Source organism: Paenarthrobacter sp. E2MeOHC11, from assembly GCF_058744955.1.
Genome location: NZ_CP196673.1, coordinates 2791529 through 3018120, shown reverse-complemented (window position 1 = coordinate 3018120; position 226592 = coordinate 2791529). Strand labels below are relative to the sequence as shown.

216 protein-coding genes and 2 riboswitches (2 of these 218 running past the window's edge) are annotated in these 226592 nt (G+C 63.5%); of the genes, 133 read left to right on the top strand and 83 right to left on the bottom strand.

Annotated features, from left to right (window positions below):
• From ACSSVG_RS14170 to ACSSVG_RS14145, 6 genes are all read right to left on the bottom strand, one after another.
• Positions 1 to 1090: the 5' portion of a Gfo/Idh/MocA family protein gene (locus ACSSVG_RS14170; RefSeq protein ID WP_253464508.1), read on the bottom strand. It extends 14 nt beyond the left edge of the window; only the first 1090 of its 1104 coding nucleotides appear in the window; its start codon is at positions 1088 to 1090; its stop codon lies off the left edge, out of view.
• A gap of 41 nt (positions 1091 to 1131) precedes the next feature.
• Positions 1132 to 2031, bottom strand: coding sequence for a carbohydrate ABC transporter permease (locus ACSSVG_RS14165; RefSeq protein WP_492415275.1), 900 nt, complete (start codon positions 2029 to 2031; stop codon positions 1132 to 1134).
• On the bottom strand, positions 2028 to 2984 hold the full coding sequence (locus tag ACSSVG_RS14160) for a carbohydrate ABC transporter permease (protein ID WP_492415274.1): 957 nt from the start codon (positions 2982 to 2984) through the stop codon (positions 2028 to 2030). The genes ACSSVG_RS14165 and ACSSVG_RS14160 overlap by 4 nt, the downstream gene beginning before the upstream one ends.
• A 2-nt stretch (positions 2985 to 2986) precedes the next feature.
• Positions 2987 to 4297 (bottom strand): ABC transporter substrate-binding protein, encoded by a 1311-nt coding sequence (locus tag ACSSVG_RS14155; RefSeq protein ID WP_492415273.1) that lies wholly within the window; start codon positions 4295 to 4297, stop codon positions 2987 to 2989.
• Between the two features lie 199 nt (positions 4298 to 4496).
• Entirely contained in the window at positions 4497 to 5492 is a 996-nt protein-coding gene (locus ACSSVG_RS14150) for a LacI family DNA-binding transcriptional regulator (protein WP_492415272.1), read from the bottom strand.
• 264 nt (positions 5493 to 5756) lie between these two features.
• Positions 5757 to 6386 carry a hypothetical protein gene (locus ACSSVG_RS14145; protein WP_492415271.1) on the bottom strand — a complete coding sequence of 210 codons (630 nt, stop codon included), beginning with the start codon at positions 6384 to 6386 and terminating at the stop codon, positions 5757 to 5759.
• 537 nt (positions 6387 to 6923) lie between these two features.
• Here ACSSVG_RS14145 and ACSSVG_RS14140 point away from each other — a divergent pair.
• Positions 6924 to 8123: a hypothetical protein gene (locus ACSSVG_RS14140; RefSeq protein ID WP_492415270.1), complete on the top strand. Its 1200-nt coding sequence runs from the start codon at positions 6924 to 6926 to the stop codon at positions 8121 to 8123.
• Between the two features lie 401 nt (positions 8124 to 8524).
• Here ACSSVG_RS14140 and ACSSVG_RS14135 read toward each other — a convergent pair whose 3' ends face one another.
• From ACSSVG_RS14135 to ACSSVG_RS14125, 3 genes are all read right to left on the bottom strand, one after another.
• The gene (locus ACSSVG_RS14135; RefSeq protein ID WP_492415269.1) at positions 8525 to 9298 is read right to left on the bottom strand and encodes a TIR domain-containing protein; all 774 of its coding nucleotides are present in this window, start codon (positions 9296 to 9298) and stop codon (positions 8525 to 8527) included.
• Positions 9299 to 9406: 108 nt separating this feature from the next.
• On the bottom strand, positions 9407 to 9859 hold the full coding sequence (locus ACSSVG_RS14130) for a DUF6414 family protein (RefSeq protein ID WP_492415268.1): 453 nt from the start codon (positions 9857 to 9859) through the stop codon (positions 9407 to 9409).
• Entirely contained in the window at positions 9753 to 10190 is a 438-nt protein-coding gene (locus tag ACSSVG_RS14125; RefSeq protein ID WP_492415267.1) for a DUF6414 family protein, read from the bottom strand. The genes ACSSVG_RS14130 and ACSSVG_RS14125 overlap by 107 nt, the downstream gene beginning before the upstream one ends.
• A 309-nt stretch (positions 10191 to 10499) precedes the next feature.
• Here ACSSVG_RS14125 and ACSSVG_RS14120 point away from each other — a divergent pair, with 309 nt between their 5' ends.
• Positions 10500 to 11621 (top strand): hypothetical protein, encoded by a 1122-nt coding sequence (locus ACSSVG_RS14120; RefSeq protein ID WP_492415266.1) that lies wholly within the window; start codon positions 10500 to 10502, stop codon positions 11619 to 11621.
• Positions 11622 to 11742: 121 nt separating this feature from the next.
• Here ACSSVG_RS14120 and ACSSVG_RS14115 read toward each other — a convergent pair whose 3' ends face one another.
• Entirely contained in the window at positions 11743 to 12498 is a 756-nt protein-coding gene (locus ACSSVG_RS14115; RefSeq protein ID WP_492415265.1) for a DUF5677 domain-containing protein, read from the bottom strand.
• A 544-nt stretch (positions 12499 to 13042) separates the two neighbouring features.
• Between ACSSVG_RS14115 and ACSSVG_RS14110 the strand changes: the two genes are divergently transcribed.
• The 14 genes from ACSSVG_RS14110 to ACSSVG_RS14045 all read left to right on the top strand — a co-directional run bounded on the left by ACSSVG_RS14110 (position 13043) and on the right by ACSSVG_RS14045 (position 26739).
• On the top strand, positions 13043 to 13846 hold the full coding sequence (locus ACSSVG_RS14110; RefSeq protein WP_105692055.1) for a hydroxypyruvate isomerase family protein: 804 nt from the start codon (positions 13043 to 13045) through the stop codon (positions 13844 to 13846).
• A gap of 83 nt (positions 13847 to 13929) precedes the next feature.
• Positions 13930 to 14808, top strand: coding sequence for a 2-hydroxy-3-oxopropionate reductase (locus ACSSVG_RS14105; RefSeq protein ID WP_039242966.1), 879 nt, complete (start codon positions 13930 to 13932; stop codon positions 14806 to 14808).
• A 132-nt stretch (positions 14809 to 14940) separates the two neighbouring features.
• The gene (gene gcl, locus ACSSVG_RS14100) at positions 14941 to 16716 is read left to right on the top strand and encodes a glyoxylate carboligase (RefSeq protein WP_492415264.1); all 1776 of its coding nucleotides are present in this window, start codon (positions 14941 to 14943) and stop codon (positions 16714 to 16716) included.
• 24 nt (positions 16717 to 16740) lie between these two features.
• Positions 16741 to 17910, top strand: a complete 1170-nt coding sequence (locus tag ACSSVG_RS14095) for a glycerate kinase (protein WP_492415263.1) — start codon at positions 16741 to 16743, stop codon at positions 17908 to 17910.
• Positions 17903 to 19252 (top strand): allantoinase AllB, encoded by a 1350-nt coding sequence (gene allB / locus ACSSVG_RS14090; protein ID WP_492415262.1) that lies wholly within the window; start codon positions 17903 to 17905, stop codon positions 19250 to 19252. Before ACSSVG_RS14095 ends, allB begins: the two co-directional genes overlap by 8 nt.
• Before the next feature lie 10 nt (positions 19253 to 19262).
• Positions 19263 to 20030 (top strand): winged helix-turn-helix domain-containing protein, encoded by a 768-nt coding sequence (locus tag ACSSVG_RS14085; protein WP_492415261.1) that lies wholly within the window; start codon positions 19263 to 19265, stop codon positions 20028 to 20030.
• A 97-nt stretch (positions 20031 to 20127) separates the two neighbouring features.
• Positions 20128 to 20595 carry a thioredoxin-dependent thiol peroxidase gene (bcp, locus tag ACSSVG_RS14080; RefSeq protein WP_253464546.1) on the top strand — a complete coding sequence of 156 codons (468 nt, stop codon included), beginning with the start codon at positions 20128 to 20130 and terminating at the stop codon, positions 20593 to 20595.
• 146 nt (positions 20596 to 20741) lie between these two features.
• Complete coding sequence (locus ACSSVG_RS14075) at positions 20742 to 21860, top strand: PP2C family protein-serine/threonine phosphatase (protein WP_492415260.1); 1119 nt, start codon at positions 20742 to 20744, stop codon at positions 21858 to 21860.
• Between the two features lie 18 nt (positions 21861 to 21878).
• The gene (locus ACSSVG_RS14070; RefSeq protein WP_492415259.1) at positions 21879 to 23870 is read left to right on the top strand and encodes a glycosyltransferase family 2 protein; all 1992 of its coding nucleotides are present in this window, start codon (positions 21879 to 21881) and stop codon (positions 23868 to 23870) included.
• Positions 23860 to 24192 carry an STAS domain-containing protein gene (locus ACSSVG_RS14065; RefSeq protein ID WP_492415258.1) on the top strand — a complete coding sequence of 111 codons (333 nt, stop codon included), beginning with the start codon at positions 23860 to 23862 and terminating at the stop codon, positions 24190 to 24192. The genes ACSSVG_RS14070 and ACSSVG_RS14065 overlap by 11 nt, the downstream gene beginning before the upstream one ends.
• Positions 24185 to 24604 (top strand): ATP-binding protein, encoded by a 420-nt coding sequence (locus ACSSVG_RS14060; RefSeq protein ID WP_231338313.1) that lies wholly within the window; start codon positions 24185 to 24187, stop codon positions 24602 to 24604. The genes ACSSVG_RS14065 and ACSSVG_RS14060 overlap by 8 nt, the downstream gene beginning before the upstream one ends.
• A gap of 214 nt (positions 24605 to 24818) precedes the next feature.
• Positions 24819 to 25364: a hypothetical protein gene (locus ACSSVG_RS14055; protein WP_253464552.1), complete on the top strand. Its 546-nt coding sequence runs from the start codon at positions 24819 to 24821 to the stop codon at positions 25362 to 25364.
• Positions 25364 to 26458 (top strand): C2 family cysteine protease, encoded by a 1095-nt coding sequence (locus ACSSVG_RS14050; protein WP_492415257.1) that lies wholly within the window; start codon positions 25364 to 25366, stop codon positions 26456 to 26458. Before ACSSVG_RS14055 ends, ACSSVG_RS14050 begins: the two co-directional genes overlap by 1 nt.
• An 8-nt stretch (positions 26459 to 26466) precedes the next feature.
• Positions 26467 to 26739 (top strand): hypothetical protein, encoded by a 273-nt coding sequence (locus tag ACSSVG_RS14045; RefSeq protein WP_207594970.1) that lies wholly within the window; start codon positions 26467 to 26469, stop codon positions 26737 to 26739.
• A gap of 195 nt (positions 26740 to 26934) precedes the next feature.
• Here the strand turns inward: ACSSVG_RS14045 and ACSSVG_RS14040 are convergent, their stop codons facing one another.
• Together ACSSVG_RS14040 and ACSSVG_RS14035 are read right to left on the bottom strand one after the other, a co-directional pair.
• Positions 26935 to 28029, bottom strand: coding sequence for a pyridoxal-phosphate-dependent aminotransferase family protein (locus ACSSVG_RS14040; protein WP_492415256.1), 1095 nt, complete (start codon positions 28027 to 28029; stop codon positions 26935 to 26937).
• 25 nt (positions 28030 to 28054) lie between these two features.
• The gene (locus ACSSVG_RS14035) at positions 28055 to 29302 is read right to left on the bottom strand and encodes an MFS transporter (RefSeq protein WP_492415255.1); all 1248 of its coding nucleotides are present in this window, start codon (positions 29300 to 29302) and stop codon (positions 28055 to 28057) included.
• 62 nt (positions 29303 to 29364) lie between these two features.
• Here ACSSVG_RS14035 and ACSSVG_RS14030 point away from each other — a divergent pair, with 62 nt between their 5' ends.
• From ACSSVG_RS14030 to purM, 7 genes are all read left to right on the top strand, one after another.
• Complete coding sequence (locus tag ACSSVG_RS14030; protein WP_492415254.1) at positions 29365 to 29826, top strand: winged helix-turn-helix transcriptional regulator; 462 nt, start codon at positions 29365 to 29367, stop codon at positions 29824 to 29826.
• An 86-nt stretch (positions 29827 to 29912) separates the two neighbouring features.
• Complete coding sequence (locus ACSSVG_RS14025) at positions 29913 to 30743, top strand: phosphatase PAP2 family protein (RefSeq protein ID WP_492415252.1); 831 nt, start codon at positions 29913 to 29915, stop codon at positions 30741 to 30743.
• 154 nt (positions 30744 to 30897) lie between these two features.
• Positions 30898 to 31407: a 2-oxo-4-hydroxy-4-carboxy-5-ureidoimidazoline decarboxylase gene (uraD, locus tag ACSSVG_RS14020; RefSeq protein WP_253464568.1), complete on the top strand. Its 510-nt coding sequence runs from the start codon at positions 30898 to 30900 to the stop codon at positions 31405 to 31407.
• Positions 31404 to 31745 carry a hydroxyisourate hydrolase gene (gene uraH, locus ACSSVG_RS14015; RefSeq protein WP_017199951.1) on the top strand — a complete coding sequence of 114 codons (342 nt, stop codon included), beginning with the start codon at positions 31404 to 31406 and terminating at the stop codon, positions 31743 to 31745. The genes uraD and uraH overlap by 4 nt, the downstream gene beginning before the upstream one ends.
• A gap of 89 nt (positions 31746 to 31834) precedes the next feature.
• Entirely contained in the window at positions 31835 to 32167 is a 333-nt protein-coding gene (locus ACSSVG_RS14010; protein WP_231338322.1) for a hypothetical protein, read from the top strand.
• Positions 32168 to 32302: 135 nt separating this feature from the next.
• Positions 32303 to 33934, top strand: coding sequence for an amidophosphoribosyltransferase (purF, locus tag ACSSVG_RS14005; RefSeq protein WP_231338323.1), 1632 nt, complete (start codon positions 32303 to 32305; stop codon positions 33932 to 33934).
• On the top strand, positions 33931 to 35079 hold the full coding sequence (purM, locus tag ACSSVG_RS14000; protein ID WP_231338324.1) for a phosphoribosylformylglycinamidine cyclo-ligase: 1149 nt from the start codon (positions 33931 to 33933) through the stop codon (positions 35077 to 35079). Before purF ends, purM begins: the two co-directional genes overlap by 4 nt.
• A 67-nt stretch (positions 35080 to 35146) precedes the next feature.
• Here the strand turns inward: purM and ACSSVG_RS13995 are convergent, their stop codons facing one another.
• The 3 genes from ACSSVG_RS13995 to ACSSVG_RS13985 all read right to left on the bottom strand — a co-directional run bounded on the left by ACSSVG_RS13995 (position 35147) and on the right by ACSSVG_RS13985 (position 37105).
• On the bottom strand, positions 35147 to 35917 hold the full coding sequence (locus ACSSVG_RS13995) for a VOC family protein (RefSeq protein ID WP_492415251.1): 771 nt from the start codon (positions 35915 to 35917) through the stop codon (positions 35147 to 35149).
• Positions 35914 to 36696 (bottom strand): VOC family protein, encoded by a 783-nt coding sequence (locus tag ACSSVG_RS13990; RefSeq protein ID WP_231338326.1) that lies wholly within the window; start codon positions 36694 to 36696, stop codon positions 35914 to 35916. Before ACSSVG_RS13990 ends, ACSSVG_RS13995 begins: the two co-directional genes overlap by 4 nt.
• Positions 36697 to 36880: 184 nt before the next feature.
• The gene (locus ACSSVG_RS13985) at positions 36881 to 37105 is read right to left on the bottom strand and encodes a DUF3073 domain-containing protein (RefSeq protein WP_024818182.1); all 225 of its coding nucleotides are present in this window, start codon (positions 37103 to 37105) and stop codon (positions 36881 to 36883) included.
• A gap of 242 nt (positions 37106 to 37347) precedes the next feature.
• Between ACSSVG_RS13985 and ACSSVG_RS13980 the strand changes: the two genes are divergently transcribed.
• On the top strand, positions 37348 to 38211 hold the full coding sequence (locus ACSSVG_RS13980) for a septum formation family protein (protein ID WP_492415250.1): 864 nt from the start codon (positions 37348 to 37350) through the stop codon (positions 38209 to 38211).
• A 14-nt stretch (positions 38212 to 38225) separates the two neighbouring features.
• On the opposite strand, the gene clpB is transcribed toward ACSSVG_RS13980, so the two are convergent.
• Positions 38226 to 40883: an ATP-dependent chaperone ClpB gene (gene clpB, locus ACSSVG_RS13975; protein WP_253464575.1), complete on the bottom strand. Its 2658-nt coding sequence runs from the start codon at positions 40881 to 40883 to the stop codon at positions 38226 to 38228.
• A gap of 150 nt (positions 40884 to 41033) precedes the next feature.
• Between clpB and ACSSVG_RS13970 the strand changes: the two genes are divergently transcribed.
• A complete protein-coding gene (locus ACSSVG_RS13970) occupies positions 41034 to 41651 on the top strand; it encodes an MSMEG_1061 family FMN-dependent PPOX-type flavoprotein (protein ID WP_231338329.1) in 618 nt (205 codons plus the stop codon).
• 6 nt (positions 41652 to 41657) lie between these two features.
• Here ACSSVG_RS13970 and ACSSVG_RS13965 read toward each other — a convergent pair whose 3' ends face one another.
• Genes ACSSVG_RS13965 through ACSSVG_RS13950 form a run of 4 tightly spaced genes read right to left on the bottom strand, consistent with a single transcriptional unit; the run spans position 41658 to position 44789 of the window.
• The gene (locus ACSSVG_RS13965; protein ID WP_492415249.1) at positions 41658 to 42728 is read right to left on the bottom strand and encodes a sulfate/molybdate ABC transporter ATP-binding protein; all 1071 of its coding nucleotides are present in this window, start codon (positions 42726 to 42728) and stop codon (positions 41658 to 41660) included.
• Positions 42725 to 43537: an ABC transporter permease gene (locus ACSSVG_RS13960; protein WP_492415248.1), complete on the bottom strand. Its 813-nt coding sequence runs from the start codon at positions 43535 to 43537 to the stop codon at positions 42725 to 42727. Before ACSSVG_RS13960 ends, ACSSVG_RS13965 begins: the two co-directional genes overlap by 4 nt.
• Before the next feature lie 38 nt (positions 43538 to 43575).
• Positions 43576 to 44382, bottom strand: coding sequence for a molybdate ABC transporter substrate-binding protein (modA, locus tag ACSSVG_RS13955; RefSeq protein ID WP_492415247.1), 807 nt, complete (start codon positions 44380 to 44382; stop codon positions 43576 to 43578).
• Positions 44379 to 44789 carry a TOBE domain-containing protein gene (locus ACSSVG_RS13950; protein WP_231338333.1) on the bottom strand — a complete coding sequence of 137 codons (411 nt, stop codon included), beginning with the start codon at positions 44787 to 44789 and terminating at the stop codon, positions 44379 to 44381. The genes modA and ACSSVG_RS13950 overlap by 4 nt, the downstream gene beginning before the upstream one ends.
• A gap of 209 nt (positions 44790 to 44998) precedes the next feature.
• On the opposite strand from ACSSVG_RS13950, the gene ACSSVG_RS13945 reads away from it, so the two are divergent.
• From ACSSVG_RS13945 to ACSSVG_RS13920, 6 genes are all read left to right on the top strand, one after another.
• Entirely contained in the window at positions 44999 to 46174 is a 1176-nt protein-coding gene (locus ACSSVG_RS13945; protein WP_492415246.1) for a sensor histidine kinase, read from the top strand.
• Positions 46171 to 46821, top strand: coding sequence for a response regulator (locus ACSSVG_RS13940; RefSeq protein ID WP_492415245.1), 651 nt, complete (start codon positions 46171 to 46173; stop codon positions 46819 to 46821). Before ACSSVG_RS13945 ends, ACSSVG_RS13940 begins: the two co-directional genes overlap by 4 nt.
• Positions 46822 to 46911: 90 nt before the next feature.
• A complete protein-coding gene (locus ACSSVG_RS13935) occupies positions 46912 to 47790 on the top strand; it encodes a hypothetical protein (protein ID WP_492415244.1) in 879 nt (292 codons plus the stop codon).
• A 64-nt stretch (positions 47791 to 47854) separates the two neighbouring features.
• Positions 47855 to 49189, top strand: coding sequence for an FAD-binding oxidoreductase (locus tag ACSSVG_RS13930; protein ID WP_492415243.1), 1335 nt, complete (start codon positions 47855 to 47857; stop codon positions 49187 to 49189).
• A gap of 131 nt (positions 49190 to 49320) precedes the next feature.
• On the top strand, positions 49321 to 50190 hold the full coding sequence (locus tag ACSSVG_RS13925; RefSeq protein ID WP_253464582.1) for a DUF4031 domain-containing protein: 870 nt from the start codon (positions 49321 to 49323) through the stop codon (positions 50188 to 50190).
• An 85-nt stretch (positions 50191 to 50275) separates the two neighbouring features.
• Positions 50276 to 51946, top strand: coding sequence for a sialidase family protein (locus ACSSVG_RS13920; RefSeq protein ID WP_492415242.1), 1671 nt, complete (start codon positions 50276 to 50278; stop codon positions 51944 to 51946).
• Here the strand turns inward: ACSSVG_RS13920 and ACSSVG_RS13915 are convergent.
• The 3 genes from ACSSVG_RS13915 to ACSSVG_RS13905 form a co-directional block, all read right to left on the bottom strand.
• A complete protein-coding gene (locus ACSSVG_RS13915) occupies positions 51943 to 52344 on the bottom strand; it encodes a YccF domain-containing protein (protein ID WP_159706203.1) in 402 nt (133 codons plus the stop codon). The genes ACSSVG_RS13920 and ACSSVG_RS13915 overlap by 4 nt on opposite strands.
• Before the next feature lie 88 nt (positions 52345 to 52432).
• Positions 52433 to 52882, bottom strand: a complete 450-nt coding sequence (locus ACSSVG_RS13910; protein ID WP_492415241.1) for an SRPBCC family protein — start codon at positions 52880 to 52882, stop codon at positions 52433 to 52435.
• Positions 52883 to 53116: 234 nt separating this feature from the next.
• On the bottom strand, positions 53117 to 53713 hold the full coding sequence (locus tag ACSSVG_RS13905) for a phosphoribosylanthranilate isomerase (RefSeq protein WP_492419207.1): 597 nt from the start codon (positions 53711 to 53713) through the stop codon (positions 53117 to 53119).
• Positions 53714 to 53810: 97 nt separating this feature from the next.
• On the opposite strand from ACSSVG_RS13905, the gene ACSSVG_RS13900 reads away from it, so the two are divergent.
• The 5 genes from ACSSVG_RS13900 (at position 53811) to ACSSVG_RS13880 (ending at position 57142) form a co-directional block, all read left to right on the top strand.
• Positions 53811 to 54437, top strand: coding sequence for a HutD/Ves family protein (locus ACSSVG_RS13900; protein ID WP_231338338.1), 627 nt, complete (start codon positions 53811 to 53813; stop codon positions 54435 to 54437).
• 57 nt (positions 54438 to 54494) lie between these two features.
• Positions 54495 to 54560: riboswitch (guanidine-III (ykkC-III) riboswitch) on the top strand.
• 9 nt (positions 54561 to 54569) lie between these two features.
• Positions 54570 to 54884, top strand: coding sequence for a DMT family transporter (locus ACSSVG_RS13895; protein WP_089596307.1), 315 nt, complete (start codon positions 54570 to 54572; stop codon positions 54882 to 54884).
• Positions 54885 to 54886: 2 nt separating this feature from the next.
• The gene (locus ACSSVG_RS13890; RefSeq protein WP_492415240.1) at positions 54887 to 55261 is read left to right on the top strand and encodes a DMT family transporter; all 375 of its coding nucleotides are present in this window, start codon (positions 54887 to 54889) and stop codon (positions 55259 to 55261) included.
• 213 nt (positions 55262 to 55474) lie between these two features.
• A complete protein-coding gene (locus tag ACSSVG_RS13885) occupies positions 55475 to 56482 on the top strand; it encodes an aldo/keto reductase (protein WP_492415239.1) in 1008 nt (335 codons plus the stop codon).
• 9 nt (positions 56483 to 56491) lie between these two features.
• The gene (locus ACSSVG_RS13880; RefSeq protein WP_492415238.1) at positions 56492 to 57142 is read left to right on the top strand and encodes an MBL fold metallo-hydrolase; all 651 of its coding nucleotides are present in this window, start codon (positions 56492 to 56494) and stop codon (positions 57140 to 57142) included.
• A 4-nt stretch (positions 57143 to 57146) separates the two neighbouring features.
• On the opposite strand, the gene ACSSVG_RS13875 is transcribed toward ACSSVG_RS13880, so the two are convergent.
• Together ACSSVG_RS13875 and ACSSVG_RS13870 are read right to left on the bottom strand one after the other, a co-directional pair.
• Entirely contained in the window at positions 57147 to 58868 is a 1722-nt protein-coding gene (locus tag ACSSVG_RS13875) for a DEAD/DEAH box helicase (protein ID WP_231338341.1), read from the bottom strand.
• A 496-nt stretch (positions 58869 to 59364) separates the two neighbouring features.
• The gene (locus ACSSVG_RS13870) at positions 59365 to 60765 is read right to left on the bottom strand and encodes an MFS transporter (RefSeq protein WP_492415237.1); all 1401 of its coding nucleotides are present in this window, start codon (positions 60763 to 60765) and stop codon (positions 59365 to 59367) included.
• A 68-nt stretch (positions 60766 to 60833) separates the two neighbouring features.
• On the opposite strand from ACSSVG_RS13870, the gene soxR reads away from it, so the two are divergent.
• Both soxR and ACSSVG_RS13860 read left to right on the top strand, forming a co-directional pair.
• Complete coding sequence (soxR, locus tag ACSSVG_RS13865; RefSeq protein WP_231338343.1) at positions 60834 to 61289, top strand: redox-sensitive transcriptional activator SoxR; 456 nt, start codon at positions 60834 to 60836, stop codon at positions 61287 to 61289.
• A 45-nt stretch (positions 61290 to 61334) separates the two neighbouring features.
• On the top strand, positions 61335 to 62045 hold the full coding sequence (locus ACSSVG_RS13860) for an SAM-dependent methyltransferase (protein WP_492415236.1): 711 nt from the start codon (positions 61335 to 61337) through the stop codon (positions 62043 to 62045).
• Here the strand turns inward: ACSSVG_RS13860 and ACSSVG_RS13855 are convergent.
• The gene (locus ACSSVG_RS13855) at positions 62042 to 63079 is read right to left on the bottom strand and encodes an Lrp/AsnC family transcriptional regulator (RefSeq protein WP_231338345.1); all 1038 of its coding nucleotides are present in this window, start codon (positions 63077 to 63079) and stop codon (positions 62042 to 62044) included. The genes ACSSVG_RS13860 and ACSSVG_RS13855 overlap by 4 nt on opposite strands.
• A 141-nt stretch (positions 63080 to 63220) precedes the next feature.
• On the opposite strand from ACSSVG_RS13855, the gene ACSSVG_RS13850 reads away from it, so the two are divergent.
• Both ACSSVG_RS13850 and ACSSVG_RS13845 read left to right on the top strand, forming a co-directional pair.
• A complete protein-coding gene (locus ACSSVG_RS13850; RefSeq protein WP_492415235.1) occupies positions 63221 to 64438 on the top strand; it encodes a M20 metallopeptidase family protein in 1218 nt (405 codons plus the stop codon).
• A gap of 37 nt (positions 64439 to 64475) precedes the next feature.
• Positions 64476 to 65768, top strand: a complete 1293-nt coding sequence (locus ACSSVG_RS13845; protein WP_492415234.1) for an MFS transporter — start codon at positions 64476 to 64478, stop codon at positions 65766 to 65768.
• Positions 65769 to 65844: 76 nt separating this feature from the next.
• On the opposite strand, the gene ACSSVG_RS13840 is transcribed toward ACSSVG_RS13845, so the two are convergent.
• Complete coding sequence (locus ACSSVG_RS13840; protein WP_492415233.1) at positions 65845 to 67122, bottom strand: CynX/NimT family MFS transporter; 1278 nt, start codon at positions 67120 to 67122, stop codon at positions 65845 to 65847.
• A gap of 550 nt (positions 67123 to 67672) precedes the next feature.
• On the opposite strand from ACSSVG_RS13840, the gene trmB reads away from it, so the two are divergent.
• The 3 genes from trmB to ACSSVG_RS13825 are packed head-to-tail and all read left to right on the top strand — an operon-like array spanning position 67673 to position 69501.
• Positions 67673 to 68578, top strand: a complete 906-nt coding sequence (trmB, locus tag ACSSVG_RS13835; protein ID WP_231338350.1) for a tRNA (guanosine(46)-N7)-methyltransferase TrmB — start codon at positions 67673 to 67675, stop codon at positions 68576 to 68578.
• A 21-nt stretch (positions 68579 to 68599) separates the two neighbouring features.
• The gene (locus ACSSVG_RS13830) at positions 68600 to 68992 is read left to right on the top strand and encodes a hypothetical protein (RefSeq protein WP_231338351.1); all 393 of its coding nucleotides are present in this window, start codon (positions 68600 to 68602) and stop codon (positions 68990 to 68992) included.
• The gene (locus ACSSVG_RS13825) at positions 68992 to 69501 is read left to right on the top strand and encodes a type II toxin-antitoxin system RatA family toxin (protein WP_492415232.1); all 510 of its coding nucleotides are present in this window, start codon (positions 68992 to 68994) and stop codon (positions 69499 to 69501) included. Before ACSSVG_RS13830 ends, ACSSVG_RS13825 begins: the two co-directional genes overlap by 1 nt.
• Before the next feature lie 3 nt (positions 69502 to 69504).
• Here the strand turns inward: ACSSVG_RS13825 and ACSSVG_RS13820 are convergent, their stop codons facing one another.
• Positions 69505 to 70179: a zf-HC2 domain-containing protein gene (locus ACSSVG_RS13820; protein WP_231338353.1), complete on the bottom strand. Its 675-nt coding sequence runs from the start codon at positions 70177 to 70179 to the stop codon at positions 69505 to 69507.
• Positions 70176 to 70673, bottom strand: a complete 498-nt coding sequence (locus ACSSVG_RS13815) for a sigma-70 family RNA polymerase sigma factor (protein ID WP_231338354.1) — start codon at positions 70671 to 70673, stop codon at positions 70176 to 70178. Before ACSSVG_RS13815 ends, ACSSVG_RS13820 begins: the two co-directional genes overlap by 4 nt.
• A 151-nt stretch (positions 70674 to 70824) precedes the next feature.
• Between ACSSVG_RS13815 and ACSSVG_RS13810 the strand changes: the two genes are divergently transcribed.
• Together ACSSVG_RS13810 and ACSSVG_RS13805 are read left to right on the top strand one after the other, a co-directional pair.
• Positions 70825 to 71328 carry a COG4315 family predicted lipoprotein gene (locus ACSSVG_RS13810; protein WP_231338355.1) on the top strand — a complete coding sequence of 168 codons (504 nt, stop codon included), beginning with the start codon at positions 70825 to 70827 and terminating at the stop codon, positions 71326 to 71328.
• Between the two features lie 105 nt (positions 71329 to 71433).
• Entirely contained in the window at positions 71434 to 71643 is a 210-nt protein-coding gene (locus ACSSVG_RS13805) for a hypothetical protein (protein WP_492415231.1), read from the top strand.
• Between the two features lie 84 nt (positions 71644 to 71727).
• Here ACSSVG_RS13805 and ACSSVG_RS13800 read toward each other — a convergent pair whose 3' ends face one another.
• Entirely contained in the window at positions 71728 to 72576 is an 849-nt protein-coding gene (locus ACSSVG_RS13800; protein ID WP_492415230.1) for a DMP19 family protein, read from the bottom strand.
• A 165-nt stretch (positions 72577 to 72741) separates the two neighbouring features.
• Here ACSSVG_RS13800 and ACSSVG_RS13795 point away from each other — a divergent pair, with 165 nt between their 5' ends.
• A complete protein-coding gene (locus tag ACSSVG_RS13795) occupies positions 72742 to 76191 on the top strand; it encodes a DEAD/DEAH box helicase (protein WP_253464597.1) in 3450 nt (1149 codons plus the stop codon).
• A gap of 24 nt (positions 76192 to 76215) precedes the next feature.
• On the opposite strand, the gene ACSSVG_RS13790 is transcribed toward ACSSVG_RS13795, so the two are convergent.
• Positions 76216 to 76956, bottom strand: a complete 741-nt coding sequence (locus tag ACSSVG_RS13790; protein ID WP_492415229.1) for an alpha/beta fold hydrolase — start codon at positions 76954 to 76956, stop codon at positions 76216 to 76218.
• Positions 76957 to 77029: 73 nt separating this feature from the next.
• On the opposite strand from ACSSVG_RS13790, the gene ACSSVG_RS13785 reads away from it, so the two are divergent.
• Positions 77030 to 77728 carry a helix-turn-helix transcriptional regulator gene (locus ACSSVG_RS13785; protein WP_492415228.1) on the top strand — a complete coding sequence of 233 codons (699 nt, stop codon included), beginning with the start codon at positions 77030 to 77032 and terminating at the stop codon, positions 77726 to 77728.
• Between the two features lie 31 nt (positions 77729 to 77759).
• On the opposite strand, the gene ACSSVG_RS13780 is transcribed toward ACSSVG_RS13785, so the two are convergent.
• Both ACSSVG_RS13780 and ACSSVG_RS13775 read right to left on the bottom strand, forming a co-directional pair.
• Positions 77760 to 78932: an MFS transporter gene (locus ACSSVG_RS13780; RefSeq protein ID WP_492415227.1), complete on the bottom strand. Its 1173-nt coding sequence runs from the start codon at positions 78930 to 78932 to the stop codon at positions 77760 to 77762.
• Positions 78929 to 79594 carry a GntR family transcriptional regulator gene (locus ACSSVG_RS13775; RefSeq protein WP_492415226.1) on the bottom strand — a complete coding sequence of 222 codons (666 nt, stop codon included), beginning with the start codon at positions 79592 to 79594 and terminating at the stop codon, positions 78929 to 78931. Before ACSSVG_RS13775 ends, ACSSVG_RS13780 begins: the two co-directional genes overlap by 4 nt.
• 288 nt (positions 79595 to 79882) lie before the next feature.
• Here ACSSVG_RS13775 and ACSSVG_RS13770 point away from each other — a divergent pair, with 288 nt between their 5' ends.
• The gene (locus tag ACSSVG_RS13770) at positions 79883 to 83401 is read left to right on the top strand and encodes a discoidin domain-containing protein (RefSeq protein ID WP_492415225.1); all 3519 of its coding nucleotides are present in this window, start codon (positions 79883 to 79885) and stop codon (positions 83399 to 83401) included.
• A 124-nt stretch (positions 83402 to 83525) separates the two neighbouring features.
• Here ACSSVG_RS13770 and ACSSVG_RS13765 read toward each other — a convergent pair whose 3' ends face one another.
• The 4 genes from ACSSVG_RS13765 to ACSSVG_RS13750 form a co-directional block, all read right to left on the bottom strand.
• Entirely contained in the window at positions 83526 to 84326 is an 801-nt protein-coding gene (locus ACSSVG_RS13765; protein ID WP_492415224.1) for a GNAT family N-acetyltransferase, read from the bottom strand.
• Positions 84327 to 84408: 82 nt separating this feature from the next.
• Positions 84409 to 86316, bottom strand: a complete 1908-nt coding sequence (locus ACSSVG_RS13760; protein WP_492415223.1) for a DUF2264 domain-containing protein — start codon at positions 86314 to 86316, stop codon at positions 84409 to 84411.
• Entirely contained in the window at positions 86316 to 87464 is a 1149-nt protein-coding gene (locus tag ACSSVG_RS13755) for a LacI family DNA-binding transcriptional regulator (RefSeq protein ID WP_492415222.1), read from the bottom strand. The genes ACSSVG_RS13760 and ACSSVG_RS13755 overlap by 1 nt, the downstream gene beginning before the upstream one ends.
• A complete protein-coding gene (locus ACSSVG_RS13750; RefSeq protein WP_492415221.1) occupies positions 87457 to 89442 on the bottom strand; it encodes a heparinase II/III family protein in 1986 nt (661 codons plus the stop codon). The genes ACSSVG_RS13755 and ACSSVG_RS13750 overlap by 8 nt, the downstream gene beginning before the upstream one ends.
• Before the next feature lie 162 nt (positions 89443 to 89604).
• Here ACSSVG_RS13750 and ACSSVG_RS13745 point away from each other — a divergent pair, with 162 nt between their 5' ends.
• The 6 genes from ACSSVG_RS13745 to ACSSVG_RS13720 all read left to right on the top strand — a co-directional run bounded on the left by ACSSVG_RS13745 (position 89605) and on the right by ACSSVG_RS13720 (position 96415).
• Positions 89605 to 90618: a hydroxyacid dehydrogenase gene (locus tag ACSSVG_RS13745; RefSeq protein WP_492415220.1), complete on the top strand. Its 1014-nt coding sequence runs from the start codon at positions 89605 to 89607 to the stop codon at positions 90616 to 90618.
• A gap of 60 nt (positions 90619 to 90678) precedes the next feature.
• Complete coding sequence (locus ACSSVG_RS13740; protein WP_492415219.1) at positions 90679 to 91959, top strand: ABC transporter substrate-binding protein; 1281 nt, start codon at positions 90679 to 90681, stop codon at positions 91957 to 91959.
• Between the two features lie 114 nt (positions 91960 to 92073).
• The gene (locus ACSSVG_RS13735) at positions 92074 to 93000 is read left to right on the top strand and encodes a carbohydrate ABC transporter permease (RefSeq protein ID WP_089596338.1); all 927 of its coding nucleotides are present in this window, start codon (positions 92074 to 92076) and stop codon (positions 92998 to 93000) included.
• Positions 93000 to 93941, top strand: a complete 942-nt coding sequence (locus ACSSVG_RS13730; protein WP_231338370.1) for a carbohydrate ABC transporter permease — start codon at positions 93000 to 93002, stop codon at positions 93939 to 93941. Before ACSSVG_RS13735 ends, ACSSVG_RS13730 begins: the two co-directional genes overlap by 1 nt.
• Before the next feature lie 5 nt (positions 93942 to 93946).
• The gene (locus ACSSVG_RS13725) at positions 93947 to 94645 is read left to right on the top strand and encodes a DUF624 domain-containing protein (RefSeq protein ID WP_231338371.1); all 699 of its coding nucleotides are present in this window, start codon (positions 93947 to 93949) and stop codon (positions 94643 to 94645) included.
• 18 nt (positions 94646 to 94663) lie between these two features.
• On the top strand, positions 94664 to 96415 hold the full coding sequence (locus ACSSVG_RS13720) for a glycoside hydrolase family 35 protein (RefSeq protein WP_492415218.1): 1752 nt from the start codon (positions 94664 to 94666) through the stop codon (positions 96413 to 96415).
• 217 nt (positions 96416 to 96632) lie between these two features.
• Here the strand turns inward: ACSSVG_RS13720 and ACSSVG_RS13715 are convergent, their stop codons facing one another.
• The 3 genes from ACSSVG_RS13715 to ACSSVG_RS13705 form a co-directional block, all read right to left on the bottom strand.
• Positions 96633 to 96974: a hypothetical protein gene (locus ACSSVG_RS13715; RefSeq protein ID WP_231338373.1), complete on the bottom strand. Its 342-nt coding sequence runs from the start codon at positions 96972 to 96974 to the stop codon at positions 96633 to 96635.
• Between the two features lie 102 nt (positions 96975 to 97076).
• Positions 97077 to 98795 carry an amidase gene (locus tag ACSSVG_RS13710; protein WP_492415217.1) on the bottom strand — a complete coding sequence of 573 codons (1719 nt, stop codon included), beginning with the start codon at positions 98793 to 98795 and terminating at the stop codon, positions 97077 to 97079.
• On the bottom strand, positions 98795 to 99853 hold the full coding sequence (locus ACSSVG_RS13705) for an agmatine deiminase family protein (RefSeq protein WP_231338375.1): 1059 nt from the start codon (positions 99851 to 99853) through the stop codon (positions 98795 to 98797). The genes ACSSVG_RS13710 and ACSSVG_RS13705 overlap by 1 nt, the downstream gene beginning before the upstream one ends.
• Before the next feature lie 83 nt (positions 99854 to 99936).
• Here ACSSVG_RS13705 and ACSSVG_RS13700 point away from each other — a divergent pair, with 83 nt between their 5' ends.
• From ACSSVG_RS13700 to ACSSVG_RS13685, 4 genes are all read left to right on the top strand, one after another.
• Positions 99937 to 100572: a TetR/AcrR family transcriptional regulator gene (locus ACSSVG_RS13700; protein ID WP_492415216.1), complete on the top strand. Its 636-nt coding sequence runs from the start codon at positions 99937 to 99939 to the stop codon at positions 100570 to 100572.
• A 56-nt stretch (positions 100573 to 100628) separates the two neighbouring features.
• The gene (locus tag ACSSVG_RS13695; RefSeq protein ID WP_492415215.1) at positions 100629 to 100907 is read left to right on the top strand and encodes an amidohydrolase family protein; all 279 of its coding nucleotides are present in this window, start codon (positions 100629 to 100631) and stop codon (positions 100905 to 100907) included.
• Between the two features lie 56 nt (positions 100908 to 100963).
• A complete protein-coding gene (locus ACSSVG_RS13690; RefSeq protein WP_492415214.1) occupies positions 100964 to 101614 on the top strand; it encodes a CG0192-related protein in 651 nt (216 codons plus the stop codon).
• 86 nt (positions 101615 to 101700) lie between these two features.
• Positions 101701 to 102126, top strand: coding sequence for a hypothetical protein (locus ACSSVG_RS13685; protein ID WP_231338382.1), 426 nt, complete (start codon positions 101701 to 101703; stop codon positions 102124 to 102126).
• Between the two features lie 53 nt (positions 102127 to 102179).
• On the opposite strand, the gene ACSSVG_RS13680 is transcribed toward ACSSVG_RS13685, so the two are convergent.
• Entirely contained in the window at positions 102180 to 102506 is a 327-nt protein-coding gene (locus tag ACSSVG_RS13680) for a DUF3040 domain-containing protein (RefSeq protein ID WP_492415213.1), read from the bottom strand.
• 231 nt (positions 102507 to 102737) lie between these two features.
• Here ACSSVG_RS13680 and ACSSVG_RS13675 point away from each other — a divergent pair, with 231 nt between their 5' ends.
• Positions 102738 to 103139 (top strand): hypothetical protein, encoded by a 402-nt coding sequence (locus ACSSVG_RS13675; RefSeq protein WP_492415212.1) that lies wholly within the window; start codon positions 102738 to 102740, stop codon positions 103137 to 103139.
• 9 nt (positions 103140 to 103148) lie between these two features.
• Here ACSSVG_RS13675 and ACSSVG_RS13670 read toward each other — a convergent pair whose 3' ends face one another.
• The 4 genes from ACSSVG_RS13670 to dnaK all read right to left on the bottom strand — a co-directional run bounded on the left by ACSSVG_RS13670 (position 103149) and on the right by dnaK (position 107276).
• Positions 103149 to 103568 (bottom strand): heat shock protein transcriptional repressor HspR, encoded by a 420-nt coding sequence (locus tag ACSSVG_RS13670; RefSeq protein WP_231338384.1) that lies wholly within the window; start codon positions 103566 to 103568, stop codon positions 103149 to 103151.
• A 10-nt stretch (positions 103569 to 103578) separates the two neighbouring features.
• Entirely contained in the window at positions 103579 to 104559 is a 981-nt protein-coding gene (locus ACSSVG_RS13665; protein WP_492415211.1) for a DnaJ C-terminal domain-containing protein, read from the bottom strand.
• 189 nt (positions 104560 to 104748) lie between these two features.
• Positions 104749 to 105408 (bottom strand): nucleotide exchange factor GrpE, encoded by a 660-nt coding sequence (locus ACSSVG_RS13660; protein WP_492415210.1) that lies wholly within the window; start codon positions 105406 to 105408, stop codon positions 104749 to 104751.
• Positions 105409 to 105410: 2 nt separating this feature from the next.
• Complete coding sequence (gene dnaK / locus ACSSVG_RS13655; RefSeq protein ID WP_231338387.1) at positions 105411 to 107276, bottom strand: molecular chaperone DnaK; 1866 nt, start codon at positions 107274 to 107276, stop codon at positions 105411 to 105413.
• Positions 107277 to 107529: 253 nt separating this feature from the next.
• Between dnaK and ACSSVG_RS13650 the strand changes: the two genes are divergently transcribed.
• Positions 107530 to 108087, top strand: a complete 558-nt coding sequence (locus ACSSVG_RS13650; protein ID WP_492415209.1) for a hypothetical protein — start codon at positions 107530 to 107532, stop codon at positions 108085 to 108087.
• On the opposite strand, the gene ACSSVG_RS13645 is transcribed toward ACSSVG_RS13650, so the two are convergent.
• From ACSSVG_RS13645 to ACSSVG_RS13635, 3 genes are read right to left on the bottom strand one after another with little or no spacing between them, the layout of a single operon-like run.
• A complete protein-coding gene (locus ACSSVG_RS13645) occupies positions 108062 to 108955 on the bottom strand; it encodes a DUF817 domain-containing protein (RefSeq protein WP_492415208.1) in 894 nt (297 codons plus the stop codon). The genes ACSSVG_RS13650 and ACSSVG_RS13645 overlap by 26 nt on opposite strands.
• Positions 108948 to 109739: an oxygenase MpaB family protein gene (locus ACSSVG_RS13640; protein ID WP_492415207.1), complete on the bottom strand. Its 792-nt coding sequence runs from the start codon at positions 109737 to 109739 to the stop codon at positions 108948 to 108950. The genes ACSSVG_RS13645 and ACSSVG_RS13640 overlap by 8 nt, the downstream gene beginning before the upstream one ends.
• A gap of 16 nt (positions 109740 to 109755) precedes the next feature.
• Positions 109756 to 110493 carry a TetR/AcrR family transcriptional regulator gene (locus ACSSVG_RS13635; RefSeq protein ID WP_492415206.1) on the bottom strand — a complete coding sequence of 246 codons (738 nt, stop codon included), beginning with the start codon at positions 110491 to 110493 and terminating at the stop codon, positions 109756 to 109758.
• 143 nt (positions 110494 to 110636) lie between these two features.
• Between ACSSVG_RS13635 and ACSSVG_RS13630 the strand changes: the two genes are divergently transcribed.
• Positions 110637 to 111575 carry an NAD-dependent epimerase/dehydratase family protein gene (locus ACSSVG_RS13630; protein WP_492415205.1) on the top strand — a complete coding sequence of 313 codons (939 nt, stop codon included), beginning with the start codon at positions 110637 to 110639 and terminating at the stop codon, positions 111573 to 111575.
• 124 nt (positions 111576 to 111699) lie between these two features.
• Positions 111700 to 112551: a CPBP family intramembrane glutamic endopeptidase gene (locus ACSSVG_RS13625; RefSeq protein WP_231338393.1), complete on the top strand. Its 852-nt coding sequence runs from the start codon at positions 111700 to 111702 to the stop codon at positions 112549 to 112551.
• Between the two features lie 19 nt (positions 112552 to 112570).
• On the opposite strand, the gene ACSSVG_RS13620 is transcribed toward ACSSVG_RS13625, so the two are convergent.
• Positions 112571 to 113422, bottom strand: a complete 852-nt coding sequence (locus tag ACSSVG_RS13620; protein ID WP_231338394.1) for a phytanoyl-CoA dioxygenase family protein — start codon at positions 113420 to 113422, stop codon at positions 112571 to 112573.
• 111 nt (positions 113423 to 113533) lie between these two features.
• On the opposite strand from ACSSVG_RS13620, the gene ACSSVG_RS13615 reads away from it, so the two are divergent.
• On the top strand, positions 113534 to 114370 hold the full coding sequence (locus ACSSVG_RS13615; RefSeq protein WP_492415204.1) for a helix-turn-helix transcriptional regulator: 837 nt from the start codon (positions 113534 to 113536) through the stop codon (positions 114368 to 114370).
• A gap of 169 nt (positions 114371 to 114539) precedes the next feature.
• Positions 114540 to 116588 carry an NHL repeat-containing protein gene (locus ACSSVG_RS13610; protein ID WP_492415203.1) on the top strand — a complete coding sequence of 683 codons (2049 nt, stop codon included), beginning with the start codon at positions 114540 to 114542 and terminating at the stop codon, positions 116586 to 116588.
• Between the two features lie 63 nt (positions 116589 to 116651).
• Here ACSSVG_RS13610 and ACSSVG_RS13605 read toward each other — a convergent pair whose 3' ends face one another.
• Entirely contained in the window at positions 116652 to 117788 is a 1137-nt protein-coding gene (locus ACSSVG_RS13605) for an ROK family protein (protein ID WP_492415202.1), read from the bottom strand.
• A gap of 134 nt (positions 117789 to 117922) precedes the next feature.
• Here ACSSVG_RS13605 and ACSSVG_RS13600 point away from each other — a divergent pair, with 134 nt between their 5' ends.
• The 8 genes from ACSSVG_RS13600 to ACSSVG_RS13565 all read left to right on the top strand — a co-directional run bounded on the left by ACSSVG_RS13600 (position 117923) and on the right by ACSSVG_RS13565 (position 126250).
• Positions 117923 to 118969 (top strand): hydroxyacid dehydrogenase, encoded by a 1047-nt coding sequence (locus tag ACSSVG_RS13600; RefSeq protein ID WP_492415201.1) that lies wholly within the window; start codon positions 117923 to 117925, stop codon positions 118967 to 118969.
• A gap of 2 nt (positions 118970 to 118971) precedes the next feature.
• Positions 118972 to 120318, top strand: coding sequence for a sulfatase family protein (locus ACSSVG_RS13595; protein ID WP_492415200.1), 1347 nt, complete (start codon positions 118972 to 118974; stop codon positions 120316 to 120318).
• A 5-nt stretch (positions 120319 to 120323) separates the two neighbouring features.
• Positions 120324 to 121610, top strand: a complete 1287-nt coding sequence (locus ACSSVG_RS13590) for an extracellular solute-binding protein (RefSeq protein WP_231338400.1) — start codon at positions 120324 to 120326, stop codon at positions 121608 to 121610.
• A 29-nt stretch (positions 121611 to 121639) separates the two neighbouring features.
• Positions 121640 to 122596, top strand: a complete 957-nt coding sequence (locus ACSSVG_RS13585) for a carbohydrate ABC transporter permease (RefSeq protein WP_231338401.1) — start codon at positions 121640 to 121642, stop codon at positions 122594 to 122596.
• Positions 122593 to 123459 (top strand): carbohydrate ABC transporter permease, encoded by an 867-nt coding sequence (locus ACSSVG_RS13580; RefSeq protein WP_492415199.1) that lies wholly within the window; start codon positions 122593 to 122595, stop codon positions 123457 to 123459. Before ACSSVG_RS13585 ends, ACSSVG_RS13580 begins: the two co-directional genes overlap by 4 nt.
• Positions 123456 to 124376, top strand: coding sequence for a Gfo/Idh/MocA family protein (locus ACSSVG_RS13575; protein ID WP_492415198.1), 921 nt, complete (start codon positions 123456 to 123458; stop codon positions 124374 to 124376). The genes ACSSVG_RS13580 and ACSSVG_RS13575 overlap by 4 nt, the downstream gene beginning before the upstream one ends.
• Positions 124377 to 124455: 79 nt before the next feature.
• On the top strand, positions 124456 to 125424 hold the full coding sequence (locus ACSSVG_RS13570) for an ROK family protein (RefSeq protein WP_492415197.1): 969 nt from the start codon (positions 124456 to 124458) through the stop codon (positions 125422 to 125424).
• 34 nt (positions 125425 to 125458) lie between these two features.
• Entirely contained in the window at positions 125459 to 126250 is a 792-nt protein-coding gene (locus ACSSVG_RS13565) for a glucosamine-6-phosphate deaminase (protein WP_492415196.1), read from the top strand.
• A 245-nt stretch (positions 126251 to 126495) separates the two neighbouring features.
• Here the strand turns inward: ACSSVG_RS13565 and ACSSVG_RS13560 are convergent, their stop codons facing one another.
• The 3 genes from ACSSVG_RS13560 to ACSSVG_RS13550 form a co-directional block, all read right to left on the bottom strand.
• Positions 126496 to 127752 carry an AGE family epimerase/isomerase gene (locus ACSSVG_RS13560; RefSeq protein WP_231338406.1) on the bottom strand — a complete coding sequence of 419 codons (1257 nt, stop codon included), beginning with the start codon at positions 127750 to 127752 and terminating at the stop codon, positions 126496 to 126498.
• A 189-nt stretch (positions 127753 to 127941) separates the two neighbouring features.
• On the bottom strand, positions 127942 to 128724 hold the full coding sequence (locus tag ACSSVG_RS13555; protein ID WP_231338407.1) for a DeoR/GlpR family DNA-binding transcription regulator: 783 nt from the start codon (positions 128722 to 128724) through the stop codon (positions 127942 to 127944).
• 74 nt (positions 128725 to 128798) lie between these two features.
• Entirely contained in the window at positions 128799 to 129941 is a 1143-nt protein-coding gene (locus ACSSVG_RS13550) for a Gfo/Idh/MocA family protein (protein WP_492415195.1), read from the bottom strand.
• Positions 129942 to 130075: 134 nt separating this feature from the next.
• Between ACSSVG_RS13550 and ACSSVG_RS13545 the strand changes: the two genes are divergently transcribed.
• From ACSSVG_RS13545 to ACSSVG_RS13505, 9 genes are all read left to right on the top strand, one after another.
• Positions 130076 to 130975 (top strand): carbohydrate kinase family protein, encoded by a 900-nt coding sequence (locus ACSSVG_RS13545; protein WP_492415194.1) that lies wholly within the window; start codon positions 130076 to 130078, stop codon positions 130973 to 130975.
• Positions 130976 to 130991: 16 nt separating this feature from the next.
• The gene (locus ACSSVG_RS13540; protein ID WP_492415193.1) at positions 130992 to 131876 is read left to right on the top strand and encodes an aldolase; all 885 of its coding nucleotides are present in this window, start codon (positions 130992 to 130994) and stop codon (positions 131874 to 131876) included.
• 70 nt (positions 131877 to 131946) lie between these two features.
• The gene (locus ACSSVG_RS13535; protein WP_492415192.1) at positions 131947 to 133236 is read left to right on the top strand and encodes an ABC transporter substrate-binding protein; all 1290 of its coding nucleotides are present in this window, start codon (positions 131947 to 131949) and stop codon (positions 133234 to 133236) included.
• Entirely contained in the window at positions 133233 to 134189 is a 957-nt protein-coding gene (locus ACSSVG_RS13530; protein WP_492415191.1) for a carbohydrate ABC transporter permease, read from the top strand. Before ACSSVG_RS13535 ends, ACSSVG_RS13530 begins: the two co-directional genes overlap by 4 nt.
• A 4-nt stretch (positions 134190 to 134193) precedes the next feature.
• Positions 134194 to 135009: a carbohydrate ABC transporter permease gene (locus tag ACSSVG_RS13525; protein ID WP_159706046.1), complete on the top strand. Its 816-nt coding sequence runs from the start codon at positions 134194 to 134196 to the stop codon at positions 135007 to 135009.
• Between the two features lie 58 nt (positions 135010 to 135067).
• A complete protein-coding gene (locus ACSSVG_RS13520) occupies positions 135068 to 136507 on the top strand; it encodes an NAD-dependent succinate-semialdehyde dehydrogenase (RefSeq protein WP_231338413.1) in 1440 nt (479 codons plus the stop codon).
• Positions 136508 to 137251 carry a sulfite exporter TauE/SafE family protein gene (locus ACSSVG_RS13515; protein ID WP_231338414.1) on the top strand — a complete coding sequence of 248 codons (744 nt, stop codon included), beginning with the start codon at positions 136508 to 136510 and terminating at the stop codon, positions 137249 to 137251.
• A 46-nt stretch (positions 137252 to 137297) separates the two neighbouring features.
• Positions 137298 to 137486 (top strand): hypothetical protein, encoded by a 189-nt coding sequence (locus tag ACSSVG_RS13510; protein ID WP_231338415.1) that lies wholly within the window; start codon positions 137298 to 137300, stop codon positions 137484 to 137486.
• Positions 137487 to 137577: 91 nt separating this feature from the next.
• Positions 137578 to 138972 (top strand): phosphomannomutase/phosphoglucomutase, encoded by a 1395-nt coding sequence (locus tag ACSSVG_RS13505; RefSeq protein ID WP_231338416.1) that lies wholly within the window; start codon positions 137578 to 137580, stop codon positions 138970 to 138972.
• Positions 138973 to 139043: 71 nt separating this feature from the next.
• On the opposite strand, the gene ACSSVG_RS13500 is transcribed toward ACSSVG_RS13505, so the two are convergent.
• From ACSSVG_RS13500 to ACSSVG_RS13480, 5 genes are all read right to left on the bottom strand, one after another.
• Positions 139044 to 140240, bottom strand: coding sequence for an amidohydrolase family protein (locus tag ACSSVG_RS13500; RefSeq protein WP_492415190.1), 1197 nt, complete (start codon positions 140238 to 140240; stop codon positions 139044 to 139046).
• Between the two features lie 23 nt (positions 140241 to 140263).
• On the bottom strand, positions 140264 to 141016 hold the full coding sequence (locus ACSSVG_RS13495) for an amino acid ABC transporter ATP-binding protein (RefSeq protein ID WP_492419206.1): 753 nt from the start codon (positions 141014 to 141016) through the stop codon (positions 140264 to 140266).
• A gap of 26 nt (positions 141017 to 141042) precedes the next feature.
• On the bottom strand, positions 141043 to 142008 hold the full coding sequence (locus tag ACSSVG_RS13490; RefSeq protein ID WP_492415189.1) for an amino acid ABC transporter permease: 966 nt from the start codon (positions 142006 to 142008) through the stop codon (positions 141043 to 141045).
• 2 nt (positions 142009 to 142010) lie between these two features.
• On the bottom strand, positions 142011 to 142946 hold the full coding sequence (locus ACSSVG_RS13485) for an ABC transporter substrate-binding protein (RefSeq protein WP_492415188.1): 936 nt from the start codon (positions 142944 to 142946) through the stop codon (positions 142011 to 142013).
• 88 nt (positions 142947 to 143034) lie between these two features.
• Positions 143035 to 144186, bottom strand: coding sequence for an amidohydrolase (locus ACSSVG_RS13480; protein WP_231338420.1), 1152 nt, complete (start codon positions 144184 to 144186; stop codon positions 143035 to 143037).
• 464 nt (positions 144187 to 144650) lie between these two features.
• On the opposite strand from ACSSVG_RS13480, the gene ACSSVG_RS13475 reads away from it, so the two are divergent.
• Positions 144651 to 145637: an ornithine cyclodeaminase family protein gene (locus tag ACSSVG_RS13475; protein WP_492415187.1), complete on the top strand. Its 987-nt coding sequence runs from the start codon at positions 144651 to 144653 to the stop codon at positions 145635 to 145637.
• 22 nt (positions 145638 to 145659) lie between these two features.
• Here ACSSVG_RS13475 and ACSSVG_RS13470 read toward each other — a convergent pair whose 3' ends face one another.
• Complete coding sequence (locus ACSSVG_RS13470; protein WP_492415186.1) at positions 145660 to 146739, bottom strand: LacI family DNA-binding transcriptional regulator; 1080 nt, start codon at positions 146737 to 146739, stop codon at positions 145660 to 145662.
• Between the two features lie 129 nt (positions 146740 to 146868).
• On the bottom strand, positions 146869 to 148890 hold the full coding sequence (locus tag ACSSVG_RS13465) for an outer membrane protein assembly factor BamB family protein (protein WP_492415185.1): 2022 nt from the start codon (positions 148888 to 148890) through the stop codon (positions 146869 to 146871).
• Positions 148891 to 149178: 288 nt separating this feature from the next.
• Here ACSSVG_RS13465 and ACSSVG_RS13460 point away from each other — a divergent pair, with 288 nt between their 5' ends.
• From ACSSVG_RS13460 to ACSSVG_RS13440, 5 genes are all read left to right on the top strand, one after another.
• Positions 149179 to 150492: an ABC transporter substrate-binding protein gene (locus tag ACSSVG_RS13460; protein ID WP_492415184.1), complete on the top strand. Its 1314-nt coding sequence runs from the start codon at positions 149179 to 149181 to the stop codon at positions 150490 to 150492.
• A 70-nt stretch (positions 150493 to 150562) separates the two neighbouring features.
• The gene (locus ACSSVG_RS13455) at positions 150563 to 151495 is read left to right on the top strand and encodes a carbohydrate ABC transporter permease (RefSeq protein WP_492415183.1); all 933 of its coding nucleotides are present in this window, start codon (positions 150563 to 150565) and stop codon (positions 151493 to 151495) included.
• Positions 151492 to 152424 carry a carbohydrate ABC transporter permease gene (locus ACSSVG_RS13450; protein WP_492415182.1) on the top strand — a complete coding sequence of 311 codons (933 nt, stop codon included), beginning with the start codon at positions 151492 to 151494 and terminating at the stop codon, positions 152422 to 152424. The genes ACSSVG_RS13455 and ACSSVG_RS13450 overlap by 4 nt, the downstream gene beginning before the upstream one ends.
• A complete protein-coding gene (locus ACSSVG_RS13445; RefSeq protein ID WP_492415181.1) occupies positions 152421 to 153434 on the top strand; it encodes a hydroxyacid dehydrogenase in 1014 nt (337 codons plus the stop codon). The genes ACSSVG_RS13450 and ACSSVG_RS13445 overlap by 4 nt, the downstream gene beginning before the upstream one ends.
• A gap of 136 nt (positions 153435 to 153570) precedes the next feature.
• Positions 153571 to 156018: an HAD-IC family P-type ATPase gene (locus ACSSVG_RS13440; RefSeq protein ID WP_492415180.1), complete on the top strand. Its 2448-nt coding sequence runs from the start codon at positions 153571 to 153573 to the stop codon at positions 156016 to 156018.
• Here the strand turns inward: ACSSVG_RS13440 and ACSSVG_RS13435 are convergent.
• A complete protein-coding gene (locus ACSSVG_RS13435) occupies positions 156000 to 156410 on the bottom strand; it encodes a hypothetical protein (RefSeq protein ID WP_492415179.1) in 411 nt (136 codons plus the stop codon). The two genes, ACSSVG_RS13440 and ACSSVG_RS13435, sit on opposite strands and share 19 nt — an antisense overlap.
• A gap of 133 nt (positions 156411 to 156543) precedes the next feature.
• On the opposite strand from ACSSVG_RS13435, the gene ACSSVG_RS13430 reads away from it, so the two are divergent.
• Both ACSSVG_RS13430 and ACSSVG_RS13425 read left to right on the top strand, forming a co-directional pair.
• Positions 156544 to 158124: an alkaline phosphatase D family protein gene (locus ACSSVG_RS13430; protein WP_492415178.1), complete on the top strand. Its 1581-nt coding sequence runs from the start codon at positions 156544 to 156546 to the stop codon at positions 158122 to 158124.
• Between the two features lie 382 nt (positions 158125 to 158506).
• A complete protein-coding gene (locus tag ACSSVG_RS13425) occupies positions 158507 to 159727 on the top strand; it encodes a hypothetical protein (RefSeq protein WP_492415177.1) in 1221 nt (406 codons plus the stop codon).
• 307 nt (positions 159728 to 160034) lie between these two features.
• Here the strand turns inward: ACSSVG_RS13425 and ACSSVG_RS13420 are convergent, their stop codons facing one another.
• Together ACSSVG_RS13420 and ACSSVG_RS13415 are read right to left on the bottom strand one after the other, a co-directional pair.
• Positions 160035 to 160808 carry a hypothetical protein gene (locus ACSSVG_RS13420; RefSeq protein ID WP_231338433.1) on the bottom strand — a complete coding sequence of 258 codons (774 nt, stop codon included), beginning with the start codon at positions 160806 to 160808 and terminating at the stop codon, positions 160035 to 160037.
• A gap of 502 nt (positions 160809 to 161310) precedes the next feature.
• Positions 161311 to 162537 (bottom strand): hypothetical protein, encoded by a 1227-nt coding sequence (locus ACSSVG_RS13415; protein ID WP_492415176.1) that lies wholly within the window; start codon positions 162535 to 162537, stop codon positions 161311 to 161313.
• A 348-nt stretch (positions 162538 to 162885) separates the two neighbouring features.
• Here ACSSVG_RS13415 and ACSSVG_RS13410 point away from each other — a divergent pair, with 348 nt between their 5' ends.
• The 15 genes from ACSSVG_RS13410 (at position 162886) to ACSSVG_RS13340 (ending at position 177098) form a co-directional block, all read left to right on the top strand.
• Positions 162886 to 163578: a hypothetical protein gene (locus tag ACSSVG_RS13410; RefSeq protein WP_492415175.1), complete on the top strand. Its 693-nt coding sequence runs from the start codon at positions 162886 to 162888 to the stop codon at positions 163576 to 163578.
• A gap of 29 nt (positions 163579 to 163607) precedes the next feature.
• Positions 163608 to 165011, top strand: coding sequence for a phage tail sheath family protein (locus ACSSVG_RS13405; RefSeq protein WP_492415174.1), 1404 nt, complete (start codon positions 163608 to 163610; stop codon positions 165009 to 165011).
• A 1-nt stretch (position 165012) separates the two neighbouring features.
• Entirely contained in the window at positions 165013 to 165492 is a 480-nt protein-coding gene (locus ACSSVG_RS13400; RefSeq protein ID WP_492415173.1) for a phage tail protein, read from the top strand.
• Positions 165493 to 166273: 781 nt separating this feature from the next.
• Entirely contained in the window at positions 166274 to 166609 is a 336-nt protein-coding gene (locus ACSSVG_RS13395) for a hypothetical protein (RefSeq protein ID WP_492415172.1), read from the top strand.
• A 1-nt stretch (position 166610) separates the two neighbouring features.
• Positions 166611 to 167369 (top strand): CIS tube protein, encoded by a 759-nt coding sequence (locus ACSSVG_RS13390; protein ID WP_231338566.1) that lies wholly within the window; start codon positions 166611 to 166613, stop codon positions 167367 to 167369.
• The gene (locus ACSSVG_RS13385; protein WP_492415171.1) at positions 167366 to 168886 is read left to right on the top strand and encodes a phage baseplate assembly protein V; all 1521 of its coding nucleotides are present in this window, start codon (positions 167366 to 167368) and stop codon (positions 168884 to 168886) included. The genes ACSSVG_RS13390 and ACSSVG_RS13385 overlap by 4 nt, the downstream gene beginning before the upstream one ends.
• Positions 168887 to 168888: 2 nt before the next feature.
• Positions 168889 to 169227: a hypothetical protein gene (locus tag ACSSVG_RS13380; RefSeq protein WP_492415170.1), complete on the top strand. Its 339-nt coding sequence runs from the start codon at positions 168889 to 168891 to the stop codon at positions 169225 to 169227.
• A 13-nt stretch (positions 169228 to 169240) separates the two neighbouring features.
• Positions 169241 to 169675, top strand: a complete 435-nt coding sequence (locus tag ACSSVG_RS13375; RefSeq protein WP_492415169.1) for a GPW/gp25 family protein — start codon at positions 169241 to 169243, stop codon at positions 169673 to 169675.
• Positions 169672 to 172320 carry a hypothetical protein gene (locus ACSSVG_RS13370; protein ID WP_492415168.1) on the top strand — a complete coding sequence of 883 codons (2649 nt, stop codon included), beginning with the start codon at positions 169672 to 169674 and terminating at the stop codon, positions 172318 to 172320. The genes ACSSVG_RS13375 and ACSSVG_RS13370 overlap by 4 nt, the downstream gene beginning before the upstream one ends.
• On the top strand, positions 172313 to 172849 hold the full coding sequence (locus ACSSVG_RS13365; RefSeq protein WP_492415167.1) for a phage tail protein: 537 nt from the start codon (positions 172313 to 172315) through the stop codon (positions 172847 to 172849). Before ACSSVG_RS13370 ends, ACSSVG_RS13365 begins: the two co-directional genes overlap by 8 nt.
• A complete protein-coding gene (locus ACSSVG_RS13360) occupies positions 172842 to 173318 on the top strand; it encodes a hypothetical protein (RefSeq protein WP_231338560.1) in 477 nt (158 codons plus the stop codon). Before ACSSVG_RS13365 ends, ACSSVG_RS13360 begins: the two co-directional genes overlap by 8 nt.
• A gap of 54 nt (positions 173319 to 173372) precedes the next feature.
• Entirely contained in the window at positions 173373 to 174308 is a 936-nt protein-coding gene (locus ACSSVG_RS13355; RefSeq protein ID WP_492415165.1) for a PASTA domain-containing protein, read from the top strand.
• Positions 174309 to 174351: 43 nt separating this feature from the next.
• A complete protein-coding gene (locus ACSSVG_RS13350; protein WP_231338558.1) occupies positions 174352 to 175587 on the top strand; it encodes a pyridoxal phosphate-dependent aminotransferase in 1236 nt (411 codons plus the stop codon).
• Positions 175588 to 175725: 138 nt separating this feature from the next.
• Positions 175726 to 176184 (top strand): carboxymuconolactone decarboxylase family protein, encoded by a 459-nt coding sequence (locus ACSSVG_RS13345; RefSeq protein WP_231338557.1) that lies wholly within the window; start codon positions 175726 to 175728, stop codon positions 176182 to 176184.
• Between the two features lie 17 nt (positions 176185 to 176201).
• On the top strand, positions 176202 to 177098 hold the full coding sequence (locus ACSSVG_RS13340; RefSeq protein ID WP_231338556.1) for a sigma-70 family RNA polymerase sigma factor: 897 nt from the start codon (positions 176202 to 176204) through the stop codon (positions 177096 to 177098).
• Positions 177099 to 177101: 3 nt separating this feature from the next.
• Here ACSSVG_RS13340 and ACSSVG_RS13335 read toward each other — a convergent pair whose 3' ends face one another.
• From ACSSVG_RS13335 to ACSSVG_RS13325, 3 genes are all read right to left on the bottom strand, one after another.
• On the bottom strand, positions 177102 to 177914 hold the full coding sequence (locus ACSSVG_RS13335) for a hypothetical protein (protein ID WP_231338555.1): 813 nt from the start codon (positions 177912 to 177914) through the stop codon (positions 177102 to 177104).
• A gap of 109 nt (positions 177915 to 178023) precedes the next feature.
• Positions 178024 to 178461, bottom strand: a complete 438-nt coding sequence (locus ACSSVG_RS13330) for a hypothetical protein (protein ID WP_231338554.1) — start codon at positions 178459 to 178461, stop codon at positions 178024 to 178026.
• Between the two features lie 2 nt (positions 178462 to 178463).
• Positions 178464 to 180443, bottom strand: coding sequence for a primary-amine oxidase (locus ACSSVG_RS13325; protein ID WP_231338553.1), 1980 nt, complete (start codon positions 180441 to 180443; stop codon positions 178464 to 178466).
• A 122-nt stretch (positions 180444 to 180565) separates the two neighbouring features.
• On the opposite strand from ACSSVG_RS13325, the gene ACSSVG_RS13320 reads away from it, so the two are divergent.
• The 3 genes from ACSSVG_RS13320 to ACSSVG_RS13310 all read left to right on the top strand — a co-directional run bounded on the left by ACSSVG_RS13320 (position 180566) and on the right by ACSSVG_RS13310 (position 182692).
• Positions 180566 to 181156 (top strand): TetR/AcrR family transcriptional regulator, encoded by a 591-nt coding sequence (locus tag ACSSVG_RS13320; protein WP_492415163.1) that lies wholly within the window; start codon positions 180566 to 180568, stop codon positions 181154 to 181156.
• Positions 181157 to 181296: 140 nt separating this feature from the next.
• Positions 181297 to 181980, top strand: coding sequence for a helix-turn-helix domain-containing protein (locus ACSSVG_RS13315; RefSeq protein ID WP_231338551.1), 684 nt, complete (start codon positions 181297 to 181299; stop codon positions 181978 to 181980).
• Complete coding sequence (locus ACSSVG_RS13310) at positions 181970 to 182692, top strand: hypothetical protein (RefSeq protein WP_492415162.1); 723 nt, start codon at positions 181970 to 181972, stop codon at positions 182690 to 182692. The genes ACSSVG_RS13315 and ACSSVG_RS13310 overlap by 11 nt, the downstream gene beginning before the upstream one ends.
• Positions 182693 to 182696: 4 nt before the next feature.
• Here ACSSVG_RS13310 and ACSSVG_RS13305 read toward each other — a convergent pair whose 3' ends face one another.
• A complete protein-coding gene (locus ACSSVG_RS13305; RefSeq protein ID WP_231338549.1) occupies positions 182697 to 183338 on the bottom strand; it encodes a LysE family translocator in 642 nt (213 codons plus the stop codon).
• A gap of 161 nt (positions 183339 to 183499) precedes the next feature.
• Here ACSSVG_RS13305 and ACSSVG_RS13300 point away from each other — a divergent pair, with 161 nt between their 5' ends.
• Positions 183500 to 184912: an aldehyde dehydrogenase family protein gene (locus ACSSVG_RS13300; protein WP_231338575.1), complete on the top strand. Its 1413-nt coding sequence runs from the start codon at positions 183500 to 183502 to the stop codon at positions 184910 to 184912.
• Positions 184913 to 184954: 42 nt separating this feature from the next.
• Here the strand turns inward: ACSSVG_RS13300 and ACSSVG_RS13295 are convergent, their stop codons facing one another.
• Positions 184955 to 185479 (bottom strand): hypothetical protein, encoded by a 525-nt coding sequence (locus tag ACSSVG_RS13295; protein WP_231338548.1) that lies wholly within the window; start codon positions 185477 to 185479, stop codon positions 184955 to 184957.
• Between the two features lie 110 nt (positions 185480 to 185589).
• Between ACSSVG_RS13295 and ACSSVG_RS13290 the strand changes: the two genes are divergently transcribed.
• The 4 genes from ACSSVG_RS13290 (at position 185590) to ACSSVG_RS13275 (ending at position 188295) form a co-directional block, all read left to right on the top strand.
• The gene (locus tag ACSSVG_RS13290) at positions 185590 to 186447 is read left to right on the top strand and encodes a prephenate dehydratase (RefSeq protein ID WP_231338547.1); all 858 of its coding nucleotides are present in this window, start codon (positions 185590 to 185592) and stop codon (positions 186445 to 186447) included.
• An 82-nt stretch (positions 186448 to 186529) separates the two neighbouring features.
• On the top strand, positions 186530 to 186856 hold the full coding sequence (locus ACSSVG_RS13285; protein WP_231338546.1) for an ArsR/SmtB family transcription factor: 327 nt from the start codon (positions 186530 to 186532) through the stop codon (positions 186854 to 186856).
• The gene (locus ACSSVG_RS13280) at positions 186853 to 187554 is read left to right on the top strand and encodes a cation diffusion facilitator family transporter (RefSeq protein WP_231338545.1); all 702 of its coding nucleotides are present in this window, start codon (positions 186853 to 186855) and stop codon (positions 187552 to 187554) included. Before ACSSVG_RS13285 ends, ACSSVG_RS13280 begins: the two co-directional genes overlap by 4 nt.
• Before the next feature lie 48 nt (positions 187555 to 187602).
• Positions 187603 to 188295: a DsbA family protein gene (locus ACSSVG_RS13275; protein ID WP_231338544.1), complete on the top strand. Its 693-nt coding sequence runs from the start codon at positions 187603 to 187605 to the stop codon at positions 188293 to 188295.
• Positions 188296 to 188316: 21 nt separating this feature from the next.
• Here ACSSVG_RS13275 and ACSSVG_RS13270 read toward each other — a convergent pair whose 3' ends face one another.
• The 5 genes from ACSSVG_RS13270 to arsB all read right to left on the bottom strand — a co-directional run bounded on the left by ACSSVG_RS13270 (position 188317) and on the right by arsB (position 193537).
• A complete protein-coding gene (locus ACSSVG_RS13270; protein ID WP_231338543.1) occupies positions 188317 to 189567 on the bottom strand; it encodes an Nramp family divalent metal transporter in 1251 nt (416 codons plus the stop codon).
• Between the two features lie 105 nt (positions 189568 to 189672).
• On the bottom strand, positions 189673 to 191061 hold the full coding sequence (locus tag ACSSVG_RS13265) for an NAD(P)-binding protein (RefSeq protein ID WP_231338542.1): 1389 nt from the start codon (positions 191059 to 191061) through the stop codon (positions 189673 to 189675).
• Between the two features lie 44 nt (positions 191062 to 191105).
• A complete protein-coding gene (gene trxB / locus ACSSVG_RS13260; protein ID WP_231338541.1) occupies positions 191106 to 192083 on the bottom strand; it encodes a thioredoxin-disulfide reductase in 978 nt (325 codons plus the stop codon).
• Between the two features lie 23 nt (positions 192084 to 192106).
• On the bottom strand, positions 192107 to 192529 hold the full coding sequence (locus tag ACSSVG_RS13255; protein WP_231338540.1) for an arsenate reductase ArsC: 423 nt from the start codon (positions 192527 to 192529) through the stop codon (positions 192107 to 192109).
• Positions 192530 to 192544: 15 nt separating this feature from the next.
• On the bottom strand, positions 192545 to 193537 hold the full coding sequence (gene arsB / locus ACSSVG_RS13250) for an ACR3 family arsenite efflux transporter (RefSeq protein WP_492419205.1): 993 nt from the start codon (positions 193535 to 193537) through the stop codon (positions 192545 to 192547).
• Between the two features lie 221 nt (positions 193538 to 193758).
• On the opposite strand from arsB, the gene ACSSVG_RS13245 reads away from it, so the two are divergent.
• From ACSSVG_RS13245 to ACSSVG_RS13235, 3 genes are all read left to right on the top strand, one after another.
• Complete coding sequence (locus ACSSVG_RS13245; protein WP_231338539.1) at positions 193759 to 194115, top strand: ArsR/SmtB family transcription factor; 357 nt, start codon at positions 193759 to 193761, stop codon at positions 194113 to 194115.
• A 59-nt stretch (positions 194116 to 194174) separates the two neighbouring features.
• Entirely contained in the window at positions 194175 to 194657 is a 483-nt protein-coding gene (locus ACSSVG_RS13240) for a GNAT family N-acetyltransferase (protein WP_231338573.1), read from the top strand.
• A gap of 156 nt (positions 194658 to 194813) precedes the next feature.
• Entirely contained in the window at positions 194814 to 196364 is a 1551-nt protein-coding gene (locus ACSSVG_RS13235; protein WP_231338538.1) for a PEP-utilizing enzyme, read from the top strand.
• On the opposite strand, the gene ACSSVG_RS13230 is transcribed toward ACSSVG_RS13235, so the two are convergent.
• Positions 196361 to 198535, bottom strand: coding sequence for an MMPL family transporter (locus tag ACSSVG_RS13230; RefSeq protein WP_231338537.1), 2175 nt, complete (start codon positions 198533 to 198535; stop codon positions 196361 to 196363). The genes ACSSVG_RS13235 and ACSSVG_RS13230 overlap by 4 nt on opposite strands.
• Positions 198536 to 198702: 167 nt before the next feature.
• Here ACSSVG_RS13230 and ACSSVG_RS13225 point away from each other — a divergent pair, with 167 nt between their 5' ends.
• From ACSSVG_RS13225 to ACSSVG_RS13205, 5 genes are all read left to right on the top strand, one after another.
• A complete protein-coding gene (locus ACSSVG_RS13225; RefSeq protein WP_492415161.1) occupies positions 198703 to 199227 on the top strand; it encodes a MarR family winged helix-turn-helix transcriptional regulator in 525 nt (174 codons plus the stop codon).
• Positions 199228 to 199271: 44 nt separating this feature from the next.
• Entirely contained in the window at positions 199272 to 200087 is an 816-nt protein-coding gene (locus ACSSVG_RS13220) for a methyltransferase domain-containing protein (protein WP_231338535.1), read from the top strand.
• 100 nt (positions 200088 to 200187) lie between these two features.
• Complete coding sequence (locus ACSSVG_RS13215; RefSeq protein WP_105692194.1) at positions 200188 to 200547, top strand: YciI family protein; 360 nt, start codon at positions 200188 to 200190, stop codon at positions 200545 to 200547.
• A gap of 3 nt (positions 200548 to 200550) precedes the next feature.
• On the top strand, positions 200551 to 201777 hold the full coding sequence (locus ACSSVG_RS13210) for an RNA polymerase sigma factor (protein WP_492415160.1): 1227 nt from the start codon (positions 200551 to 200553) through the stop codon (positions 201775 to 201777).
• An 18-nt stretch (positions 201778 to 201795) separates the two neighbouring features.
• Entirely contained in the window at positions 201796 to 202779 is a 984-nt protein-coding gene (locus tag ACSSVG_RS13205) for an aldo/keto reductase (RefSeq protein ID WP_492415159.1), read from the top strand.
• 23 nt (positions 202780 to 202802) lie between these two features.
• Here the strand turns inward: ACSSVG_RS13205 and ACSSVG_RS13200 are convergent, their stop codons facing one another.
• Positions 202803 to 203894 carry a DNA polymerase IV gene (locus ACSSVG_RS13200; RefSeq protein WP_492419202.1) on the bottom strand — a complete coding sequence of 364 codons (1092 nt, stop codon included), beginning with the start codon at positions 203892 to 203894 and terminating at the stop codon, positions 202803 to 202805.
• 153 nt (positions 203895 to 204047) lie between these two features.
• Between ACSSVG_RS13200 and ACSSVG_RS13195 the strand changes: the two genes are divergently transcribed.
• Together ACSSVG_RS13195 and ACSSVG_RS13190 are read left to right on the top strand one after the other, a co-directional pair.
• On the top strand, positions 204048 to 204671 hold the full coding sequence (locus ACSSVG_RS13195) for a LysE family transporter (protein ID WP_253464695.1): 624 nt from the start codon (positions 204048 to 204050) through the stop codon (positions 204669 to 204671).
• A 36-nt stretch (positions 204672 to 204707) separates the two neighbouring features.
• Entirely contained in the window at positions 204708 to 205073 is a 366-nt protein-coding gene (locus tag ACSSVG_RS13190) for a hypothetical protein (RefSeq protein ID WP_492415158.1), read from the top strand.
• Here the strand turns inward: ACSSVG_RS13190 and ACSSVG_RS13185 are convergent.
• Entirely contained in the window at positions 205057 to 206091 is a 1035-nt protein-coding gene (locus tag ACSSVG_RS13185; RefSeq protein ID WP_492415157.1) for a LacI family DNA-binding transcriptional regulator, read from the bottom strand. The two genes, ACSSVG_RS13190 and ACSSVG_RS13185, sit on opposite strands and share 17 nt — an antisense overlap.
• 161 nt (positions 206092 to 206252) lie before the next feature.
• Between ACSSVG_RS13185 and uriH the strand changes: the two genes are divergently transcribed.
• The 3 genes from uriH to ACSSVG_RS13170 are packed head-to-tail and all read left to right on the top strand — an operon-like array spanning position 206253 to position 209697.
• Positions 206253 to 207302 carry a uridine-preferring nucleoside hydrolase UriH gene (uriH, locus tag ACSSVG_RS13180; protein WP_492415156.1) on the top strand — a complete coding sequence of 350 codons (1050 nt, stop codon included), beginning with the start codon at positions 206253 to 206255 and terminating at the stop codon, positions 207300 to 207302.
• Positions 207302 to 208744 carry a uridine transporter UriT gene (uriT, locus tag ACSSVG_RS13175; protein WP_492415155.1) on the top strand — a complete coding sequence of 481 codons (1443 nt, stop codon included), beginning with the start codon at positions 207302 to 207304 and terminating at the stop codon, positions 208742 to 208744. The genes uriH and uriT overlap by 1 nt, the downstream gene beginning before the upstream one ends.
• Positions 208741 to 209697: a ribokinase gene (locus ACSSVG_RS13170; protein WP_492415154.1), complete on the top strand. Its 957-nt coding sequence runs from the start codon at positions 208741 to 208743 to the stop codon at positions 209695 to 209697. Before uriT ends, ACSSVG_RS13170 begins: the two co-directional genes overlap by 4 nt.
• A gap of 79 nt (positions 209698 to 209776) precedes the next feature.
• On the opposite strand, the gene ACSSVG_RS13165 is transcribed toward ACSSVG_RS13170, so the two are convergent.
• The gene (locus tag ACSSVG_RS13165) at positions 209777 to 210076 is read right to left on the bottom strand and encodes a hypothetical protein (RefSeq protein WP_492415153.1); all 300 of its coding nucleotides are present in this window, start codon (positions 210074 to 210076) and stop codon (positions 209777 to 209779) included.
• A gap of 99 nt (positions 210077 to 210175) precedes the next feature.
• Here ACSSVG_RS13165 and ACSSVG_RS13160 point away from each other — a divergent pair, with 99 nt between their 5' ends.
• Positions 210176 to 210784, top strand: coding sequence for a TetR/AcrR family transcriptional regulator (locus tag ACSSVG_RS13160; protein WP_231338526.1), 609 nt, complete (start codon positions 210176 to 210178; stop codon positions 210782 to 210784).
• 3 nt (positions 210785 to 210787) lie between these two features.
• Here ACSSVG_RS13160 and ACSSVG_RS13155 read toward each other — a convergent pair whose 3' ends face one another.
• Positions 210788 to 212281 (bottom strand): M60 family metallopeptidase, encoded by a 1494-nt coding sequence (locus ACSSVG_RS13155; RefSeq protein WP_492415152.1) that lies wholly within the window; start codon positions 212279 to 212281, stop codon positions 210788 to 210790.
• A 241-nt stretch (positions 212282 to 212522) separates the two neighbouring features.
• On the opposite strand from ACSSVG_RS13155, the gene ACSSVG_RS13150 reads away from it, so the two are divergent.
• Together ACSSVG_RS13150 and pabB are read left to right on the top strand one after the other, a co-directional pair.
• Positions 212523 to 213083: a low molecular weight protein-tyrosine-phosphatase gene (locus ACSSVG_RS13150; RefSeq protein WP_492415151.1), complete on the top strand. Its 561-nt coding sequence runs from the start codon at positions 212523 to 212525 to the stop codon at positions 213081 to 213083.
• Positions 213080 to 215116 carry an aminodeoxychorismate synthase component I gene (gene pabB, locus ACSSVG_RS13145; RefSeq protein ID WP_492415150.1) on the top strand — a complete coding sequence of 679 codons (2037 nt, stop codon included), beginning with the start codon at positions 213080 to 213082 and terminating at the stop codon, positions 215114 to 215116. The genes ACSSVG_RS13150 and pabB overlap by 4 nt, the downstream gene beginning before the upstream one ends.
• Positions 215117 to 215174: 58 nt before the next feature.
• On the opposite strand, the gene cls is transcribed toward pabB, so the two are convergent.
• Complete coding sequence (gene cls / locus ACSSVG_RS13140) at positions 215175 to 216647, bottom strand: cardiolipin synthase (protein WP_492415149.1); 1473 nt, start codon at positions 216645 to 216647, stop codon at positions 215175 to 215177.
• An 87-nt stretch (positions 216648 to 216734) separates the two neighbouring features.
• Here cls and ACSSVG_RS13135 point away from each other — a divergent pair, with 87 nt between their 5' ends.
• Together ACSSVG_RS13135 and ACSSVG_RS13130 are read left to right on the top strand one after the other, a co-directional pair.
• Positions 216735 to 217676: an aminodeoxychorismate lyase gene (locus tag ACSSVG_RS13135; protein ID WP_492415148.1), complete on the top strand. Its 942-nt coding sequence runs from the start codon at positions 216735 to 216737 to the stop codon at positions 217674 to 217676.
• A gap of 254 nt (positions 217677 to 217930) precedes the next feature.
• Positions 217931 to 219385 carry an amino acid permease gene (locus tag ACSSVG_RS13130; RefSeq protein WP_492415147.1) on the top strand — a complete coding sequence of 485 codons (1455 nt, stop codon included), beginning with the start codon at positions 217931 to 217933 and terminating at the stop codon, positions 219383 to 219385.
• On the opposite strand, the gene ACSSVG_RS13125 is transcribed toward ACSSVG_RS13130, so the two are convergent.
• The 4 genes from ACSSVG_RS13125 to ACSSVG_RS13110 all read right to left on the bottom strand — a co-directional run bounded on the left by ACSSVG_RS13125 (position 219382) and on the right by ACSSVG_RS13110 (position 223992).
• Positions 219382 to 219882 (bottom strand): carboxymuconolactone decarboxylase family protein, encoded by a 501-nt coding sequence (locus ACSSVG_RS13125; protein ID WP_231338519.1) that lies wholly within the window; start codon positions 219880 to 219882, stop codon positions 219382 to 219384. The genes ACSSVG_RS13130 and ACSSVG_RS13125 overlap by 4 nt on opposite strands.
• A gap of 146 nt (positions 219883 to 220028) precedes the next feature.
• Entirely contained in the window at positions 220029 to 221090 is a 1062-nt protein-coding gene (locus ACSSVG_RS13120) for a PLP-dependent cysteine synthase family protein (protein ID WP_492415146.1), read from the bottom strand.
• Positions 221087 to 222664 carry an aromatic amino acid ammonia-lyase gene (locus ACSSVG_RS13115; RefSeq protein WP_492415145.1) on the bottom strand — a complete coding sequence of 526 codons (1578 nt, stop codon included), beginning with the start codon at positions 222662 to 222664 and terminating at the stop codon, positions 221087 to 221089. The genes ACSSVG_RS13120 and ACSSVG_RS13115 overlap by 4 nt, the downstream gene beginning before the upstream one ends.
• Positions 222664 to 223992 carry an NtaA/DmoA family FMN-dependent monooxygenase gene (locus ACSSVG_RS13110; RefSeq protein WP_492415144.1) on the bottom strand — a complete coding sequence of 443 codons (1329 nt, stop codon included), beginning with the start codon at positions 223990 to 223992 and terminating at the stop codon, positions 222664 to 222666. Before ACSSVG_RS13110 ends, ACSSVG_RS13115 begins: the two co-directional genes overlap by 1 nt.
• Positions 223993 to 224144: 152 nt before the next feature.
• Here ACSSVG_RS13110 and ACSSVG_RS13105 point away from each other — a divergent pair, with 152 nt between their 5' ends.
• The 3 genes from ACSSVG_RS13105 to ACSSVG_RS13095 form a co-directional block, all read left to right on the top strand.
• Positions 224145 to 225848, top strand: coding sequence for a SulP family inorganic anion transporter (locus tag ACSSVG_RS13105; RefSeq protein ID WP_492415143.1), 1704 nt, complete (start codon positions 224145 to 224147; stop codon positions 225846 to 225848).
• Between the two features lie 86 nt (positions 225849 to 225934).
• Positions 225935 to 226046: riboswitch (SAM riboswitch) on the top strand.
• Between the two features lie 12 nt (positions 226047 to 226058).
• Positions 226059 to 226325: a DUF1737 domain-containing protein gene (locus ACSSVG_RS13100; RefSeq protein ID WP_159708156.1), complete on the top strand. Its 267-nt coding sequence runs from the start codon at positions 226059 to 226061 to the stop codon at positions 226323 to 226325.
• Positions 226322 to 226592, top strand: the 5' portion of a protein-coding gene (locus ACSSVG_RS13095) for a rhodanese-like domain-containing protein (protein WP_231338514.1). The gene runs 140 nt beyond the window's last position; only the first 271 of its 411 coding nucleotides appear in the window; its start codon is at positions 226322 to 226324; its stop codon lies beyond the right edge, outside the window. The genes ACSSVG_RS13100 and ACSSVG_RS13095 overlap by 4 nt, the downstream gene beginning before the upstream one ends.

Here is a 226592-nt window from a genome sequence, read left to right as displayed (position 1 = left end):
CACGTTGTTCGAGGGCGGATTTGTAGCAGGCATCGAGCACCAGGGCTCGGCTGAGGGCAAGGGACCCATCGTGGCTTCCCCACACGGTCTCGCCACCGCGCACGGCGGCAATGAAATCGTCGACGACGGCCTGGTGGGCTCGCCCGGGTTCGGCCACCACCTCGAAGTCGGCGTTCTCGCCGTCCTTCTCGGTGAAGACGTGGACGTCCGCAACTGGGTTCTCGGAGGCGCCGACCGAGCGCAAGTCCGCTCCGCCGTCGGTCCCGTAAACGGTGAAGTCCATCAGGTCCCGCTCGTCGCGGTACGTGGCCCATCCTGCTTCCAGGATCAGGGTCCCGCCGCCTTCCAGCCGGATGAACGCGGAGGCGAAGTCTTCCACTTCAAACTTGTGGCTTGAGTTCGACGCCGTGTACCGGGCGTTGCCGCCGAGGCCGCGCGGGCCGAGTTCGGAATGGGTCGACGCCGAGACGGCCAGAACCTTGGGCTCGCCCAGGAGGTGCAGGGAGTAGTCCAGGACGTGCACGCCGATGTCCGCCAGCGGACCGCCGCCGGCGAGTTCCGGGTTGGTGAACCAGCTGCCCAGCATCGGAATGCCTTGCCTGCGTAGCCAGGACGCCTTGGCGTAGTACGGACGCCCCAGCGTGCCGGCGTCGATTACTTCCTTGAGCGCCTGAATGTCGCCGCGACGGCGGTGGTTGAACGCTACGTCCAAGACGCGACCGGCCTTACGGGCGGCGTCTACCATCTGTTGACCCTCGACGGCGTTGCGCGCCAACGGCTTTTCGCTCAGCACATGCAGTCCCCGCTCGAGCGATGCAATCGCGATGGGCGCGTGCAGGAACGTCGGCACGGCGACGCTGACGGCGTCGAGACCTTCCAGCTCGATCATGTCTTCCCAGCGGGCGAAGGCGTGGGGAATGCTGTATTCCTCCTTCAGCTGGGCAAGAAGGTCAGCTTCCATGCCCGCGACGGCGACAATTTCGACGCCGGGAATGGTGCTGTACGCCTTGAGGTGCTGCTGACCGGCCCAACCGATGCCCACAACTCCCACCTTGAGGGTTGTGGACGGGGCCTGCTGCTGAATGCTCACGTTGTTCCTGTTCTTTCTGGGTTTCTAGTTGTGGTTTGGGGTTAGCCCTTGACGGCGCCGGCCGTCATGCCCGAAACAATGCGCTTCTGGCACAGCAACACGAGGATGACCAACGGAATGGTGATGATCACCGATGCGGCGCTGATGGTGCCCAAGGGTTGCTCGAACTCGCTGGTTCCGCTGAAGAACGCAATCGCCACCGGGACAGGGCGGGCTTCGGGCGAGGTAGTCAGTGTGACGGCCAGGAGGAATTCGTTCCAGACCGAGATGAACACCAGGATCGCGGTGGTCGCCAAGCCTGGAACAGCCAGCGGCAGGATCACCTTGCGGAAGGCGACAAACGGTGTGGCGCCGTCCATGTACGCGGATTCCTCGAGCTCACGCGGAATCTCCTTGAAGAACGACGTCAGTGTGTAGATAGCCAGCGGCAACGCGAACGTCAGCTTCGGGATGATGAGGCCGAGCAGTGTGTCGTACAGGCCGATTTCGCGCCAGATGGAGAACATCGGGGCTGCGATGGCGATGGCCGGGAACGTCGTCACCGAGAGGATCAGCGTGAGGATCATCGCCTTGCGGCGCATCTTCAGCCGGGCCAGCGCGTACGCGGCGAAGGATGCGAACACCAGCGCCACTGTTGTAGTCACGACGGCGATAATCACCGAGTTGCGCAAGGCCAGGAGGAATTCGGGGTTCTGGAAGACCACCAGGTAGTTCTCGAGAGTCGGCTGGCTCGGGAAGAGCTCGCCTTGGGACAGGCTCGCACCCTTCTTCAGGGAGGTGTTGACCAGCCAGTAGAACGGGATGAGCGAGAAGCCCATCACGGCCACCACGAACACCCATACCAGGGGATGCAGTTTCGATTCCCCACGCAAGCGACGCTTCGGCGCCTTGGGGCGCGAGGCGACTTCCGCCGTCGGGCGTTCTGCAGTCAGCGTGCTCATTGTTCCTCCTTCGCGACGTCGCGGATGTTGCCGCCTGCGAAGCGGACGTAGATGACCGAGACCACCATGACGGTGAGGAAGGTCAGGATGGACAGCGCCGATCCTTCGCCCACCAACCGGTTTTCGCGCAGCTGGGTGTAGGCGAGCATGGACATGGATTCTGTGCCGTTGGCGCCGCGGGTGAGGACGAACGGCAGGTCGAAGACGCGGAGGGCGTCCATGGTGCGGAAAATCGCGGCGAGGACGATCGCCGGGCGCAGGAGCGGCAGGGTGATGTTCACGAAGGTCTGCCACTTGCTGGCGCCGTCGAGTTCCGCGGCCTCGTACGTTTCGGCGGAGATGACCTGCAGGCCGGCCAGGATGATGAGCGCCGCGAAGGGCGTGGTCTTCCAGACGTCGGCCATGACGATCACGGCCATCGCGTAGCCATGCTCACCGAGCCAGACGACGTCGCCGCCCGGCAGTCCCAGCGTGGAGAGGACGTTGGTGACCAGGCCCATGTTGGGCTGGAACATCGTTTGCCAGGTGATGGCGCTGACCACGGTGATGATCGCGTACGGCAGCAGAACCACGGTGCGCAGGACGGCGCGGCCCTTAAACGCGAGGTTGAGCAGGAGCGCCATGGCCGTGCCGAGGATGAGTTCCAGGCTCACAGAGAGACCCGCGAAGAGGAAGGTCTGGCCGAACGCAGCCCACCACTCTCGGCTTGCGAGGGCGGTGATGTAGTTTTCCAGGCCGACGAAGCGGGACAGGCCTGCGGTCCGAACGCTGTACTGGTTCAACGAGAGCCAGATCGCGTAGCCGATGGGGACTGCCGCAACCAACGCCATGATGACCAGCGACGGCGCGGTCATGCGGAACGCGAGCCTTCGTTCGGCGCGGTCGCGGCCGCTCACGGGGCGGGCCGGTGCGCTGCTTGGGCTACGGCCCGGTAGGAGTGTCTTGATGGCCATAGCTAGAAGCTCGCCTTGGCGGTGGTGATTTCCTCGGCCATCTTCTGCACGGCTTCCTCGGTGGAGGCGGTGCCGGAGAGGACGGCGTAGACGTTCTTGTAGATCGCCTGGCTGATCTGCGGGTAGACCGGGGAGATCGGGCGCGGCTTGGCACCCTTTACCGAGGCGAGGAGTTCCGTGGCGAACGGCATCTTCTGCAGCACGGCCGGGTCCGAGTAGGCCGCTTCATTCACGGGAGCCTGCGAGTAATCCATGGCGACGTGCTTCTGCCAGTCCGGGCTGGTGGCGAAGTCGATGAACGCGACAGCTCCGGCCTGGTTGGTGGAGTGGGCCGAGATTGCCAGGTTCCAGCCGCCGAGCACACCGGAGGCCTTGCCGCCTTCCCATGCCGGCAGTGGCGCGACGCCGAAGCTCGACGCCAGCGGTGTCGCGTTGAGCAGCCGGTACACGTGCGGCCAGTTGCGCTGGTATCCGAAGTCGCCGGACTCGTAGGCGAGGCGGGCAGGGTCTTCGTTGTAGGTGAGGACGGCGCGGTCGGCTGACCCGTTCTTGAGGCCGTCGCTCATGAAGTTGAGGACGTCGCGGGTTTCCTTGGAGTCGATTGTGACGTCGCCCTGCTCATTGAGGACTTCGCCGCCTGCGCTGTAGAGCATTTCGAGGAAGTTCACCGTGAGGCCCTCGTACTGCTTGCCTTGGTAGACGTACCCATTGCCGGGAGCCTTGGCGGCTCCCGCGTAGAGCTGCTGCCAGGACTCGGGCTTGGCCACCTTGTCCTTCTGGTAGTAGATCAACCCGGCGTTGGTGAAGAACGGCGAGCCCCAGTACTTGTCCTGGTACTTGGTGGTTTCCACAGTGGAGGGAATGAGCCGGTCCTTGTTGGCCTCCACCAGCTTGGTCTGGTCCAGCAGCCAGCCCTGGGACGCGAACTCGGACGTCCAGATGACATCCGTGACGAAGAGGTCGCACTCAGTGGACTTGCCCTCGAGCCGCTGCACAATCTGCGTGCGCGCCTCATCCGTGGTGGCACCGATCTCGGTGTACTTGGCCGTCACCTTGCCGTTCGCCTTGGTGAACGCCTCCGCCGTGCCCTTGTAGATGCCGCTCGCGTCCTTGACGCCGCAGATGTTCACGGCACCGCTGGCATTAGCGCCCGACGCCGGATCGGCAGCTGCCGCTTGCTCGGCACCTTGGGGTGCTGCTCCCCCGCCGCACGCGCTGAGGAGGAGGGCTGCGGCTATTGCGGCTGCTGCTAGGGCTTTGCGGTTTGTTGCGGCTTTGTTCTGGAGCGGGAGAGCAGGTCGGTTCAAGTCCACAAGTGGCTCCTTTGGGGTCTGTGGGAGGTGGCGTTCAGTACGCGTTTAGGCTGTCCCGCGTGCTGAGGGTGGCTTCTTTGCCGGTGGTTCTCGTGATCCATGGAATCGATTCCAAATGTGCTCAAAAGAATCGGCCTTGCGGCCGTGGAATCGATTCCAAAGTAGTGTGACAGGGACCACGAAGGACTGTCAACCCTCTTTATTTGGTGGAGTCTCGTATGACGAGTTCGTGCGGGAGGAAGGTTCTTCCCTTGCGATGCGAGCCCTCGGCTGTCATCCGCTCCAAGAGTTCAGCGAAGGCGACTCGGCCCATTTCGTAGGCCGGCTGGCGGACTGTGGTCAGCTCCGGGACGCACATTTCCGCTTGGGCTGAGTCATCGAAACCTGCTACGGCGATGTCGTTCGGTACACGTAGGCCAGCGTCGGTGAGTTCTCGGACGCAGCCGGCCGCGACGATGTCAGTCCCACAGAAGACTGCGTCCGGAAGGTCTTTTGCTTCGAGGAGCTTCCTTGCGAGGGTGCGGCCGGAGTGGAAGCCGAAGTTCCCTTCACCGAACAGGATCTGGTCCGGTTCCATGCCGGACTCACTGAGCGCCTGGCGGAATCCTTCCTCGCGCAGCCGGCCCGAGCGGGCACCCCTATGCGCGAGCATGGCCAGTTTCTTAGCGCCCGTGTTGATCAGATGTTTAGTGATGTCGTAAGCGGCCTGACGGTCATCGATGGATACTCCGAACGCTGCCTCGGCGTCGACGATTTCACAGACCTGGACAACGCTCATCTGCTCAGCAACCGTGTTGACGTCATCGTCCGCCATCGTGGGCGAGAAAATCACTAGTCCGTCCACAGAGCCGTTCCGTAGCATGTCCACGAGCTGCTGCTCGCGGTCGAGGTCGCCGTCGGTGGCCGCGATGAGGCTGACGTAGCCCGAGTCCGCGGCGGCGTCGCCGACGCCCCGGAAAACTTCACTGATCACCAACGAGTCCAGGTTCTTGGCCAAGGCCAGGACACGCATGGTCCGGTCCCGGCGGAGGTCCCTTGCCGAAGCGAGAGGACGGTAGCTGAGCTCCTTGATGGCCGCGGTGACCTTCTCCTTGGCCGCCTCGCTAACAGCCGAACTTCCGTTCAACACGCGCGACACCGTCCCCACGGACACGCCCGCCGTCCTGGCGACGTCCTGAACTGTCGGCCGAGCCATTTGTTTATCCTTCCGCGAGCAGCCCTGGTGCTCTTTGCCCCCACGCCCATGCCGTGCCCATCGGCGCTCCCCAGCTTAGCTGGGGTCTGGAAGTAGACCATGGGCCGCATGCAATGTTCACATTTCTCCGCTGACAACACTGCACTCGGCATGACGGGCCCGCCTAGTCACTTCGTCACGGCGAAGGGTAAAGAGTGTCCAGAACTGGGCAACTCACGATCACCGATGGTGCACGTTACGTCGACCGTTTTCGACAAGTGGCCGCTATAAACCGGCGATGTCCTGTGGGTCGTCCCAATTGTGCAATGCGCGAAGCACCTTAGGCATCAATGAGTTGTCCGCTCCATCCGGTATCACAGTGAACAGCCGGCTGACGTCGGTCATGTTGATTGGGGTGGGCGCCATCTTGGGGAGGGCCTTGCCTGGCGGAAAGATCCGCTCCAGTCCGACTCGAGCAACGGCATCGTCAAGACGTTCATCATGGTCATCACCAGAGCTGTAGGTAGAGCCGACGACGAGCAAAACCACGCTGCCGAGCCTGATCGATTCTGAGGCGTTGATCGGCCCCTCGCCGACACTGAACCCAATTGGCGCACCACACCCATCGAGCAGGACGCTGGAATCGCCCTTCAACGCGAGAACGTAAGGAGTGACTTTTGATTCGGTCGGCTCGACCGAATCGTCGACAAGCGCAGCGAACACGCGAACACCTTTCGGTGTCCCGGCATCGAGCTTGTTGAAGCGGCGAAGGAGCAGTTGCCGGCTGGACTCCACGCCCAACACTCCTCTGCCGCGGGCTAGACTGAGCAGCAATGTGACCCAAATGATCCAGTCGCCGAGATGTTGCAACGTCTTTTTCGTGACGGGTGAACCCGTCTCGATGAGCTCCATCATCTCGGATCGCCTATGAAGCACACTGGTGGCCTGGTTGTGTGTGCTGCAGAGATCCGTTCGGAATCGTACGAGGTCATCGTGATTTGGGTCGAGGCCGAAACGCTTCCAGAGCGTCTGAGGAATGATGTGTTCGACGGTCGGCTCATGAAGACTTCCACATAACAGGCACGGCCTGTGCCCGCCCTGCCCAGCCCGAGAATATTCAACCATTCGCTTCTTCCGTCTATCCGCCTAGTGCCATCTGGACCCGCCGAAAAACCGGCACCCCCGTATTCAATCACTACCAGCGTCGGTAGCGGTTCACCGATGCCGTTTCATGTGGTTACTGTCTTTTGCGTATGCAGCGGCGATGTAGCCCTCGAGTTTGGCGCGCTCGGTGCTGCACCACTGGATCCGGCCGCCGAACTGTATTGCTGGCGAGCTTGCCTGAGCCGACGATAGTACCGCTGTCGATCTGTCAGGAATGGATGCCGACGAGCATTATATTTGGCTCGATCCTTGCTGCTGTCTCCATAGACACTCGGATAGTCTATTTAGATGTTTGATCTCTTGGGGGAATTGGCCACGTCAACGCTATCCCTCATCGATTGGCCGCAGGCTTCTGCATTCCCGAACCCACCTGCTACTCCCCCCATATTTCCGGGGCTCCCCTCCACCCCCGGGACTGTCTCGAGTCCGGCCATTGTTGTAGGGCCCGCAACAGAAGCTGGAGCACCTGCCAATGATGACTCTTTCCTGGAGAAATTCTTCACCGGTCCGCCTATGGCCGGCCTTTTTGCTGTGGCTGCAGCAGGGATCGCCTACCTCGGCATCAAAAGGACAATAGAGCACAACAAAGCCGTGGCTAGGGACGTCCGAATCGACCACAGAGAAGCCTTGAACCGCGCAGATAGCCGTCATTTCAAAGATCTCCAGTTGGCCAAGACGGAGCTTGAGGACACGCAAGCGCGACACAGGGCCGACCTCCAGGCTGCCAATCAGCGCCAGGAGGAAGAAACTGCCAGGGCCAAGCGAAAAGCGGATTCTGATCGTTGGTGGTCCACGTTGACGTGGGCTTACGAAAAGGCTCAACAGTCGCAAGAGGCAGACGATTCTCCTGCAGGCACCAAAGATGGATTTAGGAAAGTTGCCGTGGTAGCCATTCTGAGGTCCCTCAGCAGCGAGGAGCAGCAGCTGGATCGGTTGCAGAGGGACGCCGTCGAAAGTATCGCCTCAATCTTCACAGATGCAGAGGAGCCAGACGTCCGGGAATCTGTGGCTCAGTTATACGAATCCATAGGCAAGCCATCACCTTACCTAGAAAGAGAGCTATACGCGGAGCAGCTGGGCGACGCGCTGAAAGACATACCCCTCATCAAACGCACATTTCGTGATGTTAGAACACCCAATGGCCGACATTTGCACGACTGGGTCGTGGAGACGACGGACGGCAAGATGACTATCATCGAATGTGCGAGGGACGCACAGGGGACCCGCATGATTCCATCGCTTGCCAGAACCGTAGGACGGGCTTGGACGAGCGCTGACGTAGTTCCGGCGGCTCTGCAAGGCGTAACAGCATCCAAGGTGATGCTAATTTATGGAGGAACTCATATAGGGTCCCGTGAGAGGCTAGGCGAGACCCAACGCATCCGCATCGAGGATGTTTCCAATCCGGACCTTGGCGTAGTGCATTGGGACCCAGGCGCGGGGGCCGCTGATCTGGTCGATAAAGTCACGGCATTCTTAACCAACTGAGCCCCCCGGATTCAGACGGTAGTGACGTATGTCGGGCCTGCTCCGTGGCTCTGCCCGCCAACCAGCTTCTCTATACGCAAGTTACATCGAGAATGAGCTTCGTATGTCTTGGCTCTGGATGTTAACTGGGTGAGCAGTACAACTAGCTAGCTGCCTAAGAATCTTTTGAGCGCCCTTATGCTTCTATTGCCGGTGGGTCTATAACCGCGAGCAACTTACCCGCAAGCCGGTCCCCATCGTTTCAGGTGATGACCGGGTCTCCTCGAAATTCGAATGACCCTGAAACGAAAATGGAAGAGGACCGCGAGGGTGGACATGCCCAAGACCCATGGTGCCCCCTGCAGAATGTAGCCGCTCTCAAGATGCTCAGACTTGGCGGAGCCAGGACCCTCCGTCGCGAGCTATCGTCTGAGAGCGGACCAATTGACGGGAATGCCCGCCTCTTCAATCTCGGACGCCAATGCCGATTTCCACGCTCCACCGGGGTCCAAAGACGTGTAGACAAGCCCGGTGACGTCCCCCGGCTCTTCAACCCCTTGCTCCATCAGAACGGCTACGTTGGAGCGTCCAAGGGCACCCATGAAGAATCCAAGCTCAAAAACTACGTTCTGTCGCCCACGAGGCCTCTCACTAGGCTCCCCTTTCGGCCTGCCGAAATCATCACCTGTAAGTAACACGACGGCAAAGCCGGTTTTCGCAGCGCTGGCTTCCAATTTCTCTATGAGAACCGCACCTTTGTTTGGCTGCTCGTGAAGGATAACGGGCTCGTGATCTGTGAGGTCTTTAAGGAACCGCGCAAGTTGAAATTTCTTGGCTTCGTCGTGGCCGTGGACGATGAAGATTCTCTCAGCACCGGCGGTTTCGCCCTTATCGCTTGTCACGATGACCTCCTCAACCTGTGCTGTCATGGCTGACTGGCGTAGTTCTTCCCTCAATTCAAGCTCCCGCTTCGCTGCCTCAAGAAGCGCAACGGCTTTAAGAACGCCCTGTTCTCCAAAGGACGAAGACACGGTTCCAGCAGTGAACGGACCCGGGCTGTATCGAATATCTCGGAACTGATAGTAGATGTTGCTGAGCTCTCCCATCACAGTGCGCAGCACAACGTCAGTCTGTGTACGCCAACGGTCGAAATCCGTTGACGCCACGTTGTTGACCGCAGCAAGCTGCTCGTCCAAAAGTGCGAGCTTACGACTCAGATCCATTACACGAGGATATACAGTCTCGGTGGGGACAAACGGCTTCGTGCCCACCGACATACTTGTTGCCAAGTGCTACACGGTGGCCTACCGGAAGATGGCCACTACGCTCAGGGAGGCGCCGGGGCCCTCGACAAAAGTGCCCTCGGCTTGGTTTTCGTCCCTCGTACCCTTTTCCATTTTCCGGCGATCCTCCCGACTCATCATGTTTAGTCCTGGGATGTTGAGCAAGGAGTACCGTTGGCCCTCGGGCCACTTTTTTTGCACCCGCCCAATTACCACGGCCTCACCTTCCAGTTCATCCAATGGAACACGGAGGGCGTGCTGGGAGAGCTTAAAAGCAAGTTTGGCCTCGCCCTCTCCCAGTTCTCCCGTTGCAACAACGTCTCCGGCGCTGATAGCACTAAGCTTTGCTAGTCCGCCTAGAGCGTTCTCAACTTCGCCGTCGAGCTTGTCCGGGGCGAACATCTTCACGAGGTCCGCAACTCCCCCGAGTGCTGGGGCGTTTGCTAACGTCCGACTGAGGCTGGGAATGTCCACGTAACAATCCGCTGAAACAATCCGCTGAAACCATCTGCCGCACCAGAAGCTGCTCAAAAGCTTGCTCACTGCTCTCGTCGAGAACTAGAAAACCATCCTTCAGTGCCTCGTGTAGCCGGTTGTAGCGACTCTCCGGAGTCTGGCGGCGAACGCGTTCCACCTCCTCCGACCGAGAAGTGGTGAGGTTGCCACCCGCATTGGGGCCCTCAACTGCAGCCCTGCTCAAAGCGTCCCCTGACGTTTCACGTTCGTCATCATAGAGACCCCCTTCGACCTGCGCCAAGTACTGATCGACCAACGAACTGTCAAGATACAAGAATTCGCGGAGCATAAAAGCCGGCCCAGCCTCTCAAAGTAGACAGAAAAGCATTCCGGAGCGATTCTTCCATTACATGAGTGCTCTTAACTAATCGTTCCGGGGAAGCATATGACGTCGACGATGAGTGTACGAAAGACACTGTCGAGGCCCCCAAATGATTTCGGGTGAACAACAAGGGTGCGAGTCGGAGCCAACCCGCAAGTCCGTGTCTCTGCGACCGGCAAGCCCGCAGACAATCTGAAGTGTCGACGGCTAGCCTGTGGAGTAGTCCAGTTTTGAAGAATCCGGCTAGCAAGCCGAGCCAGCACTTCCTATGTTCTGTTGAAGGAGAATCTCTTCTTGTTCAAACCACCGTCCGGAAGACACCTCACATCAGCCCAGGCGACCGATCTTGACGACAGTTATTTCCAATCACGGCCATTCGGATACTTCTCATCTCGCATCGCTTCCTTGCTGGCGAGCAGCCAGCCGAGCGAAACTGATCCAAATGACTCAATTGCATCCGGTCTAGCGGCTGCCCTGGGCCAGCCTTCTCTCAAGGATGTCCTCCAGTTCGACAAATCAGACCGTGAACTCCAGCTAGCAACCGATGCATTTACGCTGCGCCACCACGCTGCCGAAGCTCTCGTGCGCCTCTACCACGCCCTCACTATCGGCGTGAAAAGGCAAGACCCAATCCCATGCGTCTGGAGCGCCCTTGCTGAGGGGCCAACGAAAACAATCGATCTTGTCTCCGAGGCAAAAGCACATTTACTGAGCACAGACGGCAGCGACAGCTTTTGGACACTGGTCTTTCCCAGAATCATCGCGACACAAAATAACCTCCAGGAGGAGGCGAACCGGGCGCTCAATGTGGCTGGAGACTGGCTGACATATGCGATGAATTTGCTCGTGCGCAACGACATTAATATCAATGCTGCTCATAACAAAGTGAAACACGGTCTTGCCATCCTCGGACGAGACAACCTTCGCCTGACGCTCACGACACAGCCACCGAACCCAGACGGTACAGTGCCCTTGGCTTCCCTGACGGGAAATGATGCCATGGACATCTTCGACTCTATGACTCTGGACTTCCTGGCACGTCCTCCTTCGAAAAACAAGAAGAAACAAGGCTTGGAAGTTTCAACCCTTAAATTGGTCCCAACCACCCTACTCGCAGAAGCCTGGCTCATGTCCGTGATCCACGCTGCCATGTTTCACATAGCAGCCGCCGAACATTTTCAAGTTCGGGACGTCTCCTTCCAGCCGTTTCCGAAGTTGCCCCTTGGGCCAACGCCGCAGCAGCTTCTGAAGGGATCTGTCGTTGGCATGAGACATCCCATCACAACTCCCCCCGATGGCAGCCCTCTTGAAAGAGGAACCGGTATTGCTTTCCAGGAAATGTTTGTCCCCATATCGGTCAATTTTGATGAAATGACGGTTGGCAGGGTGGTCGACTAGGCAAATCGAACTGCTAACAATGATCGACTGTGCGGCACATGTGCGCATGCGACGCGCAAACCAATTCCACGGCGGTCGGAGTGCCACACTAAGGCCGAGCAAGCTTTCGCTCAGGCATTTCTCACCGTCGATTTGTCACCAGATCCTCCATACATTTATCGAAAAACACCAGTGGTTCTTTAAAGAATGACGTTAATCCTGCAATTCGGGCGTACGCCTTCATCGCTGTCAGAAGGGTTGCACAAAGCTGAGCAGACGTGAGCTCTCCCGCCTCCTGCCCCTGCCTATGCAACAGGATCTCGTTCGATGAATCGTCACGGTCAAAATAAGGTTGAGCGCTTGCCAAAGTTGGATGACTGACTTGGGTTTCAAGAAGCCATGCCATGTAAAAACTTCCCAGCCCCGGATACTGCCGGACTATGTGCGCAAGGTGCGAGTAGGCGTCCAAATGGCGAAACTCCTCGCTTGCTTCCGCTTGCGCCCGGTCCAACGCGGCTAGAAACTCTGGCTCTAGGTGCCAACCATTAGCCTGGGCACTCCGAAGCTTTTCGATACTTCGCGACCGCTCGCGAAGGCCGACTTCGATAGCCTCAAATCCAACATCAGAGGCATACGCCAGCCGAATTGTGTGCTCAAGGATTGACCGCAACAGGGGTCCGGCCTCTGAGGCGAACCCTTGCCTCACGAGGATCATCGCCGCCCGTCCAGTTTGGATGATCCTCACGAGCCAACCCCAGCCGACTGCTGTCGTCGCTGCTGTAAGCCAATGCTCGCGACCTCCATCCCCGAACGACACTTGGGAAGGCAAGGGGGCAGACTCCCACAGCTTCACCAGCTCAGTGTGCAAATCCACAAAGGGGTCCGATTGGGCGTTCACTCGCTCCATCATAGGGACAACCGCTCAAGGTTGCCCTAGGTTAGGGCGAGAAGCAAGGGGACGCCCTCCCCGTTGGGGCAGGAACTCGGAGGGGCCGATGCTTGTTATCTGGGCAGCCACCGACTTACCCAAGAACTTTCGTTCGGACCAGCGACATTGTCCTCGAAGTCCAGAGGACGCGGGGACGCTGGTTGTCGTGACTGGTCCCGGGCAAGTCTTACCGAACACTGAAGTACTCAGGAAGCTTGGGAAGCCCGAAATCGACTGCTCTCTTCTCGAGCTCGCGGCTAGCCATCGGGCAGAGTCCCTTGCACAAGTGGATCGCGCACTCGAGCACGGCGCGTCTGTCCGCCAGCGCGCGGGGCACTGCCTGGTATCCCAAACCTCCACCTCCCACCCACCCCCTTGACTCCCACCCCCACCTTCCCTAAACTTTTCATAAAGCAGAATCTAAATTCCACAAAGCGGAAACTGAGGCCAAGCACCAAGGCAGCAGCCAAGCACCCGGAAGATAGATCAAAGCCCCTCCTCGGAAGGACCTACGATGACGTACACAGTGAACTGCTCCATCCTCCTGACGGAGCTGCCCTTGCTCGAGCGCCCCGCCGCCGCGAAGGCAGCCGGTTTTGACGCCGTCGAGTTCTGGTGGCCCTTCGCCACTTCGGTTCCCACCGACAAAGAGACAACAGAGTTTGAAACCGCCATCAAGGACGCCGGCGTTCAGCTCACGGGCCTGAACTTCAACGCTGGCAACATGCCCGGCGGAGACCGCGGCCTGGTTTCCTGGAAGGGACGTTGCTCCGAGTTCAAGGACAACATCGACGTCGTAGCCGGCATCGGTGAGCGCCTCGGCTGCAAGGCCTTCAACGCCCTCTACGGCAACCGCCAGGACGAGTTCACCCCTGAAGAACAGGACGAACTCGCCGCGAAGAACCTCGCCGCAGCAGCAGAAGGCGTCGCCCGCATCGGCGGCACCGTCCTCCTCGAACCGGTCAGCGGCGCACCCAAGTACCCGCTCCTCACCGCCGAAGACGCACTCAAGGTCATCGCCCGCGTCAAGGCAGAATCCGGCGCACAGAACATCAAGCTCCTCGCCGACTTCTACCACCTGGCAGTCAACGGCGACGACGTCGAATCCGTCATCGAGAACCACGCCAAGGACTTCGGCCACATCCAGATCGCCGACAACCCCGGCCGCGGAGCTCCCGGAACCGGCACGCTCCCCCTCGGCGAATGGATCGCCCGCAGCCGCGAACTCGGCTACGACGGCTACATCGGCCTCGAGTACAAGGAACCGCAGGAATCGGCCTTCAGCTGGGCCATCCGCCAGCGCGCCAACGCCAACTAACGACGGCGGCACTCACCAAAGCGGCGGCGCTCACCAAATAGCCCGCACGAGTTAAAACACAGACTTTCAGAAAGAGAACCACAATGAGCAACGTTGCAGTCATCGGCCTCGGAATCATGGGCCTCCCCATGGCCATCAACCTCGTCAAGGCCGGCCACACGGTCACCGGTTTCAACCGCAGCCAGGACAAGATCGACAAGCTCGTCTCCGAAGGCGGCCAGGGTGCCACGAGCATCGCGGACGCAGTGAAGGACGCCGACGTCGTCATCACCATGGTCCCGGACTCCCCCGATGTTGAGGGTGTAGTCAGCGGCAAGGACGGCGTCTTCGCCAACGCGAAGAAGGGCACCATCTGGATCGACGCTTCCAGCATCCGCCCGGACGTCGCCAAGCGCCTCTCCGACGACGCTGTAGCAGCAGGCATCCGCCCGCTCGATGCTCCCGTCTCCGGTGGCGAGCAGGGCGCAATCGACGCCGTCCTGTCCATCATGGTCGGCGGCGAAGCTGCAGACTTCGAGGCGGCACAGGATGTCCTCAACGCAGTGGGCAAGACCATCGTCCACGTCGGCCCGTCCGGCTCCGGCCAGACCGTCAAGGCAGCAAACCAGCTGATCGTAGCCGTCAACATCCAGGTTCTCGGCGAGGCCATCGCCTTCCTTGAGGCCTACGGCGTAGACACCGACGCAGCACTGAAGGTCCTGGGCGGCGGCTTGGCCGGCTCCAAGGTCCTCGACCAGAAGGGTCAGAAGATGCTGGACCGCAACTTCGACCCCGGCTTCCGCCTGGCCCTCCACCACAAGGACCTGGGCATCGTCACCTCCGCAGCCCGCGAAGCCAACGTCGCTGTCCCGCTCGGCGCAGTCGTCGCCCAGCTCGTCGCCGCAACCGTCAACCAGGGCGACGGCGGCCTCGACCACTCGGGCCTCTTCAAGCAGGTCCTTCAGCTCAGCGGCCGGAAGTAAGCACCCCCGGCAAAAGCCGGACAGCAACACAAGCAGGGAACCCGCCGTCGTACATAAACGACGGCGGCTCCCTCACCACACCCAAAAACACCACAGACTTCGCCCGAAAGGGCAAAAAACAAGGAGTACACCATGGCAAAGATGCGTACCGTTGATGCGGCCGTAGCCATCCTGGAAAAGGAAGGCGCAACCGAAGCTTTCGGTCTGCCCGGCGCAGCGATCAACCCCTTCTACTCAGCAATGCGCGCCCACGGCGGCATCCGCCACACGCTGGCCCGCCACGTTGAAGGCGCCAGCCACATGGCTGACGGCTACAGCCGCGCAGCTGATGGCAACATCGGCATCTGCATCGGCACGTCGGGCCCCGCAGGCACGGACATGATCACTGGCTTGTACGCAGCCCAGGCCGATTCGATCCCCATGCTCTGCATCACCGGCCAGGCACCCGTTGCCAAGCTGCACAAGGAAGACTTCCAGGCTGTGGACATCGAGTCCATCGCCAAGCCGTTGACCAAGTTCGCCATGACCATCCTGGAACCGGGCCAGGTTCCCGGCGCGTTCCAGAAGGCTTTCCAGCTGATGCGCTCGGGTCGCCCGGGCCCGGTCCTGCTGGACCTGCCCATCGATGTTCAGATGGCCGAGATCGAGTTCGACATCGACGCCTACGAGCCCCTGCCGGTGGAGAAGCCCAAGGCTTCCCGCAAGCAGCTGGAAAAGGCCCTGGACCTGCTGACCGCTGCCAAGCACCCGCTGATCGTTGCCGGTGGCGGCATCATCAACGCCGGCGCTTCGGCCCAGCTGGTTGAACTGGCCGAGATCCTGAACGTACCTGTTATCCCCACCCTGATGGGCTGGGGCGCCATCCCGGACGACCACCAGCTGATGGCCGGCATGGTTGGCCTGCAGACCTCGCACCGCTACGGCAACGAGACGTTCCTGCAGAGCGACTTCGTGATCGGCATCGGCAACCGTTGGGCCAACCGCCACACCGGCGGCCTGGACACCTACACGGCTGGCCGTAAGTTCGTGCACATCGACATCGAGCCGACCCAGATCGGTCGCGTGTTCTCCCCGGACTTGGGCATTGCGTCCGACGCCGGTGCGGCGCTGGACGGTCTGTTGGAGCTGGCCCGCGAACGCCAGGCAGCTAAGACCCTGCCGGACTACTCGGGTTGGGTTGCCGAGTGCCAGGAGCGTAAGGGTTCCCTGCACCGCAAGACCAACTTCGACAACGTGCCCATCAAGCCGCAGCGTGTGTACCAGGAGATGAACAAGGCCTTCGGCCGCGACACCACCTACGTGTCCACCATTGGCCTGTCGCAGATCGCCGGCGCACAGATGCTGCACGTCTTCGGTGCCCGCAAGTGGATCAACGCAGGCCAGGCCGGCCCGCTGGGTTGGACCGCTCCCGCCGCTCTCGGCGTTGTTCGTGGAACCCCGGACGCCACCGTTGTTGCCCTGTCCGGTGACTACGACTTCCAGTTCATGATCGAGGAACTGGCCGTGGGCGCACAGTTCAACCTGCCGTACATCCACGTTGTGGTGAACAACAGCTACCTGGGCCTGATCCGTCAGAGCCAGCGCGGCTTCAACATGGAACAGAACGTTTCCCTGGCCTTCGAGAACATCAACAGCCCGGAGACCAACGGCTACGGCGTGGACCACATCAAGGTTGCCGAGGGCTTGGGCTGCAAGGCCATCCGCGTTGAGGACCCGAACGATCTGCCTGCCGCTTTCGACAAGGCCAAGGCACTGATGGGCGAGTTCAAGGTTCCCGTGGTTGTTGAAGTGATCCTGGAAAAGATCACCAACATCTCCATGGGCGTTGAAATCAACGGCGTGAACGAGTTCGAAGAGCTGGCAGAAACCGCGGCGGACGCACCCACCGCGATCCTGACCAAGGCCTAGAGAAAACAGTAAGGAGGCACCGGAATGCGTGTTGTCATCGCCCCGGACAAATTCAAGGGCTCGCTGTCCGCGCCCGACGTCGCCGAGCACCTGGCAACAGGACTGCTGGCTGGGTACGGACAGACGAACTTTGAAGTAACACGCATTCCGGTGGCCGACGGCGGCGAAGGAACCATCGACGCCGCCATCGGCTCCGGCTTCACCCGCCGGACCACCACCGTCACCGGCCCGCTCGGCGAGCCAGTGAAGGCCGACTTCGCGGTGCGGGACCAGGAAGCTGTCATCGAAATGGCGGCAGCTTCCGGTCTCGCCCTCCTGCCGGACGGCCCCACGTCCCAGACGGCCAAAACCGCAACCAGCATCGGCACGGGCGAACTCATCCGCGCCGCGCTGGACCTCGGCTGCCGCAAGATCATCCTGGGTGTGGGCGGCAGCGCCAACACCGACGCCGGCGCGGGAGTCCTGCAGGGCCTCGGCGCCGTGTTCCTGGACGAGAACGGCAACGAGCTCCCCGGCGGCGGTGCCGCCTTGGCACAGCTGAATAGCATCGACTTCTCCAACTTCGACGTCCGCGTTGAGGCAACGGAGTTCGTGTTGGCGTCCGACGTCGACAATCCCCTGTTGGGGGACAGCGGAGCCCCAGCTATCTTCGGTCCGCAGAAGGGCGCGACGCCGGACGACGTCACCGAACTGGACGCCGCAGCAAGCCACTTCGTCGACGTCCTCGCGGCAACAACCGGGCAGCATGCCAAGTACGCAGCCAAGGCAGAGGGTGCTGGAGCGGCAGGCGGCGTTGGCTACATTGCCATCGCGGCACTGAAGGCAGAGCGGCGGCCGGGTATCGACGTCGTGCTTGAATTCACTGAACTGGAGCGCAGGCTCAAGGGCGCCGATCTGGTGATCACCGGAGAAGGCAGCCTGGACGAGCAAAGCCTGCTCGGCAAGACCCCCATGGGAGTCTCGCGGGCGGCACAGAGGAACGGGGTTCCCGTGATCGCAGTCTGCGGCCGGAGTACCCTGAGCCGTGAACAACTCACGGACGCCGGCTTCCACACGGTCCATGCACTGACCGATCTGGAAAAAGATGTCCAAAAATGTATCGCTGAAGCAGGTCCGTTGCTTGAACAATTAGGTAAGCACATAGGCGTGTACCTGGCGGAACGGACCGAAAACAAGGAGTACCTCAATGTCTGAAGCAATCGGCGCCTATGACCTCGTTATCCGGGGCCAGCGCATCCTGACCACCGCCGGCCTCGCAGCCCGCGAAGTTGGCATCCGCGACGGCGTCATCGTCGCCATCGAACCCCTGGGCAACGGCCTGACGGGCAACGAGGTCATCGAACTCGCAGACGACGAAACCCTCATCCCCGGTCTGGTGGACACCCACGTCCACGTCAACGAGCCCGGCCGCACCGAGTGGGAAGGCTTCGCCTCCGCTACCCGTGCCGCTGCTGCCGGTGGCGTGACCACCATCATCGACATGCCGCTGAACAGCATCCCGCCCACCACCAGCGTGGACGGCCTGGAGCAGAAGCGCGTGGTGGCCAAGGACCAGGCATTCGTGGACGTCGGATTCTGGGGCGGTGCCATCCCGGGCAACAAGAGCGACCTCCGCCCGCTGCACGACGAAGGCGTGTTCGGCTTCAAGTGCTTCCTCCTGCACTCCGGCGTGGACGAGTTCCCGCACCTCGATGCAGACGAGATGGAAGAGGACATGAAGGAGCTCAAGTCCTTCGACTCCCTCATGATCGTCCACGCCGAGGACTCCCACGCCATTGACCGCGCCCCGCACCCGGGCGGCGACCACTACGAGACCTTCCTGGCATCCCGTCCCCGCGGTGCCGAGAACAAGGCCATCGCCGAGGTCATCGAACGCGCCCGCTGGACCGGCGCCCGCGCCCACATCCTGCACCTCTCCTCCTCCGACGCACTGCCGATGATCGCCTCGGCAAAGCGCGACGGCGTCAACCTCACCGTTGAGACGTGCCCGCACTACCTGACGCTCATGGCCGAAGAAATCCCCGACGGCGCCACGGCCTATAAGTGCTGCCCGCCCATCCGTGAGGCCTCCAACCGCGAGCTCCTCTGGAAGGGCCTGCAGGACGGCACCATCGACTGCATCGTCTCGGATCACTCCCCCTCCACACTGGACCTCAAGGACCTGGAAAACGGTGACTTCGCCGTGGCCTGGGGCGGCGTTTCCTCGCTCCAGCTGGGCCTCTCCCTGATCTGGACCGAAGCTCGCCACCGTGGCATCCCGCTGGAACAGGTTGTGTCGTGGATGGCCGAGAAGCCTGCCGCCTTGGCCCGCCTGCACAACAAGGGCCAGCTCGCACTGGGCTACGACGCCGACTTCTCCATCTTCGCCCCGGACGAAGCGTTCGTTGTGGACGTTACCAAGCTCAAGCACAAGAACCCGATCACGCCGTACGACGGCCGCCCCTTGGCCGGCGTCGTCCGCAAGACGTACCTGCGCGGCACCGCGATCGACGGCCAGAACCCCGGCGGCAAGCTGCTCCGCCGCGGCAACGTTTAGGCCTACCGCCATGGCAGTCAATGCCTACGGGCCGCCGCCCACCCGTGGTCCCGCGTCCCGGGGCTCCTCCGCGCGGCAGCCTGGGCTGAACGCACGCGGTATGGCCGCGCACGGGCTGGCTCTTTGGGTCAACCCGGCTGAGGGCGACGAGATCGATCCCGCAGTCTGGGAGCGGGCCGCACGTCTTGTGCTGGCCCGCGCCATGAAACTTGCCCCGGAGGCGGAAGTCCGCATCTGGCCCGCCACCGGGGCAGAGCACTCCGGCGTCGGCGATTCATCCTGGGGCGGCACTCCGCAGGACATCGCCGACGCCGGTACCAACGGCACTCTCTCGCTCGCCGACGCCCTCGCGGAGGCGCGTTCGGTGACCCGTTCTGAAGCCGTTTCCGACGGCGGCGACCGCACCGAAGCCGGCGGCAGCACCGCCGTCGAGCCCGTAACGTTGGCGAGCCGCCGCAGCCAACTTGCGGTGGACCTCGCTGCTGAAGTAGTGCTGTTGGACGGCGAGCCGGTTTCCTTTACTGGCATGGAATACAAGCTGCTGCGCTACCTCGTGGTCAACTGCTCACGGGCCATCAGTCGTGAAGAATTGCAACGTTTTTTGGAGTCATTTGACCTCCCCGGCGCGGCATTTCGCTCGATCGACGTTTATGTTGGAAGGGTGCGGCGGAAGCTAGGCTCCGCCCGACACACCGTCGCCACCGTCCGTGGTGGCGGCTACCAGTTCGTGCCAGGGCCCTATGCCACAGTGCGCGGACCTGCGGAATACAGCATCTAAGTTCGCTGTTGTAAAAGATCAACGCCCCGCAATTTGTATGACCGCTGTTGTTTGAAATGAAGGCCGGCTTTTTGCCGGTGAAACGTAAAGGATCGCCATGACCCAGAAACTCCTCGTCGGAACGCAAGCACCTGACTTCGCGCTTCTCGACGCCGACGGCACCAAGGTCTCGCTGTCCGATTACCGCGGACGCAACGTCATTGTGTACTTCTACCCGAAGGCAGCCACCCCCGGCTGCACCACCGAGGCCTGCGACTTCCGCGACAACCTCGCCAGCCTGCAGGGCAAGGGTTACGACGTCATCGGGATCTCCCCGGACGCCCCGGAAGCCCTCTCCAAGTTCACTGGTGAATTTGCCCTGACCTTCCCGCTGCTCTCCGACGAAGACCACGCTGTGGCCCTCTCCTACGGCGCTTGGGGCGAGAAGCTGGTTGACGGCGAAATCGTCGAAGGCCTGGTCCGCTCCACGGTGGTCCTCGACGGCGAAGGCACCGTCAAGCTCACCCAGTACCAGGTTGCTGCGCAGGGCCACGTCCAGGCACTCAAGGAAGAGCTGGGCGTCTAACCCACTCTCACCTCCAGCGTGTTTGAGCGGATCGCTCTCTCACCTAACTGCACAATTCTTGTAACGCCCGCTCACTCTTGTGAGCGGGCGTTACATATGCCTTGACTAAACGTGACAAATCTTCAGCAGCAGTAGTTAATGGAGCCATGGTCTCTTCCACCCCCGTACGCCACGCTGTCGTCGTCGAAGATGACGCCGACATCCGCGGACTCCTCGTCCTCGTCCTCGAGCAGCTCGACTTTGTGGTGACCGAAGCACCTGACGGCCTGTCCGGCGTCGAAGCAGTCCGCAGTACGAACGCAGAACTTGTGACCCTCGATGTGAACCTCCCAGACATCGACGGCATGGAAGTTTGCAAGCGACTTCGCGAATTTTCGGACGCCTACATCCTCATGCTGACGGCGCGGGCCGACGAGATCGACCGACTCAACGGCCTGGACATCGGCGCCGACGACTACATCAACAAGCCCTTCAGCCCCAAGGAACTCCAAGCCCGCATCCGCGCACTGTTCCGCCGGGCCCGCACGCCGGCCGCGGCAGCCGAAGACACCGGCCAAACGGACGAGCTGGCCCGTGCAGCAGTGGTGCAGCAAAGCCTGCTCCCGCGGGAAACAGTCCGCCTCGAGGGATACGACGTCGCCGGCGCCTTCCGCCCGACCCGCAGCGTTGGCGGGGACTTCTACGACTGGTACCAAACCCGCGACGGCATGCACCTGACGTTCGCGGACGCCATGGGCAAGGGCATGGGCGCGGCCCTGATCGCGGCCACCGTCCGCGCGGTGATGCGGTCGGTGGCGGACACCCCGGCCATCGATGCCGCCTTCGCCTCAGCCAGCGCCACCATCGCCTCGGACCTGGACCAGTCCGGGTCGTTCGCAACCATGTTCCATGCGCGGCTGGACGCTCCGTCCGGAAAGCTCAGCTATATCGACGCCGGTCACGGCCTCGCCCTGCACATCCCGGCTGAGGGTCCGGTTCAGCGGCTGACCTCCGCCGGCCCGCCCGTCGGCATCCTGGACGGACAGCACTGGGCTTCCGCTGACCTTCAACTGGAGCCCGGCGATTCGCTCGTGATCGTCAGCGACGGCGTGCTTGACGCCCATGCTTCACTGGAGGATTTCATCCGGAACGTGGAAAAGGCCGCGCGGAGCGAGGGCACGTCGGACGGAGTGTGCGCCGCCCTTCTTGAGTTGGCACCTGCTGCAACAGCGGAAGACGACGTGACCGCCGTCGTGGTTCACCGCAAACCGGACATCGGGCGCTAACTACACAAGAGGGGGATTGTGACACGTTTTTGGACCCGGCTGCTGGTTCTCCTGACAGTCATTCTGGGCGTCAACTATGTGGCGTGGCGTTGGATGGCGTCCCTGAACTGGGATGCGTGGTGGATCGCGGTTCCGTTGGTGATCGCTGAAACGTACAGCCTCATCGACGTGATGCTGTTCGGGCTGACGGTGTGGAACCTCAAAATCCGGAAGCCGCCGCCCGCGCCCCCGGAGACGGCCACTGTGGACGTCTTCATCACCACCTATAACGAGCCCTTGGACCTGGTCATGACCACGGCCCTGGCGGCCAAGGACATCCGCTGGCCGCACAGCACCTGGATACTCGACGACGGCGACCGCCCCGAGATGCGCCAGCTCGCCGAGTCGAACGGGATCGGTTACGTCACCCGCGGCGCGGATTGGACGCCGGACGTGCCGCGGCACGCCAAAGCAGGCAACCTGAACAACGCCCTGATGGTCACCTCGGGCGAGTACCTGTTGATTCTCGACGCCGACCAGATCCCCGAGCCGGACATCCTGGACAAGACGCTGGGCTACTTCAACGACGACCGTGTGGCGCTGGTCCAGACTCCGCAGTACTTCATCAACGTCCCCGCTGACGATCCCCTGGGCAGCCAGGCACCCCTGTTCTACGGTCCCATCCAACAGGGGAAGGACGGTTGGAACGCAGCGTTCTTCTGCGGCTCCAACGCGATCCTGCGCCGGGAAGCCCTCATGCAGTTGGGCCTGGTGGGCTACGTCAAAGCTACGGAGAAGAGCGTCCGCCGCGCGCTGGCTGCGTCCCGCTCGGCCATCAAGAAGGCACGGCGCTCGGAAGAGGCCCGCAACCCGCTGGTGGAGCAGATGCTGAACCAGGTTGAAGCGGCCACGGAAACCGCCCAGACCGAACTGGATGCCGGCGCATCCCTCAGCGAGATCACCTACCGGGTGCGCCGCAAAGTGGACGAAGCCGTCCGCACCCTGGTGGCCGCCGATTTCTCCGCGCTGCAGGCCGACCTCGAAGAGATCGCCGCCATGGAACTCGCCCACGTCGGTGAGTCCGGCGTGACCACGGTGGCGAGTGACGCCGTCGACCGGATGTCCGGCCGCGACTGGTCCCCCCTGGGTGCGCTCGAGTCGGTCCACGCTGTCCTGGACGCCATCTCCGTGGAACGCACCGACGAAGCCCAACCGATCATGCCCCTGGCCACCATCTCGGTCACCGAGGACATGGCTACGGCCATGCGTATCCACTCCCTCGGCTGGAAGAGCGTCTACCACCACGAAATCCTCGCCAACGGCTTGGCACCCGAAGACCTCAAAACCATGCTCACCCAACGCCTCCGCTGGGCCCAGGGCACCATGCAGGTCCTCCTTCGCGAAAACCCACTGGTCCAGCCTCGGCTCTCCTGGGGCCAGCGGCTCATGTACTTCTCCACCATGTGGAGCTACCTGAGCGGCTTCGCTGCCGTGGTGTACTTCGCGGCTCCCATCATCTACCTGACGCTCGGTATCCTGCCGGTGAGCAGCCTCAGTTGGGACTTCTTCATCCGCTTCATCCCGTTCATGGTGGTGAACCAACTGCTGTTTGTGGTGGCCGGGCACGGTATCCCCACCTGGCGCGGACAGCAGTACAGCCTTGCGCTGTTCCCCACCTGGATCAAGGCATGTACGACGGCGGCGCGGAACGTTTGGTTCGGACGTCCCCTCGGGTTCGCCGTCACCCCCAAGGCCAGGCAGAGCGGCGGCCCGAGCTGGAGCCTGATCCGGCCTCAGATCATCGTGGCAGTGTTGTTGGCTATCGCGCTGGTTGTCGGGATCGCCCGGCTTTTGACTGGTCTTTCGGAGCCCCTCGGCACGCTGGTGAACGTCGCCTGGGTGGCCTTCGACCTGGTGGTCCTGAGCGTGCTGGTCAAGGCAGTTTTGTACAAGGGATTCGTACCTGAAGGTGCTGGCCCCGAGGATGTTGGGCCGGAGCGCCCCGAAGAGAGGAATGCAGATGCAGTTTAGCTATGAGGTCAAGGACTCCTACGCGGAAGTGAAGAGCGTAGGACGCTTGAACATGGTGGCGGCACCCAAGCTCCGCGAAGTAGTGAACGAAGTTGTGGCCGGCGGGTCCAGCCGGGTTGTGGTCAACCTGGCCGAAACCGACTTCATGGACTCCTCAGGTCTCGGAGCGCTCATCAGTTGCCTCAAAGCAACCCGGCAGGCAGGCGGCGACCTCCGCATCTCAGGTGTTCAGCCACAGGTCAAGATGGTGCTGGAACTGACCAACATGGATCGGGTGCTCACGGCGTACCCGTCGGCCGAGGAGGCGTTCGGAGATGACTGAGGTGATTGCACGCCGCGGTTTCCACGGGCCGTCCAACGAGGAAGCGATCGAGGCCATCCACAATGAGCTGGACGCCCTGTGGGACGACGCTGCCTTTGTGCCGGACATGGACCGGATGACGTTCGCAACCGCGGTGATCGAGGCAGCGGCGAACATCGTCCAGCATGCCCTCCCAGTGGCAGAGAAGCCCGTGGAGATCGACGTGGACATCAGCGTCCGCCCCACCCGGTTGGTGGCACAGGTCAGCGCGTACAACGCCCGCGAGCCGTTCGCCGGTGACATGCAGGCTTCGATGCCCGACTCCGACGCCGAATCCGGCCGCGGGTTGGCACTCATCGAGGCGCTGGTGACCACGGTGACCTTCGAACGCCAGGACGGCACCAACACCTGGATCCTCACCCGCGACACCTGATCCCCTCTCACCCCTGACGCCCATCCGACCGATCCGCTCTCACCCCTGACGCCCATCCGACCGATCCGCTCTCATCCCTGACGCCCATCCGACCGATCCGCTCTCACCTTCACGGGTTGTTCTGCCCATCGCCAGACCCAACGCAACCGTGAAAGCATTCGGTGAGATCCGCCGTCGAACATTAACTGAACCTGGGGACGACATGAACCGCCGCATGCACCGTAAACTTTGGGCGCTGGCTGCTGCCCTGACGGTGGTGACTCTTGCTGCAGGATGCAGCAGTACCCCCGACGGACCCACCCGCGAACCCAGCAGCGCGCCGGCAGTCACCGCCAGCCCGGCTCCACTGGCCGAGAGCACCGCCAAGTACGACTCCCTGCGTGCCGAGCTGATTGCGGCCTTGGAAAAACAAATGCCCGACATCACTTGGGCTGCGGACGATCCTGCCTCGGTGACCCAAAGCAAAGATGGTAAGTGCGTCTTCCATCCACAAACCATGAAAAGCAGCGCGGACATCGTTGAGCCGTCCAAGAACTTTGAAGAGGTCTTCGCCGCTGCCGACCCGGTCCTCAAGCAGCACGGATTCCCTGCCTTCGACGGCACGGACCCGGTCCCGGGCGGCTGGGTGGTCACGCGCAGTACTGATGGCGTAGGCGCCACGGTCACCATCGAATCAAAGAGCCCGGCGTACCTGCGGATGACAGTCCCAGTGCAGTCCGAGAGTTGCGACACCGACGAGCTATCTCAGGGGGCCAAGTAATGCCGGGATTTTACGGTGCTGACATTGAACAGTTGCGTGCACTCGCCAAGACGATGTCCCGGCACTCGGAGCGAATGACGTCGCTGTCTACGGAGCTGGGTCACCTCATCAGCAATGCGCGGTGGGATGGCCGGGACGCCGCGATGTTCCGGGCCTCTTGGGACTCCGAACACCGGCCGATGCTGAAGAAGATCTCCAGCGAGCTGCAGAATCAGGCCAAGGAACTGACTCGCAACGCTGACGAGCAGGACAAGTCCAGTTCGGGAGCGTCGGGGTCCTCGGGCTCCGATCATTCGGGACGAGGAGATTCGAACCCGCCCGGCGACCCTGGCCCCCTGGACCCGGACGCTCCCGACGTCGATGTTCCCGGCGATGTTCGCGACGATCCCAACGCTGGCGACCCCAGCGACATCAACCAAGGACAGATCGGCGACTGCTGGCTGCTGGCCGGAATCGGCTCGGTGGCCCAGGTGCTGGAGCGCGAAGGCAAGCTGGACGAGTTCCTTGAGGAGCACATGCGTCCCGTCGGCGACCCACCGACGCATTGGGTGGTCACGCTCTACGAAGACGGCGAACCCGTGGAAGTCACAGTGGAGGCCAAGTCCACTGAAGGCGGCGTCCGCGGCGCCGACGGCGAACCCAACTGGCTTTCCATCTACGAACGCGCGGCAGCTGAGCACCGCGGTGGGTCCTATGACGACATCGACGGCGGGTTCAGCAACGAGGCCATGGAACTGATGACCGGACAGTCTGCCGATAAGGACGGCGAGCTGAACTTTGATGACATCGAGGACAAACTCTCCGACGGCCAGGCCATTTCCGTGGGGACCGAAGACGTCAAAGACGACGACTTCGACTGGGTGTGGGAGTCTGACGAAGTCAACCGCACTGACGTTGTCCCCAACCATGCGTACGTGGTGGTTGATGTGAAGACCAACGACGACGGCGAGCGCGTTGTGGTGCTGGCCAACCCGTGGGGACCGTCGGGCGGCTACTTGGAAGACGACGACGACCACAAGTCCGGCACGCTGGAACTGACCGAAGATGAGTACAAGGAAAACTTCGACTCCGTGTACTCCGTGGACGTGAAGTAAGGATGGCCGTGGAACAGCTCGTAACAGTGAAGCAAGGGATGCAGCCCACCTTCGATGGCGTCAAAGTGGGCGTGGTCAAAATCGGCATCGCCGACGGCGCCCCCGCAATCCAGTTCTGGATCCGGACCGCAGAGCAGCAGCGGAAGCAGGCCTTCCGCGAAGGCCAGTCGGTCACGCTGCCTGGCGCGGGTTTGCTGACCATCACTTCGATCCAGCCCGCGGACGGCAGTACCGCCGCCTCCGCGACGTTAACGTACGACGCCGGTCACGTCACCGATTGACGGTCGGCGCGGAACGCTGAGAGAGCGACACCAAAAACCCGACGTTAGGTGAGAGGGTGTCACCCGAAACCCGACGTTAGGTGAGAGGGTGTCACCCGAAACCCGACGTTAGGTGAGAGGGCGACACCCGAAACCCGACGTTAGGTGAGAGGGCGTCACCCGAAACCCGGCGTTAGGTGAGAGGGCGTCCAGGGGTTAGGCCGTCGCGATGGCCTCTTTCAGCGCGCCCAGCACCAGGGTGACCGAGGCACTGTTGGCGTTCGGGCCCATCATGCCGATACGCCACACGGTGTCCGCGAACTCCCCCACACCGGAGCCAATCTCCATACTGAAGTTCTCCAGAAGGTAAGCCCGGACGGCGGCCGAGTTGACGCCGTCGGGCACTCTCACCGTGGTGAGGCTCGGCAACCGGGCGCCTTCGGCAGCGAAGAGTTCCAGGCCCATCTCCTGCAGGCCATCTTGTAAGGCCGTGCCCGCTGCCCGGTGCCGGGCCTGCACCACGTCCAGGCCCTCGGCGAGAATACGGTCGAGGGCTGCTTCGAGGCCGGCGATCATGGTGACGGGCGCGGTGTGGTGGTAGGTCCGGGCGCCGCTGGCCGCGCCAACGTACCCGCCGAGCAGGCCGATATCGAGATACCAGGACCGGGGATCCCTCACGCGGCGCTCGAACGCCCGGTCTGACACCGTGAACGGCGATAATCCCGGCGGGACACCCAGGCACTTCTGCGTTCCGGCATACCCGACGTCGATCCCCCAGTCGTCCGCCAACAGCTCGAGTCCACCGATCGATGTGACGGCATCGGTGATAAGGAGGGCATCGCCCTTGCCGGCGCCAAGGGCAGCGATGTCGGAGATGACGCCTACGGAGGTCTCAGCGTGGACCGCCGCGATGACCTTGGGATGGGGGTGCGCGGACAGAACCCGGTCGGCGTCGACGGGCTGGCCCCACTCGTGGTCGACGCGAACGACAGTCGCCCCGCACCTCCTGGCCACCTCACACATCCGGGCTCCAAAGAGTCCGTTGACAGCAATGACTGCCACGTCGCCGTCGGACACGGTGTTCACGAAAGCCGCTTCCATCCCGCCGGAACCGGTGGCACTCAGCGGGAGTGTTCGCGCGTTGGAGGTACCCCAGACGGTCCGGAGTCCTTCGCACGTGTGATCAAGGCGTTCGATGAACACAGGATCAAGATGCCCCAGCACGGGGTAGGCGAGGGCGGCCATGGCCTCGGGGTAGCAATTGCTGGGGCCGGGACCGAACAGGAACCTGGACGTCAGAATCTCTGGCATGTGCGAACTCCTTAGCTGGTTGAGGTCATTCTGCCCCAGCACGCTGTGCGGTGCGAGCCAAGCGTGCTCCAGCAAGCTTCTTGGGGCGTCGGAGCCGGTCCGCACCCCAAACCGCAAAGGCCAGCAACGCGAAAAATGCCCCCAGAGCACTGGCCCCGGTCCAGCCCCATACGTCGTACACAGGCGCGACCGTAGCGGCACCTGCAGCACTTCCCACGGAATAGAACACCATGTAGCTGCCAATAATGCTGCTGGCCGACTCCTCGGCTCCCGCCACGATCAGTGTTTGGCTGCTGACGTGGACAGCCTGTACAGCTGCGTCCAGCATGATGATGCCTGCGATGAGCCAGAGCAATGACCAATCCCCTAAGGACAACGCGAACCACGAGCCCAGCAGCAAGGCAAGGCTGATGCCTGTGACCCGTTCGCCCCATCCCCTGTCTGCCGCCGCTCCCGCCTTGGACGCGGCCAATATCCCCACCAGGCCAGCCAGCCCGAAGAGGCCAATCAGGCTTGGCGGAAGGTTCCAAGCCGGCCCACTCAGCACCAGAGACATACCGCTCCACAGCACACCGAAAGACCCGAAAAGCAGCATGGTGATGAGCGCCCGCGTGCGGAACACGGGATTGCTCCGGGTCAGGACCACCACAGACCCAACGGTCCGCCAGTAACGAACCTCCCCCCGGACCTGGCGGTCTGACGGCAGGGCCCGAAAAACTGCGACGGCGAGGACGGCACCGGCCGCCGCTGCGAGTACATAAACAGAGCGCCACCCCCACAGCTCCGTCATCCCACCGGCCACGGTCCGCGCAAGGATGATGCCGCTCACGACGCCGGCCGTGACGGTACCGATGCTTCGGCCCCTTTCCGCCGGGGTACTGGATGCGGCGGTGTACGCCACGATGGTCTGCACGACGGACGAGGCCACACCCAGGAGTACGAAGCCCATGAGCAGAGCAGCCTGCGATGAAGCGAAGCTCACGACGGACGCTCCCACGGCCGTAGCACCAACTTGGAGGGCGATCAGTGCGCGACGGTCAACCACGTCTCCCAATGGCACCAAAAGAACCAGCCCCAGGAGATACCCGGCCTGCGCTGATGCCACCACCGAACCGAGGCCCGCCACAGGGATTCCCAAGTCAGTCCCGATCCGGTCGAGGAGTGGCTGCCCGTAATAGAGGTTCGAGACCATGAAACCCGCCACGACGGCGAGCAACAGCAGGAGGCGTCGGCGTACTCCCTGTCCGGATCTTGTCAGCTCGGTAATGCCCATGGCACGGTTTCCTCTGCTTGGTTTCAATATGCAACCAAATCAGCCTATGACAGAATGGTTTCATGTTGCAACCAACCGAGATGGACTGGACAGATCCCGAATGCCCCGTCGCGAGGGCGGCCGATCTTGTCGGAGACAAATGGACGCTGCTGATCATCAGGGATTCGTTGGACGGAAAACGTCGCTTCTCGGAATTTGAGAAGTCCCTGGGCGTAGCCAAGAACATCCTGTCGGACCGGCTGCGACTACTGGTGGAAAGGGGTGTCCTGACCCGGATTCCCAATGACCGCGGCACCCGCAGCGAGTACGAGCTCACGGGCGCCGGACTCGAACTCTTCACCCTGATCCTCAGCCTCCGGCAGTGGGGCGAGCGCAACGCCTTCGCCACCGACGAAAAGCACTCCATCCTGGTCACCAAGGCAACGGGACAGCCGCTTGCACGGCTTCAACCCTTCGCCACTGATGGCAAGGAACTCGACCCGGAGGACACCCTGCTGGTCAAAGTGGGCCAGCCCCTCCCCTGAAGGAACAGCGCCTCTTCAGGATCACCCAAGTCCAAACTGCTAAGGTTACTCACCAACGCGGAGGCCGCCACGGATAGGGGACAAGAGTGACGACTGAAGGAAAAGAGGCGCCGGAGCAAGGCGTCCGCGGCGAAGTAAGCCAGGACAGATTCGTTGCCGGGCAGGATCTGACCCACTGGAAATCACCGGTTGGCCGAACAATGGCGCGGGGCGCGGAATGGGTGACCAAACTCCTTGGCCCATACGCAGCACTGATCATCACCCTCGTCGTCGGGCTTGCCGCAGCACTCTCCCTGGCTTTGGTCTTCGGCGAAGTCTACGAGTCCGTGACGGAAGCCGACGGCGTAGCGGGCTTGGACGATCCCGTCCTGGCCGCTGCGAAAAGCGTCCGCTCCCCGGCATTGGATGTTGCGGTCACCGCCTACACGAATATTGGCGGCACCGTGGGCATGCCCATCATTGCCGTCGGCATCATGATTTTCCTTGCCGCCAAACGGCGGTCATGGACACCTGTCATCCTGATGCTTGCCGCCGGGCTGGGTTCACTGCTCATCACCATCCTGGGTAAGCCGATCTTCGGCCGTTCACGTCCGGACCTTGCGGACGCCATTCCTCCCTACGAGCATTCCGCGTCGTTTCCCAGCGGCCATTCCCTGAACTCCATAGTGATCGCCGGCATCGTGGCCTACCTGATCATCCTGCGGCTCAAGACCATGCGGGCACGGATCATTACCGTGCTGGTGGCAGGGGTCTTCGCTTTCACCATGGGCCTGAGCCGCGTCTACCTCGGCCACCATTGGCTGACTGACGTGTTGGCGGCGTGGGCCATCGGCGTCGCCTGGTTGGCGCTGGTCATCACGGCGCACCGCCTCTACCTCACCACGCGAACGCGGCGTCGGAGCGCGGTAGTCTCTTGACACCGGGGCAATGACTCGGCTTAACTGAATTACGTATGCTGAAATAACAGTTCCATGATGCGGAAGCTTGAAGCAAAGGCTTCCTCTTGCAAGAGCAGGAGTTCCGCATAGCCCACACCATGGATGCCAGCATTTGCACGAGGATGTCACAAGCATGGAGCTTGCAGAATTCAACAGTGTTGACCGGGACGAGGCCATCAGGATCCTGACCCCCTGCCTGGATATCAGCCGCTGGGTAGAGGCCGTCGTAGACGCGCGGCCCTTCACCAACGTCGACGAATTGCTGGGCCAGGCCCAGCGCGCCGCCGATCCGTTCACTCCCGCGGAGGTGGAGTCTGCCATGGCGCACCATCCCCGGATCGGCGAACGCCCCAAGGCCCAAACCACCGAGGCCGCGATGTCGCGGTCGGAACAGGCTGGAGTGGACCCGGGAGACAACCAGACCACGGCCGCCCTGGCTGAGGGAAACCTGGCCTACGAGGAGAAGTTCGGCAGGGTATTCCTGATCCGCGCCGCAGGCCGCAGCGCGCAGGAAATGCTCAGCGCCCTCCAGGAACGCATCACCCACACACCCGAAGAAGAAGACACGATCGTGGCCGGCCAATTGCGGGAGATCGCACTGTTGCGCCTCTCCGGATTGATCAGCGAAGGAGTCAACGCATGAGCGTTTCACAAGTAACCACACACATCCTGGACACAGGTTCCGGCCGCCCGGCGGCGGGTGTCGCCGTCGTACTCTACGTCCGCGAAGGTGACGACTGGACCCTTGTTGCCAAGGGCGAAACCGACGCCGACGGTCGCATCAAGACGCTCGGCCCGGAGCGGATTCCCGGCGGCGCCTACCGTCTCAATTTCGCTACCGGCGCCTACTACGAGGGCCTCGGCACAGAGACCTTCTTCCCGGAAGTGGACCTGAACTTCACAGTTTCCGATGCCGGGGAGCACTACCACGTGCCGCTCCTGCTCAGCCCGTTCGCGTTCTCGACGTACCGCGGCAGCTAACTCAACGCCGACCTGACAGTTAATGCCAATGTTCTTGAAGGACATTGGCATTAACTGTCACCTGGGCGGGGAACGGTAGGCTTTAACGCATGGCTTCAGAGGACACCACCCCCAACTCCGCCCGCCGCGAAATCACGGTTCGCAGGGCACCCAAGTTCGTACCCTTCATGATTCTGGGCGCGGTGGTGGGCGCAATCGTGGCCGCGATCATTGCGTACGGCCGCCAGGCCGACCCCGCCTTCGACGCCGGCACAGTCTTCGGTTTCTTTCTGATCGTCTGCGCCGGCGGCGGCGTGATCCTCTTCTCGATCCTCGCCCTGGTCCTCGACCGCATCAGCATCAAACGCTCGCAGCGGGCCGTGGTGGAAGCCGTGCCGGATTCGGTTCCGGACGAGGGGCCAGAGCACGACGACGTCCGCTAAGCCGGGCGCCCGGCCCACCTCTTTTGACGGGGGCCAGTGTGATACACGCCGCATTTTTGCGGGAACACGCCCAATACGGGGGTCACATAGGCCGCGAGGGAACTTACCACGGCCACAACATGAGACAATCGACCAGTGGCACGTGGCGACGGAAAACTTTCTCATGATCTTCTCCCCGGCGAAAAAGGCCCCCAGGACGCTTGTGGCGTCTTCGGGGTTTGGGCTCCCGGTGAAGAAGTAGCAAAACTCACCTATTACGGGCTGTATGCGCTGCAGCACCGCGGACAAGAATCGGCTGGTATTGCTACCAGTGACGGCAAGCGCATCAATGTCTATAAGGACATGGGCCTTGTGTCCCAGGTCTTCGATGAGACAACCCTGAACACCCTTACCGGGCACCTGGCCGTTGGCCACTGCCGGTATTCCACCACCGGTGCAAGCCACTGGGCCAACGCGCAGCCAACCCTGGGTGCGACAGCAACCGGCACGGTTGCCTTGGCCCACAACGGCAACCTGACCAACACCGCTGAGCTCCGGGAAATGATCCTTGAGCGCAACGATGGCCAGCTGACCGGTGAAATGAAGCAGGGCAACACCTCTGACACCGCATTGGTGACCGCACTCCTTGAGGGCGAAGAGGGCAAGACCCTGGAGCAGACCGCACTGGAGCTGCTGCCCAAGATCAAGGGTGGCTTCTGCTTCGTCTTCATGGATGAGGGAACCCTCTACGCAGCCCGCGACACCTACGGCATCCGTCCGTTGTGCCTTGGCCGCCTGGACCGCGGTTGGGTTGTAGCGTCCGAGCAAGCCGGCCTGGCCACCGTTGGTGCGAGCTTCATCCGCGAAATCGAGCCCGGCGAGTTCATCGCCATCGACGAGGACGGCGTCCGTTCGCAGCGCTTCGCCGAGGCAACACCGGCTGGCTGTGTCTTCGAATACGTTTACCTCGCCCGCCCGGACGCTGCCATTGCCGGCCGCTCCGTGTACGAGGCCCGCGTTGAGATGGGCCGCCAGTTGGCCCGCGAAAACACGCATGAGGCAGACCTGGTCATTCCCGTTCCCGAGTCCGGTACCCCAGCGGCTGTTGGTTACGCCGAACAGTCGGGTATCCCGTTCGCGCACGGCTTCGTCAAGAACGCCTACGTGGGCCGCACCTTCATCCAGCCGTCGCAGACCCTGCGCCAGCTGGGTATCCGGCTCAAGCTCAACGCCTTGGAATCCGTCATCCGCGGCAAGCGCATCGTTGTGGTGGATGACTCGATCGTCCGTGGCAACACGCAGCGCGCCATCGTGCGAATGCTCCGCGAAGCCGGTGCCGCTGCGGTGCACGTGAAGATCTCCTCTCCCCCGGTTCAGTGGCCCTGCTTCTACGGCATCGACTTCGCCTCCCGGGCAGAGCTCATCGCCAACGGCGCCACCATCGAGGAGATCTCCCAGGCAATCGGTGCTGACTCGCTGGCCTACATCTCCGAAGACGGCATGATCGGCGCTACCCAGCAGCCGCGCGAACGTCTCTGCACGGCCTGCTTCACCGGCAAGTACCCCATCGAGCTCCCGCACGCGGACAAGCTGGGCAAGAACCTGCTGGAGCGCACCGACCTTGGCGGCCTGGAACCGGCCGCAGAGTCCGACTCAGTGGACGATTCCGAGGACCCCGCCGAGAAGCCGGGCGCCACGGGTTGCGATCCCGGACCCGACGCCGAATTCGAAAACCTGCTTACCGACGCTGATCGTTTGACCGACGCCGACAAGAAAGAGTCTGTATGAGCTCCGCTACCCCCGCCGCTGAGAACAACTCCGGTATCACCTACGCTTCTGCCGGCGTCGACGTTGAAGCGGGCGACCGCGCAGTCGAACTCATGAAGGGCGCCATCAAGGCGACGCACAACTCTTCGGTGATTGGCGGCGTCGGCGGTTTCGCTGGCCTGTACGACGTCTCGAAGCTCCTGACCTACAAGAAGCCGCTACTCGCAACCTCCACTGATGGCGTGGGCACCAAGGTTGCCATCGCGCAGGCCATGGACATCCACGACACCATCGGTTTCGACCTGGTGGGCATGGTGGTGGACGACATCGTTGTGGTGGGTGCTGAGCCGCTCTACATGACCGACTACATCGCTTGCGGCAAGGTCGTGCCGGAGCGCATCGCTGACATCGTCCGCGGTATCGCTGCTGCCTGCTCCGTTGCCGGTACTGCCCTTGTGGGTGGCGAAACTGCTGAGCACCCGGGCCTTCTGGGTGAGCACGAGTACGACGTCGCAGGTGCCGCCACAGGCATCGTCGAGGCCGACGCCCTGCTCGGCCCGGACCGCGTCCGTGCCGGCGATGTCGTCATCGGCATGGCTTCCTCCGGCCTGCACTCCAACGGTTACTCCTTGGTCCGCCGCGTCATCAACCACGCCGGTTGGGCACTGGACCGCCAGGTTTCCGAGCTCGGCCGCACGCTGGGCGAAGAGCTCCTGGAGCCCACCCGCGTTTACGCAGCCGACTGCCTGGACCTCGCCCGCGCCTTCCCCGTCACCGGCGGCGCAGCGGTTCATGGTTTCAGCCACGTCACCGGTGGTGGCCTGGCCGCCAACCTGGCACGTGTCCTTCCGCAGGGCCTCGTGGCCACGGTTGACCGCAATACCTGGGAACTGCCCGCGATCTTCAAGCTGGTCTCCGAGCTCGGCAACGTTCCGCTGGCCGACCTGGAGCGCACGCTGAACCTCGGCGTGGGCATGGTGGCCATCGTTTCCGCGGAAGCAGCCGACGCCGCTGTTGCCCGCCTCAACGACCGCGGACTTCCGTCCTGGGTTATGGGTACGGTTTCGGCTGACAGCGACTCGATCGACAAGACCGGGCCGGACTACGTCCAGGGCGCCAAGGGCGTCGACGGCGGCGCTGTCCGTTTGGTGAACGCCTACGCCTAAGCGGTTTATCGCCTCTTAAAGAGAGCGGCCGGACAGTTTCGACTGCCCGGCCGCTCTTTTGCTCTTCCTAGACCTGGATCAGGCTCAGGACTCCGCCTTGTGGGTCCTGGATGGTAGCGAGGGAGCCCATCTCGGGATGGTCTTCCGCTTCCACCAGGACCTCTCCCCCGGCGGCTGCCGCGGCTTCCACCGCCTTGCGCAGGTCCGCGACAGCAAAGTAGATCTGCCAGCCGGGCTCGTCCCCTTCGCCGGCAGGCACGACGCCGGCCACCTCGTCACCGTTGACCATCAGCGTGCTGTAGCTGCCGCCGTCGTCCTGGGGATATTCAGTGACCTCGTGCGCGAAGAGCTCTTGGAAAAAGCCGACGGCGGCCTGTGGCTCAGGCGTCAACAGTTCAGCCCACGCCAACGCACCGGGCTCGTTGAACAAGTGGCTCCCTCTATGCGTTCCAGCCTGCCAGATTCCAGTGGTTCCGCCGCCAGGTGGTTCGATGAACGCCAGGACTCCAGTGTCCGCGACAGCCTCGGGCCCGAACTGGAGCTTCCCTCCAGCATGGACCGCGTCGTCAGCAATCTCTTCAGTATCCGTAGCCGCGATGTACACGTTCCACTGGCCGTTCGTTCCGGCAGCTTCCTGCATGGGATTCTGCGGGGCGATCACGGCCACCAGCTGATCCTTCACGAAGGCCTGCGCGTAGCTTCGGCCATCCGGCGTGGGCAGGTCCTTGTAGCTCCAGCCGAACACGTGCTGATAGAAATCCTTGGCCGCGGCAACATCCCTTGTCTGCAGGTCCGCCCAGCACGGCTCACCGCTGGCGTACCGCTTCCGTGTCGTCATGCTGCGAGGCCTGACATGATGCTGAAGGCTGCACCCGCCGGGTCCATGAGGACTGCCATGCGCCCCACCCCCGGAACGTCAAAAGCCGGTGCAATGACATGGCTGCCCAACTCAACTGCCTGCGCAACCGTGGCATCGATGTCCACCACGTTGAAATATGTCATCCAGAACGGCGACAACCCCTCGATGGGAAGCTTCAGCGCGCCCGCCACAGCCCTCCCGTCCACCAGCAGGTTCGTGTATTCCTGCAGGTCCCCCGCAGGCGCCGTGTTGCTGGTGCAGCCAGTGACGGCCTCATAGAAAGCCACTGCCTTGGGGACGTCATTGGTCTGGAGTTCATTCCAAACCATGGTGCCGGGCTCGTTGATCAGGCCCGATCCGGGGTGGTTGCCAGCCTCCCAGAACCCGATCTGGGCTCCGGTGGGATCTGTGGCGAAGAACATACGCCCTGAGCCGTTGGGGACGGAGTCAGGAGGGAACACAAGGGCACCGCCCGCGGCCTCCACACGCCGGGCGGCCTCGTCAGCCGAATCAACTGCGAGGTAGTTTGCCCAATACGAAGGCATTCCTTCTGGAGCATCTGGCAGCTGTTGCATCATGCCGGCGACGTATCGGCCCTTGAGCTTGGCCATGTAATAGGTCATGCCGTTCCCGGCGTCCATGGCGTCCAGCTCCCATCCGAAGAGGTCGCTGTAGAACTTCCTGGAAACGTCAATGTCGGTGGAGGAAAGGTCCACCCAACATGGTGTCCCTTGCTTGTAGCTGTCGGCCTCCGGCATGGTGTTCCTTTCGATGCGCTCGAAACTCCAGCCTACGCAAAAAAGGGCCCTCAGGGTACGCCAATGAATGACGTGCCCTGAGGTCCCTTTTTCAAAGATATACGGCATCCGAAAATGCGCGATGACCTTGAAGTACGATGGCGGTCCGCAACTCAGTGCCTACGGCACCTGTTGGTTGCGACAGCTATCCGATTCGGCGGGTGTCAACCTCGTCGTCATCGTCTTCCGCGTACTTGTCCTCATAAGCCGAATAGTCCGGCTCCGGGGGATCTTCGGGGAAGTGGCTCTTTACACGACTGGACGGACCCGTGAGCTCCCGCTCAAGTGCCGAATAGTCAGTGTTCGGGGAGTAGTACTTAATGTCCCGAGCCTGCTTGGTAGCTTTTGCCTTTTGACGGCCGCGCCCCATGGCGTGACCCCCTTTTGTACTTGGACCGGAGGTGGTCACCTTGGCTATCGGTGAGGCCCCGGAATGTTTGGTCAATTTGTCGTATGTCTAGATTACATGCTTTCAGGGGTGCCTGCGCGCCACCTCAGCCCCGCGTCCATGCCGACTCCTGCCAAATCCAAGCCCGAACACCTCCCAGGGACCCGAAAATTGGGTAGAGTCTGCCTCAATGCGGCGTCACAGCAGGAAGGCACACCCCGGAAATGAGCCAGGACAACACTCCGCCACGCGATGGTTCACCACGCGACAAGGACGATGATAAGACTCCACCCGCGCCCGAATCTCCACCGCTGGCAGCCGGTGAGCAACCGCCTGCAGCTCCGTGGGCGCCGCCTTCGGGCCTCCAACCGGACCCTGCTCCCGAGCTCGACCCTGACTTTGTGCCGGACCCCGCGGCCCAGCCCGATCCCGCCCTACCGCCCACGGAAGCGCAGGCGCCCTCCTATCCCAGCGCTTATCCAGGGCAAGAGGGCCAGCCGCCCTACCCCGGCCAGCCGCCCTACCCGGGCCAGCCGCCCTACCCGGGCCAGGAGCTGCCCCCGGAAGCCCAAGGCGATCCAGTTAAGCGCCAGCGCCTGGTCATCGGCGGCATCGTGGTGGGCGTGCTGGTCCTTATTGGTGTTGTGATCTGGGTGCTGCTCAACCTGCTGGGAACCCGTCCCGAGGCCACTGTCACCACTCCGAGCGCCACGGCAACCCCGGGACCCCTCCCCCGGGATGCGAATTCCAAAGACTTCCAGGTGGGCGACTGCTTCGCCGACTTTGATCCCAATGCCAGCGAAGCACGGGCCGTCGCCTGCGATACCGAACACTCGGCCCAACTCATTGGAGTGCACGTGTACCCGGGCGACGATTCGTTCCCGGGAACCAATGCCCTGCGGGACAAGGGACGCGAGGTGTGCAAGGCCTCAGTGGCGAATCTCAACGCGGCAGCCGACAACTACGTGCTGCTTCAACAGAACGTCTACCCGAGCACCACAAGCTGGGATCGGGGCGACCGCCGCGTTGATTGCTTCATCGTGGTGGACTCAGGAAACTCCATCAAGGAAGACCTCCTTCAGAAGTAGTCCACCAACCCTCGCTATTTCCTACGGACTGTGAGCCCGGCACCCACCGGTATACCGCCGTCGGGACCTGCCAGTGCTTCCAGGCCGTCAATGGTGAGCTCGTCCAGGTCAGCTGCGGTGTCCACCAGCACGGTGTCGCCATCGCTGATCTCGCCCGCAAGGATCTCCTTGGCCAGGCGATCACCGATCTCACGCTGAACCAGCCTGCGCAACGGCCGGGCGCCGTAGGCGGGGTCGAATCCGGACATGGCCAACCACGCCCGCGCCCCCTCGGTCACCTCAAGGCTCAGGCGACGATCCCGGAGCCGGTTGCTCAGCTCGGCCACGTGCAGCTCCACGATTCGCGCGAGTTCCTCCACGGACAACGGATCGAAGAGCACGATCTCGTCCAGGCGGTTCAGGAACTCCGGCTTGAACGATGCCTGCACCACAGCCATCACAGCCTCACGCTTGGCTCTGGCATCCATTGTCGGGTCAACCAGGAACTGGCTTCCGGAGTTTGAGGTCAGCACCAGGATGGTGTTGCGGAAGTCCACGGTCCGGCCCTGGCCGTCGGTGAGCCGACCGTCGTCGAGGACCTGCAGGAGGATGTCGAAGACCTCCGGGTGGGCCTTCTCAACCTCGTCCAGCAACACCACGGAGTACGGCCTGCGGCGAACAGCCTCAGTCAGCTGGCCGCCCTCCTCATAGCCCACGTATCCCGGAGGGGCACCCACAAGGCGGGCTACCGAGTGCTTCTCGCTGTACTCGGACATGTCGATCCGGATCATGGCGCGTTCGTCGTCAAAGAGGAAGTCGGCCAAGGCCTTAGCCAGTTCCGTCTTGCCAACGCCGGTGGGACCCAGGAACAGGAACGAACCTGTGGGGCGGTTGGGGTCGCTGATCCCGGCACGGGCACGACGCACAGCGTCGGACACGGCCTGGACAGCCTTTGACTGCCCGATCAAGCGCTTGCCCAGCTCTTCCTCCATGTGGAGGAGTTTCTGGGATTCGCCTTGCAGCATTCGCCCGGCAGGGATACCCGTCCACGCGGAGATGACCTCGGCGATGTCATCGGCAGTCACGTCCTCAGCCACCATGAGCTCGGGCTTCGAATCACTCCGTGCCGATTCCTCCTCAGCGGCGGCGCTCAGTTCCCGTTCCAGGGCGGGCAGCTCGCCATAGAGGATCCGCGACGCCGATTCGAGGTCGCCTTCGCGCTGGGCCTTGTCCGCAACCGAACGCAGTTCGTCGATCTTGGCCTTGAGGTCACCGACGCGGTTGAGGCCGGCTTTCTCAGCCTCCCAGCGCGCGTTCAAGGCACTGAGTTCCTCGTTCTTGTCGGCTTTATCCGCGCGCAGGGCAGCCAGGCGTTCCACCGACGCTGGATCGGTCTCGCCCTGCAGGGCCAGCTCTTCCATGGTCAAACGGTCGACGGCGCGGCGGAGCTGGTCGATCTCTTCCGGCGCGGAGTCGATCTCCATGCGGAGCCGGGACGCTGCCTCGTCCACGAGGTCGATGGCCTTGTCCGGCAGCTGGCGGCCGGAGATGTAGCGGTTGGATAGAGTCGCCGCAGCCACAAGGGCGGAGTCAGCGATGGCCACCTTGTGGTGGGCCTCGTAGCGCTCCTTCAGACCACGAAGAATACCGATGGTGTCCTCGACGCTGGGTTCACCGACGTAGACCTGCTGGAACCGGCGCTCCAAGGCAGGGTCCTTCTCGATGTTCTCGCGGTATTCGTCCAGCGTGGTGGCACCGATGAGGCGCAGCTCGCCACGTGCCAGCATGGGCTTGAGCATGTTGCCGGCATCCATGGCGCTGTCCCCCGTGGCCCCCGCACCAACTACCGTGTGGATTTCGTCAATGAACGTGACGATCTGGCCGTTGGAGTTCTTGATTTCCTCCAGCACGGCCTTCAGGCGTTCTTCGAACTCGCCGCGGTACTTGGCGCCGGCCACCATGGAGGCGAGGTCCAGCGCAATGAGCGTCTTGCCCCGGAGGCTCTCCGGGACATCGCCGGCGACCATGCGCTGGGCGAGTCCTTCCACCACGGCGGTCTTGCCGACGCCGGGCTCGCCAATCAGCACAGGGTTGTTCTTGGTGCGGCGGCTCAGGACCTGGACCACGCGCCGGATCTCGCTGTCACGGCCAATGACCGGGTCCAGCTTGCCGGATCGGGCCACTGCAGTGAGGTCCGTACCGAACTTCTCCAAGGCCTGGAAGGTGTTTTCCGGATCCGGAGAGTTGACGTTCCGGTCGCCCCGGACACCCGGCAGGGCGGCGAGCAGCGCTTCATGGGAGGCACCGGCGTCGCGCATTAACTTGCCAACGGCGTCGCTTCCCGCCGAGAGGCCCAACAGCAGGTGTTCGGTGGACACGAAGGAATCGCCGAGCTTGTCGGCTTCGTTCTGGGCGGCCTGGATGGCCTGCATGGACTGGCGCGAGAGCTGCGCCTGCTGGACAGAACTCCCCGAGGAAGAAGGCAGCGCTTTGATGGCCGAACTTGCCTGCACGCTCACGGCGTCCGGATCCGCACCGGTGGCACGCAGCAGGGCCACGGCCACGCCATCACGCTGGTCCATGAGGGCTTTCAAGAGATGTGCCGGTTCAAGCTGCGGGTTACCGGCAGTTGAGGCGTTCATGGCGGCCGCAGAAAGGGCCTCCTGGCTTTTGGTGGTGAATTTGACGTCCAAAGAGTGCTCCCTTTCTGGAGTTGAACCAATACTTTCAAAGTTGAGTCTACTACGCTCAACTTTGATTTTTGGCCCACTGTGTTCCATGTTTGCCCACGGCGAAACAGGTGTCCAGAGCCACCGGCTTGGCAAGCAGCTTAGGCTGGGGGCATGGACGCCATTTCAAGTGCTGACGAACTCGAAGAACTGATCGGACTGCCGCTTGAACGCGTGCGCCGGAAGGTGCGAACAGCGCTCAGCGATTTCGACAGGCAATGGCTGGCCGCCAGCCCCTTCTGCGTGATCTCGACGACGGACGCACAGGGGCGCGTTGACGCCTCACCCAAAGGCGACCCCGCTGGATTTATCCTCGTCCTGGACCAGCACACTATTGCCATCCCGGAACGGCCGGGCAACAAGCTCGCCTTCGGCTTCCACAACATCCTGGAGAACCCGAACGTCGGCATTCTCTCCGTGGTCCCGGGCCGCACGGATACCCTGCGGATCAACGGGACCGCGCAAATTGTCCGCGACGCCGACTTCTTCGACCTGATGGTGGTCAAAGGCCACCGGCCACGCGCCGCCGTCGTGGTCTCAGTGGAGGAAGTGTTCACGCACTGCGGCAAGGCCTTCATGCGCAGCGGACTCTGGCAACCCGAGACCTGGGAGACCGGCGACCTGCCGAGCATCGCGGTGCTTTCACAGGCCTACACGCAACCGGAAACTCCGCTGGAAGAGCTGGAGACCTATTACGGACCGTCCTACGCGGAGAAGATGTATCGGGAGTAGACAGGCTCAGGCCGGATAGACCGCAACCAGCGCAGACTTGACCACAAACCGCACGTCCATGCCCGGGACAAGTCCAAGGTCGGCGGACGCCGCGGGGGTGATGTCGGCGGACAATGCTTGGGCCGGACCGCCCGCGGCGCGGACCCGGATCTGGTCCCCATGCGGCTCAAGGTCCGTGATGGTGACGGCAAACGAATTGCGGGGGCTTCCGTGCACCTCGCCAAGGAAGACGGAAACGCTCGACGGCGGGAACGCCGCCACGCCTGCCTGTCCGGGCAGGGGTGACCAGCCCGGATCATGCTGGCCGGCGAAAACCCGGCCATCCGGCGTCGTGATTCCCTCCTCGGTGATGGTGCCGGTGACGAGGTTCAGGCCCGCCAAACCAGCTGCGAAATGGCTCCTGGGCCGTTCAAGGACCTGACGGGTGGGGCCTTCCTCTGCGATCCGGCCCTTTTCCACCACGATGACACGGTCGGCCAGCATGTAGGCGTCCAGGACATCGTGAGTGACGATGATGGCCTTCCGATGCTTCAAAACGCGTTTGAGCACGCGGCGAAGCAACGGTGCCGCATGGATATCGAGGGCGGCCATGGGCTCATCGAGAAGGAGGAGCTCGGGCTCGGCGGCCAAAGCGCGGGCCACTGCCACACGTTGGGCCTGCCCGCCGGATAGTTGCGAGGGCTTTCGGTTGGCCAGGGGCAGGGCGTCCACCTCGGCAAGCCAGTGCTGTGCGGTTTCCCGTGCCGCCACTTTGGAAGCCCCGGCACTTCGCGGACCGAACGCCACGTTGTCCAGGGCGTTCAGGTGCGGAAACAGCAGCGCCTCCTGGGCCAGCAGCGCAGTCCCGCGGAGGTGGGGTGCATTCCAATGGCGAGTACCGGCGTCGAGGTTGAACAGCTGTTTGCCTGCGATCCGTGCCGAACCGGAATCCGGTCGCAACAGCCCGGAAATCACACCCAGCAAAGTGGATTTGCCCGCACCGTTGGGACCGAGGATGGCCACAGTTTCGCCGTCGGCAAGGCTGAGTGACATGTCGAAGTCCCTGGCGCGGAGGCTGGCTTGCAGTTCGAAGCTCATGCTGGGACCTCCGAAGGTGTGCTGCTGCGCCGGCGACCATAACTGAGCCCCACCACAGCCACCGCGACAGCCACCAGGACCAGGGACAGCGCGACGGCAGCGTCGGCGTCGGTCTCCCGTTGAAGATAAATCTCCAGCGGCAGCGTGCGCGTCACGCCTTCAAGGCTTCCGGCAAACGTCAGCGTCGCGCCGAACTCCCCCAGGCTGCGCGCGAACGACAACACGGCTCCCGACGCCAGCCCCGGCAGGACCAGCGGAAGCGTGACACGGCGCAGGACCGTGGTGGGTCGGGCCCCGAGTGTCGCCGCGACGGCCTCATATTTGTTTCCAGCTGATCGCAGGGCACCCTCCAAGCTGACCACCAGGAAGGGCAAGGCCACGAACGTTTGGGCCAACACCACCGCGGTGGTGGAAAACGCAATCTGGATGCCCGCTACCTCCAGGGACTTCCCCAGGAGGCCCTGCCGCCCAAACGTGTACAGGAGCGCGATGCCGCCGACGACGGGTGGCAGCACCAGCGGCAAGAGGACGAACGCCCTCAGGAGCCGCTGGCCCCGGAACTCGCCCCGGGCCAGCACCAACGCCAATGGAACTCCCAGCACGACGCACAGCAGAGTACTGGCGGCCGAGGTTCGCAAGCTCAATCCCAGGGCGGCCAGTGAGGATTCGGACGTGACGAGCGGGATGAACTGCGGCCAGTTCACCTTGGCGAGCATTGCCGCCAACGGGAGGACAACCAGGAGTCCACCCACGGCTGCAATGGCGTAGATCCAACGCGGGATGCCTTGATAGCCGGTGGCGCTCTTCATGTTCCCCTTACAGCTGTGCGTTCAGTGCCGCAGCCAGGCTACGGTGCGCCAAATCCGGCGTCGCCCAGAACCTTCTTGCCTGCTTCACTGGTGACCGCGGCGATGAAGGCCGCTGCCAGTTCCTTGTTCTGGCTGGAGCTTACCGTGGCGATCGGATACGTATTGACGGCCTTGTCCGACTCCGGGAAGGGCACACCCTTGACCTTGTCGCCGGCCCCCTTGATGTCCGTGACGTAGACCAGACCGGCATCGGCCTCGCCCGAGGTGACTTTGCCGAGGACATCGGTCACCGAAGATTCCTCACTGACGGGGGTCAGCGTGATGCCGCTGGCCTTCGCAACCGTGTCTGTTGCCGCGCCGCAAGGAACCTGGCTGGCGCAGGTGACGACTTTAACGCCGGGCTTGGCGAGGTCTGCGAAGGAAGAGATCGACGCCGGGTTGCTGGGCGGGACTGCGATCTCCAGGACGTTGGTGGCAAAGTTCGTAGCGGCACCGTCCAGCAGTTTGGCGTCGGCCAGCTTTGTCATGTTCTTGGTGTCGGCGGAAGCGAAGATGTCGGCAGGAGCGCCCTGGCTGATCTGCGTGACCAGGTCGGAGGAGCCGGCAAAGCTCAGGGTTACCTTGGTGCCGGGGTTCCTGGCTTCGAAGTCCTTGGCCAGTTGAGTAAAGGTTGACTTGAGGGAGGCTGCCGCAAAGACGGTCACTGTTCCGCTCAACTGGGACGTGCTGCCGGTGCTCGATGGTGTTACGGCGGGTGCCGTGGTGCCGCAGGCCGCGAGCGCGCCGGCCAACCCGACCGCAACCGATACGGCCACAATGCTCTTCTTCAGGTGGAGGGTCCTCATATGATGCTCTTTCCCTGCGGAGTTTCGATAATGACGGTGGTGGCCTTAACCACGGCGGTGGCGACTGATCCGAGTTCCAGCCCGAGTTCCCGGACGGCTTCGCTGCTCATGAGGGACACCACCCGGAACGGACCACACTGCAGCTCTACTTGGGCCATGACCTTGTCCGCGGTGATTCCTGTGACCAGGCCGACGAAACGGTTCCGCGCCGAACTTCCCGACCGCGAGGGGTCGTCAGGGAGGTGGGATTGGTCGCGGGCAAGCGTGGCGAGTTCCAATCCGTCCACGGCGAGGCGTCCAGCTGGGTCCTTCTGGGCGGTCAGCGTTCCGTTTTCCGTCCAACGCCTCACGGTGTCGTCGCTGACACCTAGGAAGCGGGCGGCTTCGGAAATTCGTATTTGCGGCATGGAATGATTGTAGTTCCGTGTTTGCGGTTCTGATGCCTTGTTTGTTCCGCATACGAAATATGACCAACGATTCTTGCCGTGCGCGACTCAGTGCGCGGCCGCCGTCGTGAACGCAACCTCAGCATCTCGGATGAACTTGCTCCACCTCCAGGGTGAACCAAGGCCGAAACGGCACCGAAGCCGGAGTCCGGCGCCCTAGTGTTGAGGTCATGCCCACTCGAATCCAGGCCCTCCGCCCAGCCGCAGCGCCGATCGTTGCCGCGGCCATGCTCCTGGCGCTGATGATCCTTGACGAACGCGGCTTCGATGCTGCGAGCGCCGTGCTGTTGGCGCTGACGGCAGCGGTGGCTGCAGCGGAGCTGATCCCGGTTCCGGCGTTCATCTTCGCGTTCGCAGCCTTGGGACTCCAAGCATTCGGCATCTTCCCGAGCGTGATGGTCACCGGCGCAACCCAGTTCGTCATGCTTCCTGTTCTTGTCTTCTTCGCAACCCTGGGCTGGAGGGAACCGCAACGGTGGCCGCTACCCGTCGCCGCTGTTGCCGCCGCCGGGATGGTTGCTGTGAACTGGTTCGCTGACACCAGCTGGATCAATTTCGTGTTCGGCAAGCAACTCGGCGAAGCGGGTACTTTCCGGATCGCGCTGTACGCCTTCCTGGTTTTTGCCTCCTTCTCGGCACTCACCCTGGCAGGGTGGGCTGCTGCGTCCGCGGTTCGGCAGGCCTCCGTCAACCGGCAGGCCAAGGAACAGGCAGAATCGCGCCTCGAATCGACGGCCGGTGCCTTGATCGTTGAGCAGGAACGCAACAGGATTGCCCGGGAACTGCACGATGTCCTTGCACACTCGCTGGCCGTGATCACGGCACAGGCCGAGGGGATCCGCTACGTCCACAGGACCGAGCCGGAGTCAGTGGAGGAAGCGGCCGGCATCATCGCGGCGTCAGCCAGGAGCGCACTGCAGGAGACGCGGCGGCTGGTGCAGAGCTTCGGCTCCGAGCTCGACGGCCCGGCCCCCGGAACAGCTGACCTGCCGGCCCTCGTGAAAAGGCTCTACAGCAGCGGCATGCCCGTGGAACTTCACACCGGCGGCCTGGAAGGACTCTCGCCCGTGGAGGATCTCACCGTGTACAGGATTGTGCAGGAGAGCCTCACGAATGCCTTCAAGCACGGAGACCGCAGTGCGGGCGCCACCGTGATGGCGGATCGTGATGGCACCGGCCTGCGGCTGACGATCCGCTCAAGGCTGGCCGACGGCGGAACGGGCGTATCGCCTTCGGGAACCGGCCGCGGCATCCCCGGCATGCGTGAACGCGCAACGGCGGCAGGCGGCTACCTGACAACGGTCACCAACGGCCAACTCTTCGAAGTGGAGGCGATCCTGCCATGAGTGCGGCAAAGATCCGTGTAGCGCTGGTGGACGACCAGCCCTTGTTCAGCGCAGGCCTGAAGATGATCCTTCGCAGCCAACCTGACCTGGACCTGGTGGGAGAGGCGACGGACGGCGAGCAGGCTGTTGCCCTCGCGGCAGATGTCGGACCGGACGTGATGCTGATGGATATCCGGATGCCGGTGATGGACGGAATCACCGCCACTCGGCGGATCACGGACAGTCCGGGCGGGACAAAGGTCATTGTGCTCACCACCATCCAGCACGATGAGGCAGTGGTCCGGGCCATTCAAGCCGGTGCCGGCGGGTTCCTGACTAAGGATGCAACACCGGAATTCCTGCTGGCAGCCATCCGGACCGTCCATTCGGGCCACGCGGTCATGGCACCGTCGGTCACAAATGAGCTGCTCCGCGACTACACCACCCCTTCGTCCGCCAATTCGTCCGCCCTGGAGCCGCTGTCCGCCCGCGAGCGCGATGTGTTCATGCTGGCGGCCAAGGGCCTCGCCAACGGGGAGATCGCTGCGTCGCTGGTGCTCAGTGACGCCACCGTCAAGACCCACATCGGCAGCATTCTTTCCAAGCTCACGCTCAAGAACCGTATTCAACTGGTGGCATTTGCCTACCAGAACAGGCTGCTCGGCTAGCTCAACCTGCCCTACAGAACGCCCCGGGACTACCGGGGCTGGCCTCCGCATTGCCAAATACAGACGATAATTCGTCACGAAGGAGAAACAGTGAAGAAGAAGACTATTGGGGCACTGATTCTTGCCGCCGGTGCAGCCGCCACGTTGGCCGCCGCCGCCACCCCTGGAGTTTCCTCCATCCTGACCAAGCCTGCCGAGCGTCCTGTCTCCGGCATCACCGCTGCCGCTGAGCAGTTCGCGTCCGAGGATGCGACGGCACAAAGAGGCGTGGCGGAAGCCGTACGGCAGTGCATGGCCAAAGCCGGTTATGACTACACCCCCGCCCCATCAGGACAGCAGTCAGTGGATCTCAAACACCACATCGGTTTCACCACTCTCACCGTTGATGCTGCCCGCGCGTCCGGCTACGCCTCTTTCAAGCCCCAGGGGCCCGGTGAGCCCGCCACGAGCTCCGAACTGGGAAGGCTCTTTGCCGATCCTGCCTTCCAGACAGCATTGAACGGAGGCGGGCCCTCGGAACAAAATGTGGTCCAGTCTTCGGAAGGGACAGGCATGCAGTGGGGAGGGTGCACGGCCGAGGCCATTACAGCCATCTATGGCAATGCCAATGACTACATGCGGGCCACCGGTTTGGCGTTCAATTCGTTATTGGTTGCCACGAACGCTGCGGCTGCGGACGCCGACATCCAAACTGCGGTGGACGCTTGGAAAAACTGTATGTCCATCGCGGCCTTCCCATACAGCCGCCCGGATGAGGCCGCTACCGCCGGATTGCACTCTGGAGGACAGAAGGAGCTCAAGATCGCCGTCACCGATGCCACTTGCCGCGCGGACACCAACTTCGATGCCAAGCTCACCGCCGTCCTGGATAAATACCTGACCACGCGGATGAAGGAACTTGAGCCCGAGGTGGCTGCAGTGCGCCAGATTCGCAGCGATGCTTCGGCCCGGGCAAAGGCGTTGCTCTAGCCCCAAAGGACCCGCCGCCGTACCCTGTTCTAGGGAGAGAGTCTTAGGCGCGAAGGAGCGTCCCATGGAATGGATTCGTCCGGACAACCCGAACTATGACGAGGCCCGGAAACTCTTCAATGCGATGATCGACCGCAGGCCGGCAGTCATCGCCAAATGCTCTGATCCCGGCGAGGTGGCTGAGGCCCTCCGCTACGCACACAACCATAATCTGGACGTGGCGGTGAGGTCTGGCGGGCATTCGGTAGCCGGCATGTCCACCAACGACGACGGGCTGGTGGTGGATGTCCGGCCCATGAAATCGATCAGTATGGACCCCGTGGCGAAGACTGCCACCGCCGGCGCCGGACTTACCTGGGGCGAGTTCGACCACGCCACCCAACAGCACGGCCTGGCGGTCACTGGTGGCCGTGCTTCCACCACAGGGGTCTCCGGATTCACGTTGGGCGGCGGCTCGGGATGGCTGGAGCGTTCGTACGGTTTCGCGTGCGACAACCTGCTCTCCGTGGACCTGGTCACCGCCTCCGGCGATCGTGTGACCGCAAGCGCCGGAGAAAACCCGGAGCTGTTTTGGGCACTCCATGGCGGCGGCGGGAACTTCGGAGTGGCCACGTCCTTGACCTTCAAACTGCACGATCTTGGGCCCACCGTCATGGCTGGCCTGATGCTGTTTCCCGGGGAGGATGCCACGGATTTGTCCCGGGCCTACCGACAGCTTGCCCTTGACGCGCCCGACGCCGTCGGAACAGCGCTCGTGTACCTCACCGCTCCCCCGGAAGAGTTCGTCCCGGAAAACATGGTGGGCAAGCTCGCCGTCGGCATGGCCTATCTTTACGCCGGCGATATGGAGTCCGGTGAAGAGCACGCGAAGCCGTTCCGCGATCTTGGCCCCGCTGTGGACCTGGTCTCTCCCATGGGCTACGCGGACTTCCAGTGCATGATCGATGACCCTCCGAACCTCTACAACTACTGGAGCGCCGACTACCACAACGAGCTCAGCGATGATGCGCTCGATCTCCTGGTTGATTCGGCGCAGCGGCTCCCTGGTCCCCATTCGCAGCAACTGGTGGCCCGATGGGGCGGGGCTGTTTCCGGGCCTGCCGCGGCTGAGACGCCCTTGCAGCACCGCGGAGCGGCGTGGGTCAGCCATCCCTTCGGTTTATCCGAGACGCGGGAGGGCGGCCAGGACGCCAAAGCATGGGTCAAGCAGTTCCGGCAGGACATCGCCCCGCACACCACGGGCGGAGTGTGGCTGAACTTCATCGGCGACGAAGGCCAGGACCGGATCATGGCGGCCTATGGGGAGCAGAACTATCGCCGGCTGTCCTTGGTGAAACGTGAGTTCGATCCTGACAACGTGTTCCGCGGCAACCAGAACATCCTGCCCGCGGAACGCTGATTCTCCTACGCTCCTTCCCAGTTGCCGTGAACAGCGCGGGCAGTGAAGCCCGTATTTCCGGGGCGCAGCACGGCGGTAGACGCCCCGATGGCCGGCAACTGGGAAGGATCGCCTGGGACTACACTTTGGCAATGGCCATCTACGTCGATCCGCCCCTGTGGCCAGCGCACGGGACCGTATTTTCGCACCTGGTTTCGGACACGTCGCTGGACGAGCTCCACGCGTTCGCAGCCGCCGCGGGGGTTCCGGAGCGAGCCTTCGACGGGGACCACTACGACGTTCCGGAACGCCGCTATGACGATCTCGTGCTCGCCGGTGCAATCCCGGTGGAGGCTCGGGTGCTGGTCCGAAAACTCATCGCCAGCGGCCTGCGGATTCCTGCGAGGGAGCGGAGTAAAGCCTTGACAGTTCCTCTGATGGAGCGTTGGAACAGTATCTTCCCCGGCCATGAGGAGCTGGGGCTTGAGCTGTTGGAGCGGTGGGGCGAGGACGGCAGGAAGTATCACAGCCGCACACATCTCCTGGCAGTTCTGGAAGCACTGGACGTCCTGACCGAACCGGCGCTGCCTGCGCGGACCGTCTCCTTGGCGGCGTGGTTCCACGATGCCGTTTATGAAGGTGTTGCCGGGAAGGATGAGGAGGACTCAGCCCTGCTGGCCGAGGACCGTCTCATGGCTGCCGGTTTGGCTCCCGCCGATGTGGCCGAGGTGGCGCGGCTGGTCCGGCTCACGTCCAGCCACTCCCCAGAGCCTGGCGACCACGCCGGGGCACTCCTCTGCGACGCCGACCTCTCCGTCCTCGGCGGCGACGAACAGGCCTACGCACGCTACCTGGCCGCCGTCCGGGAAGACTACGCCTACGTCAGCGACGACGACTTCGCGACCGGTCGCGCCGCCGTCGTACGCCATCTCCAAAGCCTTGACCCGCTGTTCCACGGCGAACGCGCCAAGGATCTGTGGCTGGACGCTGCCCGGCGCAACCTCGCCGGCGAAATGGCGTGAGCAGTCCGCCACCGGCTTGCAGCCGGGCTCTGTTGGTCACCCGCCAAGGCTATCGGCGCGTGTGGCTTCGGGCTAGCATAGAGGTGTGACCTCCTACCTCTTGAGCTCTTCCCGCCCTGGAATGCCCTTGGCCGTCCCCGACATTGAGCATGTTCTGGCTCTCCGGGGCGTCGGCGGTTACCGTCAGTACCGCATCCCGGCGCTTGCCGTCAGCACGCGGGGCACCGTGTTGGCCGCCTACGACGGCCGGCCCAACTTGGACGATCTCCCCAATCCCATCGATCTCCTCCTGCGCCGCAGCTACGACAACGGGGTCACCTGGGAGTCGCAGCAGCTGGTCCGCACAGGATCGGGACTCCACGGCTTCGGGGACCCGAGCCTGCTGGTGGACGCCGAAACCGGCCGCATCTTCATGTTCCATTCCGCCGGGACGCACGCGGGCTTCTTCGAGGCCGTCTCCGGTTTGGAGCCCGATGATGACGTCCAGCACGCAGATGTCAGCTTCTCCGACGACGACGGCGACACCTGGCAGCACCGTCGGCTCACCTCGCAGCTCAAAGTGCGCGGAGCAACAGGCCTTTTCGCCGCGGCGGGACAAGGAATCCAGATGCATGCCGGGCCGTACAGGGGACGGTTGGTGCAGCAGTTTGTGCTGTTAGTGGACGGCGACATCATGGCTGCATCTGCATTCAGCGACGACCATGGCGATACCTGGGCCCTGGGTGACCTGATTGGAGCGGGTCCCGCCGGGATAGGGCCCAACGAAAACAAAGTTGTGTGCTTGGACGATGGCCGGCTGCTCCTGCATTCACGGGCCACGCCCTGCAGATTGTCCGCCGAGTCCGAGGACGGCGGTCAGACGTGGAGTCCCCTGCAGGCTGTTCCGGATTTGCCGGACCCCAGCGACAACGGTTCCTTGGCGCGCTTCGACGGTCTGCCAAGTGTTGCTGCCCTTGCCACGCCGGAGACTTCATCCTGGCTGCTCGCGAGCAACAACCACGAACCGCATCTGCGTCGCAACACCGTCCTAAGCCTCTCCCCCGACAACGGCGCCACCTGGCCCGCCAAGCTGTTGCTCTGCGGCGGAAGTTCGGCGTACTCGACGGTGACGCGGCTACCGGATGGGAACATCGGGGTTCTCTATGAAAGGCAGGGGTACCGGGAGATCGTGTTCGCATCGATCCCTGCCGAGCAGCTCACGGGGCAGCTTTCCGCTCCACCCCGGGCTGTTCCGGATGCTTCGGAACCGGCCGGCTTGGTCTTTGACATAGAGCTACGCTCCGTCACCCCAGGCAGGCCCGCGGTGTGGCAGAACGCCGGCGACTTCCACGTGATCCCCTCCAACAGTGACGGTGAATGGGATGTGCAGACCTGGAAGGAAATCGGCCAAGGCTACGCCGGGGACCAGGTTCTTGGCACGCGGGAGGCGCAGGACCTCAACTACGGCCCCATCGTCCCCGGCTACAAGGCCGGGGACATCCTTGCCTTCACCGGGCGCGTCCGCAACGTCGGCACCGGGACGGCTACCGGCGTCGTACTTCTCGGACCGCATGACAACCCCGGTGACTTCCCACCCGCGGACCTGCCGCCCGGCGAGCACGTTCTCTACTTCACGCCGACGTACACCATCACGGCGTCGGACAACGGGCACAGCACGCTGGAACTCGCGTTCACTGCAGAGGCCGACGGCGGGACGGTGCGAAGGGATCGGACGTTCAGTCTCGATCTGCGCACCGGGGCGGTTTCTGCTTCTTAGCGGTAGGTGCTGACGAACGGCTGGCTGGTAGGGACAATCTGCTTGCCGAGCGGCATCAGCGACACCGGGATCAGCTTCAGGTTGGCGATCGCCAGCGGGATGCCAATGATGGTGATGGCCATTGCAACTGCGGTGACCACGTGACCGATAGCGATCCAGATGCCCGCCACCAGCAACCAGATAACGTTGCCGAGAAGCGCGAAGACACCTGTGCCGCCCGGCTTCTCAACCACCATCCGACCGAAGGGCCACAGGCAATATGCGCCAATCCGGAACGAAGCGATGCCCCACGGGATGGTCACGATGAGCACACAGCAAATGATGCCGGCCGCGAAATAACCCAAGGCCAGCCAAAACCCACCGAAGACAAGCCAGATGACGTTAAGGATCGTTTTCATAGTCCCCATTCTCCCCTGCGGGCCCGACAAAAAGCGTAGGGGTCTGCCCTGATTCTTCCCTGACTCATCGCCGGGTTCGTACGCAGGGCTAGGCCAGGAGCGCGTCCAGCTTGTCGAACGAGGTGCCCCAGCCATCGCGGGTCATGTCTACCCACTCTTCCGATTCGAACGGACCCTGAGTGACGTTCATGCGTGTACGGCCGTTGAGGTCTTCGAATTCAAGGCGCATTTCTTCGAATTCGTGATCGGCGTCCGGAGCAGCTTTGGCTGTTGCGACCAAGAGGGCCGGCGCGTCCAACTCGGTGATCACGGCTTCAATGGGGGCCGACTGCTCGCCATTCTCGTCCGACCACACCATGACGACCTGCCAGATACCGCCAACCCGGGGCTCGACGATGATCTTATCGCGGGGAGCGTCCACTTCCACGGGTCCGAACCACTGGGTGAGCTTGTCCGGCTCCATCCACGCTTCGAAAACCTTCTCACGGGGGGCGTCGAACGCGCGGCTCATGGTCAGGGTGAAGTGTTCCGTGCTCATGCTTGGCTCCTGGTTTCCGTGGTTCTCGATGCGTTTCAGCGGTGGACCTGCTGTTGGGAGCGATTCTAGGGGGTGCCAGTGACAAGTCCGATGCTCTCTCACCTAATCACCCGTTTTCACCAACCATCTCTCACCTAATCACCGAAAGGACGGCTGGAGGTGAGAGAGCGACCACCGAAAGCAAACGGAAGGTGAGAGAGGAACGGCCTTAAACCCGCGGAAGGTGAGAGAGGATCAGGCTTTGGCGGCGTGGACGAAGGCGCGGATTTTGGCCAGGTCCTTCACTCCGCGCGATGCTTCGACGCCCGAGGAAACGTCCACTCCCCAGGCTCCGGCAACAGCGGCAGCGAAGGCGACGTTGCCGGGTTCAAGTCCACCTGCCAGCAGCCACTCCCTGCCGTCGAGGCCCTTCTCCCGCACGGACGCGTAGTCCCAGGACTCCCCCGAACCCGGCACGGCAGCGTCGATCAGGAACACTTCCTCGCCCAGGTCAGCGAACTCGTCCTGGGCGGCTCCCATGGTGACTGCGCGGACGAGCCGCATCCCGGCGTCGTGCACGGTTTTGACGTCTTCGGCAGTCCGGTGACCATGGAGCTGTACCCACCCAAGCCCTGCGTCACGGGCGATGGCGACGGCATCAGCTGCGGCCTCGTGCCGGAAGACACCCACCGCCTGAACACCCGACGGCACCAAAGGCAGCAGGATACGCACCTGTTCAGGGCTGACTTCACGGGGGCTGGTGGTGAGGACGAAGCCGACGGCGTCCGCACCGGCGTCGACGGCTTCCCGCACGGATTCGGGCGTGCTCAATCCGCACACTTTGACGAACATTCCCGTGCCTCCAGCCATACTCACAACGTTTTCCACATATGACGTTAGCAAGCCGCAATGCCAACGCAGAACCGGTGTCCACCACTAGGCTGGTCGGATGGAGATCATCCGCTTTGCCGACATCCATCCCGAACCATGGCGCAATGGGGGCGGGGTGACCCGTGAACTGGCCAGCCATCCGAAAGCCGCTTCGGCCCAGGACGGGGCATGGGATTGGCGCGTCAGCATCGCCGACGTCTCCAAAGCCGGAGAATTCTCCACCTTCCCGGGCATGGAGCGCGTGATCACCATCATCGAAGGCGAACTGCTGCTCCTCACTGTGGACGGAGCCGAGCACCCCCTGGAGAAGTACCGGCCGTTCCGGTTCTCGGGCGAGGCCGCATCGGGAGCCACCCTCCCTACTGGTGACATCCGGGATCTCAACGTCATTGCGCGCAAAGGCGCGTTCAAGGGCTACACCTCCATCGTGGAGATCTCCAAGAAGCGCGCACACCCGGTTTTCGAGGGCCAGCTTGCCATCCTGCTCGAGGGCAAAGCCACAGTTGCGCCGGGCGCTGCTGTGGAGGAAGAGTCCGACGGCGACGCCCCGGCACCCAGCGCGGCCGAACCTGTCGAGCTGTCACGCTATGACGCCGTAGTCGGCTCCGATACCCGGAGTCCGGAGATCTCGGGCCGCGGATTCATCGCTGTCATCTCGATCGACCACGTGGAGGCCCACGCCTGAGGTGGTGACGTTAACCACCAGAGGTGGCCACCCCGCGCGGGAGTTGCTAGCCTGAAATGAAGGTTCCGCTCTGGAACCTCCGGACGACGGTTCAGTACCCGGAATGCGACAAGACTGGCCAAAGGAAATGTCATGTCGTGGATAATTCTCATTCTTTCCGGAGCACTCGAGGCCGTCTGGGCCGCAGCGCTCCACCGGTCCAAGGGCTTCCGTAAACCCGTCCCCACAGTCGTCTTCCTGGTGTCCGTTGTTGCCAGCATGGCCGGACTCGCCATCGCGATGCAGTCCATCCCCACAGGCACGGCTTATGCAGTGTGGGTTGGCGTCGGAGTCGTACTGACCGCTACATACGCGATGGTCACCAAGGTTGAACGTGCGACGACGGCCCGGCTGCTCCTGCTTGCTGGAATCGGCGCGTGTGTGGTCGGCCTGAAGGTGGTGGCATAGCCATGACTGCTAAGACAAAGAACACCGGCAACGGCATCTCCTGGGCAATCCTCTTGGCATCGGCACTGCTCGAAGCCGTGTGGGCCACCGCTTTGGGGCTCTCCAATGGCTTCACGCAGCTCATGCCCACCGTGGTCTTCACGATTACTGCGGTGTTGAGCATGCTCGGACTGGGCATCGCGGTCAAACGAATCCCCTTGGGAACTGCCTACGCGGTGTGGGTGGGCATCGGCGCAGCTCTCACTGTTGGCTGGGCCATGATCACGGGCGTGGAGTCCGCGAGCCCGCTGAAGCTGCTCTTCATCGCGGGAATCGTGGGCTGTGCTGCCGGTCTGAAGGCCTTGCCTGCCGATAAGACCGTGGCCAAAGCCGAGTAGCGAACACCCCACCGCGGGCGCTGGTCCATTTCGATGGCCCGCTGCGCATGAGACGTCTCCTACCATCGAATGCGCAGCAAGCCGTCGAATTGGGGCAGGGCAACACCGCACACTCACTCCAAGTCGGGGGGCCCAGCAGGAATACCCACCGCGGCCACAGAGTTCACGCCAACAAAGGGCCCTCTGGAACACCTACGCGCATTGGAGAAGTTCATGACTGCAGTTCAACTCGGCGATGGCCTCAAAGTAAGCCCCCTCGGTTTCGGCGGGATGGCCCTGACACCTGTCTACGGCGGCATCGATCCCCAAGAAGGGCTCAAAACGCTGAGGCACGCCGTGGATGCGGGCATCACGTTCATCGACACCGCCGATGTATACGGCGCCGGAAGCAACGAGGAACTCGTGGGCAAGCTCCTGAAAGAGCGCCGTGACGAAATCCAAGTGGCCACGAAATTCGGAATTGAGGGCAACCCCGCGGACGGGTACACGGGAGTCCGCGGGGATGCGCCCTACGTCAGGCAAGCGGCAGAAGCGAGCCTCCGCCGCCTGGACACTGACGTGATTGACCTCTACTACCTGCACCGCCGCGACCTCCGCGTTCCGATAGTGGAAACCGTGGAGGCCATGGCGGAGCTGGTCCGTGAGGGCAAGGTCCGGCACCTCGGACTGTCCGAAGTGACAGCCGAGGAACTCAGGCAGGCCAACGCCGTCCATCCCATTGCCGCAGTCCAGAGTGAATGGTCAATCTGGAGCAGGGATGTTGAGCTCAACGTTGTTCCTGCAGCCAAGGAACTTGGCGTTGGGTTCGTGCCGTATTCGCCGCTGGGCCGAGGGTTCCTCACGGGAACCGTCAGCGCGGGTGACCTCGGCGAGAATGACTTCCGCCATAAGATCCCCCGTTTTGGCGACGAGGCACTTGATGCAAACCAGGCCGTCGTGGCCGCGGTTCGCGAGGTAGCCAGCGGGCTGGATGCAACTCCTGCCCAGGTAGCCCTGGCTTGGCTGTTCACCCAAGGTCAGCGCCTCGGGATTTCCGTGGTTCCCATCCCCGGCACGCGCAAAACGCACCGGATCGACGAGAACCTGGGGGCACTGTCCCTGCAACTGGGGACAGCACAACTTGAGGTGCTCGACCAAGCCGCAGCCGCCGTCGTGGGTTCACGCTCGGCCGACCCCAACTGGGTATCGCAGGGCCGCGAAGCCAACCCGACCACTGCATAGACTGAAGCGATGGATTCGCTTATTCACTCATTGCGTGACGTCACTATCCGCAGCATTTCGGTCAGCGAGATGAACAACAACGTCTACCTGTTGACCTCAAAGTCCACAGGTGGGCAGCTGCTGATCGACGCAGCAGACGACCTCCCGGCTATTCAGCAAATGCTGGAAGACAGTGCTGCCGATTCGTCGGCCCCCACCAAACTGGTCAGGATCGCCACCACTCACCAGCACTGGGACCACGTCCGGGCCCTGCCGGAATTGGTCGCCGTTACCGGCGCGACCACCTCAGCCGGAGCGGACGACGCCGATGCGTTGCCGGTTCCAGTGGACGTCCGGCTTAGTCATGGCGACGTTGAGCGCTTTGACGACTTCGAGATCTCAGCAGTCCACTTGCGTGGACACACCCCGGGCTCGATCGCTTTCGTGTACCAGGATCCAGACGGGCCTGCCCACATTTTCAGTGGAGACTCGCTGTTTCCGGGAGGCGTCGGCAACACACAGAAAGATCCTGCACGCTTCACTTCACTGTTGAACGACGTGTCGGAACGACTGTTCGACGCCTATCCGGACGGGACCGTGGTGCACCCTGGCCATGGATTGCCCACGACCCTCGGCGCCGAGCGGCCACACCTTGAGGAGTGGCGCGCCCGAGGCTGGTGAGTCGTTAGCGGCCGCGACGCTCGTTGGAAGCGGGAGCCGATGCACGACGCGGGCCACTGCGGGCCGGACGACCTGCGCCGGAGCCACCGCGACCGGAGTTGCCGGAGGCACCCGAACCGTAGGATCCACCGGACGTAGCGCCCGTGGCGGAAGACCATACGGCCTTGTTTCCACCGGTGCGGGTGCTCGTGGTGGATGCCGTGCGCGGAGCCGAAGCTGAGCGCTGGCCGGTAGCCGGACGACCGCTGCGGCCGTTCTGCCCCTGCGAGCCGGGAACGTCGTTACGGTGCGTGGAAGCTGCCTTGCCGCGACCACGTGAGCTGCGGGCGACGTCGTCGTTCGCTGCTGCGCGGCGATCGGCACGGTTGGTGTCCGTACGAACCGGCTCAGCCCCAACCTTGCCGCGTCCGCCGCGACCGCCACGGCCACCCGCGGTGGGAGCAGCCTGCGTGGAACGGCGTGCGCGCTTGCGCTGGGCGTTGGCGCCGGTGGACGTGCCGCCACCCTGCGGGGCTTTCGCCGCGAGGAGAGCTGCACGGGTGCGGGGGTCAACCTTGTCCGCGATGTCGCCCACCAGGTCAGCAACCAACGGGGAGTTGGCGGTCACGCGTTCAAACGAAACGTCAACGCCGGCAGCCTTCATGAGCTTCTTGACGTCGCTCTGCTGCTCGGGGAGCGTCAGGGTGACCACGGTGCCATCGGAACCTGCGCGGGCCGTACGGCCTGAGCGGTGCAGGTACGCCTTGTGCTCTGTGGGCGGGTCCACGTGGATAACGAGTTCGACGTCGTCAACGTGCACGCCGCGGGCTGCGACGTCGGTGGCCACCAGGACGCGGACGTCACCGTTGGAGAACTCGGCAAGGTTACGGTCGCGGGCGTTCTGCGACAGGTTGCCGTGGAGGTCGACGGCGGGGATGCCGGCGTCGGTCAGGGTCTTGGCAAGCTTGCGGGCGTGGTGCTTGGTCCGCATGAAGAGGACGCGGCGGCCGGCGCCGGAGGCCAGTTCGACGATGAGCTGCTTCTTGACGGTCTGGTCGTTGACCACCAGGACGTGGTGCTCCATGGTGGTGACAGCGGCCTGGGGATCGTCCACGGAGTGCGTCAGCGGGTTGGACAGGTAACGGTTGACCAGCTTGTCAACACCGTTGTCCAGCGTTGCGGAGAAGAGCAGGCGCTGACCCTGGGTGGGGGTCATGTCCATGAGCTTCTTGACGACCGGGAGGAAGCCGAGGTCGGCCATATGGTCGGCCTCGTCCAGCACGGTGACCTCAACGGCTTCGAGGGTCAGGATGCGCTGGCGGATCAGGTCTTCGAGGCGGCCCGGGCAGGCGATGACGATGTCGACGCCGGCGCGCAGGGCCTTTTCCTGGCGTGCCTGGGAGATGCCACCGTAGATGACCGTGGTGTTCAGGCCCATGGCCTTGGCCAGCGGCTCGATGGTGGCGTTGATCTGGGTTGCCAATTCACGGGTCGGTGCAAGGACCAGGCCCATGGGGCGGCCCGGCTTGCGGAAGTGCTTTGCTTCGCGCTCGGCCAAGCGGGCCACGAGCGGGATGGCGAAAGCAATGGTCTTACCGGAACCGGTGCGGCCACGGCCCAGGACGTCGCGTCCTGCGAGGGTGTCCGGGAGGGTCTTCACCTGGATGGGGAATGCCTCTTCGATGCCATCTGCGGCGAGGGATTCAGCAATGGGCTTGGGCGTGCCAAGGGCAGCAAAAGTAGTCATAAACTTCATGTCTTTCGGGCGGTGTCCAAGTGCGGACATCGGCCCCCGACGCCGGTTGGGCCAGGGGTTCGCCGAGGAAAAGTCAGGTGATCTACCGGTTCGCTGCAACAGCGGTGGCCGGGACCAAATAGAACGCGTTCATCGACGCAGGATGTGCCTCTCACATGAAAAATGCCCCGTCGCGCAGCCTTTCAGGCCACCTGCTTCAGGGCGTCACCGCACATCAAGTGTTCCTAGCTTAGCAGTGTTTCCACGATGGACCCTCATCGGGGCAGCTCAGGGCCTTCTTGTGGGGCCCGCTTTGCGCGACTCAGGGCTCGCGAAGCGCGCAGAGCAGGCCCCACAACTCACACCCCCGCGTTGTGGGGCCCGCTTTGCGCGACTCAGGGCTCGCGAAGCGCGCAGATCAGGCCCCACAACTCACACCCTCGCGTTGTGGGGCCCGCTTTGCGCGACTCCGGGCTCGCGAAGCGCGCAGAGCAGGCCCCACAACGGGTCAGGAGTGGCGCGTGAGCTCGGGTTCAGCGTTCGAGGCGTCGGATTCGGATGCGGCAGCCCGGGCGGCGACGCGCGGCGCAATCAGAACCCCGACGACGGCGATCACCGCCGTCAGCGCGAAGACCCCCGCGAACGAGTTCGTCGTCGTAAATGCAGCGAAGACGAGTCCCGTGGCGGCGAGGGACAGCGCGCCGCCGAGGGAATCGGAAATGGACATGGCCGCACTGTTGAAACCTTGGTTTTCCGGGGTGGAAAGGGCCAACGTCATCACAGACAGCCTTGGGTACATGAGTCCCATTCCGGCCCCGGCGAGGATCCAACCAGCAATGGCCACGGACGCGGGCAGGGCGAACGCTGCGGTCACCAGGGTGGAGATCACGGCAATCAGCACCAGGGCAGCACCGACTTTCACGGCAAGGTCGTCGGCCAGCTTGGCGCCCAACCGCCCTTGTACAGCGGAGGCCCCGGCCCACGCCAGCGCGGCACCGGTCAGTGTGAGCCCGGCGAACGTCGGCGTGAACGCGTAGCGCTCCGTCAGCAGGTACGGCAGGTACACCTCGGCCCCGAAGAATGCTGCCGAGGCAAGCCCGCGAACCAGGATCACGCTGGGAAGGCCGCGACGTGCAGTCAACGTTCCGCGCGGCACCAGCGGGCGGACAGCCACCAACGCAATGACAAGGGCGACGACGGCGATCACCCCGCCCACGCCCGGCACCTCCGCGGACAGGTTCAGTCCCAGGACGGCCAAGGCTGCCAGCGCTGCCCATCCCATGCGACCGAAGGCCCAGGGGACGGGTTCGACAGCGGGTTCGGAGTCCATTCCCCGCACAGCCGGAACCACCATCAGCAATGCCGGAACAACCAGCCCAACAACACCCAGAAACACCCAATGCCAGCTGCTGAGCTGGGCAACAACACCTGCCGCAAACGGGCCAACCAGGGAAGGGACCACCCAGGACGCGGCAAAGGCGGCAAAGATTTTAGGGTGAAGCGCCGGCGGGTACACGCGTGCCACCAACACGTAGAGGGCCACGGTCATCGCGCCGCCGCCAAGCCCCTGCACCAACCGTCCGAGCACCAGCATTTCCATGGTGCCTGCCGTGCCGGCGATCAGCAGTCCCGCCACAAACAACGCCACGGAGGAGTACAGGGGCGCCGCCGGACCACGACGATCGGACCAGTTGCCCGCCGCCACCATGCCCATCACACCCGTTGCCAGCGGGCCCGCGAAGGCCAGCGCATACAGGCTGGCGCCGTCCAGGTCGCGGCTCACGAGCGGCATGATGGTGGTCACCGCGAGGGACTCGAACGCGCTGAGGAATACGAGCGCGCAAGCCCCCACGGTGGCGAGCAAGTATGGGCGGCGCAGTATCCCGGCCGTTGAGGTGTCAGAGGTCATGGACGTCAGCCTAGAACCTCAACTAATGTTGAGGTCAATCCACCACCACTGCCAACGGAGGCAACGCCATGCCGCCAGTCGATACTCACCGGCCCCTCACTATCGGTGAGCTGTCCGAGCGGAGTGGAGTGTCGCCGTCGGCCCTCCATTTCTACGAACGCAACGGACTCATCGAAGCGGAGCGGACAGCAGGCAACCAGCGGCGGTATCGCCGCGACACGCTGCGGCGCGTCGCCTTCATCAAGACCTCGCAGCGCGTGGGCTTGCCGCTCAAGGACATCCGCGAGGCCTTGGACTCCTTGCCCGACGGGCGAACCCCCACCAAGCGCGACTGGACCAAATTGTCCCTGCGGTGGCGTAAGGAACTCGACGAGCGGATCGCGGCCTTGCAGCACCTCCGCAACGACCTGGACGGATGCATCGGCTGTGGTTGCCTGAGCCTGAAGTCGTGCACGTTGCAGAACCCGTCGGACGAGCTGGGCGCTTCAGGGGCCGGAGCCCAGCGGTGGAACTTGCCGGAATAGCAACAAGCGTTGCCTTTCGCACGCGGCTCACGGCACGCTTGGCTTATGACTGAACACACTCACGACGCCGGCACTCACCAACGCGGACACCAGCACGAGGGAGCCCAGCAGGGCGGCCTGAACCTCCATGAGGACGCGGACAATGCCGTGGACATGTGGGACGGAATGTATCGGGAGCGGTCAAAGGTGTGGAGCGGGAATCCGAACCCGCAACTCGTGGCAGAAGCGGAGGGCCTGAAGCCGGGCAGGGCACTGGACCTGGGCTGCGGTGAGGGCGGTGATGCCCTGTGGCTCGCAGGGCAGGGCTGGACGGTCACCGCGTTGGATGTGTCCGCCGTCGCGCTTGAACGGGCGGCCGCACACGCAGCGGAGACCAGCCACGGGGACCGGATCACCTGGCAGCAGCAGGACCTTACTGAGTGGGAACCGGAGCCGGTCTTCGATCTGGTCTCGGCGCAGTTCCTGCACTCGCCCCTGCTGCCATGGCGCGAGTCCGTGGCAATGGCAGCGGCCGCTGTGGCACCGGGCGGCACTTTGCTGGTGGTGGGGCATCATCCCCACGGGCTGCCGTCGTGGAGCCACCACCACGACTCCGGCATGTTCTTCACGCCCGAGCAGTTGGCCGGCGAGCTGCGCCTGGATCGCGAGCCGTGGTTCGTCAATATCCTCACTGACCGCGAACGTACGATTACCGGTCCCAACGGCGAGTCCGGCACCACCTTGGACACCGTCCTGAGGGCTACCAAGCACGCCTAGATACCATCGGGCAGCAGCTCCCCGTAGGGCGGAACCACTGTTCCGGTGGCGGTCGAGTCCGGGTTCAGCATCCACCCGACGCGCTTTGCCGTGTTCAACATGACCACGCTCTCCACCAGGACTATGCCCGGAATGCGCTGTTGGATGGTGAGCTCCATTTCCATGACATCGGCCAGCGAGCGCAGCCACATGATCATGGTGAAGTTGGTGCGGCCCGTGGTGGACGCGGAGAAGCGTATGTTCCGGATAGCTCTCAGTTCCGTGGCGGCGGCTTCGTGTTCGCCCGCAGGAACGTTCGCGAACCATTGGACTGTGATGGGGAAGCCGGAAAACTGCTGGGCAATTTCGCAGCGGAAGGACAGCATCCGACTGTTGAGGACCCGCCCCAGTTGGCGCTGAACCGTGGCGGGGTTGCGTCCCAGCGCGCGGGCGATCTCCGCCGCCGTTGCGCGGCCGTCACGCGCCAGGAACGGGATCAGCGCCAGGTGGCTTTCCGGGAGCGGGACCACGATGGTGTCGGGCGCTGAAGGGTTGGCCGACTCGGGTCCGGCGAGCGCCCGCAGTGCCTGTTGTTCCGTCTTGGTCAGGAGGTTGAGCCGCCAGGCGTAGCCGCTGGTGTGGATCCGCGTGCAGAGTGCCGTGTGGTACTTGATGAGACCCCGGATTTCCTTGAGTCTCGGCAACAAATGCGTGCTGAACTGTTCAAGGTCCTGGGTGATGACCGTCAGGGTGAGGTCTCGGTTGCTGGCGGCTTCCTCCACGGTGATGACCTCGGGAAGTTGGGCAACCGCGGCCGTGACGTCCGGCCTGAGGTGCATTTCGCAGTCGATATCCACCATGGCCAGGCACATGTCCTTCGGATCCCCCATGAGGTGGGCCGTTGTCCACGCCGCTCCGGCCGCCCGCAAGCGCTCCCATCGGGACGCCAGGGTGGTGGCGTGGACGCCGAGGACTTCGCCGGCGTCGGACCAGCTGATCCGGGGTGAAATCTGCAGGGCGTTGATCAGCCGCAGATCTTCTTCGCTGAGCTCCATGAGCCGATTCTCTCAGAGTGCTGCATGATTCCTGTCATATTCATGGGTCATGCGCATATTTCCAGATGTTTTGAACGGTGTGAAACAGGTCACCCCAGAATGGCATAAGGAACATATTCACCGGATAGACCAGGAGCACAGATGACCATCGCTGCCGACGCCAAGGAACTACGGGACGACATCGTCCGCCTCCGCCACGACCTCCACCGCGAACCGGAAATCGGCCTGCAGCTCCCCCGGACCCAGGAGAAGGTACTCAAGGCGCTGGACGGACTGCCGTACGAGATCAGCCTGGGCCAGGAAACGACGTCGGTCACCGCGGTTCTGCGGGGCGGCGCGGCTCACGCTTCAGCTGAGACGCCCGTGGTGCTGCTGCGTGCCGACATGGACGGACTTCCGGTACAGGAAACGACCGGCGTGGACTACACCTCCCGTGTGGATGGCGCCATGCACGCTTGCGGGCATGACCTCCACACCTCCATGCTCGCTGGCGCTGCCACCCTCCTGGCTGAACGCCGCGATCAGTTGGCCGGCGATGTGATCCTCATGTTCCAGCCCGGCGAAGAAGGCTTCGACGGCGCCAGCTACATGATCAAGGAAGGTGTCCTTGATGCAGCCGGGCGCCGCGCAGACACCGCCTACGGAATGCACGTCTTCTCCTCGCTTGAGCCGCATGGCCAGTTCGTCACCAAGCCGGGTGTGATGCTCAGTTCTTCGGACGGACTCGTGGTGACCGTGCTGGGCGCGGGCGGCCACGGCTCTGCACCCTATTCGGCAAAGGACCCCGTCACGGCAGCCGCCGAGATGGTCACCGCCCTGCAGGTCATGGTCACGCGCCAGTTCAACATGTTCGATCCCGTCGTCCTGACCGTCGGCGTTCTGCACGCAGGAACAAAGCGCAACGTCATCCCCGAGACCGCCCGCATCGAAGCCACCATCAGGACCTTCTCCGAAGAGTCCCGCCGGAAGATGATGGAAGCAGTACCCCGGCTGCTGCACGGCATCGCCGCAGCCCACGGTTTGGAGGCGGACGTGCACTACCAGGAGGAATACCCCCTCACCATCAACGACGAGGACGAGACCACCACCGCCGAGAAGGTGATCGCCGGAATGTTCGGCGAGTCCAGGCACACCCGGATGGCCACTCCGCTCAGCGGTTCCGAGGACTTCTCCCGCGTCCTGGCCGAAGTTCCCGGCACGTTTGTGGGCCTCAGCGCCGTTGCCCCCGGCGCCGACCACACGACGTCGCCGTTCAACCACTCGCCTTACGCACTGTTCGACGACGGCGTCCTCACCGACGGCGCCGCGCTGTATGCCGAACTGGCCGTATCCCGTATCGCCGCGCTTGCCGGCAACTAAGCCCCACCTCCCAGCCCGCCCCACCTTGGAGAACCACATGACCGCCACCGTAGGAACGTCCCCCGACGTCAAGGTCCACAAGTCCCACATGCGTACACTCGTCGGAACCGGCATCGGCAACGCCGTTGAATGGTACGACTGGGCGATCTACGCGACGTTCTCGCCCTTCATCGCGAGCGCCTTGTTCAGCCAGGCCGATCCCACATCAGCAGTGCTGTCCACCTTGGCGATCTTCGCCGTCGGGTTCGTTGCCCGTCCGTTTGGCGGCTTCGTGTTCGGCTGGATCGGCGACCGGATTGGCCGCAAGACCTCCATGACGGTGGCCGTTGCCCTCGGAGCAGTCGGCAGCCTCCTCATCGGCATCGCGCCGACATTCGCTGCCGTCGGCGCCTTCGCTTCGGTGATGCTCCTGGTCGCCCGCCTCATCCAGGGCCTGGCGCACGGTGGTGAGTTGCCGTCGTCGCAAACGTATTTGTCCGAGATGGCGCCCAAGGAACACCGCGGCTTCTGGGCGACCCTTATCTACACCTCCGGCACCGCGGGAATCCTGGCCGGCACCCTGCTTGGTGCGATCCTGACCAACGTCCTGAGCAAGGACGAAATGAACGCCTGGGGCTGGCGTATCCCGTTCCTGATCGGCGGCGCATTGGGCATCTACGCGTTGTTCATGCGGGCCAAGATGAAGGAAACCGAAGCGTTCGAGGCAGAGGCTCCCAATGAGAAGCGCCTGCCGATCCTGCCGCAGATCATCAAGTACCGGAAGCAGGCGTTCCAGGTGATCGGCCTGACCGTGGGCTTGACGGTGGTCTACTACATCTGGGGCGTCGTGGCACCGAGCTACGCAGCCACCGCCTTGAAGATGGACCGCGGTGAAGCCCTGTGGGCCGGCGTCATTGCCAATATCGTGTTCATTGCCGCCCTGCCGTTCTGGGGCAAGCTCTCCGACCGCATCGGCCGCAAGCCCGTCATTATCGTCTCCGCCGCCGGCGCCGCCCTGCTGCACTTCCCCATGACGTGGCTGCTCAAGGACTCCCCGTGGCAGCTCGCGGTGTCCATGTCCGTAATGCTGTTCTTCATCGCCGGCAGCGCCTCCATCGTCCCGGCCGTCTATGCCGAACTGTTCCCCACCCACATCCGCACCATCGGCGTCGGCGTCCCGTACTCAATCTGCGTCGCTGTATTCGGTGGCACGGCCCCGTACCTGCAGACATGGCTCGGCAGCATCGGGCAGGCCCAGTTGTTCAACGTGTACGCAGTGATCCTGCTGCTGGTGGGCATCGCGTTCGCATTCTCCATCCCGGAGACGAAGGGCAAGGACCTGACCGTCTAGCTACTCCGGCTTTCGTTGCGAGGCCCGCTCTGCGCTCTTCCCTGGGTTTTTGGGATGCAGAGTGGGCCTCACAACGTTAAACGAAGCGGTCGCGGCCTGCCCGGTATCCGAAGAACGCGGCCAAGGATCCGACCACCAGGAACAGGATCCCGGCTGCCGCGAATCCGCCCGTTGCCTGGTGGAGTTGGCCTACCATCAGCGTGCCCAGCGAACCCACCCCGTAGCCAACTCCCTGCATCATCCCGGACAGGTGCGCGGCAGTGTGGGCGTCGCGGGTACGGACCATGATCATGGTCAAGGCCACGGCAGTCAGCGATCCCTGTCCCAGCCCGTTCAACCCGGTCCATACCCAGATGAGCTCGGTGGGGCCAAAGATCGTGAGCGCGAAACCACCGCCGGTCATGAGGGCCACCACCATGTTGATGATGCGCTGGTCCTTGAAACGCGTGGCCAGCGCCGGGGCAAACAGTGAGCCGAGCATCTGCAGCACAATCGACACCGAGACGATCAGCCCGGCCGTGCTCCCGTCGATCCCCCGGTCGCGCAGGATGGGCGCCATCCAGGCGAACACGCTGAAGGACATCATGGCCTGCAGCACCATAAACAGGGTCACCTGCCAGGCCACGGCTGACCGCCACACGTTCACGCCGCCGTGGACTGCCTGGTGCCTGACCGACGGCTGGCGGATTGCCAACGGCAGGAAAAGCAGAAGTACGACGGCGGCCGGCACCGCCCAGAACCACAGCGCCGAGGTCCAGTGGCCGGTTGCCGTAAACACCGGATACGTGAAGCCCGCGCCAAGGGCAGCCGAAGCGCAGATCGCAGTGGTGTACAGGCCACCCATCAGCCCGAGCCGGTGCGGGAAGTCCCTTTTGACGACGCCCGGAAGGAGGACGTTGCAGAGCGCTATTGCGGCTCCGCAGGCAGCTGTTCCGGCCAGAAGTGCGGGCAAGTGACCCATGCCCGGCAACTCCACGGGCCGCAGCAGCAAGCCCATCGTGAGGACTGCCATGGCCCCCAAAAGCACGCGTTCAGCACCGAACCTCCGGGCGAGGATGGGGGCAAGCGGCGCGAAGACGCCCAGCAAGGTGACCGGCACCGTGGTGAGGACCACCAGCGACCAGCCCGGCAGGCCGGCGTCGGAGGTTATTTCCGGAAGGACGGCGGAGAAGCTCGAGAAGACCGTGCGGAGATTCAGGCCGATCAGGACCAGACAGATGCCGAGGTACACGAGCCCGCGCTTGCCGCGGAGTTGCGTGGGGTCCGCTGCCGGCTCGTCGTCGATCTCGGCGTCCACCGCAATGTCAGGGAGCACGGATTTCTCCGGGTAGCCGGGGGTCTTGGAGGAGGTCACACGTCCTATTCTGTCAGCCACGGGTCTGGGATGCCTGGTGGGGTCATCTCTGCGAGCATGCACTGCGTTCCCAGCCCGTGGTGGACAGCAATACGGGGGCATCCTCGTGGGCAGTAGACCATGCCGCGATGGCCCAGATACCTGGGCCATTCGGGGAGGGGAATCTATTGTTGTTTCACAAAGGGGGCGCCATGGAGTTGCTAGGGGTGGCAATTGCGGCAGGATTGTTGATCGTTGCGTCGATCGCGGTTTATCTGCGGAGGAGGACGAAGCAGCGGCGGCCGGTCGATTCGGATCCGGAGTCGGAACGTGCACTCCGGGATTTCCGGCGTGGAAAGACCCTTGGTCAGTCCCATTACGGCGGGCTGGATAACACGGGCCACGGGAGGTAGCCGGGTATAGACCGGAAAACGGAGCGAAAGCGCGAAGGCGTTGGAGTTATCACTGGACGCCATCAGCGAGATGTTGCCCAGCGTGCATTGCGGCGTACCGGGCACTCAGCGGCGGGCTCTGCAGAGCCGCCAGCCGGAACCCAAGTATTCTGGAAGCGATGAGTGAAACCCCAGATTCCCCACGGCCCGTCACGCCCGGCAGCCAGGCTTCCTTCGGCACCTACGGTGGCCGCCCGGTGAGCTTCGTGCGTCGAGGCACCCGTTTGCAGGGCCGCAGGCAGGCAGCGTGGGAAGAGCACGCCGAGCGCTGGGCCATCCAAGTTCCCCGGCACGTCGCCAACACCTCCGTACACCCGGACTACACCTTCGACGCCGAGGCCGTCTTCGGGCGCAAGGCACCCCTCATTGTGGAGATCGGTTCGGGTTTAGGTGACGCCGTGGTTCACGCTGCCGAGCAGAACCCGGACAAGGACTTCCTCGCGGTCGAGGTCTACACGCCCGGTTTGGCCAACACCATCATCAAGATCAACAGCCGCGGGCTGACCAATGTGCGTGTGGTGGAAGCCAACGCTCCCGAGGTTCTGGAGTCGATGCTCCCCGAAGGTTCGGTCAGCGAACTCTGGGTGTTCTTCCCGGATCCTTGGCACAAGGCCCGTCACCACAAGCGCCGGCTCATCCAGCCGGCTTTCGCTTCCGTCGCAGCCAAGGCCCTGGAAAAGGGTGGCTACTGGCGAATTGCCACGGACTGGTCCAATTACGCAGTGCACGTCCGCGAAGTGCTGGCGGATTCCACTGAGTTCGAGAACATGCATGAAGGCGAGCGCAGCGGCGAGGAAAGCCCGCTGACGCAAGTGTGGCAATCCGGCGTCGAATCCGTAGTCGGCGGTGCCCCGGTCAGGGAAGGCCGTGCGCCCGTCAGCACCGAACACACTGGCCCGAACGAAGGTGTGGACCAGGAAGGCGGCTGGGCTCCACGATTCGAAGGCCGCATTCGGACGAGTTTCGAAAACAAAGCCCACGAGGCCGGACGCATGATCTTCGACCTTACCTACCGCAAGATCTAGCCACGGACTTTTGGGGGAACCATGAGCTACCAGCCACCGATCGACTACTACCAGCAGCCCCAACGAACGGGTAATCGCGGCTTGGGTGCCGGCATCACGAGCATCATTGCCGCTGTCCTTTCACCCATCGCGGCTGTCGTCAGCATTCCCCTGGGCATCGCGGCCATCGCTTCGGCTATGAGCCGCTACAACCAGGGCAACGACGCGTGGTGGGTCGGTGCACTGGTGCTGGCGGGCGTCGCGGTGGTGCTCGCCGTCCTTGCTGTGGTCTGTGGGCTGATCGCCGTATTTCGCGCCGGGCGCATGAACGCGGGGCGCATCACGGGCATCATCGGACTGGCGATTATGGCGGTCAACATCTTTGGCATCGTGTTCATGGTGTTCTTGGTGCTTGGCTCGGGCCAGGGGTTCTGATGCCGCAAGTCCGCGCGGAGCGTTTCATTCGGCTTGACCCTGAAACCGCCTTTGCCCTCTCCCAGACCACAGGCGAATTCCGGCTCACATGGGACCCATTCATCTCCGCGCAGGGTTTCCTGGACGGAGCCACGTCAGCTGGCAAAGGCGTGCGGACCCGGACTGTTTCACGCATGGGCTTGAAGATGGTCAGCGAGTACGTCTCCTACACACCGCCCAGGAACGTCGGCATGACCATGGTCTCCGGGCCGTGGTTCTTCGAGAACTTCGGCGGTGGCTGGCGGTTCACACCAGACGACGGCGGCACCCGGGCAGTCTGGAAGTACACCTTTTCCTGCCGCCCGGCTTTCCTGAAGCCCGTGGCTGAGAGGATTGGGAGCTGGCTGCTGGGCCGGGAGATCGAGCGGCGTATTGAAGCGTTCGCCCGGGCCTGCGAGAACCCGGCGCTGGTGGCAGAACTCCGCTCGCAAGGCGAAGGCGTGCCCGGCACCGGCGTCACGGAGCACTAACCCCTACGGCACCGAAATCGAGGCCACCGTCTTCTCGGCCTCATCGCGAAGCTCTACACCAGCGATGCCAGCCAACTGCACCGGCGTGGCGCCGGTGATCTTGATCCGGCCACTCGCGGTGGCCGTCCAGCCGCAAGTGCGTTCCTCGGCGCCATCCCTGCCCTTCACCCAAAGGTAAAGCGTCCCTTCCAGCGGCATGGACCGGCCCTCGACCTCGAGCTCCGTGCCCCAATTCTTCTTCACCATGCCCACGGTCAGTTGCAATCCACTGTCCGACTGCACCGAGTAGCTCGCATCCGGTTTCGGTGGCTGGTTCAACAGCGGCCCGGCGAGGAAACCAACAGCCAGGCAGGCAGCGGCCACTGCACCCACCAAAGCCGCCCACCGGCGTCGTGATTTCCGCCTGCGGACGGACAAGTCCACCAGGACGTTCTCGGGAAGCACCTCGGGTTTCGGCTCCAGAGGCGAGAGCCCGTTCGGACCCCCAGCGACAGTGAGGGCAACCGCGTCAGCGGCAGGAACGGCGTCGAGCAATGCAGGCAGGCTTTCGAGTTCCTCAAGTTCGCGTCGGCACTCTGCGCAGGTGGCGAGGTGGTCCTCAAACGTGCGGGCTTCCTCGGGCTCAAGCCCACCCAGCAGGTAGGCGCCCAGTAATTGGTGGACGGAGTTGCCGTTCATCGTTCCACCCCCATTTCATCAAGGATTGTTCGGAGGGCTTTCACAGCATAGAAAGCCCGGGATTTCACGGTTCCCGCCGGGATGTTCAGCTGCAGCGCTGCCTCGCTGACGGTGAATCGTTGGTAGTGAAGGGCCACCAGGACCTCACGGTGCTCGTGACTGAGCCGGAGCAACGCCTCTTCCATGAGCACCCGGTTCAGGAGTTCGTCGACGCGTTCCCTCGCCGCATGATCCGGAAGGTCCTGCTCACCGGCTTCGACAGGGCGACGCTGCGCTTTCCGATAGTTGTCGATGATGACGTTCCGCGCCGTCCGGAAGAGGTAGCTTCGCAAGCTTCCCGTGATCTGCGGGGCGTGCTGCCACACCTTGAGGATGGTTTCCTGCACGACGTCATCGGCCTGGTGGGCATCGGATGTGCAGCTGAGAACGAAGCGTTTCAGTGCAGTGCCGTGGTCACGATAGATCGCTGCCACGACGTCCTCGTCCAACGGCATAGACACCTCCCTTGCACTCTTTCCGCTGTCCCTTCGCCTATACGACGACGCGCATCCGGAAAAGGTTCAGGTCCATGAACCATTCTTCCCCCCTCGGCGTCGTAGGGGTTAGCGCCGGCCCATCACGGCCGGCTCGTCAAAGGAGCTGGACATGAAGAAACCACTTAGCTTTGGATTCGCAGCATTGGTCCTGACTGCCGCATTGGCGGGGTGCGGCGGAAGCCCGGGAACCACCACGTCCACTCCCCCCGCAGCTACCTCCTCCGCGGCACCTCCCTCCAGCGCACCGGCCACCGCGGCCGCCGGAGCCGAAATGACGGTTGCCTCCTCCAGCGCAGGTCAGATTGTGGTGGACAGCAAAGGCATGAGCCTCTACTTCTTCACCAAGGACGTCAAGGACTCGGGAACCAGCGCGTGCACGGAAGCCTGCCTGGCGGCTTGGCCTATTTTCACCACGACGTCGGACGCCCCCACTGTTGATGGCGTCACCGGCACAGTGGGAACCATCTCTTCACCGGACGGCAAGAAGCACGTGACGCTCAACGGCATGCCCCTGTACTACTACGCCAAGGACAAGGCGCCCGGCGACGTCACGGGCCAGGGCGTGGGCGGCGTCTGGTACTTGGTGAGCCCGGCTGGGGAGATGATCAAATAGCCCTTTGCCGTTGCGGTCTGCCCCAACGGTCGCCGTCTTCAGGCGAAGTCGCGCGAACTCCGAACCATCTCAGCTAGACTGCAAAGCCACTCAGTGGGGAGAGAAATGGCAGAACAGAAAGCAAACGTCCGACGCCCGACCCTGGCGGCCCTCATCACGCAGGAGGTCGCCTGGCTCCTCGGGTTCCTGGCCATGATGCTCAATGCAGCCGACCATGGTCCCAACTGGATTTGGATCGGCCTGCTTACCTTGTGGCAGGCCATGATCGTCTGTCAGTTGGTCAAACTCCGGCGCGGTCAGCGCCGATCCACGTAGCCTGAAATCGCCGGAAACGCGTCGAGACCGCCGGAACGCTACGGCGATTCCGCAGCGTTCCGGCGATCAGCCGCGGCGAAAGGTTTAAGCGTCCGCGAATTCCTCGGACTCTTCGAACTCCACGGCTGCGATGATTTCCTTCGTTTCCGGGTGGATCATGAAAGCTTCGTCGTCGTCCTCCACCATGATGTAGTCGCCGTGGTCCGTGGCGAAGTGCCAGGCCAGGGTCTTCACGCCGTCGTGCTCGTAGTTGGGATCGCCCATGGTGATCTTTTCCAAGGCATATCCGGCCACGTCGCACAGTTCGCGGATGATGACCTCAAACTCGGGGGCGTTGGCGAGGGCTTCTTCCTCGGCCTCGGCCTGGCGCTCGGCGAGGTCCGGAATCAACGCGACGCGCTCGGCGATGTGCGCTTCGATTTCTTCGTCTGCCAGGACCAGCAGGCCCGACTGGTCGCGGAGGTACGCAGCGTTGAGGTCGATGATGTCCTCTTCCTCGAGCAGGGCTTCGAACTCGCCGTCGAGCTCGTCCAGCACAACCACCGAAGAAGGCGGAGTTTCGGACTCGTCCAGTTCGCCGTCGAGGTATGCCTCTGCTTCGTCCTCTGTCAGAGCATCGAACGTGGCCGCGGTGCGGTTGAAAAGGTCAAGGTGCCGGGTGGCCCCCATCCCTTCGAGACCGGCGCGGACGTAGGCGTCCACTTCTTCACGCTCCGGCGCGGTGAAGACGTATTGGGCAAATCCGCCGGACAGCGCCTGCGTCAGGTAGAAATCCACAAAGAAACTGTTGAGCGCAGCGGGTGCGATTTCGTCGCTGTTGAGGAGCTCCTGATACATCTGGTTCACGACGTTGACGTTGGAATCCACAACATCCGCATTGCCGGCTTCGAAGCTGGTCTTGTTCAGGACGACGGGGTACTCGTTGGTAGTCATGGGGAATCCTCACTGCTGAAAGCTGATGGTGCTCCGGACACTTTCAACGTACGCGTGGGAGCGGCGCGGCAATAGAGGATGAGGTTAACGGAGGGCGAAGTTTGGGAGCCGTTTTCTGCTGACTAAGATTGAACAGATAACCTCCTGCCGAAAGTAGCCCTACGCATGCCGTCCCACACAGACGAAAACTGGGAACTGGCCATTCAGACTCCTGCCATAACGGACCGCTCGCTCGCGGCCGGACTGGCCTATGCCATGGGCAGCCGCGTGAACGGGATATCTTTCGACGCCGCTACGGGCCTCCTGATGGGCAAAGTCCGCGGCACCGGCCCACAGCCGTATTCGACGTCGGCGAAACTGGTCCGTAAGCCCAGCGGCTGGAGCTGCACCGTGGGTATCTGCAGTTGCCCGGTCCGCAAGGATTGCAAGCACGTCGCCGCACTGCTCTTCACGGCCGAAGACCACCCCACCATTCGTGCCCAGCTCCTGTCACAGGCTCCCGGCATCCAGACGTCGCGGGTGGGTTCGGGCCAGCAGGGAGGCTCGGCACGTCCCGCTTGGGAACAAGCCCTCAACAGGCTGATCGCGAAACCCGGCACGGCCCCCAGCGCTGCAGGTATCCAGCTTGCGCTGCAGTTCGAAGTGGAAGAGCCCGCCGCCCACTTCTCCTACACAGGCCGCCGTGACCCCATGCGCAGCGTCCGCCAGCTCAAAGCCCGTCCCGTCATGATGGGTGCCAAGGGCAAATGGATCCGGGGCGACGTCTCCTGGAACAACCTCAGCTACGTCAGCTTCCGGCGCGAATTCAATGAAGTCCACGTCGAATGGCTTCAGACTTTCCTCGCCGCACACGGTTCCAGCAACGGCCGCCAACAACCGTCCGGGGCCATGTGGCTGAGCCTGAACGACTTCGCGGCCAAGAATCTTTGGACCCTCCTTTCCGATGCCACCAAGGCGGGCATTCCGCTCATTCACTCGGCTGGTAGCGAACCTGTCCGCGTTGAGTCGCAGGCCGCCGTCGTCGGACTGAGTCTGGCGCGCCTGGACGCGAACGGGACGGAAAGCACAACCCCCGACGGCGGCCTGCAGCTCGCGCCGTCAGTCACCGTAGCCGGGGAGCCGGTTGATGCCGCGACCGTCGGCTTCCTGGGCAAGCCGGCCAACGGAATCTTCTTCACGCATTCCGGGGAAACGTTGCCGGGAGTACCGCAGCAGAAGAACCTCATCACGCTGGCCCCGATCGAGGGCGGCATCACTGACGAACTGCTCGAGTTCGTCATGGACGGCCAGACACTTCAGATTCCGGCCGAGGACGAAAGCCGGTTCCTGACCTCGTTCTACCCCAAACTGCGGCAGTCCACACCGGTCCAGGCCGCTGATGAATCCGTTGAGCTGCCCACCTTGGCCGTCCCCACGCTGTCCCTGCTGGCCAATTACGGCAACGACCACAAGGTCCGGCTGCACTGGGAGTGGCACTACAAGTCCGGCACGCTGGTCACGGCACAGCCCCTATGGCGGCACCCCGATGACCGCGGCTACCGCGACGATCCTGAGGAAGCCCGCATCCTGGAATCGCTGGGCCGGCCGTGGGACGTTGTTTCAGCGCTGGCCGAGTCTGCCACGGGCGGTTGGGGTACACCGCGCCTCGCTGCATCGGTGGAACTTGGTGGTCTGGACACCCTGGCGTTCACCGAAGAGGTGCTGCCCGCACTCAGGGAACTGCCCGACGTCGTGGTGGAAACCTCCGGTGACATCGCTGATTACCGTGAGGCCGCCGAGGCACCCGTGGTGTCCATTTCCACCAAGGAAACGGCCAGCGGCGACTGGTTCGACCTCGGCATCGTGATCACCCTCGAAGGCGAACCCGTCTCCTTCGCCGCAGTGTTCTCTGCCCTTGCAGCCGGGATGAGCCGCATGCTGCTGCCCAGCGGCGCGTACTTCTCGCTGGACCTGCCCGAGCTGCACCAGCTGCGCGCACTGATCGACGAAGCCCGCTCCCTGCAGGACAACCCGGACAACAAGGACGGCACCCTGCAGATCAGCCGCTTCCAGGCCGGGCTCTGGGACGAGCTCGCCCAGCTGGGGATCGTGGACGAACAAGCGGCCGCGTGGCGTGAGGCTGTGGGCGGATTGCTCGACGACGGCGTGACCGGCCTGCCGCTGCCGGCCGGCCTTAACGCTGAGCTGCGTCCGTACCAGTTGGAGGGTTTCAACTGGCTGAGCTTCCTGTACAAGCACAGCCTCGGCGGCGTGCTTGCTGACGACATGGGCCTGGGTAAGACTGTGCAGGCCATTGCGCTGATTTGCGCGGCGAAGGACCTGGCAGCGGAGACTGCCGCTGCCGCCCAGGGTGACTCTGTTGAGGTAACTCCGCGCGCTCCCTTCCTGGTGGTTGCCCCGACGAGTGTCGTGAGCAACTGGGCGTTGGAAGCGCAGCGGTTCGCTCCCGGGCTCGTGGTGCGGACCGTCGGTGAAACTTTCGCCAAGAGTGGCCAGTCCCCTGTCGAAGCTCTGGCGGGCGCCGACGTCGTTATTACGTCTTATGCCCTGTTCCGCATTGATTACGATGCCTACGCGTCGTTCCACTGGGCAGGACTGATGCTGGACGAGGCGCAGTTCGTCAAGAACCACCAGTCCAAGGCCTACCAGTGCGCGCGCAAACTGCCAGCCCGTTTCAAGCTGGCCATCACGGGCACGCCGCTGGAGAACAACCTCATGGAGTTCTGGGCGCTGACGTCCATCGTGGCGCCGGGACTGTTCCCGAGCCCCAAGCGGTTCGCCGAGAACTACCAAAAGCCGGTCGAGAAAAACGGTGACTCGGCGCAGCTGGGCAAGCTCCGCCGTCGTGTCCGTCCACTCATGATGCGCCGCACCAAAGAGCAGGTCATCAAGGACCTGCCGCCCAAGCAGGAACAGATCCTTGAGGTGGTGCTGAACCCGCGGCACCAGAAGGTCTACCAGACGCACCTGCAACGCGAGCGGCAGAAGATCCTGGGTCTGATCGATGACGTGAACAAGAACCGCTTCACGATTTTCCAGTCGTTGACGTTGCTGCGACAGCTGAGTCTGGACGCGTCGCTGGTGGATTCTTCGTTGTCCGGCGTGCGGTCCTCGAAGCTCGATGTGTTGTTCGAGCAACTGGAGGACGTCATTTCCGAGGGCCACCGGACGCTGATCTTCAGCCAATTCACGGGGTTCCTTGGGAAGGTCCGCGAGCGCCTGGACGAAGAGGGCGTGGAGTATTGCTACCTCGATGGCAGCACCCGGAACCGTGGTGATGTGGTGAGCGAGTTCAAGAACGGTGCCGCTCCGGTGTTCCTTATCTCGCTGAAGGCCGGTGGGTTCGGGCTCAACCTGACCGAGGCCGACTACGTGTTCCTGCTGGATCCTTGGTGGAACCCGGCGTCGGAGGCACAGGCCGTGGACCGCACGCACCGCATCGGGCAGGCCCGGAACGTCATGGTCTACCGGCTGGTTGCCAAGGACACCATCGAGGAGAAGGTCATGGCGTTGAAGGCCAAGAAGTCGCAGCTGTTTGCAGATGTGATGGAGGGCGACGCGCTTGCCGGTGGCTCATTGACGGCGGATGACCTGGCGGCGCTGTTCGCGGAGTGACCTCCCCGAACAGCGCGCGCTGGTTCAGTCGACCCGTGTGGAAGCTGACTGAATGATCTTGGCAAGGTCGCGGGGGCGGCTCCACATGGGCCAGTGCCCCGTGGGGAGGTCAATGACGTCGAGATTTTCGATGTTCGCGACTTCAGCAAACATGGGATGGCCTGCATGGGCCAACTCCAGCACCTGCTCGCCAGGGATCGAGCAGCACACCAGGGTGGTCCGGATCTGGCGACGGGCATCGTTCATGAGTTCGACGGGCTGCCGCAGCACGGGGCCAGGCTCCGGGACGGCCCGGGCACGAAAACGCTCGAGGACTTCCGTGCTCAGGCCTTCGAGACTTGCCTGCTGTGCGAGGACTTCGAAGGACGGCAGCGGGAGCTCCATCAACCCTTCCGGGAGATCCGGGGCGAACACGCTCCCTGTTGCCAGAGGACCTGAGTCGACCCACACCACCCGATGAACAAGCTCAGGGTGTCGGTCAAGGACAAGGCTGACGGGGCCGTTCGCCCCACTGTGAGCCACGATAGTAGCGGACCGATCTTCGGAAACCCCGTAGTGCGCAAGAATTTCCAGGACGGCTGCAGCTTGATCGTCGAGGGTCTTCGTATCCCGCTCAGGATCGTCCCCATCGAGACCGGGGAGCGTCACCGCAACTGCGCGGGAGTGGTCCGTTTCCAAATGTACAAGGACTTCATCCCACGCCCAAGCGCCCAGCCAGTGGCCGGCGATGAGGATGATGTCCGGACTGCTTGTAGTAGTTGTCATGTCACTACCCTCGCAGGCGCTACGGACAAGGGTATGTCACTATTTATGTCATGAATTTGATGCGGACTGACAGTTGAAGCGTGCAGAACGCCTCCATGCTCTCTCCGAATTGCTGCGTCGCAGCGGAGCGCGGGGTGTCTCCGCCGAGCGGCTGGCCGGAGAGTTCGAGGTATCCGTGCGCACAGTCAAGAGGGACCTGGATGCGTTGGAGAGCAGCGGTGCGCCCGTATGGTCGCGCCCAGGACCTGGTGGTGGGTACGGGTTGGCCGCTGGCGCTTCCCTGCCGCCTGTCAGCCTGTCCCCAGCGCAGGCCGTTGCGCTCATGGCAGCCGTGTCCGCTGCACCCGACGCCCCTTATGCCGATCTGGCAGCAGCCGGGATCCGGAAGATCGTAGATGTCCTCGATCCCAAGACCCGGGCAAGAGCCGACGAACTGGCGGGCCGGGTCTGGGTGAATGCGGCTGCCGCTTCTTCGCGCACCATCAGGTCGGCTCTGGAGGAGGCGATGTCCGAGCAACGAGTCATCCGCATGCGCTACACCTCGGGAGATGGGAGCACCACCACCCGCGACGTCGAACCCGTGCTGTTCGCCTCAACGAACGGCCAGTGGTACTTGGTTGGATGGTGTCGACTTCGCGACGCCATGCGGTGGTTCACCGTAGCCCGCATCGAGCGAGCCAGCGTCACCAAGACGGCTTGCAGCGGCCACACCATCCACGAGGTCGGGGAACCTCCCGCGAACGCCAGACCTGTGCACGGTCGGGGCGCGTGAGTCGCTCCATCAATCCCTCAGGTCAGTTCAGTCAGTCGTCCAGCCGTACTCCCCGTAGCAGGAGCATCGTTCCGCCCACTGCGACGGCCGATGCCAGGAACACGCCTGCGGCGCCGAGCCCTACCGCCACCACGCCGATGACGCTGGGCAGCACCACTTGGCCCACCCTGTTCCCGGCAAGCCGCAAGGCAAGCGCCCGCCCGCGCTGGCCTTCCGGCGCTTGGGCCGAGAGCCAGGACATCGTCAGGGGCTGGCCGATTCCCAGCCCCAATCCGAGGAACGCCATCACGACGAAGAGCAACCACTCGGGCATCGGTATGGCGGCCACCCCCAGGGCTGCTGTGGAGATGGCCAGGCTCAGGATCAGCAACTTCATGCGGCCCAGCTTGCGGGACATGCTGCCGAGCCCCAGCCGGGACACCATGGAGAACACCGCCCTGACAGTGAGCAGGAGGCCCACAGTTGCAGCCGTGAGGCCTCGTTCGGCGCCAAGTGCAGGCAGGTAGACAACTGTCAGGTCCACGACAGCCAGAACGGTGGCGCTCGTTGCCAGGGCACGGACAACGCCCGGGGTTCTGAGGAGCGATACGGCGCTGCCCTTTGGGCCGCCCTTGGGTGTGCGCCTACCTCGGCTGACCTTTGAAGAGATCACGAAAGTGGTCAGGAACATCACCAGGCTCATGGCCGCCGCGAGCAGGAAGATCGCCTGCGTATTCGGCCGAACGGAAGCACCGCCCACCACGGAAATGGCCAACGGACCGAGAGCCTGGCCCAGGGATGCGGCAAAGGTCAGGTACCCGAAAGCAGAATCCAGACGAGACGACGCCGCGTTGTTCGCGACCACCGCTTGCTGCCCCACCACACAGGCCAATTGACCTGCGCCAAGGAGCGCTGTGCCGGCCACGAGCGCCGGAACCGAGGTCCCCCAGAACAACAGAAACGCAGAACAACCCAGCACGACGGCGGCCCCGATCGCCATGAGCCGGCGCTCACCAAGGCGGTCCACCAGTCCGCCGATGGGCAGGGCGAGCAGCAGGGGAAACACAGCGTAGCTGGCGGCGAGCAGGCCCAGTGCGAAGCCGGGAACATCAAGTTCCAGTGCGCGGTACGTGGTGGCAGGCCGGACCAGGAACGTGACGGCCTGGATGAGCGCCGAGTGGATCAGGAGGGCCGTGGAGGAACGCCTTCCGAGTTCGCCGATCATTCGACCACGAGGCCGGAGCTGGAGATGACCCGCAAGGTCTCATCCCGTGCGCCGATGACATGGTGGAAGGCGACTTTGGCTGCCTTCTCCGCATCCTTTGAAGCGATCGCCTCGACCAAAAGCCGGTGATTGGAGAGTGCTTCGTCGCGGCGTTCGGGAGCGTTGTTGGTGAAGTATCGGTAGCGCTCAACCTGGCTGGCGATCTGCTCATGGAAGCGCTGGGCCCAGGAGTTCCCGGCGATCCTGGCGATCGCAGCATGCAGGGCAACCCCGTACTTCATGGCTTCGTCGGCAAACTCCACCATCGCAGCGTTGCGGGCCAGAATCCCGCGGAGTTCTTCAAGGTCCGCTGCGGTGGCATTGGCGCATGCCTCCCGTGCCATCAGGGATTCCAACGCAGCGCGAACATCGTACAGCTCGGCAATCACCTTCTCATCCAGCGCGGGAACCAGGACTCCTCCGGTGGATTGCTGTTCCAGCAGGCTCTCGGAGATCAGGCGACGGATGGCTTCGCGAAGCGGCGTGCGGCTGACTTGCAAGGCCGTGGCCATGGCGGGCTCATAGATGCGCTCACCCGGTTTCAGCTCGAGGCTGAGGATCCGGCGCTTCAACTCGCCATAGACAAGGTGCGCCCCCGTGTTTCGTGGTTGTGGATCTGCCATGGTGCCGCCCTGCCGAAAAAAGAAGGTGTACTTGTATACATCTATACACTCCCGGATGAGCAGCACACAACAATAGCAACGCGGGGTCACTTACGGCCGCTTCAAGCGCCAAAAAGGGGCCGTAAGTGACCCCGCGTTGCTTGAATGCAGGTGACCACTTCCGACCAACCCCGTTCGAGCCTGTTCGAGTGCCTTGTGACGCTCCTAGCCGCCTCATAGTGTCGGCTTGCCCGGCCTTCCCGGAAGTCAGGCAAGCACCCAATGACACCCCGACGATGAGGTCCACCCATGGCGTTTTCCGCACGAAGAATCCGAAGGCCAGTGGCAGTCCTGGCAGCAGCTGTGACTGCAGCCGCCGGCCTGGCACTCATGCCCGCAACCACACCCCAGGCACAAGCAGACGATGCAACAGCGGTCACCATCACCCCGAACCCCGCCACCCGAGGCGAAGCCTTCGAAGGGTGGGGAACCAGCCTGGTCTGGTTCGCGAATGCGACGGCGGGCTACTCCCCCGAGCTACGTGAGGAGCTGTACCAGAAAGTTTTCGGTGCGGACGGACTCAACCTCAACATCGCCCGCTACAACGTGGGCGGCGGTAATGCGTCAGACGTAGCCAACTACCTCAACGATGGCAGCGCTGTGGAGGGATGGTGGAAGCCGGTGGCTGAAGGGCAACCCGGCCAGCCGGCGTCGAACCTTTACAACCCGGACGGGACCGTGGACAAGACGCAGGCCAACAAGCTCGCGTTCTTGAGCGAGTGGGATCCGGACGATCCCGCGTCCTACAACCCCGACGCCGATAAGAACCAGCGTTGGTGGGTGGAACGCCTCGCCGCAGACCAGCAGATCACGCATTGGGAAGCGTTCAGCAATTCCCCTCCGTGGTTCATGACCAAGAGCGGCTACGTTTCCGGCCAGGTGAACACCGCCAAGGGCGAAAACCTGCTCCCCGAAGCGGAGGCGAAGTTCGCCGCCTACATGAGGAACGCCGTCGAGCTCCTCGAAAAGGGCAGCGGCATCACAGTGGACACCATCGATCCGTTCAACGAGCCGAACTCCGGCTACTGGGGCACGGACATCAACGCAGCCACCGGCAAGCCGCCCACCACGTACACCCAAAAGCAGGAGGGTGCGCTGATCTACCCGGCCGCCCAGGACCGCGTGACCAAGTTGCTGGCCGCCGAACTGGAAAAGGGCACCACGGACGCCGTCATCTCCGCGATGGACGAGACGGATCCCACCAAGTTCATGACCAACTGGAACGGCTACAGCCAGGAAGCCAAGGACGCTGTTGCGCAGCTCAACGTCCACACCTACGGCACCAACGATCGTCGTCGTGTCCGCGACCTCGCCAGCTCCACGGATCAGCCGCTGTGGATGAGCGAAGTGGGCGGATTCTGGACCGGCAACCCGGTGCTCGGCGACTCCACCAGTGGCTGGGACCGTTCCAACATCACCAACGGCCTGGGCATCGCCGGCCGGATGGTCAACGATCTCCGTGAACTCGACCCCAACGCGTGGGTCTTCTGGCAGCCCGTGGAGGACACGTACAAGCAGGAGAAGGCAGACAAGGGCTGGGGCTCCATCTACATCGACTTCGACTGCAATTACGAAGGCCGCGAAGGTTTCTCCAACCGCCGCATCAACGACGGCGCATCCCAGGAACAAGCCAAGTGCAAGGTCCTGACCAACCAGAAATACAACACCACCAGGAACTTCACGCACTACATCCGGCCCGGCGACTTCCTCATCCAGAACGACAACGCCAAGACCGCCAGCGCCCTCCGCGCCGACGGCAACGGCGCAACGCTGGTCCACTTCAACGACACCCCGACGGCGGAAAAGGTCACCATCGACCTCAGCCGCTTCGGCAGCATCGCACCCGGCGCCAAAGTCACACCCGTGGTCACCACGAAATCGCCGCTGGACGATATCGAGAAGAATGCACTGGTAGCCGGCGCACCGGTCGCCGTTGACACGGTAGCCAAGTCCGCCACGCTCGAGGTTCCCGCCGCGTCTGTGGTGACGTTCGTCGTCGACGGCGTCAGTGGAGTTTCAGAGGATGCCGCACCTGTGCAGGACGGCCACAGCTACCACCTCAGCGGTGAGGCGAGCAGCAAGTACCTGACCGGGCGGGCGAACGGACCTGCCTCGATCGAGGAACTGGGCACCGACGCGGCAGGCGTGGCGCCGCAGACGTGGACGTTCAAAGCCGTGGGTGCAGACGAGTTCGCGAACGATCGTCGTTGGGTAGTTTCCAGTGCGGACGGACGGGTCCTTACAGGCAATGGAGGCGTGCTGAACGGCAGCCAGTCCGGTGCCGCTTCACTTGCTTCCCTGACGTTGGATGAAGCTAAGGCGACTCCTTCTGCACAGTGGATCGTCACGACTGAGAACGGCAAGCAGTGGTCCCTGGTCAACGCCGGTGCCGCGATTGCCCTGCAGGTTTCGGGCAACCAGACCGCTGCTGGAAAGTCAGTGGCACTTGCTTCATCTACCGGCACCACCGCAACCGCCTCGGCAAGCCCGCATCAAGCGTGGGCCTTCACGGACATCGCTGACTTGAAGCTCCTGGGTGTTTCGCCCGTTGAACTGAGTACGCTCACAGGTGTTGCGCCCACCCTCCCTTCTACAGTGACTCCGCTGTATGAGGCGGGTCCGGGCAAGCCGCTGACCGTTACGTGGTCCGCAGTTGACCCCTCGGCCTGGCAGAAGGATGGGAAGGTGACGCTTCGCGGCTCCGGCGTAGATCCCTACGGCCAGGCTTTTGACGACGCGCTCCTCACTGTGACGGTTGGGCAGTACGTCGCCACAGATCCCGCATCCGTGACCGTGGGTGCTGGTTCCACGCTCGCCTCGGTGCAGGCGGCTGCCCCGGTGACAGTCCCCGGCCAAATCGGCGACGGGCCCGCCCGCAACCCGATTCCTGTTACGTGGGACTGGGCTTCGCTGTCTGAATCTGCACTGCAGACCGTCGGCTCGGTGACCATTCCTGGCAAGGCCGGCTCACTGTCCGCGACCCTCACTGTCGTGGTGGTGGATAGGGTCCCGAGCGGCAACATCTGCAAGGACGATCCCGCCACCGTCGCGACGGCCAGCTACACCGAGGGCTCGTACATCGCGAAGAACACTTGCGATGCCAACGCCTCCACCCGTTGGTCCAACTGGGTGAGTGGCGGCCGTGCGGGTGACAGTCTCAGCTACGCTTTCAGCCGCGACTACACCGTTTCATCCGTGACCGTCACGTCCGCGGAGAAAGCTGCTGCGAACCTCAAGGTGCAGTATCAGGACGCCTCCGGAGCATGGAAGGACACCTCAGCGGGAACCATCACGGGACTCTCGACTTCTGCGCCCACGACAGTTCGATTCGACCCCGTGACCACCCGCGGCATCCGCGTCTCGTTCGTGACCACGGCTTCATACACCAAGGTCGCCGAGGTAGCCATCGCGGGTTCACGTTTGGCTGACGGCGGACTCGCCGACCTCGGCAGGCTCCTCGTCAACCAAGCGTCCGTCGTCGGATTCTCCCCGGCGACCACCGACTACCGGGTGCTGACCGCGACGGCGACCCCCGCCGTCGTCGGCTACCCGCTGGACACGAACGCGAAGGTGACGGTCCAGCAGCCCACCGCTGGGAACCCGACGGCGGTAGTCACCGTGACGGCGCCGGACGGCACCACGAAGGAATATCGCGTGACTGTTTCTACCGGCAAGGACGCGTGCAAGAACGGCGGCTGGAAGACGAGCCCGTCGCCCGTGTTCACGAATCAGGGGCAGTGCGTGAGCTTCTTCGCGGCTGGGAAGTAGGGAATTCTGAGATAGTGAGGCCCCTCGGGATTTCGATCCTGAGGGGCCTCGCTGTGTTTTCACCGACGTGGGATGAGTACGCTCAAATGAACAAGCGGTTGGCCGCCAAAGCCGTCTGAGCTACTCAGCCGCGCACCCAGCGGTACGGCGTCGTGGTGGAGACCTTGAGCAGCCCGGAGCGTTCCAGGATTGGCCGGGAGAATTCGGTGGAGTCGCTGTGGATGAGGGTCTTTCCCATCTCGAGTGCGGCTTGCGCGCGGCGGGCCGTCAACGCCCTGTAGATCCCCCGGCCGCGCCATTCTTCTCTGGTGGCACCACCCCAGATACCGGCGAAGGCCGTGCCGGGCACTGGCTCCAAGCGTCCCGCACTGACAATCTGACCTTCGGCTTCCGCCACCCACAACTGCATCCCGTCATCGAGGGAGAGTCTGCGAAGCAGGGCATCGGCCATCTCATCTGAGACCGGTTCGCCAAAGACCTCGTCCTGCATCGCGCTCATCGCCCGCACGTCCGGCTCGTCCGTGATCTGCCGTAACGTCACGCCCTCGGGAAGTGGCACAACGGTGCTCAAAGCCTTCGTTTCCCCGATCATGATCGACTCCGGCTCGTCCTGGGTGAAGCCGTTTTCAATGAGGGCCTCATGCAGACCCGGCGCGTGATCATGCCCGCGGGACTTCCATTCCACCCTGGTGATGCCAGGTTCAGCGCGGAAGTAGGCGGTTGCCTCGGCAACGAGCCGTCTGACGGTTTGTGCATCCGCGTCGCCCAGATCCTTGTACGTGACGAAACCCCGCCCCTTCATGAAAGTCACCAAGCGCACGGGTCCGTGCTGGGTCACTTTGAGGGCACTTGGGGTCTCTGCGTCGGTGCGGAGGTCCTGGTCATAGGCCGCGAGGAAGCGTGCTCGATCGTCGGTTTGGCTCATCCCGAGAGCCTACTGCAGGGGTGGGCTCGCCCGATTCGATGGCTCGCTGCACACAAGACGGTAGGAGCCGTCTAACCCGTAGCTAGGCGTCGAATTGGGCACGCCACAGCCGGGAGCGCTCCACGGAGGTGCCGTCCGAGAAAACGAACCGGCCATCCCCTTCCCCGGCAATGAACGTGACACCCGCATCCGCCGAAGCACCTCCGTCATCGGCGAGGACGACGACGGCTGCGTAGTCGCCGTCGTGCGCGGTGCCCGAGGTCCCCACCCACGGAATGGTGAGCTCTGAACCCATGGGGTGCGCGCCGGAGCGGACGAACGTCCCGGACGAATCCAACGCCAGGCCGAAACCTGGGACCGGCAGCACAGAGCTCATCACCGAAGACGCAGCATCCACCGGCCAACCGCCGATCCGAAGCGCGCTACCCGAGGAAGAACCGGAAGCCCCGGAAACACGCACCAACCTAAGCTCAACGGCCCCCCGCGTCACCGACACCACGGTGACCGACGGTCCGGGAGTCGCAACGCCGGCCACGCCGCTGCCGTGATCAGGGCCGGCGTCGGGGTCGGGTTCAATCCAGTGAGCGGTGAACCGGGAAGCTCCCACCTGAACCCCGCCCTCGGAGTAGGACCCGAGGTACTCAAAACCCGTCCGATGCGTCAGCCGACCAGAAGCGTCAACGAAGGCCACCGCATTGTCCATTGACTCTGCCGTGAGGTCCGGGAACGTGTGCGTCGAGTACCCGATCCGCGCGTACAGCGGTGAATCAGCCACCAAGGCACCAACAACGGCGTGGTCCGTGGCATGGTTCCTGATCCGGACCACGCCGTCGGCTCGAGTCCCGTCAACCTGCCAACCCGGCGCCTCGATGAGCCGCTGGGTGTCGGCCACTTCAACGGGCAGCGGAGCCTCAACTGAAGTCCACGCCGGGTGATCCGCGGGCAGCGCCAGGCCGAGCATCCCCTTCGCGGCCCAGTACGGTGAGCCCGCCCCGGAGTAGGCCTGCTTCATGCCGGCGAACTCGCCGTGCCATCCGATGGACAGCAACCCGTCCTCCGTGATGGAGCCGTGCCGCGCAAAGTAGTCGAGCATCCCGGACGCTGCCCGGCGCGCCATGCCTGGGGCCAAGCGGGTGTGCCCGGACAACTCCCCTACCCAGAACGGCGCGGCGGCCGCGAACCGGTAGATCAAACTCCGGCCCTGAATGAGCGGGGCACCGTTCGCGCCAACAAGGAACGCGGCGTCATCCAGGAAATCCGCCAGCCGATCGCCGTCGAGCGCCTTGCGGGCAGCAACCCGGGGATCCGAAGGCGCCATCAAGGCCCAGAGCTGCGGATACACCTGGAAGGCCCAGCCGACGTAGTGGTCGTACGCACGCTCGGGCCCGTCCGCGAACCAGCCACCGCCCCGGTAGAGCGAGTCGTGGACGGCGAGTCCGGCGTCGATGTCCTCATCCGAATACCGGCCACCAACTGAAGCCAGGAATGTCTCCACCACAATCTGGAACCACACCCAGTTGATGGGCGGATATTCCTCGCCAATGACGGTCTCGAACCACGCGATAAGTTGCTCCTGGACGCGTTCGGGCAGCTTGTCCCAGAGAACGTCGCGGGTCAGCGCCAAACCAACAGCCAACGACGCCGCCTCGACCTTCGCCTGCCCCAGCTCGCCTGGCGTCGGCCAGCGGTCGGGATTCGCGGGGTTGGTCCCGGCATCGAGACCGGCGGCGTACCACTCGGCGATCCACCCGGTGCTGGCCGGGTCGCCCGCAATCCGGAAGGAAGCCAGCAGGAAGGTCCGGGCGAAGGCCTCCAGCGAATCGCTCCGCGGGCCGTACCGGCTGTTGGCGCCGGGCAGGTGGATGTTGGCGTGGTCCCCGGTGCCAAAGCGGTGAGCCGAACGCAGGAGGTAGTCCGCGTAGGCGCACCAGTGCTCGCGGGTCAGGCCGGTGTAGGGCGAAAGCTGGTAATCCAAAGTGGGGAGAAGCATCAGAGCGAATCCTCCAGGACCACTCCAGCGAACCCTCGCGGCGCGCCCACGGATGATTCCCGGACAATGAGCTCCGGGTTCAAGTCAATGCGATGCACGGGGCGCATCCTTCCTTCGGCCAAGCGTGCCGCCATGAGCTGCACCGCCACCTTGCCGACGTAGCTTTTGGGAGGCCGAACCGCGGAGATGGCGGGCTCGGCAAGGTAGGCAACTTCGTCGTCGTATCCCACGATCGCCATGCTGCCGGGAACGTCCACGCCGCGGTCCACGCAGTGCTGCACGAACGCCACGGCCTGGGTGTCCGAATGCACCAGCATGGCGGTGGTCCCTGTAGAGCGGCACAGCTCCAGGACATGATCAAAGTGTTTGGAACGGTCCCCGTTGTCCAGCTTGGCCGAGTCCTCATGGATGGACCTTTCCAGCGGGATCTTCAACGCAGCGAGGGCCTGCTTCCAGCCACGGACCACATGCGGGCTGGTGGGACTGCTGGAATCGGTGAGGCAGCCAATCATCCGGTGCCCCTCCTGCCAGAGATGCCGCACGGCCATCCCTGCGCCGAACGAGTGATCGGTCGCGACCCACTCGAGCCGGTGCGACGGGATCTCCAACGGCGCCCGGCGTTCAGCCATGATCACCGGAATGGGCAGGGCATTGAGCCACCTCAGCAACTCCTTGCCGTGCGATCCACCCATGTCCGGGGCCACGATCAGCCCGTCGATGTTCTGGGTATCCAGCAGCGCCTGTACCTGGCGGCGGTTGTCGGCGGCGTCGTACGCGGAGCCCCGGACCAGGATGCGGAGATTCTGCACTTCGGCCTCGCCGCGGGCACCGGAAATCACTTGCGGCCAGTAGTAATCCAGCGAGGGCACCACCATGCCGATGGAGTAACTGTGTGCCGCCGGCCTCCCCACAGCCACCGAGCGATCCAACGGGCTGGGGAGCGTCGCGCCGCCGTGGACACGGGAGACCAATCCTTCGTCGGCGAGAGTATTCACGTCGCGTCGGATGGTCAGCTCGCTAACGCCCAGTTTCGCCGCGATATCGCGGACGGTGATGGCTCCGTGTGCCCGCAACTCCTCCATGAGCCGTTCCCGCCGCTGCAGCGAAAACAACGATTTCCCGGCTTCCGGGCTTGATTCGTTAGTCATTTGTGGCCTCCACTGTGAGGGTGAATGCGCCTGAAGCGCGGGTTTCTTCGGGCATGCGGAACCGGAGTCGGGTGAGCTTTTGGCCCCAGATGTCGCTGAGGAGCGGATCATCCAGGTGCCATTCGTCTACGAGCACGACGGCGGTTGCCGGCTTCCAGCGCAGGTGCAGCCCCACGTGGCTGCTGACTGTCGGAATTCCGACAGAGGTGATGGTCGCCGTCGCGTCTGTACCCACGTGGACGGTGCCGGCAACCAGGTAGGTGATGTCGACGTCGTGGGTTCCTGCAGACTGGTGGGTTCCTACAGGCGGGGGCGCTGGCAGGTTCCAACGATCATCAATCACTACGGACCCGGGTTCGCGGTTCATCACTGAGGTGCGGATCCATTGCTCGGCGTGACCCAGTCCGTAGGCGGCGCCGAGACCCAAAGCGAGAGTGGGCTCCTCTGTGGTGGGCTCCTGAAGGAGGACTGCGGCGAAGGAAGATCCTGTCCCCTGTTCCAGCCCGAAGGGTGCGGGGACGCTGTGCCAAGCGCTCTGCATCGCGCGGATCTGGTAGCGATCAGGACCGAACGTTTGCGCCGTGTACGTGGGTTGGCCGGCATCGACGAGCAGGGGCACTCCGTCCACGGCGACCACGACGGAGCCGACGTCCCGGTGGTTGTGGTGCTCGCCGTTGTGCCCGCCCTTGGCCGCGAGAGTGAGCCCGTCCGTGGAACCGGGGTTCTGGCGGGCGAGCATGATCTGCACCGAGGGCAGGTACGTCCCCCAACTAGGTCGCAGTAAACGTCCCAATGGACCCTCAGTGCGACGTTTACTGTCACCTAGTTGGGTGCGGGAGGCGAGTTGGGTGAGGACGCGGCCCAGGCCCGCCGCGGCGTTGGGTTCGGGTTCGACGGCGGCAAAGGCGGCGGCGTGCGCGGCGGCCTCGGAGTCGCCCAGCCGGACGGCCCAGCGATGCAGCATGCCCCACGGGAGTCCTTCATGCGCCCGGGCGGGGCCATCAGCGACGTTGAGGAACCAGCGGCCACCAAGGTGCATCCGGCTCGGGAAGGCAACCAGCGCACGGATCACCGGCAGGTCCGGATTCAGGGCACCGCCGCTTGCTTCCTCCAACAGCGCAAGGCCTTCCAGCGCCCGGCCGGCCCCGTTCCACCAGTAAGCGAACCCTTCGTCGATGGCACCGTCTGCGGGAATGGAGGCGAGGAAGCGGTCCAGTCCCTCGATGCAGCGGGCAATAACCTGGGCCTGCCCATCAGGGTCATCAACCAGCAGCAAGGCCGCGGCGATGATGTTCGAGTGGATCCATGGGTTCCAGTTGTGGACGTCGCCGTGCAACCCCAGCCAGTGCCAGTCGAGCCGGTCCAGGAAGGGCCGAATGACGCGTTCGTTCGTCTCAAGCCGGATGCGCTTGCGGAGGCCAGGCGCCCTGTCATCAAGGGCATCTCCCAGCACCAGGTCCAGCCACGCGAGTTGGGCCACGACTTCCCCGGCGCCGAGGTCCAGATAGGGACGCGTGCGGTCCGGGACTACTTCGCCGTTGCGGGTGAACACGTCGTCGTGCGCCGCCCAGCTCCACGAGCTCTGCTCACAGAGGAGGTAGGCGCCGTCAATCACCTCGTCGAGCCAACCCGGCTCGCCCAGGGCTGCCATGACGACGGCGCGCGTCAGGCGCTGCTGCCGGCTCGCCACGAGCCCCTCGTACGCCGTGCGGTTGCCGTCGCGGAAGTACCGCGCGTAGTGGGACACGAGCGGTTGGGGCCAGGGTGTCCCCCGCTCCGCGTCCGCTTGGGTGCGCAGCTCCGAGAGGGGACGTGAAGCAGCGAGCCGCCATCCGGCGTCGGACGCTGGACGAACGGTGAGCCGGTCCCGGGAGCCGCGGAGCGACTCGACCAGGGAGCGCTCGTTGGCCAACAGGCCCCAAGCGCTCCGTAGCGGGCGACAAGGTGGCGCTACAACGGCAGCGTTGCCGGTTGCCATAGGGATTCTTCTCTCAGTTGTTCGAGTTTGAACGTTTCAGATCAAGCTCGATTGAGTTGAATGAACTGTCTTGTTTATGAGTATGTACTGATTATTAGATGTGATGCAACACATAAATCACGGTCGAACAGACCAACGAAATCCGAAGGGAGGATCCCCTCAATGTCGCTCAAGCCCCAGGCACTGCTGGTCATGAATAGCGGAACCTTTGCTGACCAGTTCGATTCCACGCGACTGGAGCGGCTGGCTGGACTGGTCGATCTTGGTGACGAACCCTGGACGGATTCCCTGGACACCCCCGAGCTTGCGGGCCGCTTGGAAGAGGTGGAAATCCTCCTTACCAGCTGGGGAGTTCCGCAGCTCAATGCAGAGCGTCTGGAGCGCATGCCCAAGCTCCGGGCGGTCTTCCACTGTGCAGGTACAGTGCGCAGCTTCGTGAGCGAAGAACTCTGGGATCGCGGCATTACAGTGACCAACGGCGCCGACGCCAACGCCATCCCGGTCGCCGAATTCACGTTCGCGTCGATCGTCCTGGCAGGCAAAAAGGCCCATGTACTGGCCAACGACGCCCGCACCTTCCGCGCTGACTGGAGCTACATCGGAGATCGCGGCGAACTGGGCAACATCGGCCGCGTCGTGGGCGTCATCGGCTTCTCCCGGATTGGACGTCGAGTGGTTCAACTGGTCCAGCAACTCCAGGACGTGACGTGCCTGGTCAGCGATCCCTACGCCGATCCTCTTGAGGTGGCGGCTGCGGGCGGCACATTGGTCACGCTCGAAGAACTCCTGCCGGTCTCGGACGTGGTCACCATCCACGCCCCTGCCCTGCCGGAAACCCGCAACATGATCAGCACGGCAGAGCTCAGCGCCATGAAGGACCACGCAACGCTCATCAACACTGCACGTGGCTCATTGATTGACACGGCGGCCCTCGAGAAAGAGTGCGCCACCGGACGAATCACAGCCCTGTTGGACGTCACGGAGCCCGAGCCGCTGCCGGCAGAGTCCACGCTGTACGACCTCCCCAATGTGATCCTCACGCCGCATATCGCCGGCTCACTCGGAACTGAAACCCGGCGGATGTCCGATGCCGCACTGGACGATCTCGAACGGTACCTCGCCGGCAAGGACCTCCAGGCCCAAGTAGTCCACGCGGACCTCGGCCTCAGCGCCTAGCCCGTCAAACCCACAGCCGCAGCCGCGGCAGACTTAAGAACCCCCACTAAGGAGAACGCAATGAAGCGCACAACCCTCGCCGCAATCGCCCTTGCGGTGACTGCAGGGCTTGGACTCACTGGCTGTGCAGGCGCAGCCGGTCCGGCCGAACAACCGGCAGCCAACGGCAAGACCAAGCTGACAGTCTCGGTCTGGAACTACGAGGGCACCCCCGAGTTCAAGGCCCTCTTCGACGGCTACGAGGCCGCCAACCCCACCGTGGACATTGAACCCGTGGACATCCTGGCTGATGACTACCCGCAGAAGGTGACCACCATGCTTGCCGGTGGCGACACCACTGACGTCCTCACCATGAAGAACGTGATCGACTACTCCCGCTACGCCAATAACGGCCAGCTTCAGGAGATCAACAGCGTGGTGGACAAGGTGGGCAAGGACAACCTCGCCGGCCTGGACGCCTTCGACATGGACGGCAAATACTTCGCGGCTCCCTACCGCCAGGACTTCTGGCTCCTGTACTACAACAAGGACCTGTTCAAGGCCGCCGGTATCGAAGAGCCCAAGGACCTGACGTGGGAGAAGTACACGGAGATCGCCAAGAAACTCACCACCGAAGCTGAAGGCAAGAAGGTCTACGGCACCTACCACCACATCTGGCGTTCCGTGGTCCAGGCCATCGCAGCGGCCCAGAACGGTGCTGACCAGAACAGCGGCGACTACGGCTTCATGGCGGACCAGTACAACACCGCCTTGGACCTCCAGAAGTCCGGCACCACCCTGGACTTCGGCACCGCCAAGAGCCAGAAGACCAGCTACCGCACCATGTTCGAGACCGGCCAGGCTGCCATGATGCCCATGGGCACCTGGTACACGGCAGGCATCCTGCAGGCCAAGAAGGACGGCAAGACCAACGTCAACTGGGGCCTGGCTCCACTGCCGCAGAAGAACGACGACGGCAAGGTCACCACGTTCGGTTCGCCCACGGCCTTCGCCGTGAACAAGAACGCCACCCACTCCGATGAGGCCAAGAAGTTCATCGAGTGGGCTGCCGGTGAAGAGGGCGCCAAGGCCATCTCCAAGATCGGTGTCGTCCCTGCCCTGCAAAACGAGTCAGTCACCGCCGAGTACTTCAAGCTGGACGGCCTGCCTACCGACGAGCTCTCCAAGAAGGCTTTCGCCCCGGATCAGACCGCCCTGGAAATGCCCGTCAGCGACAAGTCTGCCGCTACGGACAAGATCCTCAACCAGGAGCACGACCTCATCATGGTCGGCGAGCGCTCCGTCACTGATGGCATCGCAGAGATGGGCAAGCGCGTCACCAGCGAAGTCCTGGGCAAGTAAGGCCAGGCAAGCATCTGGTTCCGGTGCTGCGTCCCTGGACGCCGCACCGGAACTGGACCCGAATTCTCCGGATCCTGAAATGGAGGAACGCCCCCGTCCCGGGGAGCGGTCATCATGACTACAGAAACAATCACCCAGGCGCCTGCCCCCGTGCACAGCCGCGGCAACAGGAAGCAAGCCAGGCGTAACACGCTGATCGGCTGGACGTTCATCCTTCCGAACTTCCTTGGCTTCCTGGCCTTCACCCTCATTCCAGTCGTGGCCGCTTTCGCGCTCTCCTTCATGGAATGGACCTCGTTCAGCGCTCCCAAGTGGGTTGGCCTGGCCAACTTCGAGCGGATGTTCGCGTCCGACTCCTTCTGGATCGCGCTGCGGAACACCTTGGTCTACGCCTTGGGCCACGTCCCGCTCACCATGGCACTCGCGCTCATCCTGGCGATGCTGCTGAACCGCAAGCTCAAGGGCATCGGTTTCTTCCGGGTAGCCATCTTCTTCCCCTACATCACCTCCTTGGTGGCTGTCGCCGTCGTCTGGAACATGCTGTTCAGCCCCGACAGCGGCCCCATCAACCAGTTCCTCGGCGCCATCGGTATCGCCAACCCGCCGGGCTGGACGTCCAGTTCCGACTGGGCCATGCCGGCTGTCATCATCACCAGCGTGTGGCGGGACATGGGCTACTACATGGTCCTGTACTTGGCCGGCCTGCAGGCGATCCCCACCGAGCTGTACGAAGCCGCCGAAGTTGACGGCGCCAGTGCTTGGCAGCGTTTCTGGAACGTCACCATCCCATCGCTGCGTCCCACCACGTTCTTTGTGGTGGTCATGCTGACGGTCTCCAGCTTCAAGGTGTTCGACCTGATCGTGGTCATGACCAACGGTGGCCCCGGACGTTCCACCACAGTGCTGTCCCAGCTGATCTACCAGGAGGGCATCGGCGAAGGTAAGTTCGGCTACTCCTCGGCCATTTCGCTGGTCCTGTTCATCATCGTGCTGACGGTTACCGTCCTGCAGTTCAAGATCCAACAGCGGAGGGAACGCTGATGACCAACATGGCCGAAGACCTCAAAGCCACTCACGTGACGGACGCAGCAGCGTTCCCGGACGGGGCACCTACTGCGGAAGACCGCCGTCGAACCGACCGCAAACGCTCCCCGCGCGAGCAGAAGAAGCGGACCGCGAACATCGTGATCTATGGCGTGCTGGTGGTCCTGGTGGCCGCGCTCATGGTGCCGTTCATCTGGATGCTTTCCTCGTCGTTGAAGGAGAACAACCAAGTCCTTACCGTTCCCATCCAGTGGATTCCGCAGGAGTTCGTGTGGAGCAACTACACGGACATCTGGACCCGCATCCCCATGATGGGCTACCTGCAGAATTCGTTGTACCTTGCCGTAATCATCACCTGCCTGCAGGTCCTCACGGGCTCGCTGGCCGCCTACGGCTTCTCGAAGGTCCGCTTCCCGGGCCGCGATGTCCTGTTCCTGGCCTACATCGGCACCATTGCTGTTCCGTGGCAGGCCTACATGGTGCCGCAGTACATCATGATGCAGAACCTTGGCCTCACCAACAGCTTCAACGCGTTGATTCTCCTGCAGGCATTCGGTGCCTTCGGCGTGTTCCTGATGCGCCAGTACTACATGACCATCCCGGACGAACTCTGCGAAGCGGCCCGCATCGATGGCCTGAGCGAATACGGCATCTGGGCACGCGTCATCCTGCCACTGTCCAAGCCCGCCCTCGCCAGCCTGGCGTTGCTCACGTTCGTGAACACGTGGAACGACTACATGGGTCCGTTCATCTACCTCACGTCCAACCGCCTCTGGACCGTCCAACTGGGCCTGCGGTCCTTCGTGGGCCAGTTCGACGCTGAGTACGCCATGATCATGACCGGCTCCGTGATCTCCGTGATCCCGATCCTCATCATCTTCCTCATCGGCCAGCGTTACTTCATCCAAGGCATCGCGACGAGCGGAATGAAAGGATGAGTAGTGTGAGCGCTAAACCGCGGCGATGGGCCGGGCCAGGATTTGAAACCTTCGGGAGCATTTTCGGGTTCATTTACACCTTCCTGGCCGGCAACGCACTGCTCGCCGTGGCCAACGCGCCGCTGGTCCTCAGCCTCTCCCTGGTGGCCGACCCCGCCGCTGCGTGGCCGTTCTTCCTGGCCCTCTCGGTCACCATCGCACCGTCGCTCGCCGGCATCTTCGCCGCGTTCAAGGCATTGAACGACGACGGCGGCGCGGTCAAGCCGGTGGCGGCTTTCCTTCGGGGATACAAGCGCAGTTTCGCGAAAGCCGCACTGCTCGGCGTGGGTGCCGTGGCCCTGCTGATGTTCCTTGGCGTGGACCTTGCCGTCCTCCAGAACAATGTCCAGACCATTCCAGGCGCCGCCCTGCTGGTGCCGCTGATTGTCGTAGCAGCCGCCGTGACGGTGAGCCTTACCGTCACGGCGATTGCCGGCGTCGTACTTCTGCCTGAGGCGAAGCTGAAAAGCGTCCTCAAGGCTTCGCTTTATCTGGTGGCGCAGCGCTGGTACCTCAGCCTGGCCATGCTGGTCCTGCTGGGGATCATCGTGTCCGCCGCCGTGATGCAGCCGGTGTTGGGTATCGCGTTGGCGCCGGCCCCGCTGCTGTTCGTGACCTGGAGCAATGCCTCGTACGCTTTCCACGCCGTGCTGCGTTCCGCGTAGACCCTGTTAGGACCTTTCTTGAGCAACTTCGCAATCGGCGATCAGGACTTCCTCCTGGACGATCAACCGTTCCGCATCCTCTCCGGAGCCATCCACTACTTCCGGGTTCACCCCGACCTGTGGGCCGACCGGATCCATAAGGCCCGGCTGATGGGGTTGAACACCATCGAGACGTATGTGCCGTGGAATGAGCACTCGCCCGAGCCGGGTGTCTTTTTGGCCGACGGCGGGCTGGATCTTGGGCGCTTCCTGGACCTGGTGGCCGCTTCAGGGATGCACGCCATTGTCCGGCCCGGCCCCTACATTTGCGCCGAGTGGGACAACGGAGGGTTGCCCGCGTGGCTGTTCACCGACCCCACCGTGGGCGTCCGCAGCAGCGAACCCGGCTACTTGGCGGCTGTCTCTTCCTACATGGAGTCCGTGCTGGCTTTGGTGGTGCCCCGGCAGATCACGCAGGGCGGTCCGGTGATCATGTTCCAGATTGAGAACGAGTACGGCGCCTACGGGAACGACAAGGAGTACCTGCAGCATCTGGTGGACCTGTCCAAGCGCTCGGGTGTTGATGTTCCGCTGTTCACCTGCGACCAGCCGTTCGGGACCATGATCGAGGACGGTTCATTGCCCGAACTGCATAAGACCGGGACGTTTGGTTCACGTTCCCTTGAGCGGCTTGGGTTTTTGCGGGAGCGGCAGCCCACGGGACCGCTGATGTGCGCCGAGTTCTGGAACGGCTGGTTCGACAACTGGGGAACGCACCACCACACCACCGACGCCGCTGCTTCCGCCGCCGAACTGGATGCCTTGCTCACTGCCGGGGCTTCAGTGAACATCTACATGTTCCACGGCGGGACGAACTTCGGCTTCACCAACGGCGCTAACGACAAGGGCATTTACGAGCCCACCATCACGTCCTATGACTATGACGCTCCCCTCTCTGAGGACGGGCACCCGACGGCCAAGTACTTCGCGTTCCGGGACGTGATCGCCAAGCACTTCCCGGTTCCTTCTGAGGTGCCCGCCGTGAGGGTTCCTGTTCCCGCTTCGTCGCTCACTGTCTCCGAATCCGTATCCTTGCTGGATGTTCCGGTTGCCACGCAGCTGGTTCCTGGCTCCGTTTCACCTGTGGAAATCACTGGCCAGTACCGGGGCTTCTACCTCTATGAGGCCTCGCTTCCGTCTGGCGGTGTCCTGTCATTCTCCGAGGTTCGTGACAGGGCACAGTTCTTCCTGGATGGCGTGCCCGTCGGTGTCCTGAGCCGGGAATTGGGTGAGCTCTCTGTTGCCATCCCCGCTGGTGGCCGCTTGCAGGTTCTCTTGGAGGATCAAGGCCGGGTGAACTACGGGCAGAGGATCGGCGAGGCCAAGGGGTTGATGGGGCCCGCGCTGCTGAACGGCGTGGAGGTACTGGACTGGGTGGTCGGCGCTGTTGACCTGGCTTCGCTTGATGCGTTCCGATCAGCAGCGGCTGACCTGCCGCCCGGTGTCGTCTCCGCCGGCGTAGCTGGTCCGTCGCTTTCGTTCGCGACCTTCGACGCCGATGGCCCCGGGGATAGATTCATTCGTTTGGACGGCTGGACCAAGGGAAATGCCTTCATCAACGGCTTCAACCTGGGCCGTTACTGGAGCCGCGGACCACAGCGCACGCTGTACGTTCCCGGTCCCCTGATCCGCAAAGGCGCCAACGAGCTCGCCATCCTGGAACTGCATGGAAGCGCGACACGCGAGGTAAGTTTCGCCGTCGAGCCTGACCTGGGCCCCGACGAAAAGTAGCCCTCTCTCACCTAGTGGGCTTTTGGCGCGGACCGTCTCTCACCTCCAGCGCCCATCCCCCAAACCCTCTATCACTTGCTTGAAAGAAGGGAGAGAGGGCCCGGCATAAACGGCCCAACGGTGAGAGAGGGTCGATCGGGGGACGCGAAAAGGGACCGGTTCTTCAACCGGTCCCTTCTGCGAGTTCAGCGACTGCGTGTTCAGCGCGCGGGCGTCATTAGCCGCGGCAGAGCTCGCCGTACTTGGTGCCTGCTTCCTGATAGGCAGCGCCGAGCTCGCCCAGCTTTGCTTCATCCGGGGTTTCCTTGGCCTGCTCATCCAGGAACTCCAGGATGGCCGTGACAACCGGCTTCATGTCGGTGGAAGCCACGGGTTCGATAGGCCGGATTGCGTTGGCCACGCGGATGGTGGCGGTCTTGCTCGCGTTCTGGGGAATGCCGGCTGCGGCGACGCCAACGCGGTCACAGGTTTCCGCGGTGGTCAGCTGCTGCTGGGCGGAACAAGCGGATGCCGAGGCGATGAGCCCGGCGGCGATCAGGACAGTGGTGAGTTTCTTCATGATTCCCTCAGTGGTCGACGTCCCTTTGATTGTAATCAGAGCCGGGGCCCAGCAACGCATTAGGTCCGGCTTGCCCGCCATCGAATCCGCCGTCGAATCCCTTTACAGCGCCGGCGTCCGGGGCGGAGCCGTGCGCCGCGAACCCGTTGCTTCGAAGGCGGCAGCCAGCGTCAGCAGTGCCGTGTCGTCGTAGGCGCGGCCTGCGAAAGTGAGGCCCACGGGCATGCCGATATCCGCCATCGTTCCCATCGGCACGGTGACCGTCGGGATGCCCAAGTGCCTCGGGGCGAGGTTACCGTTGGCCACCCACACACCGTTGCGCCAACCAAGGTCCGCGGAGGCCGGGTTGACGTCCATGTCGGCAGGTCCGACGTCGGCCGCTGCCGGGAACAGGACCGCGTCCAGTCCGAGCCCGTCCATCCAGTCCTCCAGGTCAACGCGCCGGGTCTCCTCCAGGCCGCGCACTCCGCCTTCCAGCTCGGGGATCTCGGTGAATCGGGAGACACCGTACTCACGGACCTGCCGGGGATAGCCGGAAATATGGTCGTCGAATCCGGTGTAACGGTCCGCCAGCGCGCCCTTCGGGTGCGGGAAGATCCTTGCGCCGTCCACATCGGCCAGCCGGTTAAGGGAGGGATCACCGTTGGCCTGCAGAAAGTCGTCCCATGCCCAGGCCGACAGGTCCTCGATCTCACGCTTGAGGTACTCGGAGCTGACCAGGCCGCGGGTGGCGATGGTGGGCGCGCCGGGTCGGTCGCCTTCATAGTTGGAGACCACAGGGAAGTCCACCAGCACAACTTCAGCCCCGGCAGCTTCAAGGTCGCCCTTCGCGGCCTCCCACAGGGCTATCACCGAAGCCCGCGTCTCAATGCGTTGCCCGGTGGGCCCGCCGATCCCCGGCTGCTCGCTGGTCCCGGCGTCCGGGTCTGCGTTGATATACATGCGCGGCACACCGAAGCGCTTGCCCCGCATAGCCAGCCCTCCGCCGTCGACCGTTTCCGGAGACAGCGCAACATACGACTCCGGTCGGACCTCGGACGACTTCGGGAGCTGAACCCAAGGCTGCGCCCGCCAGAAGTCGCCGCGCGTCTCTGCGTCGTCGGCCACGATCACGTCCAGCAGTTCCAGCATGTCGGCCATCGTGCGCGTGTGCGGCACCACGACGTCCATGGTGGGAACCAGCGGCCAGTTTCCGCGCACCGAGATGACGCCGCGCGAGGGCGTGTAAGCGCACAAAGCATTGTTCGACGCCGGTGCGCGGCCACTTGACCATGTCTCCTCACCAAGGCCGAAGGCTCCGAAGCTGGCCGCTGTCGCGGTGCCGGAACCGTTGGAGGAGCCGGACCCGAAAGCCGCCGTCAGGAAGTCTGCGTTATAGGGGCTCTCGGCGCGCCCGTACACACCACGCTGCATGCCACCGTTGGCCATGGGCGGCATGTTGGTCAGGCCAATCAGCACCGCCCCGGCATCGCGGAGCCGCTCGATGGTGAACGCATCACGCTGCGCCACCAGATGCTCAAAAGCGGGCGAACCTGCCGCGGCAGTGAGTCCCTTGGCCAGGTAACTGTCCTTGGCCGTGTACGGGATGCCGTCCAAGGGACCCCTCACAGCGCCCTGGGCCCGGCGTTCGTCCGAGGCCCGCGCATCCGCCATCGCATCGGGGTTCATGACCACCATTGAGTTGAGCTTGATGCCGTTGCGGTCGAAGGCCTCGATGCGGTCAAGGTACGCCTGGGTCAGTTCCTCGCTGGTCACCTCGCCCGACTCAAGTGCCCCGCGCAGTTGCGCGATGGATGCCTCAACGACGTCGAAGCGGGCCATTACGCTGCACCTCCGGTGAACGGCGCTCCGCTGAGACGCGGCTGCTGCTGGGTGATGCAGTGGATACCGCCACCGCGGGCCAGGATGGGCCGGGCGTCCACAGTGACCACCCGGCGGCCAGGGTAAGCCTCAGCCAAAATTTCCGCCGCAAGGGAATCAGCACGTTCTTCTCCATAGCCGCAGGCGATCACGCCGCCATTGACCACCAAGTGGTTGACGTAGCTCCAGTCCACAAAGCCGTCGTCGTCGCGCAGCGTTTCCGGAGCCGGCAGCGGCACAATCTCGAACGGCTTGTCCGCCGCATCTGTCTGGGTTTCCAGGAATGCCTGGAGCGTGCGGCTGACCTCGTAGTCCGGGTGCTCCGGGTTGGTCTGGGAGTGCAGCAGGATACGGCCGGGAGTGGGGAGGGTGGCCACCATGTCGATGTGACCGCGCGTGCCCAGGTCCTCATAGTCGCGGGTCAGTCCCCGGGGTACCCAAATGACCTTGGTGGCTCCGATGGTGCGGGCCAGTTCGGCTTCGACCGCCGCTTTGTCGGCATAGGGATTCCGGCCCGGATCCAGCTGGACCGTTTCGGTGATCAGCACAGTTCCTTCGCCGTCCACGTGGATGGCGCCGCCCTCGTTGACCAGCAGCGAGCTGACCAGTTCGGCGCCCGACTGCTCCGCGACGAAGCGGGCCATTCCGGCGCTCTTCTGCCATTCAGACCACGCCGGGGCACCCCACCCGTTGAAGATCCAGTCCACAGCGCCGAGCACGCCGGGACGTTCGTCGTCCAGCACAAAGGTGGGTCCGACGTCGCGCATCCAGAACTCATCCAACGGCGCCTCAACCTGTTCGATTCCGTTGCCCAGCATGCGGGCAGCGCGCTCGCGCTCGCTCGGGTCCACCACCATGGTGACAGGTTCGAATTCGGCCACGGCATGGGCGACGGCGGTCCAGGCCTCGTAGGCCTCTTCGGCCGAGGCGGCGTCGTCGCCAAGGGTCAGGCCGGTGCGGGGAAACGCCATCCAGGTGCGTTCATGCGGTGCGGTTTCGGCCGGCATTCTCCAAGCCATGGGTGACTCCTTCGTCCTTAGTGCAATTCTCTTGTTGATCACACGATCAACAATGCTGAAAAGGTAATCTAGACTGGTCCTTGATGTCAAGCACTCCACAGAAGCGCGCGGTCCGGAAGTCACCGGCAGAACGCGCCGCAGAAATCACTGAAGCCGCCCGCGGGATCGCACTCGAGACGGGTCTCACAGCCCTGACGCTGCGCAATGTAGCCGCCCGGGTGGGGGTCGCTTCAGGCTTGGTGGCGCACTATCAGCCCAACATGGAAGCGCTCGTCTCCAGCACGTTCGCCACCATCGTGGCCGCGGAAACACAGGAAATCGCAGGCTTGTTGAGTCAGCTCCCCGGCCCGTCCGAGCGGCTCAGCTTGCTGGTGGACACGCTCCTGGACAACAGCAGGCTGGACGTCACGGCCATTTGGGTTGAAGCGTGGACGCTGGGACGCCGCAACGAAGCCCTGGCCGCGTCCGTCCGCGAACAAATGGACGCCTGGCAAAAGGTCTTCCAGGGAGTCGTGGAAGACGGGAACGCGACCGGAGCATTCAACGTTTCCGATGCCGCCGCCGTAGCCTGGCAGATCCTCGGCATGGTGGATGGCCTGAACGCGCAGGCCCTGGTCCGCTGGGACGGCGTCAACGACCGCGGCAGCCACCTCGCCCGCGCGGTGGAGGGAATGGTGGGGGCGGTTCCAGGATCCCTCGTCGCCAATCCCGCCCAGTAAGCGGTGCCGGGCTTCGCTCAGCGCGCCAGGTGCACGCTGGCCCCTTCGAACCAACGATGAACAGGCGGGGCGTCAGGATCCTGGATGATGGCGTCCAAAAGTTCCGTGGCAGCCTTCCCGTAAGCACCACACACCAGCGCGTCGGCACGGCCAATGTCCACGGCTTGGGTGACGCCGCAGCCGCTGCCGGCCTGGCTGCGGAAACGGGCACCATCAGCGTTGGGAAGTTGGCCGACCTCACGGTTTTCGAGCAGGATCCACTGCTGGTCACGCCTGAAGAGCTAGCCAGGACGTCCGTTGTGGCGACTTTCGTGGAGGGGGTACCTTCACGCTAGCTGGTGGCAGGGTGCCCGTCTTCGGGACCGCGGCACCCTGCCCTAGGCTGGAGTCCATGGCGATCATTCACAAGGCAACCCTGTCCCCGTCCAAGCTCGAACTCATCGCTGACTACTTGCCGAAGCAACCCTGGTTCATCCAGGACGGCACCCCGGAACTCATCGGCGCCTACCGTTTTGACGATCCCGCTGGAGAAGTGGGTATCGAGACCCACGTCGTCACCGCCGGCGAGCGCATCTACCAGGTTCCCCTCAGCTACCGCGGCTTCGAGCTGGCCGGTGCCGAGGACTGGCTTATAGGCACCATGGATCACTCGGTCCTGGGCAAGCGCTATGTCTACGACGCCTGCGCCGACCCCATTTACGTCAAAGCCCTCGCTACAGCCATCTTGACCGGCCAGGAAGAGGCGGAACTGATCGTCGACGGCGAGCCGGAACCGCGGCCCAGTACGGTCACGGTGAAAGGCAGCGGAAAGCTCGACGGCGGTGTTCCCACCTTGAGTGCCTCGGCGCCGGTATCGGGCAGCGGCGTGACGATCATCGACGCGGGCGAGCTGCGGTTGAAAGTGGCGCGGGTCCTGGATGTGGCCGCGGACGCTTCTGCCAGCACTGCGGCAGCCCCTGAGCTCCACAACCAGTTGACCCTCAATGGCCAGTGGGCCGGCCTGGAGAATTCGGTGGAGTTGGCGGCAGTGGTCCGCGACTGACCCTCCGACGCCGGGGCGCCCTGTTGGTCGCAGGGGCTCCGGCGTAGGCTGGCAAACGGGGCCATCTACTCCGATAGGGGTGCACCATGTACAAACCACAGAACATCATTCCCGCCGTGCAGGATCTTGCACGGGAGTGGGTGACGCATGCGGCGGACGGCACATCGTCCCAGGCTGATGCGGTGGTGAAGTGGGCGTTGACCCGGATCGATCACGCTGACGTCCCGGCCGTGGTTCACGGTGTCATGCTCACGCTGACCGGCAACAAGAAAGCGGCCAAGGACGCCCAACGGACCGCTGCCAGCGCTGTCAAGAGGACCACCCAGGCCCTGAAGCGCAAGAGCCCACAGCGTGCTCCACGCCTGTCCGGGTGGCTTGTCGGGCTCCTCGTTGGGGCAGTGGTTGGCGCGGGCGCAGTCCTGGCGTGGCGCATGATGATGCCCCCGGGCGAGCCGGAACCCGTGAAGCAGCCGGAGACTCCGATCCAGCCTCCCGTACCCCCGGTTCCCTAAGAAGCGTCCGTCTCACCGGCGTCGGGGGCCGCGCCCGCGGTGCCGTATTCCCATTAAGGTGCCGGTTCGCCGTCGTGCCGTCCGATCCGGCGCCATCCGATCCGCACCCGGAGCGAAGACCCGGCAAGAATCCAGTAGGCCCCGGCGCTGGCCAGCAGGAAACCCACGACACCCAGGACTACCAACTGGGTGATAATCCCGGCGATCACCATGACGAAGCCGGACAGAACAGCCAGGCCGCCAAGAATTGTGCGGGCCGTTGCTCCGCGTGGGCGGCCAGTCTTCAGTTCAGAGGCGAGCCCGGGATCCGTTGACGCGAGTTCCTGCTCCAGCTCTTCCAAGCTCCTGCGTTCTTCTTCGGACAACGACACCGGAATCATCCTCACGATGCTCAGGTCATCAGCACGAGCGCTGCTTGCCGTGCCATGCCTTCATTATCTTCCCGTTTCACCCATCTAGCCACAGGTACAACCGGCGCTGGATGGCTAGGCGGTTTCGGCGGACGCGGCGCGCGGCTTACCAAGGGTTCTAAGGATGCTTACGATGGAGGGGCGGGTTGCGGCCCGCAGATGCACGGACCACCTAACGCCGACTGGAAAGTTGAACTCCCCATGGCACGACGAAGCTCCAAAAAGGCAGCAAACCTGATCGGAACCAGTTCCAAACGGCGCGGACCAGGACGCGCCATCTGGCTCATCGCAGCGGGTTTGGCGGCTGGCATAGCCGGCGGCGCGTTCGCCTTCCGGATGCTGGCGCCGCAGGCTTCCCCGACGCCGGAACCCTCAGCGGCCGAACAGCCCGACGAGATTCTTGTCCGGGAGGAACCAGTGGAGATTTCCACGAGGATGCGTCCCGGCGAGTGGACCGAAGAGTCGTTGCAGGAGCACCTCGAGAATTACAAGCAGCAGATCCGGGATATGGGTGCAACGGACTCGCAGATCGTGGTCAACGTGGAGCGCACCGAGGGGGGAGCTGCCCGCGTGGTGGTGAGTTGGGACCGCAGCCGGGCCTAGCTCGAGGAATTAATCCCCGCGGGGCCTCCACACCACAACAGCCTGCGACCTCGCCCGGGGCCGCTGCCCGCGTGCCAGGCTGACGACGTCGCCGGCCGCGCCTGCAGCAAAGATGCGCGCGCCGGCCGGTGTGCGGCGGCGGGTCAGTTCTTCCGTCAGCTCAGCCACCCGGTACTGGAGCGCGGCGACCTGGTTTTCGAGGTCAAGGATTCGCTTGATGCCCTCAAGGGAGACGCCTGACTGCGAGAGGCGCTGGACCTCCCGCAGCTTGTTGACGTCGTTCTGCGAGTAGCGGCGGGACTTGCCGGGCGCACGGCTGGGCGAGACGATGCCCAAGCGGTCGTACTGGCGCAACGTCTGCGGATGCATGTCGGCAAGCTCCGCGGCTACGGAGATGACAAAGATCGGCTGGTTGACGTCGATGCCCATGACCGCCTCCTTACAACCGGGCCTTCGCGGCCAGGTCGTGACGCGGGTTGGCGTCAGTGGTGGCAGCAGCGAAGGCCTTCACGGCTTCCTCCGCTTCCTTGCTCAGGTTCTGGGGAACCGCGACGTCGATAGTCACCAACAGGTCGCCGGTCGACTTGGACGTTTTCACGCCGCGGCCCTTGACCCGGAGGGTGCGACCCGACGGTGTTCCGGCCGGGACGCGCACCTTGACGGTGTCGCCGTCGAGCGTTGGAACCTCAATGGTGGCGCCAAGCGCCGCCTCCGCGAACGTGACCGGCACGTGGATGCGGATGTTGTCGCCGTCGCGGTGGAAGAAGTCGTGCGGCTTCACGTTCACCGTGATGATGAGGTCGCCGTTTCCGGCCGGGCCAACATTGCCCTTGCCGCGCTGACGGACTTTCTGCCCGTCCTTGATGCCGGCGGGGATCTTGACGTCGATGACGTTGCCATTGCTTTCTCGCAGGCTCACGGTGGTGCCCTTGATGGAACCGGCAAACGAGATGGACGTCGTCGCGGTCCGGTCCGAGCCCTTCTGCGGAGCCCGTTGGAACCCGGTCTGGTTGCCACCGCCAAAGCCGCCACCAAACAGGTCAGCGAACTCCGGAGGGATACCGCCGCCTGCAGGCTGACGCGCCCCGGGCCCGCCACCAAACAAGCCACCGAACAGGTCCTCAAACCCACCGTTGGCTCCAGCACCACCACGTCCAGCGCCAGCACCCGGAGCAAACCGGGCACCACCCATGGCACGGATGGCGTCATATTGCTGCCGGTCCTCAGGACTCGACAACACCGAGTAAGCCTCGGAAATGTCCTTGAACTTCTTCTCCGCGGCAGCATCCCCAGCGTTGGTATCCGGGTGGTACTGCCGGGCGAGCTTGCGGTAAGCCTTCTTAATATCCGCGTCGGACGCGTCCTTGGCGATACCAAGGATCGCGTAAAAATCCTTTTCAACCCAGTCCTGGCTGGCCAAGAGCGTTTCCTTTCAAATCAATAAATAAGCACCTGCGTCCACCCACCTTAGGCGAGCCGACCGCCGGAGCGGAGCGGGACAAGGGGCCCGGGAGTGGCTTCGGGCCTACCGGAGCGTGGCGGCTAAGTCCGTAGGACTAAAGCCGCCACGCGTAGGGGCGGGGCCCCTTGTCTCGCTTCGCGGTGGAACCTACGCCGGGACAGCCACGATGACCTGGGCTGCACGCAGGACCCGCTCACCGGAGCGGTATCCGGAGCGCAGCACCTGGCTGACCGTGTCAACCTCGATGTCCTCGCCGGGCTGCTGGATGAGTGCCTCGTGGATGGTGGGGTCGAATTCGACGCCCGTGTCCGCGATGCGTTCCAGTCCGTACGTCTTCAACGCGTTCTCCAGCTTGGTGGCGATGGCGGCGAAGGGGCCGCCTTCGAGGTCACCGTGCTGGCGTGCGGCGTCGACGTCGTCCAGTACCGGGAGCAGGGAGTTGAGGACGCCGATGACGGCCATCTCTCCTGCTACGGCACGGTCGCGTTCGACGCGCTTGCGGTAGTTGACGTACTCGGCCTGAAGGCGGAGGAGGTCGTTGCGGAGCTCCGCTGCCTGGGCTTCAGCCGCGGCACCGGAGGCTACCGACTCTTCAGCCGGCACCTCTACCCCGTTGAGGATTTCCTCAGCCTGGGAGAGGGCGTCGCCGTCCGTGGGAGCGGCGTTGCCTTCGGTGGGAGCCTCAGCATCGCTTTCAGGGTGACGGGCTGCGCCGGTCTCCGGGTCGACCTTGCGGTTGTCCCGAATCACGGGCTTGCGCGGCTCGTTGCCTTCAGAGTGCTCTGCTTCGTTGCCGTGGTGAGGCATGGCTACTTCTTCGCTTCGTCTTCGTCGATGATTTCGGCGTCGACGATGTCTTCATCGTCCGCAGCCTTTTCACCGGCGGGAGCACCTTCTGCACCGGCACCCGGAGCGTCAGCTGCGGCGGCCTGCGAGTAGATGGCTTCGCCGAGCTTGGTCTGGGAAGCCTGGAGCTTCTCGAACGCAGTCTTCACGGCGGCGTCGTCGGTGCCTTCCAGCGCGGACTTGAGGGCGTCGACGTCGGCCTTGACCTCGGTCTTGACTTCCTCGGGCAGCTTGTCGTCGTTGTCGGCGATCAGCTTCTCGACGGAGTAGGCGAGCTGCTCAGCGGAGTTACGGGTGTCCGTAGCTTCGCGGCGGGCCTTGTCCTCAGCGGCGTGCTCTTCGGCTTCACGGACCATGCGGTCAATGTCGTCCTTGGAGAGCGCCGTGCCACCGGTGATGGTCATGGACTGTTCCGTACCGGTGCCCTTGTCCTTGGCGGACACGTGGACGATGCCGTTGGCGTCGATGTCGAAGGTGACCTCGACCTGCGGAACACCACGCGGTGCCGGGGCGATGCCGGTCAGTTCGAACGTGCCCAGCGGCTTGTTGTCGCGGGTGAACTCACGCTCGCCCTGGAAGACCTGGATAGCCACGGACGGCTGGTTGTCGTCAGCGGTGGTGAAGGTCTCGGAACGCTTGGTGGGGATAGCGGTGTTGCGCTCGATGAGGTGCGTCATGACGCCACCCTTGGTTTCGATGCCGAGGGACAGCGGGGTGACGTCGATGAGGAGGACGTCCTTGCGCTCGCCCTTCAGGACACCGGCCTGGAGTGCGGCGCCCACGGCCACAACTTCGTCCGGGTTGACGCCCTTGTTGGGCTCCTTGCCACCGGCGAGTTCCTTGACGAGCTCGGAGACCGCAGGCATACGGGTGGAGCCACCGACGAGGACGATGTGGTCGATGTCGGCAACCTTGATGCCAGCTTCTGCGATGACGTCCTGGAACGGCTTCTTGGTGCGGTCCAGCAGGTCCTTGGTGAGGTCCTGGAACTTGGCACGGGTCAGCTGCTCGTCCAGGTGGACCGGGCCGTCGGGGGTGACGGAGAGGTACTGGAGGGAGATGTTGGTGCTGGTGGAGGAGGACAGTTCCTTCTTGGCCTGCTCTGCAGCTTCACGCAAACGCTGGAGGGCGATCTTGTCCTTGGAGAGGTCGATGCCCTTGACCTTGAGCTGGCTCAGGAGCCACTCGACGACGCGGTTGTCCCAGTCGTCGCCACCGAGGCGGTTGTCACCGGCGGTTGCGCGGACCTGGATGGTGGAGAAGTTGTCTTCGTCCTTGCCAACCTCGAGGAGGGAGACGTCGAAGGTTCCGCCACCGAGGTCGAAGACCAGGATGAGTTCGTCTTCCTTGCCCTTGTCCAGGCCGTAGGCCAGTGCCGCTGCGGTGGGCTCGTTGACGATGCGGAGGACGTTGAGGCCTGCGATTTCGCCGGCTTCCTTGGTGGACTGGCGCTCGGCGTCGTTGAAGTAGGCCGGAACGGTGATCACAGCGTCGGTGACCTTTTCGCCCAAGTAGCTCTCGGCGTCGTTCTTGAGCTTCATGAGGATACGCGCGGAGATTTCCTGCGGCGTGTACTTCTTGTCATCGATGGCGACGTTCCAGTCTGTGCCCATGTGGCGCTTGACGGAAGCGATGGTGCGGTCGATGTTGTTGACGGCCTGGCGCTTGGCGATTTCGCCGACCAGGACTTCGCCGGACTTGGAGAACGCAACGACCGACGGCGTGGTGCGGCCGCCTTCTGCGTTGGCGATGACGGTGGGCTCGCCACCTTCGAGAACAGAGACCACGGAGTTGGTGGTTCCGAGGTCGATACCTACTGCACGTGACATATCTTGTTTTCCTTTCAATGGCCGATGTTGGAGATTGCACCTGACAGCGGTCCGCTGGGCGGTCTACGTGCCGGAAGCCTGCTCAACAATCGGCTAGTTGAGCGTTCTGCACTCAACTGTACTCAGCCTCAGAATTAAGTCAATCCAAAGTTGAGTCAAGTGCGCTCAACTTTGCCTTTGACCATTTAAAAGACGGCGGAATCACGCGGGTTAGGGGCTGGTTTCGCCCACGGTGAACTGGCAAACTGGCGCGATGGAGTTCACGGGATACCTGCCGCCGGACGAGTTCTGGGCGATGAACGACCGGATGGATCAGGAGATCCGGGACGGTGCACACCTGCTCCCGCTGTTCACGCTTAAAGGCTGGGACGGGACCTCAATGCTGGGATCCTGGCAACACGACGGAAGTGAGGGCAGCGTGGTGCACGGCGATGCCTTCTCGCCCGCAGGCCCTCTGGTTGACGTGATCACAACAAACCAGGATCCCGGCGGGACTGCCAGAAACCGATGGCGCGCCTCGGCCGGAATTCCGCACAACTTCGAAGAACTTCAGCGGCAGAACGCGGCGTTCAGCGCCCTCACCAGTAGGCGCATAACGATCACGGTGGACGGCGCAGCCATAGACTTCACCCTCTGGCGCGGAACGAACTCATGGCTCGCAGCGGGTACGCGCGGCGACTTCGGGATCGTGATGGATGCGCAACGCAAGCCCCCCGCGCCTGAAAATATGAGCCTCAGGCGAGTCCCCGACGTCGAGCCCCTGCTTCACGCGCGCCGCGCGGCCCTCAAGGCGCTACGCGGCGAAGCCTAGGGACCTTAGCGGCGCCAAGGGCATCCAGCGGCTCCGGCTTGTACACCCACGCCACCAGCACCACGGAGATGATCATCAGCAGGAACCACGCCAGCAGCTTGTCGATGGAGACGGCCTGCCAGCCGTTCAGTTGGTTCGGATACAGCCACGCACGGGACCAAGTGCCGATGTTCTCCGCGAACCAAATGAACAGCGCCACCAGCAGGAACGAGACCAGGATGGGCATGCGGAAACGACGCCGGAACACCCGGAAGTGCATCACGCACCGCCCGTAGACCAGCACGACGGCGGCCAGCAGCACCCAGCGTGCGTCGAAGATGTAGTGGTGCGAGAAGAAATTGACGTAGATCGCACCCGCCACGAGGGCAGTGATCCAACGGCGCGGGTAGCGGTCGAAGCGGAGGTCGAACAGCCGGAAAACACGCACCATGTAGGAGCCGACCGCCGCATACATGAACCCGCTGAACAAGGGGACTGCCCCAACCCGAAGGAACCCCTCCGCCTCGTACGCCCAGGATCCGACGTCCGTCTTGAACAACTCCATCGCGGTCCCCACCACGTGGAAGAGCAGGATGACCCGCAATTCCCGCAGCGTCTCCAGCCTGAAGGAGATCATCAGAATTTGGATGACGACGGCGGCAAGGGTCAGGAAATCGTTACGGGCAAGCCCTGCGTTATCCGGATACCAAAGGCGGGCCCCGATAATCACGGCGAGCAGTGCGGCCCCAAAAACACATGCCCAGGCCTGCTTCAGCCCGAAGACCACGAATTCGGTGAGCCCGGCTTGCAGGCGACTTCCCCGGACGCGGTCCAGGTAACGGTGCGCAAGGGCATCGATGGACTCTTCCACCGACGTGGAGTTACGCATGCAGCACCTTTGAGTCCACCACCAGCTGGCCCAGGTAGTGATCGCGGGGCCAATGCCGGATCCGCTGTGGCAGCCGTGGATAAACACGTCCCATCAGGCGCATGGTCCGTTCGAAGCGGCGCGCATGGCCCGGGCCCCACTCAAAGCCGAAGCCTTCACGCAGGTGGTCGGGCAGCAGTCCTGCGGTGAGGAACCGCGCCAGCGGCATGGCCAGGCGCACAAGCCGCGGTCCACCAGCTGGATGGAGCAGGTCCCGCGCAACCCCCAGCGCCTTCTCGTCCGGCTGGAGTCCTTGCACGTGGGCGTCCCAATAGGCAGCGAAAGCGTCACGGTCGGCCGGCCACATGCCCGCCGGAAGCTGCAGGGCTGTCCCGATCCGCGCATACTCGCGGTAAATACGTTCGGCGGTCTCGCCGTCGAGCCTTCCGTGCACCTGCTCATAGACGGTGACGGCGGTGTCGTAGAGGGTCGCGACCACCCACAGCTGGGATTCGGCATCGAAGGCACTGTAGCCCTTGGAGTCGCCGTCAGGTTCGCGGCGGACCGGCGCGTGGGCACGGTTGACGGCGCGGCGGACGGCCTTGAGTTGCTCCTCCGAGCCGTAAACCACCGCATATACGTAAGTCATGGTCGCGCGGAGGCGGTCCATGGGGCGCTCGGCGAAATTGCTGTGCTCGGCCACGCCATGGCCCACTTTGGGGTCGGCGATTTGCAGCAGTATGGCGCGGCCTGCACCGGCGAGCAGGACGCCCTCCGCACCGATGTCTGCAAGCCCTCGAACCATCTGAATACTTTAGCGCCTAGCCTTGGAGCCCCACGACGCCCTGCAGCACGCTGAGCTGATGCGCGAACAGTTCGTCGCGGGCGGCGAAGGTGCCGGCGCCATACTGCCCAAAAACCTCGAAGCTGATGGCCCCGAACACCGACGTCCACGCCAGGACACCCCGCGCAAGCGACGGGTCGGGGGCCGCGAGATTCATCTCGGCGCGAATGGCCGCCAGGTCTGCGGCCAAGGCCGGAGGAATCACGACGGCGGGGGTCACCTCGGCGTTGAGCGCACCCGCACGGTAGGCGGCATCGAAGATACCGACGAGGCGGACAATGACCCGGGTTCCCGGGACGGTGGTGCGCTCCCCCGGCGCTTGATACCCGGGGACGGGACTTCCGAACAACAGGGCGTAGCTGGCCGGCTCGCGGATGGCCCACGCACGGACAGCATTGCCGAGGGCCCTGAACTGCCCGGCGAAATCCTGTTCCGGGACGGCTCCGACGGCCGCATCCACGTGGTCGCCGAGCTCGTTGTAGGCATCGATGAGCAGGAGGGTGAGGAGTTCGTCGCGGTTCTCGACGTAGCGGTATACGGCCGAGGATACGACGCCGAGATCCCTCGCCACGGCGCGCAGGGACAGGGCAGCCGCACCGTGGACAGCCAAGTGCTCCCGGCCGAGGCGGATGATGTCGGCGATTGTCTGGGTGCGGGCGCGTTCCCGCGGCGTTGTTCCCTTGGTCTTGGTTGCACTGGAGCCGGCGGACGTCATGCCAATAGCTTGCCACAACAGAGAGCGCTGTCAACAAACGAGAGCAGCGCTCTTGACATGGTCGACATTCACCCTCATGCTGATTTAGAGAGCACTGCTCTCGCTTTTGATTTCACGGATACAGACCCGAAAGAAGGCACACTATGTACGTCGTCACAGGAGCAGGTCCCGTTGGCTACGCCGTCGCGGAACAACTGGCCCGGCAAGGCCATCGGGTGCGCGTTTTGACGCGGTCCGGCAGCGGCCCGGAGCATCCCTTGGTGGAACGGGTCCAGGCCGACGTCTCGGACGCCTCGCAGCTGGATCAGGCGATTCAGGGAGCAACCGCCGTCTTCCATTGCATCCATGGATCCGCATACCGCGCCTCCGCCTGGGCTGCCGAACTCCCCCAAGCCGAGCAAGTGGTGATGGATGCAGCGGCAGCCGCGGGCGCCGTCGTCGTCTTCCCCGAAAGCCTCTATTCGTACAGCGAGCCGGACAACGTCATGACCGAAGCCGGCCCACGTACGGCTACCGGTGGCAAGCGCGGAGTGCGGACCGCGCTGCTGACGGCGAGGAAAACGCATGCCGCCGACACCGTTAGTGTCGTCGCCGGAGACTTCTTCGGACCACGCGTGAAGATGGCACATGCCGGAGAGCGCATGGTGGCGCCCATCCTGGCAGGCAAGGCAGTGCAGTTCATCGGAAGCACACGCCAGCCGCACTCGTTCACCTACGTCCCGGACCTCGCCGCAGCCATGATTGCGGCCGCGCAGAAGCCCAAACTATGGAACACGGTGCTGCACGCCCCTACAGGCGCAGCCGTCACCCAGGGAGACATGGCCGCAGCACACGCATCGGCCGCAGGGGTTGCTGTGCCCAAGGTGAGCGCAGTGCCCGGATGGGTGCTGCGGGTGGCGGGTGTTTTCTCCACGGACGTGCGCGAGATTGCCGAATTGCTGTACCAGTTCGAACGCCCGTTCGTGATGGATTCCTCGGAAAGCCAGAAGCTCCTGGGCCTGGCCCCGACACCCCTGATGGAAGCGGCAACTGCAACGATGACGTGGTGGAAGGAAGCTGCGCAGATGCCACAGCGTTCCTGAAACAGCAGCCACATCAATCCCGCACCGCAAAAACCGCAGCGGCGCACCTTTCACACCCCGGCATCACCTAGGCTTATCAGGATGGCCCCGGCCTAAAGGGGGAACAAGCAGGAAGGTGCTGGGCATGCATGAAAGTGACTCTGGATGGATCCGTTTTTGGAACCGTGGGACGTGGTGGAAAGCACTTCTGTTCGTTGCCCTCTACTGGGGCGTCTATGAACTGATCGGCCTTGGTATCGGCACCCTGTTCGGGGGCTTCATCAACCTGGAAAACCCGTTGGCTGATCCGCTCACCGCGTTCCTTACGCTGGCGCTGCCCATCCTGGTCGCCGGAATATTGCTGCTCCTGTTTGCACGCTCGCTCGGTTGGGTCAAGGAGATTTTCGGCCCCCAGCCCCTCCGGGGGAAGGCTTGGATGTGGGTTGTGATCCCCCTGCTCATCATCCCTATCGTCCTGCGGCTGGTAGCGACCAACTGGTCCTCGTACTCGGTGGGACTTGTCTTGGTCATGGCCTTCTTCGGCCTATGCGTGGGATTCACCGAAGAACTTGCCACACGAGGAATCGTTGTCAACATGCTCCGTAACGGTGGCTACGGTGAACGGCTCGTCTTCGTTTTGTCCACCGCGTATTTCGCCTTGCTGCACAGTGGAAACATTCTCACAATGGAGCCACTGGTTGTCGCCGTGACCGTGGTCTACACCTTCGGATTTGGTGCCATGATGTACCTCTCCATGCGGGTCACAGGCAGCATCACCTGGGCGATCCTGCTGCACGCCGCCACGGATCCCACCACGTTCCTGGCCACAGGTGGGATCGATGCTGCCACCGAATCAGCCGGAGCGGCCGGCCTGATTTCCCTCGCCGGGATCTTCAACTGGGTCTACATCCTTTTGGCATTGCTGGCCATCTTCTTCGTCAAGGGACATGCCACCCGAAAGAAGCTCAACTCCCCCGCTTCCATCGACGCAGCCTGATCCCGTGAGCGGCGGCGGGTTAGAGCCCGTCGTCGTAATTCCAATGCTCCTGCCAGCGCCAATCAATTGGTTCGCTGAGCCGCTGGTAGCGGATATCGGTAGACAGGCGCATGGTGCCGTTGCGGTCGGTGTTATCCAATGCGGCGTGCACAATATGCGCCGAGTGGACCACCACATCGCCCACCTCATAATCCGTCACGAGCCAGCGGGCATCGCGTTCGTCCGCCAGCCCCGGAAGGTCAGCCGTAATGGAGGCAGCGGGCATTTTCAGGGTTCCCTCCCGCTCCTCGGCCATCACCCAGTGGTGGCTGCCCTCCAGGTAGGCCAGGCCTCCCCGCTCGCGTGGGCAATCACCTAGCGGAATCCACATGGAAAGCACACGATCGCTGCCTTCGCGCAGATAGACCAGATCGTAGTGGGCCTGCGTGGCGGTGCCGATCCCGCTTTCGCCGGGCTTGGTGTGGCGAATGATCTTCCGACGGTGCAAATGGACATCATCTTCCAGGAACCAAGCGAACCAGCCGGCAATGCCTTCCGCAGTGCACAGCGCCTGGTACTCCCGCCCGGGAACGATGTGGTCGAAGAGGCCCCGCCGCAACGCAGCACGGTCAACCGCACCCGGCGCTGCAATGCCCTCCCGCGGATCCGTACCCGTCGCGTACACATTGGCTTCGCTGAGGGAAGCAAAGTAGAACTCACGGAAATCCATCAGATGGTCCGGATTAAGCTGCCCCTTCAGGTAAAGGTATCCGTCGCGGCGGAGCCTTGCCCACAATGCGTCACGATCCCGGCGCTCGGAAGGGGGTACAGGCTCAAGCTCCGCGAGGCGGGATACCGATTCATCCAGGACGTAGCCATTCGAGGTCAACATGATGTCCAGCCTGGCAGCGGTGTGCAACGAAGTGAATGGACTCCCGTGTCCTGGGACTTGGACTTTTGTGCGACTTGTTTCCACGTGCTGGTAAGGGCAGCATTGAGGTTCATGGACGATTGGTCAACGTACCGCCATCCGGGCTCTCCCCTCCGTAATCTGGGCTTGGCTTGCCTGGGTGCAGGTGAGCAAAGCGGGACTTTGCCTTCCTTTTCCGGACGGACCCTGAGCAGCCACGCCATGGTGCTGGTATCCGAAGGCTCCGGGCACTTCTCCGTGGACGGCAGGCGGTACACGGTCCAAGCTCCGGCGATCATCTGGCTCTTCCCCGGCGTAAGCCACGGGTATGGTCCAGGACCGGCGGGGTGGAAGGAACACTGGGTGTTGTTCACCGGTCCTACGGCGAGGGCATTGGAGGAACTGGGATGCTTTGCACGCGACCGCCCACTGGTGGAGCTGGATGCTTCTTCGGACGCCGGCCCCGCGGAAGCACTTGGACTTTTCCCAGCCCTTCGGACAACACTCGCGACAGGCGGTCACCGCGGTGATGTGGAGGCTTCCATACTCTGCCAACGGGTGCTCGTCGACGCCGGCAACCACGGAGTCGCGAGCACCGGAGAATCCCAAGGAGAGCTGCTCGGCAGACTCCAGGAGATGGCCCATCTCCCGCTTAGCCTGCCGCAACTGGCTGCTGCATTGAAGGTTTCCGTTTCCGAACTCCGGCATTCGGTCCAGGCAGCCACCGGTGTGGGCCCTAAAGAGCTCATCATCCAACTCCGGATGTCACGCGCCCAATCGCTCCTGGCCGACACAGCCCTGCCCGTGCAGAGGATCGCGTCACTGACCGGTTATGACGATCCCGCCTACTTCAGCCGACTCTTTACCAGGAAGACCGGCTATTCACCGAGCCAGTTCCGGCGCGAGCACCACAGGGAAGCGCCGCACTGACCGAACGGCCTCCCACACATCGAATGTCTGAAAATGTTCGAATCATGGATTTCCCGGCCCCTGGCTGAAACCCTGAATGAAGTGCACAGGACGTATCCGGAACGCCCCTGGCGGCACCAAACCACCCCACGATATATGCCCCACGGGATACTCAATGAGGAGATCTTCCATGTCCACATTCGCCATCAATCGTCGTCAGTTGCTGCAGACCGGGGGCGTCGGCGGACTCGCCGTAGCACTGTCAGCAATGTCCTCCGGCGCTGCCCAGGCCGCACCGAAGAAGCAAACCGCAGGTGTCCCGCAGATCACCGACCTTGGACCCGCCGTCGTTCAGTTTTCCCTGATGAGTTCGCTGCTGGTGGGCGACACCGTCTACATCGGGTCCCGCAACCTCAACCCTGTGCGTATCATCGGGTTCCATCTCCCCACTGGCACCATCACTTCGCGGACAGACCTCGGCTCCGGGTACAGCATCCAGGCCCTGGCTGCAGACTCCACCGGCCGCTACCTGTACGCAGGCGTATTGCGCGACGGAATTGACGGCAAGCCGAACCTCTACCGCTGGGACCTCAGCACACCCAACGTTCCCGCGGTCGGCGTCGGCGAAACCGGCGACCGCGATATCCGGGCCCTGGCCGTGGCCCCCGATGGAAAGGTCTACCTTGCCGGTGGCGGGTTGACCACCAATGCACCTTCCCTGTGGGAATACGATCCCGCCACGAATGCCATGACCAGTTGGGGCATCCCGGACGCCGGAGCCACCATTGCCCAGGCCGTGGCCGCCACCGCCAGCCACGTGTACTTCGGCACGGGCAGCACGCTGGGCGGCGGCAACGGATCAAGTCCCGGCCGCCTGTTCGCTTTCGACCGGACCACCAAAGCCTCCACCAACATCCTCCCGGCAGAAGTAGCCACCGGCGTCTCTGTCACGTCGCTCAGCGTGCTGAACGGGCAGTTGGGAGTGGGGGTCAAGGGCCCCGGCAAGTCCGTGCTGATCAACCTTGCCAACCACGCCCAGTACACCATCATTGCCAAGACCGGCGTGATGTTCAGGCAGTTGGGCAACGACGTCTTCTTCGTCAAGGAACCGGGCGTGTGGTCCTACAACATGGTCACCAAGAAGATCACCCAGATCCTCACCGAAGATGTCGGCGCCATGTGGGGTCTGGACGTCTACGGCAACAAGGCACTGACGGTCTCCTCCTACGACGTCATTGAAGTGGACCCGGTAGCGAAGACAGCCGTCAAGCATGACCTGCAACAGGCCGGGGCGCCGGGCGGACCGCAGCTATGCATGGGCCTGGCTGCCGGTGCGGGCGACGTCTACGTGGGTGGCACCGGGACAATCGCCCGCCACCAACTTGCCACGGAACAGGTGTCCTATCTCCGGGCGACGGGTGAGGCCAAGGACGCTGTGATTGTGGGCGGGATTCTCTACACGGGCCAGTACAACTCCAGGGGGATCTACGCCTACGATCCCGCTACCGGTCAACTTCCGTACCAGGTAGCCGCATTGCCCGCAGGGCAGAACCGCCCGTTGGACGTCTGTTGGGATGCAGTCAACGGATTGGTCATTGCCGGCGCCCAGAACGACACCGGCGGTGGCGGCTGTTTCGCTGCCTACAAGCCCTCAACCACCCAGGTAATCGCCCAGGTCAACCCGATCGATGCCCTCCAAATGGTCCGGGCCGTAGCCACCAAGGACGGCGTGGCCTACCTCGGCGGCGACAACATCTACCCCACGGGCCCCCGGAGCACCGTAGTTGCCTGGGACCCGGTAGCTAACCAGGAGCTGTGGCGCCTGGATCCCGGCCAGACCCAAGGCATCGCTGCAATGGCAATCCACGGCAACTACCTTTTTGGCATGTCCCGGAAGGCGGCCGGCCTGTTCGTTGTGGACCTCACCACCCGCCAAGTGGTCCATACCGGAGACCTGAGCGCGGTATGCACTGATTTCGGAGCCCTGGTGGCCACCGAGGAGAAGGTCTACGGCGTCTCTGACACCACGGTCTTCAGCATCGACCCCACCACGTTCGAGGTCACCGTGGTGGCCCCGGCGATCAACGGCGGCTGGTACAGCGGCCCGCACATCACAGCGGACGAAGACGGCCTGCTCTACACGTTGCAGGGCCCCAACCTGGTCCGGATTGATGACCTGTCCCCCGAGGGGAAGCTCAAGAAAGAAAAGAAAGATAAGAAGCCCAAGAAAGAAAAGTAGGCCCTCCAAGCCCATGTAAGTAGCAGCAGATGCCGTTCTGAGCCCTCACAACGGCAGCTGCTGCTACCCAGTTGGGCTGGCCGTAAACAGTCCCGCCAGCACCGAGCATGCAGCACCCCGGGCGAGGGCTACGGGATCTGCAATCGCTGCATCAAATGACGGAGACGGAGTGTTCGCGTGGCGGTACTGATTCAAGAACGCGCGCTTGGTCTGCTCGGCGAAGGACCCCAGATCGGCCTCGGGCGCGAAACCCACCACGACTTGTTCGGGGCCCATGACCTTGGCCGTGTTCGCCATTCCGATACCCAGGTGCAGGGCGGCGTCGGCAATCAGGCCGGAATCGACGTCGGGGTCCATGCCCCGGTCCTGGCCACTTCGCGCCAACTCCTGCTGCATGCCCCACAGGCTGCCGCGGGTTTCGAAGCAGTCTTCCGCGCCGCAGTGACAGGGCCGGGCCGGCCCCGGCCCGGTGATGGCCCGCGAATGGGCGAAGCCCCCAGCTGCACCGTTGAAGCCGCGCTGGATGCGGCCTTCAATCACGACGGCGGCACCCAGGCTGGTTCCGATGCTGAAGATGAGCATCTCCCGGCCTTTGAAAACGTCATCGAACAGCAGCCCGCGAGCATAGGCATTGACGTAACTGTCAACGATGACCGGTTGCCCGGAAATCTCTTCAAGGAGCATTTGGAACTTGATGTCAGCCCAGCCCATCGCCCCGCTGTGCCGCACCAGGCCACTGGCTTGGTCAACCACGCCGGAAACGGCAACCCCCACCCCAATAAGTCGGGACTCCACGGGGCCGGCCGCCGCACGCACGGCCCGCTCCACGGCCGCTGCTGCTTCGTCAGGCCCGGTGGACGCCAACGGCTCGCTGTGGGTGGCCACCACGTCACCGCGCAAATCGACGACGACGGCGTGGGCTTCCGTAGCGGACAGCCTCACCCCCGCCGCGAAAACACCTTCGCGTCCGAGCTCAAGCAGTCGTGCGGGCCTGCCACCCGTGCTGGGCGCAATCTCGGTCTCAACCAGCAGTCCGGATTGGATGAGCTTGCCGGTAATCCCCGTGACGCTGGCCGCGCTCAAACCGGTTTGAACCGTGATTTTGGCGCGCGATACCGGCGCCTGTGTCCGGACAATGTCCAGCACCAGGGCCTCATTGATCTCGCGGATCAGGGCCTTGCTGCCTGCGCGTGGCTTCATTGCTGGTGGCTCCTGTTGTCGCGTCGCATGGGATCTCCCCCATTCTGGCATCCGCAGTCCGGATGCCTTCACACTCTCCATTGTACTTACTTTAGTCATTGACAAAAGATATTGAAACTGGCAATCTCGGTCCCATGAACAACAACAAAGGCGTTGCATCGACATCCTCGCCACCCACAGCAACCCGGCTGCAGATCCTGCTGAGCATCCCGGATGCGGAACGGGCGGCCTTCATCTCCCCCGAAACCCGCGCTGCCCTGGACGGACTCGGCGAGGTCACCCAAGTCGCCCCCGCCGAACTCCAGTCCCTGGGTGCTTTCTCCGCCGCTGCCGCAGGCAAGGACGCGTTCATCACCGCCTGGGCTTTCCCCCGCCTCGACGCCGAACACCTGGCAGCGGCGCCGAACCTCAAGTGCGTGGTCCACGCCGCCTCATCACTGCACGCCCTGGTCAGCGACGATTTCTGGGCCGCAGGCATCCCCATCTCCCAGGCCGGCGCAGCCATGGCACCGGCCGTTGCGGAACTCTCGCTCACCTTCACGCTGAACCTGCTGCGACGCGTGCACCGGCTCGATCACGGCCTCCGTTCCGGAGCCAACTGGGACGACGCCCGCAACGTCCAACGCGCCCGTGAAATCTCCGGTGCCCGCATTGGAGTCGTTGGAGCCTCACGGACAGGCCGCCGCTACATCGAGGCCTGCCGGGCGCTCGGCGCGAAAGTAGCCGTGTTCGATCCGTACATCCCCACGGGAGATCCCCTCGCGGCCAGCTCCGCCACGTTGGATGACCTCATGGCCCACAGCGATGTGGTCGCTGTCCATGCTCCGGCCACCCCCGAAACCGCAGGACTCATCGGTGCTGCCGAACTCGCGCTACTCCCGGACGGGGCCGCGTTCGTGAACACGGCCCGTTCCACCATCGTGGACATGGAAGCCCTCTATAAGGAGGTGCACTCGGGCCGGATTGATGCCGCATTGGACGTCTTCGACGAAGAACCCCTGCCGGCAGGCGATCCCTGGCGCTCCCTGCCCAACGTGCTCCTCACTCCCCACCTCGGCGGAGCAACCGTCGACTCCCGGCGCAGGGCCGGCGGGATCGTGGTTGATGAACTCCGCCGCTTCATCGGCGGCCAGCCCATGGAACACGCCCTCACCCGCGCCGACCTCGAAAGGATGGGCTGAACGTGCAAAACATTCTCCTGATCCACTGCCACGACCTCGGCCGCTTCCTGGGCACGTACGGGGTGGAAACAGTGTCCACCCCCAACCTGGACGCCTTGGCCGATGAATCAGTACTCTTCGAGCAGGCTTTCGCAACTGCTCCCCACTGCAGCCCTGCCCGGGCCTCGCTCTTCACGGGCACGTATCCGCAGACCAACGGTGTCCTCGGGCTGACGCACGAGCCCTTCAGCTGGGATCTCAAAGAACCGAAGGACCACATCGCCTACAGGCTGAAGTCCGTCGGCTACCAAACCGAGCTGGTGGGCGTGCACCACGAATCGCGTGTTTTGGCGGACGACGTCGTGGCCGGCAGGCTCGGTTTCGACCACGCCCGGACGGGTGGTGCGCGGGACGTCGTCGTGGATCGCGCCACCGACGCCTTGCGTCGCATGTCCGGCAGCGACCGGCCCTTCTACCTGCAGGTCGGCTTCACGGAGCCGCACCGGGTGCCCTCCGAAAGGGACCGTCCGGGGGTGATGGGCTTCCTGGCCGACGGCGTGGAACCGGACGTCTCCCTGGGCCACACTGTTCCAGCCCACTTGGTGGACGACGTCGGCGCCCGCGAGGAGATCGCCGAACTGCAGGGCGCCGTCAAACACATGGACGAAGGCGTCGGGAGCATTCTGGCCGAACTCGATTCGCTCGGCCTCCGCGACCAGACGCTGGTGCTGTTCACCACCGACCACGGGCTCGCGCTGCCCCGCGCCAAATGCACCCTGTACGACGCCGGACTGGGAGTTGCGCTGATGCTCCGCCATCCGGGCAACCCGGCGTGGTCCGGGCGACGAGTGGGGGACATCGTCAGTCACGTGGATGTCCTGCCCACCTTGATGGACCTGGCAGGACTGCCAACTCCTGACGGCCTCGCCGGAACCACCCTGCGGCCGGCCGTGGAAGCGGGAGATGCTCCGCGAAGCCACTGTTTCAGCCAATTGAGCCACCACACGTATTACGACCCCAAACGATCAGTGCGGACATCCACGCACAAGCTGATCGTCAACTTCTCCAACGCGCCCCGCGCCATGGATCCCACCCAATCCTGGATTCACCGCAGCCTGCCCGCAGACCTTGGCGGGCCAACCATCGGTACCAGTCCGGCGCTGGAACTCTACGACCTGACGATGGATCCAGAGGAACTGGACAACATCGCCGGCCATCCGGAGCAATCGGAGATCCTCAGGGATCTCTCCGCAATCCTCTTCGACTGGATGCGCGAATGCGGCGATCCCCTGCTCACCGCACCCGTAGCAGCCAGCCGCCACGAGCTCGCGCTCAGCGCAATCCACGAAGCCACCCTCACCCGAAAGTAGCCACCATGTTCACACGCAAGATGCACCGCGCCGCTTTGGCAACTGCCGCCGTCGTCACCGCCGCTTTGACACTCACCGCCTGCGGTTCCACCGGCTCGCCAACGTCCGACGGCGGCCAGGCCACCGGCAAGGTGACGCTCTGGATGTACCCGGTCATCAAGGACGAGACCGCCAGCAAGAAGTTCTGGCAGGACACCGAGGCCAGCTTCGAAAAGGCGAACCCTGGGATTGACCTGAGTATCGAACTCCAGACGTTCGACAAGCGGGACGCCCAGATCTCGGCGGCGCTGGCCGCGGGCTCGGGACCCGACGTCGTGCTCATTACGCCCGACCAGGCAGCCACCTACCGCAACGTGCGCGGACTGCTGCCGGTGGACAAGGCCGTTGAGCAGGACAAGGACAGCTTCTATCCCGGCACACTGGAAGCGGCGACGTTCGACAAGGAGGTGTTCGGCGTTCCGCTGTTCCAGAACATCAACACCACCGCCTACAACACCAAGATCTTCGCGGACGCCGGGATTCCACTGCCCAAGACCTGGGACGATCTCCGCAGTGCTGCGCCGGTCCTTGCGGAGAAGGGCATCGCGGTGATGGACTACGCCGGCAGCCCCGAACAGACGCTCAACCTGTCCTTCTATCCGCTGCTGTGGCAGGCCGGCGGAACCGTGTTCACCGATGATGCCAAGGACATCGCTTTCGACTCGGAGGCCGGCGTTTCGGCGCTGCAGTTGCTGATGGACCTCAAGAAGCTCGGCGGGCTGCCCGCGGATGCCGCCACCGACGGCCCCAAAGTTGAAGGGGCGCCGATCGCCACCGGCAAGGCAGCAATGCGGGCCACCACCTCGCTGCCGGAGCTGAAGCAGATGCGCGCCGCCCTCGGCGCCGACAACGTTGCCTTGGGTGCTCCGTTGCAGGGCAAGGTCCAGGCGACGTACGGCAACCCCGGGTTGCTGGCGCTGACGTCCATCAACAAGAAGGAAAACCGCGAAGCCGCTTACAAGGTGATGAGCTACCTGAGCTCCGCTGAGTCCCAGAAGGCCCTCAACGCCGCCGCAGGCAACCTGCCCACACGCAGCGACGCCGCAGCCCTTGGCACGGACCCCGATTCCATCGCCATGGCAGAGGCTTTGAAGTCCGCCAACCCCGGCGAACCGTCCCCCGTTGCGCGCCAAGTCATGGGCGCCCTCGCGCCGAACATCCAGGCGGCCCTGCGCGGCGATGTCAGCGCAAAGGAAGCCCTTGACCGTGCTGCCAAAGAAGCCCGCGGCATCCTGCAGCGCTCGGCATCCTGAGTCCAGCCCAACCACCGATTGGTCACCCCATGTCTGTAAACACCCGCACCAGAAGCACACTGGCCGGCCGACATCCAGAGCTGACGGCTCCACCGCTCAAGCCTTTTGGGGCCAGGAAAGCCCGTAGCCGCGAGGCACTGGCCGGCATCCTCTTCGTCCTGCCCACCCTGGTCATTTTCGGTCTCTTCAAATTCCTCCCCATCTTCGGGGCCGGAGCCATGAGCATGACCGAATACAGCCTCAACGGCGACTTCGAATTCCTGGGCGCAGACAACTACACCCGATTGGCTGCTGATCCCAACTTCTGGCAAAGCCTCAAGGTGACGTTCCTGTACGTGGCGATCTTCGTCCCGTTCATCATCGCCGTGTCACTGGCCGGAGCTGTCCTCCTGGACAAACTGGTCAGGTTCACCGGGACTTTCCGGGCGTTGCTGTTCATTCCGTACCTCAGCTCGTTCGTCATGGCCGGCATCATCTGGACGTGGATCTTCTCCACGGATGGCCCACTGAATGCGGCCTTGGGCGGCCTGGGCATGGGCCCCGTCCCCTTCACCTCCGGACCCCAGCTGCTGGTCCTGCTGTCCCTGGCCGTGGTGTCCGTGTGGAAAGGCTTCGGATACTCCATGCTGATCTTCCTGGCCGGGCTGAAGGCACAGCCGGCCGAAGTCCACGAGGCTGCCCGCATCGACGGGGCAGGCGCCTGGAAATCGTTCTGGTACGTCACACTGCCGCTGCTGAAGCCCGTGGTGTTCTTCGTCCTGGTCATCGAGACCATCGTCGGATTCCAGGTCTTCGACACCATCTATGTCATGACCGGAGGCGGACCCGCCCGGGCCAGCCACAGCCTCATCTACTTCCTGTTCGATGAAGGCTTCAAGTTCTTCGACTTCGGCTATGCCTCGGCCATTGGCGTGGTGCTGTTCGTCATTGTGCTCATCCTCTCGCTCATCCAGCAGCGCTTCTTCGAAGGTAAGGACTCCAAGTGACTGCCACCGTCTCCACTCCAACTGTTGGCCGGATCCCCGGCCCCCGTCGCAGCACCGAGAAGCGCCGGCAGCGCACGCTGACCTGGGTGCTGGCAGTGATCTCACTGTTCACAGTGGCGCCCCTGATTGCCGTCGCCGTGCTGGCCCTCTCCCCCGAGGACGCACCCACGCTGCCCTACGCGTTGCCGTCGTCGCTGACGCTGGACAACATCGTGCGCATCTTCAACGTGGGCGAATTCCCGCTCTGGCTGTGGAACTCGTTCCTGTACTCGGCGGTGTCCGTGGTGGTTGTCCTGCTGACCGCATCCATGGCCGCCTACGCCTTGGCCCGCAAGAGGTTCCCCGGCCGTAATGCGCTGCTGTGGGCCATCATCGCCACCATGATGGTGCCCGTCCAGGCCACGCTGATTCCTACGTTCATCCTCATCTCCAAGATGGGCGGGGTGAACACCCTCTGGGGCCTGATCCTGCCCACGCTGGCCAACGCCCAGGCGATCTTCCTCATCCGGCAGTTCGTGCGGGACATGCCGGAGGAACTGTTCGACGCCGCCCGCATCGACGGCGCCGGCGAATGGCGGACCTTCTGGCAGATCGTGCTTCCGCTGATCCGTCCCGTCCTGGCAACCCTGGCCATCTTCGTCTTCCTCTGGCATTGGAACGACCTCCTCTGGCCGTTGGTGGTGGGCCAGTCGGACGCCGCACGGACACTCACTGTGGGCTTGGCAACGTTGAACACCGAGACCGCGTCCACGTCCAACGTCATGGCCGCAACGCTGGTCAGTTTCATCCCTTGCCTGGTGATCTTCGCCCTCCTGCAGAAGCACATCGTCGCCAGCATCACGCACAGCGGGGTGAAGGGATGACGCTTATTGCGCCCCTCCGTTTCGGTCTCATCGGCGTCGACTCCCCGCACGCGCCGTCGTTTACGCGGCTCTTCGGGAACGGCTTCGACGGCGTGGTCCCCGGCGGCGTGGTGACGCACGCGTGGAAGGGGGAACCGGCGTCGGACTTTCCGTTGAGCCGCGACCGCATCGATGACTTCGCCGAAGAAGTGAGCGGGCTGGGTGTCGTCATGTGCGATTCGCCCGAGGCCGTGGCCGAGGCCTGCGACGCGTTGCTCATCGTGTCTTCCGATGCGCGGACGCACCCGCGCTACTTTCAGCGCGTGGTGCGGTTCGGCAAGCCGATCTATGTGGACACGCGTTTCGCCCCCACCCTGGCTGAGGCCCGGACCATGCTCGCCCAGGCGGAAGCCTCCGGCGCTTTGGTCCTGGCGGGGTCCCCCAAGAGGTTCACGCCGGAATTCCAAGCGGCCCTGACGGGAGGGCCGTGTCAGTCCGTTTCCCTGGACGGGCCCCTGCCTACCCAGCCCGGCCACCCAGGACTGGCCTGGTATGGCGTGCATTTGGTAGACCTCGCAGTGGCAGCGCTCGGTGCCGGCCCGGAGGCACTAACGGTCGACGCCGGGAGGCCCGGTTCCGACGGAGACGCCACCACGGTGACGGTGAGGTGGGGTGACGGACGCGTGGTCGCCATGAAGGGCGAGGCGGACTGGAGTCCGTTCACTACCGGGCGCATCGAATCCGATGGCGGCTGCGCGGAGTTCTCGATCGAAGCCGGCCCTCCCATGCTGGTTGGCCTCTTGGAGGGGATCGTGAAATCCATCCGGAGCGGGACACCGAACGTACCCCTGCGGGAGATCCTCAGCATCGTCGCAATCGTCGAAGCCGCCAACCGAAGCCTCGAAGCCGGACTCCCCGTCCCCCTCTCACCCAACTAAGTAGCAGCAGATGCCCGATTGAGCCCTCGTTGGAACATCTGCTGCGACCTGCTTGGGTGCCAACCCCGAAAGATCTCTGATGACACTGAGCTCCACTCCCGTTTTGCCTGCCCCGCGTACATCCGGCCCCTCCGCCACGCGAACGGTGAGGATCGGCGTCGACATCGGCGGCACCAAGATTGAGGCCGTCGCCGTGGACCAGGACTGCACCGTCCTGCACACGGTCCGGCGTCCCACCGGGTTCGGAAACGGTGCCCTGCTCAGCTCGCTCTTCGGCGTCCTCAAGGAGCTGCGCAGCGCGGAAACCCTGGCGGAGTGCACCGTGTCCGGGCTGGGCATTGGAATCCCAGGAACAGTGGATACGGAGACCGGGCATGTGGCCAATGCCGTCAATGTTGGTGTTGCCGGTTTGGACCTCGGCAGCGTGGTAGAGGCTGAGCAGGGGCTGCCGGTCGCGGTGGAAAACGACGTCAATGCCGCCGCCATCGGAGCCCACTATTTGCTGGCCGACGGCGATGCCTCCGGTTCCAGCGCCTACCTGAACCTCGGCACCGGATTGGCGGCGGGCTACGTCAGCAACGGCGTTGTGGTCCGGGGCACGTCCGGAGCGGCGGGCGAAATCGGCCACCTCCCCCTCGGGATGCAGGGCGAGGAATGCCCCTGCGGCCAAAAGGGCTGCCTGGAGCTCATCGCTTCGGGGTCGGGCATTGCACGTCAGTGGAAAGGCCCTGGCCAGTGGCCTGCCGTCTCACTGTTTGAGGCAGTGCTCGACGGCGACCCGGTCGCCAAAGTTGTTCAGCAGCGGTTCTTCGAAGGTGCTGCCACAGCCATCCGAATCCTCGGACTGACTTACGACCCCGCTTCCATCTACATTGGCGGCGGCCTGAACGCCCTCGGACAGCCACTTCTCACCGGTATCCAACGGGAGCTTGCCCGGTTCGGCGCTCCCTCCCCATTCCTTTCCGGCTTGGCCCTTGGCGATCGCGTCCAGTTGGTCCCGCCGGGGCTTTCCATCGGCTCTGTCGGCGCGGCGATCACCGCCGACTAGCAACGTCCCCCAGCAGTTATTCAAAGGAAGACCCATGGCAGAAATCATCATTGTCCGCGACCACACCGAGGCCGGAAGTGTCGCCGCGTCGATCTTCGCACAGCAGATCATCGCCAACCCCGCCACCGTGCTGGGGCTGGCCACAGGTTCAACACCGCTGTCCACGTACGCGGCATTGGCGAGGACCGTCCGCCGCGACCGGATCGATGTTTCCGGCGTACGCGGCTTCGCGCTGGACGAGTATCTGGGCGTCCCTCCGCAGCACCCTGAGAGCTACCGCTCGGTGATCACCCGCGAGGTGGTTGAGCCTTTGGGATTGAACCCGAATCAGGTGTTCACGCCGCGGGGCACTGGCAGCGGCGTCACCCAGGCCGGAGCGGAGTACGAAGCAATGATCGCGGACGCCGGCGGGGTGGACATCCAGATCCTGGGCATCGGTTCCAACGGCCATGTGGGATTCAACGAGCCCGGGTCCTCCCTGGCATCGTCCACCCGGATCAAGGCACTGGCCGCCCAAACGCGCAAGGACAACGCCAGGTTCTTCAGTTCTCCGGACGAGGTCCCGACCCACTGCATCACCCAGGGCCTGGGAACCATACTCCGGGCACGGCGCCTGGTCCTCCTCGCCTTCGGAGCAAACAAGGCGCAGGCCGTTGCTGCTGCGTTGGAGGGGCCAGTCTCATCAGCTGTGCCGGGCTCGGTCATTCAGCAGCATCCGCGGGCCACGGTGATCATCGACGAGGACGCCGCCGCCGGGTTGGCACACGCCGAGTACTACCGGCACGCCTGGCGATCGGCGCAGGACCTGGGTGCAGGAGTTCTTTAGAGCGGGCACTATCTGGTCCTTGCCGCGTGCGGGGACGGTCCCAGCGCGCGCCTTTGTCCGAACCGGCCCTCTGTAGTTCCACCACAACAGAAGCGTTCGACGGCGGGTTCCCACCCGCCGTCGAACGCTTCTGTTGTTGCCGCGCAGGTCGTCCCCTAACAGGGGTAAGTCAAAAAGATCCCCCGGTACGCCTTCCCCTTATTGATGTCAGTGCTCGGAGTTGACGCGGCAGTCTCGGTGATTCCTCAGTTTCCTTGGCCGGCACGGAGATGGGCGTCCAGCAACCCTGCCGCAACTGCCGGAGCGAGGCCGGGTGCCAGCGGAAGTCGCGGAACCACAAGGCAGTGCCAAAGGTGATAGATGTCGGCCTTTCCGGACCAGACGGTGGAGGCGACGTTGCCGTGCTCGTCCAACTCCTGCTTCCAGGAACCATGCTCGTAGTCAATGAACCAGTCGCGGGCGTGGTCCCAGATCCGCTCGTACCAGTCCGCGTATTTCTGGTCCCCTGTGGCCATGTACAGCGCGGCCGCACCCCCGATTGCTTCGACCGGCACCCAGCGAATGCGGGAGGTGACAATTGGCTTCCCGTCCCAATCCACCGAGTACACGAATCCGGGATGGCCGTCCGGCTCCCATGCGTCGCGGATGGCGGCGTCGAACAGGCCTTTTGCGTCTTCCATGAGCCACGCAGGAACGTCCATACCGCGGGCCTCAAGGCCGGCGCGGAGGTGCAAGAGCAGCCGGGCCCACTCGACCCAGTGGCCAGGCGTTCCACCATAGGCACGGAACTGGCTGGCCCGGTCATCGGTGTTGTACTCCGGAAGCGGGGTCCAGTCCGGGTCGAAGTGCTCGAAGACCCGGTAGTTGTTGTTGCGCGCAAACTGGTGGATGAGCACCTCAGCGATGTGGAGTGCGCGCTCGAGCCAGCGATTCTCGCCCGTCACATCAGCGACGATGAGGTACGCCTCCACCGAGTGCATGCTGGCATTCCCGCCCCGGTAGGCTTCGGTTTCCGAAAAATCCCGATTCCATGAGTCGAAGCACATATTGGCTTCGTGGTCCCAGAATTTCGAGTCAGCTATATGCAGTGCCTCGTCCAGCAATTCTTGGGCACCGGGCCGGCGGGCCGCGACGGCACTCGCCGCGGCCAGAAGCACGAAGGAATGCTGGTAACCGGACTTCGTGTCGTTCACGGGCCCGTTTTCGTCGACCTCCGCGTACCAGCCGCCGAATTCGTTATCGCGGAAGGCTCCGTTGAGCGCCGCAATGCCATGGTCCACCATGGACGCGGCACCGGGGCGCCCCATCAACGCAGCAACTGCAAAACTATGGACCATTCGGGCGGTGATCCAGAGATGGGTCGGTTTGTCGGCAAGGACCTTGCCGTAGTTGTCGAGCCAGCCGAAGCCTGTGGGGACCTTGGAACCGGCAGCGAAGTTAATGAGCCGGTCTGTCTCTACTTCGAGCCAACGTGCGTGAGCGGCGCTGTTCAGCCACGTCATATGGATCTCCTCAAAAATTTGCGGCCGCCGAAGGGAAGCCTGTTCTCATCTTATTGCCTGATGATTGAATTCCACCAGATAAAGTTTGTTTTCGGACATTGATAACGCAGAGTCCTAGCCTCAAAGGCCGACTGCCAGGAGTCGGATATACGATTCGACGCGGCGTTGACTACTCCCGCGGGCGGGCGGCTATTCCGCTACGATCAGCCTGACGCTGCATGCCGCCAACGCCTCTGCCACTTCCCGGGGCGGCGGCGCGTCGGTGACAAGAATGTCCACCGCCTCAAAAGAAGCCAGGCGAGCGAGCGCATACCGAAGCATTTTCTGGTGGGTGGCAACCACTACAACTTGCTCCGCAGATCCCATCAGGGCCAACTTTGTGGCCCGTTCCACGTCCCGTTCAATGTAGAAACCCTCATCGTGGATCCCACTCACACCAATAAAGGCTGTCTTCGCGCGAAGCCCTTGGACTGCGTTGACCGTCATGGGTCCGTTGAACGCCTGGCTGTCCAACAACAGCTCACCACCCAGGCAAATGGTGCGTGCGGATGTCAGCTGCAGGCACCGTTGTATGGCGGGAGCAGAGTGGGTGATGATCGTGCCCATGAAGGCAGCCGGCAGCTCCTGTGCGATCTGGTAGGTAGTGGTGCCAGCGTCCAGGATGATCGCATCACGTTCGGCGATGAGGTCCACGCATGCTTTTGCCACCCTCTGCTTCGCGTCAGCGTCCTCCCGGACGCGCGCAGCGAAGTCAGCATTTTGGCCGTGACCTTCGACAGCGCTGACCCCACCGTGGACCACCTTGACCAGCCCCAGCTTGGACAAGGCACGCGTGTCACGGCGGACCGTCATGTCCGACACGTCGAATGTGCCGGCAAGGTCCGCGGTGGAAAGGAACCCCCGCCTGCCAAGCTCGTCCAGAATGGTCTGCTGCCGCGGTGTCAGCGGCGCCTCTTCTCGTGCGATGCTCATGGCTTCCCCTCGTTTGACGCCCCCCGGACCGATCATCGGTGTGGGAAAGTGTTGTAATTCCAACACAATCTTACTTACTTCTGCGCACCTACATGGGTAGCGAGGAGTTCAATGGGGCGGCCTTCCACGATGGAGCGCTCCGCTGCGAGGCCCATCCGCACGGATTGAAGGCCGTCAGCGACAGTCACTTCCACGGGTCCTTCGCCCAGAATGGCCTTCCGGTAGCCGAGGTGCTCGTAGTAAGTCGAACCGTGGTGGGCCCCGGCAGCCAAGACCGCTTCGTCCACGGGAACTTCATGCTTTTCAGGGCCAAGCGGCGAACGCGGGCTGAATTCGACGGTGGCTTCGGTTTCGTCCCCCTCAATCCAATGGTTGGCGGCGACAGGAATCAGGGTTTCAATCTTGGCAGCGTCACCCACGACGGAGATTCTTTCCTGGAATTGGGACCCCTCGGCGAACATGGACAACTCCAGCATGGCGCGGCGCCCGCCCTTGAAGTCCACGATCACATAGGCATTGTCGACCATGTCCGATACCCGGCCGTCGTAGACCTCGTCCATATGGTTGACGTCGTGTCCTCCACTGGCGTAGACGCGGGTGGGTTCGTCCTGCAGGATCAGGCGCATCAGATCGAAGAAGTGACAGCACTTTTCCACCAGGGTCCCGCCTGTGCGCTCGGCGAACCTGTTCCAGGCGTCCACTTTGTGCAGGAACGGGAAGCGGTGCTCAACGATTGAGAGCATGTGGATGGTGCCGAGCTTGCCGCCATGAGCTGCCTGGATGATTTCCTGCACTGGCGGCATGTAGCGGTATTCCATTGCGACCCAGACGGGGGCCGGGTAACCAGCTGCAAGTATCTCAAGCTCATCTGCCTGCTCCGCGCTGGTGCACACCGGCTTTTCCACCAGGACGGGGAGGTTGGTTCCATTGGCAAAGATGTCCTTGAGGATTCCCAGATGTGTGTCGTTGGGGCTTGCGATCACCAAGGCGTCCACAAGCCCTGATGCCAGCAGTTCCTGATGCGTGGAGTAGGTCTGCACCCCGTAGCCAATTTCACGCGAGGTCTCCTCAAGGGAGGAAGGTGTGGGATCGGAAACCGCGGTGATGCGGCTTCCGGGTATCAGTGCGAGGTTCCGGACATGTTCGCGGGCCATGTGGCCGGCGCCGATCAGGCCGTAGCGAATGGTTTGAACCATCTCTCCAGAAGGCAATGACATGAATTGCTCCGTTTCTCTGCGTTGAGTAAGGGATCGACGTTGCATCCCGAACATCACTATACCGAATGTGTTGTTTTTCACACATAGCGTGTGTATATTTTTTCACTACCAGTCCAACTACAACGAGGTGGAACGTGCCCCAACCGAAATCCGGAACCCTGCTTTTTGTCGGGTGTGCCACTCTGGACTCCATTGCCCTCGTGCAGGATTATCCTGCCGCCGACAGCCGCACGGTCGCCGCCGATTTCGTTACGGCAGGTGGTGGGCCGGCCGCCACGGCAGCCGTGGCAGCGGCCCGGGCCGGTGCCAGGACTGCTTTCGCGGGCGTCCTCGGCACGGACGAAGAAGGCGACCGGATCATCACGGGACTCGACGCCGAGGGCGTGGACACTTCCGCTGTCATCCGTGACCCTGAGGTCGCCACGGGCGCGAGCGTCATTATCGTCAGCAAGGCCAGCGAGAGCCGGGCCATCGTCACCCGGCCAGTGCCGCCAGTCCGTTTTCCGGCCGGCAGCCGCTTTCATGAACTGCTGCGCACTGCAGCATGGGTCCATGTGGATCACTTGGGCTGGAATGCGGTAGCAGATCTGCCCGGATTACGGATCAGCGTGGATGCCGGAAACCCCATTCCCTCCTTCAGCCCTCAGGGTGTCGAGCTGTATGTCCCCACCATCGAACGCCTGCGGGCCGAGTACGGCGACGACCTTGCCCCGGAGGTCCTCCTGCAGAGGGCCATAGATGGGGGCGCCTCGGCCGTGGTCGCCACGGCGGGGTCGCATGGAGCCTGGGGCCTTGAACGGGATGGCATTCCGTTCCACGTCCCGTCGACCCCCGCCGACATCGTCTCCACACTGGGCGCCGGCGACGTCTATCACGGCGCCATCCTGGCAGCCGTGGCAGCAGGGCTTCCCCTTGTGGAGGCTGCGTCATTCGCAGGCCGCACCGCCTCCGCATCCTGCGCAGGTTTGGATGGCCGTTCCATGATTCCACGCCAGACCGTCACCTCAGTTCTTACCGCCAATCCCACTCTCTAGCTGAAAGAAGCAGCCAATGAGCACCATCAACCTTTCTTCACTCCAGCGCCCGTCGGGTGCCTTCGCCATGCTCGCCGTTGACCAGCGCGAAGCCATGCGGAACATGTTTGCCGAGCACACCGACCAACCCGTAACTGACGAGGACCTCCGCGACTTCAAGCTCGCAGCTGCCCGCATTCTCACTCCCTATGCCTCCGGCGTTCTCATTGACCGCCAGTTCGCGCTGGATCAGGCCATTGAGGCCAACGTCGTTGACCCAAGCTGCGGGCTCATCGCCTCAGCCGACCATTTCGAGTCTGCCCATGGCGAGCTTGTGGGCGAAGTGACCATCGACAAACTTGTTGAACCGAAGAAATATGCCGCCCTGGGCGCGAAGGCCCTCAAGCTGCTGGTTCTCTACCGACCGGATGAGCCCGCCGAAGGGCGGGTGGCGATGGTCCGCGAATTCGTGGAAAGCTGCAAGTCCGCCGGGCTGATCAGCATCATCGAACCTGTTTCCCGCAAACCCCTGGCAGGAGGCGACTTCGACTGGAACGCCGGCATTCTGGCTGCGGCCAAGGAACTCGGCAGCCTGGGAGCTGACCTCTATAAAGCGGAGGTCCCGTTCAAGGGCCAGGCTTCTGAAGCCGAAGTCCGTGCAGCTTGCGCCGAACTCACCAAGGCCATCGACGGTCCCTGGGTAGTCCTCTCCTCGGGAGTACCGGAGGAGATTTTCCCGGACGCCGTCCGATGGGCTTGCCTGGAAGGTGCCAGCGGGTTCCTGTCCGGTCGCGCCGTGTGGGCGTCCTGCATCGGCTCGTCCGACGTCGTCGAATCCTTGTCCACGGACGCAGTCCGTCGTCTGCAGCGACTCTGCGCTGTGGTCGACGAGGTGGTCTCGGCCCAGCGAACCACCGCCTGATCCTTCAGGGCACCATGTGTGCCCGATTCCCCAACAACTAGGCACAGCAACACTCAACGAGGAGATTATTGTGAGTCAGATTTCACGCAGGCAGGCCATGGCCGTTCTCGGAGCTCTGGGTCTCGGCGCGACCGCCGCAGCATGCGCCGGCCCCGGCGGCTCCACTGCCCCAGGTGGCGCCACAGGTCCTTCCGCGCCTGCCACCGGTGCCATCACAGGTAGGGTGTCCTTCGCCCACTGGCGTGGCGAGGACAAGGCAGTCTTCGACGAACTCATCAAACGTTTCGCTGCAAAGAACGCCGGCGTGGAGGTGGCCCAGGATATCTCCACGTCCAACGACTACAACGCCCAGGGTTTGCAAAAGGTGCGTGGCGCGGCCATCGGTGACGCGTTTGCCACCTTCCGCGGTGCCCAGTTCAACAATTTCAGTGAAGCCGGTATCTACACCGAGCTGAAGAACAGCAAAGCTGTTGGCAATTACCAGAAGGGCCTTCTGACGGCCGGACAGTCGGGCGACAGCCAATTGGGCCTGCCGTATCAGGTGGTCTTCCCCATGCCGATGGCCAACATGGACCTGTTCGACAAAGCCGGCGCCGAACTGGCGCCAAAAGACTGGGACGCCTTCCTGGGCATGTGCGAAAAGTTGGCTGCATCCGGCGTCGTCCCCATCTCCTGGCCCGGCGGCGACGTTGGAAATGGTGGCCAGCTCTTCAACTGCATGATTGCCAACAACGCCCCGGTGGATGACATGTGTGCCCAAATCGAACAGGGCAAGCTCAAGTGCACGGATGACTGGTTCATCAGGATGTTGAACCAGTACAAGGATCTGGTCCCCTACCTCCAGCCCAATGCCACAGGTACTGCTGTGGAGCCTGCACAGAATCTCTTCTCCCAAGGCAAGGCCGCGATGCTGGCCACGGGCTCGTACCACATCGCAGCTGTCCGCAACCTGGGTGCGACGTTCCCCATCGAGCTGGTCTTCCCCAACACGTCCACGGACGGCAACGCCAAGTATGAGGGCGCCTACAATGCCACGTTCATCCTGGGCGTCAACTCCGCCAGCAAGAACCAGGCGGCCGCCGCAGCATGGATTGACTTCCTGTCCGAACCTGCCAACGCTGGCTACTACGCCAACCAGACGGCCCAGCATGTGTCCGTCAAGGACGTCGAATACACCAACGCGGACCTCAAGCGTTTGAGCCCGTGGCTGGACAAGAAGACGGCCTTGGCCGCCCGGTTCCAGTTCCAGAACCTGGACGTCCGCAACGCCGTTGAAGCCAGCGCAACGGCTGTCATTTCAGGCACCAGCCCTGAACAAGCAGCCGAGGCAGCCCAGAAGATTGTCGACGAACGGCTGTGAGTACCCATACCGGAACGGCTCCCAAGCGAAAGGCGCCGGACAGCACTATGGAAGCCGCATCGAAGAAGCGCCGGTCCCCAACCCGCGTGAATCCTGCCCTCTACCTCTTCCCGCTGCCAGCGGTGGCCATCATCGCCGTGTTCCTGGTGATGCCCACGCTGCAGGCGTTCCAGTACGCCATCACGGACTGGAATGGATTCTCGGCAGCCTTCAATTACGTGGGTGTGGACAATTTCGTCCGGGCCTTCACCAAGGATTCACTGTTCACCAACGCCCTGACCAACAACCTGAAGTTCGTTTTGCTGGTGGTCATTGCACAAACGCTGTTCTCCTTACTGCTCGCGCTGCTGCTGACAAAGAATTCCCGGGGGAACGTGGTGCTTCGCGCTTTGTTCTTCTTCCCCACCATCCTGTCCTCAGTATCGGTGGCCTTCATCTGGAAGTTCATCTACGATCCCAACTTCGGTCTCGCCAACTCGGCACTGGGCGCCATCGGCTTGGAGGGGCTTCAAGGTTCCTACCTGGGCAACAATTCCCAGGCACTGTACTGGGTAGCCGTCACGCAAGTCTGGTTCCATGCGGGCCAGATGATGGTGGTCTACATCGCAGGTCTTCAGGCCATTCCCCGCGAACTGTACGAAGCGGCCGAGATGGACGGAGCCAACAAATGGCAGCAGTTCAAGTCCATCACCTGGCCGTTCGTAGCCCCGGCCACGTCCATCGTCGTCGCTTACACCACGGTGCAATCGTTCAAGGCCTTCGACCTGATCCTGGGTATCGCGGGCAACCCACCCAAAGGGTCCCTGGACATTCTCTCCACCCGCATTTACAGCACTTTTGCCAACTCGGAGTTCGGATATGCCGCCGCTCAGTCGATCATCTTCATGGGGATGATCGCCTTGGTTACCTGGCTGCAGCGCCGGTTGCTCCGTCTGACCCCGAAGGGGGAATGACAGCATGCTTGCATCAATCAGCCGCCGCGGAATCCTTGCCATCTATGCGGTCATCATTATCGTCCCCATCACCGTTGTGCTGTTCGGCAGCTTCAAGTCCACACAGGAACTTTTCGAGGGTCCCTTCAGCCTGCCCCAGTCCCTGGCGCCCGATAATTTCGCGGAAGTCATTGGCGGCCAGGACCTGGGCTCGTCCTTCCTGAACAGCGTCATCGTCACCGGCATCTCCGTTCCCATCACACTCTTCATTGCCAGCCTCGCTGGTTATGCGGTCGCCCGGCTGAGGGGCTTCGCATCCTGGGCCATCTTCGGATTCCTGGTTCTGGGAATGGCCATCCCCGCCCAAGCCAACATGGTGCCGTTGTATGTCCTGTTCGGCCGCATGGGCCTTCTGGACAACCTCACCGGCCTCATCGTGGCCAACATCGTCTCCACACTGCCCATCGCCGTCTTCATCCTCGGCGGTTTCATGCGCACACTGCCCAAAGAACTCTACGAAGCATGCTCCATAGATGGCACCGGACCTTGGCGGACCTACGTATCCATCGCACTCCCGCTCTCGGCGCCCTCGATAGCCGCTGCTGCCATCTTCCTGTTCGTCATCCATTGGAATGAACTGCTGTACCCCCTCTTGTTCATCCAGTCCCCCGGTAACCGCACCCTGCCGCTGGCCCTGCTGAGCTTTCAGGGAGAATTCCAAACCAACTACCCGTTGCTGTTCGCCGGAGTCATCCTTGCCTCCCTGCCTGTGGTGGTGGCCTACGTCTTCCTTCAGCGCTACTTCGTCGCGGGCATCACCGCAGGCGCCAGCAAGGGATGAGGCACCGTTCCGCGCGCCGGACAGCGCACCCCTCCCAGCCAACGAAAGGCAACACAAAGTGAACCTGAAATCAGCACAACACCTGATTAACGGAACCTGGCACTCAGCAGGAACGTCCAAGGACGTGACAGACCCCGGGAACGGGAGCACCGTAGGCGAGGTGGCCTGGGGAACTGCCGAGGACGCAACCAAAGCCGCTGACGCTGCCGCCGAATCATTTGGTGACTGGTCTCGCTCCACGGCCCGCACCCGCGCCGACCTCCTCCACAATGCCGCTGCGCTGTTGTCCGAACGCCGCGACGAACTGGCGCTCACCCTGGCGTTGGAAGCCGGCAAGCGACTCCCCGAGGCGCAAGGCGAAGTGGACTTCTCAGTGGAATACTTCCGCTGGTTCGCCGAGGAAGTACGCCGCACCACTGGCACCGTCAGCCCACCCGAGCTCCGCGGCCGCCGGCACCTCAGCACTCGCAGGCCCATCGGAGTCGCACTTAGCCTCACCCCATGGAATTTTCCCGTTTCCATCCAAGCCCGCAAACTCGCTGCCATGCTCGCCGCCGGCTGCACTGTGGTGGGCCGGGTCTCTGAGAAGGCACCGCTGGCTGCGACCGGGCTGTTTGAGATCCTGCACGATGCCGGGTTCCCCGCCGGCGTCGTCAATCTGGTCCACGGCCCTTCACGCGAAATCACCGGCGCCCTGCTCAAGCATCCCGCTGTCCGCGCCGTCAGCTTTACGGGGTCCACCGGGGTGGGCCGCCAGATCATGGCCTCGGCATCCGAACGTGTAGTGAGGCCGTTGCTGGAGCTCGGCGGCAACGCGCCGTTCATCGTCTTCGAAGACGCAGACCTCGACGCCGCCGTCGAGGGGGCTGTACTCGGAAGGCTCCGCAACACAGGACAGTCCTGCGTCGCCGCAAACCGATTCCTGGTCCAAGACAGCATCGCGGACGAATTCGCCCGGAAACTTGCTGCCAAATTTGATGCGATGACCATTGGGCATGGTGTTCCCGACGGCGGGACACCCGTACCGGATCTTGGTCCCGTCATCGACGCCGAGCGCGTGGCCGCTGTCCAGGCCCTGGTGGACGATGCCCTCAGCCGTGGAGCCCGCCGGGTCACCGAACGGACCCAGGTTCCTACCCAGGGTTCCTTCGTGGCCCCCACACTCCTGGCCGATGTTCCCGACGACGCGCCCTTGGTGAGCGAGGAAGTCTTCGGCCCCGCAGCAGGCGTGGTGACCTTCTCCTCGGAAGAGGAAGCGATCCGCAAGGCGAACGCCACCGAAATGGGTCTGGCCGCGTACGTCTGGAGCAGCAGTTCCAAGCGCGCCTGGGATATCCCCGAACAGCTGGAGGCAGGCATTGTTGGAGTCAACGATCCCCTCCCTTCCGTGGCCTTTACACCCATGGGCGGCGCCAAGCAGTCCGGCCTGGGCAGGGAAGGATCAAGTCTGGGCCTGGAGGAGTTCGAGGAGGTCCAGTACGTAGCCTGGAGGCCATAAATGCTGACCACAGGACTTGTTCTGGGAGCAGTCGTCATGGGTGCCGGGATGCAGCGCGTCACCGGCATGGGATTCGCTTTGGTGGCGGCCCCGTTCCTGGTCCTGCTCCTGGGCCCTGTTGAAGGCGTGGTGCTGGTCAATGTCTGCGGAGCCGTGACGGCCGGAGCGATCATCTTCCGCGTCAGGCGGGACATTGACTGGAAAAGATACCTGGCACTGGCCGCGTCAGCCCTCCTGGGCATTGTCCCCGCGGCGATCCTCATCCGCTATCTGCCACCGTCGGTGCTGGAGATCTCGATCGGAGTGACCCTTGCCGTGGGCCTGACAGTCCTGCTGGTCATGAAGTCAGCCGTCCTGCCCCAGCGTCGTCGCTACCTCTTCACCGCAGGTGGGCTCAGCGGCTTCATGAATACTGCGGCAGGGGTGGGCGGACCGGCGGTAAGTATGTACTCCATCGCCACCCGGTGGCAGCACAAGTCGTTCGCCGCCACAATGCAACCCTACTTTTTCACCATCGGCTCGCTGTCCCTGATCTCCAAGGCGGTCACCGCACCAGCCTCGTTTCCTGTCCTGCCGATGACAATGTGGCTCGCGGTCGCCGCCGCCTGCCTGGTCGGACTGGTTCTGGGTGACCTCGCATCCAAGCGGGTTTCCACCAGGGCCGCCCAGATTCTCCTGATCATCCTGGCCTATGTCGGAGCAGCCGCCACCATTATTCGCGGTGTGCTGGACGCTATGGGCTGAAACCCGCCCAACAAACTCAAGATCCCCAACCATCGAAAGGACTCTCATGTCCATCACTTCATCAAAAGAAGGCACCCTCCGCGTTTCCACAACCAAGGGCGAACCTGTTGAACTCAGGATTGATGCTTCCGACCCTGTGGCCGTTCGGCTAGAAGTTGATAACACCTGCGGCTGTGCCGAGGGTTCTGGTCGACGCGTCGGTGCCTACACAGATACGGACTTCGGCATTCGCTAGGTGAAGGCCCGCCGCTAGCTACCTGATAGTGTTGCTTTTCCAACACAATTCGTTCGCTTCCTGTCATTGATGCGTGCGCGCAAGGAGAAATATGGATCTTTCCACGTCTTTCAAGGCCTACGACGTCCGTGGCATAGTCGGCTCTTCGCTGACCGATCACGTCGCAGAGGCCATCGGGGCAGCTTTTGTGGATGTCTTGGACCTTGCGGGCAAGACAGTGTTCTGCGGGGGTGACATGCGCCCTTCGTCCCGCGGGTTCGTCTCGGCGTTCTCACAAGGTGCAGCAACCCGGGGCGCCAACGTTTACGACCTCGGGCTCATCGCCACCGACGAGCTCTACTTTGCCTGCGGCGCCCTGAACGCGGCGGGTGCTATCTTCACAGCAAGCCATAACCCAGCCCAGTACAACGGGATCAAGATGGCCAAGGCCGGAGCAGTCCCCATCTCCTCGGACTCAGGGCTGTTCGACATCCGGGACCTCGCCCAGCGCTATCTGGACCACGGCTTCCTTGGGGCCGAAACAGTTGGGACCGTGGCCCCGCTCGACGTCCTTGCGGACTACGCACGCAAGCTGCGTTCGCTCGTGGACCTAAGCGCCGTGCGACCTCTCAAAGTCGTCGTCGACGCCGGAAACGGCATGGCCGGGCTGACCGTTCCCGCAGTGTTGGGCAGCCAGATATTGGAAGCTTTACCGCTGGCCATCGTTCCGCTCTACTTTGAGTTGGACGGCACGTTCCCCAACCATCCAGCCAATCCCTTGGAGCCGGATAATCTCAGGGATCTGCAGGCTGCCGTGCTGGAGCACGGCGCCGACCTTGGACTGGCATTCGACGGCGACGCTGACCGCTGTTTCGTGGTCGACGAGACCGGACAACCAGTCACGCCGTCGGCGATTACCTCCATGATCGCGGTACGCGAGATTTCAAGGGTCCAAGCAGCGGGCCAGGCCGATCCAGTGGTCATCCACAACGTGATAACGTCCCGGTCAGTGCCCGAATTTGTTCAGGCTGCAGGTGGCCGGCCGGTCCGTACCCGAGTAGGCCACTCGTTCATCAAGGCGCAAATGGCCGAAGAGGACGCCGTGTTCGGTGGAGAACATTCGGCCCACTACTACTTCCGTGACTTCTATAACGCGGACACCGGGATGCTGGCAGCGATGCACGTCCTCGCCGCCCTGGGCGGGCAGCCCGCGCCTCTTTCCAAGCTTGTAAGGCAATACGAGCCGTACTCTGCCAGCGGCGAAATCAACTCAACTGTGGTGGATGTCGCCCAAGCCATTGCGGACGTGCGCCAAACCTACGATCAATCAACCAGTGTCCGCATTGATGACCTCGATGGACTGAGCGTAATCGCAGAGTCGGGAGAGTGGTGGTTCAACCTCCGGGCGTCGAACACCGAAGAATTGCTTCGGCTCAATGTCGAAGCCAAGGATGCAAAGACCATGGGCCGCATGCGGGATGCTGTGCTGGACATGATCCGGAAGTAGTCGTCAGCGGACTACCCCCACGGTGCCCGCAGCGACCAGGATCGTAACGATCAGGTGCTGCGGGCGTGGCGTCAGACCAGCACTTCGCCGTCGCGGGCGACGACGCGGCCTGCCGAGACCACGAGCCGCCGCTGGGGGCAGCGCACGAGCGCGTCCGGGACGTTCTCGGCGTCGAGGAGCACGATGTCGGCGCATGCACCGGCGACGAGGTCGTGCTGCTCCCGGCCGACGAAAGGCGCGCCGTGTTTGGTCGCGTACTCGACCGCGTTGGTGAGCTTATCGTCGTGGCGGAACCCATGCAGGCGTGCGAAGGCGAATGCCACGCGCAGCAGGTCCCCGTCGCCGAACGGCGACCACAGGTCGCGGATGCCGTCGGTGCCGAGGCCCAGCGGAACGCCGCGATCCATCAGCTGCTGCCAGGGCAGCGGCGCGGTGCCGCTCATTGCGACGGTGGTCCACGAGATGCCCGCCTCGGCAAGCCCCTCGATGATCTCCTCCTGCACGCCCTTCTGCAATGAGCCCATGGCGAAACCGTGGGAGATGTTCACCCTGCCCTGGATGCCGGCGTCGATAGTGCGGCGGATCACCTGACGGTACTCGTACGCGCCGAGCGAGCCGAAGTCATGCAGATGCAAGTCAAGGCCAACGCCGCGCTCCACGGCGATCTGGAACAACCCGTCGAGCTGACCCTCGACGTCGCCGTCGATGGTGCCCGGGTCGAGGCCGCCAATGGCATCGGCCCCGGCCTGGGCAGCCTCGTCGAGCAGCCGCAGCACGCCCGGCCTGCGAAGAACGCCGTCTTGCGGGAACGCCACCGTCTGAACCTGGATCGCCCCATCCAGCTCAGCGACCGCGGCTTGCACGGTCTCGAGGCCCTTCAGCCCGATGCCGAGGTCGACGTCGATGTGCGTACGGGTCGCTGTGGTGCCGTGACGGAGGAACTCGCGCAGCACCGCTACGGCCGAATTCACGTTCGGGATGTCGTAATTCCCACGCTCTGCGCGCTCGTTCGCGATCCAGCCCTCGACTGTCGGGTGCTCGGAATACGTGTACGACACCCACGGCTTGCCCCACCAGCTTTTGTCGACGTGGGCGTGTGCGTTAATGAACCCGGGCACGGCCAGCAAACCGCCACCGTCCAGGTCACCGGCGTCGAACGCGCCCCCGGCGAGTGCCACCTCCGTGATGACGCCACCACTGATCGTGATGTCCGCAGCCTCGGCGCCCCACGGGCGCACGTTCCTCAGGGTAAATTTCTTGTCAGTCATTCTGTTCCTCTATCTATTCGGACTCAGTGCACGCGGCTCAGGAAGGACGCTGTGCGTTCGTGCTGCGGGTTGTCGAGCACATCGCGTGCCGGGCCGTCCTCAAGCACACGGCCCTGATCCATGAAGACCACCCGGTCAGCGACCTCGCGGGCAAAGCCGATCTCGTGGGTGACAACGATCATCGTCATGCCCTCCTCAGCCACCTGCCTCATCGTCTGCAGCACCTCGCCGACGAGCTCAGGGTCGAGCGCACTGGTCGGTTCGTCGAACATCATGAGTCGAGGCTCCATGGCGAGCGCCCTGGCGATCGCCACACGCTGCTGCTGGCCGCCCGAGAGCTGGCTGGGGTACGAGTCGTCTTTATCTGCCAGGCCGACCTTGGCCAGCAGCTGCCGCGCGTTCGCGACTGCCTCCCGACTCGGGCGGCCCAGGACCCGGGCCGGGCCATAGGTGACGTTGTCGAGGGCTGTCATGTGACCGAACAGGTTGAAGTGCTGGAACACCATGCCGATGTGCTGGCGGGCCTTGGCCACGCGGCGTTCGCTCTGTTCGTAGAGCTGCCCGTCGTGCAGTTGGTAGCCGACGCGCTCCCCGTTCACCTCGATGACGCCACCGTCGACGGGGTCAAGGTGGTTGATGCACCGCAGCAACGTACTCTTGCCAGAGCCCGACGGCCCAAGGATGCAGACGATCTCCCCGGTTCGCACCTCGAGGTCCACGCCTCGGAGCACATGGTTGTGCCCGAGCCACTTGTGCACGCCGTCGATACGCAGCATGGTGTCGGTCGACGGTCCTGCGGGAGCTACTTGCGCCACAGCGCACCTCCGATGATGGTCCGAATATTAGTGGTCTTCGCCGGCCTCGCGCTCTTGGACGAACGCCGTGACCCGGGCTGCGAGGCGTTGAAGCGACGCTCAAGGAAATGCTGCCCGGTGCCGGCGATGGTCACCAGGATCAGGTACCAGAGCACCCCAACAATCAGCAGGGGCAGGATCTTGAAGTTCTGCCCATAGATGAGCTGGACACGGGTCAGCAGGTCGCTGCCGCCGATCACGGACACGAGCGAGGTTGCCTTCAGCATGCCGATGAACTGGTTGCCGGTGGGCGGGATGATGACCCTGATCGACTGGGGCAGCACGATGCGGGCCAGGGCCTGGTTGCGGGTGAGGCCGATGCTCACGCCCGCGTCGGTCTGGCCAGTCGGCACCGAGATGATGCCGCCCCGGATGATCTCGGCCATGTAGCCCGACTCGGCGAGTGAGAGGGCGATGAGGCCTGCCGTGAAGCCCGAGATGAGGGCGTTCGTATCCTGTCCGAGGATCACGGGGAAGAGCACTGCAAGGTTGAACCAGAGCAGAACCTGAACAAGCATCGGGACTCCGCGGAAAAACCAAACGTAAGCGCGTCCGATAACACTGACCACCTTGTTGTTGCTCTGGATCATCAATGCGATGCCGAAGGCGAGCACGATGGAGATGAGCATGGCGAAGATCGCCAACTGGATCGTTACGCCGACGCCCTGGAGCACCACCGGGTTGAACATGTACTCCCAGGTGACGTTCCACTCCATATTGGGGTTCTGGGCCTGGGACTGGATGAAGAGGACCAGCAGCGCGATGGCAACGAGGCCCGTGACGATCTGGCCGTACTGGGGTCGCCGCTTCGCACGGATCGGTGCGTCCTGCACGGGTGGCTCGTCGCCGGCCCTGCGTACAAAGTGCGACGGCATCGTCGGGGACGGGAGTGGTGACTGAGTGATGTCGGGCATGATCACTTCTTCGCCAGGTTGATGCCCGGGGTGTCGAGGTCGATGACCTCAACGTGCCACTTCTTCAGGATTCCGTCGTACGAGCCGTCCTCGTGGATTGCTTTGAGGGCGGTGAGGAAAGCGTCGCGAAGGTCGGTCTGTGCCTTGTTGAAAGTCATGCCAAGGTAGACCTTCTCCTCGAAATCTACGGGGAGCGACTCCAGCTTGTCGCCGGTCTCGCGCTGGATGACCGAGACCGCCATATCGGGCCAGAAGATGGCGTCGATGCGGCCGGAGGTTAGCGCCAGATTCTTATCGCTCGAGTTCGGGAAGGAGATGAGCTCGGTGGCAGGCTTCCCGATCGCGGTGCAGGCTGCGGCCATCAGGTCGACGAGGCGGTGGGCGTCGGAGCCCTTTACGTCGCCGATCTTGACGCCGCAGCCGCCGTCGACGGCGCTCGTGATGCCCTTGGGATTGCCCTTCTGCACCATGAAGACCGTGCCGGCCCACTGGTAATCGATGAAGTCGACCTGTTCCTGCCGCTTCTTGCGGTCGGTCATACCGGCGATCGCCGCGTCGAACTTTCCGCTCTGCATGCCGATCAGGATCTGGTCGAATGGCACTTTCTCCCACTTGACCGGGATACCGAGCTGCTTCGCCATCGACTCCATGAGATCGACGTTGTAGCCTTGGATGCCGGTCTCGCCGGCCGGGGTGAAGTTGGCCGGCTCGAAGTCGGGCTGTGTGGCGACGGTAAGAAAACCCTTGTCTTTGACCTTCTGCGGCAGGAGGTCATAAAGCGGCGCCTTCTCATCGAGGGCGGCAGGCTTCTCCGATTGCCCGGCGGCCGTGGCCGTGGAGCCTGAGACGCCGCAGCCGGTCATGCCAAGCACGGCGAGGCCGCCTGCCACGATGATGGCCGCAGTGCGGCGTGCGAAGGTGGTGCGGTAGAACGACATTGTTCTTGCCTTTCGGGGCGGAGTTCCGCGGGATGCGGAACTGGTTGGGGGGAGCAAGCGAGCGGGATCCCGCTCGCCGGGGCCTGGGTCATCCCGCGCGCAGGGGGTTCCCCTGGCGCGCGACGACCTTGCCGCGTTTCAGCACGAGCCGCCGTGGCGTCCGGGCTGCTACTGCCTCGCCGATGCTCGCTGCATCGATGAGGAAGAGATCGGCGGGTGCGCCGGGTTCGATCCGGGCGGGTTCGCGCCCGAGGGCTAGGGCCCCGCCAGTGACTGCGACGTCGAATGCCGAGTAGATCTGTTCGTCCGTGCGAAAACCGTTGCGATATGCCAGGTGAAAGGTGCGGTCGAGCATGTCGCCGTTACCGTACGGTCCCCAGTGATCCCGCACGCCGTCATTGCCTGCGCCGATGTTGACACCCCGCCCTCGCAGCTCGGCAATCGGCAGCACCGGCGTGTTGTAGACCGTTGCCGTCAGCAGGGAGATCCTTGCTTCCGCGAGGCCCTCCGAGATCCGCTCGGACTGGGCTTGGTCGACCTCGATGACGGCTACGCCGTGCGAGATGGCGACCCTGCCCTCGAGCCCGTGCCGCAGCACTCGCTCGATGATGAGTTCCATCGTGTGCGCGCCCAGAGTGCCACGCTCGTGCAGGTGGATGTCGAGCCGTGTGCCGTAGGTTTTGGCGAGCCCAAAGATCAGATCGAGGTGACGCACCGAGTCACGCTCCAGCGCGGCGGGGTCGATGCCTCCCAGGCATCCGACAAGCCCTTGTTGAAGAGCCGACTCAAGCAGCTCGGCCGTGCCGGGACGGGTCAGCAGTCCGCCCTGCGGGAAAGCGACCTGTTCGACGTCGATCACGTCGGCCAGCTCTTCGGCGACGCCGGCGACGAGCTTGAGACCGCGGAGCCCGATGTCGGGATCGACATCGGTGTGGGTGCGGGCGAGGGTCGTCCCCGCGGCGGCCATCTGCCCGAGCAGCGCGTACACACTGTCGCGGCTCGGCAGGCCGAACTCCGCGCGGCCCCGCTCGCCGTTGGCGATGCGGTCCTCGAGCGCGGGCCCCGCGGAATGCGGAACCCAGCTGCGGCCCCAGAGGGTCTTATCGATGTGGCAATGGGCGTCGACCATTCCGGGCAGGGCGAGCGCACCAGCACCGTCCTCGCGCACCGCCGTGGCGGGGTCAATGATGCCAGCTGGCTGAATCTGTGCGATGAGGCCGTCCTGGACGAGCAGGTCCACTGGCCGCGATCCATGAGCCAGCCGTACGCGCTCGATAAGCATGTCCTGCATCCCAAATCTCCCACTTTCATGACGATCGTCACGTGAACTAGATAGGCACACAGTAGATTCATTTGGTATCCCATGGCAATAGTCGAGGCAAAAGATTCCGAATATTTTCTAGGCAAGCAGGGGATTCAGCCATCAATTGAGGTGTGAGTGTTGCCATTTGGCATACCAAACAGAATTTTTGACGCGCGAAGGTCCCACATCGCTCCCTCCGGCGGAGAGGGGCGCGCCTGCATCCCGGGGGCGGATCTTTGGTATACCAATTTGAGTCATATGAATGAGTTGGCGTCGTTGAGTGACTACTAAACACCGTGATCCAGCGAGATATCCAGCAGGTCATTGACGGGGATTTCAAGCTTGGTATACCTTGAGCGCAGTCGACTCCGATTCATAGCGCTCAACCTCCGAAGGTGCCCATGACACTCATTCTCACCGCTTCAGCCCTTGAAGATCTGGCCAGCATGTCCGAAACGATATCCGCCGTCGAACGTGGATTCGTCGATATCGCCCGAGGCACCGCCCAGCAGCCAGCTCCGCTGTCCCTTCACCTGCCGTCCTCGGACGCACGGTATCTGCTCATGTCCGGACTGGCCGATACACAGCGACTCGCGGCCGTGAAGCTGCTGTCCGATATTCCCGCCAACCGCGAGGCCGGACTCCCCACGCAGCGTTCAAGCATCCTGCTGGCGGACCAGCTCACTGGGGAAACCCTCGCCCTTCTCGACGGCAGAGTTCCCACGCGGGTCCGGACGGCTGCGGCAAGCGCTGTGGCGAGCAAGTACCTTGCCCGGCCCGACAGTTCAACACTCGGCCTGATCGGCGCAGGCGCCCTTGCGATCGCCCATGTCGAGGCCATGCTGCACGTGTTACCCATCAAGAAGGTAGTCGTCTGGTCCCGCACCAACGCCACTATCCAAGCCTTCCAGGCGAGGACCACGCATCGCGCCATCGAGATCGTGGCAGCATCCAGTGTCCAGGAAACGGTGGAGGCCGCTGATGTCCTCTGCACGCTTACACCGTCCGTAGAGCCGCTGGTCCACGGCGAATGGTTCCGTCCGGGGCTTCACATCAATGCGGTGGGGGCCCGCCCCCGGCCCACCCACCGTGAAATAGATGCGGACGGGATGGGCCGCTCCAGGGTTTTCGTCGACAACATGGAAACCGCCGTCCAGAAGTCAGGCGACCTCATGCTGGCCGTGTCCGAAGGATTCATGTCGCTCGACGACGTGCGGGGTGAGCTCGGCGCGGTCATTACCGGTCAGTTGGCCGGGCGTGACAACGACGACGACGTCACTCTTTTCAATTCAGTCGGCATCGGCATGCAGGACCTGGCCATCGGCCGGCTGCTCTATGACGCGGCCCTCCGGAACGGTCTCGGAACGGCCATTGACATGTCCCGCTGAAGTCCGCGAGTCGAGTGACTCCCTACTCCACGTCCTCCCCTATCGCCGTTGACTCCCGGATGATCAGCTTCGGGGCAAGGCTCACGCGACGGAGGGCGGGCGACACCACAGACCCTGTCTTTCCCGCGAGGCGTTCCATGCACATGGTCACCGCCGCGTATCCGACGTCGCGTTTTGGCGGGGCGATCGAGGTCAGGGGTACGGGAGCGAGGTCGGCCACTTCGTCGTCATAGGCGACGATCGCCAGGTCCTCAGGCACGTCGACGCCGGACTCCTCAGCGAGGTTGATCAGGGTGATGGCTTCCTCATCGGGAAGGACCAGGACAGCGTGCGTCCCAGTGCGCCGGCAATCTTTCAGGAATTTTGCGAACTCCTTTTGGTTGTTGCCTGCGCCCACTACTGACCGTACATATTCCATGATGGGAGCATCAGTTTCCAGTCCCAACTTAGCCACCATGCGCTCATGGCTTTCACGGAGCCAAGGGGCCGTGGGGCTGGTGGCGATGGCCAGCCCGATCCGGCGGTGGCCCAAGGAAGCAAGGTGCTCGATGGCAAGCTCGGCGCCGTAACTGTGATCGGACATCACTGATTCGAAAACCCGGCTTGAGCGTTCCACGAGCACCACGGGGATGCGCAGTCCGGACAGCAATTCGAACGTCGGCGAACCGGGCTCAAGGGGTCCAGCGGTTGCCAGGAGTATGCCGTCGACGGCGTTGGCCACCATGCGCTGGAGCTGCCGGAACTCGTCTTCCTCGGAGTAGTTGCTGACACCCAGGATGAGGCGCGCATTCAGCGCCCTGGCTGCGGCTTCAGCGCCACGAATGACTTCCGGGAAGTAGTAGCCGGTGGTGGGGACAATGAGTCCCAAGGTGGCCAGCGGTTGACGGGCGCGCCGGTGCACGGTGTCTCCGGGCCGCTCCACGACCATCCGGACTGCACCGCCGTGGACCCTCCTCAGCAGGCCCTGGGCCGCAAGCTGCGTCAGGTCTCGGCGGATGGTCATGGTGGACTGGCCGCTCTTTTCGGCGAACTCGTTCACGGTCAGGGTCCCGCGCAGCTCCAACTCACGGAGTATCTTCTCGTGGCGTTCCCCGCTGAGCATGCCAATCCTCTTCCGGAATCCCAATGTTCAAACAAGCATAAATGACCGAATACAAACAGCGTTGCGGGGCCCGCTCTGCGCCTAAAACACTCGCCAGAGCACGCAGAGCGGTCCCCGCAACGCCAGCCACTACCGCCGGGGGTGGTCGTTGATCCGCACGAGGTTCCGGCCCCGCATCGTATAAAGGTAACCGTCCTCATCGTTGTTGATATGTGCGCCGCTGTACCAGGCGCCGTCGATATCAGCTACCACGGTGGCTACCTCGAAGGTCTTGGGATCGAAGCGGAAGACGTGCGTATTCGAGACGCCGTAGACAGCACCGCGGTTTGTCACCAAGGCGGCGAAGCCGGAACTCACGGCGCTGATGTCCGAACGGTGCACAATCTTGCGTTTGGGGAGGTCCATGACAAAAAGACCGCCCTTGCGCGTCACACCGTAGAGGTACTTACCCTGTACGGCGAGGGCCGCGATGCCTGCCCCTTCCCCGGCATCCAGTCGCCACAATTCCTTCCCTGCCACAGGGTTGAATGCCACCACGGTTCCTGCGCCGTCGAGACCTGGATTGCCGCCCCCCAAATAGGCCACGCCGTCGCGGGATGCCACCGCCCGGAGCAACTGCACGTTGTCGATCGGATTCAGGAAGAAGCCCTTCTTACCGGTGCGCGGGTCATAAGTCCACAGCGAACCACCGCCCTCGGTGTCCGCCTGCGCCCCCACGAGGACCAGTTTGTTGCGCTCGTCCCAGCAGACGTCCAGGGGTCGGTTCTGTTCCTTGGGGAATTCCGCCACCTGCGTGATCGGCTTCCCATTCCGGGGGTCGTAGCTCCAAATGCCCTGGCCACTGTATTGCCCTGTATACAGGGCACCGTTGACCACGATCGCATCTTTCGCTTCACCAGGGGCGAGCATATTGGCAACTTCCCCTGTCCGGAGCGAGCGGCGCGCAATGACGCCGTTGCCTCCCACATAGACGTAGCCTGCTCCGGCAGCAATTCCCATCACCGATTGCGGATCAGAGGGTGCGCCGGCTTCGCCGAGGTCGGTAGTTTTGGTGGTTCCGGTTGCCGGGTCAATTTCAGCGACGAAGCCGTAGCCCGAGGTGACCAGCAGCTTGCCGCCCAAGGCGTCGACGCCCCAGATTTCACCCAACGAAGGCCCTTGGTACGGCACAGCCGATATTGCGTTGGCGGACAAGCTGTAGGCCACCAGCCCGGTCTCGTTGGCGAAGTAGACCTTATCCCCGATGGCCGCAAAGTTCTTGGCAGTCTTCCCCTCGGACAGGGCCTGCACATACGTCTTCGGGTTGCTGAGGTTCACAGCGGCAATCTTGGAGTTCTCCAGTGAACCGGCGGAGCTCACCATCAGTTTGTCTCCCACGATGCCAAGGTCGCGGATGCTGGGATCCTTCAGCATTTCAGCCGGAGTGACGTTGGTGAAGGTCTTGGCAGCGCGGTCGTAAGCAAACAAACAGGCCCGGCTGGCGCCGCTGCCACCATTGAGCGTGCTGCCGGCACCGAAGAAGATCGTGGAGTCGGTAGCGGCCACGGCACGGGCAAGAGTGGCGCCGGCATCGGGGATGCCGAGGCTGGTGATCTGATTGGTTGCGGGGTCGAACTCCCACAGCGCCGGCGCCGTGGGGCTTCCGCCACCCACAATATAGAGGCGTCCGTTGGGCGCCACGCTGAGGTCACGGACATCCCGGTCGCCGATGTAGCCAATCGCCGCGGCCTTGGTGCCAAGGCTGTTGAGGTCCCAGCGGAAGAGGTTCGGCTGCGTGCCGGTCGACTTCTGCAGAACACCGGCGTAGAGGTAACGGCCCGAGGCGTCAGCAGCCAGGGTCTGGATGGAGTGCCCGTTGGTGAGCTCGGTCTGGCCGATGACCTTTCCGGTGGGGACATGGAAGGCGATGATCCGGACCGGCTCCAGGTTGCGGGAACCGATGTAAAGAACGTCGCCCACCAGCAGCCCGCTCATCAGTGAGAACTGTACGACGGCGGGACCCAGGTCCAGGATTTCCGTCGCCTTCGGCTTGGACGCAAGGAAGGCGGACGCCGACGCCGGTTGGCCGGCTGCCATGCCGATGGCGGCGGCGAGGGACGCAGCACCGCCGACCTGTAGGACTGCCCGCCTGCTGATGTTCGATTTCTCCATTGGAATCCCTGTTCTTAGGTAGTGACTTTTTCAGTAGTCGCCGTTCGGGTGTCCAGAATTCATAGCAGCGTCGAGCGAACGTCGTCCAGCGTTTCTGTTCGTTCAAACACAAACGGTTGCAGATTCTTTGGCCTCATCTGCCCCTGACGGCGATTTTTTCCCAGCAGAATGTTTGAATTTGTTTGAAATATTGAAGATGTTCGAACTTGCGGATTACATGGATTCATCGCGTGTGGCCCCAACCACATGTCCCCTCTTCGCATCGCACAGTCTTCAAAGGAGAACACCATGAAGCGTCGTCACCTATTTGCAGGGGTGGCCGGCCTGGCCGCCAGCACCCTGCTGCTCGCAGCCTGCGGCACGGGCCCCAGCACTTCCTCTGCTCCCACGCCCACAGAAGATCCCACGGGTTCCATCACCTTCTGGTCTTCTTTGGCAGGCATGGACAAGGTGGCCGAGGCGTTCAACGCCAGCCAGGACAAGATCAAGGTCAGCTTCGAGACCATCCCCAACGGCGCCAACGGCGGCTATGCGAAGCTTTCCACCGCCATCACGGCCGGCAACGGCCCGGACGTCGCCACCATTGAGTACCCGCAGTTGCCCCAGTTCGTCAGCAACAGCCAGGTGATCCCGCTCGATGGCCTGATCAACAAGGCCGAGACCGTGGACAAGCTCACGGACGAAACCAAGGCTTTGGTCCAGTTCGGTGAGAAGACCTACGCACTTCCGTACGACGCAGCCCCCATGCTCATGTGGTACCGCAAAGACATGCTGGACAAGGCCGGCGTCGGGGTCCCCAAAACCTGGGACGAATTCGAAGAGGCAGGCAAAAAGCTCAAGGCCGTAGCGCCTGACTCCTACCTGGCCAGCTTCAACCCCAACGAGGTAGCGGCGAGCGCCGGTTTGGCCTGGCAGGCAGGTGCCAAGTGGTTCGGCACCGAAGGCGAGAGCTGGAAGGTGGGAGTCAACGACGAAGCTACGCAGAAGGTGGCCAGCTACTGGCAGAAGCTGATCGACCAGAAGATCGTCAAGGTCACCCAGGCTTACAGCGACGAGTGGAGCCTGGACCTCGCCAACAGCACTGTTGTTGGCGTGGTTGGCGCAAACTGGAGCGCCACGGGTATCCAGAAGCGCACTGAAGCCAGCGGACAGAAGGGCCAGTGGATCGCTGCCGAACTGCCCAACTGGGGCAACGAATCGGGCGCTTTCTATGGCGGCTCCAGCTTCAACGTGACCAAGAGCAGCAAGAACCCGGCAGCGGCCGCCAAGTTCGTCGAGTTCCTCACCACCAACCAGGATGCCATCAAAGCCCGCGGCAACACCGGCTCCGCGTTCCTTGCCTTCCCGGGCCTGACGCCGGTAGCCCAGCAGGCCTACGACGCCAGCTACTTCGGCAACGACATCTACTCGGTCTTCACCAAGGCCTACGGCACCATCACCCCGGGCTGGCAGTGGGGACCCAACTGGGACATCACCAACACCGCCCTCAAGGACGCCTACGGCAAGCTGACCACCGGAGGCACCATCCATGACGCCGTCGACACTGCCCAGGACGCCACCGTGGGCGGCCTGAAGCAGGCCGGCCTGTCCGTTACGGAATAGCCTCTTCAACCGAGTAGCCACACAGGCGGGGGGCCTCTTGAAGAGGCCCCCTCCAAGCTAGGAGAATCCCATGGCCACCCAGGCCCTCACCACCACAGTGCGCCGCCAAGGCCGCGCACTTGCGGGAACCGGCGGACGGACTGCTGCGCTGTTCCTGGTCCCCTTCTTCGCGGTCTTCGCAATCGCAATGATTGCACCGGTGATCTACTCGCTGGTGCTGAGTTTCCACTCGCAGCAGAAGTCCGGGCTGGGCTTCGGGGAAGCCAAGACCGTGTTCGTCGGACTTGAGAACTACGTACAGGTGTTCCAGTCCGAAACGTTTGTGGAAGGCATCGCCCGCCTGGGGTTGTACTGCCTGATCTACATTCCCTGCATGGTGGGTGGGGCAGTGGTCTTCGCCCTCCTCATGGATGCAACGGTGGCCAAGGCCCGCAAGCTTTTCCAGCTTCTTGTCTTTCTTCCCCACGCGGTTCCGGGCGTCATCGCCGCCCTCATTTGGGCCTACCTTTACACCCCTGGGATCAGCCCGCTGGTCCAAGCACTCCAGGGCGGCGGGATCCAGATCAACTTCCTGGACGCACACATGGTGCTCCCGTCCATCGTGAACATCGGCGTCTGGGAATGGACCGGCTACAACGTGATCATCCTGTTCACCGCTTTGCAGGCCGTTCCCCGGGAAATCCTGGAAGCCGCCCGCGTGGATGGGGCCGGCGAAATCCGGGCAGCTATCAGCATCAAGTTCCCGCTGATCCTGCCGGCGCTGAGCGTCATCATGCTCTTCACCATCATTGGCACCCTGCAGCTGTTCACGGAGCCGAACATCATTTCCAAGGCCACCGCCTCCGTGACCAGTACGTGGGTTCCCAACCTGTGGGCCTATGACGCAGCCTTCATCCGTCACAACCTCAACCAGGCCGCGGCGGCCTCCATCATCATCGCCGGGCTGGCCGCAATCCTGTCCCTGGCCGTCACCCGCCTTAGCTCCAGGATGAACAAATCATGAGCTCCTCAACACTCTCCCGTCCCCACATGGCCCCGCCGAAACCAGCGAGCCGCCGCCCCGGATCCCGTTCCAACCGTGGCAGTTCCAACCGCGGAGGCGGTTTCGCCAGCAAGTTCACCGTCAACGGACTCCTGATCATCGGTTCGGCCTACATGGTGGTCCCGGTCCTGTGGCTGGTGTTCGCCTCCACCAAGAACGCTGCAGACCTGTACGGCACCAGCGCCTATGCCTTGGGGAACTTCTCCTTGTTCGAGAACATCGCCAACGTGGCCAAGCAAGACGGCGGGCTGTTCTTCCGTTGGCTGGGCAACTCAGTGATGTACGCCGGCGTTGGTGCCGTCTTCGGCAGCCTGATCTCGGTCATGGCAGGGTATGCGTTCGACAAGTTCCAGTTCCGGTGGAAGGACTCACTGTTCGGCTTCGTCCTGGTGGGCGTCCTGATTCCCAACACCGCCACAGTGCTGCCCATGTACTTGTTGGCTTCCTTGGTTGGCATGACCAACACCATTTGGGCCATCCTCATCCCGGTGCTCTGCAACCCCTTCGGCGTGTACCTGGCCAGGGTCTATTCCGCCAGCTACGTCCCGGCAGAGACACTCGAGGCTGCCCGCATGGACGGTGCCGGGCCCATCCGGTCCTTCTTCTCCCTGGGGCTACCCATGATGATGCCCGGCTACATCACCATCGCCTTGTTCCAGTTCGTGGGTGTCTGGAACAACTTCATGCTTCCGCTGGTAATGCTCCAGGACCAGCAACTGCTGCCGGTCAGTGTCGGCATCTCCATCTGGCAGGGCTATTCAGTTCCGCAGCCTGAGTTCACGCCCATGGTCATCACCGGCTCATTGCTCTCGATCATCCCGTTGCTGCTGGCCTTCATCATGCTGCAGCGGTTCTGGAAGTCCGGCCTCACAGCAGGGAGCGTCAAGTGACCACAACCCCACTGAACGTCGCACTCGCCATGGGTCCCGGCGTCGTATCCCGGGTCTTTCCCCAACGCAGGTTGGAGACCATGCCCTCCGGCCTGCGGCTGCTCAGCCCGGAGCCCATGGAGGACTTCACCTCCCCACGTTCAGTGGAACTCCTGGCGGAGACGGACATCCTCATCACGGGGTGGAACTGCCCGAGGCTCGACGCAGCCGCCCTGGCTGCGGCCCCGCGCCTGACCCATGTCCTTCACGCTGGCGGCACGGTCAAGCATCATGTGGGCGAGGAGTGCTGGGACAGGGGCATCGAAATCAGCACGGCAGCCGATGCCAATTCAATCCCCGTTGCCGAATACACGGTGGCCATGATCCTGCTGGCCAACAAAAGGGTCCTGCAGATCGCCCGGAAGCTGCACTCGGAGAAGACCGAAATTGAGCCAGACAACGTGTTCCCGGACATGGGCAACTTCGGCAAACGCGTGGGCATCATCGGAGCATCCAGGATCGGCAAGCACGTCATCCGCCTCCTGAAGTCCTACGACGTCGAGGTCGTCGTCTCCGACCCCTTCCTGGACCAGTCAGCGGCAGCCGCGCTCGGCGTCGAACTTCTCAGCCTTGAGGAACTGGTGGCCAGTTGCGACGTCGTCAGCCTCCACGCGCCGTCGCTCCCGTCCACCTACAACCTGATCCACCAAGGGCTGGTGGCCAGCTTCAAGCCGGGGGCTACTTTCATCAATACCGCCCGCGGTGAACTGGTGGACCAGGACGCCCTGCTCCGACGCATCGAAGAAGGCGACCTGTACGCGGTCCTGGACGTCACCACACCCTGGGTGCTCCCGGCCGATTCAGGCTTCTACACGCATCCCAACGTGCTGCTCACACCGCACTTGGCGGGCTCACTGGGCATGGAACTTGAGCGGATGGCGGTCAGCACCATTGAGGAAGCCGCGCGGATCTCACGGGGCGAACCACTCCTCCACAGGCTCCAAGCGAAGGACCTCGCCTTCACGGCATGACCTTCACGCCACAACACTGACGACGGCGACTTAACGCCCCGCGGCTGGCATACTCAGACGCATCGCTCCACCCGTCCTTGGACAGACTCAGTTCCTGGGATCGATGTTGGATCGGCTCGACAGCAGGGGGCTTTGGGTGCCGGAAAACGAGAAGGATCATTCAGGGGCCGCGGTCCGTTTCGTCGGGTCATCGGTGCAGGGATTGAGCTCCGCCGAGGTAGCCGAAAGGGTGGCCGCGGGACAAACCAACGCGTTTGTCCAGGACACCAGCCGCAGCGTGTGGAGCATTGTCCGCGCCAACGTGCTCACGTTGTTCAACGGCATCATCCTGGCCTGCTTCATCGTCCTTTTTGCGATCGGCCGCTGGCAGGATGCCCTGTTCGGCTTCAGCGCCATCGCCAACGCGGTGATCGGCAGCGTCCAGGAGTACCGGGCCAAACGTGCCCTGGACCGCCTCGCCCTCCTGAACGCCCCGCACGCCAGGGTGATGCGCGACGGTTCCGAGGCCGAAATCGACCTGGACGACGTGGTGCTGGACGACACCCTTGTCCTGCGGGCCGGTGACCAGGTGCCCGCCGACGGACTGGTGTCCGCATCCCGCGGCCTCCAAGTGGACGAGTCCATGCTCACCGGCGAATCCGATGCCGTGGAAAAGGCCGACGGCGACCGCGTCCTGTCCGGGTCCGTGGTGGTCGCAGGAGAAGGCACCGCAGTAGTGGACCGGGTGGGCGCGGATTCCTTCGCCAATTCACTCGCGGCCGAGGCCAAGCGGTTCTCGCTGGTGGCCTCGGAACTCCGGTCCTCGATCGACCGCGTTCTCAAGTGGGTCACCTGGTTCGTGGGTCCCGTGGCTTTGTTGGTCCTGAACGCGCAGATGATTGCGCAGGGCGGGTGGGCCGAGGCCTCCGCAAGCGGCGCCTGGCGGGACGCAGCGACGGCGACCATCGCCTCCGTCGTCGCCATGGTCCCCCTCGGATTGGTGCTGATGACCAGCATCACCTTCGCCGTGGGGGCGGTGAAACTCGCCCGCCAGCAAGTGCTGGTGCAGGAGCTTCCGGCCGTCGAGGGACTGGCACGCGTGGACATCATCTGCCTGGACAAGACCGGCACACTCACCCAAGGCGATATCGTTTTCGACGCCGCGCATCCCCTGAGCGCCCGTGAAGGGTGGGAGTCTGTGCTCTCCTGGTACGGGGTGCAGAAGGATGCCAACGCAACGGCCCGGAGCCTCGCCGGGCACTTCACTGAGCCGTCTGGCGCCCCACTTGACCGGGTGCCCTTCTCGTCCGCCCGCAAGTGGAGCGCGGTAATTTTCGACGACGGAATGTGGATCCTGGGCGGCCCCGAAATGGTCTTTCCAGCACGCAACTCGGCTGATCCCGTGCTTCAGCAGCTCGCCATCCAGGCCGCCGAGTTGGCGACGACGGGCCGACGCACGCTGGTCCTTGCCCACGGCACACCCACCGACGACGAGACCGTCCCAGCAGACGCCGTCCCGGTGGTGCTTTTGACGTTCAAGGAGAACATCCGTCCCGATGCTGCGGAGACGCTCACGTACTTCGCCGCCCAGGATGTTGACGTCCGGATCATTTCGGGTGACAACCCGCAGACCGTGGCTGCGATCGCCCGCGAGGTTGGCCTGGATGCACCGCATGGCTTTGATGCCCGCGAGTTGCCGGACGATGACCAGGAATTCCTGGAGGTCATCAACAACAACGTTGTTTTCGGCCGGGTCACCCCGGACCAGAAGAAGCGGATCGTGGTGGCGTTGAAGGCGGCCGGCCATACGGTGGCCATGACCGGCGACGGTGTGAACGATGCCCTCGCCATCAAGGAGGCCGATATCGGTGTCGCCATGAACTCAGGTGCCGCCGCTACCAAGGCTGTTGCCCGGTTGGTGCTCCTGGACGGCAAGTTCTCCCACCTGCCCAGCGTCGTGGCTGAAGGCCGGCAGGTCATCGCCAACATCGAGCGCGTCTCCATGCTGTTCCTCACCAAGACCGCCTACGCAACCTTCCTTGCCATCTCCTTCGGCATCCTCCTGCTGCCGTTCCCGTTCCTTCCACGGCAGCTCTCGGTAACGGACGGCCTGACCATCGGCATTCCGGCGTTCTTCCTGGCATTGCTGCCCAACGCCCAGCGTTATATTCCGGGTTTCCTCCGGCGATCCCTGACCTTCGCCGTGCCGGCGGGTGTATCAGTGACCCTGGGCCTTGCCTCCTACGCCCGGCTCGCCGCCAATCTGCAGATTCCGGAAGCCGAGATCAGGACCGGGTCCACCCTCATCCTGGCGATCATCGGTATCTGGATCCTCGTGGTGCTGTCGCGCCCTGTCACCCGGTTCAAGGGGCTGGTGATCGGCGCCATGATGATCGGGCTGGTCCTGGTCTACTCAGTACCGATCGCCCGCGACTTCCTGCAGTTCACCGATCCGACGCTGCCCACGGCGCTGCTGGTCCTGGGAACATCGGCGGCCTGTATCGCGCTGATCGAGATCGTACGCTTTGTTCACCGCCGGGTTGCATACCGGGACGCCCAGGAAGCCCTGCATCACCGGGTCTCAAATCAGCGCGCCTCGAAGTAGCGGCGTCCCCGTCCGAACCACAAGGGAACCAGCACGGCCACCGTGGCGATGGATTGCGAGATCACAGCTGACCAGTCACCGTCAGCGGCAACGATAAGGTCCAGCACGGCAAAAACCAGTCCCAGCAGCATGACCGCTGTCGCACCACGGCGGGCCGCGCTGCTTCCCCGGGCTACCCCGGAGGCCAGCCCGATCACCAGCAAACCGAACAGGATCATGCCTGCACCGAGCAACGTGATGGGCAAAGCAATGCCGCCGGACTGGGCCTCCGGTGTGTAACGCAGGAAAATCGTCAGGATCCCCAGAAGGATCTGCGCGATGCCGCCGATATACATCAGCACCACCGAGAACGTCACCGCACCAGGCCGTTTAGGGCTCTCCCCCGTAGTCATGAACTGAGCATAGACGAGCCATCCTGCGGGCCGTCACTGGTTCGGTCCGGCATAACAACCTTTGTCACGCAATTAACCACTCATTCACACCAGCCTTGAATTCAGTCAACCCGGACTTCCTATGGTCGGGTGAATGGAAAACATTTCACGCAGGTCCCTCATCTCAGCCGGCCTCGGGGCCGGACTCGTCGCCGCCTTGCCAGGTAACGCCGTCGCGGTTTCAACAGCGGACGACGCCGGTCTCCGCACCGATCCGTTCACGCTTGGCATCGCGTCGGGCGAACCGTGGCCCGACGGCTTCGTGATCTGGACGCGCCTGGCGGTGAATCCCGTGGCCGAAGACGGCTTGGGCAGCATGCCTTCCCGTAACGTCGCCGTCGCGTGGGAGGTCGCAGAAGACCCCGCGATGCGCCTAGTAGTAGCCCGCGGCGTCGAACATGCCAGGATCGAAACCGCCCACTCGGTGCACGTCGAACTGAAGGGCCTCCGGCCGGGCCGGGAGTACTTCTACCGTTTCCGCACCGGACGGCACGTGAGCGAAATTGGCCGCACGCTGACAAGCCCAGCGCCCGGCGAGACACCCGCCGCGCTGGCCATGGCATTCGCCAGCTGTGCCCAGTACGAGCATGGCTACTTCACTGCCTACAAGCGCCTGGCCGAGGACCACCCGGACCTGGTGCTGCACTTGGGCGACTACCTCTACGAGTACAAGAAGGACAGTTACGTGATCGGCGGCGGCAACCCCCGCGATCATGAGGGACCGGAGACCGTCAGCCTCGCGGGCTACCGACAGCGGCACGCACAGTACAAGGCCGACGCCGATCTGCAGGCTGCGCACGCAATCGCGCCGTGGCTGGTCGTCTGGGACGACCACGAGGTGGACAACAACTGGGCGGACGAGATCCCCGAGAACAGCGACCCCGGCCAACTCAATGACACCACGGAGCACTTCCGTCAGCGTCGCTCGGCAGCGTTCCAGGCGTACTACGAGAACATGCCCCTGCGAGCGTCCTCGGTCCCTGCCGGGTTCGACATGAAGATCTACCGCACCATCCAATGGGGCCAGCTGGCCAACTTCCACATGATGGACACCCGCCAGTACCGGGACGACCAGCTCGCAGGTGACGGCTGGCGGAAGAATGTGGCCGAGCGCCTGGCCGAAAACCGCACCATCACCGGCGCCGAGCAGGAGAAGTGGCTGCTGGACGGCTTCAAGAACTCCACTCAGCGCTGGGACATCCTGGGCCAGCAGGTCTTCTTCGCCGAACGGGACCGCGACAAGGCGCCGGAGATCGACGACGTCTCCATGGATGGTTGGGACGGTTACGCCGCCTCCCGCCGCCGCATCACCCAAGGCTGGGTGGACGCCAAGGTGCGCAACGCCGTCGTACTTACCGGCGACGTCCACCGCCACTGGGCCACCGACCTCAAAGTGGACTACAAGGATCCGGCGGCGGCGGTGGTCGGCTCGGAACTGGTGTGCTCGTCCATAACTTCCACCGGTGATGGCACAGGTTCCACTGCCGACCCCACCATGGCGTGGAACCCGCACCTGAAGTTCTACAACGACAACCGCGGCTACGTGAACACGCGCATCACCAAGGACGCCATGACCGCGGACTTCCGTGTGCTGGACTACGTCACCACACCGGGGGCACCGGTCAGCACCAGGAAGTCCTTCACGATCACCGACAGCGTGCCGGGGCTCGCCTGATTCACCCGAGTAGGTGACAGCACGTGCTTGGCTCGGCGGGTGATCCCTGCGGCGCGGCCGGTCATCGGGCAGAGGATCGAGTGGGGCCCATTTTGGCACGGCTTGAGACAGGCGTCGATGTTGCCGTGAACTCCAGCAGTCCCCCCCATCAGGTGCCAGCAGTCCTCCAAGCATGGCGATGCCACTAAGCCAGCGGGAACGTAGGTAGTCATTCACGTTCGGTACAACACGATTGGGACGAAGCTTTCTGATCCCCGGACTAGCCCGGAGGTAGCTGCCGCTATCCGTAACGGCAGTATCGAGTTCAAAGATCTCCCCTACGCCTTGGACGGCACGCCCCCTCCTGCCCCATAGAGCTACGGAATGTGAAGAGAATAGACGTATGTCCTACGACCTCTCCGTTTACTGCCCTGACACGCCATCGATGGAGCGGGTGTTGTTACTAATCGATAACACCCGCGGCCTGAGTTGGAACAAAGGAACCGGCCTGTTCGATGAACCGTCAAGCGGAGTGCTTGTGCAGCGCGGAGCGAAGGCCACTTACAGCTTCACCGTTGATGGCCCATTCAACGTCATCAGGGAGGACCTCCCCGATGAGGTTGCTGCCGCACTCCCATCGGCTTCGACGCTCTTTCAGGTGCTCGTAGAGGGAAACGACGAATCTGAGATTGCCCATGGAATCCGATTCGCCAAAAAGCTGGCCAAGGCATGTCACGGCGTTGCGTTCGACGAACAACGGCAGGAAATGTGGCCCAAATCCGGAATGGGGGCGACCGACGTCTCCCCGTCCCACCAACATGGCGACGTAGTGGAGTTCGCTTGGTACTGCCTCGCCGATGAATTGCCCGAAGATCTTCCAGAGATCTATGTAAATCTTGCGCGGGAATACATTCCCGAAGCACTGCCCATACGCTTTGGATCCTTCTATCCCTATCAAGGAGACTTTGCTAGAAGCGGCATCGACGGACTCAAACGAGAATGGGAAGGCTCCGCGGCAGCAACGCTCGTTCTCAAAACAGCGCTGCCTGTGAAAAGCGCGTCGCTCAAGTACATAACGGACCCTTTGATGGGTGACGTGCGCGTGATGAGCATGACCATCCAGCGCAGTGCCCTTGAATCAGGGGAATTTCGTGCCAGAACAAAGGACTTCTTCGTCCAGTTTGCGATAGAGATAGGCGCCTTCCATGCGCACGCAGAAGTAATACCCGTTCTGCCCAACGGATTCTACGCAGACATATTTCGTTACTCGTCAACCACGTGCACCTCGCCCAGTGCCCGCTACCAATGGGTCGGCCTGAAAGCTCATCCACAGTGGTGGATGTGGTTTGGGCCACTTTATGTAGACATGATTCGACCCTACCTGACGGGCCACGTAAAGGAGTATCCCGAAGGTATTTTCCATTCCTGGACCGAAAGCCCGTCGGACCGCCGCCAACTCAGCAGCCTGCTCCCAGGACCGGCCCACGCATGGATCCCAAACGAATACAGCGGTGTTTACGAAAATGACCACACCATAGAGCCCACCGAGCTCGCCCAGAACGTGCCTCCCCGCCTCCGGGAGGCTCGAATGCCAGTAAACACCCCGAACAACCTAGGCGAATAGCAGTTCAGGTCTCCACCATGAAACCGACGACGTGGCGGGAAATGATAGGCCTCGAAAGTCACAATGAACTGCGCCCTGGGTAATCAGTGCCTAGGTGTAACACCACTAAACAAGCCGATGCGGCTATTCCACTTCCTTAGAAGTGGGACACTCCCCCTGGGACGCTCCCCCACCTGTGGAGTTCAGCGCTAAATGGCGGTGTTTCTGCAGCGCTATCTGTCGCGTACGCTGTCCGCAAGGGTTTAGCCGAGCGTGTGATTTCTGAATTTCTGCAGCCGGTTAAGCCTGCCCTCTAGGGCCTCGTAGTTCAGTGTTTCCTCGGTGGGTTGTAGGTGTCTGGTGGTAGGTCGAGGGGTTCGCGGTTGCGGAGGACTTCAGGGATCACGGACGCGACAGCGAGTGGCGCCATTTGTTGGTCGGAGTAGGTTGCGGAGTATTCGGCAGGGACCCACGGTAGGTTCTGAGCTCCGAGCTTTTCGGCGAGCTCACAGCGGTCGAGGGGTTGGTCGCTGAAAGCGCGAAAAAGGCCACCGGCGTGTTCGGAAGCCTCGGGCCCAAGAAATTGCCCAATCTCGGGTACGAGCCGGGGGCCGGCCCAAACCCACCAGAGTGGGTAGGGCGGGAATCCTACCCACTGATCAGGTGGAAGCCGAAAGAACGGACGCCGCTGCATGTCTTGCCCGCGAACCATTTCGGCAGATGCATAGACCGCGCCGAGCTCGGTGGTCACCGCAAGGAAGTACCGGCGCAGTGCGCTCCTGAGCGCACTCTCGGCAAGAGCATGGCCGTCCACGACTAGGGTGATTCGGGTGAACGGGATACCCCAGGCACGCTCCGCGGCTTCGATGCTGCCGTACCGAACCGGTGGCGGGTTCTTGTAGTAGATGTCCCAGCCATTGGATTCGTCGTTGTAGTACTCGTCGATGAAGCCTTTTTCGCCGCTCGAATCGAACCTGAATTGAAGGGGTTCGTACTTGCCGAAACGCACGGGGACAGCTTCGGGAAGTAGCTCTCGGGCTATCCGGAGATAGCCCTCCAGATAGTCTGCCGGGAGGTCGTCTTGGAGGAGAAACCAGCTCATCCAGACGTCCTTATATTCCTTTTGTGGTTCCGTCCGTGGTGGTTGTTCCTTTTCCGTCTTGGGTTGCGGCCATACTTCCGAGGTTTGCTCGTCCATAACGAGACCTTGGCAGGCTTTGGCTAGTTTCCGTGCGAAGCGGACCCCATGTGGGATCTCTGCCCCTGGGGGTTCCCTCCACCAGGACCTGGAACATCGTCGTGGCCTCAGGTAGGACCGCGATGGTTTCCTCCGGGACGTCCTCGGTTTCGATGGAGAACGGGCCATCGACGGTGAAGCTGTAGCCACGCTTCACACCTCGAAGCACCACTACACCGGTGCCATCGGAATTCTCCGGATCGGCATGCAGTCCACGGGTATTTCCCACGAGCACCCGCACTTGATCAACGGTGGGGGAACCAGGACAGTAGAGCGTCAGGTCATAAGACAAATGAGGTCCTCTGGTTAGTATGGTGGGCGGGCCGCAAGTGACGGATTCTGCTGGACAAGATTTTTCTGTATGTTTCTATGTCCAGTCCGGCTTCGGCGGCGGCACGAGCATCCGGGTGAGCCGTTCGGGCATGGTCTCAGCGAACCGGTCTTCTTCGTTTGGGTCCGGAACGAGAGTGAATTCGGCTGGCACCCACTGTGCGGCCTCTGGCCATCGCTCGAGGATTTGCTCGCGGTCCAAGGGTGCGTCCCCGAAGCGATGTAGCAGTCCTCCCGGGTATCCCTCTATTGATCCGATGAGGTGTGACCGGACGAGATCCGCGTACAGCGGAGAGAACCACGCCAGCCACGTCGGATGGGCGGTCAGGCCCTGCCAGCGGCCCCATGCTGTCTTCTGAAAGAAGAGAGTCTCAGGCGAGGGAAGTGACCAGAGCGTACGACCGGTCCATTCCCAGCGTCTGGGGTCGACCTCGGCTGTTGCATAGAAGCTTCGAAGATCCATGGCCACAGCGACAAAAAACCGCTCGAATGCGGCCCTCCAATTAGGATCTTCGAGAACATCGCGGTGTATTTTGAACGAGACAGACTGTACGTCACCGTTGCGTATGGCACGGTCCTGGTTCCAGTTGCCGCCGAACACGCCGGCGAAGTACGCGCCCTCGATAGGGAATGTGCTGGACGTGAACACTGAATTGTGTTCCGCGAAGGCTCTCACGAAGGCTTGGTCGCCGTCGCGAGCAAGGTTGCCTTGGAGTGGTTCGTAATTGCCGAACCGCTTAGGAACGGCCTCGGGTAGGTACCGGCGCGCTAGGTTCAGGTAGCGCTGCGGGAAATTGTCTCGAACCTCATTTATGAGGTGGTACCAGCGGACTTCAACCATGTCGACTATGGTTCTCGGTTCGGGTTTTGCCGCCCCGCGATTGCTGGTCTTGGGCCAGACCTCTTCGGTCTGGAGGTCCTGCGCTGCTCCGTTGGCTTCCTTGGCCAGGCGTTTAGTGAATCGGACAGCGTGCGGGATGGATCCCGGATCGGAGCCTTCAACCAGGATGCTGTACATGACGCCCGCGCCGAGGACGGCGGCTGTGACCTCATACGGAACGTCTTCGGGCTCGACCAGGTACGGGCCTTCCAGGGTGAAGCAGTACGCGGCTTTCTTGCCGCGCAGGATGTGCCGGTTCTGCGGGCCGTCAGCGCTTCCGTCGACGATTTCTTCCAACTGCAAACCTGGTGAAGCGTCCACGAGAGCGGCAAGGACTTCTGCGTCCAGGGCTTCGGGCAGGTACACAGCAAGGTCATATGACATGACCACAGGCTAGATGTGTTCGCTCCTCCATCAAACCTGCCCCAAGAGTGTGTGAAGCGAAGTCGGTAATCGACATGGCACCGGTTTACTGGTCGTCTTGGAAAAGTACAGGTTTTCAAGACGCCCGCCCCGAGTCGAAGGTGCCAGCGGACTACCGCCCCCTTTCGGCATGGTTCTTGTCTTGGAAAGTCGTCTCGATGAATACCGTCTTAGCCGAGTGCTTTTGTGGACTTTCTGAGGCAATGGGCGGGTGAGGCACCTAGGGTCCACCATCAATCGAATGGAATTACCCCTGAAACCCCAGTGACTACGCGCAACTGCGGGAGTACCCTAGTCCCAGTTGCATTAGTGGTCACCTTTCGAGTTCTGGGTTCTGCCGTGGGCTATGTGCGTTCGTCGTTGACCGACCTTCTGGGTGTACTTTCCGACGCCATCTCTCCCCAACGCGTGCGGTTCGACGACGGCTCCCCCGTTGCCGGAGTTCCCCCACCGGACGCTCCCGTCACCGTGCATGCCGTCACGTTGAACCGTGTGGGAAGGTCCCGCCGGGACGGGCCTGTCCTGGACCTGGAACTCAGGGTGGCAGTTGAATGCCATGGTCCCGAACAGCTCGACACCATGGAAAAGTTGCTGCTGGCAGTGGAACACCACAGCCAGTACTCGGTGGTGTCCACCGGTGAATTCCGCCCCGAGGAATACTCCGGCGCCATCCGCCAAGGTATGGGGTTCCTTGTCCGTATCCCTGTAGCCCTCCGCTTCGAAGAACCCTCCGGACCTCCCGTCCTGGAGCCGCTCATCGCCAAGACAGGCGTTGCCCGCCGAATCCACGGACGCCTCGTGGACGCCCACAACAAAGGCATCCCCGACGCCTACATCCACGCCCATTCCTCCGCCACGGCCGTGGTCAGCGATGCCACCGGCCACTTTGAGGTCCTGGCCTCGACGGATGAACTCCAGCACTTTGCCGTGGCCGTCAGCGGCACCGAACGGGAAGTCTCGGCCAGCACCAGCAGCCTGCCGGTCATCATCCGGTGGACGTGAACCGTCCATAAAGTAAGAGGGAGCGCACCATGGCGAACTATCAGGCGCCAGGCGTTTATGTACAGGAAGTTCCCAGTGGCGCACGCGCGATTGGGCAGGTCAACACCAGCATCGCCGGGTTCGTGGGCCTCGCTCCCAACCGGGACACCCTGGTCGACGAGCTCCGGGTCCTGGACAACTGGACCCAGTTCGTGGACCAATACGTCGGCAACGCGACAGCGGGCACACCGCTTTCGAACGCTGTGTACGGCTTCTTCTCCAACGGAGGAAGCCGTTGCTATGTGGTGAACATCGGCGAGGACGGCAGCCTCACAGGAACCGCCGCAAAGCCTACCGGACTGACGCTCTTCGAAGCGGTGGACGACATCTCCATGGTGGCCGCTCCTGGCTTCGCCACCGCCGAAGCCTACGCCGCCCTCCAGGCACACGTTGAGCATCCGCTCCGCCAGGACCGCATGGCCATCCTGGACACGGTGGAGAAAGTGGACGACGTCGGGGCGCTCACCCGGGCCGCCACGTCAGGCGTTCCAGAGGGCGCCCGGGCTGAGGAAGCAGACGATGGCACGACGCCAGACGCGGACGCCGATGACGACGCTTCAGAAGCCGGGGACGCAACGGAGGAGACGGACGACGCCGGCGGCAACCCGCCGTCGTCGTCCTCCTCTTCGGTAGCCTCCGACGCACCTGACTGGCCCGACTCAACACGACCCGCTGCGTCCGCCTCTGCCGGCCCCGCAGCGGAGGCCGGTGAGCAGCAGGACCTCGGCGCCCCGCAATCCCCCGGCGGCTACACGGCCCTGTACTACCCGTGGATCGTGATGATCGATCCCGTGTCCGGCAAGAAGGTGACCCAACCGCCGTCCGGCCATATCGCTGGTGTGTGGGCGCGCGTTGACGCGACCCGCGGCGTCCACAAGGCGCCTGCCAACGAGCCCATCCAGGGCGCCATCGATCTGGTGCGGCGGGTGAGCCGCGGCGAGCAGGAGGTCCTGAACCCTGCGGGGGTGAACTGCATCCGCTACTTTCCCGGTGAGGGCATCCGGATCTGGGGCGCACGGACCAAGGCACCTGAGGCCAGCGAATACAGATATGTGAACGTGCGGAGGCTGACCAACATGATCAAGGAATCCGTGGCGGACGGGACGCGCTGGGTGGTGTTCGAGCCCAACGACCACACCTTGTGGAAGTCGATCCGCCGCGACATCGGCGCGTTCCTGACGAATGTCTGGCGGGATGGAGCCTTGCTCGGGACTACTCCTCAACAAGCGTTCTTCGTGAAATGCGACGAGGAAACCAACCCGCCCGAGGTCCGCGACGCCGGGCAAGTGGTCACGCTGATCGGGATCGCGCCCGTGAAACCGGCCGAATTCGTGATCTTCAAGCTCATGCAGTCGGCGGACAACACCAGCGAGACAGAGAGCGCAGGAGCCTGACATGACAACCCCAGCACCTGCCGCCCAGCCCGGCAATGTGGTGGACCCGTACCGGGCCTACAACTTCAAGCTCGTCATCCAAGGAGTCGTCCAAGGGCATTTCACCAAAGTGGAAGGCCTCGGACTGAAGATCGACCGCATCCTCTACCGCTCCGGCGGCGAGAACAGCACCGTCCGAGTCATCCCCGGCCAGGTGGAGTACACGCCAGTGACCCTAAAGTACGGGCTCACCGATTCCACCGAAATGCTCCAATGGCTCTTCAAGGCAGTGGACGGAAAAGTGGAGCGGCGTAACGTGTCCATCGCAATGCTCAACGACGCCGGATCCGTGGAAGTACGGCGCTGGAACCTCCTGGGGGCCTGGCCGTGCGACTGGTTCGGCGCGCCCCTTGACGCCCTGGGCAAGGACCTCGCCATCGAATCCCTCAGCATCGCGTACGACCGCCTGGAGCTCGACGATGCCCGCGCTCCCGTCGCCTGAGCCTGCGTTTTCCTGGCGCCGGGCGGCAGCGCGACGGTTGCGGGGCGTGGCGGGGTGGCTGGATGGTGGGCCGCGTGAGTCTTTTGAATCTGTGGGGCCTGTTTCGCCGGAAGGCACGACGCCGGTGCGTGGGTTTGCGCTGGATGGCGCACCCGAGCATTGGGTCCGGTTACTCCGCGACGCCGGGCTGGCCCCGCCCGTTGCGAGGCCCGCTCTACGCCCTTGGACCCGTTTCAGGCGAGCACAGCGGGCCCCACAAGTTCCTCGCCGCGATTCCCCACCCGTTGCGAGGCCCGCTCTACACGCATTCACACCACCAAACCCTGCAGAGCAGGCCCCACAACGCACCCCACCCGTTGCGAGGCCCGGTATGCGCCCTTCGGCTCCCCAAGACCGCGCAGAGCAGGCCCCACAACAAATGCCCGTGTTACGGCTCCGCCCTTTTCGACATGGGTTCCCTGCCAGCCCACCCCCCAACGTTGCGAGGCCCGCTCTACACCCATCCACACCACCAAACCCTGCAGAACAGGCCCCACAACGCACCCCTCCCGTTGCGAGGCCCGGCGTGCACCCTTCGGCTCCCCGTGAAGGCGAAGAACAGGCCCCACAACACATATCCGCGCTGAGGCTCCACCCGGTTCGGCCGGGACCCGTTCCCGTTCCCGTTGCACCACCCCCCAACGTTGCGAGGCCCGCTCTACACGCATCCACACCACCAAACCCTGCAGAACAGGCCCCGCAACGTACCCCGGGCGAGGCACCACCCGTTGCGGGGCCCGATATGCGTGACTCGAGCGCACCCAAGCGCGCAGAGCAGGCCCCGCAACACACCCCCCGACGCTACGAACCCCAACGCGCAGAGCACGCCCCACAACACACCCCGCAACGCAACGAACCCCGACACTACGAACCCCGCCCGATCCCCCAAGCCCAACCCCAAGGACACCCAAGCGCCGTCGGGGTTCACACGCCCGCGCCGCCCGTCAACGGCGCGTGGCCCGAGCTCACCCCACGCCCCACCAACACCACTACGAACACCCAGCCCGCCCCACTGACACCCCTGGAAAACGCGATGTCCCGCCAGGCCCGCCTCCACGACGAACACCTGGCGGTCTGAGATGGAACGTGTCGCTTTCCTGATCGAGGACACCGGGGAACACCTTGGCTGCCTGCTCAACCCTGAAACCGTGGTGATGCAACGCTCGGCCGGTGTCGAGGCGCGAAGGAGTGCGGGCGGCAAACTGAGCGGCAGCGGGTTGGCGGACGACCCCCTGCTCTTCACCGGTGGCGGACACACGGAACTGCGGCTGGATCTGTTGTTTGACGTCGACCTCGCGCCGGCGTCGCTCCATGTCCAGGACGTTCGGCAGATGACCCGCCCCATTTGGGCGCTCGCGGAGAACAGCGCCGAAGTCGAAAGGCAGCGCAGGCCGCCGTCGGTCCGGTTTGTGTGGGGCCGCGCGTGGAACGTGCCGGGCATCGTGACGGAGGTGGCGGAGCGTTTCGATCGGTTCGCCCCCGATGGATCGCCCCTCAGGTCCTGGATGCGCATGGTCTTCGTCAGGGTGGGGCAGGCAGCTGATGAGGAAGGCGGCGAGAACTACGAACTCGCCCGGCGCCTTCCCGCCGTCGACCTGACAGCGCCTCCCGTGGACACGCTCCCGGTCACCGGTGACGGCAGCACGGACCGGGATGCCTTAATGCCCGACGGCGGCGAACTGCTTCCCGAGGTACCCCCGGCTGAGCTGGGGCGACTGTCCGTGGAAGCGTTCGGCACGCCCCTGCTCTGGAAGCTGCTTCTGGAGTACAACAACATTGACGATCCCGCACATTTCACCGGCCCACTCGCCGTTCCGCCCATGGGTGATACACCATGAGGCAACTGCAAGGCCTCCCCGAACTCATCGTCACCCTCGGCCGGCGCAGGCTCAGCACTGCCGAAACCGCCGCGATAGTTTCCGTCCAGGTGCTCAGCTCACTCGCACGCCCGGCACAGTGCCTCATCAGTTGGCGTCCCGGCCCCGGCCGGACGGCCGCGGCCAGGGGAGGCGTGGATCCAACACCGGGAGATGCCCTCAGGGTAGAGCTCGGCGGCCAGCGGACACCGCTTTTCGTTGGCGAGGTGACGGTCGTGGAGTACAGCTACGGCGCAGACCTCGGCCAGGAAATCCGGATCAGGGCCTACGACGCACTGCATCGCCTGAGGAAGCGCCAATTCACCCGGCTCCACGACGACGTGGATCTCGCAGGATTAGCAAGGAAACTCTGCGAAGGCACCGGCCTGGACGTGGTGGGCGGCGGTGATCGGCTCGGCCAGGTCTACCAGTGCGCGCGGACGGACCTCAGCCTCCTCGTGGAACAAAGCGCCCGGGTGGGCGCCTACCCCGTGGTGCACGACGGTGCCCTCAGGCTCACAGGACTCGACGGCGAAGGCGAACCTTTGGAGCTGACCCTCGGTGCCACGCTTCATTCCGCCGACATCGAACTCAGCCAAGAGCCGGCCTATGCAGGGGCCCGGACCAACGGGTGGCGCAGCGACGACGCTTCCATCCACCAAGCCGACACCACAAGCAGCGACGCCAAAGCCCAGGTCACGGCCGATCCGGCGCTGGCAAGTGTAGGGGCGGGCGGCGACCTCAGGCGGGACAACGAAGTCCTTGACTCAGGAGCGCTCGCCGACGCCCTGGCCAAGGCCGAGCTGGACACCAAGACCGCGGGCCAGGTCACGGCCGTCTTTGTCGCCGAAGGCAACCCACGGCTGAGGGCAGGCGGCCGGGTAAGGATCAAGGGAGTGGCGCCGAGCATCGAAGGAACGTACCTGATCGCGAGCGCCTCGCACCGCTTGGACGGAACCGGCTACGAAACCACCCTGACCACCCGGCCCCCGGGTTCCGTACCGGAACGTCGCCCGGACGTTTTTACCCTGGGGACCATCGTGGATGTGGATGATCCCGAGTCACGGGGCCGTGCCCGGGTCAGGCTCCCCGCCTATCCTGACCTCGAAACCAACTGGGCCCCTGTGCTGACCGCGGGAGCGGGTCCGGGCAAAGGGCTCGTTGTCCCGCCGGCTCCCGGGGACAACGTCCTGGTCCTCCTCCCCGCCACAGATCCTGCTCAGGCCATCATCCTTGGCGGCCTCTATGGCAGCGAGCAGCCGCCGGACAGCCGGATCGGCACCGAGAGGGAGAGCCGTTACACCTTCCGCAGCGCGGACGGTCAACAGATCATGCTCGACGGCGGTGCCCACACCATCAGCTTCACGGACGGTCACGGCTCCTCCGTAGAGCTGGGACCGGACAAACTCAGGATCACGGCGGCCACGGACCTGGTGCTCGAGGCCCCTGGCAAGGCCATGAAGATCCGCGCCAAATCCGTCGACTTCGAGGAGGCCTAGGTATGAGGATCCTCGTCAAGGAAGCCATCCTGCGCTGCGGGCACGACGGCAAGGTGGAGAACGTGCCGTCCCAGGAGTGGGTCCGGGTCAAGGATTCCCCCATTCTGGTGGACAGTGATCCCCAGGGCAGGGACATCAGCATGTGCCCGCACATCGGTATCAACATCAAGCCGTGCAACAAGACCTTGCCGGTGACCAGGGGTTATTCGGCGTTCATCTCGATCGGCGGCAAGGCGGTCTGCCTGGACACAGTGGAGGGCTTCACGGATGGCACACCGCCGGGTGCGGTCAAGTACAACGTCCGCAGGCCCGGGCAAACGCTGGTGGGAGCCACTTCATGAAAAGGCACCAGCCATGAGCGCCCCGCGGTATAAGTCGGTGGCCTTCATCCACCCGGATTTCGACGACACCGCCGGCATTCCCGGTCTGCGGCTGACCCCAGCGGGCATGCTGGCTACCGTCACGGACGCGGCGTCGGTGAGGCAAGCCCTGCTCCTCCTGTTGAGCACCCGGCCCGGCGAGCGCGTGAACCGTCCAACGTACGGGTGTCACCTGTTCCGCTTGGCCTTCGCGCCGGCCGACGACACCACGGCCGGCCTCGCCATCCACTATGTGGCAAGGGCGGTAGAGCAGTGGGAGCGCCGCATCACGGTCCTTTCCCTGGATGCCTCGAGGTCGCCGGAGGAGCCTGAAGTACTTGAGGTCAGGCTGAAATACCGTGTGCGGACCACCCAGCTTGAGGACCAGATCACGATCGCCCTGCCTGTGGAATCCGGAGGTGCAACATGAGTATCCCCGTGCCCAACCTGGACGACCGCAGTTTCGCGGATCTGGTGGCCGGTGCCCGCGAGCGCATCCAGCAGATCGCCCCGGAATGGACCGATCTCTCCGTCCACGACCCCGGCATCACCATCGTGGAGGCCTTCGCCTACCTCACGGACACGCTGATGTACCGGCTCAACCGCGTGCCGGAGAAGCTTTACGCCGTGTACCTGAACCTGCTGGGCACGTCCCTTTATCCGCCCAGCACGGCCGAGACAATGCTGGAGTTCAGCCGCGCCTCTTCCACAGGTCCAGCAACAGAGCAGGAAATCCATATCCCGCGCGGCACCCAGGTCAGCTGCCCACCCGGCGTCCCGGGTTCACCGCAGCCTGTATTTACGACGACGGCGGCAGCCACGTTGGCGCCCGGCAAGACAACCGTCCTGGTCCCTGCAGCCGATGTCGCCTTATACGACGCCATCCCTATCGGTACGGGAACTGGCAGACCCGGCCAGAGCCTGGTGATCCCCAACGCTCCGATCGTCTCGGGCGCCGGCCTGGCAATCGCCGTCGAGGTTCCGGCAGGGACGAGGCTCAGCAGCGGCGAGGCGGTGCTGGTGGACGGGAAGACATTCAGGTACTGCCAGGAGGTGGAGGCGTTCGCCGACGCGAGGCCCGGGGAGATGCCGGTGCGGATAGACCGGAGTGCCGGCGTCGCCATGTTCGCGTGGTGGGACGAGGAGTCCACAGGGCGGGCAGGCCAAAACCAGGTACCTGCCCCGGGCGCCGAAGTGCGTGCCTGGTATCGCAGCGGCGGGGGCGCTGGCGGGAACGTCGGCGCCGGCCAGCTCACAGTGTTGCGCTCCCCTGTTCCGGGCGCCAAGGTCACCAATCCGGAACCGGCCACCGGCGGCCGCGATGGCGAATCCTTGGAGAACGCGCTGAGGCGTGCCCCGCAGGATTTCCATGCCCGCGACCGGGCTGTCACCGTCCGCGACTACGAGGTCCTGGCCCTGCGGCACGGCGGTGTGGGGCGTGCGCGCGCCTTCACTCGAAAGGAGCTGTGGGCGTTCGCCCGACCCGGCGAAGTGGAAGTCGTGCTGGTGCCGTTCGTCCCGGGAAGTGGGGCAGCGGGAAGCGGGGCAGCGGGCAGCCGGACAGCGGCACAAAAGCCCCTCAGGGCTGCCGAACTCGTCGCCCATGCCCGCGACGAAGTACGGCTGGAGGTGGAACAGTACCTCCGCAGGCGCTCCACGGTCGGCGCCGAACCCGTGGTGCGCTGGGGGCTCTACAAGCAGGTGCTGGTGGACGCGAGGGTCGTTGTCCGGCCTGACGAAGATGCCGAGGCCGTCAAGGCCCGCATCGTAGGCCGCCTCTCTGAAGGAATCAGCCCGTTGAGTCCGGATCCTTCGAGCTACGGGTCGGGGTTCGGCAAGCCCTTGCGCGTTTCCAACCTGTACCGGGCCATGGAGGAAGCCGAGCCCGGGGTGCAGTACGTGGACCGGGTGACGCTGGAAGTGGACAAGGTTCCGGACACCGATGCCATGGCGCTGGTGCAGGCCGAAGGCCAGGACAACACATGGTTCGTGGCCCAGGGCAGCACGCTGTTCCGCACCACGAACGCCGCCGACGGCTGGGAAGCCTGCGCAGAGTTCGGGGACACAGCCGATACAGAGGAAACAGTCCGTTCCATCGCCCCTTTCCGTTCGCCCGCGCCGGGTCGTGTCGGTCCCGAGAAGCACCCTGGAATGGTGGCCGTCAGCACCGTCACGGCCACGGGCTCCCGTGTTTATATCAGCGATGACCTCGGCGAATCCTGGCGCAGGGCAGCAGAGCTGGGTTTCGTCGTCGCCGATTTGTGCTGGGTGGATCGGCAAGGCGAGCCGCTGTTGCTGCTGGCCGGCGAGCGGGGTCTCTATGAACTTCCCGTGAGCCCGGGTGCCATTCCGGTGCAAAACGTTGTGGACACGAGCCAGCCAGACCGCGGTTTCTACGCCGTCGACGCCCTGGTGGATGTGCGCGGCAGGACCGGAGTGGTGGTGGCCGCCGAGGCCTCCGCCGGTGTGTGGCTCTCCCCCGACGCCGGAACGGCCGGAACGTTCAAGCAGGTGAAGGCGGCCGGCGAGGACATCCGCTGCATGACAGTCCAGTACGACGGCGGCGCGAGCTATGTGTGGCTCGGCCGCGCAGTGCCGGAGGGCACCGGGACGGGATGCCTGCGGCTGAAGATCGACGAACTGGGCCGAACGGATTTTGACGAATCGTTCATGGACTCCTGGGAGCAGTTCAGCGGCGGGTGGACCGGTGGCAGCTGTTGGGGCGTGCACGTGATGGGCAAGGCCGCCTATGCCGCGACGCAAAGCGGCGGCGTCCTGCGGTTGCAACTTGGTCAGGCGTCGGCGCAATGGAGTGTGCCTGATGTGAACTGCAAGCTGCCGTTGCGGGACCGGACCCGGTTTGAGCCGGTCCGCTCAGTGTCGGGCGCTGTTCTGGACGGCGGCCAGGTCTTGGTGCTGGCCGCCGGGCCCAAAGGTGTCTACAGAAGCAAAGACGACGCCGTCACCTGGGAAAGCTGCACGCGCAGGGTGGTGGACGATCTGGTGACGCTGCCGGATACGTGGCTGTTCTGCTCCGGCGACCACAGGATCGAGGTGGTCCACGGACATGGCTAGCACCTCCGACGTCCAGGCATCAAAGCTCCTCAAAGTCCTCCCCGAAGTGTTCCAGGTAGCCGCCGATACCAGCGCCCCCATGCAGGCACTTCTTGCCGTGGCAGAGGACATGCACCAGCCCGTCCGGCAGGTCTTGGACCGGCTCCATACCGTTCCGGATCCTGGGCGGGCACCGGCGTCGTTGATTCCGTTCCTGTCGCGCTGGGTGGACCTTGACTGGTTGACGCTCCCCGGGGCAGAAGGTGCCGCCGGGGGTTCCGGCGCGGTTCCCATCACACGCCAGCGGGACCTGATCGCCGCCGCAGCGCAGCTCTCCTCGCGGCGGGGAACCGTCGACGGGCTCACCCGCTTCCTGCACCTCGCCACGGGAGTGCCGGGTTTCGACATCGAATCCGTCCCGGGCGCGTTCCACATCAAGGTGCTGGTCCCCGCGGAGGCGGCCGGGCAATTGGAACTGATCCGGAGGACCGTCAAAGGCGTGAAACCGGCGCACGTAACCGACGAGATCGAGGTGCGGACCGGTGAATAAGGAGAACCGGACACCCATCATGGTGGTGATCGCTTGTGGCGTGGTGGCGGTCCTGGTGCTGGTGTTCGGTGTCAGCTGTGGCGGAGGCAACGATGACGCCGCCGCAGATTGGCAGGGCGGATTCTCCGGTACGGCGGTGGCAGCGAAGCTCACTGCGGCGGACTTGTCGGTGCAGAGCGGCTCGTGTTCGGCGTCCGATACGCAGCTGGTGGTAACAGGCGCCTGCGTGTTCGAGGTGAAGGAATTCGGCGGAGGCTGGTTCTCCTTCGGACCGCCTACCAAGCGGGCCAGGCTGGCGCCCCAACAGCTGGTGAGGGTCTCATTGTTCATCCAAGGCACCCGTGCCGAGCAGGACTCCGGCCCGGGAAAGACCGTGGACGTGACCTTCGGGACCTCCGGTGGACAGCTGGGAATCGCTTGCCTGGCCATAGGGGCCTGCGTACTGCAACTCCAGGAAGCCGGAGGCTGAGATGAACCTTTGCACGCCGAATCCATCAACCGCCATCCCAGGAGTTGTTGTGCCATGACTACCATCACCATGACGTTGAGCTCCCCGGACGTTGTCCTCAAGGATGGCAAGGGATCGCTGACTGCGTCCGTCACCAACGGCTCCGCCGAAGCCGAGCGGGTAGTGCTCGGCGCGTTCCCCGGGCAGGTGACCAATCCGCCGTCGACAACGTACGCCACCATCCCCAACCCGCTGCGGACCATCGCAGCCGGGGCCACGGAGCAGTACGTTGTCAGTTTCGACACCGCCGGCGCTGCAGCGGGGAGCTACCCCGTGAAGCTGATTGCGTACTCCGCCGACGACGCCCCGGAGGACTACGCGGACCAGGCGCATGTCGTCACGTTGAGCGTTCCCGCTGCGGAGGCACCCAAACCACCGGCGCCCTTCCCATGGTTGTGGGTGATCATCGGCGGCGTGGTGCTGCTGGCCGTCGTAGGCCTGATCCTGTTCTTCATCTTCAAGGACGCCAACGTTCCCGATGTGAAAACCAAGCCGCAGGCCGAAGCGGTGAAGATCATCACCGATGCGGGCTTCACAGCCACCACTTCGCAGACTGAGAGCACTGAGGCGGAGGGAACGGTGGTGAACCAGACCCCGGCCGGCGGCGGGAAAGTGGGCCGCGGCAGCACGGTGAACCTGGAAATCGCGGTGCCGGTAAGGGCCACAGTGCCGGACGTGCTGGGGCAGCGCATCGAGGATGCGCGGGCGGCTTTCCAGGCCGCCAAGCTGCAACTGGACTTCACGCAAGGATCCCAGTGTTTCTCGTCCGCCTTTGAGCCGCTCTTCAGGCCCTGCATCGTGGTGGGGGTGAACCCTGACGTCGGCAGCAAGGTCAACCAGAACGCGTTGGTCCTGGTGCGGACGGAGCCACGGCTGAGCCCCATCTTCGATCCCCTGCCAAACATCTGCATGACCAATCCGCAGGCCTGTGTGCTGAGGCTGCAACGGTGAGACGGTTTTGCCTGCTGGGGCCGACGCTATGAAAAGATCAACCATGCGTCCGATGCAGCACTCCAGCAAACTCCAGAACGTCCGCTATGAACTCCGCGGTCCCATCCTCCAGGCTGCCAAGGCCATGGAGGCTGAGGGACACCGCATCCTCAAGATGAACCTTGGGGACACCGCGCCGTTCGGTTTGGAGGCGCCGGAGTCTGTTGTGGTGGACATGATCCACCACCTCCGCGGCGCGCAGGGCTACAGCGATTCGAAAGGCATCTTCTCCGCCCGCACCGCCATCTCGCAGTACTACCAAACCCGCGGGCTGATGACCATCGGCGTCGAAGACGTCTTTATTGGCAACGGCGTCAGCGAGCTCATTTCCATGACCCTGCAGGCGTTCATGGAAAACGGCGACGAGATCCTCATCCCTGCCCCGGACTACCCGCTCTGGACTGCTGCCGTGACGCTCACCGGTGGCCAGGCAGTGCACTACCTCTGTGATGAAGACGAGAACTGGTGGCCGAATATGGCCGACGTCGAAGCGAAGATCACCCCGCGCACGCGTGGGATTGTCATCATCAACCCGAACAACCCCACGGGCGCCGTGTATCCGCGGCATATCCTGGAGCAGTTCGCAGCCCTTGCCCGGAAACACGACCTTGTCCTGTTCTCCGATGAGATCTACGAAAAGATCCGCTACGTCGATGCTCCCCATATCCACACCGCCGCCGTGGCAGAGGACGTGTGCGTCCTGACATTCAGCGGGCTGTCCAAGGCGTACCGCATGCCCGGCTACCGGGCTGGCTGGGTTGCCGTCACCGGGCCGTTGACAGCGACGGCGGCCTACCGTGAGTCCTTGGAACTACTGGCTTCACTACGGTTATGCGCCAACGTCCCGGCGCAGCACGCCATCCAAACCTGCCTTGGCGGGTATCAAAGCATCGAGGCCCTCATCCGTCCTGGCGGCCGACTGCGCGAGCAACGGGACCTGGCGTGGAAGCTGTTGACGGCGATCCCGGGCGTCAGCTGCGTTCCGGCTGCCGGCGCCATGTACCTCTTTCCCCGCCTTGACCCGGAGATCTACCCCATCGAGAGCGACGAGAAGTTCGTGCTGCAGCTCCTCCAGGAGCAGAAGATCCTGGTCTCGCACGGCACGGCCTTCAACTGGCCCACGCCCGACCATTTCCGCTTCGTGATCCTGCCGGACGTGGGAGACATCGAGGAAGCGGTGCGCCGCATCTCCACCTACCTCGCCGCGTACCGGAACCGCCCCACGGACGAGCCCAACTGAGTCGCAGCACATGCCGTTTTGAGCGCTCACAACGCCCTGATCTGCGACCTACTTGGGTGGGGCCGGTCGAAAGTGTCACACTTCCCGCGTCGGATCCGACATCCCTGATGTAAGACTCCATCGCTGAAGGGAAACATCATGCCCCGCATCAACATCGGCCGCAGCAACAAACTCGGCTACGCCGCCGTCATCGGGCTGGAAGGCTACGCCCGCAAGTCAGTCGACCCGGATCTGTATGAACTGATCAAGCTCCGCGCCTCCATCCTGAACGGCTGCGGTTTCTGCGTGGACATGCACGCCACGGACGGCGGCAAGCGCGGAATTCCGGCCCGCAAACTGCATGCCGTCGCAGCGTGGCAGCATTCGAAAGTGTTCTTCGATGCCCGCGAGCAAGCGGTACTGGCCCTCACGGACGCCGTGACTCAGCTCGGCCCTGAGACGGTCACCGACGAAATCTGGAACGCGGCGGCCACCCATTTCGACGACGGCCAGATGGGCGGCCTCATTCTGGCCATCTCCACCATCAACGTCTGGAACCGGATTGCCATCAGCACCCAGATGGAGCCGCCGTTGGATGAGAAGAACCCACTGGTCTGAGCGGTAGCGTTGGCAGCATGACTCTTGGGGTGTCGGCCACTGCGGCGTGGCAGAGCGAACGGAACCGGCTGCTGGGGATCGCGTACCGGATGCTGGGCGACTTCGGCCATGCCGAGGACGTCGTCTCTGAGGTTGCGATCGACGCCGTACGGCAGGAGCGGAAAGCGGAGTCCCGGGTGGATTCCTGGCCCGCGTGGCTGACCACCGTGTGCGTCCGGCGATCCGTGGATCGCGTCCGCCAACTCGCCGCAGTGAGGGAAGACTACATTGGCCCATGGCTGCCCGAGCCGCTGGATATGGCCACACTCCCAGAGGAAGCGGTGGCCAACCGCGAGCTCTTGTCATTGACCTTGCTGCACCTCGCCGAGCAATTGGCCCCGGAGGCGCGGGCAGCTTTGGTGCTGCACCGCGCCTTCGGGATGTCCGCCCCGGAAATCGCGAAAATCCTGGAGAAAACACCCGCCGCTGTGCGGCAGATGATTTCCCGCGCCGAACGCCGTCTGGACATCGACCCGGAAGCCCCCGCTCCCCGGGCGAAGGACCGGGCAGCGTTGGACAAACTGGTACACGCCATTGAACAGGGCGAACTGGAGACCGTGGTCGCCATGCTTGATCGGGACGCTATCCTATGGGCCGACGGCGGCGGCAAGGTAAAGAGCGCCATGAACCCGCTGTTCGGGGCGGCAAGGATCTCACGCTTCTTTGCGGGCATTTTCGGCAAAGCGGTGGTTTTCGATCCCGTGCGGCCGGTCCGGGCCGAAATCGTCGAGGTGAACGGCGAAGCGGCCCTGGTGCTCAGGCATCACGGCCGTGCAGACATCGTGACGATCAATTGCGGACCGGACGGGACCATCCGGGAGCTGCGCCAGCTTTCCAACCCGGACAAGCTGACGCGGCTTTCGCTTGTTCGTTAGTTCCTAGTCCCCCGCAGAGCCACTCACGCGAAGGGCGTTGATGATCGCCGGGATGGAGGCGATCAACATGATCACTGCCCACACCAGCGCCACCACCACGGTGATCAGGGCCCAGAATTGATCCCCGATGGACACCAGCGGTCCAGGCAAGAAACCGTGAATGACGCCCAGAATGATCTGGAGCAGCACGGACACCGCCAGGAGCACCACCAAGCCCGTGACCTTGAGGAACTTCGGCTGGCTGAGGATCAGCAGCACGGCGAATACGATCTTGAGCAGCAACAGCAGGCCCAGAATGGCCGCGGCCTGGCCCTTGGGAAAGCTCCCCCACAGGGCCAGGTACGCGATGGTTCCAAACGGAGCTGCCACGAAGAGCCCGATCATGAGGAACAGTTTCGCCAACGCCAGCATCGCCGTGATGAATGCAGCGATAACCCACAGCAGCGTCACGATCAGGGTGGCAAGGCCCTGAACACGCCCATAGGTCCGAAGGTCCATGATCAGGCTGAGCCCCAGCATCACCACCGTGAACAGCACAAGCCCATCCAGGAATGCCAGAAAACCAATCCCGGCACCCGGTGGATCAGAGTCCGCGCGCTGTGTCTTGAGGAAGACTTCCAGCGGAACGCCCAGTTTGTTGGCGTCGGCGGCGGAGACGGGCTCGACGGCGGCCTGGCCCAGCAGGAGCGACATGCCCACCTCGGCCAGGACTACTACGGCGAAGACAACCAGTGCCGCGTAGAAGAAGGGACGGCGCAGGGCATCCGGGTCAGGCCCGCTGCGGAACCCCTCGCGAATTGACCACGCTGCGGCCATGGGTCAATTGTGGCACTGGGGGTTTCAAATACAAGGTTCGTCCCGATCCGGGGGTGTCCGGCTGCAACCACCACGGGTTGATCCCCGGTTGTGGTGGCGGGAATGAGGGTCAGGATGCCACGGCCGACCGGCGCCGAAGCCGCGCTACCAGCGTGGCGGCGAGTAACGCCGTCGTGATTTCCAGTCCGATGACCAGCAACAGTCCGGCGGCGCCGGATGAAGCAACAGCGTTCGACGCCGGTCCCCCGCCGTGCGCGTGGCCGGAACCGCCTGCTCCCAGCAGCAGGACAGCATGCAGTCCCACCATTGCCAGGGCTGAAATGGTCACTTGATGCAGCGCGCCGACCCGGCTGTGGCGCCAGATGTGAACAGTGCACGGGATGCACACGGCGGCCAGGCCGATCATGAGGATGCCCAGCCAGGCGTCGTGGTGTCCCGAGGCCGCGAGCCAGAGATGGACCAGGCACGAAACGGCTGTCAGCGCTGCGCAGAGGCGGGGATGGAGGACGGGCCCGCGTGAACGGACCCGTCCTGCGACGATTGTCATGTCTAGTGGCAGTGCCCGGAGGCTTCGCCGTGCGCGTCATCGGCTGCTTCACCGGAGGCAACGGGCCCACTGTGGCAGCTCGATCCCGACGAGTTGGCCGGCACGTCCAGGACGGGGCTGCGGTCGAAGAAGCCCTCGGGACGCAGCTTGAAGCCAACTGTGTCCACCGGCATGATGGGCCAGTCTTCCACGCGCGGGAAGTGTGTGAGGCCGAAAGTGTGCCACACGACAATGTCCTGGCCGTCGATGTCGCGGTCCTGGGCAATGTACGCGGGCAGGCCTCCTCCTCCGGAGTGCTGGTTGACGAAGTCGCCGGTGGGGTAGCGTTCCTCGTCGGAGTAACGGGTGACCCACACGTCCTTGGTGGCGAAGGCTGCCCGCTTCGCAATGGAGGAACCCGGGTCTGCCAGCAATGTGGGCTGGTTTTCTGCGTGGAGCTTGTAGCCGACCGGTTCGCCGAGCCGGTTGCGGGACTCCGGGTTGGAGATGATCCAGGTCCGGCCCGCCCGGGCATCGGCTTCACGGACGCCGTCGGACTCCTTGGCCAGGAGCGTGCGCTTGCGGGAGAACGCGTTGCCACGTTCGTTGCCTTCGCCCATGGCCTGGCGCACCACGTCTTCTTCCTCCACGCGGTTGGCGAAGCCATCAATAGCCATATCCAGGCGGGCGCTGAAGAGGTGCTGGTGGAACGGGGCTCCGAGGCCGGGGGCGAGCTGGGAGATGTTGTCCGAGCCGCCTTCGGGGAAGGCACTGGTGAAGACGACGCCGGTGGCCTTGGCTTCGAACTCGATGGTGCCGTCCAGGTAGAGGTACCAGTAGAAGCCGTAGTCGTAGTTGCCAATGGTGGTGAAGAAGGAGATCACCAAGCGGCGGTTGCGGCGGGTGTAGTTGATGCCGCTCCAGAGGTCGGAGTGCTTGGAGAGGATGCCCCAGTCTTCCTCGTGCATGCAGATGCCGTTGCGGATTTCGCGGGGGTTGCCGAAAGCGTCGCTGATGACCGGGCTGAGGTAGGTGATGTCACCCAGGCAGTCACAGCCCAGTTCCAGGGAGTTGGCGTACTGGCCCACGAGGTATTCGCCGGTGTCGAAGTAGTTCTGCCAGGACCGGATGGGCGAGGGATCGCCGTACGGCACCACCATTTCTGCGATGGAGGCACGGTTGATGATGGGCCGCTTCGTGTCGCCATCCTGGAAGGCAAGGTTGTGGAGGACAACTCCTTCGCGGACATCGAAGCCGACATCCACGCTCCACTTTTCCCACTCCACGTGGTTGTTGCCGGTGACGGTGAAACTCGGTCCCTCCGGCTGGGTGATGCTGATGGGCTTCTGGGTGGTGCGGAGTGGGCCGGTGAGTTCCGGATCGGTGTAGTTTCCGTGTTCCGCCGGGATCGGCATCACGCCAAGGTCAATGACCTGGGTGACTTCCTTGTTCACCACGTCCACGTAGGCCACCAGTCCGTCCACGGGGTGGGCCCAGGCGCTGTCCTCCGGGAAGTCCTGCACAAAGGCCAGACCACGGAGGATGCGGCGGCCGCGTTCTTCTTCATATTCAAAGTAGCCGGCGGACAGCGGAGCAACGCGCACTTTTTCCACCTCCAGGTCCCGGGCCGCAAGGGCAGCCAGCCAGCGCTCATCCGTGGCCAGGAGCGACTCGACTACCTCGAATTCCTCTTCCAGCACAGGGAGTTCGCCGGATACTTTGGTGTCCAGTTCCCTTGCCGAAAGGACCTCGCTGCGGGTGACGGAGACCAGGACGTCGGTGGGAGCACCACCGGAAATGTCGTGGAGGAAGACCCGGAAGCGGCGGTCCAGCTCCGTGGCGCTGCGGGAGGGATCCACCAGGCCAAGGTAGGCGATCCGCTTCTCCGTGCCCAGATGTCCGGCGGCCTGCAGGATTCCCTGCACCAGGGAGATTTCGGCGCCCGTTGCCAGGCTGTACTGCGTTTCCTCGATGGCGACTGTCTCAGTTGCTGTGGGCGTCATGGCTGCCTCTTGTCCGGGACCTATGATGGTCAGGATTTATTTTCTATAGGTGTAGAGAATAACCAAAACGTAAGATGGGTCACAAGACCTGTCCACCATTTATTTTTCCGGGAGCCCACACAGTGCCAAAGATTGTGGACCACGATCAACGACGCCTCGAACTGGTGGACGCAACCTGGCGGATCATCGCGAGGCTGGGCATGGAAGGCGCCACCATGCGGGAAATCGCCGAAGAAGCCGGCTTCGCCAACGGTGCGCTAAAACCATACTTCCCCACCAAGGACCTACTGCTGACCTCGGCCTTCGGGCACGTGTTCAACCGCACCAACCAGCGCATCGCCACCATGACGGAAGGACTCTCAGGAGTCGCAGCGCTCCGGGCCTTCTGCACCGAAGTCCTGCCGCTGGATGAGGAACGCGTCAACGAAGCCCGCCTCGTCATCCCGTTCTGGCAGAAGGCACTCAACGACGCCCATATGGCAGCCCTCCACAGCGAGTCCATGAACCAGTGGCACACCACCATCACCGCGCATACGGCAGCAGCCCGGGCGGCCGGCGAGATCGCCACCCCCATTGGGGACGCCGCCGTCGCCGATCACCTGCTCAACATGATGCTCGGCGCGCAGATCGTGGCGGCACTGTCCCCAGCGGAACACTTTTCGCAGGACTTGGCAGGGCAGTTGGATAACTACCTGGCCCTGCTGGCGGGTTAGACAGCGAGTAGCGACCCGTGCTTACTGTCAGCATTGGCTCGATTTACCGTTTACAGATTGGTAGCGGAATCGCTAGGAATCTGTAATCTCTACAGGAATGACCAATTACATATTCATAGCGATACCGATATGATTATGAAATGGCCTTGAGTATCCCCGAGTTGGCGAAGCGCCTCAACGTCAACGAGAGCCGAGCGCGGCAGCTCGTCCAGTCCGGACGTATACGCGGTCAACGAGTCGGTGGACGCTGGATCGTTGAGGAAGCCGACGCCGCCCAGTACCGGCCGGGTAAGCCCGCCGGCCGGCCATTGTCCGAACGCAGCGCATGGCAACTCATGTCCTGTTTCTGGGACGACAGCCCCCGGCACTCCCTCCTTGAACACCTGGCCCCCTCGCCGGTCGAGAAACATCGCCTAAAAGAACGCATCAGCCGGCTGCAGGACTCCCCCGACTTGCCAGAGCTTCTCGCTTGGCTGGCCAATCGCGCCGAAAAGTTCGAGTTCTCTTCCAGCCCGTCCGACATCGCCGAACTTCGGGAGGACAAACGAATCCACCTCTCGGGAGTCTCTCACCCGCGCTCTGGGCTGCTGGCGAACTCAGAGGTTGAAGCCTACGTGCAACGCGATGACCTCAGAGACGTCGTCAAGGACTGGTTCCTAGTCGAGCCCCATCCTGGGAAGAGACCAAATGTCATCCTCCGCGCCGCCGAGCGAGTCCCCAGCGAACTTCCCCCACTAGTGGTGGCGGCAGACTTGGCCGAACGGCCCGGTGTCCGCGAACAGCAGGCAGCACGCGAAATCCTCAGGGGTATCCATGCCCATTGAACTTCCCGCAATGCTCACCGAACAGCAGGAAGCCTGGCAAGCTGTCTTCGAAATCCATAACGCGATGCCGCAGGGGTGGGTGCTGGTCGGCGGACAAGCCGTCTTCCTCCACGCTATCGAGCGTGGCGCCCCGTACGTGCGCCCCACCAAGGACGCCGATATGGCGCTGGACATCCGGGCATACCCGACCATGCTGCACGATTTCACTGAGCTCCTCGTGAAGCTCGGCTTCGAATCCGCCGGAGAATCCCTCGAGGGCTACCAGCATCGATGGCAGCGCGGCGAGGCCTTGGTGGACGTCCTCATCCCGCGCCATTTAGGTGAACGCGCCGAGAAGAGACGCGGAATTACCGGCGGGACCACAATTGCCGCCCCCGCCAGCCAACAAGCGCTCGACCGCTCCGAAACCGTCGAAGTTCAAGCCGGGTCAGCGTCTGGTCATGTGAACCGGCCCAGCATCATTGGCAGCCTCATCGGCAAAGCGGGAGCGCTGACCATCATCAACGACCCCCTCCGGCAGCGACACATCGACGATTTCCTCACTTTGGCCTCTGCCGTCCGGGCCTCCGACCTTCGTGGCGTCACCTACAAGCGCGCCGAACGGGACCACTTGGCAAATATGCTTGGTCGTCTTGCCAATGAACCGGAACTCATGGAACAAGTGCCTGAAGGTGCCGAGGGCGTAGAACGTCTGCGAATCTCGCTGAACTAGCGCCTTAGCTCGTAGCGCCCGACGCCACCACGCCGACACCCAGCCCGGCAATCACGCCACTGCTGACACGCTCGACGACGGTGCTCACCTTCGGGCGCTTGAGCCAGCGCATCGCCTTGAAAGCGACGACGGCGATCATCGAGAGATACGCGAAGGCAATGACGGCAACAACTACGCCCAGAATCAGGGAAGTGCCCATGGTGTCCCCGCCGTGCGGGATGAACTGCGGAACGACAGCCAGGTAGAACAAGCCCACCTTCGGGTTGAGGAGCGTAGACAGGGCACCTGCTCCCAGGGCGGAGAGCCGGCTGTACGGGAGCGGCGCGTCGCCCATAGTTCCGTCGGCGCCGGCTTTCGCTGCCTTCCGGGACTTGATGAACGAAGATACGCCCAGGTACAGCAAGTACAGGCCACCGGCGATCTTGACCCAGCGGAACAATTCCGCGGACTGTTCGAGGATGGCGGCCAAACCGACGCCCACCAGCGCCGCCCACATGATCGCGCCCGCCGCTGAACCTGCCGCCGCCGCAATTCCCGCGCTGGGTCGGTTCAATGCAATGCGCAGCACCAGGAACGTATCCGGACCGGGCGTGACGGACAGGACAAGGCAGAGGCCAGCGAAGGCAGCAAGGGAAGCAAGAGTCACAAGACCGATTATCAGTCAGGACGCCCCGAACGGAAAGCGTTCGCTTCCCGTCAAGGGCTGTTCGTCCAACGACAAGGCCCTGACGCGTGACGCCGACCACACTGGAAACATCGCCGCGTGCCTCACTGGCCGCCAAGACTTACTACCCGAGCGGAGTACCAATGGAGACTTACGACGCCCTGCTGGCCTCGATCACCCCGGCCGACGGCCAGAACAGCCGCACCATCCTTGACCCGGCGACGGGCGAGGCTGTCGGCGAAGCACCTGTTCACACTGTCGAAGACCTCGAATCCGCCATCACCGCCGCCGCTGCCGCGCAACCGTCGTGGGCTGCCCTGGGCCACGACGCCCGGTCCGCTGCGCTCATGAAGGCGGCCGACGCCGTCGAACGCTCTGCCGAAGAGCTCGCCCAGCTCCTCTCCCGCGAGCAGGGCAAGCCCCTGAACGGGCCGAACGCCCGCTTCGAAGTCGGCGCTTGCGCGGCCTGGCTCCGTGCCACGGCCGCAACCCCGCTGGATCCCGAAACCGTGGTGGACGACGGCGAAACCCGCGCCGAACTGCACTACCGGCCCATCGGCGTCGTAGGTGCCATTGGCCCGTGGAACTGGCCCATGATGATCACTGTCTGGCAGATCGCCCCGGCCCTGCGCATGGGCAACGCCGTGGTGGTCAAGCCTTCCGAATACACCCCGCTGTCCGTGCTGGCGCTGGCCGCGATCATCAATGAAGAACTGCCCGCGGACCTGCTGTCCGTGGTCTCCGGCGGCCGCGACGTCGGCGAAGCACTGGCATCGCACGACGCTATCGGCAAGGTCATGTTCACCGGCTCCACCGCTACAGGCAAGGCGATCATTCGCTCGTCGGCCGATACCGTCAAACGCCTCACACTGGAGCTCGGCGGCAATGACGCAGGGATCGTCCTGCCCGATTCGGATCCCAAGGCCATCGCCGAGGGCTTGTTCTGGGGCGCGTTCATCAACACCGGCCAGACCTGCGCCGCCCTCAAGCGCCTGTACGTGCACGAATCCCAGTACGAGGCCGTATGTTCCGAGCTCACCGCTGTTGCTGCGGCGATGCCGATGGGCAACGGCCTGGATGAGAACAACGTGCTTGGACCGCTGCAGAACCGACAGCAGTACGACATCGTGGCCAGGCTGGTTGAAGCGGCCCGCGGGTCCGGTGCGCGGGTGCTGATCGGCGGCAACCCCGACGCCGACCAGCCGGGCAACTTCTACCCCACCACGCTGGTGGCCGACATCGACAACGACAACCCGCTCGTGGCCGAGGAACAGTTCGGACCCGCCCTGCCGATCATCAAATACAGCACCGTAGACGAGGCGGTCGCCAAGGCGAACGCGCTCGACGTCGGACTGGGCGCCTCGGTCTGGTCCTCGGACTTGGGTGCCGCCCGCGAAGTCGCATCCCGCATCCAGGCCGGCACCGTGTGGATCAACAAGCACGGAGCCGTGGACCCGCGCATCCCGTTCGGCGGCGCAAAGCAGTCCGGCTATGGCCTGGAGTTCGGTGCCGAGGGCCTCAAGGCCTTGGGTGTCCCGCAGATCATCAACGGCTAACCCCTTTCCCAACTGAGTCGCAGCAGAGCGCGTTTTGAGCCCTCAAGACGCGCTCTGCTGCGACATAGATGGGTTCTTGGGGCGCATGGCGAGTGCTGTCGCGAGGATCATGACGCCGGACCCGGCTATCGCGAGGACGCCGGACTCGTGCTCGACCCTGGCGACAATGGCTGCGCCGATGGCGAGGACTCCCGTCCCGGCCAGGATTGGTCGCCGAGCGCTGGCACTCCATGCGATGAGCGCGACGCCGAAAAATGGGCTGTACATGAAGGCCAAGGCGACGTCTGAGAAGAAGAACGCTATTGCGGTGAAGCAGAGCAGCCCGGCCGCGCTTGTCCTGTAGTTCAGATGCCGGCAATAGAGGTAGACGGCCAATGCTGACAGCAGGCTCAAGGCATGCGGGAGAGCATGCCAGGGGCCGGGCGTCAGCACATGCCCGCCAACTGTGCCTGAAAGTAGGACCGCCCAAAGCAGGGTGCTCAGTCCGATGACGGTGGCCGCAAAACTTGCAATCCGCTGCCCCTTGAAAGCCATGTTGTGCGTTTGGAACACTTTTGCAGTCGTCACCGGCCGCCCCCAATCCTTGCCCTGAACCTAGAGAAGGCGGTTCCCACTTGTCCAGTCACAGGGTGGACGCGGTTGGGAGGCCGGGCGCTCCGCATGTAAGCATGGGCACCATGGCCCAGAAGATTGCGTACCAAGGTGAGCCCGGAGCCAATTCGGATCTCGCGTGCAAGGAAATGTTCCCCGACCTCGAAAGCGTCCCCTGCGCGAGCTTTGAGGACGCCTTTGAATTGGTGTCCACAGGCGAAGTCGATCTGGCCATGATTCCGATTGAGAACTCCATCGCTGGACGCGTGGCCGACATCCACGTCCTGCTTCCGCAGTCGAAGCTCCAGATTGTTGGCGAGTACTTCCTTCCGATCCGATTCGACCTCCTTGGCATTCCGGGCAGCACCATCGAAGGCGCTACGGAAGTCCACAGCCATATCCACGCGCTGGGTCAGTGCCGCCGGATCATCCGCGAAGCCGGTCTGAAGCCGGTCATTGCCGGTGACACCGCCGGCTCGGCCCGCGAAGTCAGGGACTGGAACGATCCCCGCAAACTCTCCCTCGCTCCGCCGCTCGCCGCCCAACTTTACGGGCTGGACGTCCTGGCCTCCGGCGTCGAGGATGACCCTACCAACACCACCCGCTTTGTTGTCCTGGCCCGTGAACGTGAGCTTCCAACGAAGGAAGAACTTCCGGGTCCGGCGATCACCAGCTTCGTTTTCCGGGTCCGCAACGTCCCGTCCGCCCTCTACAAGGCACTCGGCGGCTTCGCGACCAACGGTCTCAACATGACCCGGCTGGAGAGCTACATGGTGGGCGACGAATTTGCCGCCACGATGTTCCTTTCCGACGTCGAAGGTCACCCCGAGGACGCCCGTCTCCGCCGGGCGCTGGAGGAGCTGGAATTCTTCACCACGGAGGTCAGGGTACTGGGCGTCTATGCCGCGGACGGATACCGCGAACGGAACACTGTCAGCGCCTGACGATTTCACGGGGCTGGGACAACCGGCTGCGATCTTTAGTACACGATTGCGTGAATACATCTGCGCATGTACTTTGGTTTTCATGGAGACACTCACGCATGCGCCAGTCCTGGCCCGCTTTGGCTACGCCGTCTCAGACCCCACCCGCGCGCAGGTCCTGCTGGCCCTCACCGAAGCGCCGTCATACCCGTCTGACCTGGCGGACTCTGTCGGGGTATCGCGCCAAAGCATGTCCAACCACCTGACCTGCCTGCGCGGCTGCGGTTTGGTTGTTGCAGTCCCGGACGGCAGGCGCACCCGCTACGAATTGGCCGACGCCCGCTTGGGTCACGCGATCAAGGACTTGCTGGGCGTCGTCTTGGCCGTGGACCCTGCTTGCTGCGCGCCGGACGGAACCTGCGTGGCATGAGCCGTCCGCTGCTACTCCTCACAGCGGATCGCCGGCTGGTTTTGATGCGTCGGATCCGGCTGTTCGCCGCCGCGACCATCACATATAACGTCCTCGAAGCCATCGCGGCCCTCTGGGCTGGTGGAATGGCGGACTCTTCAGCCCTGATTGGCTTTGGGCTGGACTCCGTGGTGGAAGTCGCTTCCGCAGTGGCCCTGTCCTGGCAGTTCTCCTCCAAGGATCCCGAACATCGCGAACACCTGACGCTGCGTATCATCGCCGTCTCATTCTTCGCACTGGCAGCGTTCGTCACTGTGGACGCAATCCGGTCGCTCACCGGAGGGGGTGAAGCCCAGCATTCCACGCCAGGCATTGTGATAGCGACTTTGAGCCTTGCGATCATGCCGGCCCTTTCCTACTACCAACGCCGGACGGGCAGGGAACTTGGCTCCAAGACCGCAGTGGCGGATTCCAAACAGACCCTGCTCTGCACGTACCTCTCAGGCGTGCTGCTGATCGGACTGGTACTGAACAGCACCCTTGGTTGGTGGTGGGCCGATGCCGGCGCAGCACTGGTGATTGCCGCCATCGCCGTTCGTGAAGGCGTGAACGCCTGGCGCGGGGACGTTTGCTGCACCGCCCCCAGCGCAAACACGCAAACCCATTTCGTGTCAGATGACGACTGCTGCAAAACGGTGGAAGCAAAGCCGCCGGCGTAGAACAGCCCTCCCTTTCAAACCAGTCACCCCCGCGACCAGAAAGCAGCCATGACGCAAGCACCGCCCCGCCCCCAGCCCACCGTAGACACCGCCAAAAAGGTCCGCATCATCGTGTGGATCGTCATCGCGGCTGTCGTGGCGGCAGGGGTCATCTGGTTCGCAGTGTTCACGGCCACCAAGCCGGCCCCCAGCACCGCTGGGCCGGCGGGCGGAGCGCAGTTGGTCCGCGAAGACAGCCACAGGATCACCACTCCTGCCGCTGAAAAGGCCCAACTGGTGGAGTTCCTGGACTTCGAATGCGAGTCCTGCCGTGCCGCTTATCCGTTGGTGGAGGAATTGAAGAAGGAATACGGCGACCGGATCACGTTCGTCCAGCGCTACTTTCCCCTCGCCGGGCACAGGAATTCCGGAACTGCCGCCTTGGCCGTTGAAGCCGCAGCCCAGCAGGGCAAGTACGAGGTGATGGCGGCCAAGTTGTTCGAAACCCAGCCGCAATGGGGAGAAAAATCGGACTCCCAGGCCGCGACTTTCCGCAGTTACGCACAGGAACTCGGCCTGGACATGGTGCGATACGACGCAGCCGTCGCAGACGAAAAGACCCAGGCGCGAATCCGAAAGGACGCAAGTGACGGCAGCGCACTCGGCGTCACAGGTACCCCGACGTTCTTCCTCGATGGCAAGAAGCTCACCTTGGACACCGAGGAGCAGTTCCGCGGGCTGCTTGACGAAGCCGCCAAATAGGCTCGCCTGCGGTCCGGTGGATCAGGACTGGCCGGAGAGCGTCAGGGTGATAAGCACGATGTTCAGTCCCACGATCAGGGTGGCGCTGGTCCAGCCAGCGACCTTCAAGGCCATGGAATCCGCGTGGATGCCCATGACGTCACGCTTGCCGGTGAGGCGGATCAGCGGGATCAAGGCGAAGGGGATGCCGAAGCTCAAGAGCACCTGGCTCAGGACCAAGGCCAGGGTCGGCTCGATGCCCGCACCAAGGATGATCAGGGCCGGAATGAGCGTGATGACCCGGCGCGTCAGAAGGGGGATGCGGATTTTCAGCAGGCCGCCCATGATGGTGGCGCCTGCATAGCAGCCAACCGAGGTTGAGGCCAGGCCCGAGGCAAGCAAGCCGATGGCGAAGATAACGCCGATGGCCGGACCTAGAGCTGACGTCACTGCAGCGTGTGCTCCGGCGATAGTGTCCGTTCCCTCGATGCCGCGCAGGCTGGACGCGGCAAGCAGCAGCATCGAAATGTTCACCACGCCCGCCAACAGCAGGGCGCCTGCAACGTCGAACCGCGTTGCACGGATCAGCCGCGTCCGCACGGCGGGGTCCTCCGAAAAACCATGACGGTCGCGGGCCAAGGCCGAGTGGAGATAAATCGCATGGGGCATGACGGTGGCCCCGAGCATGCTCGCCGCCAACAGGACCGTATCCGTCCCCTCGAATCGGGGCACCAGGCCAGCCATGGCGCTGCCTGCATCCGGCGGGTTCACGAACAGACCGGAGACGAACCCAACGGCAATGACGCCCAGCAGCACCAGGATTGCGTACTCGAAGGACCGCTGCCCGCGGTGTGACTGCAGCGCCAGCAGCAACATCGAAGCCACGCCAATGATGACGCCACCGGCAAGCAACGGGAGTCCGAAAAGCAGGTTCAAGGCCACTGCCCCACCGATCACCTCGGCCATGTCCGTGGCACCAGCAACGATCTCAGCTTGGGCCCAATAGAGTCGCCGCCGCTTGGTACCCAGCCGCTTGCCCAGGATTTCCGGGAGGCTCATTCCCGTCGCCAAACCCAGTTTGGCCGATTGGTACTGCACCAAGACAGCCATGGCGTTGGCTACCACCAGCACCCACACCAACAAGTACCCGTAGTTGGCACCAGCGGTGAGGTTCGCAGCTACGTTGCCCGGATCCACATAGGCGATCGCGGCGACGAAGGCCGGGCCCAGCAGCAGGAGCCGTGACCACGCCCTGCTGGGCGCACGACGGGTTTCGAGAGTAGGCGCAGCCATGGTCATCCTCATCATCGGGGCGTTCTGCTACGAGGATAGCCGAAATTTAGGCGTACCGAAAAGTATGTTTTAGGCACTCCGGCGATGCTACGTGATACTCGTGCCCTAGGGGCGCCCGTACTCACTTGAACGGCCATGGGCCAACCCGGTGGGTATACCGATCAGTACAGGTTCAGGGGTGCCGCAGCAGCCACCGGCTTCCTCGACCACTTCCGTCAAAGACAGGGTGGCCGGAACGTCGCAACTGGTACCGGCGTCGGAAGAGCAAACACCCGTTTCCGGCAGTTCAAGGTGCACAGTATCCGCCGCCACGTGGTCCCCGGCGAGCGCCGCAGCCACGGACCGGACCTGCTCATAGCCGGTGGCCATCAGGAAGGTAGGCGCCCGGCCGTACGACTTCATGCCCACAATGTAGAAGTCCTTGTCCGGGTGGGCCAGCAGTTTGGCCCCGTGCGGCTGAACGGTGCCGCAGGAGTGGAACTCGGGATCGATCAGCGGCCCCAGTTCCATCGGGGCTTCAACGGCAGGGTCCAGGTTGAGGCGCAGTTCGCGGAGCATCTCAAGATCGGGTCGGAAGCCAGTACAAGGCACGACGACGTCCGTCACCACCGCACGGCCGTCACCGGAGATGACGGTGACGCCGCCTTCGGAATCGGTCAGCGAACTGATGCCGAAGCTTCTGTGCAGTTCGATCTTGCCGGCTTCTACCAGCCGACGGAGTCGGGATCCGAGTTGTCCCCGGGCAGGCAGCCCATCGGCGTCACCGCCTCCGTAGACCTTGTCTGCCGAAGCACCGCGCACGGCCCATAGAATCCTGGTTTCGGGCTCTTCCTTCGCCAGTTCAGCAAGGTTGATCAGGGTGTTGGCTGCTGAGTGCCCAGCGCCGACCACCAGGACACGGCGGCCCGCGAATGAGGCGCGGTCCCGACCAACGACATCCGGCAGAGGTGACGAAATCCGGCGTGTTGCCTTCAACTCGCCGATGGCGGGCAACCCCGAAGTCCCCAAAGGGTTGCGGGTTGACCAGGTTCCTGAGGCATCGATGACAGCTGCCACGACATGGTCGCGGACTTCGCCCGAAAAGTACTCAACGCGAACGATAAACGGCGTCGTGTCACGGCTGCGGGTATGTGTCTTGTCCATGCCCTGCCGGGTCACGACGAGGACGCGGGCTCCTGTCTGGAGCCGGGACGAGATCTCCGGCGTTGCAGCCAGCGGTGCCAAATAGTGGTCGATGAGTTCCCCGCCATAAGGGAGCGCCGTGAGCCGAGGCGGCTCCCAGCCCGTGGGTTCGAGCAGCCGGACGCCCGCGGCGTCGAGGTTGAACCGCCAGGGGGAGAACAACCGGATGTGGCGCCACTGCTCAATGGCTGCACCCGCCGTGGGGCCGGCTTCGAAGATCACGGGCTCCAGCCCGCGTTCCAGTAATTGGGCCGCAGCAGCCAAACCGATAGGGCCGGCACCGATCACGGCGACAGGAAGGTTCTCATCCATGGGTTACTCATACCTCCGTTGGGTAAGGATCCGTTGGGTAATTCTCAGAAATGGGTGGGCTCTTCAACCAATGCCGTGGCAATGCTGTCTGCATCGTCCAGTGCCGCCAGGTACCGCTCGGCGTCCAAGGCCGCCGAGCACCCCGTACCTGCGGCTGTAATGGCCTGGCGGTAGCGATGGTCAACGGCGTCGCCACACGCGAAGACACCGGAAATATTGGTGCAGGTGGTGGGCGCGTCCACTTTGATGTAGCCCTCATCATCGAGGTCAACTTGTCCTTCAACCAGCTCAGTACGCGGCAAATGACCGATGGCGACGAAGATTCCGGTGGCCGCCTGCTCCCGCGTTTCACCCGTCCGCGTGTCCTTGAGCGTCACTCCGGTGACCTTGGTGTCACCATGGATGGCCGTAATAGCCGAGTTCCATGCGAACGTGATCTTGGGATTGTCCTTGGCCCGCTGGGCCATGATCCGGGAGGCCCGCAACTCCCCCTTACGCACGACCACCGTTACGGACTTTCCGAAGCGCGTCAGGAAGGTCGCTTCCTCCATGGCGGAGTCCCCACCGCCCACCACGATGATGTCCTGCTCACGGAAGAAGAAGCCGTCGCACGTGGCACACCAGGACACACCGTGCCCGCTGAGCTTCTTCTCTTCCGGCAGCCCGAGTTCCTTATAGGCGGATCCCGTGGCGAGGATAACCGCAGGAGCCTCGTGAGTCTCGCCTGCTCCGGTGACCACGCGCTTGAGGTGACCCTTCAGATCAACCTCAGTGACGTCGTCGAACACTATGCGGGCACCGAATTTCTCAGCCTGTTCCTGGAGTCCGTCCATCAGCTCAGGCCCCTGGATACCAGCGGGGAACCCAGGAAAGTTCTCCACTTCCGTGGTGTTCATGAGGGCTCCACCGGCGGTAACCGAACCGGCCAGTACCAAAGGATTGAGCCCGGCGCGGGCGGCGTAGATGGCCGCCGTGTAGCCGGCAGGGCCGGACCCGATGATGATCAGTTGTTCGTTGCTCATGGGACTCGCTCCTGGTGGTTGGATTATTTGCCGGCGGGGGTCAACGAGGCGATCAGGTTCTCGATGCGGGTCTTGATTTCGTCGCGAATGGGCCGGACAGCGTCGACTCCCTGTCCGGCGGGATCTTCAAGGACCCAGTCCTCGTAGCGTTTTCCGGGGAAGTAGGGGCATTCGTCGCCGCAACCCATGGTGATTACTACGTCCGACTCCTTGACGGCCTCTGTCGTGAGGACCTTGGGGATCTCGGCCGACATATCGATGCCGAGTTCAGACATGGCTTCAACGGCAGCCGGATTGACCTTGTCGGCCGGCTGGGAGCCGGCAGACCGAACCTCGATGGCACCCTGGGAGAGAGTGGTGAGGAACGCAGCGGCCATCTGCGAGCGCCCCGCGTTGTGGACGCAGACGAAAAGGACGGAAGGCTTCTTTACGGCATCGGTGGTCATGAATTTCCTCAAAGATCAGGCGGCGATATGGGTGGGGGTGAAATAGCGCTTGCGCGCCCAGAGGGCTACATACACAAGTGCAACAAGGACGGGAACTTCAATCAAGGGTCCGACGACACCGGCGAGGGCCTGACCTGAGGTAACACCGAAGGTTCCGATCGCCACAGCGATGGCGAGCTCGAAGTTGTTGCCCGCAGCGGTAAATGCCAAGGTCGTCGTCTTGGCGTAGCCGAGATTCAGAAAACGGCCAATCACCATTCCGGCGCTGAAGACCACAACGAAGTAGACCAACAACGGCAAAGCGATGCGGAGGACGTCCATCGGCTTGGAAATGATGGTCCCGCCTTGGAGCGCAAACAGGAGCGTGATGGTGAAAAGGAGTCCGTAGAGCGCCCAGGGACCAATCCTTGGCAGGAACTTCTGCTCGTACCAGCCGCGACCCTTGACCTTCTCACCGACAACGCGGGTGAGAAGGCCGGCGAGCAGCGGGATACCCAGGAAGATCAGCACGGAGAGCGTTATGGCCCAGAAGGAAAAGTCGGCGGACGTGGTGGGAAGTCCCAGGAGGGATGGCAGCCACTGGAGGTAGAACCAGCCCAAAGCGCCGAACGCGATCACTTGGAAGACAGAGTTGATGAAAACCAGAACGGCGGCAGATTCGCGGTCTCCACAGGCGAGGTCGTTCCAGATCATCACCATGGCGATGCATCGGGCCAAGCCGACGATGATCAGCCCGGTTCGGTACTCCGGCAGGTCGGGGATGAAGACCCAAGCCAGCGCGAACATGAAAGCTGGAGCAAGTACCCAATTGATCACCAAGGACGTGACCAGCAGCTTTCGATCAGCCAGCACGCGGGGTGCCTGGTCGTAGCGCACCTTGGCAAGGACCGGGTACATCATCACCAGAAGGCCTATGGCGATAGGCAAGGAGACTTCGCCGATCTTCACGGCTTCCAGTGCGGTGTTCAGGCCGGGAACCAGGCCGCCCAGCAGCAGACCCAAAGCCATGGCGGCGATGATCCAGACGGGCAGGAATCGATCCACAGCGGAGAGCTTTCGCACGACGACGGACACTGGGGTGTCCTCTCGGGCTGCGGTTTGCGTCGGGGTGCTCACAAGACTCCTGGCTCTGACGCCCAGCCAACAGGCCGGGCTCATGGATTGATGAACTTCGATATGAGTATGTCCGGCTATATCGATGATTGTCAATGTATGTGCATAATGGATGCATGAACTCCGGGGAAACACTTGAGCTGACACCAGTGGATGCAGAAGCTTGCTGCGAGCCGTCGGGACAACCATCCATCGACGACTACGAGGCACAACTGAGGGCATCCGTGTTCAAGGCCCTCGCGGACCCCAACAGGTTGCGCCTCTTGTCCATCGTCAAGAGTTCAGAGGGCGGCGAAGCATGCGTCTGCGACCTCACCGAACCCTTGAGTCTCGGGCAGCCAACGGTGTCCCACCATCTGAAGATCCTGGTGGACGCCGGCCTCCTCCACCGCGAAAAACGTGGCACGTGGGCGTACTACTCCTTGGTCCCCGGCGCCATTGAGCGGACCACCGGCCTGCTGGAGAGCCTGTGACCAGTCACGCGCCAACCGGCCCACGCCCCAAGGACGCCAACGAAGTCCGCATTCGCCCCATGACAAGGACGGACTGGCCCCGTGTCAGGGAGATCTTCACCGCAGGTATCGAATCCGGGCACGCCACTTTTGAAGCCGCCACGCCAGAGTGGGAACAATTCGACGCAACGCGACTCAAGGATCACCGGCTCGTCGCTGAAAAGGCGGGCCAGGTTCTGGGCTGGACCGCCGTTTCCCCGGTGTCTTCGCGAGCCGCATACTCCGGTGTCGTGGAGCATTCCATCTACGTCGCAGGAGATGCCCAAGGGCTCGGCCTTGGCAAGAGCCTCCTCCGCGCCCTCATCGAGTCCACCGAGAATGCCGGTATTTGGACGATCCAGGCCAGCGTCTTCCCCGAGAATGTAGCCAGCCTCAGGCTCCACGACCATGAGGGGTTCAATGTTGTCGGCCGGCGAACCCGAATCGCCCGCATGCCGCATGGACCCCTCGCCGGGCAGTGGCGGGACACCGTCCTGATTGAGCGCAGATCTTCCGTGCTGTAGGCCCCGGAGCCTCGACCACGATGATGCACCGGAGTAGCGTCTCCGCATAAGGCCACCACTCTTGGGAGAATCCATGGGCATCACCGAGCCGGCCCTCACGGCCATGAATGGGCTCTGGAGCAATTCGGCCAGATCCATGTCCTCCAGGTCCAAATCATGATGGCCCCGCCAGCGCCAGTGAATTGGACGGCGCCCGGCAAGGGCGTATGGGCCCGCAACTTCCGACTCGGTGAGTGGCTCCCGGACCCGACGACACCACTGTTCGCGGGCTGGCTCATTCCCCGGATCGAGGCCGGATTCCTCGACGGCATGGAAGAGGATGTTCGCGTCCGTGTGCCGTTTCGATACGGCTTCGTGAACGGCTGGTATTTCAACTCCCCGCCCATTCCCAAACCGTGGACTGTGGCGCCGCTGATAGTCCGCAGCCGGGGTCGTTTGCCGTGGTTCCTGATCAACGTCCTTCTCCGAACCTCAAGCAACCCGGCCGATGCGCATCGGGCAGTCCTCCACAGGCTGGAACTGAAATGGCGTGAGCAGTTGCTTCCTGGGTATCGGAAGCTCGTCCGGGAAGCGGAGCGGGATGTCGAGTCAGCATCGCAGGCCAGGCTCATCGAGTTGGTCAACGCCATCAGTCGGCAGGCCGGGATACAACTGTGGTCCCTGGCCGTGGTTGGCGGGTCTGCTTGGAAGATGGAATCGGCACTGGCCAGCTTTTGGCGCAAGGAACTGGCCGGACCCCTCAGCGGGACACCAGCGAGCTTGCTCGGCCACCAAGTACTTCTCCGTGGACTGACCGGAACCCTGCCCGGACTGTCTCCGCATGCTGTGTACTCCCTCGACTGGTATCACCCCACGGCCAGCGAGATGGGACCCGCGGGTCGGGCAGCGGCAGCGGAGTCTCCCATCGACATAGCTTCAAGGCTGGACAATCAGCGCTCCCAGGTCGAGGCCGCAGCCCGCACCTCCCTGATTGACTCCCGGGGAAAGCTGACGCGGTTCGACTCCCTCCTCACGATGGCCCGCTATTACGCTGCCGTGCGGGAAGAGCAAGCCATGCACCTGAGCCTGGGGTGGCCGGTCCTGCGTCGCTGCGCCCAACGGCTGGGCGGGAACCTCGTCTCCACAGGAACCATTGCCGATCCCCAGGACATGCACTTCCTCACTTTGGACGAGATGTTGGACGGGGTCCGGCACCCGGGAAAGGACTACCGTGCCCAAGTGGAAAGCCGCCGCGACACCTGGCACCGGCAAAGGCAACTGGACGCACCACTCACCATCGGCAAAGCTGCGAAGTTTGGAGGGGAACCGGGCAGGTCCGGATATGACCCCGTCGCAAACGCCGTGGAAGCAGCCAGAACGTCTTCCGAATATCCGAAGGATGCCATCATCGGCCACCCGGCCAGCACCGGGCGCGCAAGCGGCAGGGTGCGGATCTTGGAAGGACTGGAGGACGCGAACAGCTTCCAGGCAGGCGAAATCCTGGTTGCCCGCTCCACCGCTCCGGCGTGGACACCGCTCTTCGCCAGGGCAGCCGCTGTGGTTACCGACGGAGGAACCCTGGCGGCCCACGCTTCAATCATTGCCCGCGAGTACGGAATCCCCGCCGTCGTCGGGACGCGCGACGCAACCCGGCGCCTCCACACCGGCCAACTGGTGACCGTGGATGGCGGCGCCGGTTACGTCGACACGGGAGTCCAACAGGACTAACGCCCCACCGGGGCTTCTTCCTCCTCGAGAGACCCAACCGGGGCTGCGGAAGACTCACGCCCCAGCTTGCCCGGCCACCAGATCTTGCTGCCGATGTCGTAGGCCAGCGCGGGAACCAGCAGCGAGCGCACCAGCACGGTATCCAGGAGCACACCGAACGCCACGATGAACGCGAGCTGCACCAGGAACATGATGGGGATGACGCCGAGCGCAGCGAACGTGGCGGCCAGCACGACACCGGCGGACGTGATGACACCACCAGTAACAGCGAGCCCCCGCAGGATACCGGGCCGCGTCCCGTGCTTCAGCGACTCTTCACGGACCCGGCTCATCAGGAAGATGTTGTAGTCCACGCCGAGGGCCACCAGGAACACGAATCCGAACAAGGGCACGGTGGCGTCTGCCCCGGAGAATCCGAAGATCCCGTTGAAGACCCATGCCGAGACACCCATTGCAGCCCCATAGGACAGAACCACGGACAACACCAGCAACACCGGAGCCACCACTGAACGCAGCAGGAGCATCAGGATGAAGAGGATGACCACGAGCACGATCGGGATGATGACCACCAAGTCGCGTTGCGCGGTGGTGTTGGTGTCCAGCGCGGTAGCCGTCACTCCACCCACCAAGGCTCCGGAATCAACGTCGCGGACAGCCACCCGCAGCGACTTCACCGCTTCTTCGGCCTCGATCGAATCGGCGGCGGAGTTCAAGGTCGCGTTGATGAGGACCTTGCCGTCGCGGACAGCAGGCTCTGCAGGCGCGCCGGGAGCGCCGGTGACGGGAACGTTGCCTTCAGCCAGCAGGTAGGCGTCACCTACGCCGTCGGCTGCTTTGACCTTGTCCAGGACCTGCTGCGCGGCGCTTTGGGAGGCGACCACGACGGCGGGGCTGCCGCTGCCGGCGTCGAAGTGGCGCGCCAGTGCGTCCTGGCCGTCAACGGCGTCGGACTGGGACAAAATCACGTCAGTTTGCGGGACGCCGTTGGCCTTCAATTGCAGGATTCCGGTGGATGCCACCAGGAGCAGCAGCACGGAAGCCACCCACACAACGCGCGGCCGCTTGGAAACCAGGCGGGCCGTGGCACGCCACAGACCCTTTTGCCCCTCAAGCCCGGTGACAATCTCCGGTTCGCGTTCGTCGGCGGGAAGCAGCTTGGGCCGGAAAGGCCAGAAAGCGGCACGGCCCAGCAAAGCCATCAGCGCGGGCAGCAGCGTGAGGGCGGCGAAGAGCGAGCAGAGGATGCCGGCCGCCGCGACGGGACCGAGCGCCTTGTTGGAGTTCAGATCGGAGAAGAGCAGGCACAGCAGGGCGATGATCACCGTCGCGCCCGAGGCAAGGATCGGTTCGAACGATGCCTTCCATGCCGTGATGACGGCCTGCGTGCGGTTGGTGGTGTGGGTCAGCGCCTCACGGAAACGCGCCACGAACAGCAGCGCATAGTCGGTCGCTGCGCCGATCACCAGAATGGACAGGATGCCTTGGCTTTGGCCGTTGAGCTGGATCCAATCCATCTTGGCCATGCCGAACACCAGCAAAATGGCGGCGCAGAGAGCGAACACCGAGGTGAAGAGCACTGCGATAGGCAGCACCACTGAGCGGTAAACCAGCAGAAGGATCACGAACACCGCGCCCAGGGCAACCAGCAGCAGAATGCCGTCGATACCGCCGAACGCATTGACGAGGTCGGCGGTCAGGCCGGCCGGACCCGTCACGAATGCCTGCATGCCATCGGGTGCGCCGGGCTGGACCACATCCCGCAGCTCCTGGACTTTTTCGCGCAGCTCGTCGGAGGACGCCATGGGAACAATGAACTGGACCGCTTTGCCGTCTTCCGACGGAATAGGCCCGACGACGGCGCTGCCCAGCTTCAGTGCCTCGATGTCGGCTTTCAGCTGGGCTGCTTCGCCCAGCTGCGCGGGAGTAAATGCGGTGTCGTTCTCCACGACCACCACCGCGGGTATCTCATCGGAGTCCCTGAACTTGGCCTGCCAGTCGGCAGCCTCGGTGGCTTCGGCGCCGGCAGGGAGGAACGAGGCCTGGTCGTTGGACGAAACTTCCTCCAACCGACCAAAAGTAGGGCCGCCAATGCCAGCAATGCCCAGCCAGGTGATGACCAGTACCACTGGTATCAGCCAGCGCAGCCAGAACGGTACCTTCTGCGAGTTCATGAGTCCTTCTTCTCCGGGGGATGCGTCGTGGTGTTTATTCCACCATAGATTATCTCTATCATGGAACCATTCCAAGAGTGCTGTGAAGTGAATGCCGGTTTCCCGGACTGCTGGGAGTAATATCCGGAAGGCAGTAATCAAGAGACAACGCATGCAGGAGGGCGGACATGTCGGACCCAACAGTCCCGCGCCCCGACGCGGGCCAGCCCGAACAGGGACGCCCCGATAACGCGGCTCCCCGGGAACTTGTCCGGCTCCTCCAGGACTTCACGCTGGAAGCCAACCACTATGTTGACGCGGCCGGTGGCCGGAACGACATGCACCGGACGGACCTCAATGCGCTCGCTGTGATCATGCGCCACTCCGCAGCCGGCCGGGTGGTCACGCCCGGCGTCCTGCGCACTGAACTCCGGCTCAGCTCCCCCGCCACCACGGCCTTGGTGGACCGGTTGCATGCCAGCGGACATGTGGTGCGCGAACGCCTTGGTACGGACCGGCGCCAGGTCCAGCTCCACATGACACCCAAGGCCTACAGCGACGGAAGCGCCATGTTCATGCCACTCGCCATCCGCATGGGCAAGGCCATGGCGGCATACAGCGCCGAGGAGTTGGACCTCGTCCAACGCTTCATGACGGACATGGTGGAGGCCACCCTCGCCGCCCGCGAAGAAGCCACGCGCAAGAGTGACTAGCCGCAAGGCGCCTAAATTCATCTTCCAAGTTGTAGCGTTTCCCTATGAACGCGCAGCAGCCTGAAGATGTCTACACCCACGGACACCACGAGTCGGTTGTCCGGGCCCATGCCTCACGGACGGTCGAGAATTCGGCTGCGTTTGTGATCCCCCATCTCACCGCCGGGACTTCAGTGCTCGACGTCGGCTGCGGGCCGGGCAGCATCACCTGCGATTTCGCGGGGCTGGTTGCGCCCGCGCAAGTGATCGGTTTGGACCGGTCAGCGGACATCGTCGCGCAAGCCACCGAGCTGGCCGCCGAGCGTGGCGCGGACAACGTGACCTTCCAGACCGGCAATATCTACGATCTCGACTTCGAGGACGAGTCCTTCGACCTCGTCCACGCCCACCAGGTGCTCCAGCACCTCACCGACCCCGTCGCGGCTTTACGCGAGATGCGCCGCGTAGCCAAGCCCGGCGCCATCGTTGCCGTGCGCGACGCCGATTTCCACGGCATGAGTTGGTACCCGGAAGTCCCGGAGCTGGACGACTGGATGGAGCTCTACCAAAAGATCGCCCGCCGCAACGGAGCAGAACCCGATGCCGGCCGCCGCTTGGTTTCGTGGGCCCAGCAGGCAGGTTTCACCCAAGTAGCTCCCACCAGCAGCAACTGGCTTTACGCCACAGCCCAACAGCGCGCCTGGCAGTCAAGGGTCTGGAGCGAACGGGTGCTGCACTCTGCCTTTGCCGAACAGGCGTTGGAGTACGGCTTCGCCAACGAGGCCGACCTCGCCCGGATTGCCGCGGGTTGGCACCGCTGGGGAGCCACCGATGACGGCTACTTCCTGATTCCCAACGGCGAAGTCATTGCCCGGGCGTAGTTTCCAAAAAAATTTCCCGAACCATGTAGAAAAGCCCACCGCAGTTCCGACCCATGAGTGAAAGCGCCCACAAAGGGCGCCCCTCACAAGGAGTTTTGAGATGAAATACATGATCATGATGTTCGGGTCGGCCGAGGGCATGATGGAAACCGCAGATCCGGAGTGGATCAAGGAAATGATCGGGTTCATGATCCAGATCGACAAGGACCTGACCGAATCCGGTGAACTCGTTTTCAATGCCGGCCTGGCCGATGGCAGCACCGCGAAGCTCGTCAAGCAGACCCCGGACGGCGTCATCACCACAGACGGTCCCTACGCCGAATCCAAGGAGTCCTTGGTGGGCTACTGGGTGGTTGATGTCGCAAGTGAGGAACGCGCCGTCGAGATCTGTTCAAGCATTGTGAAGTACTCGCAGGTTGTTGAGCTTCGCGCCATCCCGGACGGGCCGCCCGAGGTCTAGCCTTTGGCCGAGTCTTCACCGGAAGCACGGATCGAGGACCTGCTGCGCACTTTGGCGCCGCAGGTCCTCGGCGTGCTGGCACGGACGCATGGGCAGTTCGATGCCTGCGAGGATGCCGTCCAGGAAGCACTCCTTGAGGCCTCCCTTCAGTGGCCAACCGCCCTGCCGGACAACCCGAGGGCCTGGCTGATGGCAGTCGCGTCCCGTCGGCTGGTGGATTTTTATCGACGCGATAGCGCCCGACGTGCACGGGAGGAACGCGTCGCGACCATGAATGGTGATTTCTCCTACAGCTCCGCATCAGAAGCCGACGACACCCTCACCTTGATGTTCCTCTGCTGCCACCCGGCGTTGTCAGCACCGTCGCAACTCGCCTTGACGTTGCGGGCAATTGGAGGACTCACGACGGCGGAAATCGCCTCTGCTTTCCTGGTCCCCGAAGCGACCATGGGACAGCGCATCAGCCGCGCGAAACAAGGGATCCAGAAGGCGGGAGCCACGTTCAGCATGCCGCCGGCTTCCGAGCGCAAGGCGAGGCTCGGCGTCGTACTTCACGTCCTGTACCTGATCTTTAACGAAGGCTACGCGGCAAGCTCAGGTGAGTCCCTGCAGCGTGAGGAGCTCACTACGGAGGCCATCCGGCTGACGCGCATGCTGCTGGCTGTTGTTCCGCGTGAGTTGGAGGCGGCTGGCCTGCTGGCGCTGATGCTGCTCACTGATTCCCGCCGCTCCGCCCGGGCAACAGCCGACGGCATGCCGGTGCCGCTTGCGGAGCAGGACCGCAGTCTGTGGAACCACGGGCAGATTGACGAGGGCATCGCGCTCCTGTCTTCCGTGTTGGGACGGGGCGCGGCCGGGCCGTACCAACTCCAAGCAGCAATCGCCGCCGTACATGCGGAGGCCGCCTCAAACGATAAGACTGATTGGCCGCAGATTCTTGCCCTGTACACAGTCCTTGAAGCCGTAGCGCCAAGTCCGGTGGTCACACTGAACCGCGCGGTCGCAGTGTCCATGGTGAACGGTCCCTTAGCCGGACTTGAGTTGCTGGCTGGACTGGATTCGGTGCTCGGGCGTTCTCACCGCTTGGACGCCGTGAAGGGTCACTTGCTGGAGATGGCAGGATCCATTCCAGAGGCCCGCGCAGCGTATCTGGCCGCTGCAAAAAAGACTGCAAGCTTGCAGGAGCGGCGGTACTTGCTGGGCAAAGTGACGCGAATGGACAAGCCGTAGACCCCATATAGTCGAACCATGGAACAGCGCATACTTGGCAAGACCGGCCGATCCGTCTCAACTGTAGGTGTGGGCACCTGGCAACTCGGGGCCGACTGGGGTGACGTCACTGAAGACGACGCCTTCGCCGTGCTGGACGCCTCAGTCGAGGCCGGGGTCAATTTCTTCGACACCGCTGACGTCTACGGCGATGGCCGGAGCGAGCAGTTCATCGGACGCTTCCTGCGTGCAAATCCGGATCTGGACATCACGGTAGCCACCAAGATGGGCCGCCGCGTGGATCAACTGCACGGGAATTACACGCTGGACAATTTCCGGGCCTGGACCGACCGTTCACGCCGCAACCTGCAGCAGGAGACCTTGGACCTCGTCCAGTTGCACTGCCCACCCACGTCCGTCTACAGCAGCGCCGAAGTGTACGACGCCTTGGACACGCTGGTCAGCGAAGGCGCGATCCGCAACTATGGCGTCAGCGTCGAACGAACTGATGAAGCACTCGAAGCCATCAAACGTGGCAACACCGCATCCGTGCAGATCATCCTGAATGCCTTCCGGCTCAAGCCCCTCGATGAAGTGCTGCCGGCAGCCAAGGAAGCAGGCGTCGGCATCATCGCCCGCGTGCCGCTGGCCTCCGGTTTGCTGTCCGGGAAATACACGGCTGAAACGGAATTCCCCGCCGACGACCACCGGAACTACAACCGCGACGGGTCCTCCTTCGACGTCGGCGAGACCTTCTCCGGCGTCGATTTCGCCACCGGCGTCAAGGCCGCGCAGGAATTCAGCCAGTTAGTGCCCGACGGCGTCACCACCGCGCAGGCGGCCCTCGCCTGGGTCATCGCCCAGGACGGCGTCACTGCGGTCATTCCCGGTGCCCGTTCGGCTGGGCAAGCGCGGGCCAATGCTGAAGCTGGAGAGCTGCAGGTCGTCGGAGCCGGGTTGGCTGCCGGAGTCCGGGACATCTACGACCGTCACTTCCGCGAAGCGATCCACCCGCACTGGTAGCCGGCCGGCCGCCGTCGAGCGCTTTACCAACCGCTGCGCGTCGGCGTGTGTCCTTTTCGGGCTTCTTCGGGCATCGCCATTTCGGCACGCAAACCCAAAAGCCGGATGGGGCGTTCCGGCTCCATTTTGGCCGTAAGGTCCAAGGCCTGCGCAAGGACTTCTTCCCGGTTGAAAGTCTCAGGAATCTTCCTCGCGTAGGTCTTGGTGAAGAACGGTGCGTATCGCACTTTGAGGGTCAGCCCGATCACCGGACGTCCTTCCGCCGCTACGTCTTCCAGGACGCGCGAAGTCAACTCCTTGAGAGCGTCACTGATCTGGGAGGGTTCGGTCAGGTCCTGCTGAAAGGTGGTTTCGCGGCCGTGTGCGCGGGCGACCCACGGAGTGTCATCCACTTCGCTGGAACCTTCCCCGCGTCCCAATTGCGCGTACCAAGGTCCCATCTTGGGGCCGAACTCCGGGACCAGCTCCTGTGGATCGACCCCTGCGAGCTCCGCCACCGTGGTGATGTCATGCTTCGCCAACCGCTGGGACACTTTGGGACCGACGCCCCACAACTCCTTGGTGGGCCGGGCACCCATAACCTCCAACCAGTTCTCTTTGGTCAGCCGAAAGATGCCAGCGGGTTTGCCGAAATCCGTCGCGTTCTTAGCGCGGACCAAGGTGTCCCCGATGCCCACGCTGCAGTGGAGTTGGGTTTGCTCAAGGACTGCAGCTTGTATTTGCCGGGCGTAGGCGTCCGGGTCCTCGGTTTCGACACCCACAAACGCCTCATCCCACCCCAGCACCTGGACGGTAGCCGCCGGCTGGGCACGGAGGGTGGCCATCACTTCGTCGGAGGCCGCCAGGTACGCCTCCTGATCGACGGGCAGGATGATGGCGTCCGGCACTTTGCGGGCCGCTATTCGCAGGGGCATTCCGGAGCCGACGCCGAACGCCCGGGCTTCGTAAGAGGCGGTGGAAACCACAGCCCGTTCCGTAGGATCTCCCCGGCCACCCACAATGACGGGCTTGCCCGCGAGCTCGGGCCGCCGGAGTATCTCGACGGCGGCAATGAACTGGTCCAGATCGACGTGCAGCACCCACGGGATTCCGCTCACGGCACCAGTTTGCCCCATTGGCGGGGGCATTGGCTGTACCTTCACCACCTACTTTGAACCGGGCGGCCACAGAAATCAACCCATTCCGGGTGCATTTGGGTAGGTCAACCGCCAAAGAGGGTGGTGGAGGAACGCGTCCTGAGCACCCCCCTCACCGACATAAGCTGAGGTGTGCAGTTTTCACTTTGGCTGGCCCTGGTTGGTGCCGGCACCCTGATCAGTTTCACTCCCGGCGCCGGCGCCATCTTCACCATGAGCAACTCGCTCAATTCCGGCTTCCGGCGCTCCATCTGGGGCATCCTCGGCCAACAGGTGGCGCTGGTCATCCATATCGTGATCGTCGCTTTGGGCGTGGGCGTACTGGTGTCCAACTCGCCGGTGATCTTCAACGTCATCCGATACGCTGGCGCGGCCTATTTGGTCTACCTGGGCATCCGGCAGTTCCTGCACAAACCGGACCTGGACAAAGAAGAGGTTGCGGACAAAAAGAACGAGTCCGCCGTCTCCATGTTCCAACGCGGCATCTGGGTGAACCTGTTGAACCCGAAGGCCATCGTCTTCTTCCTGGCCTTCATGCCGCAATTCATCCGGCCGGACCAGCCGTTGCTCCAGCAATACGCCGTGCTGACCGCCACAGTCTTGTTCATCGACATCATGGTGATGTGGTTCTTCTTCGCTCTGGCGGCCCGGTCCTTCCAGCGGTTCACCCACGACCAACGGGGCCAAACCATTCTCAACCGGATTTTCGGCTGCCTGTTCGTGCTTGTAGGCATCCTGCTGGCCGTCATCCACTAACCACGGCAGCCAGGCACGCGGTGCTACCGTCGAGGCATGGAAGCTGACTGGATCGAGCACCGGCGTTCGGACGATGGCGAGCACGTGGGCTGGATGAAGCCCGCAGGTGACGGATTCATCGCAATCGACATGCTGGGGCGCCCACGCACGGACGTGGTGGATTGGTTCACTGCCGAGGAAACGCTCGATGACCTCGGCCTGCGATACCTCGCCGACCCCCACGAACTACGCCTCGACGACGGCGCTTGGCTGCGCGTCCGGATCGCCGAAGTGACACCTGACGCAGTTCGCGTGAAGAAGGAAGACTGGGGTGATATGACGGCGCCCCAGATCTATTTCACGGTGCCCAACCCCGTCGCGGAAGACCAGCTTCGCCCGCTTGCCCCTAAGCAGGCGAAGTAGATCCCCGCACCACCAGCGAGCTCTCCAGCGTCACATGCGGTTCGTCCAGCGCCAGTCCTTCCATCAGTCCGCGCAGTTGCTCCCCCGCCTTGCGTCCCAGCGGGGTTGCGGGCAGGTGCACGCTGGTGAGGCTTGGGTTGCTCGTGGCCGAATAGGGCAGGTCATCGAAGCCCGCCACGGCAAGCTCTTCAGGGATCCGGACACCCTCAACGCGGGCTTCCTGCAACACGCCGTAAGCGTGCGTGTCAGTGCCGCAGACGACGGCGGTCACCCCCTCACGGTGCCAGCCCGGCCAGGCGTCGGCGAACGCGGAAGCGGCGGCACCGACGTCGATCGGGGTGCTGATGACGTGCCCATCGGCCACCAAAAGACCGCATGCTGCCGCCTCCTCCAGGAACGCTTCCCTGCGCAATTGGAAGGTCGCGGTTCCGGTAACGCCGTCCACGTAGGCAGCCCGCGTATGACCGGACGACGCCAAATGACGGGCCAGCTCACGGGCTCCTTGGGCAACATCAAGGTTCACGGACGGCGCGTAGGACTCAAGCCCTGGCGCATCCAGCAGCACCAAGGGTCCGGCCGCGGACAAATCTTCCAGGAACTCTGCACTGGGGGCACCCACCAGCAGACCAGCCGGCCGAAGGGCGAGCAGTTTGCGGACGTCGTCGGCTTGCGGTGACTCACCGGCGTCGGTGACGGAGAGCAGCAGCTGGTACTGGGAGCCCAGCGACTCCCGCACGCCTGCAATGACGTTGGCAAAGAACGGGTTGGACACATCCGGCGTCACCAGAATGACGATGGAACTGACTCCGCGAGCCAACGAACTCCCGATGCTGTCCACGACGTACCCCAGCTCGGAGATGGCGGAACGGACGCGGGAGATGTTGTCGTCGGACACCCGACCCTGCGTCTTGCCGTTGGCCACCAAGGAAACCGTGGCCGTGGAAACGCCGGCGCGCGCCGCCACCATCGCAGCAGTGACGCGGGGCGCACGGGTGTTCCGCCGATCCAGGGATTCCATGCATCGATCGTAGCGTTGTTACACCGCCCTGAGCTGCGACAAAGCATCAAGCGCTTGACGCGATCCACGTTAAGCGTTTGACGTAACCGAAAACCGATGCCAGAATTCCCTTGAATGCTTAGCGCCCTGCCCCGGGCAAGTACCAGGCAGGCCCCAATGACGTGGAGAGAAACGTGGACCCCAAACCCATAACAGCACGCAAGAAGATCATTCTTGACTGCGACCCTGGCCATGACGACGCAGTAGCCCTGCTGCTGGCACACGGCAACCCGGACATCGAACTGCTGGCCGTGACCACCGTGGTGGGAAACCAGACCCTCGAGAAGGTCACCCGCAACGCCCTCTCGGTCGCCACGATCGCCGGCATCACCGGCGTCCCGTTTGCAGCCGGTTGCGACCGCCCCTTGGTCCGCACCATCGAAACGGCCCCCAGCATTCATGGCGATTCCGGCATGGACGGCCCGGAGCAGCCCGAGTCCGCCATCGAGCTGGACCCGCGCCACGCCGTCGACCTCATCATTGAAACCGTCATGGCACACGAGCCGGGCACCGTCACCCTGGTGCCCACCGCCGGCCTCACCAATATCGCCATGGCCGCCCGCAAGGAGCCCCGCATAGTGGAGCGGGTCAAGGAAGTTGTGCTCATGGGCGGCGGCTACCACGTGGGTAACTGGAGCGCCGTGGCGGAGTTCAACATCATCATCGATCCCGAAGCCGCGCACATCGTCTTCAACGAGAAGTGGCCCGTGGTGATGGTCGGCCTCGATCTCACGCACCAGGCGCTGGCCACGGACGAGGTGGTGAACCGCATAGCAAAAATCGGCACCAAGCCTGCCAGGTTCGTCATGGAACTCATGGACTTCTTCCAGAAGACCTACAAGGACGCGCAGGGCTTCGACTTCCCGCCGGTCCACGATCCGTGCGCCGTCGCCTACGTCATCGACCCCACCGTGATGACCACCCGCAAGGTCCCCGTGGACATCGAACTCCAGGGCAAACTCACCCTCGGCATGACCGTTGCCGACTTCCGTGCCCCTGCCCCCGAGGACTGCCACACGTCCGTCGCCGTGGACCTGGACCACCAGAAGTTCTGGGACCTGGTCACCGACGCGATCGAACGGATCGGCGAACCAACGCTCGACGGCGGCGCTGTCGCCACCGCTGAAGTCAACGCCACCGCAGAGGCCATCCTGGCGGGAGAAGCCAAGTAATGTCGGCCCTCGCAGAAACCAAGTCGTCCCGAGGCAACGTCACTGCCCTCATGGTCGCCCTGTTGGCCGCCTGTGTGGCCTTCCAGCTCAATGCCTCCATGCTCAGCCCCGCGCTGGTCACCATGGGCAACGAGCTCAACACGGACCAAGCAACCATCGGCCTGTCCCAGACCTGGTTCTTCACAGCCGCGGCCCTCTTCTCGCTCTTCCTCCCCCGGCTCAGCGACATCGTGGGCCGCAAGAAGATCCTTGTGGGCATGATGCTCCTGATGGCTGTCGGCTCGGTCATCGCCGCACTGGCTCCGGACGTCACGTGGCTCTTCGTAGGCCGCATCATCCAGGGCGTCAGCGGCCCAACGGTTCCGCTCTGCCTGATCATGCTTCGCTCCGCCGTCAGCAACCCCCGCAAGTACGGCACTCTCATGGGCCTCATCACGGCGGTCAACGGTGGCGTGGCCGGCGTCGACTCGTTCGTTGGCGGCTACTTCGCTGAGAACTTCGGCTTCCGCAGCATCTTCTGGCTCATGGTGGCACTGGCCCTGGTTGCCACCGTGTTGATCGCCGTCCTGGCCGGGGAGAGCAAGCCTGCCGCCGGCACCACCATGGACTGGCTGGGCGTATTCTTCATCGTGATCGCCGTGGGCGCACTCCTGACGGCACTGAACGAGGGCGCCAAGCTGGCCACGGCTTTCGACGCCGGCACCCTGACGCTCGCGATCGTGCTCACGGTGATTGCCGTCGTCGCGTTCTTTGCCTTCTGGACTGTTGAGAAGCGTGCCAAGCAGCCCATGGTGGAAACAGTGCACCTGCGCCAACGCTCCACCTGGGCACCGCTGCTGACCACCACCCTGACCATGACGGGCATCTTCGCTGTCATCAACGGCATCGTCCCGGCCTATGTGCAGGCAGCGGATCCGGGCTTCGGCGTTGGTCCCACGGAGATGTCGCTCATCATCCTGACTCCTTACGCACTGCTCGGTTGGCTGTTCGGCCCGATCAGTGGCCGCCTTGCACCGGTTCTTGGCTACACAAAAGTCCTGCGCATCGGCTTGGTCGGCAGCCTTGTTGCACTGGCCATCATCGCGTTCTTCGGGCTCAACAGCCTGCCCATGATGATCGTGGGCACGGCCTTGCTGGGCATCATGTACGCCGGTACCGTCAACATCATGCTGAACGGACTGGGCGTTGTCCTCTCGCCGCAGGGCAACCCTGGCTTCCTCCCCGGGATGAACGCGGGCGCCTTCAACCTTGGCGCCGGGTTGAGCTTCCTGGTTCTTCCTGCCGTCCTCGTGGCGACAGCATCATTGAATGACGCCAAGGCCTCCTACCTGACCGTTGTGGTGGTGGGCCTGGCCATCACCCTCGCAGCCTTCGCAGCCTCGCTCCTGATCCCCAAACCGCTGGACGCAGAAGTGACCGAAAACGAAAAGGTGACCGCATGACCAGCACACCCAAGGCGGGAATCGTCGTCGTCGGCTCCCTCAACGCCGACCTCACCATCTACTGCGACCGACTCCCCCAGCCCGGGGAGACGGTTCACGGCAACGGATTTGCCGTGAACCCCGGCGGAAAGAGCGCCAACCAGGCCGTTGCCGCGAGCAAGCTCGGCGGCCAAGTCAGCCTGATCGGCGCCGTGGGAGATGACCCCAACGGCACCATGCTCTTGGACTCGACCGCCAGCGCCGGCGTGGACGTATCCCGCGTCCGACGCTCTGATAAAGCCACAGGTGTCGCAGTCATCTCCGTGGATGCGAGTGGCGAGAACAGCATCATCATTTCAGCCGGCGCCAATGGCACGCTCAGGCCCGCGGACATTACGCCCGACGCCTTCCCGGATGCGGCCGTGGTGTGCCTCTGCCTGGAGGTGGGGATCGATACCGTGATTGCCGCCGCCCAAGCAGGGCACGACGCCGGAGCGACGGTTCTTCTGAACCTCTCGCCGTACGCTGAGGTGCCGGAGCTTTTGGCCGGGTTGAGCGACGTACTGCTGGTGAACGCGCACGAAGCTTCGCTGTTCCTTGGCACCGAAGCTGACATTCCCGACGTCGAGGCAGAAGCCGAAGCCTGGGAGCCAGTCCGGAGCCAGTTCGCCGACCGTGGATTGCAGCGTGTGCTGGTCACCCTCGGCGCGCGGGGATCTGTGGTCTTGGATTCGCTTGCCCGCGGCGCGGAGGATCACATCACCCGCATAGCCCCGACACGCGTCAACGCCGTGGACACCACGGGCGCCGGCGACGCGTTCACGGGGGCAGTTGCCGCACGTCTTGCTGCCGGGGAATCCCTGGCCGATGCCGCAGCGTTTGCCTCGGTAGCCGCAGCATTGGCGGCCACGAAGAAGGGTACGCAAGCCGCGTACCCAAGCACCGCCGACGTCGAGCAGCTGCGGGACGCTTAGTCCCAGCCTCCCACCCAACTGGGTCGCAGTTACGGGCGTTCTGAGCTCTCGGAACGCCCGCAACTGCGACCTACTTGGGTTAAGCGGACTTCCGGGCGGCGCGTCGGGCGGCGCGCTCCACGGCCTTGCGGGATAGAGCGCCGTGGCCGGCCATGAGCCGCGGGACCACGACGTAGACCGCAGCCGGTACCACCACCGCGGTCAGCAGGAGTGCCCGCAGGACGGGGTGCCACGGCTCCATGATCGGGCCGAGCAGCAGCATGCCCAGGGACACAAGCGGGAAGATCGCCAACCAGGTGATGAGCGCCCGGGTGTGCACGGACGGTATGTGCGGGCGGGCTGCGGACGTCGTTGCTTCGGGGGCGGCTTGGGCAGTCATGGCATTCTCCAACCAGATAGTTGCAATTGGCTTGGAATCACCATAACCAAGCCCGTCAACAATTACAACTACTTAGTTGGAAACTGGTAATATGACCCTATGGCGTGGGACACAGAGCGAACAAAGGGACTGCTGCTCGAGGCAGCGACGTCGGAGTTTTGCGCGCGTGGACTGGCCGGTGCCCGCATCGACCGCATCGCGGCTGAGGCAGGCGTTAACAAGGAGCGGATCTACCAGTACTTCGGCAATAAGAACGCACTCTTCGACGCCGTGATCGTTGCCGCACTGAGCACCCTCATGGACGAAGTTCCCATCGAGGGCAGTGGGCCCGAGGCCATGGCGGACTACGCCGGACGCCTCTTCGACCACCACCAAACCGATGCCACGGCACCCCGCCTCCTCTTCTGGGAGGGCCTGGAACGGGGCACGGACGTCGTGGGCCTGCCCAAGCGGATGGCCAACTGCGCGTCAAAGGTCAACAGCACCATCGCCGCCCTGCCCGGCATCTCCAGGGAAGACGCCGGAGACCTGCTCATCACCATCGTGAGCCTCTGCGACGCCGCACCCGTGCTGCCCGCGCTCGACGGACTAATGGCCGGCGACAGGCCAGGCCGGACCGAAAGGCGACGTGCCGCCGTCGTACGCACCGTTCACCTGGCCGCCGCAGCGCTGGCCGCCGAAGCCAACGCTCCAGCGACCACCGCTTAAGCTCTACTGAGCGCCGGCCTCCTCAAACTGCGAGCGCGCGGCGAGGGATTTTTGCGACTGGATCTGCTTCGCCAGCATGAGCTGCGCTTCGTCGCGGATCAGCGTGGGATCGCTCGACGGCGGCACTAGCCCTGCCGCTGCGATCTGGGCACGCGCGTCGTCGTCCACGGTGAAGCCCCATTTGAGGAAGAAGTCGCTCAAGTCAGCGTTCGCGGCCTTGCTGGCCCACACCACAAAGTTGCGCAGACGGTAAACCTCATCCCAGTAGTCACCCTTGGGAGGTCGCTGCTCCCTGATGATCTTATGCAGCGTCGGCCAGAAGTTCTTGAAGCCCAGGCGGAGCTGTTCGAACATGACCAAACGTTCCATGCCGTCGAACGTGGTCCCGTACACCACCCCATCGCTGCCGATCATGGGCACGGCCGATTCCCACGGCGTCAGGCCGGTGGTCCCATCGGGGACGTGAAGCCGAGGCTGCTGGCCGTACTTCCTGGCGAAGCTGGCATTCACGGCGAGGGAGTAGATGTTCACCGTGACCTCTGTCAGTGACGTTGGCTTGTAGGTCACCTGCTGGTGTTGGTGACCCAGCTCGTGATAGATCCCCCAACCCCGCATGCGCAGGCCCTCCACCGTCAGGAGGCGGTCCTGGATGGGCGGCGGAAAGGACGTATGCCCATGCGTGGCGTAGGCGCCAACGTTGGCAATCGCCGAGGGATACCCCACGAAGTGATACGGGTGGGGTTGGCGGGCATGGACTGGACTTGAGCCGTCGTACCCGCTGGTCACGTCCTCGATGGAGATCAGGTCCTCGAACGTGAACATCAAGTCTGAATGGTTCTCTGAGCGATACCGCAGTGCCGACGCGCGCTCTACGGTGACTGTTGCATGCGCACTGACCAGTTCCACGAACGGGGTTGGACGCTCATCGAGCTGCCGCTGGAACTCAAGTTCACTGGTGCGGCCATACACGAAGTAGGGCATAGGCTGCGCGGCGGCGTCGAGCGTGGCGTTGACGTATCCGCCGTCGCCGATCACCTTGTAGTAGATCACTCCGCCGCCGGCATCAGTAATCACGTTCTTTCCCCGCTTAAGTGGGTACTCACGGGACTTCTTGAACTCAGGGCGGGCATCGGCGTCGGGGGCCCCAATCACCAGAACGGCATCCGCGGTCATCGCCTTCACAGAAACGATCAAGGACGAGTTTGCCGGGAGGTGGAACCCGGTGGATTGGAGGTTGGTGGTGCACAGGGAGATCTGCAGCCTATCCTCCTCCGAGCCATGTGAATCCGGCATTGCTGTGACGATTTGGCTGCGCGACTGGCTGGTTCGGGTATCAGCCGCAGCCGGACCGGCAGCCCACGGCACCATCAGGCCACCGGCAACCACCGCCATGGCGCCCAAGGCACCACGCCTGCTGATGGCGTGACGCCCCAGGGCCGCTGTTCCGGCATTATCGGCTTTATGGGAAACGGGGACGGGGCTATGGCTTTCAGTCATGGATCATCCTTTTGTCCGTGCCGATCACTGTGACCGGCCTCACGGGTTAAAATGAAAGCGCTTACTATCGATTAAGGCAATAGTTTCAGCGAAAAAGCAGAAAAGAATCGCTCACGCCACAAGAAATAGAAAGCGCTTACTAACCTCTTCCACCACTATGTGACAGATTCGACACATAAAATGACTTTCCTGTGGAGTGGCCCCCTAGCCAAGAAGGGGTGCCATCAATCATGCTTGCTGCATGTACTCAACGACGAGCCCATACCGCATCATCACGGTCTGCACTGGAAACATCTGCCGCTCACCCATGGCAGCGCTCATGCTCACCGAAGCCTTCGAAGCGGAAGGGCTCGGCCAGCTCGTTGCAGTGGACTCTGCGGGCACCACCGGGTACGAGGTCGGGCATCCCATCGATCCCCGCGCAGCACGGGTCCTCACAGCCCAGCACATCGCGTCAGAGGATCATGTAGCCAGGGAATGGCGGCATGACTGGTTCGCCGAACGGGAGCTGATCCTCGCACTCGACGTGGACCACTTCGGCTGGCTGCAGCAAGGCGCCCCGGACCGCCCGTCACTGGAGAAGGTTCGAATGCTGCGCAGCTTCGATCCCCACATGGCAGGGCGCAGCTCCCTGGACCTGGGCATCGAGGACCCTTGGTACGGCGGCCACACTGACTTCGACAACACCTTGACGCTCGTCAAGGCGTCCATCCCCGGAATCGTGCAGTACGTCAAGACAGCGATCGCTGCGGTTGACGACGCCCAAGCCCACGAGCACCAGCAGGTAACCTCTATGTCATGACCCCTGCACCCGTGATCATCGCTGTTGACGGCAGGTCCGGCGCAGGAAAAACCACACTGGCCGTTGAACTGGCGGCCCGCCTACGGCAGCACCACAAGGTTTCGCTTTTCCATCTGGAGGACATCTACCCCGGCTGGAACGGCCTCCGCTCAGGCATTGAACGTTACATCGCCACAGTCCTGACGCCGCTGAGCTCCGGCCAGGCCGCCGAATGGACCAGCTGGGACTGGGAACGGCACTACGACGGCGGACTGAACGTCACGCTGCCCGCCGAGATCGTGATTGTTGAAGGCGTTGGCGCTGCGGCAGCTGCTGCCCGTTCCATGCTGGACGCCGTGGTGTGGGTCGAATCCCCCGGTGATGACCGCCGTCGTCGTGCCTTGGCGCGGGACGGAAGCACCTACGAACCGTACTGGGACGCCTGGGCTGCCCAGGAGGATGAGTGGCTTGAAACGGATGCCGTGGCAGGCGCCGCCGACATCCGCGTGCAAAACCCTGCGGACGGAAGCGCTCCTGACAACGTATTGCAGGCCCTTATGTACTTGGCGCCGCTCGCGGCGATCCTCTCGCCCGAGCTCAGTGGCCGCCGCGGACTGCAGCTGCGCTCCGAGCGGCTGGACATGATGCCCGATGCGGCGCAGCTCTTCCAGTCGCTTTATGGCCGCTCCACGAACGCAGTATGGCTGGATTCCTCAAACGCCTCGGCGGTGGCCGGCAGGTCCCAGGCTGCTGCCCGCAGCCGCTTCAGCATCCTTGCCGACGACGGCGGCACCTACGGTCAGTCGGTCCTTCACCGGGCCGGGGCTACCGAAGTGGCCGCCGGGTCCGCCACAGTGACCACGTCGGGACCGTTCTTCCGCTGGCTCGACTCCGTGTGGGGTCGGCGGGCTGTCCGTGCACCCCGCGGCTACGACGGCCAGTTCACGCTGGGCTGGCTGGGATACCTGGGCTACGAACTCAAACGGGAAACCGGCGGCAACGACGTCACCTCGCCCACTCCGGACGCAGCCTTGCTTTTCGCCGGCCGAGCCGTGGTGCTGGACCATCGGGAACAGACTGCCTGGCTGCTCGCCCTGGAAGCGCCCGACGCCGATGCGTGGTTGCGCGAGGCCCGCACCGCCGTCGGGGCTGCTGTGGTCCCCGCTGCCCCGGTCCCTGACTCCGGAACCGCTCCCTCTGGACTCGAGTTCCTCAGCCGCGACTCCGCCACGGACTACAAACGCAAGATCGCAGACTCCCAGCACGAAATCAGTGAAGGCAATTCCTACGAGATTTGCCTGACCACCACCCTTGAAGCCCCAGCCGGGAACCTGGATCCGTGGCGCAGTTACCTGAACCTTCGACGCCGGAACCCGGCACCGTTCGCCAGTTACCTGCGGTTCGGCGAACTGGTGGTCGCGAGTACGTCGCCCGAGCGGTTCCTTCGCATCCTGTCCGATGGGGGCATGCGCGCCGAGCCGATCAAGGGCACCCGACGCCGTTCCCCGGACGCAGCCGAAGACTCGGCGCTGCGGCACGAGCTGGAGACGTCGCCGAAGGACCGCGCCGAGAACATCATGATCGTGGACTTGCTGCGCAACGACCTGAGCCACTTCGCCATCCCCGGTTCGGTGACAGTGAGCCGACTGTGCGCCATTGAAAGCTACGCCACAGTCCACCAAATGGTCAGTACCATCGACGCCCACCTGAAGCCGGGCGCACCACGTGCCGAAGCCCTGGCCGCGGCCTTCCCGGCCGGCTCCATGACGGGTGCGCCGAAGATCAGCACCATGGACATCCTGGACCAGCTGGAGGCTGGGCCACGGGGCATCTACTCGGGCGCCATTGGGTACTTCTCGCTGAACGCTGCCACGGACCTCGCTGTCGTCATCCGCACGTTGGTGGTGAACCCCGACGGCGGCGGCGGGCGCACGCTGTCCCTCGGGGTGGGCGGGGCCATCACCGCGGATTCCGTGGCCGATGATGAGTACGAAGAGATCCGCACCAAGGCGTTCGGTGTTCTGTCGACGTTGGGCGCCGAATTCCCGGGCTGAGTTTTTGTACAGCTAATGCCCCTAAGAGCACCTCTAAAGGGCATTAGCTGCACTAAAACTACTGGAGCGTCGCCGTCAATCTGGCCACGTTATCCACATACTTGGCCAACGGGGGTCTGTGCATCCAGTCATCCAACATAAGCTCACGGGACACCTCGCGATATGTGGATTCCACGGCCCGCATGAGGTCCACGGTTTCGGCGCCGAGGAGCATCACCGAGACCTCCATGTTCAGGGAGAAGGAGCGCATGTCCATGTTGCTGGAACCGAGAACGGCCACTTCGTCGTCGATGGTGAAGTGCTTGGCGTGGAGGACGTACGGGGCCCGGTACAGGTAGATACGGACACCGGCACCCAGCAGGGCTTCATAGTAGGAGCGTTGGGCATGGTGGACCAGGAACTGGTCGCCCTTTTCGGAGACGAAGAGCTCAACGTCCACTCCACGCTGCGCTGCGGTAGTGATGGCGTAGAGCAGGGAGTCGTCCGGGACGAAGTAGGGGCTGCAGATGGAGATCCGGTGCTGCGCCGAGTAGATCAGGGTGTTGAACAAGCGCAGGTTGTTTTCGGTGGCGAACCCTGGACCGCTCGGCACTACCTGGGCAGTGACTTGGCCCGGAGGCGGCTGGGTTGGCAGGCGCAGCTGGTCCTCCAGCGATTCGTCCGTTTCGCTGAGCCAGTCCGTTGCGAACACCACGTTGAGCGTGGCCACAATCGGGCCCTCGAGCCGGGACATGAGCTCAACCCATTTGCGGCCCACTTTGTGATGCTTGGGGTTGTTGTAGGAGGGTTCGATCAAATTCTGTGAGCCGGTGAACGCAACTTCGCCGTCGATGACCATGATCTTGCGGTGGTTCCTGAGGTCGGGCCGGCGCCATTGACCGTGGATGGGCAGCAGCGGCAGCATTCGCTTCCACTGGATCTTTCCTGCCTTGAGCCGCCTGATCAGGCGGCGGTACCCTTTGACGCGCAATGTTCCGATGTGGTCGAAGAGCAGCCTGACGGTGACACCGCGGTCAGCCGCGTTTTCCAGCTCGGTGAGCAGTTCGTCCGTCACGGAGTCGCTGCTCATGATGTAGAACTCGGCGTTGACGTAGCTCTTGGCGCCCTTGACTGCCTGGGCCATGGCTTTGATGGACTCTTCGTAGCCGGGAATCAACTCAACTTTGTTGCCGTCAACCATGGGCAATGAGCCGAGCCGGTGGTTCAGCTCTCCGGCCGACTTCACCCATTCCGGCCCGGAGTAGACGCTCACGGGATCGGACAGATCGGAGGTCACCGCACGAACACGGCGATTGACCTCTTCCTGCTGCTCACGCCTGCGCCGGGACAACTTGAAGTTGCCGAAAAGCAGGAACAGGACGAACCCCACAGATGGGATGAGAAACACAGCCAATAGCCAAGCCATGGCGGTGGTGGGACGGCGGTTGCCGGGGATGATGCCCAGCAACACGATGCGCATGACGACTTCCGCAATGGCCCACGCTCCAAGCAACCAGGTCCACTCCTGGCCAAACGGAAAAGGAAAGAGCACCCGACAAACCCCCACAGTTCATGAACAACAGTGAGCACAGCCTATCCGGCAAAGTCCCCTCCACCGGGTCCGCACTAAGCTGGGAGCATGACTTCACCTGCCCCGACGGTCCTTGTTTTCCTGGACCCGGCCTTCGAAAACGGACGCATCGCCGATTCCAGCCAGCCTCAGCTCATGGCAACGGACCTGGGTGCCACCCGCGGCGACGGCGTGTTCGAATCGCTCCTCGCTGTCCAAGGACGTGCCCGCAAAGTCCAGGCCCACCTGAACCGGCTGGGCAGTTCCGCGGCGGCCTTGGACTTGGCGGTCCCCGAGCAGGATGTGTGGCGCAAGGCGATCGAGACCGCCATCAACGAATTCCGCGACATCCACCCCGCACCCACGCCCGAAGAGGACGAAGTCGTCGTCAAGCTGATCGTGACACGCGGTGTTGAAGGTGCCGCCAGCCCCACATGCTGGGTACAGGCTTCGCCCTCGCCCGCGGGCAGTCGCCGGCAGCGCGAGACGGGCATCGACGTCGTACTTTTGGACCGTGGCTTCGATACCGAAGCCGGCGAACGCGCGCCATGGCTGCTCCTTGGCGCCAAGACGCTCTCCTACGCGGTCAATATGGCGGCGCTGCGCTACGCGCACAAACAGGGCGCTGACGATGCGATCTTCACATCCACTGATGGGCGTGTCCTGGAAGGCCCGACGTCCACTGTGCTGCTGGCGCATCTGGAAACGGTCGACGACGGCGAAGGTTCCGTCAGGACTGTTCGCCGCCTCATCACGCCCCAACATGACAGCGGCATTCTCCCGGGCACGTCGCAGGGTGCGCTGTTTGCCGCCGCGAAGGCTGCCGGCTGGGAGCTTGGCTACGGGCCGCTGGTACCCCAGGACCTGTTCGATGCTGATGCTGTGTGGCTCATCTCCAGCATCCGCCTGATCGCACCCGTGAACCACATCAACGGCAAGGAGATCGGCAGCCCCTCCGTGCGGAAGCAGCTCACCGCCGAACTGAACGAATTGTTCGCGGGGATCGAATAGGCGGCTCCGATCCACAGGCATTCGCCGACGGAGCTCCGCATGGAACCTAGCAGATAACAAGTAGAGTAATTGCTCGCGTGACTCAATGATTAGGAATTCTTGGTCTCAGCCAAGGGCAATTTGCGCGTCCAATCGCATTCCTTATCCTCCTTGAAATGGTCATTGCGCATGTGATGAATCTTGTTGTCGTGTTAGTTGGATCACGTCCGACTGGTACGACTTCAGACTTTGACGGCTAACTTCCCGGAGGGAATATGGGACTCAACTCCCCCACAAAAGCCGAAGCATCGGCAACCGAGGCGCAGTCCCGGACTGATGCCTCAAACACAGGACTGCGCCGGTCCATGGAGGCCCGGCACCTGGTGATGATCGCCATGGGCGGCGTCATCGGCTCAGGCCTGTTCGTTAGTTCCGGATACACCATCGCCACGGCAGGGCCCCTTGGTGCGGTGCTGGCATTCCTCATCGGCGCCGTGGTGGTCTACCTGGTGATGGCCTGCCTCGGGGAGCTCGCTGTTGCGTTCCCCGTCTCAGGCGCCTTCCACATCTACGCCGCCCGGACAATCGGCCCGGCCACTGGATTCGCCACCGCCTGGCTCTATTGGCTCTGCTGGGCCGTCGCGCTAGGGTCTGAATTCACCGCAGCGGGGTTACTCATGCAGCGTTGGTTCCCTGGCGTCGACGTCTGGATCTGGTGTTTCGTGTTCGCCGCCGTACTGTTTACGCTGAACGCCATTTCATCGCGTGTCTTTGGTGAATCGGAGTTCTGGTTCGCGCTCATCAAGGTCGCCGCCGTCGTCGGCTTGATCATCCTGGGTGGCGCCGCGTTGGCAGGCTTCCACCCCCTCGCTGCGGGCGACTACCCCTCCTTTGGCGAGAACTTCACCACGCCGGACGGGCTGTTCCCGAACGGCTTCACGGGAGTCTTTGTCACCTGCCTGGCAGTGTTCTATGCGTTCTCCGGCTCCGAACTGATCGGTGTCGCCGCAGGCGAAACGGCCAACCCCGGCGCGAACATCCCCAAAGCCATGCGGACCACGGTCATCCGGCTCATGATCTTCTTTGTTGGCGCGATCGTGGTTATCGCAGCCACCATTCCCTACGAGCAAGTCAGCGTGGACGAAAGCCCGTTCGTCACCGTCTTTTCCATGCTGGGTATCCCGTACGCCGCCGACATCATGAACTTCGTGATCATCACGGCTCTTCTCTCCGCGGGCAACTGCGGGCTCTTCTCGTGTGCCCGGATGCTGTTCTCGTTGGCCGACGAAGGCCACGCGCCCAAGGCGTTCCGCAAGTTGACCAAGCGCGGCATCCCGATGGTGGCCCTTTGCGTGAGCATGCTCGGCGGCCTGGCATCCCTGATCAGCAGCGTGGTTGCCCCGGCAACGGTCTACCTGGTCCTTGTCTCGGTGGCCGGTTTCGCGACGGTTGGCGTCTGGATGTCCATCGTCGCTTCACACTTCATCTACCGCCGGACCTTCGTCAAGAACGGTGGCGACCTCAGCACCCTCCCCTACAAGGCGCCGTTGTTCCCCCTGGTTCCGATCCTCGCGTTCGCACTGTGCGTGGTGTCGCTGATCGGTATCGCGTTCGATCCCAACCAAGTGGCGGCACTCTTGTTCGGTGTTCCCTTCGTGGGGGCCTGCTACGCCGTCTTCTACTTCAAATACGGGCGACGGCGGTCGCTCAAGAAAGCGGTGGACGCTTAGGGCTGCGGTGGCGCCTGCTTCTTGGCCGCCCGCACCGGGTGCTCGCTCAGAATGGACAGGCGGTTGAAGGCGTTGATTCCGATGGCAGCCATGCAGAGAACACTGATCTGCTCGTCGCTGTAGTGCTGTCGTGCCTGGTCGAATAGCTCGGGGCTGGGCCGCGAGGAGCTCATCCGGGTGATCTGCTCGGCGATTTCCATGGCCACCACTTCGGCGGGCTCGAAGAGCTGGACTTCCTTGTAGACAGCCACCAGGGACAGCCGCTGTTCGGTCTCGCCGTACTTCAGGGCCCGGCGATGGTGAAGGTCCAGGCAGAATGCGCAGCCGTTGATCTGTGAGCAGCGATAGTTGATGAGTTCAAGGGTCCGGCGCGAAATACCGAGCCGGTCGGCCTCTTCAACAAGTTGCTGTGAATAGTGGCTCAGGGTGGCGTAGAGATCCGGCTGCTGCTTGTCCAAATAGCCGGCAAGGCGCGGCTGTGTTTCCTGTTCGGGCATGTTTGGAGCCTAACGCAAAGGGGCCGAGCACCCTCAAGTGAGCGAGCGTCGGCCAAAACCCGACAGGAAGTGAGCGAGCGTTGGCCAAAACCCGACGGGAGGTGAGCGGGCGTCGGCCAAAACCCGACGGGAGGTGAGAGAGGATCCTACTCGCGGGCGGAGGGGGTGTCGGCGGCGAGGCGGATGCCGTGCTCCGCCAGCCACACCGGGTTGAAGGCTTTGCTCAGGTAGTTCGTACCGGCGTCGGGGGCTATGGCCACCACCACCGAGCCGTGGGGTGCGGCGCGCGCCACCCGCAGGGCCGCAGCCACCGCGAGCCCCGACGACGGACCCAGCGCAAGCCCTTCCTCATCGAGGAGCCGGTGCACGGTGGTGTAGACCTCGTCGTTGGGGATCCGGAGGAACCGGTCCACAATGGCGCGGTCGAAGGCCTTGGGCCACTCCGGTTCCGGCCAGGAGTTGCCCACGCCGTCCACCAGGATTTCGCCGGGATGCCCGCCACTGTAGGCAGAGCCATAGGGATCAGCCCCGACGACTTCCAGATGTCCGCCAGGCCGCAGGGCAGCCACACGTTCCTTCAAGAACCGGCCATTCCCGCTGATGGTCCCACCAGTCCCGATGCCCGCAACGAAATGCGTCACCAAGCCGCCGGTCTGCTCCCAGATCTCCGGGCCAGTGGTTTCGTAGTGTGCAAGAGGATTGGCGGGGTTGTCGAACTGCATGGGCCGCCACGCACCGGGCGTCTCGGCCGTAATCCGCGCAGCCACTGCCCGGGCGTTCTCCGGCGACTCGGACGGCGCATTCCAGTCGGTCAGGATCACGCGGGCGCCGTAGTTGTGCAGCGCGGCGAGCTTCTCCTCGGAGATCGTGTCGCCCGTGACCACCACCACCGGATGCCCCGTCAGGTGGCCAATGAGCGCCAGGCCGATCCCGGTATTGCCGGACGTGCTCTCCACGATGGTGGCCCCGGGTTTCAGCTCCCCCGACCTTTCAGCCGCCCGCACCATGCTCAGCGCGGTCCGGTCCTTGATGGAGCCGCCGGGGTTTTCGGACTCGAGCTTGACGCGGATGGCGCTGCCCAGTCCGCGGCTGAGCGCCTCCAACGTCACCAGCGGAGTGTTTCCCACCTTGTCCAGAACCGAAGCATCCAGCCCGTCCGGAACAGCGGAAGCCGCATGTACACCATGTTTGCGAAACGCCGTGCTCACTGCGCATCCTCCCCGTCCGCTGCTGGGAAAACCTGGTCAATGACGTCGTGCAATTCAACCCGCGCCCGCTCCACGAGGTCCGGTGCCGACGGCCTGTCGGCCAGCACGTCCGCGAGCCGACCCACGACGGCGCCCGTCCCCTTCCCGAGAGGTTGCGCGGCTCCGGCTTCAAGCAGCAAATAGGACGCTGTCAGGGCCTCGATCGTCAGGAGCTTTTCCAGAACACCCAACGACTTTTCGAGTTGCTGCAAGGCCAGCGGGGCAAGGGTTGAATGGTCCTCGACGTCGGCGGACAGGGTTGGCGCGCCGAGGGTTGCCGGAGCGGCCAGGAACTTGAGTTCGGCCAGCAGTCCGGCTGCGGAGTACCACAGCAGCCCGGGCAGTTCCTCCTGGGCAAGGCCCGGCGCACCCGCCTCAGAGGACGCAGCCTCCAGATGCCTTGCCCGGATGGCCCGTTGGGGTGGATACAACTTGGCGATGCGCCGTTCACTGGAAATTCCCACATGCGCCAAGGCCAGCCGCAGGCTTTCGAACGCAAGAGCCAGTTGCATCGGTTGGAAGTTTCCGCCGGAGACCATGTGACCGGATTCAACGTCCACCAAGGGATTGTCGCCGCGGCCGTTGAGCTCGACTTCCAACGCAACACCGAGCTGTGTCACCAAGGACCGGAATGCCCCGTGCGTTTGCGGCGCAGCCCGGAAAGACAGCGCGTCCTGCACTGAGACCTCGGGACGGACGTCCTCCAGCCATCCACCCCTCAACAGGTGACGCACAGCAGCAGCCGAGTCCCGCTGCCCGTCCACCGCCTTGGCCCCCTGGATAGCCGGCGAAAACGGGCTGAGGTTCCCGCCGCCGTCGTACCTTGCGATGGTCTCCAGCGAGAGGGAAAGCGCGACGTCGGCCAGTTCGGCTATGCGTTGCAAACGCACCAGGGCGAGGGTTCCTACGCCCACGGAATACGCGTTGGCGCTAACCAGCGCGAGCGCTTCGCCCGGCGCGAGGACCAATGGTTGGAGGCCGGCGCCTGCGAGCGCTTTGGCCCCCGGCACCAAGGTTCCATCGGCATCGAAGGCTTCACCCTCACCTATTGCGACGGCAGCGACGGCGGCGAGCTGGGTCAGGTCGGACGAGCCCACCGAGCCTTCACGTGGGATGGCGGGAAGGACTCCGCGGTTGATCATCTCGACGTAGAAACCAGCTGTTTCCGGACGGACACCGGAGCCGCCCCGGCTGAAACCTATGAGCCGGGCAAGGATCACTGCCCGGGCAGAAGCACGGTCCAGATACGAGCCCACACCACTGTTGTGATACCTGACGACTTGGATTTGGTACGCCAGGAGGGACTTCTCCTCCACAGCGGTGTCGCGGCCGGATCCGAGTAAGGTGTTGAGCCCGTAGACACGCTGCCCCGACGTGGCGGCACGTTCAAGCACATCCCGGGATCGGGCCAGCAAAGACAACGTATCTTGGTTGAGTTTCACGTGAAACGTCGGGTTCGCAGCAGCCACGGCCACACTCCACGCAGATATCGGCGCCGTCCCCAAAAGAAGGGTCCGCGGCTCAGCTGACGCCATCAGAAGTCCAGGAGATTCTGCCGGAAACCACCGTTGCCGTAACTCTTCCTCAACAAGCCGCGACGCCGCAGCTCGGGAGTGAGCTTGTCCAGCACACCATGCACCGTTACGGGATCAACGAAGCCCGAGAAGAGGAACCCGTCGCCACCCACCTCAGACCCTGTCGACTCGAGGTAGTCGGCAATTTCGCCGACCGTGCCGATGATCGAGTCTCCCGCTCCGCCACTGCGCGCCTGCAGGATCTGGCGCAGCGTGGACCCCGGAGGCGCCGCTTTGGCGAAGTGTTCCAGTGTCCCTTGGTTGCTGTTGGTGCTCAGTTCCGGAAGGGGTGCGTCGAGGTCGAACTGTTTGAAGTCGATCACGGACAGGTAGGAGATGGAGTTGAGCTGGCTGTCGATGTCGCGCTGGGTAAGCTCACGACGCCGGGCCCGCAATTCCCCGGCCTCGGCCGCAGAACCAACCACGGTGGGCTTCAGGACGAAAAGCACCTTGACGTCGTCGGGGTTCCTGCCGGCTTTGGCAGCCTCCGCACGGATCGAGTCACGGTAGGACTTCATCCCGTCAACGCCACGGGCCAGGGCAATGGCCACATCAGCGTGTCCGCCCGCGAACGCCTTGCCCCGGGGAGAGGCACCGGCCTGCACCAGCACGGGTTCCTCCGGCAGCGGCGCCGTGTTCAGCGGACCGCGGACTTTGAAGAAGTCGCCCTGGTGGTTGATCGGGTGAACTTTGCTGTGGTCCGCGAATACTCCGGCGTCCACATCCTCAAGAACAGCGCCAGGCTCCCAGCTCCGCCAAAGCCGCCTGACGACGTCGACGAACTCCTCCGCCTTTTCGTAGCGAAGATCGTGCTCGATCTGCTGGTCCAGCCCGTAATTCTGCGCGGCGAGGTCACTGCCGGAGGTAACGACGTTCCACCCCAGCTGCCCCTCGGAAAAATGCTGCAACGTCGCGAGGAGACGGGCGGCTGTGAAGGGCGGGTAGAAGGAAGCGCTGACCGTCGGCACGATGCCCAGGTGTTCGGTGGCGGCGAGAAGGTACGGGACCAATGCCAGCGGATCATGTTTGGGCGCGAAGGACGCGTGGGCCAAGGACACCTCGGCCGAACCGCCATACGTATCAGGAACCGTGAGCGAGTCCTCGATGATGAACAGGTCCAGGCCGGATCGTTCAAACGCCCGGACTGCCTCCTGGTACAGGGCGGGTTTTTTCCAGTCGTAGCCCAGGCCGTAGCCGGGCGTACCCCAGCCCTGGACACCGAATCCGTGGCCCACAAACCATCCAAAGTGCAGCATGGGCTTGAGTGTAGAACTGCTCTGTCCGTTCACCACGACCTGATTTCATGCGAAGTTACAGGGGGTCGTACTGGGTCAATTATGCTCCCGGGACGTCACAATTGGACGTGCCCCGGACCGTCCCGGTTTCCACATACAGCGGTCGCCTTGTTCCGCAGACAGGAGGCGTCGGGAATGATCGCTGTATGAGTGCATCAACCGCCCGCCCTTCGGCCAAAGACAGGCTGTCCAGCGTCTGGGCCCTCAAGGGCTACAAGCGTGAATGGCTGCGGCATGACATCATCGCCGGCGCCGCGCTGTTTGCCCTGCTGGTGCCCGCCGGGATGGCTTATGCGCAGGCAGCCGGGCTTCCACCTGTCACCGGACTCTACGCGACCGTTGTGCCGTTGCTCGCCTACGCCGTCGTAGGGCCTTCCCGCATCCTTGTCCTGGGACCCGACTCGGCCCTGGCCCCGCTGATCGCCGCGGCGATTGTGCCGCTGGCGGCGGGAAGCAGCGGCAAGTCGGTGGCATTGGCAGGACTCTTGGCCGTCCTGGTGGGTGCCTTCATGCTCGCGGGCTCAGCCTTGAAGCTCGGGGCAGTCACGGGCCTGCTGTCCAAGCCGATCCGGCTTGGGTACCTCAACGGGATCGCCCTTTTGGTAGCGCTCTCGCAGCTGCCGGCGTTCCTGGGGATAGAGGCCGACGGCGACATCTGGCACAAGCTCGCGAAGGTCACCACTGGGGTGCTGGGCGGCGAGGTCAACATCACCGCGCTGCTGTTGGGCGTGGCCTCGCTGGCATTGATCTGGGTCCCAAGGGTCCTGAAATGGAAGGTTCCGGGCGTCCTGCTGGCGGTGGTTGGCTCCTGCGTTGCGACGGCGGTCTGGGGCCTCAACGACGACGTCAAGGTCACCGGGGAATTGCCCCAGGGCCTGCCGATGCCCGCGCTTGGCGGCATTGGCTGGGCAGACGCGTTAACGTTGCTGCCCGCCGCCGCCGGCATTGCGCTCATGGTCTTCGCGGATACGGGAGTGCTGTCCCAAACCCTGGCCGCGAAGGAAGGCAAGCGGGTGTCCGGCAACCGGGAGATGGCAGCGCTCGGGGCGGCCAATGCTGCCACCGGCTTGCTGGGGGGATTCCCGATCTCCGGCAGCGCCTCCCGAACCCCTGTCGCCGTGGACGCTGGTGCCAAGTCCCAGATGACCGGCGTTGTGGGAGCGGTGCTGGTGCTGGCCTTCATGCTGTTGGCTCCGGGCGTGACCGCGTATCTGCCTTCGGCAACTCTGGCCGCCGTCGTGATTGCCGCGGCGATTGCCTTGGCCGATCCAACAGGCGTCCGGCGGCTCCTGAGCCTGAGCCGGAGTGAATCCGTAGTAATGCTCGCCGCGTTCCTGGGAGTTCTCACAGTGGGCGTTCTCCAGGGCATCGTCGTAGCCGTAGCCTTGGCGCTCCTGGATTTCGTACGCAGGGCGTGGGACCCGTATCGAACAGAGCTCGGCTCCGAGGAAGGCCTGCCCGGCTACCACGACCTCGAGAGGCACCCTGGTGCCGAACGCATCCCCGGCCTCCTGATTTTGCGCTTCGATGCGCCCCTGTTCTTCGGGAACGGACAGGTCCTGGCAACCTTCGTTCGCGAGCAACTGGACGAATCCCCTGACGAGGGCGAACATCCCATTACCCACGTCGTCCTCGCCGCTGAGCCCATCACCGGGATCGACACCACAGCCCTGGACGATCTGGTCACGCTGGACGAATGGCTCGCAAGCAAAGGCGTGGACTTGGTGTTCGCCGAGCTCAAAGGACCGGTGAAGGACAAGTTGATCCGCTTGGGCACAGCGGCCCGTTTCACACCCGCCCATTTCTTCCCCACTGTCGGGGCCGCGGTGCGCGCGCTCAGGCGCGAATAGCTCCAGCCTCTCCGATTACGCAACATGACGAGGGTGCAGGTACGTGCAAGTGCAGCCCGACGCCCGCGGATGTTACGTTTTTCTTGAGTAATGAGTACCAGCGCAAAGCCCTGACTTGCTGGTCGGCAACCCTCTCTCCGGCGGGGTGCCTCAGGTGACTACTCGGCGTATCGACAACTCGAACTGCAAGCGTGACTGAGGAGCACAGCAATGCCTGAACCCACTGAAGAAAAACTCTCTTACCGCCTGATTACAGGCCCGGATACCCGTGATTTCTGTGAGCGTATCCACAACTCGCTGGCAGAAGGCTACGTACTCCACGGCAGCCCGGCCGCCACGTTCAATGGCACCGACGTCATCGTTGCCCAGGCCGTCGTCCTTCCGGCCGCGATTGCCACTGCGGATGCCGCCGTCGCCAACGCCGTTGACCAGTTGGAGAACTACGACGACGAAGAAGCATTCGAGGGCCACGCATGAGCTACGCAGGTGACCTGACCCCGCAGGACGCGTGGGCCAAGCTTGAAGAAGGCGCCATCCTGGTGGATGTACGCACCGAGGGCGAGTGGGCCCACATCGGTATCCCGGACACCAAGGCAACCGAGAACGATCCCCTGTTCATCCAGTGGAACCTCGCTGGCGGCATCCCCAATTCCCGTTTCATCGAGGACCTGCAGCAGCAGGCGCCCGAGGACGACACCGTGGAGCTCGTCTTCATTTGCCGCTCGGGCCAGCGCTCAATCTCCG

Excerpts from the sequence above, each read along its gene's own strand:
- ACSSVG_RS13385 (WP_492415171.1), top strand. The coding sequence starts at position 167,366 with ATGAGGCAACTGCAAGGCCTCCCCGAACTCATCGTCACCCTCGGCCGG.
- ACSSVG_RS13300 (WP_231338575.1), top strand. The coding sequence starts at position 183,500 with ATGGAGACTTACGACGCCCTGCTGGCCTCGATCACCCCGGCCGACGGC.
- ACSSVG_RS13855 (WP_231338345.1), bottom strand. The coding sequence starts at position 63,079 with ATGGAGCTCAGCGAAGAAGATCTGCGGCTGATCAACGCCCTGCAGATT.
- ACSSVG_RS13215 (WP_105692194.1), top strand. The coding sequence starts at position 200,188 with ATGAAATACATGATCATGATGTTCGGGTCGGCCGAGGGCATGATGGAA.
- ACSSVG_RS13450 (WP_492415182.1), top strand. The coding sequence starts at position 151,492 with ATGAGCTCCTCAACACTCTCCCGTCCCCACATGGCCCCGCCGAAACCA.
- ACSSVG_RS13750 (WP_492415221.1), bottom strand. The coding sequence starts at position 89,442 with ATGGCAACCGGCAACGCTGCCGTTGTAGCGCCACCTTGTCGCCCGCTA.
- ACSSVG_RS13510 (WP_231338415.1), top strand. The coding sequence starts at position 137,298 with ATGTCCATCACTTCATCAAAAGAAGGCACCCTCCGCGTTTCCACAACC.
- ACSSVG_RS13395 (WP_492415172.1), top strand. The coding sequence starts at position 166,274 with ATGCGTGACTCGAGCGCACCCAAGCGCGCAGAGCAGGCCCCGCAACAC.
- ACSSVG_RS13285 (WP_231338546.1), top strand. The coding sequence starts at position 186,530 with ATGGAGACACTCACGCATGCGCCAGTCCTGGCCCGCTTTGGCTACGCC.
- ACSSVG_RS13425 (WP_492415177.1), top strand. The coding sequence starts at position 158,507 with ATGTCCTACGACCTCTCCGTTTACTGCCCTGACACGCCATCGATGGAG.
- ACSSVG_RS13970 (WP_231338329.1), top strand. The coding sequence starts at position 41,034 with ATGGACGCCATTTCAAGTGCTGACGAACTCGAAGAACTGATCGGACTG.
- ACSSVG_RS13255 (WP_231338540.1), bottom strand. The coding sequence starts at position 192,529 with ATGACCACCGATGCCGTAAAGAAGCCTTCCGTCCTTTTCGTCTGCGTC.
- ACSSVG_RS13660 (WP_492415210.1), bottom strand. The coding sequence starts at position 105,408 with ATGCCTCACCACGGCAACGAAGCAGAGCACTCTGAAGGCAACGAGCCG.
- ACSSVG_RS13805 (WP_492415231.1), top strand. The coding sequence starts at position 71,434 with ATGGCAGAACAGAAAGCAAACGTCCGACGCCCGACCCTGGCGGCCCTC.
- ACSSVG_RS13245 (WP_231338539.1), top strand. The coding sequence starts at position 193,759 with ATGAACTCCGGGGAAACACTTGAGCTGACACCAGTGGATGCAGAAGCT.
- ACSSVG_RS13950 (WP_231338333.1), bottom strand. The coding sequence starts at position 44,789 with ATGCCGCAAATACGAATTTCCGAAGCCGCCCGCTTCCTAGGTGTCAGC.
- ACSSVG_RS13675 (WP_492415212.1), top strand. The coding sequence starts at position 102,738 with ATGGCACGACGAAGCTCCAAAAAGGCAGCAAACCTGATCGGAACCAGT.
- ACSSVG_RS13275 (WP_231338544.1), top strand. The coding sequence starts at position 187,603 with ATGACGCAAGCACCGCCCCGCCCCCAGCCCACCGTAGACACCGCCAAA.
- ACSSVG_RS13770 (WP_492415225.1), top strand. The coding sequence starts at position 79,883 with ATGGCGTTTTCCGCACGAAGAATCCGAAGGCCAGTGGCAGTCCTGGCA.
- ACSSVG_RS13380 (WP_492415170.1), top strand. The coding sequence starts at position 168,889 with ATGAGGATCCTCGTCAAGGAAGCCATCCTGCGCTGCGGGCACGACGGC.
- ACSSVG_RS13135 (WP_492415148.1), top strand. The coding sequence starts at position 216,735 with ATGACTTCACCTGCCCCGACGGTCCTTGTTTTCCTGGACCCGGCCTTC.
- ACSSVG_RS13780 (WP_492415227.1), bottom strand. The coding sequence starts at position 78,932 with ATGATCGGCGAACTCGGAAGGCGTTCCTCCACGGCCCTCCTGATCCAC.
- ACSSVG_RS13645 (WP_492415208.1), bottom strand. The coding sequence starts at position 108,955 with ATGCGTAACTCCACGTCGGTGGAAGAGTCCATCGATGCCCTTGCGCAC.
- ACSSVG_RS13635 (WP_492415206.1), bottom strand. The coding sequence starts at position 110,493 with ATGACGTCCGCCGGCTCCAGTGCAACCAAGACCAAGGGAACAACGCCG.
- ACSSVG_RS14055 (WP_253464552.1), top strand. The coding sequence starts at position 24,819 with ATGCACCGTAAACTTTGGGCGCTGGCTGCTGCCCTGACGGTGGTGACT.
- pabB (WP_492415150.1), top strand. The coding sequence starts at position 213,080 with ATGACCCCTGCACCCGTGATCATCGCTGTTGACGGCAGGTCCGGCGCA.
- ACSSVG_RS13650 (WP_492415209.1), top strand. The coding sequence starts at position 107,530 with ATGGAGTTCACGGGATACCTGCCGCCGGACGAGTTCTGGGCGATGAAC.
- ACSSVG_RS13525 (WP_159706046.1), top strand. The coding sequence starts at position 134,194 with ATGCTTGCATCAATCAGCCGCCGCGGAATCCTTGCCATCTATGCGGTC.
- ACSSVG_RS13160 (WP_231338526.1), top strand. The coding sequence starts at position 210,176 with ATGGCGTGGGACACAGAGCGAACAAAGGGACTGCTGCTCGAGGCAGCG.
- ACSSVG_RS13980 (WP_492415250.1), top strand. The coding sequence starts at position 37,348 with ATGAGCCAGGACAACACTCCGCCACGCGATGGTTCACCACGCGACAAG.
- ACSSVG_RS13730 (WP_231338370.1), top strand. The coding sequence starts at position 93,000 with ATGACCAACATGGCCGAAGACCTCAAAGCCACTCACGTGACGGACGCA.
- ACSSVG_RS13105 (WP_492415143.1), top strand. The coding sequence starts at position 224,145 with ATGAGTGCATCAACCGCCCGCCCTTCGGCCAAAGACAGGCTGTCCAGC.
- uraH (WP_017199951.1), top strand. The coding sequence starts at position 31,404 with ATGAGCGTTTCACAAGTAACCACACACATCCTGGACACAGGTTCCGGC.
- ACSSVG_RS13735 (WP_089596338.1), top strand. The coding sequence starts at position 92,074 with ATGACTACAGAAACAATCACCCAGGCGCCTGCCCCCGTGCACAGCCGC.
- ACSSVG_RS14105 (WP_039242966.1), top strand. The coding sequence starts at position 13,930 with ATGAGCAACGTTGCAGTCATCGGCCTCGGAATCATGGGCCTCCCCATG.
- ACSSVG_RS13125 (WP_231338519.1), bottom strand. The coding sequence starts at position 219,882 with ATGCCCGAACAGGAAACACAGCCGCGCCTTGCCGGCTATTTGGACAAG.
- ACSSVG_RS14075 (WP_492415260.1), top strand. The coding sequence starts at position 20,742 with ATGGTCTCTTCCACCCCCGTACGCCACGCTGTCGTCGTCGAAGATGAC.
- ACSSVG_RS13910 (WP_492415241.1), bottom strand. The coding sequence starts at position 52,882 with ATGAGCACGGAACACTTCACCCTGACCATGAGCCGCGCGTTCGACGCC.
- ACSSVG_RS13240 (WP_231338573.1), top strand. The coding sequence starts at position 194,175 with ATGACAAGGACGGACTGGCCCCGTGTCAGGGAGATCTTCACCGCAGGT.
- ACSSVG_RS13340 (WP_231338556.1), top strand. The coding sequence starts at position 176,202 with ATGACTCTTGGGGTGTCGGCCACTGCGGCGTGGCAGAGCGAACGGAAC.
- ACSSVG_RS13765 (WP_492415224.1), bottom strand. The coding sequence starts at position 84,326 with ATGAGCCAAACCGACGATCGAGCACGCTTCCTCGCGGCCTATGACCAG.
- ACSSVG_RS14035 (WP_492415255.1), bottom strand. The coding sequence starts at position 29,302 with ATGGGCATTACCGAGCTGACAAGATCCGGACAGGGAGTACGCCGACGC.
- purM (WP_231338324.1), top strand. The coding sequence starts at position 33,931 with ATGAGCTCCGCTACCCCCGCCGCTGAGAACAACTCCGGTATCACCTAC.
- ACSSVG_RS14165 (WP_492415275.1), bottom strand. The coding sequence starts at position 2,031 with ATGAGCACGCTGACTGCAGAACGCCCGACGGCGGAAGTCGCCTCGCGC.
- ACSSVG_RS13680 (WP_492415213.1), bottom strand. The coding sequence starts at position 102,506 with ATGATTCCGGTGTCGTTGTCCGAAGAAGAACGCAGGAGCTTGGAAGAG.
- ACSSVG_RS13540 (WP_492415193.1), top strand. The coding sequence starts at position 130,992 with ATGAGCACCATCAACCTTTCTTCACTCCAGCGCCCGTCGGGTGCCTTC.
- ACSSVG_RS13615 (WP_492415204.1), top strand. The coding sequence starts at position 113,534 with ATGGACGATTGGTCAACGTACCGCCATCCGGGCTCTCCCCTCCGTAAT.
- ACSSVG_RS13155 (WP_492415152.1), bottom strand. The coding sequence starts at position 212,281 with ATGACTGAAAGCCATAGCCCCGTCCCCGTTTCCCATAAAGCCGATAAT.
- trxB (WP_231338541.1), bottom strand. The coding sequence starts at position 192,083 with ATGAGCAACGAACAACTGATCATCATCGGGTCCGGCCCTGCCGGCTAC.
- ACSSVG_RS13555 (WP_231338407.1), bottom strand. The coding sequence starts at position 128,724 with ATGAGCATCGCACGAGAAGAGGCGCCGCTGACACCGCGGCAGCAGACC.
- ACSSVG_RS13945 (WP_492415246.1), top strand. The coding sequence starts at position 44,999 with ATGCCCACTCGAATCCAGGCCCTCCGCCCAGCCGCAGCGCCGATCGTT.
- modA (WP_492415247.1), bottom strand. The coding sequence starts at position 44,382 with ATGAGGACCCTCCACCTGAAGAAGAGCATTGTGGCCGTATCGGTTGCG.
- ACSSVG_RS13810 (WP_231338355.1), top strand. The coding sequence starts at position 70,825 with ATGAAGAAACCACTTAGCTTTGGATTCGCAGCATTGGTCCTGACTGCC.
- ACSSVG_RS13850 (WP_492415235.1), top strand. The coding sequence starts at position 63,221 with ATGACCATCGCTGCCGACGCCAAGGAACTACGGGACGACATCGTCCGC.
- ACSSVG_RS13715 (WP_231338373.1), bottom strand. The coding sequence starts at position 96,974 with ATGAAGAAACTCACCACTGTCCTGATCGCCGCCGGGCTCATCGCCTCG.
- ACSSVG_RS13560 (WP_231338406.1), bottom strand. The coding sequence starts at position 127,752 with ATGACGTGGCTGAACAGCGCCGCTCACGCACGTTGGCTCGAAGTAGAG.
- ACSSVG_RS13800 (WP_492415230.1), bottom strand. The coding sequence starts at position 72,576 with ATGACTACCAACGAGTACCCCGTCGTCCTGAACAAGACCAGCTTCGAA.
- ACSSVG_RS13335 (WP_231338555.1), bottom strand. The coding sequence starts at position 177,914 with ATGGCCGCAGCGTGGTCAATTCGCGAGGGGTTCCGCAGCGGGCCTGAC.
- ACSSVG_RS13755 (WP_492415222.1), bottom strand. The coding sequence starts at position 87,464 with ATGACTAACGAATCAAGCCCGGAAGCCGGGAAATCGTTGTTTTCGCTG.
- ACSSVG_RS14150 (WP_492415272.1), bottom strand. The coding sequence starts at position 5,492 with ATGGCTCGGCCGACAGTTCAGGACGTCGCCAGGACGGCGGGCGTGTCC.
- ACSSVG_RS14010 (WP_231338322.1), top strand. The coding sequence starts at position 31,835 with ATGGCTTCAGAGGACACCACCCCCAACTCCGCCCGCCGCGAAATCACG.
- ACSSVG_RS13465 (WP_492415185.1), bottom strand. The coding sequence starts at position 148,890 with ATGGAGAAATCGAACATCAGCAGGCGGGCAGTCCTACAGGTCGGCGGT.
- ACSSVG_RS13505 (WP_231338416.1), top strand. The coding sequence starts at position 137,578 with ATGGATCTTTCCACGTCTTTCAAGGCCTACGACGTCCGTGGCATAGTC.
- ACSSVG_RS13585 (WP_231338401.1), top strand. The coding sequence starts at position 121,640 with ATGTCTGTAAACACCCGCACCAGAAGCACACTGGCCGGCCGACATCCA.
- ACSSVG_RS13310 (WP_492415162.1), top strand. The coding sequence starts at position 181,970 with ATGCCCATTGAACTTCCCGCAATGCTCACCGAACAGCAGGAAGCCTGG.
- ACSSVG_RS13705 (WP_231338375.1), bottom strand. The coding sequence starts at position 99,853 with ATGGCTTGGAGAATGCCGGCCGAAACCGCACCGCATGAACGCACCTGG.
- ACSSVG_RS13235 (WP_231338538.1), top strand. The coding sequence starts at position 194,814 with ATGATGGCCCCGCCAGCGCCAGTGAATTGGACGGCGCCCGGCAAGGGC.
- ACSSVG_RS13960 (WP_492415248.1), bottom strand. The coding sequence starts at position 43,537 with ATGAAGAGCGCCACCGGCTATCAAGGCATCCCGCGTTGGATCTACGCC.
- ACSSVG_RS13880 (WP_492415238.1), top strand. The coding sequence starts at position 56,492 with ATGGATTCGCTTATTCACTCATTGCGTGACGTCACTATCCGCAGCATT.
- ACSSVG_RS13550 (WP_492415195.1), bottom strand. The coding sequence starts at position 129,941 with ATGTCATTGCCTTCTGGAGAGATGGTTCAAACCATTCGCTACGGCCTG.
- ACSSVG_RS13475 (WP_492415187.1), top strand. The coding sequence starts at position 144,651 with ATGACACTCATTCTCACCGCTTCAGCCCTTGAAGATCTGGCCAGCATG.
- ACSSVG_RS13515 (WP_231338414.1), top strand. The coding sequence starts at position 136,508 with ATGCTGACCACAGGACTTGTTCTGGGAGCAGTCGTCATGGGTGCCGGG.
- ACSSVG_RS13900 (WP_231338338.1), top strand. The coding sequence starts at position 53,811 with ATGGAGATCATCCGCTTTGCCGACATCCATCCCGAACCATGGCGCAAT.
- ACSSVG_RS13165 (WP_492415153.1), bottom strand. The coding sequence starts at position 210,076 with ATGACTGCCCAAGCCGCCCCCGAAGCAACGACGTCCGCAGCCCGCCCG.
- ACSSVG_RS13470 (WP_492415186.1), bottom strand. The coding sequence starts at position 146,739 with ATGCTCAGCGGGGAACGCCACGAGAAGATACTCCGTGAGTTGGAGCTG.
- ACSSVG_RS13590 (WP_231338400.1), top strand. The coding sequence starts at position 120,324 with ATGTTCACACGCAAGATGCACCGCGCCGCTTTGGCAACTGCCGCCGTC.
- arsB (WP_492419205.1), bottom strand. The coding sequence starts at position 193,537 with ATGGCTTTGGGTCTGCTGCTGGGCGGCCTGGTTCCCGGCCTGAACACC.
- ACSSVG_RS13795 (WP_253464597.1), top strand. The coding sequence starts at position 72,742 with ATGCCGTCCCACACAGACGAAAACTGGGAACTGGCCATTCAGACTCCT.
- ACSSVG_RS13820 (WP_231338353.1), bottom strand. The coding sequence starts at position 70,179 with ATGAACGGCAACTCCGTCCACCAATTACTGGGCGCCTACCTGCTGGGT.
- ACSSVG_RS13760 (WP_492415223.1), bottom strand. The coding sequence starts at position 86,316 with ATGCTTCTCCCCACTTTGGATTACCAGCTTTCGCCCTACACCGGCCTG.
- ACSSVG_RS13270 (WP_231338543.1), bottom strand. The coding sequence starts at position 189,567 with ATGGCTGCGCCTACTCTCGAAACCCGTCGTGCGCCCAGCAGGGCGTGG.
- ACSSVG_RS14160 (WP_492415274.1), bottom strand. The coding sequence starts at position 2,984 with ATGGCCATCAAGACACTCCTACCGGGCCGTAGCCCAAGCAGCGCACCG.
- soxR (WP_231338343.1), top strand. The coding sequence starts at position 60,834 with ATGCCGCCAGTCGATACTCACCGGCCCCTCACTATCGGTGAGCTGTCC.
- ACSSVG_RS13400 (WP_492415173.1), top strand. The coding sequence starts at position 165,013 with ATGACAACCCCAGCACCTGCCGCCCAGCCCGGCAATGTGGTGGACCCG.
- ACSSVG_RS14095 (WP_492415263.1), top strand. The coding sequence starts at position 16,741 with ATGCGTGTTGTCATCGCCCCGGACAAATTCAAGGGCTCGCTGTCCGCG.
- ACSSVG_RS14065 (WP_492415258.1), top strand. The coding sequence starts at position 23,860 with ATGCAGTTTAGCTATGAGGTCAAGGACTCCTACGCGGAAGTGAAGAGC.
- ACSSVG_RS13200 (WP_492419202.1), bottom strand. The coding sequence starts at position 203,894 with ATGGGGCAAACTGGTGCCGTGAGCGGAATCCCGTGGGTGCTGCACGTC.
- ACSSVG_RS13150 (WP_492415151.1), top strand. The coding sequence starts at position 212,523 with ATGTACTCAACGACGAGCCCATACCGCATCATCACGGTCTGCACTGGA.
- ACSSVG_RS14050 (WP_492415257.1), top strand. The coding sequence starts at position 25,364 with ATGCCGGGATTTTACGGTGCTGACATTGAACAGTTGCGTGCACTCGCC.
- ACSSVG_RS13990 (WP_231338326.1), bottom strand. The coding sequence starts at position 36,696 with ATGCCGGAGGCCGACAGCTACAAGCAAGGGACACCATGTTGGGTGGAC.
- ACSSVG_RS13500 (WP_492415190.1), bottom strand. The coding sequence starts at position 140,240 with ATGACTGACAAGAAATTTACCCTGAGGAACGTGCGCCCGTGGGGCGCC.
- ACSSVG_RS13455 (WP_492415183.1), top strand. The coding sequence starts at position 150,563 with ATGGCCACCCAGGCCCTCACCACCACAGTGCGCCGCCAAGGCCGCGCA.
- ACSSVG_RS13370 (WP_492415168.1), top strand. The coding sequence starts at position 169,672 with ATGAGTATCCCCGTGCCCAACCTGGACGACCGCAGTTTCGCGGATCTG.
- ACSSVG_RS13830 (WP_231338351.1), top strand. The coding sequence starts at position 68,600 with ATGAGCTACCAGCCACCGATCGACTACTACCAGCAGCCCCAACGAACG.
- ACSSVG_RS13280 (WP_231338545.1), top strand. The coding sequence starts at position 186,853 with ATGAGCCGTCCGCTGCTACTCCTCACAGCGGATCGCCGGCTGGTTTTG.
- bcp (WP_253464546.1), top strand. The coding sequence starts at position 20,128 with ATGACCCAGAAACTCCTCGTCGGAACGCAAGCACCTGACTTCGCGCTT.
- uraD (WP_253464568.1), top strand. The coding sequence starts at position 30,898 with ATGGAGCTTGCAGAATTCAACAGTGTTGACCGGGACGAGGCCATCAGG.
- ACSSVG_RS13290 (WP_231338547.1), top strand. The coding sequence starts at position 185,590 with ATGGCCCAGAAGATTGCGTACCAAGGTGAGCCCGGAGCCAATTCGGAT.
- ACSSVG_RS13570 (WP_492415197.1), top strand. The coding sequence starts at position 124,456 with ATGACACTGAGCTCCACTCCCGTTTTGCCTGCCCCGCGTACATCCGGC.
- ACSSVG_RS13170 (WP_492415154.1), top strand. The coding sequence starts at position 208,741 with ATGACCAGCACACCCAAGGCGGGAATCGTCGTCGTCGGCTCCCTCAAC.
- ACSSVG_RS13115 (WP_492415145.1), bottom strand. The coding sequence starts at position 222,664 with ATGGCGTCAGCTGAGCCGCGGACCCTTCTTTTGGGGACGGCGCCGATA.
- ACSSVG_RS13815 (WP_231338354.1), bottom strand. The coding sequence starts at position 70,673 with ATGCCGTTGGACGAGGACGTCGTGGCAGCGATCTATCGTGACCACGGC.
- ACSSVG_RS13965 (WP_492415249.1), bottom strand. The coding sequence starts at position 42,728 with ATGAGCTTCGAACTGCAAGCCAGCCTCCGCGCCAGGGACTTCGACATG.
- ACSSVG_RS13915 (WP_159706203.1), bottom strand. The coding sequence starts at position 52,344 with ATGAAAACGATCCTTAACGTCATCTGGCTTGTCTTCGGTGGGTTTTGG.
- trmB (WP_231338350.1), top strand. The coding sequence starts at position 67,673 with ATGAGTGAAACCCCAGATTCCCCACGGCCCGTCACGCCCGGCAGCCAG.
- ACSSVG_RS14040 (WP_492415256.1), bottom strand. The coding sequence starts at position 28,029 with ATGCCAGAGATTCTGACGTCCAGGTTCCTGTTCGGTCCCGGCCCCAGC.
- ACSSVG_RS13895 (WP_089596307.1), top strand. The coding sequence starts at position 54,570 with ATGTCGTGGATAATTCTCATTCTTTCCGGAGCACTCGAGGCCGTCTGG.
- ACSSVG_RS14140 (WP_492415270.1), top strand. The coding sequence starts at position 6,924 with ATGTTTGATCTCTTGGGGGAATTGGCCACGTCAACGCTATCCCTCATC.
- ACSSVG_RS13435 (WP_492415179.1), bottom strand. The coding sequence starts at position 156,410 with ATGACTACGGGGGAGAGCCCTAAACGGCCTGGTGCGGTGACGTTCTCG.
- ACSSVG_RS14030 (WP_492415254.1), top strand. The coding sequence starts at position 29,365 with ATGTTGCAACCAACCGAGATGGACTGGACAGATCCCGAATGCCCCGTC.
- ACSSVG_RS13700 (WP_492415216.1), top strand. The coding sequence starts at position 99,937 with ATGTCAAGCACTCCACAGAAGCGCGCGGTCCGGAAGTCACCGGCAGAA.
- ACSSVG_RS13375 (WP_492415169.1), top strand. The coding sequence starts at position 169,241 with ATGAGCGCCCCGCGGTATAAGTCGGTGGCCTTCATCCACCCGGATTTC.
- ACSSVG_RS13695 (WP_492415215.1), top strand. The coding sequence starts at position 100,629 with ATGAACAGGCGGGGCGTCAGGATCCTGGATGATGGCGTCCAAAAGTTC.
- ACSSVG_RS13315 (WP_231338551.1), top strand. The coding sequence starts at position 181,297 with ATGGCCTTGAGTATCCCCGAGTTGGCGAAGCGCCTCAACGTCAACGAG.
- ACSSVG_RS13495 (WP_492419206.1), bottom strand. The coding sequence starts at position 141,016 with ATGCTGCGTATCGACGGCGTGCACAAGTGGCTCGGGCACAACCATGTG.
- ACSSVG_RS13670 (WP_231338384.1), bottom strand. The coding sequence starts at position 103,568 with ATGGGCATCGACGTCAACCAGCCGATCTTTGTCATCTCCGTAGCCGCG.
- ACSSVG_RS13265 (WP_231338542.1), bottom strand. The coding sequence starts at position 191,061 with ATGGATGAGAACCTTCCTGTCGCCGTGATCGGTGCCGGCCCTATCGGT.
- ACSSVG_RS13885 (WP_492415239.1), top strand. The coding sequence starts at position 55,475 with ATGACTGCAGTTCAACTCGGCGATGGCCTCAAAGTAAGCCCCCTCGGT.
- ACSSVG_RS14060 (WP_231338313.1), top strand. The coding sequence starts at position 24,185 with ATGACTGAGGTGATTGCACGCCGCGGTTTCCACGGGCCGTCCAACGAG.
- ACSSVG_RS13925 (WP_253464582.1), top strand. The coding sequence starts at position 49,321 with ATGGCCATCTACGTCGATCCGCCCCTGTGGCCAGCGCACGGGACCGTA.
- ACSSVG_RS13890 (WP_492415240.1), top strand. The coding sequence starts at position 54,887 with ATGACTGCTAAGACAAAGAACACCGGCAACGGCATCTCCTGGGCAATC.
- ACSSVG_RS13230 (WP_231338537.1), bottom strand. The coding sequence starts at position 198,535 with ATGAACTCGCAGAAGGTACCGTTCTGGCTGCGCTGGCTGATACCAGTG.
- ACSSVG_RS14125 (WP_492415267.1), bottom strand. The coding sequence starts at position 10,190 with ATGCTCCGCGAATTCTTGTATCTTGACAGTTCGTTGGTCGATCAGTAC.
- gcl (WP_492415264.1), top strand. The coding sequence starts at position 14,941 with ATGGCAAAGATGCGTACCGTTGATGCGGCCGTAGCCATCCTGGAAAAG.
- ACSSVG_RS13740 (WP_492415219.1), top strand. The coding sequence starts at position 90,679 with ATGAAGCGCACAACCCTCGCCGCAATCGCCCTTGCGGTGACTGCAGGG.
- ACSSVG_RS13610 (WP_492415203.1), top strand. The coding sequence starts at position 114,540 with ATGTCCACATTCGCCATCAATCGTCGTCAGTTGCTGCAGACCGGGGGC.
- ACSSVG_RS13710 (WP_492415217.1), bottom strand. The coding sequence starts at position 98,795 with ATGGCCCGCTTCGACGTCGTTGAGGCATCCATCGCGCAACTGCGCGGG.
- ACSSVG_RS13825 (WP_492415232.1), top strand. The coding sequence starts at position 68,992 with ATGCCGCAAGTCCGCGCGGAGCGTTTCATTCGGCTTGACCCTGAAACC.
- ACSSVG_RS13350 (WP_231338558.1), top strand. The coding sequence starts at position 174,352 with ATGCGTCCGATGCAGCACTCCAGCAAACTCCAGAACGTCCGCTATGAA.
- ACSSVG_RS13345 (WP_231338557.1), top strand. The coding sequence starts at position 175,726 with ATGCCCCGCATCAACATCGGCCGCAGCAACAAACTCGGCTACGCCGCC.
- ACSSVG_RS13390 (WP_231338566.1), top strand. The coding sequence starts at position 166,611 with ATGGAACGTGTCGCTTTCCTGATCGAGGACACCGGGGAACACCTTGGC.
- uriT (WP_492415155.1), top strand. The coding sequence starts at position 207,302 with ATGTCGGCCCTCGCAGAAACCAAGTCGTCCCGAGGCAACGTCACTGCC.
- ACSSVG_RS13940 (WP_492415245.1), top strand. The coding sequence starts at position 46,171 with ATGAGTGCGGCAAAGATCCGTGTAGCGCTGGTGGACGACCAGCCCTTG.
- ACSSVG_RS13905 (WP_492419207.1), bottom strand. The coding sequence starts at position 53,713 with ATGTTCGTCAAAGTGTGCGGATTGAGCACGCCCGAATCCGTGCGGGAA.
- ACSSVG_RS13330 (WP_231338554.1), bottom strand. The coding sequence starts at position 178,461 with ATGACAATCGTCGCAGGACGGGTCCGTTCACGCGGGCCCGTCCTCCAT.
- ACSSVG_RS13565 (WP_492415196.1), top strand. The coding sequence starts at position 125,459 with ATGGCAGAAATCATCATTGTCCGCGACCACACCGAGGCCGGAAGTGTC.
- ACSSVG_RS13190 (WP_492415158.1), top strand. The coding sequence starts at position 204,708 with ATGGAAGCTGACTGGATCGAGCACCGGCGTTCGGACGATGGCGAGCAC.
- ACSSVG_RS13995 (WP_492415251.1), bottom strand. The coding sequence starts at position 35,917 with ATGACGACACGGAAGCGGTACGCCAGCGGTGAGCCGTGCTGGGCGGAC.
- ACSSVG_RS13620 (WP_231338394.1), bottom strand. The coding sequence starts at position 113,422 with ATGTTGACCTCGAATGGCTACGTCCTGGATGAATCGGTATCCCGCCTC.
- ACSSVG_RS13420 (WP_231338433.1), bottom strand. The coding sequence starts at position 160,808 with ATGAGCTGGTTTCTCCTCCAAGACGACCTCCCGGCAGACTATCTGGAG.
- ACSSVG_RS13745 (WP_492415220.1), top strand. The coding sequence starts at position 89,605 with ATGTCGCTCAAGCCCCAGGCACTGCTGGTCATGAATAGCGGAACCTTT.
- allB (WP_492415262.1), top strand. The coding sequence starts at position 17,903 with ATGTCTGAAGCAATCGGCGCCTATGACCTCGTTATCCGGGGCCAGCGC.
- ACSSVG_RS13690 (WP_492415214.1), top strand. The coding sequence starts at position 100,964 with ATGGCGATCATTCACAAGGCAACCCTGTCCCCGTCCAAGCTCGAACTC.
- ACSSVG_RS14145 (WP_492415271.1), bottom strand. The coding sequence starts at position 6,386 with ATGATGGAGCTCATCGAGACGGGTTCACCCGTCACGAAAAAGACGTTG.
- ACSSVG_RS13460 (WP_492415184.1), top strand. The coding sequence starts at position 149,179 with ATGAAGCGTCGTCACCTATTTGCAGGGGTGGCCGGCCTGGCCGCCAGC.
- ACSSVG_RS13365 (WP_492415167.1), top strand. The coding sequence starts at position 172,313 with ATGGCTAGCACCTCCGACGTCCAGGCATCAAAGCTCCTCAAAGTCCTC.
- dnaK (WP_231338387.1), bottom strand. The coding sequence starts at position 107,276 with ATGTCACGTGCAGTAGGTATCGACCTCGGAACCACCAACTCCGTGGTC.
- ACSSVG_RS13875 (WP_231338341.1), bottom strand. The coding sequence starts at position 58,868 with ATGACTACTTTTGCTGCCCTTGGCACGCCCAAGCCCATTGCTGAATCC.
- ACSSVG_RS13575 (WP_492415198.1), top strand. The coding sequence starts at position 123,456 with ATGACGCTTATTGCGCCCCTCCGTTTCGGTCTCATCGGCGTCGACTCC.
- ACSSVG_RS13845 (WP_492415234.1), top strand. The coding sequence starts at position 64,476 with ATGACCGCCACCGTAGGAACGTCCCCCGACGTCAAGGTCCACAAGTCC.
- ACSSVG_RS13870 (WP_492415237.1), bottom strand. The coding sequence starts at position 60,765 with ATGACCTCTGACACCTCAACGGCCGGGATACTGCGCCGCCCATACTTG.
- ACSSVG_RS13220 (WP_231338535.1), top strand. The coding sequence starts at position 199,272 with ATGAACGCGCAGCAGCCTGAAGATGTCTACACCCACGGACACCACGAG.
- ACSSVG_RS13985 (WP_024818182.1), bottom strand. The coding sequence starts at position 37,105 with ATGGGGCGCGGCCGTCAAAAGGCAAAAGCTACCAAGCAGGCTCGGGAC.
- ACSSVG_RS13685 (WP_231338382.1), top strand. The coding sequence starts at position 101,701 with ATGTACAAACCACAGAACATCATTCCCGCCGTGCAGGATCTTGCACGG.
- ACSSVG_RS13490 (WP_492415189.1), bottom strand. The coding sequence starts at position 142,008 with ATGCCCGACATCACTCAGTCACCACTCCCGTCCCCGACGATGCCGTCG.
- ACSSVG_RS13225 (WP_492415161.1), top strand. The coding sequence starts at position 198,703 with ATGTCGGACCCAACAGTCCCGCGCCCCGACGCGGGCCAGCCCGAACAG.
- ACSSVG_RS13625 (WP_231338393.1), top strand. The coding sequence starts at position 111,700 with ATGCATGAAAGTGACTCTGGATGGATCCGTTTTTGGAACCGTGGGACG.
- ACSSVG_RS14085 (WP_492415261.1), top strand. The coding sequence starts at position 19,263 with ATGGCAGTCAATGCCTACGGGCCGCCGCCCACCCGTGGTCCCGCGTCC.
- ACSSVG_RS13325 (WP_231338553.1), bottom strand. The coding sequence starts at position 180,443 with ATGACGCCCACAGCAACTGAGACAGTCGCCATCGAGGAAACGCAGTAC.
- ACSSVG_RS14110 (WP_105692055.1), top strand. The coding sequence starts at position 13,043 with ATGACGTACACAGTGAACTGCTCCATCCTCCTGACGGAGCTGCCCTTG.
- ACSSVG_RS13415 (WP_492415176.1), bottom strand. The coding sequence starts at position 162,537 with ATGTCATATGACCTTGCTGTGTACCTGCCCGAAGCCCTGGACGCAGAA.
- ACSSVG_RS13430 (WP_492415178.1), top strand. The coding sequence starts at position 156,544 with ATGGAAAACATTTCACGCAGGTCCCTCATCTCAGCCGGCCTCGGGGCC.
- ACSSVG_RS13930 (WP_492415243.1), top strand. The coding sequence starts at position 47,855 with ATGGAATGGATTCGTCCGGACAACCCGAACTATGACGAGGCCCGGAAA.
- ACSSVG_RS13185 (WP_492415157.1), bottom strand. The coding sequence starts at position 206,091 with ATGGAATCCCTGGATCGGCGGAACACCCGTGCGCCCCGCGTCACTGCT.
- ACSSVG_RS13640 (WP_492415207.1), bottom strand. The coding sequence starts at position 109,739 with ATGGTTCGAGGGCTTGCAGACATCGGTGCGGAGGGCGTCCTGCTCGCC.
- ACSSVG_RS13130 (WP_492415147.1), top strand. The coding sequence starts at position 217,931 with ATGGGACTCAACTCCCCCACAAAAGCCGAAGCATCGGCAACCGAGGCG.
- ACSSVG_RS13485 (WP_492415188.1), bottom strand. The coding sequence starts at position 142,946 with ATGTCGTTCTACCGCACCACCTTCGCACGCCGCACTGCGGCCATCATC.
- ACSSVG_RS13355 (WP_492415165.1), top strand. The coding sequence starts at position 173,373 with ATGACTACCATCACCATGACGTTGAGCTCCCCGGACGTTGTCCTCAAG.
- ACSSVG_RS13790 (WP_492415229.1), bottom strand. The coding sequence starts at position 76,956 with ATGACAACTACTACAAGCAGTCCGGACATCATCCTCATCGCCGGCCAC.
- ACSSVG_RS13100 (WP_159708156.1), top strand. The coding sequence starts at position 226,059 with ATGCCTGAACCCACTGAAGAAAAACTCTCTTACCGCCTGATTACAGGC.
- ACSSVG_RS13205 (WP_492415159.1), top strand. The coding sequence starts at position 201,796 with ATGGAACAGCGCATACTTGGCAAGACCGGCCGATCCGTCTCAACTGTA.
- ACSSVG_RS13605 (WP_492415202.1), bottom strand. The coding sequence starts at position 117,788 with ATGAAGCCACGCGCAGGCAGCAAGGCCCTGATCCGCGAGATCAATGAG.
- ACSSVG_RS13775 (WP_492415226.1), bottom strand. The coding sequence starts at position 79,594 with ATGGCAGATCCACAACCACGAAACACGGGGGCGCACCTTGTCTATGGC.
- ACSSVG_RS13600 (WP_492415201.1), top strand. The coding sequence starts at position 117,923 with ATGAACAACAACAAAGGCGTTGCATCGACATCCTCGCCACCCACAGCA.
- ACSSVG_RS13860 (WP_492415236.1), top strand. The coding sequence starts at position 61,335 with ATGACTGAACACACTCACGACGCCGGCACTCACCAACGCGGACACCAG.
- ACSSVG_RS13630 (WP_492415205.1), top strand. The coding sequence starts at position 110,637 with ATGTACGTCGTCACAGGAGCAGGTCCCGTTGGCTACGCCGTCGCGGAA.
- ACSSVG_RS13405 (WP_492415174.1), top strand. The coding sequence starts at position 163,608 with ATGGCGAACTATCAGGCGCCAGGCGTTTATGTACAGGAAGTTCCCAGT.